Below are 225,084 nucleotides of genomic sequence, written 5' to 3' on the forward strand. Positions count from 1 at the left end.
ATGAGCATAGAGGATCAAAGTCGTGATCGTGCCCGGACCGACCAGAATGGGAAAGGCCAGCGGATAGAATGCAACGGTGTCGGGTTCGGGATAGGATTGCTTTTCATCCTCGGTACCGTGATGGGTGGTGCTTTGATTGCCGCTCAGCATGTTGAGGCCGATCATCAGGACGACCAGTCCTCCCGCAACGCGCAGGTCATCGACCGAAATGCCAAACAACCCCAACGCCTGATTGCCGATGGCCGCAAAAGCCCCCCCCAGGATCAGGCAATAGATCGTCACTTTCGCCGCCACCTTACGCTGATCGGTCGAGGACAACCCTTCGGTCACGCTGAGGAAAACGGGCAAGTTGGTGATCGGGTTCATGATCGCAAACAAAGCGCCGAAGAATCCGACGGTAAGGGTGGAGTCCATTCGATAAGCCTCGTATCAACCTGTTACGTGCCGGACCCTGTCCGATTTCATGCGCATTTGAAAGAGGCTGCGTGACCAATGACCGGAAAACTGCTTGCTCTTCTGTTGCTTGGCTCGGCCGTTTTGGCCGGGGCAGGGATGTACTACCTTCAGGTTTACGGGTTTTACTATTCGGTCGATCCGCAGCCGGGACGCGATGTCCAGCTGGTGGCTGTGACGTCTGAAAAAGCGGAGCCAATTGCTTACTCGGGGTTTCAGGCGATTGATGCCGACAGCTCTCCGATCCGGTATCGGGCCTGCTTTGAAACCGAACTGACCCAGGAAGATCTGGCCGCTTTCATTCTGGTGGACAATGCTGAGCCACTGACCGCGCCAGGGTGGTTCGACTGTTATGATGCCGCGACGATTGCGGATGCACTGAAATCGGGACAGGCGCAGGCTTTCATGGGGCAAAAGAACATCCACTATGGCGTGGACCGGATCGTTGCCGTGACGCAGGACGGCAAAGGCTATGTCTGGCATGCGCTGAACAATTGCGGCGAAAAAGCTTATGACGGAACCGTGGTGGGCGAAGAGTGCCCGCCGCGCCCGCAGGAGTAGCGAAATGATCGAAGAGATGCTGCAAATCCCGGATTTCCTGACGGCCACAATGGGGTTTGCTGTCTATCTGATCGGGGCCGAGATCAACGCCCGTGTAGCAGCGCTACGGCAATTCAACATCCCTGAACCCGTAACCGGAGGGTTGCTGGCCTCGGTCTTTCTGCTGGGGCTTTATCTGCTTTTCGGGATTGAGATGACTTTTGGTCTGGCCGCGCGGGATTTCCTGCTGGTGGTGTTCTTTGCAGGGATCGGTTTGAATGCCCGGCTGTCGGATTTGATCGCGGGTGGGAAGCCGTTGCTTTTGCTTCTGATTCTGACACTTGTGACGATTGTTTTGCAAAATGGCGTGGGCGCTGTTGGGGCAGTGCTTTTTAGCTATCCGGCGCAGGCCGGGGTGCTGTTCGGCTCGGCCGCGCTGATCGGCGGGCACGGCACAGCAATCGCCTGGGCCCCCGAAGTGGGTGCGGTAACTGGATTAGAGGGCGCGACCGAACTGGGGGTGGCCGTTGCAACCTTGGGCCTTGTATTGGCGGCTCTAGTCGGCGGCCCCATCGCGCGTTATCTGATCGAGGGCCGGAACCTGACACCTGAACGACCGGACGAAGAGCACACCGTCGGCCTACCCGAAAACCCCTCCGAGGCTGCCTCAAAGGTGGATCACCTGACCATCATGCGGGTGATGCTGTATCTGAACATCGCAATTGTTGCCGGGTATTTGCTTCATCAGGCCATCAGCGCGGCGGGGTTGAAGCTGCCGCTTTTCGTGCCTTGCTTGATCATGGGGATTGTAATTGCCAATCTGCGTTCTGCGCTTTTCCCCAAGGCTCCGCCAGTTGCTCGAACGCCCTCGCTGGCGCTTATTTCCGAGTTCTCGCTAGGCGCGTTTCTGGCCATGTCACTCATGAGTTTGCAGCTGTGGACCATTGCCGAGTTGGGACTGGCTATCATTGTGATTTTGGCAGCGCAGACACTTATGGCCGTGGCTTTTGTTATCTGGGTATTGTTCCCGGTGATGGGCGGCAGCTACCGCGCTGCTGTCTTGTCAGCGGGGTTCGGCGGGTTCGCCCTTGGGGCCACTCCGACCGCTATCGCGAATATGACCGCTGTTACCAAGCGATATGGCCCGTCGCCTATTGCCTTTATCGTGCTGCCCCTTGTATCCGCGTTCTTTGTGGATATTGCCAATGCCATCGTCATCCAGACGATCGTGAACTTCTAAGGACCGACCATGCCCGACCTGCTGATCGAACTGTTTTCCGAGGAAATCCCCGCACGGATGCAAGCCCGTGCCGGTGAGGATCTGAAAAAGCGGATTACCGATGGTCTGGTCGAGGCCGGTCTGACCTATGCCGGGGCCGCAGCGCTGACCACGCCGCGCCGCCTGACTCTGGCGGTTGAGGGGCTGCTGGCGGAAAGCCCAACCATCCGCGAAGAACGCAAGGGCCCAAAGGTCGCCGCCCCGGACAAAGCCATCGAAGGCTTCCTGCGCGGTGCGGGTCTGACCCGTGATCAGCTGGAAGAACGCGACACCCCCAAGGGCGCGGTTTATTTCGCCACCATCGAAAAAGCCGGTCGCCCGGCAGCCGAGATCGTGGCCGAAGTGCTTGAGGCCACCATCCGCAATTTCCCATGGCCCAAGTCGATGCGCTGGGGCAGCGGCCCGCTGCGCTGGGTACGCCCTTTACACTCGATCCTGTGCATCCTGTCGGATGAGGCGGGCGCGCAGGTCGTGCCGCTTGAGGTCGAGGGGATCAAATCCGGGGATACCACGGGGGGGCACCGTTTCATGGCTCCGGATCGGTTCTCGGTCACGTCTTTCGAAGACTATGCCGCCAAACTTAAACGCGCCTTTGTGGACCTGAACCCTGCGGACCGGGCCGAGCATATCTGGAACGACGCGCAGAACATGGCCTTTGCCGCCGGTTTGGAAGTGGTCGATGACAAGGGCCTGCTGGCTGAGGTTGCCGGTCTGGTCGAATGGCCGGTGGTTCTGATGGGTAAGATCGATGACGAATTTCTGGACCTGCCCCCTGAGGTTCTGCAGACCTCGATGAAAGAACATCAGAAGTTCTTTTCGGTGAAGAACCCCAAGACCGGTCGGATTGAACAGTTCATAACCGTCGCCAACCGCGAGACCGCTGACAATGGCGCGACTATTCTGGCAGGGAACCAAAAGGTGCTGTCCGCCCGGCTGGCGGATGCGAAGTTCTTCTGGGAGAACGACCTGCGCATCGTCAAGTCCGACGGGTTCGAACCTTGGGTCGAGAAACTGAATGCGGTGACGTTCCATGCCGAACTGGGCTCGCAGGGCGAGCGGGTTCTGCGCATCGCCGCGCTGGCGCATGAACTGGCCGGGGCAACGGGTGCGACGCCCGCACTGGCGATGATGGCCGCACAGTCGTGTAAGGCCGATCTGTCATCCGAGATGGTGTTCGAATTTCCCGAATTGCAGGGCTTGATGGGCCGCTACTACGCTCAGGCTGCCGAATTGCCAGCCGAGGTGGGGCAGGCCAGTCAGGAGCATTACTCGCCGCTTGGCCCGTCGGATGATGTGCCGACCGCGTCGGTCTCGGTGGCGGTGGCGCTGGCCGACAAGCTGGACACGCTGACGGGGTTCTGGGCGATTGACGAAAAGCCGACGGGCTCGAAAGACCCGTTTGCGCTGCGCCGTGCGGCGCTTGGGGTGATCCGGTTGATCCTGACCAACGATCTGCGCCTGTCATTGAATGATACCTTCACGTCGGCATTGGGAAGCCTGCTGAAACTGCCCGAATGGCAGGCAGCCCTGCTAGAGGCCAAGGCGAAACAAGCCAAGGCCGAGGATGCTGAGGCCGCCGCGCAAGAGGTTCATGGGCTGGCTCATCAGGTCGAAGCCGCGACAGCGATCGTCAGCAATGCTCCGGCGGACCTGCTGTCCTTCTTCCACGACCGCCTCAAGGTGTTCCTGCGAGACGAGGGCATCCGCCACGACATCATCGACGCCTGTATCGCGATGGACGGCAATGATGACCTCAACCTGTTGGTCAAACGCGCTCGTGCTCTGAACGCGGTGATCGCGACCGAGGATGGCGAGAACCTTGTTCAGGGCTTCAAACGCGCCAACAACATCCTCACACAGGCCGAGGAAAAGGACGGGGTCGAGTATTCCTACGGTGCGGATGTGAAATTCGCCGAGACCGACAGCGAAAAGGCGCTGTTTGCGGCGCTTGATAACGCGCAAGGTAAGATCGAAGCCGCGCAGAAGGCCGAGGATTTCCCCGCAGCCATGACCGCTATGGCCGCACTGCGCGGTCCGGTGGATGCCTTCTTCGAGGATGTTCAGGTCAATACCGACAATGACATCCTGCGGCGCAACCGCCTGAACCTGCTCAGCCAAATCCGGCAGGTCTGCGCGCGCGTCGCGGACCTCAGCAAGATCGAGGGCTGATCCAGATCGCCCTTGCGCCATTGGTGCAGGGGCTTATGCTGCGGGCAAACAAAAGGTGCCGCAGTGCAGAATAACCCGCATACTACATTAATTACGCCCACAGCGCCCGTGACCGCTTCGTCGCACGGGGGGCGTGCGAAGTGCCTGCAACGGCTTGTGCGTCTGGATATGCCGGTTCCGCGCACTGTGGCTCTGTCTTTTGATGCGGTGCAGAACATTGCGCAGGGCCAAGTTCCTGATATCGACGCTATTCTGGAGCAGTTCGCGCAGACGGATCTGTTGTGTGTCCGTCCCAGCTCTGAAGACCCCGATTGGGGTGGTCCCGGCGCAATTCTGAATATCGGGATGAACGACGCGCGCTATGTGGACCTGTCGGATTCGATGGGCGTCGAGGCTGCGGCAGCTTTGTACCTGCGTTTTGTCCAAAGCTACGCGATCCACGTGGCACGTCTGGACGCGGATGTTTTTGACGAGATCGACGCGGATGGGCGCGAAGGTCTGCAACAATCCTTGCGCGCCTACGAAGACGAGACGGATGAAAGCTTTCCGCAGGACCGGGGCGAGCAATTGGTTGCGGTTTTGCGCTCGATGGCGCGGGCGTGGGATGGCACTTCGGCGCGGTTGCTGCGGCAGGCCAAAGGTGCGCCCGCGGATGCCGGGCTGGGCCTTGTGATTCAAGAGATGATACCCGGTGTCGGTCAGGGAGAATGCGGGTCGGGCGTGTTGCAACTTATTGATCCGACAACAGGAATGCCGCAGATCACCGGTCGCTATCTGAGCCAGAGCCAGGGCCGCGATGCGCTGGGGGAAGGGGTGGCCGCGCTCTATCTTGAAAAGGACCCGCGCGGGAAATCTCTCGAAGAGGTTGCGCCTGACGCGTTTGCTGACCTGAAGGCACATGCCGCGCAGATGCGAGCCAAGCTACGCGAGGAGATGCAGGTCGAGTTCGTGATCGAAAACGGTCATGTCCATATTCTGGACGGTGTGCGGGTGCAACGCAGCGCTCGGGCGGCGGTCCGGATTGCCGTGCGTCTAGCCGAAGACGGCATCATACCGCCGCAAGAGGCCGTGATGCGAGTCGATCCGCATTCGCTGAACGAGTTGTTGCACCGTCAGGTTCACCCAGACGCGCAGCGCGACGTCCTGACTACCGGGATTGCCGCCAGTCCGGGTGCTGCTACCGGCAAGATCGTGTTCACAGCCGCCGAGGCACAGGCCAGCGCCGCACGGGGTGAACCCTGTATTCTGGTCCGCCGCGAAACCGCGCCGGAGGATGTGCGCGGGATGCACGCAGCTGTTGCCGTGCTAACCGAGAAGGGCGGGATGACCAGCCACGCGGCGGTGATTGGCCGTGGTCTGGGTCTGCCCTGCATAGTCGGCGCGTCCGAGATGCGATTCCAGACCAAGAAGAAGCTGCTGACCGCACCGGATGGTCGGATGTTCAAAACCGGGGATGTTCTGACAATCGACGGTAGTTCGGGCCAGGTTCTGGCAGGGCAGCCCGCAATGCTTGAAGCCGCCCTGGACGATTGTTTTCAAACGCTTATGGGCTGGGCTGACGCGGAGCGTGACATTGCCATCCGCGCCAATGCCGACACACCTGCCGACGCACAGACTGCACGCAACTTTATGGCGCAGGGTATAGGACTGTGCCGGACTGAACACATGTTCTTTGATCCCGGTCGTCTGATCGTGATGCGCGAGATGATCTTCGCGCAAACCTCTTCGGGTCGCGCGGCGGTGCTGGAACGCCTTTTGCCGATGCAGCGCGAAGACTTTGTCGAACTGTTCCGCATTATGGAAGGCCAACCCGTCTGTATCCGCCTGTTCGACCCACCATTGCATGAGTTCCTGCCCACCACTCGCAGCGGTCAGCGTGAGCTGGCCGAAGCGCTGGATCTGCCGGTGTCGGACGTTGAACGCCGGGTGGACGCAATGACCGAATATAACCCCATGTTGGGTTTGCGCGGCGTCCGTCTGGGCGTGACCGTGCCTGAGATTTACGACATGCAGGCCCGCGCCATCTTTGAGGCGACGCTTGAGGCCAGCAAGAACGGCGCACCAGTTGTGCCGGAGGTGATGATCCCTCTGGTTTCGGCCAAGCGCGAGGTAGAGCTCGTCAAATCGCGCATCGACACGGTTGCCGCCTCGGTCGCGGCTGAGCGCGGGCAAGAGTTTGAATATCGGCTGGGTGTCATGGTCGAAACCCCGCGTGCCTGTCTGCGCGCCGATGAGATTGCGCCGCAGACTGCGTTTCTGAGCTTCGGTACCAACGACCTGACCCAGATGACTTACGGCCTGTCGCGCGACGATGCCGGACGCTTTATGTCGGCCTATGTCCAGCAGGGTGTATTCGCCGAAGACCCATTCCACGTGTTGGACTCGGATGGCGTGGGAGAACTGCTGAAACTGGGCGCTGAGAGGGGGCGGCAAGTTAAACCGGACGTGACCCTATCGGTCTGTGGTGAACATGGCGGAAACCCCGAATCAATTGCCATCTGCCGTGCGCTTGGATTCGACTATGTCTCCTGTTCACCCTTCCGGGTCCCGGTCGCTCGGCTGGCTGCCGCTCAACTGGCGATTTCGTCCAGACTTGGGGGTTGACAGCGGCACAATCCGCTAGGATTAGTAGGAAACAAATCACACCGTCGTCATATATTTTTGACGTTACGGCGATTTTCCACTTGCTTTTTTCAGAAAACTGGACGTTTCCGATTCAATTCGGTATGAGCCTCGTCGCGCCCGCCGGGGGAGGGTATGGCGCCGAATGTGCCTGTGCGAGGTTATCTGAATGCTACGATACATACTGGCTGCTGCCACATTGGCGGCAACCGTGCTGCCAAGTGTTTCCGTCGCTGAGAGGGAAACCACTGATACTGCCAAGCGTGAACTTGTGACTCGGACTGAACTGCCCGGTCAAAACTTCCGCGAATACTTGAATTTGTTCAAGCCCCGAAAGGTACTTGAACAGCAGAAAATATCCTACTCCAAGGATTGGCTGGATGACCAGCCCGCCGCAACCGGGGATGAGCACTTCAAATGCCTGGCCGAGGCGCTTTACTTCGAAGCGCGTGGGGAAAGCGTGCGCGGTCAATTTGCCGTGGCTGAGGTCATCATGAACCGTGTGGACAGCAGCCGCTTTCCGGACACGCTGTGTGGGGTGATCAAGCAAGGGACCGGCAAGAAATACCAGTGCCAGTTCACTTATACTTGTGATGGCCGCAAGGAAGTGATCCGAGAGAAAAAAGCCTATGAGCGGGTGTCCAAAGTAGCCCGTGCCGCGATTGACGGCCTCAGCGATGCGCTGACCGAAGGGGCGACCCATTATCATACCAAGGCGGTGAAACCGTCCTGGGCGCGGGTCTACAAGGAAACGGCTCGGATTGGTGTGCATATTTTCTATCGCCACAATTATCGGACGGCTAGCAACTAACTGACGCACCCGCGCTGGAACCCTGATGGCGCGGGGCGTTGGATGATCTATGTTATGGGCCAGGAGGCCCATAATGCTGTTTAACCGTCGACAATTCCTGGGCGCGTCTGCTGCCCTATCTGCCTTTCCAAAAGTGGGCTTGGCTGCGTTTCCAGAATTAGTGGCGCGCGAAGCGGCGCAACAGATTGCGCCGGTGGAATTCCCGAAAACACCGGTTTGGGGCTTTGGCGGAACCGTACCGGGTACAGAAATCCGCGTACCGCAAGGCGGGCGCGTGCAGCGCAGGGTGTCGAATGCTCTGCCTCAGGCCACGTCGGTGCATTGGCACGGCATTCGAATTGACAATGCGATGGACGGTGTGCCGGGTCTGACGCAGGATGTCATCGAGTCCGGGGGCGCGTTCGACTATGACTTTGCTGTCCCTGATGCCGGAACCTATTGGTATCACTCACACAATCGCACGGTTGAACAGGTGGCCCGTGGCCTTTATGGCCCGCTGATCGTCGAAGAGCCTGACGCGCCAGACGTCGATCGGGATCTGACGTTGATGCTGGATGACTGGCGGCTGGACCCGGAAACCGGGCAGATAACGGATGATTTCGACAATGGACATGACCTCAGCCATGCCGGGCGGCTGGGTAATATCATTACCGTAAATGGTCAGTTGGATCCCTCGTATCAGGTGGGTGCGGCCGAGCGGCTGCGCCTGCGTTTGATCAACGCCTCGAATGCTCGGATATTCGATCTGGGTATAGACGGGCTGACCGGCTGGATCGTGGCGCTGGACGGAATGCCGTTGGAGACCCCGCTGGAGATTACCGACACCTTCCCGCTGGGGCCGGCGCAACGGGCAGACATGATCGTTGACGTGCGCGCCTTGGCCTCAGAAACCGCCAGCCTTGTCAGCTTTGAGCGTGACGGTGGTTTCGGCCTGGTCCGCTTTGACGTGTCGGGTGCGGGCAGAGCGGTGCGATCCGGCATCGCGGCGCTGCCGCCCAATCCTCTGCCGGCGATATCCACGGATAGTGCACCACTGCATCGGATGGAGATGCAGGGCGGCGCGATGCGTTGGCTCAGCTCGGCCAAGTTGGGCGAAACCGAGCTGACGGGGCAGGAACTGGCCCAACTTGGGCGGTTTTGGGCGTTGAACGGATATGCTGAACGCCCCAAGGACCCGTTTCTGGACACCCGACTGGGGGAAACCCACCAGATCGAGTTTGCCAACCAGACGGCGTTTCCCCATGCGATGCACATGCATGGCCATCATTTCCGTATCATCTTGTCGGATGGCAGCCTTGGTCCGTGGCGCGACACCGTCCTGCTGGGGCGGGGGCAAACCCGACAGGTCGCTCTGGTTGCGGATAATCCGGGCAGTTGGCTGTTGCATTGTCACATGTTGGGCCATGCCGCATCGGGGATGATGAGCTGGTTTCGCGTCACCTGACGACGCATTCGACGACTGGAAAGGCGTTTGTTGCGGTGCTATACGCGCCCGCAATGTCTAATTTGGGCAGATCAGTCCCAATGCCCGAGAAGGTCCGTCTTATGAGTTCTGAAATCCGCCTCGCCTTTGCGCACCCTTCGGAACGGTCCGAAGCGATGGCCGCCGGAGAGCCTTTGGATCGAATCTCGCTGAGGGATCACATTGTTGAGGTCGAGATCGGTGCCTTTCAGGCCGAACGTGGGACCACCCAGCGCATCTGCTTCAACATTGTGGTCGAGGTGCGGCCTTTGACCGATGCGATTGATGACGATGTTGACCGCATTCTGTCCTATGACCGCGTGACCGAGGCGATTGCCTTTGAACTGGCTGCCGAGCGGTTGAACCTGCTGGAAACATTGGCAGAGCGTGTTGCCGAGCGTATTTTGCTTGAACCGCAGGCTGTAAAAGCTTTTGTTCGAATTGAAAAACTGGATCGCGGGCCTGGCGCACTGGGGGTCGAGATTGTGCGTGGCAAGGATGCTGTGCACCACGACGTGGTCGAGGAAGAACGTCCCCATCCACGTCTTGTCTTCCTTTCGAACGAGGCGATTGCCTCGGGCAATCTAACCGGTTGGATCGACCAGCTTGAGAACCGGCAACGCCCGCTTATCCTGTGCGTTGGAAGTGCAGACTTGGCTGTTCCCCAGACGGGTCATGCGATGACCCAGCGTCGGATCGACCTTTTGGCGATCGAACAAAATGCCTGGGTTCTGGCCGCGCGGGATCACCGCTGCGTTGTTGTCTCGACCCGGACCGAGCTGGATTGGGCGATGAAGAACGGGCAGATTTGCGTTTGGGCCCCGTCCAAGATCGTGCTGGATGCGGTTGATGGTCCCTCGGCCGCGCCGTCGGACGCAGTGGCGCTGGCGGCCTGGTTTGCGGCCACATTTGAAGCCAGCGAGATGATGGTTATTGGAGGCGCACTGCCAGACGACCCTAAAACACCATTGCGCGCTGTCTCTGTGGATCAGGCGCAACTGTGACCACCTACTACAGACCTTTGGTTCAGAACGGCGCTCGGCGTCCTGAAGGGGCCGTGACTTTGGCCGGACAGGCGCTGTGGTTTACCCATGTGGAACGCTTGAGACGGACGGAAAACGCCTCTGTTGTCGCAGTGCAGGACGTGCCTGATGAGATTCTGGCCATCCTTTCGCGTCCCCGCGCGCCCATTGCAGGGCTGGATATGAACTGCCCGCACATCATGGGCATCTTGAATGCAACGCCGGACAGTTTCTCGGACGGTGGGGTGCACAATTCGGTGCAAACTGCCTGGGACGCGGCGGAGCAAATGGTTGGGCAAGATGCGACGATCCTGGATATCGGCGGCGAATCCACCCGACCCGGAGCCGCGTTTGTCCCAGAGGACGAAGAGATCGCCCGGACCAAACCCCTGATCCAAGCGATCTGCGAGCGGACCAAAGCGCTGATTTCGATCGACACGCGCAAAGCCAGCGTCGCAAAGGCGGCGTGGCAGGCGGGGGCTGGCCTGATCAACGATGTCTCGGGCTTTACTTTCGATCCAGACTTGGCCCCGTTCTGCGCAGAAGTTGGGGCACCGGTCTGCGTCATGCATATGCAGGGCGACCCGACCAACATGCAGGACGATCCCAGATATAATGACGTGCTGCTGGACGTGTATGACTTCTTGAACGATCAGGTGCAGTATCTGGAGGCCCTTGGTCTGAACCGCAACCAGATCATTGTCGATCCGGGTATCGGTTTTGGCAAGTCCGTGGACCACAACGCAACTCTGTTGCGCAATCTCAGCCTGTTTCACGGGTTGGGATGCCCAATCCTATTGGGTGTGTCGCGCAAGGGGTTCATCGGGCGGATCGGCAAAGAGACGCGCAAGGACGCCCGCGCGCCCGGTTCGATTGCGGTTGGGCTGGCTGGTCTGGCACAAGGGGTACAGATCCTGCGGGTTCACGACGTGGCTGAGACCGCTCAGGCCTTGCGTCTGTGGGCTGCCGTCCGGTAATCCGGTCGCAGGCAAGAAACGACGGAGAGAGACCAATGCGCAAGCTGTTCGGAACCGACGGGGTGCGGGGCACTGCCAATACCCATCCGATCACGGCTGAGATGGCCCTGCGCATGGGAGCGGCCGTAGGCCGGTATTTCCGCCGCGATCAATCCGGTGCGCACCGCGTGGTCATTGGTAAAGATACGCGCCTGTCCGGTTACATGTTGGAAAACGCGCTGACGGCGGGGCTGACCTCGACCGGGATGAACGTGCTGTTGCTGGGGCCGGTGCCCACGCCCGCGGTTGGATTGATGACGCGGTCCATGCGGGCGGATCTGGGCGTGATGATCTCGGCCAGCCATAACCCGGCCGAGGATAACGGCATCAAGTTCTTTGGCCCGGACGGGTTCAAACTATCGGATCAGGCTGAGATTGAGATCGAGCGTCTGATCGAAGAGGGTGTCAAACCCGCGCAAGCGCAAAATATTGGCCGCGCACGCCGGGTGGACGATGCGCGGTTCCGTTATGGTGAGCGGGTCAAATCCTCGCTGTCGCGCGATCTTCGGCTGGATGGGTTGAAGGTGGTGGTTGATTGCGCCAACGGGGCCGCCCACCGCACCGCGCCCGAGGTTCTTTGGGAGTTGGGGGCCGAGGTCATCCCGGTTGGCGTCACGCCAAACGGTAAAAACATCAACTTGAATTGCGGCTCGACCAAACCTCAACTCGCGGCTGAGACGGTTGTGGCCCATGGTGCCGATGTAGGCATCTGTCTGGATGGCGATGCGGATCGGGTCGTTATGGTCGATGAACACGGGCAGGTTGCGGATGGCGACCAGTTGATGGCTCTGCTGGCCGGGAGCTGGGCCGAGGCTGACCGCCTTAAAGGCGGTGCTTTGGTGGCGACAGTTATGTCCAATCTGGGGTTGGAACGGCATTTGAACGCGCTTGGGTTGCGGTTGGAACGGACGGCGGTTGGAGACCGCTATGTCGTCGAACGGATGCGCGAAGGCGGGTTTAATCTGGGCGGCGAACAATCTGGTCATATCGTCATGAGCGACTATGCCACCACTGGTGACGGGTTGATGGCGGGGCTGCATTTTCTGGCCGAGATGGTGCATTCGGGCCGCAAAGCCTCGGAACTGGCGGTGCAGTTTGAAACCGTACCGCAATTACTTAAGAATGTGCGATACGGCGAAGGTCAAACGCCGCTTGATACTGCGAACGTCAAAGCGGCCATCGCCGATGCCGAGGCGCGTCTGAACGGGCAGGGGCGCTTGCTGATCCGCAAATCGGGGACCGAGCCACTGATCCGCGTCATGGCCGAATGCGAGGACGATGTGCTGTTGACCCAAGTCGTTGATGGCATCGTCGCCGAGGTCGAGGCTGTCGCCGGTTAACGCCCAATCAGCATACGACGCAGGCTGAACCACTGGCTGATCGCTAAACCGGTCAGGATCATGGCCAGCGCGATGAAGAACCTCAGCGGCAACGCCTCGGACAGAATCCATGCGCCAAAGACCATCGACCAGATGGGCACCTGATAGTTGACCAGCGTCAGGAATACCGACCCCGCGCTGCGGATGATGGACACGCGCAATAGGGTGGCGAAGGCGGTGGGTAAAAGGCCAAGCGCAATGATTGCCAGACCGGGTCGCATGCCCTGCCACTGCGGGATGCCCTCGGTCAGCAGCATGACGGGCAGCAACAGAACCGCCCCCACCATCAGCGACAATGCCGCCAACGCGACCGGATCAATCGGTGGGCAACGTCGGGTGAAGATCGATGCGCAGGAATAACAGAGAGCCGCTCCGATACAGGCCAGTTGCGCCAGCGGTTCCGTGCCTTGTCCGATCTGCGTTAGACCTGGGCCGATCAGCACCAATGCCCCAGAAAAACCCAGCGATACGCCCAGAAATCTGCGTAGATTCAACGGCTCGTCCGAGAAGAAATGTGCCAGCGGTAGTACCATTAGTGGAATCGCTGCCATCGACAGCCCCGCAAAGGCCGAAGGCACATATTGCTGCCCCCAGCTCAGCAACAGAAAGGGCAACGCGGTCGATAGTAGGCCGATGATGGCAATGAAGGACCACAGCTTGGCATCGCCCGCAGGCAATTTGCGACCGGTCACGGCCATCATTCCCAGCAAGGTCAGCGCCCCCAAGGTGGTCCGCGCGGTTGCAACCGTGACCGGGCCATACCCTTCCAACGCCATAGCTACGACCATGAATGTGCCGCCCCAGATAAGGCCCAGGGCGATGACGCCGCTCCAGTCGCGAGATGTGGGTTGATCGACCATGGCGAGGCTCCGATGGGGACAAAAAAGGCGACCCGAAGGCCGCCCTTTCGCGTGATCCAGACGGGATCAGTTCTTTTCTTTGTCGACCATTTTTCCGGCCGATATCCAGGGCATCATGGCGCGCAGCTTGGCACCGGTTTCCTCGATCATGTGCTCGTCATTGGCGCGGCGCGACGCTTTGATGGTCGGCTGGCCAACTGCGTTTTCCAGCATGAAGTCACGGACGAACTTGCCCTGCTGAATGTCACTCAGAACCTCTTTCATACGCGCTTTGGTCTCGTCGTATTTCAGAATGCGCGGGCCGGTGACGTACTGGCCGTACTCAGCCGTGTTCGAGATTGAGTAGTCCATGTTCGCGATGCCGCCTTCGTAGATCAGGTCCACGATCAGCTTCACTTCGTGCAGACACTCGAAATAGGCCATTTCGGGCGCATAACCGGCTTCGACCAGTGTTTCAAAGCCGCAGCGGATCAGCTCAACCAGACCGCCGCACAGAACGGCCTGCTCGCCGAACAGGTCGGTTTCACACTCTTCGCGGAAGTTGGTCTCGATGATGCCCGAACGACCGCCACCGATGGCCGAGCAATAGGACAGACCGATTTCCAGCGCCTTGCCGGTTTCGTCCTTGTCGACGGCCACCAGACAGGGCACGCCGCCGCCTTTGACGTATTCGCCGCGCACGGTGTGGCCGGGGCCTTTGGGGGCCATCATAATGACGTCGACGCCTTCTTTCGGCTCAATCAGGCCAAAGTGGACGTTCAGGCCGTGGGCAAACGCGATGGCCGCGCCGGGCTTGATGTTGTCATGCACGTATTTCTTGTAGGTTTCGGCCTGCAGTTCATCGGGCATGGTAAACATGATCAGGTCACACCAGGCGGCGGCTTCGGCGATACCCATTACGGTCAGACCTTCGGCTTCGGCTTTCTTGGCCGAGGCCGAGCCTTCGCGCAGCGCCACAACAAGGTTCTTCGCACCCGAGTCGCGCAGGTTCAGCGCGTGGGCGTGACCTTGCGAGCCATAGCCCAGGATTGCCACTTTCTTGTCTTTGATCAGGTTGATGTCGCAATCGCGATCGTAGTAGACGCGCATATCGCCGGTCCTTTCTGTTTTCGATTGAGGATTGTTCTACTGGCTCATGCTGGGGAAGGCGATGGTGTTTTCCTTGAATTATTCCAGCAACCGTGATAATTTATTCTCAATTTAGCTTTTCGGTGAAAAAATCATGCTAGATGACGTCGATCGCAGATTGCTGCGCCATTTTCAGGCCGATCCCAGCCTCTCGACCGCCGAATTGGCGGAACGCGCGCGCATCAGCACCAGCCTGTGCTGGCGCAGGATCGAAAAAATGCAGGAGGCCGGTATTATTGAAGGGCAGGAGGTCGTCATAGACTGGTCGGCTTTGGGCTATGCTGTCGAGGTCTCGTTGCGCGTGACTTTGGACAAGACCCAGCCCCGTGCGTTTGACGAATTCACCGCAGCCGCGCGACAGGTGGCCGAAGTGATCGAGATCCAAACCTTTTTGGGTCGTGTCGATGTACGCCTGTCCGTGTTGGCGCGGGATATGTCGCACTATCAGCAGCTCTACCGCGATCAGATCCTGACCTTGCCCCATATCGCGGATATTGAGGCGTTGATGCATATCGCGCGGGTCAAAAGCGACGTGGTGCTGCCGGTATGAACGAGTTGGACGAAATCGACCGCAAAATTCTGCGTGCTCTTGTGCAGGACGCATCCCAAAGCGCCGGGGCGCTGGGACGCAAACTGGGCCTGTCCCAACCCGCCACATGGAGGCGCATCCGTCGTCTGGAAGACGCAGGGGTTATCAAAGGCCGGCGCCTGCGCCTGAACGCCGAGGCGCTTGGGTTTGGAGTTACGGTGTTTCTGGGCGTCAAACTGGCCCGCAAGGGTCAGATCAGCCTGGAGGATTTCGAACGTGCCGTCAGCGCCATCCCCGAGGTTCAGACGGTCGAGCATGTTCTGGGACTATATGACTACCGTCTGCGCGTCGTGGCGCGCGATCTGGCCGATTTCGAACGGGTGCTGCGCCGTCGGATCATGACCCTCCCCGGTGCAGGCGATGTCGAGGCCAATGTTTTGCTCAGTGAAGAACGCTTGCCGGGGCCGATCGGCTAGTCAGTATTTGGTTCTGATGCAATAGCCGGGATGGTGCGTCATCCGGGCAAATGTCATGGGTTGACCATCTTTCCATGTCGTCCGCTCAAGCTGAATCATCGAGGTCCCCGCCGTCGTGCCCATGAATTCTGCCAGCCGTCCATCAGCAGAAATCGCGCAGAACGCCACCTCTGCCTCGGTAAAGGGGGCGGCGTTCAGCAGCCATTCATGCGGGCCGTGATCGTTCAGATTGGCGTGCTCGACCTCGGGGACGGCGTCGATATTGATCCAGCGTTCTTCAAGCTGAAAAGGCCGGTTGTCAGCGTAGTGCATACAGATGACGTGCAGAACCTTTACATCAGGCGATACGCTAAGCTGCGATGCCAACCAACCCGGGCTGGGGACCACATTCCGTTCGACAAGAGCGTATCGATAGGTTGAGTTCTGGCTTTCAACCGACTGACGCGCCAGCGAAAACTCCAGCTTAGCATGTTTGCTCGGCTCTTTTTTTACGCGCGTGCCGCTTTTGCGTTTGCGTTCGACAAAACCCTGATCTGCCAATTCACGCAGCGCCCGGTTCACCGTCGCCCGCGCGCAATTGAACTCCTCGGCCAATTGCGTTTCCGTTGGTAGCAGCGACCCCTGTGGCCAGATACGGGTTTCGATACGCCGCTTTACTTCGTCACGTACAACCTGAAAACTGATCCGCTTTTGCGCCGTCACGATTAGAAATACCTTTCTGCTTCAAAGTGTGCGTATCTGGTCAGAAACACGTCAGGGTGTAAAGGGCGGCTGACACTGTTTGGCGTCATTTAGTGCCCGATTGAAAGAGAAAAAAGTAATTTTTTTGTTGAAGTTACCATCTTCCGTGGGGTCAATAGCCGGGACTGACCCTCAGGTGGTCGCGTGAAAATCGAAAGGACAAAATATGCCAGCGCTCTTGGATACTGTTGATCCCAATGGGCTTGAGGAGTTTTCGGTGGTGTTCACTGACCGATCTCTGAACCACATGTCCGCACAGTTTCAGCAGGTCATGCGCGACATCTCCGATATGTTGCGGGACGTCTACAAAGCGGATGGCGTGGCGGTCATCCCCGGCGGCGGCACCTACGGCATGGAGGCCGTGGCGCGGCAATTTGCCAGCAACGCAAACGTGGTGGTCGTGCGCAACGGTTGGTTCTCGTATCGCTGGAGCCAGATCATCGAGACTGGCGGCTTGACGGCTTCGGCCACTGTGCTCAAGGCGCGGCAGACCGGGAACTCAAGCCCGTCTCCTTTCGCACCTGCACCAATTGACGAGGTCGTGGCGACCATTCGTGACCAGCGTCCGGATGTGGTTTTTGCCCCACATGTGGAAACATCGGCGGGGGTCATTTTGCCGGACGACTACATAACGGCGATGGCGGAGGCCGCTTATGAAGTCGGCGCGCTGATGGTGCTGGATTGTATTGCGTCGGGCTGTGCTTGGGTCGACATGAAGGCGACAGGCGTGGACGTCCTGATCTCGGCCCCGCAGAAAGGGTGGAGCGCAACGCCTTGCGCGGGTCTGGTGATGCTATCCGAACGGGCCGAGGCGCGGCTTGAGGAAACCACGTCGGACAGTTTCGCCGTGGATCTGAAAAAGTGGCGGCAGATCATGCAGGCCTATGAGGGCGGCGGTCACGCCTATCACGCGACGATGCCGACGGATTCGCTGAAGGATTTCCGGGACACGATGGCGGAAACCCGAGACTATGGATTTGAAAAACTGCGCGACGCGCAGTGGGCGTTGGGCAATGGCGTCCGCGCGATGCTGAAGGACAAGGGCGTTGTCTCGGTCGCGGCTGATGGGTTCGGCGCGCCGGGCGTTGTTGTCAGCTACACGGGCGACCCCGAAGTGCAGAACGGCAAGAAATTTGCAGCTTTGGGCATGCAGATCGCCGCAGGTGTGCCGCTGCAATGCGATGAGCCCGAAGGGTTCAGCACTTTCCGCCTGGGCCTGTTCGGGTTGGACAAGCTTTATGATGTGGATGGCACGATTGCGCGTCTGAAGCGCGTGCTGGATCAGGTGATCTAGGCGCGGGTCAGCGCACGCCCAGACCCATTTGCATCAGCGTTCTACGTACCGGCGGTAAGGAATAGAGCGCATTCAGCCCCATCGCCCGTGCGTCGCGAAGCGGCCGTGCCTCGATCATCGAGGCGCGGTTCAGCAGGTCGATTCCCTTCACGCGCATCTCGATCTCGGTGTGGCGGGACTTGTGATAGGTGTCCAACATCTGCGCGTCGCCCAGCCCCTCGGGGCGGGCTTGCGCAAGGTCTAGAAGGCTGCGCAGATCGCCCAAGGACATGTTCAGCCCCTGTGCGCCGATGGGCGGAACCACATGGGCGGCCTCGGCCATCAGGGCGATACGCTCGCCTGACAGGCGCTCGGCCGATTGGCTGATGATCGGCCAGATCGTCCGGCGCGAGGCCAGTTTCAGCGGCCCGAACAACCCGCAGGACCGTTCGGTCATCAGCGCCTCGAACGCGTCGGGTTCAGTGTTCAGCAATTCAACTGCACGCGGCCCACGCTCCATCCACACAATCGCCGACGAAGGCTGACCCTGCCAGTCGGGCAGGGGAACCAGTGTGAACGGCCCGCCTGAACGGTGGATTTCGGTCGAGACGTTTTCGTGCGGGATCGGATGCGTGACGGCAAAGGCCAGAGCCTTTTGGCCGTAGCGCGTGGTGTGGGTCTGGATGCCCGCCGCCTCGCGCATGGGCGAATTGCGCCCGTCCGCGGCCACGACCAGCTTGCAGCGGACGCGGCTGCTGTCGCTCAGGCTCACGCGCGCTTCATTGGTGCGAGTGAACAGGCTGACCGTGCCGGTGCCGGGGCGGAAATCCACGTTGGGCAGTTCGGCCAAACGCGCCACCATCTCGCGCCGCAACAGCCAGTTGGGCAGGTTCCACCCGAAGGGCTGGTCCGAGATATCGGCGGCGTTGAAATCACGCACGACGCGGGGTTCGGGCACATCTCCGCCCGCGTCCACGATGCGCATGATCTGCAGCGGGGCGGCATGGGCATCCAGTCGCGCCCACAGCCCGCATTGATCCAAAAGCCCGTGCGCCGGTTGCAGGAAGGCCGTGGTCCGCATGTCGGACCCGTCCACGTCGCGTTCCGTCACCGGAGGGGTGGGGTCAACGCAGATCACGTCGAACCCGGCTGTTCCGAAAGCCGCCGCAGCGGTCAACCCGGCGATTCCACCGCCGGAAATCAGGATGTCACAGCTATCTGTCATGGGCTTGGCCTCCGTTTGGGCAGAACCTAGTGCGGTTCCGTGCGGGGTGCCAAGTGACATCCTGTCCCGTGCCTTACCCGCGTGAAATCAGGATGAGGATCAGGAACATCACCGGCACCATCATCACGGCGGGGATGTACAGGCCCGGCAGGCCGAACAACAAGATTGAACACCCCCACATGCTGAAGATCGCCAGGGCCGTATAACCCCAATCCTCACCGTCGCTCTGGGCCACGTCCTTGGCCATCCAGCCAAACAGGGGGATTGCAAACAACAGGCGCTGCCAGATGGGCAGGCGCCGAGGGACCTCGATCGCGCTCATGGGTTTCTCCGATTCTGTTCGTCGCTGAGGCGCATATAGGGGCGATGCTGCACCCGCGAAATACACAGATGGTCGCAGTGTGACAGCCTATCGCAGGTGGGCCAGAAACGCGGTCAGGTCGTCGGTGTGATGATGGATGTGATCGGCCTCATGCGGCTCGGGCGCGACGTGGACGGTGCGCATTCCCATCGCATGCGGAGCGGCCAGATTGCGCGGGTCATCTTCGAACATGGCGGCTTGTTTGGCGTCGATCCCGTCCTTGGCAAAGATTGCCTCGAACGCAGCTTTCTGGGGCTTTGGTCGATAGCCCGCATGTTCGATCCCATAGATCGCATCAAACAGCCCGCTCAGACCGCGTGCCGCCAGAACCCGCTCGGCATAGGGCGCGCTACCATTGGTATAGACGATACGGCGGCCGGGCAGAGAACGGATGTGGTCGGCCAGTTCCGCGTCGGGGTCCATATGGCTCATGTCGACCTGGTGAACCGCGTGCAGATAGGGATCGGGGTCCAGATCATGCTCGGCCATCAGACCGGCCAGCGTGGTGCCGTATTCGCGCCAGTAATGGCCGCGCAGCCGATCCGCCTCGGCCCGGTCGACGCCGATGGCCTGCACCACGTAGTCGGTCATCAGCACCTCGATCTGATCGAACAGGCGCATATGGGGCGGGTAGAGGGTGTTATCCAGATCGAACACCCATTGGGTGACGTGAGAAAAGGCGGGTTTGACCATGGGCTTGGTTTAGGCTGCGCGCCAGCGGTTTTCAATGCCACACTTGATCCGAAGGGGCGGTGACGGATAGACAGGTTCGAACGAGGAGACGAACCACCCCATGCCCCAGTCCAAACAGTCCAACAGGGACGCCTACAGCCTGATACTCGAAGCGATAGACGTGGGTGTGTATAAACCCGGCGACCGTTTGGTCGAAAGCGAGCTGGCAGAGCGTTTCGGCGTATCTCGCACGCCCATCCGCGAGGCGTTGCAACGACTTGAGACGCAATCGCTGCTTGAGCGGGACGGGCGGTCTCTGATTGTGGCCTCGCTGGACCACAACCAGATGGCCGAGCTGTACGTGGTACGGCGCGAGTTGGAGGGGCTGGCAGCCAGTCTGGCGGCAAAACACGCCACCGAGGAAGAGATCAAGGTGCTGCAGGATATGGTTGCCGCTGACGATGCGCTGGTCGATGACCCGACCGCTCTGTCGCGTGCCAATCGACGTTTTCACGAACAGATCCATCTGGCCTCGCACAATCGCTATCTGGTGCAGCAACTGGACCTTGTGCACCGCACCATGGCGCTGATGGCGACCACCTCGCTGGCTGTGCAGGGACGGGGAGAGATCGCTCAGAACGAACACAAGAGCATCGTCGACGCCATCGCTACGCGCGATGAAGAGGCCGCGGCTCGCGCGTTGAAGGAGCATATCTCGGTCGCCTTCATGACACGGCTGAAACAGGATGCTGTTCGGCGCGAATCCTGATCAGGGCGCGGTTTCTTCATAGGCCTGACCATGCTGGGTCTTGTCCCAGAAGAATGGATTGATCACCAGTTCCCACAGCGCCTTATATGCCGCCAGAACGCCCAAAGGGAAATATAGTGGCATGGTCGGGACCCAGGGCATTAGAAACCGCCTCTCACGCGCGGCGACGGCGAGCATTCCGGTAATCAGGTTGATGATCTCGGCTGCGATGAACAGGTAAATCAGACCTATCTGGATGTCGCCGGGCATGACCTGATCCAGCGGGCTGGTCAGGCCCAGGGTTGTAAGCCAGAACAGCCACAAGGCAGGGGCCAGCAAGAACTGCCCGACCGTGCCGAGGAAAAACGCTTGCACGCCCAGAAATCGCAGCGGGCCCAGTTCGGCCAGCAGGCGCAGGGGCGAGCGCATATGGACAAGATATGTGACCATGAACCCCTTGAGCCAGCGCGAACGTTGCTTCACCCATGGCCAGGCGTGGAAATTGGCCTCTTCGAAGGTTGTGGTGTCGACCATCTCGGTCCGGTACCCGGCGCGGCTGAGGCGGACACCAAGGTCGGCATCCTCGGTGACATTGTGTGCGTCCCAGCCGCCCAGTTCCAACAGCTTGTCACGGCGGAAGAAAAAGGTCGTGCCGCCCAATGGCACCACAAGGCCCATGCGCGCGATGCCTTGTAGAATGATCCGGAACCAACTGTTGTATTCGATGGTAAAGCAGCGCGAGCGCCAGTTGGTGCGCGGGTTGTAGTAGTCCAAGACACCTTGCAGACAGACCACATCGTCGTCAGCCTGCGCAAACTGGCGCACGACCCGCTCGATCTGGTCGGGTTGTGGCGCGTCCTCAGCGTCCCAGACGCCTAGAATGTCGCCCCGGCAAAAGTCCAGCGCATAGTTCATCGCTCGGGGTTTAGTGGTCAGGCCGTTCAGGGCGGGCACCTCGATCGTTCTGATCCAGCTTGGCAGATCGACTCGAGACAGCGTTTCGCGTGTGACGTCGTCAGACTGCTCAAGCACCAGAATGATGTCCAGCAAGGCTTTGGGATAGGTCAGGCGGTGCAGACGGCGGATCAGAGCATCCGCGATTTCGCGTTCCTTGTAGAGGGGCACCATGATCGACACGCAGGGCAGGCGATCCAGCTTGCCCTTCGGTAAGCGCGGTGACTGCGGGACGGGCTTGAAATAGGCCAACAACCCGGCCAGCCGAAGGCATAGAAACAAAACCAGTGACCCGACAGCCGCGCCGACAAGGACTGATAGCCCCAGTGTCGGGTAGACCAGAAAGCCAGTCATCAGGGTCAACAGCATCACCGTTGGGCCGATGCGGGCCCGCAAGCTCCAGGACCGGCAGCTTTGATCCTCGGACACGCGGGTTTCCGCCTTTTCAGCCAGGTCCTGCGCGTAAATGCGGGCGATTTCCCGGTCAATCGCGCCGGAGGAACACAGCACCGGCACCATGGCGCAATCCTGATCCTGAATCGCATCGCGGATCGCGTCGAAACGGTCAGGGCGTGCGGTGGCAATCAGCAGGATTGGACCACTCTGTTTCCAGGGGATGACATTGTGTTGCAACCAGAATTCGACGGGTTTGATCTGGCAGAGCCCATCCTGCGCCGGTGTCTCGGACAGGTTCGCCACCTGCAATCCGGTTTGATCCGCTAAGGCGCGCAAAACGTCGTCGCGGCTGACCCAGCCCTCGGCCACCAGAATCTCACCCAGCGGTGCCTGTTGTCGCGCTTGAAGGTGCAGTGCTTTTTCTAACTGATCCGGCGTGATCAGGTCCCGGTCGCGCAGACACGTGCCCAGAGGCCGCCTGACCCGCGTCGGAATGGGCGCGGCGCGTGCGAAATGTTGTAAGTTCAGTTCAACCACGAAAAAACCCTGACACGTTTGGCCGGTGTCAGGGTTCATCCATTAAGGTTAACAAGCGGTTAATCTTGATTCGCTTGTGTTATGCCTGTGTTTTTTGCGCGGCCATCGCCTGAGCGAAACGTTCAAACAAGTAGAAACTGTCCTGCGGGCCGGGTGACGCTTCGGGGTGGTATTGCACCGAATAGACAGGCCGGTCGGACATGCGAATACCGCAGTTCGATCCGTCAAACAGCGAGCGGTGGGTTTCGACCACGCCTTCGGGCAAGGACTGCGCATCCACTGCAAACCCGTGGTTCATCGAGGTGATCTCGACCTTGCCGGTCTCCAGATCCTTGACGGGGTGGTTTGCGCCGTGATGGCCGTGGTTCATCTTGACCGTCTGACCGCCCAGGGCCAGCGCCAGCATCTGGTGGCCCAGACAAATGCCAAAAACGGGCAGGTCGGTGGTGTCCAGAACTTCTTTGATCATCGGAACGGCATATTCGCCAGTTGCCGCTGGGTCGCCGGGGCCGTTGGACAGAAACACGCCGTCAGGGTTATGGGCCAGCACTTCGGCAGCTGTTGCAGTGGCAGGGAGGACGGTTACGTCACAGCCCGACGAAGCCAGGCACCGCAGAATGTTGCGCTTTGCGCCGTAGTCGATGGCGACAACCTTGTGCACCGGTGCTTCCTGGCGTGTGTACCCGTCCGGCCAAGCCCAACGCATTTCATCCCAGCGATAGCTTTGCGCGCAAGTGACGTCCTTGGCCAGATCCATTCCCTCCAACCCGGCAAAGCCGCGCGCGGCAGCGACCAACGCTTCGATGTCGAAATTCCCTTCGGGGTCATGGGCCAGCGCTACATGGGGTGCGCCTTGTTGGCGGATGGCGCGGGTTAGGCGGCGGGTGTCGACGCCACCGATGGCAATACGGCCACGGCGCGCAAGCCATGTCTTCAGTTCTTCGGCCGAGCGCCAGTTGGAGGGCTCGGTCGGGTCCCACTTGACCACCATGCCCGCCGCGACGGGGTCGCCGGTTTCGTCATCCTCGGGGTTTACGCCGACATTGCCAATATGCGGGAAGGTGAAGGTTACGATCTGACCGGCATAAGAGGGGTCGGTCATGATCTCTTGATAGCCGGTCATGGCGGTGTTGAAACACAGCTCGGCAACAGTTTGGCCGGTGGCGCCAAAGCCGATCCCGTAGAACAGGGTTCCGTCGGCCAATGCCAGACATGCGGTGGGCTTGGACGGGGTGTTCTGGGCCATGGCGCGACTCTCCTGCAAGGTAAACCGGCGCATACCTAAGGGGGTTACGCGTTTGGGTCAAGCCTGTTCAATTTTTGGGCTATTCAAATAAATCAATAGCTTAGATGTTGTTGCCCCCTGTTGTGTCACGCTTTTTGTTTCGATATGGTCGGGGTTCCTTTTCCATGGGGATGGACAGATCATATGGATATGCGATCACGGGTGAACTCTGCCCTGAAGCAAGCAATGAAAGACAAGGAGGCCGAGCGTCTGTCGACGCTGCGGTTGATCAACGCTGCGATCAAGGATCGCGACATCGCCTCGCGCGCTTCGGACAATGAAGAGGCCAAGGGATGCGGCGATTCTGAGGTGCTTGAAATCCTTGGCAAAATGACCAAGCAGCGCAAGGAAAGCGCTCGCGCCTATGAAGAGGGCGGACGGCTGGACCTGGCCGAGCGTGAACTGCGCGAAGTCGGGGTAATCGAGGAATTCCTGCCCAAGCAGTTGGACGAGGACGAGGTCTCGCAAGCGATCCAGACCGCGATTACTGCTACAGGAGCGGGCTCGATCCGCGATATGGGTAAGGTCATGGGCGAGTTGAAGACGCGCTATACCGGTCAGATGGATTTCGGCAAGGTCGGTCCAATGGTCAAGGATCAGCTTTGTGCCGCTACAAGTGGCGGCTGATCGCCTTAGCTTTGATTGAACAATCTCTACTGCGCGACCGGGTCGCGCAGTTTTTGATTCAGGTCGTCATATAGGGCGATCCGTTCTTCCTCGGTCAGAAACGCGCCAATCTCAACCTCGCGCCCGTCACCGATGAGCGTGACATAATTGGGCACGGGGCCGCCGTATTTGTGCATTTCGGGGCGGGCCCAATAGCGGTTACAGCTCCACTCCTGCTTGCCGTGCCTTGGGTTGTGGTGCACCAACCGGGCTTGCACCTTGGTAAGTGTCAGAACCTCGAACACACTGCGGGCGCGGTAGTTGGCCTGTATTGCCAGCCATAGTCCAAGGACCGAGATCAACAGGAACGGTAGCAGCCCCCACAAAAGGGGGGACCCGAGCACCGCCATAAGCGGGATCAGGCCAAACAGAAACACCGCTAGTACCACTCGCACAGCCCAGCGGGGCGGCAGCGAGTTATGGGGCCACAACCTCAGTTCCTGTTCCGTGTCCGATCTTTGGGTCCAGCTATAGGGCATAAGGAAATTCTAGCGTTTTTCTGGCCGGTGTCGATTGGATCGAAGGCAAATTTGTGTGCCTAAGAGGCAAAGAAAAACCCCGCCAGTTGGGCGGGGTTTTTTGTGTTCAGGTCGGGATTAGTGGGCGTGGCCCTTGTCCCAGTCTTCCTGCTTTGGCAGCTGCTCGAACGTGTGCTCGGGCGGCGGCGAGGGCAGGGTCCATTCCAGCGTATCCGCGTATTCGTTCCACGGGTTCGGACGGGTCTCTTTCGCGCCGCGCATCAGGGCGTAGATCACGATGCCGAAGAACAGCAGGAACGAGGCGAAGGACACAAACGCGCCAATCGACGAGACAAAGTTCCACTGAGCGAATGCCTCGGGGTAGTCGATGTAGCGGCGCGGCATGCCCTGACGGCCCAGGAAGTGCTGCGGGAAGAAAGTCAGGTTTGCGCCGATGAAGAACATCCAGAAGTGGATCTTGCCCCAGAATTCGGAATACTGACGGCCCGTCATCTTCGAGAAGTAGAAGTAAACGCCAGCGAAGATCGCAAAGACTGCACCCAAGCTCATCACATAGTGGAAGTGCGCAACCACATAGTAGGTGTCGTGATAGGCGCGGTCGACGCCCGCCTGCGACAGAACCACACCGGTCACACCACCAACGGTGAACAGGAACAGGAAGCCGAAGGCGAACAGCATCGGAGTCTTGAACTCGATGGAACCGCCCCACATGGTCGCAATCCACGAAAAGACCTTAACGCCCGTGGGCACCGCGATGACCATCGTTGCCAGCATGAAGTAGGCTTGCTGGCGCAGCGACATGCCAACGGTGTACATGTGGTGTGCCCACACGACAAAGCCCAGCACGCCGATTGCGATGATCGCCCAAACCATCGGCAGGTAGCCGAAGATCGGTTTGCGCGAGAAGGTGGCGATGACATGGCTGATGATGCCGAAACCGGGCAGGATCACGATATACACTTCCGGGTGGCCAAAGAACCACAGGATGTGCTGATACAGGATCGGATCGCCGCCACCGGCCGGGTCAAAGAAGGTGAAGCCAAAGTTGCGGTCCATCAGAAGCATGGTGATCGCGCCCGCCAGAACCGGCAGCGACAGCAGAATCAGCCACGAGGTGACGAAGATCGACCAGCTGAACAACGGCACCTTGAACAGGGTCATGCCCGGGGCACGCATGTTCAGGAAGGTGGTGATCATGTTGATCGCGCCGAGGATCGAGGAGGCGCCCGATACGTGCACGGCAAAGATCGCAAGGTCCATGGACATGCCGCCCTCGGTCGTGGACAGCGGCGGATACAGAACCCAGCCAACACCTGAACCAAGCTGGTCATTGCCACCGGGGCTGAGCAGCGAAGCCACACCCAGCGACGTACCAGCGACGTACAGCCAGAAGGACAGGTTGTTCATCCGCGGGAACGCCATATCAGGCGCGCCGATCTGCAACGGCATGAAATAGTTGCCAAATCCGCCGAACAGGGCCGGGATGACCACGAAGAACATCATCAGAACACCATGATAGGTGATCATAACGTTCCAAAGGTGTCCGTTGGGGGTACACGGGTCGGCCATGAACCCTTCGAGGCACATGTACTGCACACCGGGGTGCATCAGTTCGAGCCGCATGTAGACGGTCATCGCCACCGAGATGAACCCGGCCAGCGCCGAGAAGATCAGGTAGAGAATCCCGATGTCCTTGTGGTTGGTCGACATGAACCAGCGCTGAAAAAAGCTGCGCTCGTCTTCATGATCGTGACCATGAATGGCTGCGTCTGCCATTAGGTGCCTCCTGTTGCAATTCGACCGCGCAGCCGGACCTCTCCGACGCGCGGGATTCCTGCTGGTTTTAGAATGCGAAAGAGGCACCTTCAATGGCCGAGTTTGATCTGGATCAAGAATAATTGTCGCGGGTCCCCGAGGCGCCTGCGATTTTTCGACCATGAACAGCCGCTATTTGGGCATCGGTGGCGAATATTCAAGTGTCGCGCAATCGGGAGCAAATCGCGGCTTGACCCGCGCCGGGGCGCGCCTCAGAACTAAACGCAACCCCGCATTCGGAGACCAGACATGACCGCCTATGACACCGACAACATCTTCGCCAAGATCCTGCGCGGCGAAATCCCCTCGACCCGCGTCTACGAGGACGATGACACTTTGGCGTTCATGGATATCATGCCCCGCTCGGACGGGCATCTTCTGGTGATCCCGAAAACTCCGTGCCGCAACTTGCTGGACGCCACGCCCGAGCAACTGGCCGCGGTGATCGCGACGGTTCAGAAGATGTCGCATGCCGTGATGGCGGCGTTTGATGCAGACGGAGTAACCGTTCAGCAGTTCAACGAGGCCGCTGGCGGGCAGGAGGTATTCCATTTGCATTTCCACGTCCTGCCGCGCCATGAAGGCGTTTCGGTGCGGGCACCGGGGACGATGGGTGATTTCGAACTGATCGCCCAACATGCCGAAAAGATCAAAGCGTCTTTGGCCTGATCGGGCCAGAGCGAGAAAAAGAATTGCCGTTCCGATTTGGGGTCGGAACGGCAGACTCGTTACCAAGAACTTGTCCGTATCCGAGGGCGGACCCTCGATGATCGGATGAACACACCACTCACTCTAGAACGGTGAAACCATCTTACCCGGTTGCGGCTGCGGTGTATCGAATTGAGCGGCTTTACCGTTAATTTTCCTTAACTGGCCTGGAATTGGCCCTCGAAAAACGCTTTGCCCGGAAACAGAACGGGTTGAGGTGCTTGGATTGTTGAGGCCTGCGGCGAATTCTGTCGATTCGATACTGACGCCTCAAACCCGTTCGGTCGCGAAGATTTCCGTAAAGGTCTTTTGCAGCGCAGTGTCCACATCGGCCATTGTCACAGGCAGGCCAAGATCGACCAGGGATGTAACGCCATGGTCTAAGATACCGCAGGGCACGATGCCTGAAAAATGCTCCAGATCAGGTTCAACATTGATTGAGATACCGTGAAAGCTGACCCACTTGCGCAGGCGTAACCCGATCGCGGCAACCTTGTCTTCGGCTGGATGACCTGTGGCTGTCAGGGGTTTGTCGTCGCGCTGCACCCAGACACCGACGCGCCCGTCGCGGATTTCACCGCGCACGTTGAACTCTGCCAGTGCCGCAATCACCCAGTTTTCCAGTTGCTTAACAAAGCGACGAACATCCTTGCCGCGTTTGTTCAGGTCCAGCATCACATAGGCCACGCGCTGACCGGGGCCGTGATAGGTGTATTCGCCGCCGCGTTTGGTCTGGTGGACAGGAAATCGATCCGGGTCGACCAGATCCTCGATACGGGCAGAAGTGCCTGCGGTGTAAAGCGGCGGATGCTCCAGCAGCCACACGCATTCCTCGGCCTCGCCCGCAGCAATAGCGGCGACGCGATCTTCCATAAAGATGACGGCGTCCTGATAGTCAGTCAGCCCGTCAGTGATTTTCCATTCCATGGGGCCTCTTACAATGGTGTTTGGCTGGGGAAAAGGGGCTAGGCGGCTTCGGTCAGGCAGCGCTGCAGGACCTGTGCATAGGTTTCGGCCCCTTGTGCGCCGGTCAGCAGGTACTTGCCACCAAACACCATGGACGGCACGCCCGAGATTCCGCGACTGGTCCAGAATTGCTGCTTCTCACGCACAGGCGCGATGTGATCCCCGGAGGCCAGCGCTGCACGTGCGACTTGAACGTCCAAACCAGCGGCCTCGACCGCGTTCTGCAAAACGTTCACGTCCGAGACATCCTGTTGCTCGGTGAAATAAGCGTGGAACAAGGCCATTTTCAGCGGATGCTGGCGCCCCTGCGTTTCAGCCCAATCCAGCAACTGATGCGCGGCGAATGTGTTCACGATACGGCTGTCATCCTCGAAATTGAACTGAAACCCAAGTTCCGCCCCGATCTGTACCAGACGATCCCGCGATTGCTGGCTTTGCTCGGGGGTCGAGCCGTATTTCTCGATGATATGCTCGCGCAGGTTCTGTCCTTCGGGCGGCATGTTGGGGTTCAACTCGAACGGATGCCAGCGCAGGCGGGCCAGAACGTTCTGAGACTGCAGCGCCTGATCCAGTTGCCGAAAGCCCACGATGCACCATGGACACACAACGTCCGACACGATGTCGATCTGGACGACGGGGCGGGTATCGGTTTCGGTCATTTGGGGCTCCTGCATGGGCGATGGGCTGGATTTGACGCTTTAGATATGAAGCCCCGAACGGAATTCAAACCACCCTTGTTTTTGCCTCTTCACATCCCCGCGCACAGCGTCTATACGCGCCTCTACCAAGTCACAGGCAGTGCGGTCGTGGCGGAATTGGTAGACGCGCAGCGTTGAGGTCGCTGTGGGGTAACACCCGTGGAAGTTCGAGTCTTCTCGACCGCACCAAATCTTCATATTTTTGATACTAGATACGCACTGAGTGTGTGTCGTTTTGCCTCGTTTGGCTTTGGATTTCCGATACGCGCAATTCACGTCTCGCCCGTCCGGGTTCGGACGTGTATGACGGTGAGTAAGAGCAGTCGGAAGTTGCAAATGTCTCAGACCATTACCGTATTCACAACGATGAAGAACGAAGGCCCCTATATGCTGGAATGGGTCGCGTTCCATAAGTCGTTGGGCGTGGATCACTTTGTGATCTTCACCAATGATTGCGAAGATGGCACCGACGAGATTGCGCAGCGTTTGCAAGCCCTGGGCCTTGCCACCCACGTCAGCAACGAAGTGAAAGAAGGCGGCAATCCTCAACACCAGATGCTGCGACGCGCGCGCCGTCAACCCAAGGTGAAAGAGGCCGATTGGCTGATGTGTCTCGATGTGGACGAATTCTGGAACATACGCTGCGGCGACAACAGCTTTCCCTCGCTGATTGCCGAGGTGGAAGAACGGGCGGGGCAGCCGGTGGATGCGATCTCGTTTGCGTGGAAGCTGTTTGGCAGCTCGGGCAATCTCAGCTTTGAAGACAAACCCGTGACCGAGGCGTTTTCGATGGGGGATCAGGAATACCCCTATCACTCGGGCCGGGCTTACGGGTTGAAGACAATGTTCAGGAATAACGGTAAGTTTCGCCGGTTCGGACCGCATCGCCCCAAAGGGTTCGAACCCGACGAGGCCGCCGATATCGCCTGGTCGGATGCCAGTGGTAATCTGTTTCCGGCTGAAAAGGTGGGCTGGCGCGCGTGGCGTCGGTTCGATCATTCATTCGGGCGGCTACACCACTACTCAGTGCGGTCGCTGGACGGATTCCTGATCAAACGCGACCGGGGTCGGACCAACCATATCCGCATGGATCAGGGTCAGTCCTACTGGCAGGACATGAATGTCAACAAAGAGCAGGACCAATCCATTCTGCCTGCCGCACGGCGGGCCACGCCTCTGCTGGACGAATTGAAAGCAGATACGGAACTTGGTGCGCTTCACGCGACGGCTTGCGACTGGCACCGCGCCAAGATCGCCGAGATCAAGATGCGGCCGGATTGGGTGGAATTCCGGTCTTGGCTGGCAGACAACCTGACGTGACGCCCATGGCAGACGATCTTTCGAAAGAGCAGCTTCAACCCGAACATCCTGATCGCAAGACCGGGTACGAGCGCATCTTGACCGATCCCGCTCCGCCGTGGTTCGTGGAGCTTTACCCCGGCGGTGATGGCACCGGATTTCTGGAAAAACTCGACCGCCACTCGATCCTGTTTCATCAGCGGTCTGCGTCCCAACTGGTTGTCAGCTTTGACAATATCGCCAACGCAAATGACCTGTCCTTTGCGCGAGAACCCTGGGGCTGGAAGTTCTTTCGCGATGAGGGCTGGTCGCATATGGGGGTCTTTGCCCGCACCAAGGCGTGGTATCGCGACCCCGAGATCCTGTCTTATTTTGAAAACAAGTCCGCCCAGGGTTTTTTTGATCGGTTTGATAGGGTGGTGTTTGCAGGGGCTTCGATGGGAGGGTTCGGTGCGCTGACCTTCTCGCAGCTTGTGCCGGGGGCGAATGTGATCGCGTTTAACCCGCAGACCACGTTGGATGAGCGTCTGGTGCCATGGGAAACCCGCTATCGCTTTGGTCAGGTTCAGGATTGGAATCTGCCGCTTAGCGATGCGGCGCAGACGGTGGGTGTGGCTGAGCGCGCTTATGTGTTCTACGACCCGTTCTTCGATCTGGACCGCAAACAGGTCGAACGTTTGCAGGGCACCAACGTGTTGTTGCTAAAAACCTGGTTTTCTAACCACTTTGCCGCCCCGATGCTGCGCAAACTGGATATCCTGAAGCCGGTCATGCTGGGCGCGATGGACGGGACGCTGGAACCGGAAGGGTTTTACAGGATGATGCGCGCACGCCGCCGGTTGCCAATGTATATGCGCGGGATCGAGGGTATGGCGGGCGACCGCCACGACACGCTGGTTCGGCAGGCGCGTCAGCGGTTTCGAAGGCTTCGCCGCGCCGCGATGGCCGCCGCAAGCGACGCGTCATGACCGCCACACGGGGAGTCTTTATCGGTCAGCGTAAGGATCGCATGGGCGCACGTCTGCTGATGATGCTGACCTGTATTCGTTTGGCCGAGGATTTTGGCACCGACTATAAGGTCAACTGGTTTCCCAAAGGCGCAGATGCCCCCGAGTTGGACACGCCATCGGACCTGTTCACCCAAAGCTGGATGGACACGCATTTTCTGGATGCGGACGCGTTCGAGGCTTTGACACAGGACGCTTTGCCAGTCTGGTCGTTTCTGGGGGACAAATCCCCTGATCGGTTGCAGGCGCATCTGGCCGCGGGCCGCTCGGTCTTGGTTGAAGAAGGGTTCGAGGTCCTTGCTTTCCCATGGGAGGATATCGAAGCCATCCGCCCCCGGTATCGGGACTTCATCTATCAGATCGGATTTGCCGTGGATATCCGGGCCGTCATGGAGCAGGCTGATGCGCGGCTTTCGGGGCAGGGGGTGTCAGCCTATCACATACGCCGTGGCGACATTCTGAATGGCGAGCCGTGGAAGCACACCACATGGCCCGCCAAGATTGAGCCCGAAGAGTTGTACGAGGCGCATCTGGAAAAGACCAAGGGCCAAACGGCAATCATGTTCTCGGACCAACCGGAACTGATCACCCGGTTCCAGAGCAAGTTCCCGCAGCTTTTGCAGATGTCCGATATCGCCGATGTCTCGGGGATGGCCCGAGCCAAGCGGGACTTTCTTGAGCTTTATACGATGTCGCGGGCCGATCAGGTGATTGCGCCAGCAGTTTCAGCATTCTCGATGGCAGCATCGCGGATCGCTGGGTCACAAAGCAAAATGTTCCGTGAGGTTCTGTCCGAGAGCGAATTAACTGAGGCTCATGAAAAAGTGGTCGAGCGTCTTCGAAATGGACCAAGCGGATTTATCAACGGCTCGGAAGCGGCGCATATTTATGCCAAGGCCACGTTTCATTTGTATTCATTGCATTCGGCTGACCGTGCGCAGGAAGCGGCAGACATAACCCACGCCTTATTGGACACAGAAGCGGACAATGCGTTCCTGCCCTTGTTGCAGGCCATAAATTTTTTCTATCTCCAACGGTGGGGCGATGCCCTGCGAATGGCGGACCTCGTACTTGAAAATCCAAACACCTGGCCAGAAGACTACGCGGTGGCAAGAGCCTTGCGCGCAGCGACCTTGGGTGGGCAGAAGAAAAGATGGAACGCTGCCCGAGAATTCTCTCAGGCTTTCTGGGCCAAACCGCTGCGGCCCGACATAACGATTTTTGGCTCGCGCCTGTTGTTTCGGGATCAATTGGCGTATCGCGCATTGCCCCCGGCAGATTGGGCCATGCAAAGAGCTATCAGGCGGTCTTGGTTCAACTACAATGCGCATATCGCGCAAAGGAAAGTCATTTCGCGCAGGCCCTGCAACTTTGATTTGTTGTTGCTTGATTGGGCTTTTTTGTCCGTGGACGAAAAAGCGCGTCGGTTACCAAATGACAGGGACCGTTTGCAGATATTACAAGATGGTCTGTTGAACATGACAAATCTGTCCCCTTTGATACAAATCCCTGAAAATAGCCCAAGCTACCGAAGTTTATCTGGCGCACTGCAATTGCGGTTGGGTGAAACCAACCTGACCACAGAAATCGATCAAGCCCGAAGAGTTTGCAAAGATTGTCCGGATAATCCTCTGTTTTATAAGAGGCTGTGCGATTTGTACGAAGCTGACGGAGAAATTGCGCAGGCCCGCCTGACCATGGCGGAGGCTTTGGCCTGTGACCCGGACAATCCGTTCCTGATCTTCGCTATGGGACAGTTTCTGACACGCAACAACGCAGTGGAACAGGGGCAAAGCCAGATCATTCAAGCGGCGGATCTGGATGACAATACCGCCGCAATTCAGGGCGAGGCAGGGCAAATCCTATTGCGGCGCGGAGATCGGCAGCAGGCCCGCAGATACCTGAAACGCGCGCGCGACCTGTGTCCGACCTTCAAAAAATTCTCGAACCAGCTAAAGCGGGCAGGCGGCGATGGGTGAGTTTTCCGCTTGGTGCCCCTGCCAAAAATTCGTAGTTTGTTCGCAAAATCTAAACGATCCCGCGACGAAGCTCCGGGCAACAAGAAAGCAGCAGGGCAGTCTTTCATGACCGATCAGGATCCACGCTTTATCAGCATTACCCCTATGAAAAACGAAGGCCCCTTCGTGCTGGAATGGGTGGCGCATAACCGGGCGATAGGCGTGGACCAGATCGTCGTGATGACCAACGATTGTACCGACGGCACAGACGATCTGTTGGGGCGGTTGGATGAGCGTGGGATCGTCACCCATGTAGACAACAACTCGCGCCGTCGGACCAGCCCACAGAAACGCGCCTATAACGCTTTCATGCGGATGGAAATTGCGCGCCCGCAGGACTGGGTCATTGTGATCGACGCGGATGAGCATATCAACGTCAAGACCGGCGACAACACGCTGCGCGCGCTGACGCAGGCGATCCCCGAGGCCAGGACCATCTCGATGACATGGCGGCTTTTCGGCAATGCGGGGGTCGAGCGGTATGAGGATCGGTTTCTGTCGGATCAGTTTCGGCAGGCCGCGCCCGAGCGGATTTTTCGACCTCCGCAAGCGTGGGGCTTTAAGACGATGTTCCAGCGAGAGCTTTGGGACGCGCTGGGTGTGCACCGGCCCAAGCGCCCGACGGTCGAGACGATGGAGGAATGCCATTGGTATAACGGCTCGGGTCAGCGGATGCCGGATCGGTATTATGACAAGAGCTGGCGTTCGGCACGGGATTCGGTGGGGTATGATCTGGTGCAACTGAACCACTACGCCCTGAAATCCTGCGAGAGCTATCTGGTAAAGAAGATGCGCGGGCGGGCGCATCATTTGGGTGAAAGCCTTGGCATGGAATACTGGAACATGATGAACCAGAACGCCGAGACGAACACATCCATTGATGCCATTCTGGATCGCAAACGGGCGATCTATTACGAGATGCTGTCCGATCCCGAAACCGCGCGTTTGCATCACCAATCCTGTGACCTGCATCGCCGGCACATTGCCCAGCTGCGCGAACAGCCTGAAATGCGGGAATTGATGCAGCAGATGACATCGGGGTTCGAGGTCAGCCAGCCGTGAGGCAGGGTTTGGGCGGTAAGGCGAGGGCGCTCTGATGCTGTGGCTACATCTGGGCATGCCCAAAACCGGCACGACCGCTTTGCAGGGGTTTTTGCGCGACAATTCTTCAGCTCTGGCGGATGCGGGTCTGCACTATATGGAGGCTGGGCGCAGGCGGTTGGAGGGTAAAACCCGACTGGTGATGAGCCACAACATCATCGCCTTTCACATCAACCAGACCAATGAGCCTATGGACCCGTTCCGCGCAGCGATGACCAGCGAATTCGACGATCATGCGGATCGGACCTGCCTCGTGTCCTCCGAAATGTTCTATTCGGTCGATTTGGCGCGTTTGGCACAAGTATTCGCGGAAATCCCAGCACGGCAGCTACGGATCACCTTCTATTGCCGCCGCTATTCCGATTTCTTCGAGGCCGACTACAAGCAGCGCGCCAAGAACGGTCGTTTGGTGAATGCGGGTTCGGGCTATATCAAGGCGCAGCTTGCGCAGATCGAGGCCAATCCGGCGCAGTATAGTTTCGCCGCCAAAGTTGCCGACATTCGCACCGCTTTTCCCGGTGTCACCGTGGTGCCGATGCTATATGACCGGGCTGAGATGGCGAATGGCCATGTGGTGGCCGATTTTTTGACGCGGGTCGGGACTCCGGTCGCGGATGACCTGATGGGCCAACAACCTGCCAATCCGTCCCAGTCACGTGCCGCGAGCGAAGCCTTTGGTATCGTGACCCGCGCAATGGGGCGCAGGAAAAGCCGTCAGTTGCGGCGGATCAAACTGGATGATCCAGTCATGGTGCGCCGCAATGATGTGCTGGAACCGGACGAGCGCGCGTGGCTGGATAATTTCATGGCTGGCCAAGACATGTCCTTTCAGCGGGAATTCTTCCCCGACCGGCGCCGCCTGTTCTCGCAGGTCGAGTTGAGCGCGCAGGATCAGGCCTTTCGCCGCGACACGCCGCAGGAATATGAGGCGCTTAGGAAGGCATCCGAAATCGTATTTCGGTTGGCGCTAGAGGCGCAGCCTTAGGGTAATGTAGCCAGCCAGTCAGCCAGCTTGTCACCGATCAGGTGCGGGTTGTCTTCCTGTACGAAATGAATGCCCGGCCCGATATCGACGGTCTGCAAGTTTTGAATGGTCTCGCGGCACCACGCGACGCCATCTTCCCGGATCGTGCCACCGGGGGTGGCATGAAACAGCAGCATCGGTATTTCGGTCTCACCCATCCATTGGCTATAGGCACTGACGATCTGGTGCATGTCCGAGGGCGCGCCATCAATCGGTATTTCGCAGGGCCAGACCCGCACCGGTTTGCGGCTGCGCGCGGTCGGGTAGGGCGCGCGGTAGGCGTCCATCTCTTTCTGGGTCAGGTCGCGGACAATGGCGCTGGGCAGGATTTTTTCGACAAACATGTTCAGACCCGAGATCAGCGCCCATCCCAATCCCGGTGTGCGCATCATCTTGAATCCGGCGCGGAAATCAGAGGGGAATGCGGCCCATGTCATCGGGCGAATGATCCCTTCCATAAACGCGATGCCGCGGATGTTTTCGGGATGTCGGCTTGCATAGTGAAACCCAAGGGCCGAACCCCAGTCGTGGATGACCAGTATTACATTCGTCAGACCCAAGGCCTTGATGAACCCGTCGACAAAGGGGACGTGATCGACAAAACGATAGGGGATGTCGGGTTTGTCCGATTTGCCCATACCGATCAAATCCATCGCGATGGCGCGATGACCCTTGGCTGCATAGGGGATGATATTGCGCCACAGATAGGAGGAGGTCGGGTTGCCGTGCAGAAACAGAATTGGTGCACCTTTGCCTTCATCCACATAGTGAATTTTCTGACCGTTGACCTCGATATATTTGGAGTCGAACGGAAATTCGGCTGAGATCGGCTTTTCGGAATGCATTGAGAGGGCCTTTCTGAGGTGCGCGCATACGGGATCGCTGCGGATGCGCAACCATAGCAGCCCTTTTGGGCAGCAGCGCAAACAATTGCGTTAGTAGTCAAAGGCGCTGGGCGGCATGGTCTTCCGATTGTAGCATTCATTTGCCCCTCTGGTCGGGGCCGCAAACAGTAAGGAGCAGCCCGTGGTCGATATCCCGAAACCCTCAGCCTGGATTGAACGGCTTTCGCGTGCGGCACATCCCGGTTTGATGGATGCTGCGACCGATCCCGATTTGCTGATCGTACTGATCCTGGCCAATCTGATGAGCGACCGGCTGTGGCATATCCGCGATCAGATCCTGTCCCGAGTGGACCCGACGGGGCGGGACCTCGCGCCAAACAGCCAGGTCACCCATGAGATGCTGGAGTACATCGACCGCCATTTCACCCATGACTTCCCCATGGGCACGGCAGATCGTGTGGGGCTGCTGAACCTTCAGGATGAAAGGGACCGGCTGGGGGCAGAACCTGTTGATCGCATCAAGGCACAGCTTTGGCGGCACGTGACCCGCCGCCGCTCGGACGGGTTGTTGACCCCCGCGCTGGACATCTTTCCGGTGCTCGAACGAGATCAATTGCCGCTTTACATCTACAATACAATCGACGGTTTGCATGCTATGTCGCGTTTGATGGGCCATAAAAAGCACCGGCCTATGGGTGTCACCGTTTGCGCGGATGAGGCTACGCTGACAACGTCGCTGGCCACAATCCTGCATGGTATTTCGCTGGTGGATGCCTTTATGGTCGGCTCTCCGGGCCACTACACGACGTTGTTGCAAAAGGACGGCCAGCGGTTCTGGTGCAACGGAAAGCCGGAGTATTTTGATCAGCCCGGGTGGCAGAGGCTCACGAACGGCCCGGATGCCGCCGACCCTCTGGCCGAGTTTGACCGACGCGTGCCCTATGCCGACAGGTTTATCACCATGTACGGAACCTTGGTGCTAGACGGCAGGCCAAGTGCGATTCCGTCAGAGCAATTGGATCGCTTCAATGCGGATTGCAGGGCGTTTTTCGGGATTGAGCTGCCGCCGTTCCGAACACTTCGCCACCAAGGCGTGAGCTTCGTCCCTAGCCGGGCGACAACCGAACAATTGAGGCGCTTTGACACGCTGAAAGGCGCAGACGAGGTGCGCAGCCTGTTGACCGAGCTTGCGGCTTCGGATGAACTCTCGGTCTTTGGAAAGGCGCGGTATTGCTATCGGGATGTGTCGGTTCTGGCACCAGGGGCGTATCTGGCGAACTCTTTGCGCGGACCGAAACTGCGGCAGGCGGCGCAGGAAATTGATGGGGTGGAGGCCGCGCTGGACCGGATCAGGCGGATCGCGGGAGATGTCAGTATCTATGGCCACCGCGAGAGGATTGCGATGGCCGATGAAGTGCTGTTGTTTGATACGGGCGATGATGTGGATCGGGGGCTGTTGCTGATATCATTGCTTCTGGCCTCGCCAGACATCGACGCAGAAGCGAAGCGCGCCATGCAACTTGTCGCTACGGAAGAAGGGACGTTTTTGACCTTGGGCCATACTGTTCTGGATGTCGCAACGTTGAAGCAAACCGATGCATCTGTTGGCACGACCCTGTTGCGGTTGAGCGTTGAGTCGCTGACCGCCATCTAAGGTTACTCGACTAAGATCTCTTGCCGTTGCCGTCCGGTTGTCTTGTCGAAGATCAGGATGCGGTTGTCGTCCGTGACCACAGCGTACCAGTTGTTCCCGATGGTGACGGCCTGCGCCTTGGCGCCGTCTGGCAGCTCGATCTGATCGGGCAGGGTGGGGGTTCGGTCCGATAGCCGGATGACAATCAGCGCGAATGTCACTAGAACGCCGCCAATCATCACCGCGGTCAGCAGCATGACCATCCGCCGCAGCAATCGAAGCTGAGGCGTTTCCTGCGGTTCTTGCGGTTCGGAAGGGACAGTCATGGGCACTCGCCAGATTGAATTTCAGATCGCGGCAGATCCGCCGCCACGCCTTGATAAGGCGCTTTCGCGGGATGTGCCACCCGAGGAAAACCTGTCTCGTACGCGTCTTGCCCGATTGATCGAAGAAGGTGCCGTGTGGATCAACGGAACCGTGGCCAGCGATCCCAAGGCAAAGGTGGCCGAGGGCACATCTGTCACGATTGCGGTGGCCGAGGCCGAAGACAGCCATATCGGCCCCGAGGATATCCCGCTGGAGGTTGTGTTCGAGGACGCCGATTTGATCGTCATCAACAAACCCGCAGGCATGGTGGTGCATCCCGCACCGGGCTCGCCCAATGGAACGCTGGTGAATGCTCTGCTGCATCATTGCGGAGATGACCTGTCGGGCGTGGGTGGCGTAAAGCGTCCGGGTATCGTGCATCGAATTGACAAGGAAACCAGCGGCTTGCTGGTCGTCGCTAAATCAGATGCCGCGCATCACGGCCTGGCCGCCCAATTCGAGGCGCATACGGTCGAGCGCTATTATCGCGCGGTGTGCTACGGTGTTCCCGACGCAAATGATCCGCGTTTGCGCGGTGTGAAGGGCGTCAGTTTTGAGTCCGGCAACATCATGCGCTTGACCACGCAACTGGCCCGTCACAAGACCGACCGACAGAAACAGGCGGTTCTTTTCCATGGCGGACGTCATGCCGTGACGCGGGCGCGGGTGAATGAGACATTTGGCGCCCCGGCGGGATTGTCCTTGATCGAATGCTGGCTGGAAACGGGCAGAACGCACCAGATTCGCGTGCATATGGCCCATGCGGGGCACGGACTGGTAGGCGATCCCGTCTATGGCGGCAAACGCAAGCTCGCGGCCAAAGCGTTCAGTGCAGACACGGCCGAGGCGGTGCGCGCCTTCCCGCGACAGGCTTTGCACGCCGCGGTTCTGGGGTTCGAGCACCCCGTCACTGGCGATATTTTGCGGTTTGAGGCTAATTTGCCGGAAGACATGGAGAAACTGATTGATAAGCTGCGCGCGCCGTTGTCATAATATGCGCACACTCGTGAGTAACGCGTTCTTATCTTTTCTTTATCGTTGGTTAATACCACTCTGTTAGCGCTGCCTCTTGAATGAATCGGGACGACCTCCCATATCCTATGTTAACGACTTAAACATTTGTCGGAGGGACATGAATTATGGCAAATTACGCAAATCTCCCCGCGCCGACGCCCGAGGGTGGCCTGAACCGCTATATGCAGGAAATCCGCAAGTTTCCGCTGCTGGAGCCGGAAGAGGAATACATGCTGGCCAAGCGCTGGGTCGAAGAGCAAGACACTGAATCGGCTCATAAAATGGTTACGTCGCATTTGCGTCTGGCGGCTAAAATCGCGATGGGTTATCGCGGCTACGGTCTGCCGCAGGCCGAGGTGATTTCCGAGGCCAATGTAGGCCTGATGCAGGCGGTCAAACGGTTCGACCCGGAAAAAGGGTTCCGTCTGGCGACCTATGCGATGTGGTGGATTCGTGCCTCGATCCAGGAATATATCCTGCGGTCCTGGTCGCTGGTGAAACTGGGCACGACCTCGGCGCAGAAAAAGCTGTTTTTCAACCTGCGCAAAGCCAAGGCGCGTATCGGCGCGTTGGAAGAGGGTGATTTGCGCCCTGAAAACGTGGCGCAGATCGCCAACGATCTTGGCGTGACCGAAGAGGAAGTCATCAGCATGAACCGCCGGATGTCTGGTGGTGATGCCTCGCTGAACGCGACTGTCGGGTCCGAAGGCGAAGGCACCATGCAGTGGCAGGACTGGCTTGAGGATGAAGATGCCGATCAGGCAGGCGACTATGAGGCACGCGACGAGCTGGACGCACGCCGCGAATTGCTGGCCGCCGCGTTGGAGGTGCTGAATGACCGCGAAAAGGACATTCTGACTCAACGCCGCCTGATGGATCAGCCGGTGACGCTGGAAGAGTTGAGCACGCAGTATAATGTCAGCCGCGAACGCATCCGTCAGATCGAGGTGCGGGCCTTCGAAAAGCTGCAAAAGAAAATGCGCGACCTTGCGCGCGAGAAAGGGATGCTGGGCCAGATGTAATCCGGCCGCTGCGAACCAAAGCCCGCCTGAGACGGCGGGCTTTTTTGCGTCCAATACCGTTTAAGGTCTCGCTCTCTGATAAGTGATGTGTTGACGTCAGAAATGGCCAAAAATGCCTGACTTCGCGCCCAGACGTTGCTAAAAGAGCCGAGATTGAACCGTTAGCGATAACGGCGATACTGAAATTTGGGAGGGACTTGTGCAAAAACCGGTTCAATGGGGTGTTCTGGGCGCCGCGAATTTTGCGCGTCGGTTTATGGCACCGGCTATTCACGCGGCGGAAGGCGCGCGGCTGGCCGGATTGGCAACGTCAAGCCCGGCCAAGGTCGAACCGTTTCAGGCTTTTTGCCCCGATCTGACCGTTTATGACAGCTATGATGCGCTGCTGGCCGATCCGCAGATCGATGCGGTTTATGTCCCGCTGCCCAATCACCTGCATGTAGAGTGGTCGCTAAAGGCCTTGGATGCCGGTAAGCACGTGTTGTGCGAGAAACCCATGACGATGCAGGCGTCCGAGTTCGATGCGCTGATTGCAAAGCGGGATGAGACAGGACTGTTGGCTGCCGAGGCCTATATGATCGTGCATCACCCGCAGTGGCAGTTCGCCAAAAAGCTGATCGCGGATGGGGCCATTGGCAAACTTATCCATGTGACCGGTGTGTTCACCTATGACAATCGCGCCGACACAGGCAACATCCGAAACCGCCCCGAAACTGGCGGCGGCGGGTTGCGCGATATCGGCGTTTACACGATCGGTAGCGCTCGGTTTGTCACTGGGGAAGAGCCGGTCGAGGTCCGCTCGACGATCCGATGGGAAAACGACGTGGACGTGTTCACCGAGATTAATGCGCGCTTCCCCGGATTTACCTATTCGACCTATGTGTCGACCCGGATGCACCCGCATCAGGCGATGGAGTTCCACGGCGAAGGCGGTGTAATCCGTTTGACCGCGCCGTTCAATGCGCGGGTTTTTGACGTGGCGCAGGTCGAGTTGCATCGTCCGGGGCTGGAAGTGCAGATCACACGCTTTCCCGGTGACGATCAGTACATATTGCAGGTCGAAGCCTTCGGTCGATCCGTGCGGGAAGGGGCGACCTATCCGTGCCCGTTGGAGTTCTCGCGCGGGACGCAGGCGATGATTGACCAGGCGTTTGAGGTGGCGGTCTCACTCTGACTTGCCACACGCGGGTCCGGCAGCCTAATCTGGTCGTCACCTGAACAGGAGACGACAATGGCAGGCGGCTGGGCGCGTGATGGCGCGGTGAGTGAACAGATCGAGGCGTCGATATCCGACGAACTGGCCCGGATGCAGGCGCAAAAGCGCCCTCACGGCGAAAGCCTAACCCATTGCGCAGAATGCGAAGAGCCGATCCCCGAGAAACGCAGACTTGCCCTGCCGGGGGTGAAACTCTGTCTGGATTGCCAGCAGGATAGGGATGGCGCGTTCAAAGCGCGGTCCGGGATCAATCGACGCGGGTCCAAGGACAGTCAGTTGAAATAACCCATGCCTGTACCCATGCCAAAACAGCCCCTGTTGCAGAATGGATTGGTTCTTGGGTTCCTGGCTGCGTTCTTGTGGGGTACGCATAGCGTCATCGTGCGCTATTTGACCAGCGATCTGGGCGGGTTGCAAATCGCGGTCTCGCGCCTGTTCATCGCGGCATTGGCGATCTATTGCATGTTGCGTCTGATGCGGGTTTCCGTCTCGATGCGGTTGAGTGACTGGAATTTCCGCCTGGCCGTATTGTCGACCGTTGTGAACTATATCCTGTTCCACATCGGGCTTGAACATACCGGCGCGGCCAATGCGATGGTATTGGAGAACACAGCGCCCTTTTTCGTGCTGGTTTTCCTTTATTTCTTTGCAGATACACCGGTCACGCGAACCGATGTTCTGGCCACAGTTTTGGCAATTCTGGGCGTTTTTCTGACCGTTTTCCGGGACTTTCAGGGAGGTGGAGAGCCCTTATTCGGGGATATTCTTGAAATCGGAGCCGGGCTAAGCTGGGCGGTCTTCCTGATCTCAAGCAGTCGGGCTATGCGCAATTCGACATCGACCGGAGAGCGGCTGAACTTCCTGTTCGGCATCTTCTTGTGTTCCGGGGCACTTCTGCTGCCGCTGGCCGCGTTTTCGATGCAGGGTCCGTCCGCCAATGACGTGGTGTTCCTGATATTGCTGGGCGTGCTGCCGACCGCCTGCGCCTATTACCTGTGGTACGAGGCTGCTGCGCGGGTTTCGACCTTGACCGCAACCTTGATGTTTGCGGCCTCGGTCGTGTTCACCTTTGTCAATTCGGCGCTGTTTCTGGGGGCCGCAATCACGCCGATTGCGGCCCTTGGGGGTGTGCTGATCGTGCTGGCCGTGTTTCTGACAACCAAAAACCAGAATTGATCAGCCCTCCATCGCTTCCAATTCGTCGATAAAGCCCGAGATCATCGACATGCCCTTATCCCAGAACTTGGGATCGCTTGCGTCCAACCCGAACGGGGCCAGCAGTTCCTTGTGGTGCATCGAACCACCGGCGCGCAGCATGTCGAAATACTTGTCCTCGAACCCATCGGACCCGCTTGCGTAGACGGAATAGAGGGCGTTCACCAAGCCGTCGCCAAACGCGTAGGCGTAGACGTAGAAGGGCGAGTGGACGAAGTGTGGGATATAGGCCCAGAAGGTCTCGTACCCGTCCATAAATTCGAATGCCGGGCCAAGGCTTTCGGCCTGAACGCTCATCCACAGGGCGTTGATGTCGTCGGGCGTCAACTCACCTTCGCGGCGGGCGGCGTGGAGTTTGCATTCGAAATCATAGAACGCGATCTGGCGGACGACCGTGTTGATCATGTCCTCGACCTTACCGGCCAGCAGCACTTTGCGCTGTTCGGGGGTTTCGGCCTGATCCAGCATCTTGCGGAAGGTTAACATCTCACCAAAGACCGAGGCCGTTTCGGCCAAGGTTAGTGGGGTAGAGGACAGCATCTCGCCCTGACCGGCGGCCAGTACTTGGTGGACACCATGACCCAGCTCGTGCGCCAGGGTCATCACGTCGCGCGGTTTGCCCAGATAGTTGAGCATCACGTAGGGGTGCACGTCGGTTACGGTCGGATGCGCAAATGCACCCGGCGCTTTGCCCGGCTTCACGGCCGCATCAATCCAGCCTTTGCTGAAGAATGGGGCCGCGATTTCGCCCATGCGCGGGTCAAACGCGTTATAGGCATCCATCACGGTCTTTTCGGCCTCGTCCCAGCCGACGATGCGCGTGTCTTCCATCGGCAAGGGCGCGTTGCGGTCCCAGACCTGCATCACGTCCAGACCCAGCCATTTGCGCTTGAGTTCGTAGTAGCGGTGACTCAGTTTAGGATAGGCGGCGACCACGGCTTCGCGCAGAGCCTCAACCACTTCGGGTTCCACGTCGTTCGACAGGTGGCGACCGGTTTGAGCGGTCGGCATATTGCGCCAGCGGTCTACGATTTCTTTCTCCTTGGCCTGTGTGTTGTGAACACGGGCAAAGGTTTTGACGTTGTCCTGAAACACCCGCGCCAATTCGCGGGCGGCGGTTTCGCGTTTGCTCCGGTCCTGCTCGGTCAGTAGATTCAGGGTGCCTTCGATGTTCAGCTCTTCGCCTTCGATGTCAAAGGTCAGGCCGGCGATGGTTTCGTCAAACAGACGTTCCCATGCATCGCCAACAACGCCCAGATCGTGCAGGAATTTCTCCAGCTCATCAGACAGTTGATAGGGCTTCATCGCGCGGATGCGGCGGAAGACGGGTTCGTACCGGCCCAGATCCGCGTTGGCGTCGAACCGGGCTTTCAGCGCGTTATCGTCGATACGATTGATCTCAAGCGTGAAGAAGACCAGCGGCGTGGTGAAGATGGTGATCTTTTCCTGCATATCCGACAGGAATTTGGCGCGGTCCGCATCGGTGGTCAGCTGGTAGTACCGCAGACCGGCAAAAGACATGATCCGCCCGGCAATGGCGTTGATCTTTTCGTTGCGCAGAACGCAGTTCAGCAGACCATCAGCGTCCAGATCGGCCAGCTTGCCCTCGTAGTCTGCCGCAAAGGACGCACATTCGCCTTCCAGCCAGTCCAGATCGCGCGACAGTTCAGGCGCCCCTCCCGAGCTGTACAGATCCGTCAGGTCCCATTCCGGCAGGTTGCCAAGATTGTCGGACCCGCCGACTGCGTTTGCGTCACGGACGGGGAAGGGAAGGTCGCGCATGGATCACCTCGAAATAATAGCTTTCGCCAACATCTAGGCGCGCCGGGCAGGGATCACAAGCGGGGTGTTAGTCAGCCAGGGCGGGTTCGCGTTCAGCAGCCATGAAATGCGCCGCCAACTGGTCGAAAACGGGGCCTCGAACCTCAGGCGCTTCCATCAAAACCTCGTGTTCGCCGTCGGGGATTTCCAACAGCGTGCCGCTGGGCCAGTTGGCCATGCGGGCGCGGATGGCCTTGCGGTCCACGATTTGTTCATGGGTTCCCAGGAAAGTCAGGCAGGGGGTCTTGGGCGCGGGTTGGTCCATCAGCCACGCGCATTCGTCCAGCGCCTCGCGCAGCCAGATGGTGGAGGGCGCGCCCAGCGTTAGCTCGGGGTGCGCGTTCAGTTGATCTTGCATCATCTTGTACATCGCCGGATCGCGGGTCAGCACGTTGCCTTCGAACGGTTGCGACAGCACATAGCTTTCTAGCGATGTGGTCGGTGGAGTCTTTTCCCCCAAACCCAACCGAGGCCCCCAATAGGCGGTCAACCGGCTGAGCGGTTTCATCAGCGGAGTAAAGAAAATCCCCCACATCGGCCCGGTAAAGGCACATGTAGCGAAGTGATCGCTTTCGATCACGGCCCGCAGCCCTATGGCGCCGCCCATCGAATGCCCGATGAGGTGCCATGGCTTTGGCAGGTCCAGCTCAATAGCAAGGTTCAGCGCGGCCTGAACGTCTTTCTGATAATCCGGTATCGTATCGACATGACCGACTCGTGGGTCATCCAGCAACCGATCCGCAAGCCCCTGACCTCGCCAGTCGATTGTCAGGAATGCAAAGCCACGACCGACAAATTCGCTCGCGGTATCGCCGTATTTTTCGATATATTCCGTGCGGCCAGGGAACATGAACACCGTGCCGCCGCTGTTGGTTTCAGGTTGCCAATGGGCCACCCGAATGCGGACATTATCCGTGGTGTTCAACCAGTGGGCCTGTCCGCCGGCTGGGGCACCGGCCACGTCTTCGAACAAGGGGGCCGGTGACGCGTTCATCAGGCTAGCGCCGATGCCAGTTGCATGGCGACACCCATGTCACCATCGACGGTCAGCTTGCCGGACATGAAAGCACCGGTCGGGTTCAGCTCACCGCTTAGGATTTGTTCGAACGTGTCGACATCCGCGTTCATGGTGACGTCAGCTTCTTCATCGCTGACACGCGCGCCGCTGCCGTCCAGAACAATTGAACCCACACCTTCAATGGCGAATTTGGCGGATGCGCCAAAGCCGCTGTCGGCCAGTTTTTCGTTCAGCGCCGCTGCGGCTTTTTCCAGAGTGTCGCTCATGGTTCTCCTCACTTTGATTTGAGCGCAGGGAATGGACATCCTACCGCGCTACGCTACACTGAACGTTGTTATGAGCATTGCAAGCATCAATCTCAAAGGTATCGTCGCGGCAACCGCGCTCCTAGTCACGTTTTCCATCCCTTGTCTTGCACAGCAGGCCGACTCGCGGGATGAAGCCGAGTTATTGCAGCAATTGGCGCAATCAACACCTGATCAAGCGATTGGCATCGATCGTCAACTCAAGTCGCTTTGGTCCCTGTCAGGGTCGGCTTCGGCAGACCTGTTGTTGGAACGAGGACGCGAGGCGCTGGAGGATGGCGATACCAAGGCCGCCATCGAACATCTAACAGCGTTGACTGATCACGCCCCGGACTTCGCCGAAGGATGGCATGTGCGGGCGTCGGCCTTTTTCGGGATCGAACGCTTTGGCATGGCGGCGGCGGATCTGGAATATGCCCTGTCGCTGAACCCCAACAATTACGAGGCGATCTACGGATTGGGATTGATCTTTGAAATCGTGGGTCAACCCGAACAAGCGCTGCAAGCCTATGAGCGCGCATTGGCTATACATCCCCATCACGAAGAAGTAACCAATGCGGTGAATCGACTGAAGCCTCAGGTCGAGGGCTCGGCCCTCTAAGAGGCAGGGGGCAAGAGTGAGCGGGTCATCCCGAATCGTGGCCGTACTGGGCCCGACGAACACAGGCAAAACGCATTACGCGATTGAACGTATGCTGGGCCACCGGACCGGTATCATTGGCCTGCCGCTGCGTCTGTTGGCACGTGAGGTCTATGACAAGATCGTCGCCATTCGCGGGCCGTCGGTCGTGGCGCTAGTTACGGGCGAAGAGCGCATCGTGCCGCCACGCACCCAATACTGGGTCTGCACGGTCGAGGCGATGCCCGAAGGCATGGGCGCCGATTTCGTGGCCATCGACGAAATCCAGCTGTGTACCGACCCCGAACGCGGCCATGTTTTTACCGACCGTCTGCTGCGTTCACGCGGTACCAGCGAGACCTTGTTTTTGGGCTCGGACACCATGCGTGGTCCCATATCAGCGCTGGTGCCCGAGGCACAATTTGTACGGCGCGAACGGATGTCTCAATTGGTCTATGCCGGGTCGAAAAAGATCAGTCGGATGCCCCCGCGCAGCGCCATCGTTGGGTTCTCGGTCGATAACGTCTATGCCATTGCGGAACTGCTGCGCCGTCAAAAGGGCGGGGCTGCGGTGGTTATGGGCGCGCTCAGCCCCCGGACACGGAACGCGCAGGTCGATCTCTATCAGAATGGTGAGGTGGATTATCTGGTCGCCACCGACGCCATCGGTATGGGGTTGAACCTGGACGTGAATCACGTGGCGTTTTCCTCGCTGACCAAATTCGACGGTCGGCGGATGCGGCCCTTGGCCCCAAACGAACTGGCCCAGATCGCAGGCCGGGCCGGGCGTGGGATGTCGGATGGCACGTTTGGCGTCACGGGCGAGGCCCCGCCGTTGGACGAAGGCACAGCACAAGCGATCATGGACAGCCGCTTCACGCCGATGAAAAAGCTGAACTGGCGGAATGCTGCCTTGCGGTTCGGATCCATCGAGGCGCTGATCAACTCGCTTGAAGTCAGCCCGGACAATGAAAACCTACTCAAAGCGCGGCCCGCCGACGATCTGAACGTGCTGAAATCCCTGTCGCAAGTGACCGAAGTGATGGCCCGCGCAAGCGATCCGCAATCCATCCACTTGTTGTGGGATGTATGCCGAATCCCCGATTTTCGCGGCATCAGCCATTCGGAACATGCCAGCCTGCTCGAGGTGATCTACGGCCATCTGCACGAACGCCAGTCGATCCCTGATGACTTCATGGCGCGGCAAATCCGCCGGATTGACCGGACAGACGGAGATATTGATGCGCTGTCCAAACGGCTGGCATATATTCGCACCTGGACATATGTTGCGCAACGAAACGGATGGGTGCGTGACGAATCCCATTGGCGTGAGGAAACGCGCACTGTAGAAGACAGGCTGTCAGATGCATTACATGACCGTCTGACCCAACGATTTGTGGACCGGCGCACATCCGTTTTGCTGCGGCGGCTCAAACAGAAGGAGGCCCTTTTGGCCGAAGTAAATGACAAGGGTGAAGTGACCGTCGAAGGCGAATTCGTCGGTCGTTTGGAAGGGTTCCGGTTCAGTCCGGATAAAGCTGCGCAGGGGACCGAGGCGAAAGCCTTGAGATCGGCTTCGCTGCAAGCTCTCGCGCCGCAATTCCATCTGCGTGCCGACCGCTTCTACAACGCGCCCGATACCGAAATTGATTTCACCGAACAAGGTGGCCTGATGTGGGGCGAATATGCCGTTGGCAAGCTGGTTGCCGGGGCCGAGCCGCTCAAGCCTATGGTCGAGGTTTTCGTAGACGAAGCCGCAGGCCCCGATGTCGAACAGAAGGTGCAGCGCCGGCTGCAGCATTTCATTGACCGTAAGGTGGCCGCGCTGTTTGAACCGCTGCTGAACCTGTCGCGAGACGAGGAACTCAGCGGTCTGGCCAAGGGCTTTGCATTCCGCATGGTCGAGGCATTGGGCATCTTGCCGCGTGCGCAGGTCGCGCAAGAGGTCAAGGATCTGGATCAGGACGCTCGCGGTGCGCTGCGCAAGCACGGCATCCGCTTCGGTCAATTCACGATCTTCATGCCGCTGCTGCTGAAACCCGCGCCGACGCGCTTGCGTCTGGTTCTGTGGGCGCTGTCCAGCGGCTTGCAGGAATTCCCTGAAGCGCCGCCTCCGGGTCTGGTTACGGTCCCCGTCGCTAAGGACGCGCCGCAAGGGTATGACACCATGTGCGGTTACCGCGACGCCGGTGAGCGCTCGATCCGTATTGATATGCTGGAACGTCTGGCAGACATGCTGCGGTCTGAGGACAGCCGGGGCGGGTTCGAAGCCAAGCCCGACATGCTCTCGATCACCGGTATGACGCTGGAACAATTTGCCGACCTGATGCAGGGCTTGGGCTATAAGGCCGAGCGGGGTGAGCGTGAAAAGGTCAAAGCCGCGCTTGCGGAACAACCTGCGGCGGAAGTGCCCGAGCAACCTGCTGCTGAGGAAACCCCGGCAGATGCAGTTGCGACAGACGATGCGCCCGCACCCGCCGAGGCGCTAGCCGAGGCCACCGAAAGCACCGAGGCAGCAGCCGAGGCTCCTGCCGCAGAACTCGCAAGCGATGAGCCTGAAGTTGAAGTGTTCTACACCTTCACATGGGGCCGTCAGCGCCAGCAGAATCGTGGCCCGCGCCGCGAGCAGGGGCAGGGCAAGGGCAAGCCGCGTGGCAAACCTCAGGACGGTCGCGGCAAGCCGCACGGCAAGAAGGGTGGTAAACCGCAGGGCGCGAAATCCTTCTCGTCCCGACCGCCCAAGAAAGAGAAAGCCATTGATCCCGACAACCCCTTCGCCGCTGCGTTGATGGGGCTGAAGGACGGCAACTAAGCACGGATGTCCGAGGCCAAGCTGCGGATCGACAAATGGCTGTGGCAGGCGCGGTTCTTCAAGACCCGCAGCCTGTCCGCCAAACAGGTCAGCGGCGGCCATGTGCGTGTCAACGGTAACCGGGTTCTGAAACCGGCGACAGCTATCAACCCCGGCGATGTTCTGACCTTTCCTCAGGGCCACATTGTGCGTGTTGTGCGGGTGGAAAAACTGGGTGAACGGCGCGGTCCGGCCCCCGAGGCACAAACGCTATATACGGATTTGACCGAAAAGCAGGACAAGCCGCTGCAAAATCCAAGCTTTGAAGGAAAAGGTCGTCCAACCAAGAAAGATCGGCGCGCGCTTGATCTTTCTCGCAATCAAGATAGCTGATCCTATCTTGAAGCTGACGCCATACTGATTTAGCTAGACGCCCAAAGCGCAAACGGGAATCCGACCATGACCTACGTTGTCACTGAAAACTGCATTGGCTGCAAATATACCGACTGTGTCGAAGTATGCCCGGTGGATTGTTTCTACGAAGGTGAGAACACGTTGGTCATCCACCCCGATGAATGCATCGACTGCGGCGTGTGCGAACCCGAATGCCCCGCCGACGCAATCCGCCCCGATACCGAGCCGGGTATGGATGAATGGGTCGAGTTCAACCGAAAATACTCGGAAATGTGGCCGGTCATCGTGACGAAGAAGGATCCCTTGCCAGAAGCCGAGGAACGCGACGGCGAAGAAGGCAAGATGGAGAAGTACTTCTCTGAAGCGCCCGGCGAAGGTGGCTAAGCGATTCGCTCTCTGAACTCAGTGGTTTAGATGCCGAAAAAACGCCGCAACCTTATGTTTAATAATGATTTTATCGGCTCATTGGTCGGTAGCGCTTTTGTGTGTCGCATTTTTGTGATATACTTCGTAGCTGAATGATGACTGAGCTGGGGATGACTCCGTAAGTATGGACGCTTTGGAGTTCTAATTTTTTGACAAAAAAACTGCCTGACCGGGCCTTCAAGGCACGGTTTTGGGGTGTTTTGTCGTTTTTTTGTCTGGCTCTGCTAACCAAGGATGAACCTGAATGTCTAAGTCGAAAAAGCTTGAGTTCCGCCCGAACGATTATGTGGTCTACCCCGCGCATGGTGTGGGTCAGATTATCTCGATCGAGGAACAGGAAGTTGCCGGGTATTCGCTTGAGCTGTTTGTGATCTCGTTCGAGAAAGACAAGATGACCCTGCGGGTGCCGACCAACAAGGTGACCGAATCCGGTCTGCGGTCGCTGAGTTCGCCCGACGTGATCTCTCAGGCGATGAAGACGTTGAAGGGCAAGGCCAAGGTGAAGCGCGCAATGTGGTCGCGCCGGGCGCAGGAATATGAACAGAAAATCAACTCGGGCGACCTGATCTCGATCGCAGAGGTGGTCCGCGACCTGCACCGCACTGACGATCAGCGCGAACAAAGCTATTCCGAGCGTCAGCTCTATGAAGCTGCCTTGGAACGTCTGACTCGTGAAGTTGCAGCCGTATCCGGCGCCGGTGAAGTGTCGGCCGCCAAGCAGGTGGATGAGGTGCTGACCTCGCGCGCTGCCTGATCGCATTGCTTTGAATAGTTTGGGCCGCTCCTGTTGGGGGCGGCCTTTTTTATTTTCTACCTCTTCGTTTGGGGGTATTTTCCCAATAGGTAGAGGCGTCTAGATGACCCAGATAAAGAAAACGCTCAAATATCTGTATATCGGACATGACCCGGTTTCGGTCTGGTTCCGCTATGGGCTGATCCTGTTCGACGCGGTGACAATCGTGTTTTTTGTCGCCACTGCGCATATTTCACACGGTCCTGGGATCACGATCGCCAGCATGTTCGTCGGTTTCCTGATCCTGCTGGACTTTTCGGCGCGCCTATGGATCGCGCGGGACCGGCGCAAACTGTTCTTCAAGATTTACACCCTGGCCGATCTGGTTGTGATCGTGTCGCTAATGCTCGACCCATTCCTTTCGGGCAATCTGGCCTTTCTGCGGATTCTGCGCGCTCTGCGCCTGATCCATTCCTTTCACTTACTGCGCGATCTGCGCCGCGACGTCCAATATTTCCGCACCCATGAAGATGCGGTTATTGCCGCCATCAATCTGCTGGTCTTTGTATTCGTGACCTCGACTGCCGTTCTGGTCTTTTTCATCCCCGAGGACAGCCAGACCCCCTATATTGACGCTTTGTATTTCACCATGGCGACGCTGACGACAACGGGGTTCGGCGACATCACGCTGGACACACCGGGCGGTAAGCTGATTTCGGTCTTTATCATGGTGGTTGGGGTGGCGCTGTTCGTGCGGCTGGCGCAGGCGATTTTCATGCCACAAAAAGTACGGCACAAATGCCGAAGCTGCGGCTTGTATCGACACGACCCAGACGCTGTGCACTGCAAACATTGCGGCGAAGTGTTGCGGATCGAAACTGGAGGCGCGTCCTAAAGCGCCGCCGTCAGCGCTATCAAAATGGCAAGCTCGGTCATCACCTGCGTTGCGCCCAACACGTCGCCGGTCTGTCCCCGAATTTTGGATCTGGCGACCAAACCGATGGCGAACGTAACAAGAGCGGCGACAATCAAAGCCTTAAATGCGGTGGCTCCAATCAAGATCAGGGCCATTGCGAGGGCAAAGGCAGCCCCAATCCCAGTAGTGGACGACAGGGGAGCGCCGACCGAATGGCTCAGACCAGCGTTTCTGGCGTTGGGCAGGGCAGTCATCAATATCGGCATCATTGCGCGCGACAGGATGCAGGCAGTCAGTATGCCTCCGAAAGCGCCAGTTGCCAGCAAGGGGGCGATCAGCGCAACGCGCAGGGCTTGCGACAAGATCAGGACAAGAACGCCATAAGTGCCGATGTGGCTGTCTTTCATGATCTCAAGACGTCGGGCCGGGTCAAACCCGCCCCAGAACCCGTCTGTGGTGTCAGCCAGCCCGTCCTCGTGCATGGCCCCGGTACACAGGATCAGCACTGCAACCAGTATGATGGCGCAGGCCAACGGGGGCAGGCCCCAAGCCGATCCGACCCATCCCGCCGCACAGGCCAGAGCGCCGACAACGAAACCGGCGGACGGAAACGCCCAGGCGGCTAAGACCTGACGATCAAAAGCATCCTCGGGCAGGCGCGGGATCGGTAAACGCGTCAACAGGACCAGTGCCAGCAGTATATCCCAGTGGGAAATGAGTTTGGTGTCGTTTTTTAGCACTCCCGCGCCTTTCAGGGTCTTGTTGCTTTGGTCGCTTCGGTTAAACACACAGGACCACTCTGATGCAACGAGGCTTTGGATGCTGCCAGACCTGACCGACCTGAATTCTTTTCGTGACGCCCTTTCTAATGCGCCCGGACCCGATGGCGACGCCCGTCAGGGTGCTGCGGACCGGAACGGACAATTGACCAAACCTCCAGGTGCGCTGGGGCGGCTAGAAGATCTGGCGATCTGGTATGCGGCCTGGCGTGGGGACGCGCGGCCGCAGATCAATGCGCCGCAGGTCATTGTCTTTGCCGGAAACCATGGTGTTACGGCGCAGGGCGTTTCGGCCTTTCCGCCCGAAGTGACCGTGCAGATGGTGATGAATTTCGAACATGGCGGCGCGGCGATCAACCAGTTGGCCAAAGCGGCGGGAGCAACGATGGACGTGCACGCGCTGGAGCTTGACCGTCCGACCGTGGATTTCACCACCGGTCCGGCCATGTCCGAGGACGAACTGTTGCGTGCGCTGCAAACCGGCTGGAACGCAGTGAACCCGGAAGCTGACCTGCTGGTCGTGGGCGAGATGGGGATTGGCAATACCACCCCCGCCGCCGCGATTGCCTGCGCCCTGTTCGGAGGCGAAGCCGCCGATTGGACCGGGCGTGGAACCGGCGTAGACGATGCCGGTCTGGCCAACAAAACCCGTGCGGTGGCCGAGGGCGTAGCCCTGCATGGCGGCTCGGGCGACGGGTTGGAGGTGCTGCGCTGTCTGGGCGGGCGCGAGATTGCGGCCATGGCTGGGGCGATTGCTGCCGCCCGCATCCTGCGCATTCCGGTTGTTTTGGACGGGTTCATCTGTTCAGCTGCTGCGGCCTGTCTGGCCCGCACGGTCGACGGGGCGCTGGATCACACCGTGGCAGGCCATCAAAGCGCTGAAGGCGCGCATGGCGCGGTGCTCGCCCAGCTTGGCAAAGAGCCGCTGCTCAGCCTCGGCCTACGTCTGGGTGAAGGGTCTGGTGGTGCTTTGGCGATCAATATCGTTAAAAGCGCTGTCGCCTGTCATTCCGGTATGGCAACCTTTGCCGAAGCAGGCGTGTCGGACGGTTAAGTTGAAGGGCCTGACCGGGGAACGGTCAGGCCGATTTCTGGGCGTGTTTTTCGGCCAGTTCCAACAGCTCAGTCTCTAGGTCCTTTTCAAGCTGTCGGGCCCGATCGATATATTTCTTGTTCTCGCCGGTGGGCATCCCGGGGATCCACAGTTCGGCCAATTCCCGAACAGCGGTCCGGTCGTGGTGGTAAAAGGTCTGCTCGGCCTGCGCCGCCTCGTAGTCGCTGAGGCCGATATTCTCGAGCACATAGCGTCCAGCCCGGAGCGATCCGTCAAACATCTCGCGCACGATGTCATTGGCCCCGGCCTGATACAGCTCGTACACATGGGTTCGGTCATGAGCGCGGGCGACGATATGAAGGTCGGGACGCTGGCGGCGGGCGAAGCTGACCAGCCGCGTGACTGTCTTGGGGTCATCCATCGCAGCGACCAGAACCGAGGCTTTCTCTAACCCGGCGGCACGCAGCAGTTCTGGGCGGGTGGGATCGCCCAGGAACCCTTTGACGCCAAACCGACGCATCAGCTGGATGGTTTCGATATCGTGGTCCAGAACGATTGTCTTGAACCCGCTGGCACGCACCAGCCGGTTCACGATCTGACCAAACCGACCGATGCCTGCGATGATCACCGGGCCTTTCTCGTCGATCTCATCGGGTTCGGGGGCGGGCCCGCCATCGCTGATCCGGCGCGAGAGCAGGTCGTAGATGATGAACAAAAGTGGCGTAATCAACATTGTAAGGGCGATGATCATCAGCAGCTTTTGTGACAGATCGGGCGGGATGACGTTTTGCTGTGTTGAGAAGGCCAGCAGAACAAAGCCAAATTCACCCGCTTGCGCTAAACCCAAGGTGAATAGCCAATGATCGCGCCCGCGCAGTTTGAAGGCACGGCCAACCAGAAACAGGATGATGCCTTTGGCCAGAATGACCAAAAGGGCAAGGCCTATCAGATCAAACGGGTCGTTGAAGAAATAGGCGACATCAATCCCGGCCCCCACGGTGATAAAGAACAACCCCAAAAACAGACCTTTGAACGGTTCCAGGTCGCTTTCCATTTCATGGCGGAACTCCGAACTTGCCAGAACCACGCCTGCCAGGAATGCGCCAAGGGCAGGCGAAAGGCCGACCAACGTCATCAGGAAGGAAATCCCCACGACGATCATCAGCGCCAGCGCCGTATACATCTCGCGCAGGCGGGTGGCATGGATGAAGCGAAACAAGGGGCGGGTCAGGTAGATACCGGCAAGGATGACGAAAGCGATGGCGGCTAGTGTCACCAGCGTTACCGCCCAGCCCGGCAGCCCATCCACTAGAGACAGGCTGTGATGCGCCTTGTCATGCAGGTCTGCCGCTCCCCGCTCGATAGATCCGTCATTCTGGATGTGAGGCACCGCAGGCAGCGCCAGCAGAGGCAGCAAGGCCAGCATCGGGATCACCGCAATATCCTGCGTCAACAGAACTGAGAACGTCGCTCGGCCGCCATTTGTCTGCATCAACCCCTTTTCCGACAGGGTTTGCAGCACGATCGCGGTTGAGGACAATGACAGGGTCAACCCGACAGCTAGCGCCACCGACCACGGGTGGTTGGCATACATGGCCACGCAGGCAATCACCGCAGTGGACAACAGAACCTGCAGCCCACCAAGACCCAGTAGCCGTTCGCGCATATCCCACAAGGCGCGAGGCTCCAGTTCCAGCCCGATCAGGAACAGCATCATGACGACACCGAATTCGGCAACATGTTGCAGGCTTTCGGTCTCGGCCCCCACCAGTCCGAACATCGGACCGATGACAATACCAGCGGCCAGGTATCCCAATACCGACCCAAGACCCAGGCGTGCCGACAAGGGCACAGCGATCACGGCGGCCGCCAGATAGATCGAAGCCTGGTATAGGAAATCGTCCATATTATCCTCTCGGGTCAGGTGGGCAGGGGCGCATCGCGCTTGAGTTGGTCCATCACGATCTGGCTTTGCACCCGTGCCACCGCAGGATGCGGCAGTATCACTTGATGAAGCAAGCGATTGAGCGCGGAAAGATCGTCGCAATAGACATGCAGCAGATAGTCAGCCTCGCCGGTCATCGTCCAGGCGCTGGTGATCTCTGGTCGAGTGTCAACCAAACGGGCGAAACTGTCGGATTGCTCGGGGCCATGGGTGCCCAGATGTACTTGGATAAAACCTTGCACCTGCAAGCCCAACTTCAGTGGGTCCAGCCGCGCGGCATAGCCGGTGATATACCCCTCGGCCTCGAGCCGTTGACGGCGGCGTCCGGCCTGACTGGGCGACAGGTTCAGCATCTCACCCAATTGATGGGCCGTCAGGTGCGCATTTGTCTGAAGCGCCGACAAAAGCCGTGTGTCTATTGAATCCAACACCTGCGCAAATTCCTCATTAAATCATCAAAACGTGCGGATATCTCGCACTTGAACTTAGTTTACTCGAAAACAATGCGCAGAAACAGCGCCGAATAAGACATATTTTGGAATCAGCAAAGAAATTCCTGTTTTCACGGAGACGCGCCATGGGACCCTTCCCGCATAACGCCCCGAAATCTGTCATCAGCCCCGAAAATCCGGCCGGAACCGACGGGTTCGAGTTTGTCGAATTCGCCCATCCCGAGCCGCAGGAACTGCGCGACCTGTTCGCCAAGATGGGGTTTGAGTTGGTCGGCCACCACAAGGACAAGCCCTCGGTCGAGCTGTGGCAGCAGGGCGACGTGACCTATATCCTCAACGCGGATCCCGAGAGCTTTGCCGCCAAGTTCGTCGCAGAACACGGCCCGTGTGCCCCTTCGATGGGCTGGCGAGTTGTGGATGCGAAAAAAGCCTTCGAGCATGCCGTCAGCAAGGGCGCCGAGCCCTATGATGCTGCGGACAAAACGATGGACGTTCCCGCGATCAAAGGGATTGGCGGATCGCTGATCTATTTCATCGATCAATATTATGACACCTCGCCCTATAATCAGGAATTCACATGGACCGAACAGTCCAAGCCGCGCGGCGACGGGTTCTATTACCTCGATCACCTGACCCACAACGTCTACAAGGGAAATATGGACAAGTGGTTCAAATTTTACGGCGATTTGTTCAACTTTCGTGAGATTCGTTTTTTTGACATTCAGGGTAAGTTCACCGGGCTCTATAGTCGCGCGCTGACATCCCCCTGCGGCCGTATCCGCATTCCTATCAACGAAGACCGGGGCGAGACAGGCCAGATCGTGTCCTACCTCAAGAAATACAAAGGCGAGGGTATTCAGCATATCGCCGTCGGCAGCGAGGACATCTATGCCTCGACCGATGCGATTGCCGAAAAGGGTCTGAAGTTTATGCCGGGCCCGAACGAAGCCTATTACCACATGTCCAAGGACCGCGTGGCCGACCATGAAGAGCCGTTGGACCGGATGATGAAACACGGCATTCTGATCGACGGCGAGGGCGTGCTGGACGGGGGCGAAACCCGGATCTTGCTGCAAATCTTCTCGAAAACCGTGATCGGCCCGATTTTCTTCGAGTTTATCCAACGCAAAGGAGATGACGGGTTTGGTGAAGGAAATTTCCAGGCTCTGTTCGAATCCATCGAGCGCGAACAAATCGAATCCGGTGAAATTTCAGCCGCTTGATCCTGTGTCTTAACTTGATCTCGGGGGCGGCCTACGCCCCCGGTGATCAACTTCTGGGCAGCCGCAATGTCACGTTCTGGCCGCGTTTTTGATAGCGCAGTTCTGAATCGCCAATCGCTACCACATTGCCGCCGTCCAGCCTGTCTCCGACTTTCAACTTTTTGTAGCGCCCACTGGGCAGACGCACCAAGGCGCGTCGGTTGGCGGGCGTGCCATAGACTCCGATCAGGTTCAGCTTGCGCAGGTTGATCGCGTTGTCGATCGTCGCCTGTCGCGCGACCGAAGCAGAGGACGGGATTTTTGGCGCGACCGCTTTGGGCTGGAAGGACTCCGCCTCGTCAACGGATTGCGCAACGGCGGCGGTCGATCCCAAATTCACAGTGTTAACACGCGCGCTACGAGCTGCCCCGGCAGGTCGCGGTTTAGGGCGCGGGACGCGAACTACGGCCAGTGCGGTGGGTGTGTAGTCAATGTCTGGCGGCTTCAGGGATGCAGGTCGCAGTTTGGGGCGCAAGACTGCCAATTCCTGCAATGTGCGCCCGCCAAGCTGCTGGCGCTCGAACTGGTCGATCAGGTTCTCGGGGCGCGGCTTTGGCCGCAGCTCGGCCAGACGCGATGTCGCCTCATCAGGGACAGGCTCTTCCTCGAACCGTACGGGGACATCCGGGGGTACTTTCGACGGGCGGCCGAGATAGACGACAATGCCGTCCGGGTTCAACGTGCCCTCGGCAGTGGGTGTCACCAAGCCGCGCTCGTCCAACTCAAAACGGGTGCCTGCAGCCGATGGTTGCGCGACCGGGTCGAATTCCAGATCGGTGTCAAACCTTGCGACTTGCGGCAGGGCAACCGCGTCGCGAGACAGTTCCGACGGGTCGATGGAGGCCAGATAGATATCTTCGGCCTCAACAGCGACGGGGCTGTTCAGGGGCTGAGGTGTTTCAAACCGCACAGCAGGCAGCAGCGGTTGCGGCTCCGGTTCGGGCGCGATCGGTTCAACAACGGTGGGCGCGACTTTCAGCGCTTCGAGGATGGCGACATCTGTGGCGGAAAGCGCAGGTTCTTCCGGTTCGGCAGGGGCCGGAATTGGCTCGGACGCGGCGGTTTCGATTTCAACGGGGTCACTTACGACCGTTTCCGTCGCGCGCGGTTCATCTGGTTCGGGTTCCGCGAAGTCCGTCACATCCGGATCGGCCTCCACAGATTCCAATGGTTCAGGCGGGGCGGTCGCAATCCCGGGATCAACCTCGATTTGGGTGGTTTCAGTCGCTTGGACTTCGACGTCGGGAATGCCGCCAAGCGCCCAGACCAAAACAGCCACCGCCGCAACACCTGCGAGCGCTGCGGGAAACGCATATTGCGTCAGGTTCGCTGCATTCGGAATGGACCGAGTCTCAGCTTCAGGGACCGACCGGAAATCCGCAGCAGCGGGAGAGGGCGCTATGACATGCACCGCCGGTTGCGGAGTGTCGGGAATGAGTGCCGCGACAGGCTCGGGCGACAGGAACTGGGGCGCTTCGGGATAATCTTCACCATCGGTTGGTGCCGTGATCTGAACCGGTACGAATCCATGTTCAGTGGCAAACTCCCGCGCTTCGGTCAGCGTCTGTTTCGCCACGGCGGCGACGTGAATGATCTGGTCCCTTGTCGCGGTATCATAGACCAGTTCGTCCAGTGTATAGGGCGTCGCGCCGGTCAGAGCCGTCTCAACAGATCCGTCCGCGCCATCGGCGTCGACAGCCAGATAGCGTACCTGATCTTTCGGCAGCACCAGCGTACAGCTCAGCTGCGTCTCAAGCGCAAAGGCCTTGTCGCGTAGCGTGGCAAGCTGCGCGCTCAGATCCGGCTCATCCACGAACACATCACCAAGCCAAAATGAGTCATTGTTGGCCAAATGGTGCAAAGAGATTCCGGTAGACGAAAAAATCAGCTCAAAGGCAGGTTTCATAAGCCGGACGAACCATAGTTATCAGGGTCAAAACAGACAGGCATCCCGTCCGCAGACCGACATTAAAGCAGGATCTTGCCGAGGGAAAGAAAAAGCCGGGTTTCCCCCTTGTTCGGCAGACCCTTGCCACCCCATCTTGACAGTAACGAAATCGGAGGGAAGACCTTGAAGAAATTCGCTTTTCTGGCGGCCTTGATGGCCGCAACCGCGGTTGGCGCAGCCCATGCGGAAGAACGTCGCATCACCGTTAGCGCAGCAGGCACTGTGCTGGCTGAACCGGACATGGCCACCATTACTCTAGGCGTTACCAATGAGAATGCGCAGGCCGCTGCCGCGATGAAGGCCACGTCGGATGCTGTGTCGCAAATCCTGGCACGGCTGGACGAAATGGGGATCGACGCGCGCGATGTGCAGACCCGCGATCTGTCACTGTCACCGGTCTGGGCGGGCCGTGGCAACCAAGCTGGAGAACGGCCTGAAATCTCGGGCTTTTCAGCCTCAAACCGCGTGTTTGTACGGGTGCGTGATCTGACGCAGTTGGGCGCAGTGATGGATGCGGTCATCCAAGACGGGGCCAATGATTTCGGCGGTCTCAGCTTTGGTATTCAAGACCCCAAACCGCTGGAGGCTGAGGCGCGTGCTAAAGCCGTGGCCGAGGCGACAGCCAAGGCCGAGCAACTGGCGCAGGCGGCCACGGTCACGCTGGGCCCGGTTCAGCAGATCAGCGAGCAAGTCGGCGGTATCCGGCCCGCGGCCCAGATGCGCGAATTCGCGGCGGCGGATGCAGGTGGAATTCCGGTGGCAGGGGGCGAGGTCTCGGTCTCGGTCAATGTCACGATGGAGTTTGGGATTTCCCAGTAAGCTCAGCGTGATGCGCGGGCTTGCAGTGACTGACGCTGCTGGCCCGTCTGGTCGAAGTTCTCAGGGGTCAACCATGCCTCGAAAGCCGATCGAATACGGGGCCATTCGCTGTCCAGAATCGAATACCACGCGGTGTCCCGGTTGCGTCCTTTATAATGGGTTGCTTGCCGGAAGATGCCTTCGAAGGTGAAGCCTAGCCGCTCGGCCGCGCTGCGCGACGGTGCGTTCAACGCGTCGCATTTCCATTCGTACCGGCGATAGCCCAGTTCGTCGAAGACCCGCCGCATCATCAGATACATCGCTTCAGTCGCCACGGGCGTGCGCTGCATCAAGGGTGAGAAATGGATATAGCCGACCTCGATGACGCCGGCGTCGGGGGTGATACGCAAATAGGTTGCGTGGCCAACCGGGGTGCCGGTTGCGTCCAGAACAGTGTGAAACATCGGGTCTGCGCTACGTTCGGCCTGTTTCATCCAATCTGAGAACGCGGGCTCGGATGTGATCGGCTCTTCTGGCAAGTAGGTCCAGTTCCGACCGTCTTCGTCCTGCGCAAACGCCCGGTAGAGGCCGGATGTATGCTGTTTCGCATCCAAAGGAACCACTGAACAAAACCGCCCCGGCATATCGGTGCGCGGTGGCATCGGGCGCGGGAACTCACCCGACACCGGTGCCCCGATGGGTTGGCCAAAGGCGTTGGTTCGGTGGTCCGTCATCTTTCAGGCGGTGGCTTTGGACAGAGCCTGATCCAGATCAGCGATCAGGTCATCTGCATCCTCTATCCCGATCGAGACACGTACAACGCCGGGACCTGCCCCTGCAGCTTCTTGCTGTTCAGGGGTCAACTGCCGGTGCGTGGTCGAGGCCGAATGGATAATCAGCGAGCGCGCATCGCCGAGGTTCGCAACATGGCTGAAGATTTCCAGCGCGTTCACCAGCTTGACGCAGGCGTCATAGCCGCCTTTGACTGCAAAGGTGAACAGCGCCCCTGCGCCTTTCTTGTACTGTGCCTTGACCCGGTCGTGATAGGGGGACGAGGGCAAGCCCGCATAGGTCACGTAATCCACCCGGTCATCGGCCTCCAACCAGGCTGCAATCTTCTGCGCGTTCTCAACGTGACGCTCCATCCGCAGCGACAGGGTTTCGATCCCCATCAGCGTATAGTGCGCCGCCTGCGGGTTCATGGTCATGCCCAGATCGCGCAGACCGATGGCGATTCCGTGGAAGGTGAAAGCCAGCGGCCCGAAGGTCTCGTGGAATTTTAGGCCGTGATAGGCGGGTTCGGGTTCGCTGAGCGAGGTGAACTTGTCATTCGCCGACCAGTCGAACTTACCCGAATCCACGATGCAACCGCCCGTGACGGTTCCGTTGCCGGTCAGGTATTTGGTGGTCGAATGTACCACCAACGTCGCTCCCTGTTCGATGGGGCGGCAGAGGTAAGGCGTGGCCGAGGTGTTGTCGACGATCAGCGGAATGCCCGCCGCGTCCGCGACATCCGCCATCGCCCGGATATCGGTGACGTAGCCGCCGGGGTTCGAAATGGATTCGCAGAACACAGCGCGGGTGTTTTCGTCAATCGCGGCCTTTACCGCCTCGGGGTCGTCCATATCGACGAATTTCGCCGACCAGCCAAAGCGTTTGATGGTCTGGCTGAACTGCGTGACCGTGCCGCCATACAGACGGGTCGAGGCCACAACGTTGCAGCCCGGTCCCATCAGCGGGAACAGCGCCATGATCTGCGCCGCGTGCCCGGATGAGCAGCAGACAGCGCCCACACCACCCTCAAGCGTTGCCACGCGCTCTTGCAGCACGGCGACGGTGGGGTTGGTCAGGCGGGAATAGATGAAGCCCACCTCTTGCAGGTTGAACAGTGCGGCCGCGTGGTCGGCGTCACGGAAGACATAGGCCGTGGTCTGATAGATCGGCGTCTGGCGTGCGCCTGTGGCCGGATCGGGCCGGGCGCCTGCGTGAATCTGAAGCGTGTCAAAGCCATAAGTGGGGCCGTCAGACATGGTTGAAATCTCCCTTTCGTATATGTGTTGCAGAATCTCTAGGCGATCAGGGGCGTGCGCACAACAACGCAGTCAGCGCATCCACAATCCCTTGGCCTTGATCTTGTTGCGGATAGCCTGTTCACGTTGCGGCAGGTTCTCGCGATCAAACATCGCGCGGATTTTGTAACCTTTGCGTTGAATCACCAGTTTGCGGATCGGGTCATAGCCCTTAAGCACTTTCTTGATCCGGTTCGGGGCCGCCACAGTTTCCAGTACCTCGACCACATGATCGCTTTCGCGGGCGTAGAGCAGCGGAAACAGCCGGTAGTGGCAAGTGACAGAGCCGTCCAACAGGCCAGCGGGCAGGGCGTCGCGCCCTCCGCCCAGTGAATGAACGACCAGCGGCAGCGCCACCTGATCCAGCCAGGGGTCCAGCACCTGACCGGCCAGTTCGGGGATATCTTCGTCACGTATGATCTGCGCGTAGTCACGGAATCGCTCCCCAAACGTGCCCGGGCAGGAATAGAAGAAGTAGCCTGCGTTGAAATACAGGTAGCGACGCCAGTAATCATGCGGTTGGCCGGTATCCAGCGAACTGTCGAAATCCAGGCTGAACCGCTGATAGAGCGCCCGCCAAATTCCGTCGAAACCGGGGCCGTAGAGGGTCGGGCGGGGCCATGTCCCCTCGACCTTCAGCGAAGCGCTTGGGCGGGAAAAATCAAAGGGGACAGTGTTCAGATCACCGGTGATGAGCGTGTCACTGTCGAAGAACACAAAGGGCTCACCCTCGGGCAGGGCCAGCAAAGCCTCGATTTTGTTGCCGTAGGGATAGCTTTCGCCAAATACCTGCGAGTCGAAGGGCAATATCTCGACATCCAACTGGCGCAGCGCGTTCAGGATATCTTCGTTCTGAATGCTGGGGTCTTGTGACCAAAGCGGGCCGGGTTGGGGCACGGCGACGAACACACGACCGGCAAAGTCGGGGCTGCTGTGACGGAGTGAGGCGGCAAACAGTAGCGACTCGTATTGCAGGCGGTTGTTTTGTCCGATCAGGACGATGTTGAATGTCTTGGGGGTGGCCTGCATCGGTGTCCGGTCAATCACTGGGGTATTTCGGTTGGCGGCACACTACGCAGGGGCGGCGGGCAAAACCAGATGTGAACACCGCCTTGAGGCGCAAAATTTGAAAACCGGGTCAGCGCCCCCATGTTATGCCAAGATGCCGCAACAGGAGATATCTCAAATGAGGGTCAACGCAGATTTCACCAAACGCGTCGCCGTTCACTTTGACCAGAACGAATGGGTCCAATCCCCCGCCGCCGGGGTGGAGCGGAAAATGCTGGACCGTATCGGTGAGGAGGTCGCCCGCGCGACCACGATTGTACGTTTTGCGCCCGGCAGCGCCTTTGCCGCGCATACACACGATGGTGGAGAGGAATATCTGGTTTTGGACGGTGTGTTTCAGGATGAAACCGGTGATTTCCCGGTAGGCAGCTACGTGCGCAACCCGCCGACCTCGTCGCATACGCCTTCGGCCAAAGACGGCGCGACGATCCTGGTCAAGCTGCATCAATTCGATCCAGCAGATCGCACGGAGGTGCGGCGCTCGATCAACGGGGCAGAGAAACTGCAACTGTTCAAGGATGCCCAAGAGGATGTCAGGGTCATCAGCCTCGCCGCTGGTGAAACGCTGAACCTGGACGCAGAGCAAGGACTGGAGCTGTTCGTCATCGAAGGGTCTGTTTCAGAAGCAGATGAGGAATTCTCGGCCTGGGATTGGCTTCGACTGCCGCCGGAAACCCAGTCTGTTGCGACCGCCGGGACCGATGGTGCCCGTGTTTGGATCAAGTCTGGGCACCTCTCCGGCATGGTCTGACCGACAGCGACGCTGTAATTTTAGGCAGTATTTTATGAAAACCGGGCCGTCGAGCCCGGTTTTTTAATTTTTTGACCATTTGGCAAATTTTACCAATTGATAAAATTTCAGACTGTGGCAAGCTGAGAGTACAACAACCATATCTACAGGGAGTAGAGCGATGGCACAGGGCCAGATGGTCCCCGGCATTGTCTCCGGGCGGCTTTCCAGCGATGAGCTGACCTCGAATTTCACGGATCTGCATCCGCCATTGGCCGCGCATGAGGCCGCCGTGGCAGCAGATCGGTGCTACTTTTGCTATGACGCGCCATGTGTGACAGCCTGTCCGACGGATATCGATATTCCGTTGTTCATGCGGCAGATTCAGGCCGGTCAGCCCGAAGCGGCGGGTGAGACCATATTGGCGCAGAATATTCTGGGCGGCATGTGCGCCCGTGTGTGTCCCACAGAGACATTGTGTGAAGAAGCCTGTGTGCGCGAGGCAGCCGAGGGCGCTCCGGTCGAGATTGGGCGTTTGCAGCGTTACGCAACCGACAGTGTGATGGCGGACGGGGCGCATCCGTTTGAACGTGCTGCGCCGACCGGTAAAACAGTTGCGGTGATCGGGGCAGGACCCGCGGGTCTGGCCTGCGCGCACCGGCTGGCGATGCTTGGGCATGACGTCGTTATTCACGAAAGCAAGCCTAAGCCGGGTGGTCTGAACGAATATGGTATCGCAGCTTATAAATCGACCAACAACTTCGCGCAGGCCGAGGTGGATTGGCTGATGCAAATCGGTGGGATCACGATCGAAACGGGCTCGATTCTGGGTGACACGATCACTCTGGATGGCTTGTCCGCAAATTACGACGCAGTTTTCCTTTCCATTGGTTTGGCCGGAGTGAACGCTCTGCGCGCGGGTGGCGTTGGTAAGGATGGCGTGCGGGCTGCGGTCGAGTTCATCTCGGATGTACGGCAGGCTGGTGATTTGACTGACTTGCCGGTGGGGCGCAATGTGGTCGTCATTGGCGGCGGCATGACCGCCGTGGACGCGGCGGTGAAGTCCAAGCTGCTAGGGGCGGAACATGTCACTATCGCTTATCGCCGGGGACGTGACGCCATGGGCGCCAGCCGGTACGAGCAGGACCTTGCGGCCTCACATGGGGTCAAGATCATGACCAATGTGCAGCCTGTGGCCGTGCGCGGAAACGGCGCGGCGTCTGAGATTGAGTTGGAGTATACCTCGAGCGAGGGCGGTCAATTGACCGGGACGGGGGAAGTGATCCGCTTGCCTGCGGATCAGGTTTTGAAAGCGATTGGCCAGACGCTGGAAGGCGCGCCCGAAGGGCTGACGCTGGACGGCAACAAGATCGCTGTCACTGGCGCGGGTCGGACCTCGATGGCGGGTGTCTGGGCCGGGGGTGACTGCGCGGCTGGTGGCGAAGACCTGACCGTGACCGCTGTGGCCGAGGGTCGCGATGCGGCAATGGACATCCACGCCGCACTGACGGCGTGAAATTGTGATTTTGGATGCTGATCAGCATCAGGAGGGCCGGATAAATGGCTGATTTAAAAACAAACTTTCTGGGTATCGAAAGCCCTAACCCGTACTGGCTGGCCTCGGCGCCGCCGACTGACAAAGAATACAATGTCCGCCGCGCCTTCGAGGCCGGTTGGGGTGGCGTGGTCTGGAAAACGCTGGGGGCCGAGGGCCCTCCGGTCGTGAACGTAAACGGGCCTCGGTACGGTGCGATTTATGGCGCGGATCGGCGGCTGCTAGGGCTGAATAACATCGAACTGATCACTGATCGCCCGCTTGAGGTGAACCTGGAAGAGATGGCCCGGGTCAAGGCCGACTACCCGGACCGCGCGCTGATCGCCTCGATCATGGTGCCGTGCGAGGAAGAGGCTTGGAGAGCCATCCTGCCACGCGTTGCCGAAACTGGTGCTGACGGGATCGAGTTGAACTTCGGCTGTCCCCATGGGATGAGCGAGCGCGGGATGGGATCGGCTGTCGGGCAGGTACCGGAATATATCGAGATGGTCACGCGGTGGTGCAAGAAACACTATGACCGTCCGGTGATCGTGAAGTTGACACCCAACATCACGGATATCCGCAAACCCGCCGAGGCTGCAAAGAATGGCGGCGCGGATGCGGTGTCGCTGATCAACACGATCAACTCGATCACCAGCGTCAATCTGGACACGTTCAGCCCTGAGCCTTCGATTGATGGCAAGGGTAGCCATGGCGGCTATTGCGGTCCGGCGGTGAAGCCGATCGCTCTGTCGATGGTGTCAGAGATTGCGCGGGCACAAGCAACGCATGGTCTGCCGATCTCCGGTATTGGTGGCGTGACCACATGGCGTGACGCGGCCGAGTTCATGGCCTTGGGCTGTGGCACCGTTCAGGTCTGTACGGCTGCGATGACCTATGGGTTCAAGATTATTGATGAACTGACGGCGGGCCTGTCCAAATGGATGGACGAGAAGGGGTATAAGGACGTCTCGGAGATTGTTGGTCTGGCCGTGCCGAACGTGACGGATTGGCAATATCTGAACCTGAACTATGTGGCGAAGGCCAAGATCGATCAGGACCAATGCATCAAATGTGGCCGCTGCTATGCCGCTTGCGAGGATACCAGCCATCAGGCAATTTCCATGTCTGATGATCGTGTGTTCGAGGTGATGGATGACGAATGTGTCGCCTGCAATCTATGCGTGGATGTGTGCCCGGTGGATGGGTGCATTTCGATGGTCCCGATGAATGCGGGCGAAATTGATCCGCGTACCGGACGGGAAGTGCAGCCTGACTACGCCAATTGGACGTCACATCCGAACAATCCGATGGCGAAAGCTGCGGAATAGGAGATTTTTCGTCGAAAAATCTTGGACGAGAAAATTCGTCGAATTTTCTCAGAACAAAATATCGATGGGGCCGTTGTGGCAGATCACGATATATTGGTTGGCGGTGCGGATCAGGTGGTATCCGCGCCGCCTTATTTCTTGCTGAAACGTCTCATGCCCCACTTCTCTTTCCACCCAACTCGTGGACCGGCGCACGACCGCACCGCGCTGCGCGGATTTGGTGGAAAACAACTGGTCGAGCCAGGGATCGGGATAGGGGCGAACGGTAGTCATGGGCATATGCTGCCGCAATTTGGTTAACTGGACCTTAAGGCATAAGGAGTTTCCGGTAGAGCGTGTCTACAAAAGGTTCCGCGCCTTCAAAAGGGTCTTCGTCCCCCAAAATCGCACGAACCTGTACGTCGAAATCGGCGTAGTGCTGGGTCAGCGCCCAGATCGAAAAGATAAGGTGATACGGATGAAGTCGCGCTATTTTCCCCTGATCCATCCAGCCGACAAGAATCGCCGTTTTCTCATCCACCAAGATCTTGAGGTCACTTGAAAGCGAGTCGTGAATGCGCGGCGCGCCTTGCACGAGCTCGTTGGCGAATAGGCGGCTTTCGCGCGGCAGATCGCGGCTCATTTCCAGTTTGCGTCGAATATAGGCGAGGATTTCCTCCATAGGGTCGCCATCGGCATCCAGTTCGTGCAGAGGGGCCAGCCATGTTTCCAGCAATCCGGACAGGAGCGCGGTGTGAATGGCCTCTTTTGTCGGGAAATAGTACAGGAGGTTTGGCTTGCTCAGGCCTGCCTCGGTGGCAATCTGGTCTACGGTCGCGCCGCGGAAGCCATGGGATGAAAAGACGTTCAACGCAGCCTCGAGAATCGCTGCGCGATTCTTTTTCTGAATTCTGGTGGGGGCGCGGTCTTTGGGCATTGTTCCAGACTGTCTCATTTTACGGCAAGTGGGCGCTGGATAGGCCAAAAAATCTAATGGCGTCCTGCAATTTCTTGACTGATCTCGAACCCGTGATAGCGTGAGTTTGACCAGATGGTCAAATCAAGACACCAAAAGCGAGCCAAATCGCAAGCAACAGGGAAGAACAAGATGGCAGCTCCGGCGCAGAACCTCAGGATCAATGGCGACAGATTGTGGGACAGTCTGATGGAGATGGCCAAGATCGGCCCCGGTGTTGCGGGCGGCAATAACCGCCAGACCCTGACCGATGAAGACGCCGAAGGCCGCGCCTTGTTTCAGAAATGGTGTGAGGATGCGGGTTGCTCCATGGGCTTGGATCAGATGGGCAATATGTTTGCTCACCGAGCGGGAACAGATCCCGACGCTTTGCCGGTTTATGTTGGTTCGCACTTGGACACGCAGCCGACAGGCGGGAAATACGACGGCGTCTTGGGGGTTCTTGGCGGTTTGGAGATCATCCGAACGTTGAACGATTTGGGGATAAAGACAAAGCATCCCATTGTGGCTACGAACTGGACCAATGAGGAAGGGACACGCTATGCGCCTGCGATGTTATCCTCGGGTGTATTTGCAGGGATGCACACGCAGGATTGGGCCTACGCGCGGGAAGATGCCGAAGGTAAGGCCTTTGGCGATGAATTGCAGCGGATCGGTTGGCGTGGCGACGAAGAGGTGGGCGCGCGCAAGATGCGTGCCTTCTTTGAACTGCATATTGAACAAGGCCCCATTCTTGAGGCAGAAGGAAAGGATATTGGTGTTGTCACCCACGGTCAGGGACTGAGTTGGACCCAGATCACGGTGACCGGCAAGGATGCCCATACCGGCTCGACCCCGATGCCGATGCGCAAAAATGCGGGTCTGGCGATGGCGCGGATTCTTGAGAAAGTGGACGAGATTGCCTGGTCCCATGCGCCACATGCCGTTGGGGCGGCGGGGCATATCGATGTGTTCCCGAATTCGCGGAATGTGATCCCTGGAAAGGCGGTGTTTACGGTCGATTTTCGCTCGCCCGATCTGGACGTGATTCAAGATATGGAGGCACGACTGCGCGTTGCGGCTGAAGATATTGTCGAAGAAATGGGCTTGCAGATCGAGTTCGAGAAGGTCGGCGGGTTTGATCCTGTGCAGTTCGATGACGGCTGTGTGGCGGCGGTACGCGATGCAGCGGAACGGTTGGGGTATTCGCATACTGATATCATCTCAGGCGCCGGGCATGATGCGTGCTGGATCAACCGGGTGGCGCCGACGGCGATGGTGATGTGCCCTTGTGTAGATGGGTTGAGCCATAATGAAGCTGAGGAAATCAGCAAAGATTGGGCTGCGGCAGGGGCTGATGTTCTGTTGCATGCGGTCGTCGAGACGGCTGAGATCGTGGAGTAGGGGGCGCTGCCCCCGTCGCCCGGTGGGCGACTCCCCCGCGATATTTTAGCAAGATGAAGCAGGCGGCGCAGACCGCCACAGGGAGATTGAAATGAGCACTGTGATCAAGAACGGAACCGTTGTGACCGCCGATTTGACTTACAAGGCGGATGTGATGGTTGAAGGTGGCGTGATCACCGAGATCGGTCAGGATCTGAAAGGTGATAAGGAACTGGACGCGACCGGTTGCTATGTGATGCCGGGCGGGATTGATCCGCATACGCATCTTGAGATGCCGTTCATGGGCACCTATTCCAGCGATGATTTCGAAAGCGGAACACGGGCGGCTTTGGCTGGCGGCACCACGATGGTGGTGGATTTTGCGCTGCCTAATCCGGGGGAAAGCCTGCTGGATGCACTGAAGCGCTGGGACAATAAATCGACGCGGGCGAATTGCGATTATTCGTTCCACATGGCCGTCACATGGTGGGGCGAGCAGGTGTTTGACGACATCAAAACCGTGATTGAAACGCGCGGGATCAACACGTTCAAGCACTTCATGGCCTATAAGGGTGCGTTGATGGTGAATGATGATGAGTTGTTCGCCTCGTTCAAGCGTCTTGCCGAGTTGGGCGGCACCGCGATGGTGCATGCCGAGAACGGAGATGTGGTGGCCGAGTTGAGTGCTAAGCTGCTGGCCGAAGGCAATACAGGGCCCGAGGCACACGCCTATTCCCGCCCGCCGCAGGTCGAAGGTGAGGCGACAAACCGCGCCATTATGATCGCCGATATGGCGGGCGTTCCTTTGTATGTGGTGCACACCTCGTGCGAAGAAGCCCATGAAGCCATTCGCCGGGCAAAGATGCAGGGTAAACGGGTGTGGGGCGAGCCTTTGATCCAGCACCTGACCTTGGATGAAAGCGAGTATTTCCACCATGATTGGGAGCATGCGGCGCGGCGGGTCATGAGCCCTCCGTTCCGGAACAAGCAGCATCAGGACAGTCTTTGGAACGGTTTGCAATCGGGAACGCTGAGCGTGGTGGCCACCGACCATTGCGCCTTTACCACCGAACAGAAGCGATATGGCGTGGGCGATTTTACTAAGATCCCCAACGGGACAGGCGGGCTGGAAGATCGGATGCCGATGCTGTGGACCCATGGAGTAAATACCGGGCGTCTGACGCCGAACGAATTTGTGGCAGTTACTTCAACAAACATCGCTAAGATATTGAATTGCTATCCTAAAAAGGGTGCCATTTTGGTTGGTGCGGATGCGGATATCGTTGTGTGGGACCCGGACAAAGCCAAGGTGATTTCAGCCGAAACGCAGCAGTCTTCGATCGACTACAACGTGTTCGAAGGCAAGGAAGTGCGCGGGTTGCCCCGGTTCACGCTAACCCGTGGTTCGATCGCTGTTCATGATGGTGAGATCCAGACACAGGAAGGACATGGGAAATTCGTGGCACGCGAGGCCAATACCCATGTGAACAAAGCGCTGAGCACCTGGAAAGAGCTGACCGCCCCGCGCCCGGTCGAGCGGACGGGTATTCCAGCGACGGGTGTGTGATTTGCGGGGGTGTCCTCTGGGCGCCCCAAAGCGAAACCTTTTCAAGGTAATGGAATGACTACTGAAAGTACGACCCAGCCTGTGATCGAGGCAAGGCAACTCGATCTCACCTTCCAAACCAATGACGGCCCGATCCACGCGTTGAAAGACGTGAACCTGACAATTGACAAGGGGGATTTCGTCAGTTTTATCGGCCCCTCCGGCTGTGGCAAAACTACTTTCTTGCGTTGTATCGCAGCGCTGGAGACGCCGACCGGGGGAACGCTGACCGTCAATGGCATGACCCCTGACGAGGCGCGGCGGAAGCGCGCCTATGGCTATGTGTTTCAGGCCGCGGGGCTGTATCCGTGGCGGACCATCTCCAAGAACATAAAACTGCCGCTCGAGATCATGGGCTATTCCGCCGCCGAACAGGAAGAACGGGTAAAGAAGGTTCTGGAACTTGTTGATCTGGAAGGGTTTGGTGGAAAATTTCCGTGGCAGCTTTCGGGCGGGATGCAGCAGCGGGCCAGTATCGCGCGGGCCTTGGCGTTTGATGCCGATATCCTGTTGATGGACGAACCCTTTGGTGCTCTGGATGAGATTGTCCGTGATCACCTGAACGAGCAGCTTCTGGCGCTATGGGCGCGGACTGAAAAGACCATCGGTTTCGTGACGCACTCGATCCCCGAAGCCGTCTATCTCAGCACCAAGATCGTGGTGATGAGCCCTCGACCAGGTCGGATCACCGATGTGATCGACAGCCCTCTGCCCAAGGAGCGGCCTTTGGATATTCGTGACACGCCGGAATTTATCGAGGTCGCGCATCGCGTGCGCGAAGGGCTGCGGGCGGGGCATTCCTATGATGATTAAGGCAACCAGACTGCGGGGTGCGCGATGAAGAACTTGGTGCCTATCTTGGTGGTACTCGCCGCAATTGTCGCGCTGTGGTACGCGGCAGTGGCCCCGATGAACATTCGCATCTCGCTGGATCAGGCCGAGCGTGCGGGGCAGGCAGTGACGCCCGAGACGTCGCGCGAACGGCGAGAGACTTCGGTCTGGGTTTTGATGGCGTCAAACCCTGGAGCGATTTCAGGCGGCTATGCGCTGGAACGTCCACGGTTGCCGACCCCCGGACAGGTTGGGCAGGAGCTGTGGAAAACGACCGGTGAGATGGTGGCCAAGGGTCGTGCATTCTCGAAACGATCACTAATCTACCATACTGGAATTACGCTGAAATCCACGCTGTGGGGTTTCCTGCTTGGGACAACGCTGGGCATTTTGGCGGCCGTAGCCATCGTCTATTCGCGTGTCGCGGATATGAGCCTGATGCCATGGGCGATCATCAGCCAGACCATCCCGATTGTGGCGCTGGCGCCGATGATTATCGTCGTCAGCTCTCAGCTAGGGATCGAGGGGCGCGGGGTGCCCAAGGCGGTGATCTCGGCCTATCTATGTTATTTTCCCGTGCTGGTGGGAATGGTCAAAGGGCTTCGGTCGCCATCGCTGCCGCAACTGGATTTGTTGAAGACCTATAACGCCTCGGGCGCGCAGGGTTTCTTTAAACTTCGGCTGCCATCCTCGGTGCCGTATCTGTTTACGTCGCTTAAGGTTGGGATCGCTGCTGCATTGGTCGGCACGATCGTGGGTGAACTGCCGACCGGGGCCGTGTCAGGTTTGGGTGCCAGAATCCTGATCGGAGACCAGTTCGGAACGCCGTTGGCCATTTGGGCGGCCCTGCTGGCTGCCGCCATTCTGGCGGGTTTGCTGGTGACACTGTTGGATCTGCTGCAGCGACTGGCCCTGCGCCGGATGGGGTTGAACGCATGACCTGGCTATCCTTTGCTTTGCTGTTCTGGGGCTTGGCCTGGTTCGTGAACTACCGGCTGGCCATCTCGTCCTATCGCAAAACCCGTGCGGCGCGCATTTTTGTACCGGTTCTGTTCGGCATCACGCTGTTGGTGCTTTGGGAGGGGCTGGTGCGCGGGCTGGGTGTTTCGCCGGTTATCCTGCCGCCACCTTCAGATGTGGGGACAGCCTTTGTACAATCGTCCGGCATTTTGTGGGAAGACTTCAAGCAAACCGTCTTCAAGGGCGCGCTGACGGGATTTGTGATCGGGTGTGCTGCGGCTTTTGCTTGTTCGGTTGCCATTGACCGCTCGGCTTTTCTGACGCGTGGTCTGCTACCCATCGGGAATTTCGCGGCGGCGCTGCCCATTGTCGGGATCGCGCCAATTCTGGTCAGTTGGTTCGGGTTCGATTGGCACTCGAAAGCGGCGGTTGTCGTGGTCATGGTGTTCTTTCCAATCCTGGTGAACACCGTGCAGGGTCTGCGCGAGGCGGATGCGATGCAGCGTGACCTGATGCGGACCTATGCGGCCGGGTATTGGCAGACCTTGTGGAAACTGCGCTTGCCAGCAGCGATGCCCTTTGTGTTCAATGGGTTGAAGATTGCAACCACGCTTGCTTTGATCGGGGCGATTGTGGCCGAGTATTTCGGCTCACCCACACGGGGCATGGGGTTTCGGATTTCGACCGGCGTCGGCAGCCTGTCGATCGACCTTGTCTGGGCCGAGATCGCCGTAGCCGCGCTGGCCGGGACCGTGTTTTATGGCCTTGTCGCAGCGGCGGAAAAGGCGGTGACCTTCTGGCACCCGTCGCAACGAGGATAGGAATTCAACAGACCCCGACAACGGGGCATAAACAGCAACTAGGAGACATGAAGATGAAAAAGCTACTCAGCGGGGCGGTTGCCGCCTTTGGCCTGACCGCCGGTGCCGCATGGTCCGCCGATGAGGTGACATTGCAGCTGAAATGGGTCACGCAGGCGCAATTTGCGGGCTACTATGTGGCCGCCGATAAGGGGTTCTACGAGGAAGAAGGGCTGGACGTTACCATTTTGCCCGGCGGCCCCGACATCGCTCCAACTCAGGTGATCGCGGGGGGCGGCGCGGATGTGACCGTCGAATGGATGCCTGCTGCGCTGGCCGCACGTGAAAAGGGTCTGCCGCTGGTAAACATCGCGCAGCCATTTAAAAGCTCGGGCATGATGCTGACCTGCTGGAAGGATGCCGGTATTGCATCGCCGGATGACCTTAAGAACCGCACGCTGGGTGTCTGGTTCTTTGGTAACGAATTCCCTTTCATGAGCTGGATGAGCCAGCTAGGCATCGACACTGGCGGCAAGGGTGAGAGTGGGGTTGAGGTCCTCAAGCAAGGTTTCAACGTTGATCCTCTGCTGCAGCGCCAGGCCGATTGCATCAGCACCATGACGTATAACGAGTACTGGCAGGTGATCGACGCGGGCGTAAATCCCGATGAGCTTGTGACCTTCAAGTACGAAGATCAGGGTGTCGCCACGCTTGAAGACGGCCTCTACGTACTGGAAGAAAACCTGAGCGACGAGGCCTTTGTCGACAAGATGGAACGGTTCGTCCGTGCCTCGATGAAAGGCTGGAAATACGCCGAGGAGAACCCGGATGAGGCCGCCGAGATCGTGTTGGACAATGACGCGACCGGAGCGCAGACCGAAAAACACCAAAAGCGCATGATGGGTGAGATCGCCAAGCTGACCGCAGGGTCGAATGGCGCTTTGGACCCGGCGGATTTTGAGCGGACCGTGGGTACTCTGCTGGCCGGTGGTTCTGATCCGGTCATCACCCAACAGCCCGAGGGTGCGTGGACCCACAAGATCACCGACGCGGCGCTGAACTAAACCCGGCTAAAACCGAATTGAGCGCGGTCCCGGTTGGGGCCGCGTTTTGCGATTCTGATGTCGGAAAAGTGTGTGTACTTGGCCGGGAAATGACTTAGTATTCCGTTGTAAATTATCGCATTTCATACGAAATCGCGACTGGACGGAACAGAATGCAGGGATTTGCATCAGAATTCAACTTAGCCTTGGGCCTGATCCTGACAGGGGATGCGGAGCTGTGGGCGATTGTGTTGTTGTCGCTCAAAGTTTCCGTCTTCGCCGTTCTGATTTCTGCCCTGATCGGGATGCCCGTGGGCGCGGCATTAGCCGTTGCGCGCTTTCCGGGGCGGCGAATGTTGATCGTGCTGATGAATGCTCTGATGGGCTTCCCGCCGGTTGTTGTGGGTTTGTTGGTCTACCTGATGTTGTCCCGGTCCGGGCCGCTGGGTGTTCTGGAGTTGCTCTATACCCCGACCGCAATGATCATCGCACAGGTTGTTCTGGTGACACCTATTGTGGCCGCGCTGACCCGGCAAGTGATCGAGATGCTGGCCGAGGAATATTCGGAACAGCTACGCTCGCTCGGGGTGTCGCGTTTGGCCTCGGTGCCGGTGTTGCTGTGGGATGCACGCCTGGCGCTGGTGACTGCACTGTTGGCCGGGTTCGGACGTGCCATTGCCGAGGTGGGCGCGGTGATCATCGTTGGCGGCAACATCAACCATGTGACGCGGGTGATGACCACGACCATCGCGCTTGAAACCTCAAAGGGCAATCTGGCACTGGCGCTGGCGTTGGGCGCAATCCTGATCGGGATTGCGGTGGCCGTGAACGCCATGGTCAGCACCGTCAGCCTGCGAGCCGAGCAGGAGGGGTTGCGCCATGCGTGATCTTGTGTGTGACATGGCCAGCAGCCTGACGGTTCGGGACGTGAAGATAACACGCAAGGGAAAGGTCCTTCTGGACGTTGCCCATTTGTCTTTGGACGGGCCGGGGCCGACGCTGATCCTTGGGCCGAACGGGGCGGGCAAAAGCCTGCTTCTGCGCTGCCTGCATGGACTGATTCAGCCTGACCGAGGGCGGATCGAACAGGATGGCATACCTTTGTCCGATGCCCATAAAGCGCGACAAGCAATGGTGTTTCAACAGCCAGTGCTGTTGCGCCGTTCTGTAGCTGGAAATCTTGACTTTGTTCTGAAACGGAAGGGTCTGCCTCGCCGCGAGCGAAAAGCACGGATCGAAGACCTGTTGGCCGAGGGTGGATTGGACGGCAAAGGGCGGCAGCCTGCTCGTTCATTGTCTGGGGGCGAGGCGCAGCGGTTGGCCATTTTGCGTGCGTTGGCGTTGGAGCCCGAAACACTGTTTTTGGATGAACCCACCAGCGCTCTGGACCCGAGTGCCACGCAGATGATCGAACGCATGATCCAGCGCGCCTCGCGCCGTGGTGTTCGGCTCGTCATGGTCACACATGATATCGGTCAGGCGCGTCGCCTTGCAGCGGATGTCGCTATGATGCATGGCGGCCATGTGGTGGAACACGGCGTTGCCAGACAAGTTTTGGACGCCCCGCAAAGCGACGCCGCGCGTCGTTATCTTGCTGGTGGGCTGGTGACCTAACTCAAACTATGGAGATCTGGATGATCCGAGATTTTCTTCGGGCTGCATTGGTATCGCTTGGCTTGATGACCCCTGCGTGGGCCGAGGCCCCGTTCATCGTTGTGCAATCCACCACGTCGACGCAGAATTCGGGCCTGTTGGACTATATCCTGCCAGGGTTCGAGGCTGAAACCGGAATCGATGTGCGCGTTGTGGCCGTCGGTACTGGACAGGCAATCCGAAACGCTGTGAACGGGGACGGAGACGTTCTGCTGGTTCACTCCAAACCCGCCGAGGAACAGTTCGTCGCCGATGGCTGGGGCGTTGAGCGGTTTGACGTGATGTATAATGACTTCGTGCTGGTCGGCCCCAAATCGGACCCGGCCAAAGTAAAGGACGGCGACGATATCGTTGCGGCCCTGACCGCCGTGGCCGAGGCCGAAGCCCCCTTTGCCTCGCGCGGGGATGACAGCGGGACGCACAAGGCCGAGATGCGCCATTGGGCGGCGACCAATTTAGATCCGACGGGCGCATCCGGTGCGTGGTATCGTGAGACCGGGTCCGGCATGGGGGCCACATTGAACGTCGCCAGCGGGATGAACGCCTATGTCCTGACCGACCGCGCCACCTGGCAATCCTTTGGCAACCGGGGCGAGCTTGAGATCATGGTCGAGGGCGACCCGCGCCTGTTCAACCAGTATGGCGTCATTCTGGTGAACCCGGAAAAACACCCAAGCGTAAGGGCGGCGGCGGGTCAGCGGTTTATCGACTGGCTGACCGGGCCGGACGGCCAAGCGGCCATTGCGTCCTACAAACTGGATGGAGAACAGTTGTTTTTCCCCAACGCCGACGGGTCTTAACCGCTAGCGCCGTTGTGGTGAATTGTGCCCAGCCCGCCTAGGTCGTACCCTCCGAACTCGGCGGCGCGGGCCGCGAAGCGGTCGGATTGAACAAAGGCCAACAGCTTCAGCATCGGGTCATCGAAATAGGCGCGCCGCCAGATCGCAAGGTCCAGCCGTTCAGTATGGGTGGCGCTAAAGCCCAGATCATAGAGACCCGCCAGCGCACCCAGACCAAAACCGGCCTCGGCCTTGCTGTCGTGCAGGGCGATGGCCAGCTCTTCCTCTGTGCGGGCGCAAGTGGGCAGGGCGTCCAGATCCGCGCGGGTCATGCCGTGATGCTCCAACTGTGCGTCGAACAGTCTTTGGCTGGCGGCAGAGCTTTGCCGCAGGATCACGCGCCTACCATTGAGGTCCGCGAAGCTTTGGATGTCAGACACGCCGGGGGCCAGCAACAAACCGCGCTGGCGTTGAGCGATTTCAAACAGAACAACCGGTGCTTCGCCCAGATGATCGCGCAGGGCTTGGGTGTTGAACCCTTCCGCCTCATGAATATGCAACGCGGCCGCCTGCGCAGTACGGTCCTTTAGGCGGTTCAGCCCGTCAAACGAGCCGTCATAATAGGTCGCCAACCCCGAGCCGCTTTCCCGCAAGGCCCAGTCCAACAGCGGGTCATGGCTGCCCGCCACAATCGGCGGCAAGGGCGGTTCTTCAACTTGAGGACCCGAGCGTGAAGCATTTAACCAGGCGACAACCTCGGAACGGGGAAACAGAAGTTTGCCCATCGCGCGCACGCAGGGTACCTCGCCCGAAGACGCCAGATCATAGGCCTTACGCTCGCCGATGCGCAGCAGATCGGCCAGTTCTTTGGTGGTCAGATACTCGGGCATTCAGTCCAGGCGCACCGCTGATCCGGTTCCGACGTCCGCTGCGCTGAATCCAATCTGGTTCAGGACAGCAGGGGCGGCGATCGCGATGACGACCATCGCGGCGACGGCGGCTAGAAAGGCTTTCATTGTCTCCTCCGGCGTTAGTTTTCCGGTGCCGTGGCGCGGCGCAGAAAGGCGACCAGATCGTCCCGGTCGCTGGGCTGCGTGATCCGCTGCATCGGCATCTTCGACCCCGGAATGTAGTGGTCGGGCCCCTCATCGAAAAGGGCATTTATGGTCTCGTCATTCCAAATGATATCAGAGTCTTGCAGCGTGTCCGAATAGAAATATCCCGGCAGTGTTCCAGCCCGGCGGCCAAAGACGCCATGCAGCGTCGGACCGGCGCGGCGTTGCCCGTCTGGGGTCAGGCTGTGACAGATTGAGCATTTGCGGGCAAACTGCCGCTCACCATTGCTCATCTGATCGGGGTTTTTGAGGAAGCTGGGCTCGGACGCAGCCATCCGTTCTTGCTCGCGCAGATTGGCGACCGGCCAACTGTACATCGCCTCATCAATACCACCCGCGTGGATGTTTTGACCATCGGGTGAAAACGCCAACGCCCAGACCGGGCCGCGTAAAGTGGCGCGGAAATCCTGCGCGATGCGCCACTCGACCGTGTCGATCACCATGATGAAGCCTTCGCCGTCACCGACGGCCAGCATGCTGCGATCCGGGCTGAGTGCCAATGCCAGAATAGGACGACGGTCGAGGGTAAAGTCACGTTCCTCGCCCGTGGTCAGGTCGCGGATGCGGGTGACACCATCAACAGCGCCATAGGCGATCCAGTTGTCCTGCGTGTTTAGCACCAGTTCATTGATGCCAAAGCCATGCTCGACCAGCCGCAGAGTTTCCTGTCCGCTGGTCACATCCCACAAGCGCAAAGCGCCGTCGACACCGGCTGAATAAAGCTGGCTGCCGTCAGGTGTAAACGCCACGGCATTCACTCCGCTGCCGGTCGTCAGAGTCGTTGGTTCCGATCCATCGACGGGCCACAACCCGATTGTGCCGTCCCAACTGGCGGTCGCCACATGGGTTTTGGAGGCCGCGACATGTACGATCTTACCCTTGTGCTGCCCCACGACCTCACCACCCGGCCAGCGGCGCAGGGTGAAGTCGTCGCCAGCGGAATAGATCGCGGTGCCGTTGAAGGCGACGGCGTTGACAGCCGCCTCATGACCTTCCAGCCATTCCGGCATTTGATCCGACCAGATGCCGACAGAGTTGTCGAAACTTGCGGTGGCGATCCGCCCGTCGGGGGCCGTGGCGATCCCCATGATCGGACCGCCATGACCTTTGAGCGTATAGAACTCAGCTAAAGCGGGCAGGGGCAACAACGCCAGCGCCAGAACCAGCCCGCGCATCTATTCGGCGGGCGAGGCCGCCGCTTTGCTGGCCTCTTTTTCCTGGACCTCCTCCAGCCACAACGAGTGGTGCTCGCGTGCCCATTGCTCTTCGACTTCGCCGGTTCCCATGGCGTCAAATGCACCTTCCATCCCGACCGAGCCGAGGTAGATATGGGCGATGATGATGGCGATGAAAACATAGGCGATCATCACATGCCAGACCTGCGCGTATTGCATTTCCTCTTGCGGCGACATCTGCACCGGCAGGCTCAAACCCATTGCCTGAGGCAGGCCGGTTGCATTGGCGATCTGGAAGGTTTTGGCAAACAGAGGCATCTCGAACGGGAACAGCAGAGACAGGCCCGAAAGGCTGATCGACACGCCCAGCAGAATGCAGGACCAGAATATGACCTTTTGACCGGCATTGAACTTTTTGGCGGGCGGGTGGCTGCCTTTGGTGAACAAACCGCCACCGGCGGCCAGCCATTTCAGGTCGGTCCGGTTGGGAATGTTGTGAGCGATCCAGTTCACCGTCACGATGATCAACCCCAACATAAAGGCCCAGGCGAGGTTGTTGTGTAGCCACTTGCACCCTTGCGCAATAGTCGCGAAGCCTTCTTTTCCAAAGATCGGGATCAGGAAATCCCGCCCATACAGTGTCAACAGCCCTGTAAACCCAAGCACTAAAAAGGACCCGGCGAAAAGCCAGTGGCCGAACCGCTCAAACCCATTGAAACGCGTGACTGTGCGCCCGGTTTTCTCACCATCAATGCGGATTTTGCCACGGATCAGGAAGAACAGCAGGATCACGGCGGCCATGCCTGCAATGATGTAGGTGCCGTATTCTCGCAACGGTCCGGTGCGGAAAGCCCACCACCACATGCCGCCATCCTGGATCAGAACACTGGCTGCGGGCCCCTGAGACGACACGGTAACATCCGCCGACCCATAGCGTAGCGCGCGATAGACATCACTGTCCGAAGCCACACCGGCAGTGCCAAACTGCCCCAGCAAACCTTCGACATTGCCTTGGCCAGTGTTTTCCGAGCGATAAGTGTTGTCCACTTTCTCGCCCCGTTGACGGGCCAGAATATCCTCAAGCGTCGTGGCACCTCCGGTGGCCGAGCGATCCGGTGCCGGGGATTCCGGGGCGTCCTGCGCCCATGCGGCTCCGGTCAGGAAGAGCGAGAAGAGCAGAAAATGGATCAGGCGCATGGGTTCTCTCCCTATTCTTGGTCGTGTCAGCGGTCAAAGCCGCCGATCTGCTTGTGAAAAACGGCTCCGACAGGGGACAGGGCCGCCTGAAGGTCGTCTTTCGCGGGGCCGTAGACATCAAACTGAACCGGCGTAAGTAAGGACATAAACCGATCCGCGAAATTTGCCCCAAAATTCTGCATATGAATCATCGCATCATCTGAACTTGCGTAACGTTCATAGATGTGAATGCCGCTGTCGCTTTGGTGCCACTCATAGGTTTTGGCACCTGTTTCCTCGAGGGTCGCGGCGACCATTTCGGCCATCAGGACCTCGAACTCGGACTGTTTTTCTGGGTTCAGGTCCAGCTTCAACAGCCAGTAGATATCATCGGTCATGAGCGTCCCACCTTCGACAGGAAAGGCGGCGACCGACAGGCGGCCACCGGCAAGAGTAAGACAGCCCCCGACCTAGCGCAGGGGGCTGTCGAGCTTCGGTTAGACCTTAGCCGTCTTTCTGGTCGTAGGCGGTGCCCCAACCCCACGCGCCCGAGCCAAACCCGCGCGCCACAACGCGCTCGCGGTAGATGGCCGAGACCACGTCGCCGTCACCGGCAAGCAGGGCCTTGGTGGAACACATCTCGGCGCAGATGGGCAGTTTGCCCTCGGCGATCCGGTTGCGACCATATTTGGCGAACTCTGCGGTCGAGTGCGTTTCTTCGGGACCACCGGCGCAGAAGGTACATTTGTCCATCTTGCCGCGCGATCCGAAGTTGCCCGCCTGCGGATATTGCGGCGCGCCGAACGGGCACGCGTAGAAGCAATAGCCGCAGCCAATGCACAGGTCCTTGGAGTGCAGGACGACCCCTTCTTCGTTCTGATAGAAGCAGTCGACCGGGCACACCGCCATGCAAGGCGCATCCGAACAATGCATACAGGCCACCGAGATCGAGCGTTCGCCCGGGTTGCCGTCATTGATCGTCACCACCCTGCGGCGGTTGATGCCCCATGGCACCTCGTGTTCGTTTTTACACGCGGTGACACAGGCGTTGCACTCGATGCAGCGTTCAGCGTCGCAGAGAAACTTTGCTCTAGCCATTTTCGTCCTCCTTTACGCTGCCGAGATCTTGCAGAGAGTACACTTGGTCTCCTGCATCTGGGTTACTGAGTCGTAGCCATAGGTCTGGGCGGTGTTAGAACTTTCACCCAAGACATAGGGGTCTGCACCTGCGGGGTATTTGTGCCGCTGATCCTCGCCCTGGAAATGGCCGCCAAAGTGGAACGGCATAAAGGCCACGCCGGCGCCAACCCTGTTGGTCAGCATCGCCATCACCTTGACCTTTCCGCCCTCAGGACCTTCGACCCAGACCTGTGATCCGTCCCGAATGCCAAGGTTATTGGCATCGCGCGGATTGATCTCGACGAACATGTCCTGCTGAAGTTCGGCCAGCCACGGGTTGGACCGTGTCTCATCACCGCCACCTTCATATTCGACCAGACGACCAGACGTCAGGATTATCGGGTAATCCTTTGAAAAGTCGTTCTTTTGGATCGAAGCATAAAGAGTGGGCAGACGATAGGCTTGACGGTCCTCGTAGGTCGGATAGTCCTCCACCAGATCGCGCCGGTTGGTATAGAGCGGCTCGCGATGCAGCGGGATCGGATCCGGGAAGGTCCAGACGACCGCGCGGGCTTTGGCGTTCCCGAAGGGCGCACAGCCATGCTTGATCGCAACCCGCTGGATACCGCCGGAGAGGTCGGTCTTCCAGTTGGTTTCAGGACCCGCAACAGCGTCAATCGCCGCGCGTTCCTCGGCGGTCAGATCGCCATCCCAGCCAAGATCCATCAGCATCTGCATCGTGAATTCCGGATAACCATCCTGAATTTCCGATCCAACGCTATAGACCCCTTCGGCCAGCAAGTTGTCACCATCGCGTTCCACACCGAAACGGGCGCGGAAAGTCAGGCCGCCTTCGGCCACCGGCTTGGACATGTCATAGAGGTTTGGTGTCCCTGTATGACCCATTTCTGGCGTACCCCAGCAGGGCCACGGCAGTCCGTAATACTCGCCGTCGTTTGGTCCACCGATGGCTTGCAGCGTGGTTCTGTCGAACGTGTGCTGGTTGGCCATGTGGCTTTTCAGACGTTCCGGCGACTGACCAGTATAGCCGATGGTCCAGAGGCCCGAGTTGAATTCACGCGTGATGCTTTCAACATTCGGGGTCTCTGCATCTTCCATCTCGATATTGCGGAAGAAGCGGTCTGCCCATCCGAACTTGTTGGCGAACTTGGCCATGATGACCTCGTCCGGCAAGCTTTCGAACAGCGGATCAACCACCTTGTCGCGCCACTGCAGAGACCGGTTCGATGCCGTGGCCGAGCCACGTGTCTCGAACTGCGTACAGGCAGGCAACAGGTAGACACCGTCGGTGCGGTCATGCAGAACAGCCGAGACGGTGGGATACGGGTCGATCACGACCAGCATGTCCAACTTCTCCATCGCCGTCTTCATTTCCGTCATCCGGGTCTGCGAGTTGGGCGCGTGGCCCCACAGAACCATGGCACGAACGTTGTTGTCCTGATCCATGTTGGCCGGGTCTTCCAGAACACCATCGATCCAGCGGGAAACCGGGATGCCACGCTCATTCATGAGCGGCTTATCCTTGCCTTCCTTGTCCTTGATCGTGGCGAACTGACCTTTCAGCCAATCCAGATCTTCGCCCCAGACGCGGCTCCAATGGCCCCATGCACCGTTAGACAGGCCGTAATAGCCGGGCAGGGTGTGGGACAGAACACCAAGGTCCGTCGCGCCCTGCACGTTATCGTGGCCGCGGAAGATGTTGGTGCCACCACCCGAGGTGCCCATGTTGCCCAGTGCAAGCTGAAGCACGCAGTAGGCGCGGGTGTTGTTGTTGCCGTTGGTGTGCTGCGTACCACCCATGCACCACACAACGGTGCCGGGGCGGTTGTTCACCATGGTCCGGGCGACGCGACGCAGCTGCGAGCCGGGCGTGCCGGTGACGCGCTCAACCTCATCCGGGGTCCACTTGGCAACCTCTTCGCGGATCTGGTCCATACCCCAGACACGGGTACGGATGAACTCTTTGTCCTCCCAACCGTTGTCGAAGATATGCCACAGAATACCCCAGACCAGTGCAACGTCGGTGCCGGGGCGGAAACGGACATATTCATCCGCATGGGCCGCGGTACGCGTAAAGCGCGGGTCGCAAACGATCAGAGGGGCGTTGTTCTGCTCTTTCGCACGCAGGATATGCAGCAACGAGACGGGGTGCGCCTCGGCCGGGTTACCACCGATGATAAAGATGGCCCGGCTGTTGTGCATGTCGTTGTACGAGTTGGTCATGGCGCCGTAGCCCCATGTGTTCGCAACGCCCGCAACAGTGGTCGAGTGGCAGATACGGGCCTGATGGTCCACGTTGTTCGTGCCCCAGTAGGCGGCGAACTTGCGGAACAGATAGGCCTGTTCGTTATTATGTTTCGCAGAACCCAGCCAGTACACGCTGTCCGGTCCGGATTCTTGGCGGATGTTCATCATGCCGTCGCCGATCTCGTCGATCGCCTGTTCCCAGCTGATGCGCTTCCACTCTCCGCCTTCCTTTTTCATCGGGTATTTCAGGCGGCGCTCGCCATGGGCGTGCTCGCGGACCGAGGCCCCCTTGGCGCAGTGCGCACCCAGGTTGAACGGGCTGTCCCAGCCGGGTTCTTGCCCGACCCAGACACCGTTCTGCACTTCGGCAACGACTGTACAGCCGACCGAGCAGTGGGTGCATACGGATTTGATGTTTTCGACGGCCTGATTGGCCGCTGTCTGGGCACTGGCTGGCGTCACGGTTCCACCCGTGGCGCTGATCGCGGCAAGGCCGCCGATCGTCAGGCCCGAGCCACGCAGAAATGCGCGGCGATCGACGGTTTTCTCGCCGACCTGGGACAGGATACTTGTCCGCTGGGGGCGTCTCGCAACCCCGTTGGTCTTTTTCCTAAGCATTACTTTCCTCCCTTGCGTGCCGTGTAAGCCACGGCTGCTTGGTACTTCGCAAAACCGACGTCAGGGCCAATCGCAACCGTCTGTCGGGTGGTGAAGGCGTCCGATCCTAGAACCGGGTGCTTTCCAGATACGCGCGCGTATGCGCAGTGTCCTGCATCCGGGTTTCGTCCGTGGGCAGCTCGGCTGCTTCGGCCTGTCCGGTCAGGCTGGCTGCGGCGACAGCAGCGGGTGCTGCAGTTCCGGCCAGTTTGAGGAAGTCGCGGCGCGTTGCGCCTTCTTCCTTGGTCTTGCTCATGGGTGTCTCCTTTCCCATTTGCAGTTTAACGCCCCGCAAGGGACGCTGGCGAATGACAACGCTTCACGCTGCCGACATTCGGAAAGCTTCGCGCTCGATCTCCATGAAAACCCGTCCGGCAGTGCCGACCGAGGCATAGAGGACCGAGTTCTCGGCGCCTTCCAAATCTGAATAGAAATGCGTGGCCCAAGGGCCGATATGTTTGTTCCAGAACGCTTTCTGGTCCTCCAATGACGCGGGCGCGCCGAACCGGCCGACGATCATACCCGCCATCATCTCCATCAACGAGGCGATGTTGTCTTCGGGTTCATAGACGTTTTTCGCCCGCGTGATACCGCGCACAGCCATGTCATTGCGCAGCTGAGCCAATGGTTTCTCGTTCAGGAATCCGGTCAGGTAAAAGCTGGCATAGGGCAGAAGTTCTCCGCGTCCCAAACCGATGAACAAGGCATTGAACTCACGTTCAGCAGCCGCAGGTTTGGTGACTTTGGCCACCCGAGCCATTGCCTGAATAGCCTGACCCAGATCGCTGTCATCGCCGCTGAGACCCACCATCTGGTCCAGCAGCATCTGATCGGGCGGACCGGCCAGCAGCAGGCCCAGAAAGTTGTAGAAATCCGCGCGCAGGCGATCCTCGGCTGAGACATCCATCTGTTGCGCTTCACTTGCGGTCATTCGGTCATCCTTCGAATTCAAATTTCATGCGGCGCGGGGCAGGGGCGACTTCCGCCTCCTCCGGCGCGTCTGGTTCTATTTCAGCCACGAGAAAGGGCTCTGGGTCGGGCAGGTCGATTTCTTCGGGTTCTGGCTGAGGTTCCTCGGCCTCGACCTCGATATCGGAATCTTCCGTCTCGGCTTCGGCCTTGGCGGCCAGCGCTTCGACATGAGCAAGCATACCCTTGCCGACCTGATAGGCGGTCTGAAGGTTTTCGATCACACAGGCCGCGTCGGTGTAGTCCTCACCATAATCCACCAAGCCGTCCACATTGGCCAATACCGGGTTCAGCCGCCACAACCGGCGCAGGGCGCGGCGGCGAAGTCGATCGGGGACAGCTTTGGCCATAAAGCCCGAGACATCGTCACCAGCTTGCAACTGATCGGGATCGGGGAGGTTGAGCTCGGCCAAAATCTCGCCGTCGGTTTTTTCTTCCAGCTCGGCGCGCTGATCTGCGATCACCTGTTCTTCGGCTGCGATTACTTCGGCCTCAGCCTCGGCCTGAACGGCGGCTTTGCGGCGGGACCAGAAATCGCGAGCTTCGGTCATTGGATGATCCTCCGCGGGGCGCGGTAAACATCAGACGTTTGTCGGATGCGCGCATCGCCTTTGCCATCTTCGACCAGATCAGTGCGTTTCTTGTCGCGCTTGCGTTTGATAAAGACCTCATCGCGGTGATGTTCCAACGCGAAATCCCGCACCCAGGCGATCAGCCCGTCGGTCATTGGAATTTTCTCGACAATCTCTTCACCAGTATCCGCGTAGTCTTGCCCTTCATAGGGTGAGGCTGTAACCAGCACAGCATCCATAGGGCGCTGCCCGTCCAATGCATCGCGCAGCACAAGGTAAATCGAAGGCGTGCCGTCGGACAGGTTGACCATATACGCCTCCGTCTCATCCGCCCACAACGTCAGAGGCAGGGTTGCTGCGTGGTATTCTACAGCCTCCCCTTCACGGCGCATCTCGTGCCAGTCCGCAGGGCCGGCACCGGGCAAAACCGCGACAGCGCGCCAGTTCCATTTCGCCCAGCGAGTGACTCCGGGCGTTTTGCGCACAACGACGCCAATTGGCATTTCAATTTGATGAGCGGCCTTCGCCACGTATTCCTCCCCGGAAGGCTCTCCCCTGCCTTCCCCATGTTCACTATGGTACACAAAATGATCTTCTGCCAAGCCCAAGCACTACGACTTTAGTCGCATACGGTGATAGCGAGTTCGTGAGGGGCCTTGTTCCCCGGTAGAAAAACAGGGTTGTTTAGCGCGTCCGGGGGTTGGATTTGGCGTGTTTGCGATGGGGTTTACATTGCCGTCCTCTGAATACAGCCTACTGTGCTGTGAGATGGCGCGACATCCGGGGAGGGGATATGAGCACCAAACTACTATTATGCGACTGCGCGGGCACTCAGCGCGTGGACGCAGACAGGATTGCGTCCGCTTGCGATGCGACATGTTCCAAGGTCCACACGGCGCTGTGTACGCGTGAATTGGAGACAGCTGCGAAGTTTATGCAGGACGGTGACGTGATTGTCGCCTGTGGACAAGAGCAGGAAGTCTTTCGCAACCTGGCCGAAGAGCTTGGGGTCGAGGCCCCGGGTTTCGTCGATCTACGAGACCGCGCGGGATGGTCGGATGAAGGCGCTGATGCCGCCCCCAAGATGGCAGCGCTGGCTGCAGAGGCGCTGTTGCCGCAGCCGATCACGCCCAGCGTGGATGTCGTCAGCGAAGGCACGTGTTTTATCATCGGCCCCGGTGCAGTTGCGTTTGATCTGGCCGAGCGCCTGTCGTCGACCTTGGCCGTCACGGTCCTCAGCACCGACGATAGCGAGCCGATGTCGCGGGCCTACGATGTGGTGCGCGGGCGTGTTCGGTCGCTGACCGGTGCTTTGGGTGGATTTTCCCTGCGGCTGGATGCGCTGCAACAGTTAGAACCCGGCGGACGCGGAGCCTTTGCATGGTCGGAACCGCGCGACGGGGCGGGCTCATCCTGCGATATCGTTCTGGACCTGACCGGTGACACGCCTTTCGTGCAGGCCCCCGCCAAGCGCGAAGGGTATCTGAGGGCCGATCCCAAGGATACCGTCGCTGTGGAGCGTCTGGCCTTTGAAGCGGCGCAACTGGTCAGCACCTTTGAAAAACCGCTTTATGTTCGGATGGAGGAAACCCTCTGCGCCCATTCCCGCGCCGAACAGGTAGGGTGTTCTAACTGCCTGGACATCTGCCCAACCGGTGCGATCACCTCTGCGGGCGAACACGTGTCAATCGACCCTATGATCTGCGCCGGATGCGGAGAATGCGCGGCGGTTTGCCCCTCGACGGCGATCACCTACGAAGACCCGCCGGTTGCAGCACTTTTGTCCCGGATGCACATTCTGGCGCGCACTTATCGACGGGCCGAGGGACAAGCGCCCCGGTTGCTGGTTCATGATGCCCACGGGGCTGAAATGATCCGGCTGTCCGCCCGCTTTGGTCGTGGTTTGCCTGCCGACGTGATCCCATTGGAACTGAACGTGATCTCGGGGTTTGGTCATTCCGAAATGCTGGCCGCGCTGGCCCATGGATTTGCCCGTGTGGATGTGTTGCTGGCACCAACGACCGAGCGGGATGCATTGGACAGGGAACTGGCATTGGCCGAGGCCATCGCAGGCGTGGGAAAGCTGGGCCTGATTGATAAAGCGGACCCGGACGCTATGTCCGATCAGCTATATGGTCAGGATGTTCCAGCACCTTTGGCCGACACGGTGCTGCCCTTGGGAAATCGGCGTCAAATCGCACGCTTGGCCGCACAGGCGCTTAATCCTCAGGCCGATGCTCCGCTGCCATTGCCCGAAGATGCGCCTTACGGCGCGGTGGCCGTGAATACAGACAGTTGCACGCTGTGTCTGAGTTGCGTGTCGCTCTGCCCGTCGGGGGCGCTGATCGACAACCCGGATATGCCGCAGCTGAACTTCCAGCAGGATGCTTGTTTGCAATGCGGCATGTGCCGAACAATCTGCCCCGAGGACGCGATCACGCTGGTCCCGCAACTGGACCTGAGCGATGCCGCCCTGTCACAGCAGGTGTTGAACGAGGAAGAGCCCTTTGCCTGTGTCGAATGCGGCGCGCTGTTCGGCGTTAAATCCACGGTCGAACGGATCATGGAGAAGCTGTCGGGCACGCATCCAATGTTCGCCACCTCGGAGCAGGCGCGGATGATCCAGATGTGCGACAATTGCCGAGTGAACGCGCAGTTTCAACATCAGGACAATCCGTTCCAATCCGCGCCGCGCCCGAAGGTCGTCACGACCGAGGACTACTTCTCAAAAAGGAAGGATCACTGAAGTTGCAGCGGAGCGCCCAGATCAGCGGCGCGAATGACCGAGACAAAGGCCAATATTGCATCCAGCTCGTCCAGCGTTATCTCGACCGGATGAATGGGCGAGGGGCGTTCCGGGTCGAAGGGCGGTGTCAGCCCGTCGATCTGGGTAAAGGCCGGATGCGGGTTCAGGGCAAAAAACGCCTCGAACCGTTCCGACCAGTCCGGCATCGCACGCAGTACGGCAAAGGATGGCGTCGAGCCCAGCCCGTTCATGCGGTTTTGAGGGCCGATCACGTGGCATCGCCCGCAATGGGTCATCGACAGTTCCTCGCCCAACAGGGCATCGCCGTCGATCACGGTTTCTTCCTGCACGGCGGCGATCTCGAACTCGGCCGAAAACGGCGTGCCATTGTCGGGGGCGAACCCTTCGACCGTGCGTTTGCCGATATCCGACAGCAGCCAGTCGCGGAACCGTTCGTGTTTGGTGTCGTCCCCGATGCGCAGGTGGTATATCACCCCATCGCGGGCAAAGACAGGATCACCCGGAGGGCCGCTTTCCAACACCAAAACGCCCGCGTCATCGGCAATAACCCGTATCCCGGTCTTGAGAGAAAAGCGGGGAAGAATATGTTGCAACAGGCCAGAGTCGGCAACTTCGGGCGGGGCAGTCAGCCCGAGCGCCTCTTGCGACCAAGAGGGGGTGGCGGTGAGCGTCAGGCTCAGGCACAAAAGGAGTACGCGCATGGGGTCAGCCTAGCGGCAGCGCCCCAATTGCGTCAAATAAACAGAATGAGACGGAGACACATGCAATGAACAGCAGCCACATGGTTGGGAAAATCAAAGGGTTACAGGCATGAGTGTTCGTGACGCGGTTCTGGCGAACCTCAAGAAGATCACTGATCCGGTGTCGGGTCAGGACATTGTCAGCGCTGGTATCGTGCGCGCGCTGAACGTCGAAGGCGACGCCGTTCGCTTTGTGATGGAGATCGATCCCAAGCACGCCGACAAGATGGAGCCGGTGCGCGCGACGGCTGAGCAGGCGGCGCAAATGGTGGATGGCGTGGCCAAGGTTTCGGCCATGCTGACCGCGCATTCCGACAAGGCACCGCCAGATCTGAAACCCAAGCCGAAACCGGCGCAGACCGGCCCTCAGCCGGTGGCCGGTGTGGATCGGATCATCGCTGTTGCTTCGGGCAAGGGCGGGGTCGGTAAATCGACCGTTTCTGCGAACCTTGCCTGCGCGCTGGCCGCTGAGGGACGGCGCGTGGGTCTGTTGGATGCCGACGTTTATGGCCCGTCGCAACCCCGGATGCTGGGCGTCTCGGGGCGTCCGGCCAGCCCCGATGGCAAGACGATCCTGCCGCTGCGCAATCACGGCGTCACCATGATGTCCATGGGGCTGATGACCAACGAAGGGCAAGCGGTTGTCTGGCGCGGCCCGATGTTGATGGGCGCGTTGCAGCAGATGATGAACCAGGTGCAATGGGGCGCGCTGGATGTGCTGATCGTTGACCTTCCGCCCGGCACCGGCGACGTGCAACTAACGCTGAGCCAAAAGTTCCAGGTAGACGGCGCAATCGTTGTCTCGACCCCGCAGGACGTGGCCCTGATCGATGCCCGCAAGGGGATCGACATGTTCAACCAATTGAAAACGCCGATTGTTGGCATGATCGAGAACATGTCCACGCATATCTGCTCGAATTGCGGGCATGAGGAACATGTGTTCGGCCATGGCGGTGTGGCGTCCGAGGCTGAATCGCTGGGTGTTCCGCTGCTGGGGGAAATCCCTCTGCATCTGGACATTCGCGTGGCCGCTGATGGCGGTGCGCCCATCGTGGTCAGCAAACCCGACAGCCCGCAGGCCGACGCGTTCCGCAAAATCGCCCGCGACATGATTGCCAAGGGCAACGCATGACGGAACCCGTGTTCCCTCCGCTGCTTGCAGGCCACCCGGTGCAGGGCGGCGAGGACCCGTTTCAGCGCGCGCAAGCCATGGCCGCGTTGGGCTGCGACGCGGGAACGGTGGTCTACAACATTCAGGCGGACCGCCTGCGTGTGGCTATCGTCTTTGCACCTGAGGTTCCGCTTCAGGACGCGATGGCGATGCTGCCTCTGTGCGCCGTGGGCTTTCAAAACGCCCTTGGCGCCCTTGCACCGCCCGAGGTTGCGGTGCATCTGGACTGGGATGGTCCGATCTGTGTGAACGGGGCCAAGTGCGGGATGTTTCAGGTCGCGGCCTCGGCTGCCGTGCCCGAGGCCGAACCCGACTGGCTGATCGTGGGCTGGGAACTGGCGCTGATACAAACCAGCGAAGCGCCCGGCGAAAATCCAGATATCACAGCGCTTTATGACGAAGGCTGCGCCGAGGTATCGCCGACTCAACTGGTCGAAAGCTGGTCGCGGCACATGCTGACATGGCTCAACCGCTGGCAAGAAGACGGAAATGCGCCGCTACACGCCGAATGGATGGGGCTGCTACGCGGGGTGGGCGAACCCTATGACACAGGTGTCTTTCTGGGCGCCGACGAGCGGTTCGGAATGCTGATCCGCGACGGTGCCGAAACAACCCTGCGCCCCTTGACGGATCTACTGGAGAACTAAAGATGAAACTGGCCCGCGCGATCCATTTCGACGAAAGCGACATGAACGTATTTCATTCCCCGGCCCGCACGGGCGAGTGGTGTATCTCGGGCGGGTTCGAGTTTTCGAACTGGGGCGAGGGCGATCTTGAGGGCAAGGCCCGGCAGGCGTTCTCGAACGGTTGGTTGGGCGTTGAGACCTTTGGCCGGGTGACATTCGTGGCCGTGACGCAGGTGGAACCCTCCGAGATCGACCAGATTGCGCAGAACCTGGCCGAGCATTTCGTGCAGTTCTATGGCGCACCTTCGGTCGAAGCCGCCTTGGGCGTGGCGCAATCAGAGATCACCCATATGTCCGAGCTGTGCGAAGAACATGCGCCCAACACCCTGCTGACCGTTGCCCGTGAACTATCCGAGACCGGTGTGCATGAGGCTTTCCGCATCATCACCCCGCAGGAAACCCAGCTTGAGGCGTTGGCCGTGCATGGCTCGCTAGACGACTGACAAATGCGGTTGCAGTCTAGGGTGCTGGGCCAGTTTCATCTGCGCATAGGACAAGTCATGCGGATCGGTGCTGTAACCTAACAAATCGAAATCCGGGCGAAACGCATTGATGACCATTTCTGTTAGTTCCGGGTCGTAGTACTCGGCGATTCTACGTGATCGCTTGGACTTGTTTTCATGGTCCAATGTCGCGTTTACGCCGATCTCGGAGCAAAAAGACCGGAAATCAGCGTTTAGGTTTTCCAAACGCCCAACAGTACCGACGATGCAGCGGTCCTGCGGGTCCAACACATACGACGATTGACAGTTTGGCGAACATTCGGTCCCACAATACTCAATAATAAACTCTCGAAAACTGATGTCCTTAATCGCGTTATGCAAGGGGTGAATATCGGTCTGCTGTATATAGCTGAACAACGAAATCTGGAGGTCGAACGGGTTCCGAACAAAGGCGAGCGAATGCATTGCCCAATATCTGTCACCCAAATGCTGGACGTAGTCTGTCGCCTTCGCATGGACTGGAAGAGGTTGGAATTTCGACTTTGGGTAAAGCCCAGTATTTAAAGTCCTCTTGTCGAGGCTTTTGAGCGACCGCTGAAGGGGATTTGGTCGGTCAAATTCTTTTCGCAACGCCCATGCAACCGAACTTCCGCCGGTTTTGGGGATGTGGACAAAGACGATTTTCTTCTTGCTTCCAATCATTGTACGGGGTTGTACGATATTAGATCGCAATAAGTGAATACATAAAATAAACTAAATCAGGTCAGCAAAACCGCCAAATTGACCGCGTTTGAAAATCAATCCTTTTCCGGTGCGATACATGACTTTTTCGACCTCTCCGATCAGGATCAGGTGGTCTCCGGCCTCGTACCGGGCGTGAAGTTGGCAGTCAAAGCGGGCAAGGCAATTCGACAGTTGCGGGCGGTTGGCGTGGTCCGGCGCCCAATCCGCGTGGGAAAAATCCGCGCCGTCACGGGCGAATTTCAGCGCCTGATCCTGCTGATCTTGCGCCATAACGTGGATTGAATAGTGCTGGCAGTCATGAAACGCACCGAACCGGTTGGAATCCTTTGCCAGACACCATAACACCAAAGGCGGGTCCAGCGAGACCGAGGAGAACGAGTTCACCGTGATCGCACGTGGACCCAATTCGGTGTGGGTAGTAACGACTGTGACACCAGTTCCGAAACAGCCCAACGCCTCGCGGAAGGCGGTGCTTTGATGCGGGGTAGGGGTAAAGGTCGTTTCCGTCATTGCGCGCTCGTTCAGTGGCCGGGCCTCAGGTGCCACGACCCGGTGGGATTGTCCACGAAAAGCTGTGTTTAACCGATATATTTTCCAGCTTAGTTCAGGTCTTCCAGCAAGCGCCCATGCTGACGCGTCGCCTCGATAACCGCACCGAACGTGTTCATGCCGCGCGCTTGTAACATGGGCAGCATACGAACCAGAGCCTCAGCCGTGGCGACGGCGTCGCCCAAGGCGGTGTGACGCAAAGCGTCCGGAATGGTGATATCCAGCCTCTCACACAGCGCGTCCAGTGTGTGTTTGTCGCTGGCCCCGAACAGCACGGCGGACAGCAAGACCGTGTCCAGAATGGGGTGATCCCATGCGACGCTCATCTGGTTGGCATGGCGGCGCAAAAAGGCCATGTCGAAGGGCGCATTGTGGGCCACGATCACGGCGTCCCGCGCGAATTGATGGAACACGCGGCCTGCCTCGGCAATCTTGGGCGCATCCTGGACCATGGCATTCGTCACTTTATGCACCTTGGTCGAGGCCGGCGGGATTGGCATCTCCGGATCAACCAGCATATCCAACTGTTCGCCTTCGATGATCCGACCATTCACCACCCGAACAGCGCCGATTTGCACGATCTCATCCTTGTGCGGCAATAGACCTGTGGTCTCGGTGTCGAAGACGACAAAACACAGGTCTCGCAGTTCCAGCGTCTCAAGCGCGCGGTTGGCTTCCGAGTTCATCAGTGCGAAATCATACACCAGCGGGCGTGAGGCTTCGGGCGCGATATTGGCGACGCTGTCATCGAATATCAGCATGTATCCGGGCGCATCGCCCAAGGGCTTCATGCGGGTCGCAAATGACTGGGTGCCGTCGGTGCTTGTCAGCGTGCAGCTGACCTCGAGCCCGGTTTTGACCAGTTTGGCATAGGCATGTTCCAGCGGTTCAGGTTGAAAATATTCCGACAGTGCCGCGTTCAGGCGGGGATGTGAAATCTGAGCCAGAACCTCGGCCGCCTGTCCATCATAAAGAACGATCTTATGGGTCGGACTGGCCAGCAGCATGGCCACCGGGATATCAGTCAGCAAAGCGGTCAATCGTTGCTTTTCAGCGGCCAAATGTGCGGTTTCGGCGGCGACGGCTTCGGCCACACTCAGGGTTTTTTCTGAAAGCTGATCAGCTAGACCTGCAGCCGCAGGGGCCAGATCGCCCAGATAGCGCGCGGCCTGCATGTCCATGTCCGAGCTGACACCCGCATGAGCACGCGCCCGCAGTTCCGCTGACAGACGCTCGATCGGTTTGGCGACGTTGTCATCGAACAAAAGCCAGACGGCAACGATCAGTGCAACGAAGCCGAAACCCATGATGATTTCAGCAAAAATGAACGCGTTGATCAGGTCCGGGTCGGCCACGCGGCGGTAACTGATCCACAGTGCCAGTGCGCTAACGACTACTCCGCCAACGGCCAGCAGGCAGAAGAACAGGAAGATACGCAGGCGCAGGCTTAGCCGGGTCAGCATGTTACACTCCGCAGGTGGCCTCGATGATGGGGTCGTCGGTTGTGCCAGAGATCCAATCGGCATTCACAAGCTGCCCATCGGCCCCGAACTCGGCCCCGTCGGCCAGATTGGCGCGCAGGTTTTGCGCGCAATCGACCGCCACGGGCACTACAGAAATAGGTGCCCAGCGGCCAAAGAAATAGAGGTCAACCAGCCGCTGTTCCGGCACTTGTTCGTTTGTGCGGACCGAGACGGTGTCAATCGCCGCAAACCGGTTCACGAAGGGTACCGCATAGGTCCAGGGACGGTATAGCGCGCGGCTTTCGACCTCTTGCACCACGGTCATCCCGTCGGGCAGTGTGTCTTTGGTGCGGTCGTACCACGAATACTCGCTCGAGATCGTCATTCCGATCATCCCAAGCCCTGCAGCGACCGGCGCGACCCATTTGGGCAGACGACCGCCGGTAAATTTGTTTATCACCATCACCACGCCGGCGAATGCAATGCCTGCAAAGATGGTGGCGATCAGTTCGAGGAACATTCTGTCTCTCCCATTTCCAGCCGGTTTACCCCAGCATTCCTTTTCCGTGGCCAACCGCTGATTGCATCGTCTTTATCACGACAAACGCGTCGCGTAGATGACTTCGCTCAAAGTCAGACAGGTCCGATGGCGGCAGGAAGTTATCGGGTTTCTTGTCGCCTTTCACAAGACGCACCTGATGTTCCAGCCGTGTTTCAGCGATCAGATCATAGGCGTCCAGCAGATCCCGCGCGCCGGACGCACTGAGGATGCCCGCCGATCCGGCCGCTTTCAGCCGCGCGCGGGTGTTGGCCTCGGGCAGTTTGCCTTGCAGGCTGTAAATCCGCGCCAGATCAACCACTGGAACAACGCCGTTGTGTTTCAAATCCAGCGTGTTGCGGTGCTCACCCGACCGGATGGTGGCAAAGCCGCGTAGCAGACCAAGGGGCGGTGTGTGTTTCAGTGAGTTCGAGATCATATGCGCCACGAAGATCGAATTCGAACGCGCGGCAGCCAGCGTGTCGGCTTGCAGGTCGTCGAACAGGTGGAAAGCGCCGCCGATAGGGCGCAGGTCGAACATGACCGAGGCCAGCATCTGCGCCTCAGGGTCAGGTTTGGCGATCCAGCCCTTGAAATAGTCGCGCCAGACGCGCACCGGCTTGCACCAGCGCGGGTTCGTCGCCATCATGTCGCCGGGGCAATAGAAATATCCGCAAGTGTCCAGCCCATCTGAGACGAATTTGGCCAGCGCGTGGAAATAGGACATGTCCCCTTCGGAGACACTGTCATCCAGCATCAGGCAATTGTCCTGATCCGACACGCCAGTCTGCTCTTGCCGACCTTGCGATCCGCAAGCCAGCCAAAGATAGGGCACTGGCGGGGGGCCAAGCTTGGCCTCAGCCAGCGCCAGCAACCGCCTTGTGGCCGTATCCGCGATATCGGTGATCAGGCGCGTGACGATCTCATGTCGGTTTCCGGCGGCGACGAGCTGTACCAGAAGCTGCGGGATTTCATCGGTCACGTCAGCCATCTGCTGGGCCGTCTGCGCCGACGCGATCCGCCGGACCAGTTCGGCAGAGTTGACGGCCTGATAATGGGTCAAGTCGGTCTGCGTCACTATACCGACCAGACGACCGCCTTCGGAAATCGGGATATGGCCAATGCCGCGCTCCATCATGATGTGCAGAACGTCTGACCCGATATCGGATGGGGACAGGGTGATGGGATCGGCGGTCATGATGGCTGAAATGGGGGTGTCGCCGGGCATCCCATCGGCCACGAACTTGCCCGAGATATCGCGCAACGTGGCGATCCCGCGCAGCGCGTCCCCCTCGGTTACACAAAGTGATGAGATATGTTTGTCCCGCATCACCTGCGCAGCTTCACGGACCAGAGTGTCCGGCGGGCAGGTGGCAGGGTTGTGTGCCATCAGCACGTCGATGGCGCTTGTCGCCAGACTTTGCGGGCCCTGGCGCGCATCACGGGTACGGTTAAAGAACTTTGCGACAACTGTATGCCCGTCAATCAATTCGCGCACCAGATCGGACGGCAGAACCAACAGCACTGAAGGCGCGTGCGATTTGGCCTTGGTGAGCGCCTTGCCGTCCTTCAACAGGCCCCGTTCGCCAAAGGAATTGCGCAAACCCAGATGAGAGACCACGGCGTCGTTCTCATCCTTGATCTCAACCTGTCCTTCGTAAATCACAAAGACGCCGGGCAGGGTATGGCCCAGCTCATAGATCGGAGAATCCTCTTCGACCTCCCAGACCTCGATCTGTTGCGCGACAGAATCCAGCAGGTCGTGGGGCAGGGCGTCATAGGGATGGACGGATTTCAGAAACCGGGTGATCTCGTCATGGGACAGGGGCATGGGCTACTCCTCGGTTTCGGGTTGAAAAATCCCGCCCGGTGGTGTGCCGGGCGGGAGTAGTCAGTCGAAAGACGCGGCCTTTGGCAATGGGCCAATGGGCCGCATCAGGGCTCAGTGATCCTGAGCTGCACCCGCGCCACGGGGAATGCGGATGCTTTCGACCATATCTTTGATCTCCTGCGGGGTCTCCTTGGTCGCGCCGGCTACAAAGTAGGCGACGGCAAAGTTGACCATGGCACCGATCGCGCCGAACGAGGTCGACTTGATCGGACCCAGCAGCGGGTCAGCATCGGTGAATGAGTTGGTGCCCGGAATGAACAGCCAGCCCTTGTGCAGGAAGATGTAGACCAAGGTGACGACCAGACCAGCCAGCATACCCGCGACCGCGCCGGTGTTGTTGATGCGGGTCGAGAAGATCCCCATCATCAGCGCCGGGAAGATCGAGGCCGCTGCAAGACCGAAGGCCAAGGCCACCGTCTGCGCCGCGAAGCCCGGAGGGTTAAGACCCAGCCAGGTTGCCACGGCGATGGCGACTGCCATTGCGATCCGCGCCGACAGAAGCTCGCCTTTTTCCGAGATCTGCGGGTTGATCGCGCCCTTGATCAGGTCGTGAGACACAGCCGACGAGATTGCGAGCAGCAGGCCCGCAGCGGTCGACAGAGCAGCGGCAAGACCGCCGGCAGCGACCAGACCGATCACCCAACCTGGCAGGTTGGCGATCTCGGGGTTGGCCAGAACCAGGATGTCACGGTTGAACTTGGTCAGTTCGTTGCCCGCCCAGCCTTTTTCTTCTGCAATCGCGTTCAGAGCGTCCGACTTGTCATTGTAGTACTGGATTTTGCCGTCGCCGTTCTTGTCTTCCCAGTCCAGCAGACCGGTTTTCTGCCACGTGGCCATCCAGTCATAGCGCGCGTCATTGTCGATCTGTTCAACCGAAACAGCGCCACCTTCGATGCCACCATTCGGCCACATCATTTCACTGATGTTCAAACGGGCCATGGCACCAACAGCAGGAGCGGTCAGGTACAGCAGCGCGATGAAGACCAACGCCCAGCCAGCGGACCAACGTGCGTCAGACACTTTCGGTACGGTGAAGAAGCGCATGATGACGTGGGGCAGACCCGCAGTACCGATCATCAGCGACAGGGTGAACAGCACCATGTTCAGCGTGTTCGAGTGGTGGGTGGTGTATTCATTGAAACCCAGCTCGGTCACGATGGCATCCAGCTTGGTCAGCAGGGGTTCACCACTTGCAGTGTCACCAAACAGACCCAGCGCCGGAACAGGCGTGCCGGTCAGTTGCAGCGAGATGAAGATTGCCGGGATGGTATAGGCAGTGATCAGCACGCAGTACTGAGCGACCTGAGTGTAGGTCACGCCTTTCATCCCACCAAACACCGCATATGCGAACACGACAGCTGCACCGATCAGCAGACCCGAGGTGTTGGACACCTCAAGGAAGCGGCCAAAGGCCACGCCAACGCCGGTCATCTGACCAATCACGTAGGTCACGGACGCAACGATCAGACAGATCACCGCAACGATACGGGCCGTCTGGCTGTAGAAGCGGTCGCCGATGAATTCCGAAACGGTGAACTTGCCGAACTTACGCAGGTAAGGGGCAAGCAGCAGAGCCAGCAGCACGTAGCCACCGGTCCAACCCATCAGGAAGGTCGAGTTGTCATAGCCGGTGAAGGCAATCAGGCCTGCCATCGAGATGAACGAGGCTGCGGACATCCAGTCCGCCGCAGTCGCCATACCGTTGGTGACCGGGTGAACGCCGCGATTAGCGGCGTAGAATTCAGATGTGGACCCCGCTCGGGCCCAGATCGCGATGCCGATGTATAGCGCAAAGGACGCGCCAACAAACAGCAGGTTGATGGTAAACTGATCCATAATCCCCGCTCTCCCTTAGTCTTCTTCCACGCCGTGTTCGGCGTCCAGCTTGTTCATGCGCCAGGCGTAGTTGAAGATCAGCACCAAAAAGACCAGGATCGATCCCTGCTGGGCAAACCAAAAGCCCAGATCGGTGCCGCCAACCGAGATGCCGGACAGCAGCGGACGCAGCAGAATGCCGAATCCAAAAGACACCAGCGCCCAGATCGCGAGGCTGATGTAGATGAGACGCAGGTTGGCCTGCCAATAGCCCTTATCGGCCTCGGCAGTCTGCGCGGAGTTTGTGGTGTTATCCGCCATTGCGGGTTCCTCCTTCGCTACCTCGTTGGCGGCCCGTTGCCCAACTCCTCCAGTGCGTTGGACCGCTTCTCGAATGTGCCAAACGCCCCGTGACGTCCGGCAAAACTTCCCTGGTCCGCCAAGGCGGGTCCATTGAAGTATTCTGTTTTAAGGATCAAAGCCCGGTTTAGGCTTATCTCCTCCCCTTAACTCATGACCCCGCGCACAAGCCCTTGCAGGTCGTTGGCGATGGCGTCGATTTGGCCCATGGCATCAATGCCTTGCAGCACGCCTTGGGCTTGGTAGTAGTCAATCAGCGGTGCTGTCTGCGCGTGATACGCAGTCAGGCGCGACGCAACGGTTTCGGCGTTGTCATCCGCGCGACGCTTGAACTCGGTGCCGCCGCAATTGTCGCATTTGCCTTCAACAGCAGGCACTTTGAACGTGTCGTGAAAGCCTTCACCACACATGGCGCAGGTGTAACGGCCCGAAATGCGCGCGACCATTTCGGCGTCCTGAACCTCAAGACTAATCGCGGCGCTGATCTTTTGATCCGATGTGGCCAGCAGCCCGTCCAGCGCCTTGGCCTGAACGGTGGTGCGGGGGAAACCATCAAGGATTACCCCTTTCTGGCAATCCGGCTTGGCCATTCGGTCGCGCAGGATGGCGATGACGATCTCGTCGCTGACCAGATCGCCCGCTTCCATCACGGCTTTGGCGGCTTTACCTGCGTCGGTGCCTGCGGCAACGGCCTCACGCAGCAAGTCGCCGGTGCTGAGCTGAACCAGACCGAATTTATCTTCCAGCATCCGAGCCTGCGTGCCCTTCCCGGCGCCCGGAGGGCCGAGAAGGATCAGAACAGCGGGGGAGGTGGTAACGGCAGCGTCCATCATTCCCTCACTTATTCGCCCGGTTTTCGATCAGGTCTTCGACGACCGACGGATCGGCGAGTGTCGAGGTGTCGCCCAGAGAGCCAAAGTCATTCTCGGCGATCTTGCGCAGGATGCGTCGCATGATCTTGCCCGAGCGCGTCTTCGGAAGGCCCGGCGCCCATTGAATTACGTCCGGCGAGGCAATCGGCCCGATCTCGGTCCGTACCCAGGTGCGCAGCTCTTTCAGCAGCTCATCTGAAGGTTCACGATCATTCATCAAGGTGACGTAGCAATAGATGCCTTGCCCTTTGATTTCATGTGGGTAGCCCACCACGGCGGCCTCGGCCACGGCCGCATGTGCCACCAGCGCACTTTCGACCTCGGCCGTGCCCATACGGTGGCCCGAGACGTTGATAACGTCATCGACGCGGCCTGTGATCCAGTAATCGCCATCTTCGTCCCGACGGCAACCGTCGCCGGTGAAGTAGTAGCCTTTGTAGTCCGAGAAATAGGTCTTCTCGAACCGTTCATGGTCGCCCCAGACGGTGCGCATCTGACCGGGCCAGCTGTCCTTGATGCACAAAACACCCTCAACGCCGTTGCCGTTGATTTCGACACCGGATTGCGGATCCAGCACCACGGGCTGCACGCCAAAGAAGGGTTTCATCGCAGAGCCGGGCTTGGTCGCATGTGCGCCGGGCAGGGGGGTCATCATGTGGCCGCCGGTTTCGGTCTGCCACCAGGTGTCAACGATGGGGCATCTGCCCTTGCCGACAACATCATTGTACCAGTTCCACGCCTCTGGGTTGATCGGCTCACCCACAGTGCCCAGCAGACACAAATCGCTGAGGTCGTGCTTTTCAACGAACTCATTGCCCTGACCCATCAGGGCACGGATCGCGGTAGGGGCGGTGTAGAACTGATTGACCTTGTGCTTGGCGCACACCTCCCAGAAACGACCGGCGTCGGGATAGGTGGGCACGCCTTCGAACATCAGCGTCGTCGCACCGTTGGCCAGCGGGCCATATACGATATAGCTGTGGCCCGTGACCCAGCCCACATCCGCCGTACACCAATAGATGTCGCCCTCGTGGTAGTCGAACGTGACCTCATGAGTCAGCGCGGCATAGACAAGATAGCCGCCGGTTGTATGCACGACGCCCTTGGGCTGACCGGTCGACCCGGAGGTGTAGAGGATGAACAGAGGATCCTCGGCATTCATCTCAGCCGGAGCGCAATAATCGTCCGCCTCAAGCGCCATTTCGTTGTAGTCATAGTCGCGATCGGCAATCCAAGTGGTTTGACCATTGGTGCGCTTGACGACCAGACATTTGACGGTGTCCTTGCAATGCAGCAATGCCGCATCCGCATTGGATTTCAGAGGGGTTTTGCGGCCACCGCGCGGGGCTTCATCCGCGGTGATGACAACCTTGGCGTCGCACCCATTGATCCGCGCGGCCAATGCGTCCGGAGAAAATCCCGCAAAAACAATGGAGTGGATGGCGCCAATACGGGCGCAGGCCAACATGGCATAGGCTGCTTCGGGGATCATCGGCAGGTAGATGACAACGCGGTCGCCTTTGCGCACGCCCAAGGATTCCAGAATGTTGGCCATCCGGCAGGTGCGGCGGTGCAACTCGGCATAGGTGATGTGCTGAGCCGCGTCGTTTGGATCATCCGGTTCCCAGATGATGGCGGTCTGATCGCCGCGTGTTTCAAGATGGCGATCCAGGCAGTTGGCCGAAACGTTCAGCGTACCATCGGCATACCAGTTGATGCCAACCGAACCGAAATCATAGCTGACATCCTTGACCTGCGTGAACGGTTTGATCCAGTCGACACGCTTTCCCTGCTCGCCCCAAAAGGCGACAGGGTCGTTGACGGAGGCTGCGTACATCTCGGAATATTTGTCAGCATCGACATGTGCACGCGCAACGGTTTCTGCAGTTGGCGGATAAGCTTTGGCATCTGCCTGGGCAGCGGTTGTCATTCTGAGGCTCCTCCCTCTAGGACTGAAATTGACGGGCTCGATTTTGCCTGCTGATTTGGCAATGTCGACCCGCATCCTCCCCGTACCGAATAATACGGAGAACTGAAAACAAGGGAATAAATTACAGAAAACTAAGGGTTAGTTTGTAAATAAATTTCTTGATTCCTGTCAAATTAGAAAACAAATTTGTAAAATGGATGAAAAATAAAATAGAAACATATAGTTGATTGTAACAAGTGAAAAGCGTGACAGCTGGCTTCTGATCCATAGGCAATAGGTATTTGAAACTCATCTTTTAGTTGTTAGCGCCAAACGGAACCGAGGAACACGGGCACGCGTCCCGCTCTGGGGGTTGGCACTTTAAGATGTTGGCGCTAGCTTTGCTTGCAAGCGCCCTGGGGAAGGGGCGCAAAAAAGGGAGAGATCACAATGAAAAAGATGCTGAGCGGTGCGGCTGTTGCCGCTTTGACCGTCGCCTTCGTTTCTGAGGCCGCAGCAACCGAATGGAGCGCTTCGGTCTGGGGTAAACGCCGCGCCTTTACTGAGCACGTTGAAAAACTGGCCGAGTTGGTCAGTGAAAAGACTAATGGCGAGTTCACCATCAATGTCAGCTATGGCGGCCTGTCCAAACCGCGCGAGAATCTCGATGGGATTGAGATCGGCGCGTTCGAGATGGCGCAATTTTGCGCGGGCTATCATCGCGACAAGAACCGGGCCATCACGGTGCTGGAGCTACCGTTCCTCGGGGTGAACAACCTAGAAGAAGAGGTGGCCGTCAGCCACGCTGTTTACGATCACCCGGCGGTGAAAGATGAGATGGCTCAGTGGAACGCGCGTATCATCATGACCTCGCCCATGCCGCAGTATAATCTGGTCGGCACCGGCGATCCGCGTGACAAGCTGGCTGATTTCGACGGCATGCGTGTGCGTGCGACCGGTGGTCTGGGTCAGGCATTCGAAGCGGTCGGAGGTGTCCCGACCTCGGTTCCCGCGACCGAGGCGTTCAATGCGATGGAATCGGGCGTTGTCGACACGGTGGCCTTTGCCCAACATGCTCACCTGTCTTTCGGCACCATAAACGAGGCTGATTGGTGGACCGCAAACCTCAACCCCGGCACGGTCAACTGCCCGGTGGTAGTGAATATCGACGCCTATGAAGCCCTACCGGCCGAACATCGAGAGGCACTGGACAGTTCGATTGATGAGGCGATTGATCATTACCTCGCCAACTATGGTGGCCTGCTGGAACAGTGGGACAGCGTCCTATCCGAGAAGGGCGTCGCAAAGGTCGAAATCGACGATGCGGTGATCGAAGAGTTCCGCACCAAGGCGGCAGATCCGATCCGCGAGCAGTGGATAGCGGACATGTCGGCCCAAGGTCTGCCTGCGCAGGACCTCTATGATCTCGTTCAGGCCACGCTGAAACAACAGCGCGGCGGCAACTGATCGTATCGTCCGGGTGCCTCATCGGCGCCCGGACACCCATAAAGACAACAGGGGATCACCGGCATGGCAGGACAGGCCACGGTGCTTGAGGACGGCAGTCGTCTCAGCCGTCTGGATCATCAATTATTGCGATTGGAACGGTTCCTTGCCCTGATCAGCGGGATAGCTGTATTTGGGCTGATGGTTTTGGCCGTAGTATCGGTTAGCGGGCGTAACGCGTTCAACGCACCTTTGCCTGGCTATGTGGACTGGATCGAACAGGCCATGCCACTGATCGCGTTCCTTGGCATTTCCTTTGTCCAGCGGGATGGCGGGCACATCCGAATGGATATCGTCATCTCGCGCCTGCACGGGCGGGCGCTGTGGCTGTTCGAACTGATCTCGGTCGTATTGATCCTTGTTCTGATGCTAGCCCTTGTCTGGGGCAGCTGGTCCCATTTCGACCGCTCGTTCGATTTCGGCGCACCGTTGTGGAGCCGTGACAGCTCAATCGACATCGGTATTCCGCTCTGGCCTGCCAAACTCTTGGCCCCGGTTGCCTTCTCGGTGCTGTGCCTGCGGCTGATCCTGCAAATCTGGGGCTATGGCCGCGCCTTTGTCTTAGGGCTGGAGAACCCGGTGGCCGTGCCGCTGATACAGGATGTCGCCGCCCAGGCGGCTGCCGAGGCCGAGCAATTCGAAGGGCAGGACTAAATGGACACGATTGATATCGGCCTGTGGGTCACAGGCGGCCTTCTGGTTCTGGTCGTCACTGGGATGCGCGTGGCCTTTGCGGCAGGTTTGGCAGGTTTGGTTGGGCTGGTCTGGATTTTCTGGGCCAAATTCGGCTATGACCCCGACCGCTTTGGCAAAGCACTGACCGTGGCTGTCAAAACGGCAGGGCAGGTGCCCCATTCCAAGGTTGCGGCTCATACGCTCAGCCTGATTCCGACCTTCATTCTGATCGGTTATCTGGCCTATTACGCAGGCTTGACCCGCGCGCTGTTCGAGGCCGCCAAACGCTGGGTCGCCTGGGTGCCCGGTGGGTTGGCGGTGTCCACCGTCTTCGCCACGGCTGGCTTTGCGGCAGTGTCGGGCGCTTCGGTCGCCACGTCTGCCGTGTTTGCGCGCATCGCCATCCCCGAAATGCTGAAGGTCGGCTACAATAAACAATTCGCGGCCGGCGTCGTTGCCGCTGGCGGAACGCTGGCCTCGCTGATCCCGCCCTCTGCGATTCTGGTGATCTATGCGATCATCGTTGAACAGGATGTCGGCAAGCTGCTTTTGGCGGGTTTCATCCCGGGAGCATTCTCTGCCGTTATTTACGGTCTACTCATTGTTGGCATCGCGGTGATCTTCAAATCCGTGGGGCCGCCAGTAACCGGATTTACATGGAAACAACGCTTCGCCGCCTTACCCGGCGCGTTCCCAATCGTCGCCGTAATCCTCATCATCATCTGCTTCGTCTACAACCCGTTTGGCGACAAGGCTTGGGGCACCCCCACCGAAGGCGGCGCGATCGGAGCCTTTATCGTCTTTTGTTTTGCGCTGTTTCACGGAATGCGCTGGACCGAGCTGAAATCGGCCCTGCTGGAAACCGCAAAGCTGACGGCCATGATCTTCTCTATCATCTGGGGGGTTCTGATCTATGTTCGATTCCTCGGGTTCGCGGATCTGCCCGGTGCATTCTCGGACTGGATCACATCGCTTGAGATGTCGCCAATGCTGATCCTGATCTGCATCCTGCTGGCTTATGCGGTTCTGGGCATGTTTATGGACGCCATCGGGATGCTGCTGCTGACGTTACCGGTGGTCTACCCCGCAGTAATGGCCTTGAATGGCGGTGAAACCGTCAGCGCGGCTGAAAGCGCCTTTGGGATGTCTGGCCCGATGTGCGCCATCTGGTTCGGTATACTTGTGGTGAAAATGGCCGAGTTCTGCCTGATAACCCCACCCATTGGGCTCAACTGCTTTGTGGTTGCAGGGGTCCGCCCGGACCTGAGCGTTCAGGATGTTTTCAAAGGCGTGACACCGTTTTTCATCGCAGACGCCGTCACCATCGCGTTGTTGGTGGCGTTCCCTGGTATCGTGCTCTATCTGCCGTCCTTGGCTGGGTAGAAGGTAATTTGCGAGGCTCTGCCTCGCGCTCCGGGATATTTTTAGCCAGATGAAAAGCGGATCCGTACTTCATCTGGCCCCAAATATCCCGGGGGAGTCGCCCGCAGGGCGGTGGGGGCAGAGCCCCCTGTTTAGCTTGCCCGCATGAGCATACCATAGAGATCTCGGGGATCGTCCGGGTCAGCGAGCATATCCAGTGCTTCGAAATAGTCGGTGCCTTCGATTACTGATTTGATATAGCAAAGGGCCGAGAAGTCCTCGATTGCGAAGCCCACACTGTCAAACAGTGTGATTTGCTGGTTGTCCTTGCGACCCGCAGCTTGACCGGTCATGACCTGCCAAAGTTCAGTAACGGGATGATCGGGGTTCAGCGCCTGAATTTCACCTTCGATGCGCGTTTGTTCGGGGTACTCGACAAAAATGTCCGAGCGCAGCAGGATGTCTCGATGCAGTTCGGTTTTACCAGGGCAATCGCCGCCGATGGCGTTGATATGCACGCCAGGGCCGACCATGTTGTCGGTCAGGATTGTCGCGTATTTCTTGTCGGCCGTACATGTGGTGATGATCTGAGCACCTTCGATGGCGTCTTCGGGCGTTTTGCATAGTACAACCGTCAGGCCAGAGTTTTTCAAGTTCGTCGCGCATTTTTCGGTTGCAGCAGGGTCGGTGTCGTAAAGACGTACCGAGGTAATCCCACACATAGCCTTGAATGCCAGGCACTGAAACTCGGATTGTGCACCATTGCCGATCATCGCCATGGTCGTGGCGCCCTTTGGTGCAAGGTAACTGCCGACCAGGGCAGATGTGGCAGCGGTACGCAGGGCGGTCAGCAAGGTCATCTCGGTCAGCAGGGTGGGATAGCCGGTATAGACATCCGCAAGCAGGCCGAAGGCGGTGACCGTCTGAAGCCCTTCGGATGTGTTCTTGGGGTGTCCGTTCACGTATTTGAACCCATAGGCCTCGCCATCAGACGTCGGCATCAGCTCGATCACGCCATGGGGGGAATGAGCGGGAATACGGGGCGTTTTATCGAAACTTTTCCACCGCTTGAAATCTGCTTCGATGCGGGCGGCGATCTGGGTGATCATGCGCTCAAGGCCGATATGGTGCACAAGGCGCATCATATTGTCGACTGACACAAAGGGCACGAGGGCTTTGTCTGAGGGTTGGGGCATCAGAAACTCCGGGTCGGGCGGTCGAAGATGCGCCGCCCCATCAGCGACGCAGCCAAATCGACCATCAGTTTTGCAGTACGGCCGCGCTCATCCAGAAACGGGTTGAGCTCGACCAGATCGAGCGAGCAGACCAGCCCGCTTTCGTGTAGCAATTCCATCACCAGATGCGCCTCGCGCTCGGTCGCGCCGCCGGGAACGGTAGTGCCGACCGCCGGGGCGATGGAGGGGTCGAGGAAATCAACGTCGAGCGACACATGAAGCAGGCCATTTGCGGCGCGGACTCGATCCAGAAAGGCCATTAGCGGGGCCTTGATCCCGTGTTCGTCGATGCTGCGCATATCGGCCAGCATAGCACGGTCCTGTTCCAGGCGCGCGCGCTCGGCCGGGTCTACGGATCGCAGGCCGATCATGCCAACGCGATCGGTCGGCACGGGTGCTGTGATCTTAGGAAAGGCGTCGAAACCCGACTGGCCGGTGAAATAAGCGACCGGGGTACCGTGCAGATTGCCGCTATCGGTGCTGTCGGGGGTATGGAAATCGCTGTGCGCGTCCAGCCACAACACAAACAGGGGACGGTTCAACTGTTGAGCGTGCTGGGCCATGCCCGAAACGGTGCCCATCGACAGCGCGTGATCGCCGCCCATGAAGATCGGCACGCCTTTGGGTGCTGTTTCAAGCGCGGCGTGCTGCAGTGCTTTGGTCCAGCCGACGCATTCCGGCAAAGCGAAAAGGTGCGCGTGTTCCGCCAGATCGGTTTGGTCGGGTCGGACATCTCCGGCATCGAGAACCGAGTGGCCGAGGTCTGTCAGGGCTGTCTCCAGCCCAGCGACTCGATAGGCGTCCGGGCCCATCCGGCAGCCCTGGCGGCGTTTACCGGCATCCATGGGGGCGCCGACGAGTATGATGTTTTGTGTGGTCATGTTTCAATCTAGCCATTCTCTTTGACTTGCGAAAAGCCATCAAATTGTTCAAAATGAAAGCTAGTCATCCGAAATGGGAATAACTAATGGACGATCTGGACAATCGCCTGCTGAGCGCTTTGCACCGTGATGCGCGTGCCTCTCTGTCTGAACTGGCCGAGACGTTGGGCGTGACCCGCACAACGGTGCGCAGCCGGTTGCAGCGCCTCAAGCAATCGGGCGAGATCGTAGGGTTTACTGTTCTCACCCGGCGTGACGTGGCGCAAAGTCCGGTGCGCGGGTTAATGATGCTGGAAATCGAAGGGCGCGGAACCGAACGCACCATGTCGCGAATTGCCGCCATGCCACAGGTGCGCGCGGTGCATTCGACCAATGGAAGCTGGGATCTGATTGCCGAGATCGGAACCGACACGTTGGCCGAGTTGGACGCAATCCTGTTCCAGATCCGCCGGATGGAGGGGATCACCCGGTCCGAGACCAATCTGTTGCTGTCCACGCGGAAAGGCCGGGTGTAACCCCTTCTGACGCTTTGCGCTTTTGCGAAACTATGCGAAGGTCCCCCTGCGCGGCTGTTGCGCGCCAATGACGATTGTCACGCCTTTGAGCAGAGGGATGGAATGACCACGCAGGACACTGAGCAAGAGCTCTGGGCTGTACGCTGGGCCGAGAAGATTACCGGCTTTCTGGAAAAGCCGCTGGTACGGATCGCGGTTCCGATTCTGGTGACGTTGATCGCACTGGTTGTTCTGCATGAACTATCTGCCCACGTGAAATGGGGGGATGTTCAGACCGATGTGGCGAACACATCGTGGAAGCTGATGTTCTTCGCTCTGTGTTGGACGGCGTTCAGCTTTCTCGCGTTGTCGATGTATGATGTTCTGGCGGTGCAAAGCGTGGCGGATGGTGAGGTGCCGTTGCCTGTTGCGGGCATGGCAGGGGCCTGCGGCTATGCCGTCTCGAATTGTCTTGGTTTTTCATACATTACCGGGACGGCGATCCGGTATCGCATCTATGCATCGCTGGGGCTGGACCTCAGCCGGGTTGCGGGTGTCATTGCGACGTCGTGGATTGCGTTCTGGTCGGGCATGGTGCTGCTGCTGGGCGCACTGCTGACCATGCACCCGGACGGGATTTCGAAAATCCTGCCGATCAGCCCAACGCTAGAGACCGTGATCGGCGTGACGCTTCTGATCGCACTGGCTGTTCTGCTCTTTTGGCTGGCCAAAGGTGGGCGCAGGCTGGCTTATGGAGGGCTGGGCTTCAACCTGCCCGGAGGTCGGTTGGCCGGGCTTCTGACCGTAGCGGCCATCTGCGATCTGTTCGGGGCGTCGATGACTCTCTACGTTCTGATGCCGGATGATCTGGGCGTTGGTTTCCCGTTCTTCTTTGCGATCTATATCGGCGCGATTGCGGTTGGAATACTGAGCCATGCGCCGGGGGGTATTGGCGCCTTTGAGGCGACGCTGATCGCTGGTTTGGGCGCCTCAGGGCGCTCGGACGTGATTGCGGCATTGTTGCTTTATCGTTTGGTCTATACGTTCTTGCCTTTTGCCATCGCCGCTGTCTCGATCGCTGTGGTCTCGGGGATCAGTCATCGACGTCACATCACGGGTGCGGCCACATGGGTGTACCGCCTGATGCGCCCCATCGTGCCTATGGTTGCCGCAGGCGTGGCCGCCGTGGCCGGAGCGATATTGCTGCTGTCCGGTGCGCTGCCTGCAAGCAGTCAGAAACTGGGCGTTCTGCGGGATGTGCTGCCCTTGTCCTTTGTCGAGGCTTCGCATCTGGCGGGCAGCGCTATCGGAGTTCTGTTGCTGTTGGTATCGCGCGGGCTGTTTCGCAAGCTCTACCGCGCTTGGATCGTGGCCATGCTGTTGATGGTGGCGGGGTTTGTTGCCTCGCTGACCAAGGGGCTGGACACGCATGAGGCGATTGGTATGGTCGCGGCCATCGCGTTGCTGGCCACGTTCAAGGACGCGTTTTATCGGGTTAGCGGCGCGTCGATCTTTCGCCTGAACATCCCATGGCTGATCAGCGTTTTTGCCCTGCTGGCCGTAATCTTCTGGATCGGCCTGTTCGCTTATTCTCATGTGGAATACCAAAACGCCCTATGGTGGGAGTTTGCGTGGAACGGTGACGCCTCGCGGTTCCTACGCTCCAGCCTTGTGGTGGCAGTGATCCTTGGGGTGGTGGCTGTGACGTCTTTGTTCGGGCGTGAAATTCCTGTGCCGGAACGAACCGATATCCCCCCTGTGGTCGAACGGTTGGTGATGGAGAGCGAGGATACCGAATCCCAGATTTCCCTGACCGGGGACAAGCAGTTCCTAATCGCCCCCGACGACAGTGCCTTTCTGGCCTATGCCGATACCGGCAACGCGCTGATCACCAAGGGAGAGCCTGTAGGCGATGAAAAAGCCGGGCAGCAACTGATCTGGCAATTGCGCGAGATGGCGGATCGCGAAGGCAAGCTGTGCGCATTCTACAGTGTCTCGACCAAATACCTGCCGACCTTTCTGGACCTCGGCCTGTCGATCCTGAAAATAGGCGAGGTCGCGCGGGTGCCGCTGAAAGACTTCTCGCTGGACGGCAAGTCGCGCAAGCGGTTCCGGCAGGCCAAGAACCGGGCTGAGCGCGAAGGCTATGTGTTCGAGATCATCCCGAAAGAGGACTTGGCCCCATACCTGCCAGAACTGCGTCAGGTTTCAGACGACTGGCTGGCGCAGAAAGCGGGCGAGGAAAAGGGTTTTGCCCTCGGTGGGTTTGACGATGCCTACCTGTCCTATTTCGACCACGCGGTGCTGCGCGACAAGGAAGGGGGGCGGATCGTGGCCTTTGCCAACCTGTTCCAGGGCGGTCAAAAATCCGAGCTATCGCTGGACCTGATGCGCTATGAACCCGATAGCCCCAGCTTTGTCATGGACGCGCTGTTTGCCGAGATGATGTCATGGGGCTCTGAGCAGGGCTTCCAGTGGTTCTCACTGGGTGCAGCGCCATTTTCGGGGATCGAGAACCGGCAACTGGCCTCGATCTGGAACCGGATCGGAGGGTTCGTTTATGAGCATGGCGAGCAGTTCTATAACTTCGAAGGCCTGCGCAGTTTCAAACAGAAGTTTGACCCGGAATGGAGCCCGAACTATCTGGCCAGCCCTGGTGGTCTGGCTGCACCGCGTATTTTATACGAGGTGAATATCCTGATCTCGGGCGGGTTGCGGGGCCTCACCAAATAGGCGCTAATTCAGGCTGGCTTGTTGCGGTGTCTCCCGCAGCAAGTCACCCCAATCGGTGCGATAGGCCATCTCGGCCAGAACGGTTTCGGGTAGAAATTCCTGATTTTGCCGAATCTGCCAGCCGCCACCCAGCCCTTTATAGACCGCCACCAGATTGCTGGACACCTGCTGACGCGCTTCGATCAGGTTTGCCTGGGAATTCAGCAGCGCGGTCTGCGTGTTCAGGATGCGGGCATAATCCGCGATCCCGTCCCGGTATTGATCCACCGCAATCTCTGCCGCGCGGCGCGAGGCTGCGACGCTGTTTTCATAGAACCCCACCTGTTTGCGCGATTGGGTATAGGCGACCATGGCGCTTTCAACCTCGGAATAGGCGGTCAGGACGGTGTTCTGATAATTCGCGATCAACGCTTGATAGGCGGCGTCCTGCGCGCGGACATTGTTCTTGATCCGGCCGTAGTTCAGCACGTTCCACACCACGCCCGCATTGGCCAGACCCGTGGAGCTGGCCGAGGTGAACAGGTCGCGCCCACCGGACGCCTGCACGCCGATCGAACCCGACAGGATGAACTGCGGATACAGATCTGCCATGGCGATCCCCACCTGCGCAGATTGCGTGGCAGCGGCCAGTTCCGCTGCGCGCACGTCGGGACGGCGGCGCAGCAGTTCGGCCGGAACACCTACGGCGACGTTCGACCGGGCAGAGGGGATACGCCCGGAATTGCCCAACAAGCTGGTCATGCGCGAAGGTGTCGTGCCCAGCAGAACCGCCAGCGCATTCTTGGTCTGTTGCAAGTCGCTTTCCAGCGCGGGCACCAGTGCTTTAGTGTTGTTCAGAAGGGCGGTGGATTCCTGCACATCCAGTTCGGTCGTGACGCCATTGTTGAACCGCAACTGAGTCAGGTCCGCCGATTCCTGTTGCAGCCGGATGTTTCCCCGCGCAACCGCCAGCGATTCCTGCAAGGCGCGGATATTGACATAGAGCGCGGCAACATCGCCCGTCAGCGTCACCAGCGCGTCGTCGTAATTGGCCACCTGCAACGCCAGATTGGACCGCGCCGCCTGCACGCCGCGTCGTTGCTGGCCCCAGACATCCAGTTCCCACTGCGCGTCAAACCCGGCTTGCGATGTCGAAAATTCGGTGTCCAACGGGATGATCTCGCGGATATCTGCGATTGGGCCCAGGTTCTCACTGACTTGCCGCCGCTCGATCGAGGCGCCGATGGCTTGTGATTGCGGGTACAACTCGCCAAACGCGATGCCCAACTGCGCACGGGCTTGTAATACGCGAGCCCCGGCAATCTGCAGGTCGAGGTTCTGGGCATAGGCTTCGTTAATCAGCCTGTTGAGGGTGGGGTCATTGAATGTCTCCCACCATTTGACCACGGGCGCGCTGCGCGAGGTCAAACCGCTGGGTCCTGCACTGGGGCTGTTGACCTCGATCCATTCCTTCACGACCGGTGAGTTCGGGCGCACGAAATCCGGCCCTACCGGTGCGCATCCGGCCAACAGGGCGGCACATAGAACGGTGCCCATCAGTTGGCGGGTCAGGCGGGTTCGTTTCATGCGCTATGTCCTCAGATATCCAGCGGGCGGATGAAGTTCGCAAATGAGTAGAGGCGAATGTTGATGCGCCGCAGAAATTCAAAGCTTTTGCCCTGACCGGTATAGATTGCGACCGCCGCGTGACCGCCTGCGGGGAAGGTGTGACCATCCGGAATATCGACTGAGATTTGCACCGCAATGCGGCCCGGCAGTTTAGGCAGCTCAAAGCCGGGTAGGCGGCCCGAGGGCAGGTATTGCCCCTGACGGGTGGCCCACCAGATCGCTTCGACCTTGCCGGTGAGGATTTCCCCGGGATAAAGGTCCAACGCGACCTCAACCTCTTGCCCCGGCTCGACGAATTTTAAGTTCTGCTGGCGGTAAGTCGCCAGAATATAAGGGTTGTCGGTGGTGACAAAGCTGGCAATTGCCCCCAGACGCAGGTCACCGACGACAAGCCCGGGTCGGGCCTGCTGTGAAACGATCATGCCATCTTCGGGCGCGTAGATCGTGGTGTTGTCCAGATAATACTGCGCCTTGTCCAACTGTGCCTGCGCCTGAAGGATACCTGTATTCACCCCGTCGATCTGCGATGCCTGTGCCAATTCGGCCTTTTCCAGATTGGCTTGTGCCTCTTTGATCTTGGCCTCATCCTCGGTGACTTGTTCGTTCCAGCGATCCAGCTCATCCTGGCGCGCCCCGCCTGCGGGAACGAGGTTCTGATACCGCGTCTGCTGGGTCAAAGCGTATGCAAGCTGTGCATTGGCGCGCTCGACCGCTTCGCCTGCCGCGATGACATCCTGTTCAAGGATTTTCGCATTCTGCTGCGCGGCCACAAGCTGGGCCTTGGCTTCATCCACCTCAAGCGAAAAGACAGTGTCATCAAAACGATAAAGGGGGTCACCCTTTTTCACTTGCGTGTTCGGCTCGACCAGAACTTCGGTCAGCAGGGTGGGGCCGGTCAGACGCGGTACAATCTGGATGGTCGAACGCACCACATGGCTGTCGATGGAAAACGGCTGGAAGAAGCGCAGGGCGACCAGAAAGATCAACAGCAGATGCGCGCCGACCCAGAAGGACACGATCCCCCACGCAATGTTGAACTTCAGCCATTGCAGTTTGAAGAAAATGAGCCAAACGAAAATAAGATAAAAAAGCGTAATGCCGAGGGCGACAAACATCGTGTGGAGGGTCCTTTGGCCTTAGCTTTTCTGCGGCTCATCCGGGTCAAGCGGATCGCGGTATTCCTCATTCAAGGTACCACCCAACCGTTTGATCTCTTTGCGGATCGCGTCGCGTTCGTCGTCTGGCATCCGGCGGATATCGACTGTGGTTCCATCATGGAAGGCCCAGATGAAGGCATGCACCCAGGGCACGATGGCCAGAAAGCCCATCCAGCCCATGATCTTGACGGCCTCGGCATGCGGATGGTTGCGCTTGATCGCGATGCGACCGGGCAGCCCCATGATGAACAAAAACAACGCCATGACTGCGCCCAGCAGCAGGATCAACGCGACAAAAGTCAGATAATCGTAGTAGCCAAGGGGTTGGCCCAACAGTCCCATGCTCGTGCCTCCTTGTTGGAAGGTTGTCCTATCCTCAGACGTCGGCACGGGGTTCGTCAATTAAATTATCGGCTGCCGCCCCGTCAGGCGCACAGTTTGACCTTCGTATTCCATTCCGCGCATTTCTTGGCCAGGTCTTCTGCCAAAGGTTGATCGGTGTAAAACACATCGACATTGGTCAGCGAGGCGATCCGCGCGGGCGCGGTTCTTTGGAATTTCGAGTGGTCGGCGACCAGCAAGCTGTGTCGGGCTTGGGCAATGATCGTCTGGCTGACCTTAACCTCCTGAAAGTCGAAATCCAGCAAATCGCCCGCCGCATCCAGGGCCGAGCATCCAATCACTGCGTAGTCAAACTTGAATTGCTCGATCGTCGAGATCGTCAGATCCCCCACCAGCCCACCGTCCGAGCGGCGCAGCACGCCCCCGGCGACAACGATCTGGCAGTTTGGGTTTTCGACAAGGATATTGGCGACATTCATGTTGTTGGTCACCACCATCAGGTCTTTGTGGTTCAGCAGTTGACGCGCGACGGCCTCGGTCGAAGTGCCGATATTCATGAAGAGGGACGCACCGTCGGGTATGCCCTGCGCGCAGGCTTGTGCGATCTGAACCTTGGTGTCGGCGTTGAGCGCCCGGCGGTCTTCGTAGCCGATATTCGACACGCCCGAGCGCAAGACCGCACCTCCGTGAACGCGGTCCAGCTTTCCCATGTCCGCCAGTTCAGAAAGGTCGCGTCGGATGGTTTGTACAGTGACATCAAATCTTTGCGCCAGTTCTTCGACCATGACGCGGCCATCGTGTCGGGCAATCTCCAGAATGTCGGATTGGCGGAAGGACAGGGACATTTGAGACTCCGATAAGGGAATGTTCGATTTTATTCCTTTTCAACCTGTTTGCGGGATGTTTCGGTAAAACTGCAAGACCATTTTGCTAAAAGTTCCATTCTGATGCATAAAGCGAACAATAGCGAAAGTAAACATTGACGACTCGAGCGTGCATCTGGTTAATGACGTTGAATTTTCACGTCATGGGCATCTTGAGATATGACTCAGCAAAACCAGCAAGTGACCGACCTTTTCATTATCGGTGGAGGGATCAATGGCTGCGGTATCGCGCGGGATGCCGCTGGGCGCGGATTGTCGGTCATGCTGGCCGAAATGAACGATCTGGCTTCGGCTACATCCTCAGCCTCGACAAAGCTGTTTCACGGCGGGCTGCGTTATCTGGAGTATTTTGAGTTTCGACTGGTGCGCGAGGCTCTGATCGAACGCGAAACTCTGCTGCGGGCGATGCCGCATATCAGCTGGCCGATGCGGTTTGTGCTGCCTTATCACAAAGACATGCGGTTTGACTCTGAGACGCCGACCTCACGGCTGCTTGGCACTGTGATGCCGTGGATGAAGGGGCGCCGTCCGGCATGGCTGATCCGTCTGGGACTGTTTCTTTATGACCATCTGGGCGGGCGCAAAATCCTGCCGGGGACAAGCGCGTTGGACCTAAGCACAGCAACAGAGGGCGCTCCGTTACAGGATCGGTTCCAGACGGCTTATGAATATTCCGATTGCTGGATCGAGGATTCGCGGTTGGTTGTCTTGAACGCGCGAGATGCCGAGGCGCGGGGTGCGCAGATCATGACCCGGACCGAAGTTCTGTCGGCAAAACGCGTGGATGATCTCTGGGAGATCACGCTCAGCGACAAGCGGTCAGACGAGACCCGCACAGTGCGGGCAAAGATGCTGATCAATGCGGGTGGTCCCTGGGTCGGCGATATCATCCAGACTAAAATCCACATGAACTCACGCGAAGGGGTTCGTCTTGTGCGCGGTAGCCATATCGTAACGCCCCGGCTGTTCGACCACGAAAAATGCTACTTCTTTCAGGGTGAGGATGGCCGCATAATCTTTGCCATTCCTTACGAACGGGATTTCACGTTGATCGGCACCACCGATCAGGACCATGCTGACCCGTCTGAACCGCCTGTCTGCACTGAGGCTGAGCAGGATTATCTGTGCGCTTTCGCCTCGCGCTATTTCAAATCGCCGGTGACGCGGGATCAGATTGTCTGGACCTATTCGGGGGTGCGTCCGCTTTACGACGATGGGGCCAGCAGTGCCACAGCGGCCACGCGAGACTATACGCTGAAGGTAAACGCCGTAGGCGGGGCGCCAGTGTTAAATGTGTTTGGCGGCAAGATCACCACCTATCGGCGGCTGGCTGAGAGCGCGCTTGAGAAAGTGGCGGAACACTTCCCTGATCTTCCGGGGCCATGGACGGCGGGTGTGGCCTTGCCGGGCGGAGATTTCCCTGTGGATGGTGTGGAAAAACTGATCGGCCAAATTCAGGAAGAGTTTACGTTCCTTGATCACGGCTGGGCCGAGCGGCTTGTGCGCGCCTATGGTACCGAAATACGCAACTTATTGGGTGATGCGAAAACGACCAGTGATTTGGGCGAAGACTTCGGCGCGACACTGTTCGCGCGCGAGTTGGTCTGGCTGATGACCCGCGAATACGCCCGCACTGCCGAGGATGTTGTCTGGCGACGCAACAAGCTGGGGCTGAGGCTGACCCCCGAGCAGATCGCGCGCATTCAGGCGTGGATGGATCAAAAACTGGCTTGAACGACCTGTACACAGAAAAAAGCCCCGCTGGATAGGCGGGGCTTTTTGGTTCAGGCTGTTTCCTCGGATGGGCCGGGGTCGTTCTTGGTGCCCTTGATCCATTCTCGCAACCCCTGCATCAGGGCATAGAGAACCGGAACCAGAATGACACCGATCAGAGTCGCCGCCAGCATCCCGCCGAACACGGCCACACCGATGGCCTTCTGGCTGGCCGCACCGGCGCCATTGGCGGCTAACAGCGGCACAACACCAAGCAGGAAGGACAGCGCCGTCATCATCACCGCGCGGAAACGCTGATGCGCAGCTTCGGCAGCTGCTTCCTTAATCGACAGGCCGTTGGCGCGTTGCTCCATCGCAAATTCGACGATCAGAATGCCATTCTTTGACGCGAGCCCCACAAGCATGATCATCCCGATCTGTGTATAGAGGTTGATGTCACTACCGACGATAGCCACCGCCGCCACCGCCCCGAACAAGGCGACGATCACAGATAGCAGGATCGAGACTGGCAACGACCAACTCTCGTACTGACCCACAAGGAACAGATACCCGAACAAGATTGCCAGCCCCAGGATCACGATCACCAGACCGCCCGAAGCCAGCTGCTGCTGCGCTGTGCCGGTCCACTCAAACGCATAACCGGGGGGCAGGGCGTTGGCGGATTCCTCGGTCATGACAGTGATTGCATCGCCGCTGGACAAGCCGGGGGCAGGAACCGCCGTCACCGTGGCAGACCGGAACAGGTTGTGCCGTTTCAGCAAAACCGGACCCAGCACATTTTCCACGTCGATCAACGTTCCCAAAGGAACCATCTCGCCCTTGGTCGAGCGAACATAGAGGTTTGCGATGTCGTCGACTTTGGTCCGGTATGACCCTTCGGCCTGAATCATCACGCGGTAGACCCGGCCGAACAGGTTGAAGTCATTCACGTAATACGAACCCAACTGCGCCTGCATGGTCTGGAAAATCTCGGCCACCGAGACTTGCAGTGTTTTGGCCTTTTCCCGATCCAGATCGACAAACAACTGTGGAACATTGGCGCGGAAGGTTGTGTAGGCCTGTCCGATCTCAGGTCGTTGGTTCGCCGCATAGACGAACGAACCCACGGCCGAGGCCAGATCCTGAGGCGAGCCCCCTCCGGTTTGCTGTACCTCCATCTCGACACCCGCCGACATGCCCAGACCCTGAATGGGGGGTGGGTTGAACGCCACGATCGAGGCTGCAGATTCGCCGTTTGCAATTGCCAGAACTTTGCTCAGGATAGCGTCGGCGGTCAGGTCCGGCTCTTGCCGCTCTTCCCAGTTCTCAAGGTTCACAAAGATTGCGGCCCCGTTGGTCGTCGTGCCGTTCAGCAACGAGAACCCGTTGACTAGAACGGTACTGGCCACACCCGGAATTTCGCGGATCTTGTCGTCGACGCGGCTGGAGACGGTTTCGGTCCGCTCTAGTGTAGCAGCGTCGGGCAGTTGGATGTCCACGAATAGATATCCGTTATCCTCAAGCGGGATAAAGCCCTTGGATGTGGTGCCCATGATCGTACCGGTGCCCATCGCCAGAACGACGATGACACCTAAAGCCACCACCGGCAGGATCAGCATCTTGCGCACGATGGCGACGTAGCCGCTGCGCACGGTCCCGATGAAGTTTTCGAACATCGCCAGCAGCCCTTTTGGAGGACCGGACCGCGCCCGCAGCACCAGACCGCACAGGGCAGGGGACAGTGTCAGCGCGTTGATGGACGAAATCACAACAGCGGTCGAAATCGTCACTGCGAATTGTGAATAAAGTCTTCCTGAGATGCCCGGCATAAAGGTTACAGGCACGAAAACAGCCAGTAGAACCAGGGTGGTCGCGATCACCGGCCCGGTGATCTGGCCCATCGCCTTGCGGGTCGCCTCGGCGGGGGGGAGGCCTTCTTCGGCGATGATCCGTTCTACGTTCTCGACAACCACGATGGCGTCATCCACCACGATCCCGATGGCCAGCACCAGCGCGAACAGCGAGATCGTGTTCAGCGACATCCCAAAGGCCAGAAGGAATGCGAATGTCCCGATCAGCGAGACAGGGATGGCCACCGCTGGAATGATCGTTGCCCGCCAACTGCCCAGAAAGACAAACACCACTGAGATCACCAGAATGAAGGTCAGGATCAGGGTCGAGACCACGTCATTTAGCGATTGCTCAACGAAATCGGTGGTGTTGAAGGGCACTTGATATTCAACATCCGTCGGGAAGGATCGCGACAGGCGATCCAACTCGGCCTGAACGCGTTCAGACACGGCCAACGCGTTCGCGCCAGGAGCCTGGTAAATGCCGATGACGGTAGCAGGCACAGCCTGGAAATAGCCCGAGGCCGAATAGAACTGAGCGCCCAGCTCGACCCGTGCGATATCCTTGACCCGTACAATCGATCCTGCCTCACCAGTACGGATCACGATATCACCGAATTCATCGGCCGAGGTCAGTCGGCCCTTGGTCTTGATGGTGTACTGAAATGTTTGGCCCTCTGGCACAGGCGGAGACCCGATAGACCCTGCAGAGACCTCGATATTCTGTTCCCGGATGGCACTGATCACATCGCCCGGCGTGATCGACAAGGCGGCCATCTGATCAGGGTCCATCCAGATTCGCATTGCGTATTCCAGGTTGGTCAGAACATCAGCCTTACCAACGCCCTGAACCCGCGCCAGCGCGTCTTTCAGGTTGATCGACGCATAGTTCGACAGGAAGACACTGTCATATGTCCCATTGGGCGATGTCAGCGTGACCAAGAGCAGCATGTTGGTCGAAGCTTTTTGCGTGACGACACCCGAAGAGGTCACTTCGGTAGGCAGCGAAGACATCGCCTGTGCCACGCGGTTTTGCACGTTGACTGATGCGATGTCGGGGTCGGTTCCGACTTCAAACGTAATATTCAGCGAATAGGAACCGTTGTCGGACGAGGTCGACGTCATATAGATCATGTCGTCCACGCCGTTGACCTGCGCCTCGATCGGGGCGGCGACGGTGTTTTCGACTGTCTCGGCATTTGCACCGGTATAGGTGGTCGTAACACTGACCACGGGCGGGGTGATGTCGGGGAATTGCGCCACCGGCAGCACCATGTAACCGATGCCGCCCATGATGGTCAGCACCAGCGAAATGACAAGCGCCAGCTTGGGCCGGCTGATGAACAGGGCAGAGAACATCCGTTATTCTCCCGGCTGCTCAGAGGCGACAACCGCATCAACGGCAACACCCGGACGCACCCGTTGCAAACCCTCGACAATCACGCTTTCCCCTGCGCGCAGCCCATCCTTGACGATGATAGCGGTCTCAACCGTGTTGCCAGTGGTAATATAGCGCTGTTCGACCATTTGCTGATCATTCACGACCAGCACAAACTCGCCCCTCTGATCGCGCTGCAAAGCGGCTTGCGGGATCAACACCTCAGTCGTTGGTTTCAATGCCTCGATCTGCACGCTTAAGAATGCACCATCGACGATCAGACGCTTGGCGTTGTCGAATTGAGCCCGCATCCTGATCGCCCCGGTCAGCGGGTCTATTCGGTTGTCGACAAAGACGATTGTACCTTCCTCATCCAGTTCGGTCCCGTTGGGCAGGACAACTTTCACCACTGGGCTTTTATTGCTTTCCGCAAGCGAGGCGGCGTTTTCACCCACCGCTTGCAGAACCGACGTGAACTCCTTTTCGTTCAGCGAAAAATTCACATAGATCGGGGCTTCGCTGACTATATTCACCAGTGGTGGATTATTCGGCCCAACCACATCCCCGACACTTGTAGTAGCGCGACCGATACGTCCGTCGAAGGGAGCGTGGATTTCCGTATAGCTGAGATCAAGTTTGGCTTGTTTAATCGCGGCCTGCGCGGACTTGACCTCGGCTTCGGCCACCAGTTCATTGGCGCGGGCAATGTCGCGTTCAGATTCCGGGGTCGCGTCACGCTCGTACAATTCCTGCTTACGTGCGAGCTCCACCTTGGCCAGTTCCAGATTGGCCTGCGCCCGGTCCAGATCGGCATTTCTGGCATCCAGCGTGGCCTGATAGAGGTCAGGCTCGATGGTAAACAGCAGATCGCCTTCCTTAACCAACGCACCATCTTCCACGTTCTGACTGTCCAGAAACCCGCTGACCCGAGCGATGATATCCGCCTTATTCAGCGCCTCGGCCCGACCGATAAAGGTTGCTTCCTCGGTAATGTCCTGAGTGTACGCGGCCGCGATTGAAACCTTGGGCGGTTGCGCATCGCCAGTGTCTTGCGCTGTGCTGGGATCGGCAAGTGTAATCAAGCCCAACGCGGCAGCGCAACTGAGCGCTTTGAACGACCGGCCACTCTGCAAAGGTTTCAAAAAGTTTGGATCAAAGAACATGGCGAATGCCTCGTGATGGTCTAACAAAAATCGACCCGACCACCCACTTATAGGCCGAGTCGATTGCACTTTGAGACGAGGATGACGGGTTTGCGATTTTTTCTCAAGCGTATTGAGGTTTTTCGCTGGGGATAAGATCTAGAAAAAATGCTGGAAGTGCGGTTGTTTACGTGGTGTTTTTCGCTTTTTCTCTTTTGGGTTTGGGGTCGCGTGCGAACAGGCGGGCAAGAAAAAAGGGGCCGAAAGGCCCCTTTGTCTTGATCCTTGTTGGCGCCTAGATGCGTGTGCCCGCGAAGCGGGTCTCCCAATCTTCGCGCTGCTCGTCGGTGATCTTGGCGAACAGCACATCCGGCACCGTGAACGCGTGACCCGCAGGTAGCGCGTCCAAAGCCTCGGCCACTTGATCGGGCCAGCTTGTGTCCAGCGTATTCATCGCGCTGAGCATCCGGGCCGAGGTTTCGGGGATGAACGGCGCGCTGAGCACCGCGTAAAGGCGAATCAGGTTCAGGCCCAGGCGGACCTGCGCGGCGGCTTGTTCGGGGTCTTCCTTGAAGGTCGACCACGGCGCCGCAGATTGCAGATATTCATTGCCTGCCACCCAAATCGCGCGCAATTCTTGCGCTGATTTGCGAACCTCCATCGCCTCCATGAACCCTTCATAGGCACGGACGCGGCGGGTGAGTTCCGCGATAAGCTCTTGTTCACGATCACCAAATGTGCCGCCCTCTGGCACCGCCTCACAGAATTTTGAACGGCAGAACTTGGTGATCCGGCTGACGAAATTGCCCAGCACGTCAGCGAGGTCCTTGTTCACCGATTGCTGGAAATTCTCCCACGTGAACTCGCTATCGCTGCTTTCCGGCGCATGGCTCAGCAGCCACCAGCGCCAGTAGTCGGCGGGCAGGATCTCAAGCGCCTGATCCATGAAAACGCCGCGGCCTTGGCTGGTCGAGAACTGGCCGCCATCATAGTTCAGATAGTTGAAGGATTTCAGGTGATCGACCATCTTCCACGGCTCGCCCGAACCCAGAATTGTGGCGGGGAAGCTGAGCGTATGGAAGGGCACGTTGTCCTTGCCCATGAATTGTACGTAACGGACGTCATCCGCACCTTTGTCGGTGCGCCACCAGCGTTCCCACTCTGCATCCGGTTTGCCGCTGGCATCGGCCCATTCCTTGGCGCAGGCGATATATTCGATCGGCGCGTCGAACCAGACATAGAAGACCTTGCCTTCCATCCCCGGCCAGTCCTGATCGCCTTTCTTCACCGGCACACCCCAGTCCAGATCACGGGTGATGCCGCGATCCTGCAGGCCGTCGCCGTCATGCAGCCACTTCTTGGCAATCGAAGTCGTCAAGATCGGCCAGTCGGCTTTGCTGTCGATCCATGCATCCAGCTGATCTTTCATCGCGGATTGGCGCAGATACAGGTGCTTGGTCTCGCGGATCTCTAGATCAGTCGAGCCGCTGATGGCGCTGCGCGGCTCGATCAGGTCGGTTGGGTCTAACTGCTTAGTGCAGTTTTCGCACTGATCGCCGCGCGCGCGGTCATAGCCGCAGTTGGGGCAGGTGCCCTCGATATAGCGGTCAGGCAGGAACCGGCCATCGGCGTTGGAATAGACCTGTTTCTCGCTGACCTCACGGATCAGACCGGCCTCGTCCAGCTTGCCCGCGAAATGCTGGGTCAGTCGTTTGTTCTGATCGCTGGAAGACCGCCCGAAGTGATCGAAGCTCAACCCAAAGCGGTTCGCGATATCGGCCTGAACGGCGTACATATCGGCGCAATAGTCTGCCACCGGTTTGCCCGCCTTTGCTGCGGCCAACTCGGCTGGCGTGCCGTGCTCGTCGGTGGCACACAGGAACATGACCTCATTTCCTCGGCCGCGCTGGTAGCGTGCATACAGATCAGCTGGCAATTGCGAGCCGATCAGGTTGCCGAGGTGCTTGATCCCGTTGATGTAAGGGATCGCCGAGGTGATGAGAATCCGAGCCATTTTGCGTTTCCACGTATCTAACTGCGCGACCGTCTACCTTATGTGACCGCCCAGCAAAACCCCGGCTTTTACCCACATGTCATTTTAGACACGCATCTATCAGAAAACGCGCCACTGATGCGGCCGCCGATTGAACCCGGATGACAGCGCGCAATACCCATAGGTTGTAAATTGGAATCACAACCTCTTGAATTTCTAGAAATGACTTCCCATATGAAATGTATACCAAAGTATACAATAACGAGGGCGATCCGCTGATGTTCGACTTTTTGCTCGAGGGTGCTTTTGTGCCCTTTACCATTTCGCTTGCGCTGCTGTTCGGTCTGCTGGCGCTAGAGCTTGTGGCTTTGGCGATCGGCGGCAGCATACTGGCGGGTGAGGGCGAGGTTGACCTGGATGCGGTTGATGCGCCTGATCTGGATGTGGCCGACCTTGATCTGGACATCGACTCGGATGTTGATCTGGGTGACTTTGAGCTGGCCGAGATCGAGGCTGATGCGCCGGGGGCCGAACCGTCCGGGCCTATGGCATGGTTGGGTCTGGGCAAGGTGCCCTTCATGATCTGGCTGGCGGTGCTGCTTGCGGGCTTTGGCCTGTCGGGCATGGGCCTGCAACTGGCGCTGCGCGACCTGCTGGGCTTTGACCTGCCATCTTGGATCGCCGCCATCCCGGCTGGCGCATTCGGACTGTGGTTCGCACGCGGCTTTGGCGGTGTTTTTGCCCGCCTTCTGCCCAAGACCGAGACCGAAGCGATGTCGGAACGGATGCTTGCTCGCCGTCGCGGTGTGATTACTCAGGGCACTGCCTTGCGCGGACGTCCAGCCGAGGTGCGCGTCATGGATCGCTTTGGCAATGCCCATTACCTGAGGGCTGAGCCGCTGCAAGACAGCGACACGCTGGAACAAGGCACCGAAGTGCTTGTGCTGCGCGACCGACGGCAAGATCGGTTCGTTCTGGTCGGCCTTTCGAACTAACAGAAATTTAACCCCAAATCGGAGGATTTTGTATGGAACTTACTTTCCTGATCACCACAGTTGCGACCATTTTAGCGGTCGTCCTGTTCATCGGACTTGTGATGGCCCGTCTCTATAAACGGGCAACAAGAGAAATTAGTCTGGTCAAGACTGGGCAGGGCGGCAAGAAAGTTATCATGGATGCAGGCGCTATCATCGTGCCGCTGCTGCACGAGGTCAGCCCCGTCAACATGAAGACCCTGCGTCTTGAGGTGCAACGCAGCGGTGAAGCAGCTTTGATCACTCAGGATCGCATGCGCGTTGATGTGGGTGTCGAGTTCTACGTCTCGGTCATGGCCACGGAAGAGGGTATCTCTCGTGCCGCGCAAACGCTGGGCGACCGCACTTTCGACGTTGAGCAACTGCGTGAGATGATCGAAGGCAAGCTGATTGACGGCTTGCGCGCCGTGGCGGCTCAGATGACCATGGACGGGCTGCATGAGAACCGCGCCGACTTTGTGCAAGAGGTGCAGAATGCCGTGTCCGAAGACCTGCTGAAAAACGGCCTGTCGCTGGAATCTGTCTCGCTGACTGCGTTGGACCAAACCCCGTTCGAAGCTCTGGACGAGAACAACGCTTTTAACGCCGTGGGTATGCGTAAGCTGGCCGAGGTGATTGCCGTGTCCAAAAAGGAACGCGCGCAGATCGATGCCGAGGCCGAGGTCGAAGTGCGCCGTGCCGCGATGGAGGCGGAACGCCAAAAGCTGCTGATCGAACAGGATGAAGCGCAGGCGCGGATTGAGCAGGCCCAGAAGGTCGAAACCATGCGCGTGGCGCAAGAGGCTGAAATCGCGGCTCGGACCGAGGACTCGGTGCGTGAAACTGAACGTGCTCGGATCGCCCGTGAAGAAGCCATCCGTTCGGCCGATATTGAGCGTGAGCGTAAAATCCGCGACGCAGAGATTGCTAAAGAGCGTGAGATTGAAGTGGCCGAACAGGAACGTCAAATCATCATCGCGCAGAAATCCGAAGAGGAAAGCCGCGCGCGTGCATCTGCCGACTTGGCCCGTGCCGAGGCGACCAAGGCAACCGAAGCCGTCGCGACCGCCCGCGAGGTGGCCGAAGCCGAGCGGATCAAGCAGATCGCTCTGATCGAAGCCACGCGTGAGGCCGAACGTCAGGCGACCGCGATCCGGCTGGCCGCGCAGGCCGAGAAAGAGGCCGCCGCTGACCGCGCCGAAGCCCGCCGCGAAGAGGCGCAGGCCGAGGCGGACGCGCTGAACATCCGGGCCGAGGCCAAGAAAAACGACATGCTGGCCGAAGCCGAAGGCAAGCGCGCCATTGTCGAGGCCGACAATGCTCTGTCCGCGGCCCAGATCCGCATGAAGGTCGATATGGCGCGGATTGAGACGATGCCATCGATCATCTCGGAGATGGTCAAGCCTGCGGAAAAAATCGACTCGATCAAGATCCATCAGGTGGGCGGCATCGGGGCCGGGGCCTCGGGCGGCGCGGCCAACAGCGACAAGCCGGTGGTCAATCAGGCACTGGATTCGATCATGGGCATGGCGGTGCAGATGCCCGCGCTCAAGAAGCTGGGCGAAGAGCTTGGCCTGTCGATGGAAAACGGTGTCGGCGGCGTAGTGAACGGAGCGCTAGAGCAGACGCAGGACCCCGTCGAGGGGCTGGAGGACGAGACGCCTCCGACCCAGTAACAAAAGGAAGGGCCGGGATTTCCCGGCCCTTTATTCTTCGCGCGACCGCTTCAGCAGTCGCCCGATGGTGAAGGATGTGCGTGGAGCATAGACATAGTTCGTGCGTTCGTCCGGGGTTGGGCGCGACCGCATCCGCGCTAGACCGAACACGATCAGTCCCATATGACCTACTGCCACAAAGGCAAACAAAGCACCCGGCCCATACTGCTGGATCAGCGTGGATGAGATATAGGGTGAGGCAATAGCCCCCAGCGCGTACCAAAACATCAGCGCGGCAGAAAGCTCAACCCGTTGTTCGGTCGTGGCAAAGTCGTTGGCGTGGGCAGAAGATACCGAGAAGATCGGGAAGGTGGTCAAGCCAAAGAACCCAGCTGCCAGCATGACACCGAGGGTACCGAACCCGCTGACCGCCATAGTGATGCCGCAGCTGAGCACTGCAGCGGCGGACAGCCAGATCAACACCCATCGCCGATCATATTTGTCGGCCAGCCATCCCAGCGGGTATTGCGCTAGCGCGCCGCCAAGAACGAAGGAAGCGAGGAAGAAGGCGATCTGATCCACACCTAGCCCGACCTCTTGCCCATAAACCGGGCCGACCATGCGAAACGAGGCAGAGCTGAGCGCTGACACAATCACTCCGGCCACCGCCAGAGGTGAGTTTGTCCAGGCCAGTCTGGGGCGCAGGCGGGGCGCGTCGGGCGTCTTAGGCTGGCTGGCCCGGGTCAGGGCCAGAGGCAACAGCGAAGCACAGCACAAGATGGCCAGCAGGTTGTAAGACACATAAGACGCGGGTGGCAGCACGGCGATAATCAATTGCGCGCAAAGCGACGCGCCCAGATCGGCGATGCGATAGCTGCCCATGACGCGGCCACGCGACTCGTTTGTGACCTTGGCGTTCAACCAAGCCTCAATCACTGTATAGCAACCAGCAACGCAGGTGCCTGACGCGATCCGCAGTACGGCCCATATGTTCGGGTTTTCAGTCAGAGTATGGCCCAGCAAACCCATCGCACCCAAGGCCGTACACACAGCAAATGCGCGCGAATGTCCGACGCTGCCCATGAGGCGAGGTGCCCACCAGCAGCCAACAAAGAATCCTATGAAATGCGCGGACCCCAATAAGCCGATCTGCTCGGTCGAGAAATCCAGTGTCAGGCCCGAGATGGCGTCAAGCGGGCCGACGCCTCCGGTCGAGAGCTGTAGCAAAATGACCGAAAGAAACAGGGCGGCAAAGGAAATCATCGTGCGCATAACGCCCCCACCTTGCGGCATCCCGCACAGGAATCGCGCAGCTTATCGACTTTGTCGCGTCGTTTTTTTGCTATTGGGTCCGTTGAATCTCTGCCCGGATATCTAGCCCGACCGTATCCTGAACCAGATCTGCAAAACCTGAGGCGCCGAAGTCGTGCCTGTTCAGCTCGCCTGTCAGGCGGATGGACAGGTCATCCAGACTGTCCGCAGCGCTGCCGGGCGCGCGAAACAGGTCGGCCTTCAGTTCGATCGGCATGGTGACTCCGCGCACTGTAAGGTCTCCGTTGATGATGGCCCCGTTCGAGATACGACCGCCCTCACCAAGCTGAACACTGGTTGAGACGAAATGGATGGTTGGATATTCCTTTGCCGCCAGCACGCTCTCGCTGAGCATGGGTTTGCGGGCGAAGGGCAGTTTGGTGCGCGCTTTGGCGACGTTCAGGATCACGTCCACCCGACTGTTGAGAAGATCATTCAGGTCGATCTGTATGTCGGCAGACTCGATTGGCATGGTGCCGGATTGGGAAATGCCGGACAGGTCAAAGGTGAAATCGACGGATGTCTCTTCGGGGACTAGTTGATACGTGCGTGGCGCAGCCAGCGCCGAACTCGCAAGAGTCAGTGCAATCAGGCTGGCCAGGACTGTGCGTCGAGTTAGTTGGGTCATGCCATGACCTCCTGCCTGCGGGGGCGCGATCGTTTCAGCAACATCAGCAGGATTGCGATGTTCAGCCCGTTCCAGAGAATGCCGTTGATAAAGGCCAGTTGATAATTTCCGGTTACGTCGTAAATCCAACCCGACATCCAGCCGCCCAAGGCCATGCCCATGATGGTCATCATCATGACAAAACCTACACGGGCTCCGGCCTCTTGCGGGGGCATGTATTCACGCACGACCAGCGCATAGCTGGGCACGATGCCGCCCTGTGCCAGCCCGAACATGAGGCTGATGATGTAGAGCGAGACCATGCCGTCATAGGGCAGGAACAGGAACAGCGCGATACATTGCAGGATCGACCCGATCAGCAGGGTCATCAGCCCGCCCAGCTTGTCGGCCACCATCCCGGAAATCACGCGGCTGACCACGCCGCCCAGCAACATCAGCGACAGCATCTCGGCTCCGACAGCGGGGCCATAGCCCAGCCCGACGCAGTATGAGACAATATGGACCTGCGGCATCGACATCGCGACGCAGCACCCGATCCCGGCCAGACCCAGTATGTATTGCAACGCGCGTGGTGAGATCCCGACGCTGCTGGCCTTGATTCTGGCGCTGGCGGCTGCGGTCTGATGCGCTTCGGCCGGAACCTGACGGCGCAGCAACAGGGACAGTGGGATGACGATGGCAGGCGTGATCATGGCAAGCGTCAGATAGACCTGCTGCCAGCCGTCCCGCGCCAAAATGTCCGACAGAAGGGTCGGCCAGATCGCGCCTGACAGGTAATTGCCGCTGGCCACCAGTGCCACGGCAATACCGCGCCGCTTCATGAACCAGTGCGAGATATCGGCGATCAGCGGCCCAAACCCGATGGAGGTGCCCAGCCCCACCAGCAAATGTGCCAGTGACAGGGTGATCATGTTCGGCGCCAGCGTTGCCAGCACATAGCTGACGGTGCTGAGTATGGCGGCCCCGATCAACGCTTTGGTCACACCCAGACGATCGACCAGTTGCCCCAGCCACATGTTTCCCAACGCAAAGCCTACCATGGTCAGAACGTACGGCAGCGAGGCTTCGGCCCGTCCGGCGTCGAACTGTGTCTCAATCGCGGGCATCACCACGATCACCGCCCACATGCCGACATTCGCCACCGTAGCGATGGCAAGCGTGATCGTGAGGCGTAGCCATGAATAGCGGCTGTCGTGGATTGCGTGGCTCATTCCCGGAACGCTAGGGCGCAGGGTGGGGGTTGGCTAGTCACTTCTTTCGTGATCACGTGGTGGTGTCACGCCGATACCTCGTCGGTTGCCGTTCTTTGCAGGTTCAATCCGGCGCGCGGTTTGGTCTGGGTGGCCTGCCATGTGACTGGGGGCAGGGCGCGGGCACGGCGGCGGGTTAGGGTCCAGCGGCGCGCCTCTTGAGTATGGTTCGCGGCCATGTGCCAGCGCGTCTCAACCCCTTGCGCGCCGCCGTCGCCGGGTGTCAGCAACAGCCCCAGTGGGGCCCGTCCCATCGCGCCGCCCTGTTCGGCCGCCAGATGCATCCGCCGCACGGGCGTCAGCCCCGGCGCGCCGGGCAGATCACCGATCACCAGCGGAACGGCCCCGCTGCGCAGTGCCTCTTCCAGACACCACAAGATATCCTCGGCGCGGGTGGGGTGGACAAAGATGAACCGGGCGGGGTCGACAAAGGGCATCATGCCGTCGGGGTTCAGCTGGCCCGGCCCCCACGCGGGGGAAATCCACAGCACGGGGCCTTGCGCCTGACCAGCCAGCCAGACGGCGAAACTGCGCCGGGCAGGGCCGCAGGCTTCGTGCACGCGGCCCAGTTGCAAGGTGATCTGAGGGTGCAGCGCCAGCCCCGGTATATCACGTGCGGGTTTGCGGCCAAGAAGCGTTGTGGACATGCCCACAATCTAACATGTTCTTATTTTGTTCTCAATCCTGAAATGCCTCTAGCGAGACAGGATCATACGCCCGTCCGCGAATTGGATGTTCGAAAACATATGCAGGTAATCCATCCCTAACAGCGACTGGTGCAGCTCGCCCTCATTCACCCAGGCTGAGATATTCTGATCGGTGATCGGGCCCAAAGTGACCGTTTCCAGACGTACAGGCGCGGTGCGTACCTCGCCATTCGCAGTCAGAGCGCGTCCGAAATAATTCAATTGGTTCAGGTCAACGCCGATCCGTTCAGCGTCGCGGGAGCTGAGGACTATCTGGCTGGCACCGGTATCCACTAGGAAAGTGATCGTCTGGCCATCGACCTCGACCGGCAGGTAATAATGGCCATCTGCCGAGCGGGGCACTTCGATCGTTTCGCCGGTCACGGTCAACTGCGGCACCGGGCTGACGGTCGAGCGGATATCTTCCCACAGGCCAACGACGGCGATTACGCCGATGAAGATGAATACCCAGGCCATGGCCTGTTGCAACGTCTTGTTCAGCGTCTGCCGGTTTTGCGAGATGAACCACGCGACAACCGCCACGCCCAACAGGCTGAGATACGCCAAACGTGCAATGCTATCCCCATCCATACCGATATCCTAACGGGTTGACCTGACACGTATATGGGGGGTCAGGAGGCAAATCCAAAGGCCTTGAGGCCATCCAGAATGAATTGAACCGACAGCGCCGCCAGCAGCATCCCCAACAAACGAGTCAGCACATTCAACCCGGTCTTGCCGAGGATGCGCGCGATCACGCCGCCTGACAGGAAAAAGATCAGAACTACCGCCATGACGGCCAGCATGACGATACACGCTTCGACGATGCCCAGCACACCAGGGTGCTGCCCGGCCAGCAGGATGATCGTGGCAATCGAGCCCGGCCCCGCGATCAGCGGAATGGCCAGAGGGAACACGGACGGGTCGGGGTGTTCTTCTTCCTCGGCTCGGTCCTCGCGCCGTTTGGTGCGGCGGTCGAACAGCATGTCGAGCGCGGTCAGGAACAGCAGCGCACCGCCAGCCACGCGGAAGGCGGGCATCGAGATACCGACAAAGCCCAGCACCGCCTCGCCAAACGCAGCGAAAGCAATCAGGATGCAGACGGCGGTCAGGCAACTGCGGATCGCTGTTTTGCGGCGTGTCGCTGCATCCATATCCTGTGTCAGAGCCACGAAGATCGGCGTGGTGCCGAACGGGTCGATCACCACGAACAAGGTGGTGAAAGCGGTGATGAAGAAGGCCAGGTCGATCATTCTGCGGCACCGCGCTGAAGTTCTGTCAGGATTGCCACGGCCTTATCGGCCTGATCGCTGGGAACGTAAACGTGGTCATGGTGATACCCCGCGACCATGTTTGCCGGAATGCCGGCTTGTGCAAGTGCGCTTGAGACAGCAGCGGTGAGGCCCACACCTTCCAGCGAGGAATGCACTTGCAGGGTAATGCAGCGCATAGGGACTGCGCCGGTCTGTGCTGCCTCGAAGGGAACGATCAGCGAAAGGCCCTCGGCCTCGATACAGCTGGCCCGTGTGCCCTTTGGCCATTCTGCGTCGGACGGCCAGACAACAAAGGCATATTCACCGGGCTGAAGCGCGGGGCGCATACCGGCAATCATGGCTTTGGTTTCGGTCACGGGGGATGTCATGACGCTTCGGCTTCCTCCAAACGTTCTGCGGCGGCGACCCACAGAGCTTCGGCTTTTTGCATCGCTTCAACCACCTCGGCGAATTTGCGGTTCCAGGTTTCCAGATCGTTGATCCGATCATCTTCATACAAGGCTGGATCAGCCAGCTTGGCAGACAGCTTTTCATGCATATCCGTCAACTTCTCAATCCGGTCTTCGCATTTGCGCAGATCGGCGCGCAGCGCCAGCATTGCATCGCGTGAGGGGCGTTTGGGTTTCGCAACTGCAGGTTTTTCCTTGACCGGCTTGTCGCGGGCCAGCAACAGGGCGCGATAGGCTTCCAGATCGCCCTCGAACGGTTTTACCGTCCCGTCCGAGACCAGCCACAGCCGATCCGCAACCAGCGACAGCAGGTGCATGTCGTGGCTGACCAGCACCACCGCGCCGGAATAGGCGGTCAGCGCCTCGACCAGCGCCTCGCGGCTTTCGATGTCCAGATGGTTGGTCGGTTCATCCAGGATCAGCATATGCGGCGCGTCGATCGTGGCCAGCAGCAGCGACAGGCGTGCTTTCTGGCCGCCGGACAGACGCCCGACCTCTGTATCCGCCTGGTCGGCATTCAGGCCAAACCCGGCCAGACGGGATCGCCACTTGCCCGGTGCCTCATCCGGGCGCAGGCGGCGCAGGTGGTCCAGAGGAGTCTTGTCCACATACAGCTCATCCACCTGATGCTGGGCGAAATAGCCGATGCGCAGCTTAGAGCTGCGGGTCATTTTCCCTGCCATCAGGGGCAGGCGGTCGGACAGCAGTTTCGACAGAGTCGATTTGCCCTGACCGTTCTTGCCCAGCAGGGCGATGCGGTCATCCTGATCAATTCGCAGGTTCAGACGGCGCAGCACTTCGGTGTCGCCATAGCCTGTGATACCGCCCTCAAGGTGAATGATCGGGGGCGACAGCTCCTCGGGCTCAGGGAAAGAGAACGCGCGCAGGGCGGCCTCTTGCGGGGTTGAGACAAGCTGTATGCGCTCGATCATCTTCAGACGCGACTGGGCCTGCACGGCCTTAGTGGCCTTTGCGCGGAAACGGTCCACGAAGCTTTGCAGATGGGCAATGCGGGCCTTGGCCTTGGCGTTCTCCGATTCCGCCTGAGCAATGCGTTCGGCGCGGCGTTCGGCGAATTTGTCGTAAGGCACCGCGTAGTAGGTCAGCTTGCGATCTTCCAGATGCAGGATCGACCCCACCGCGCGGTTCAACAGCCCGCGGTCGTGGCTGATGATTATGACCGTGTGCGGGTATTTGGCCAGATAGCTCTCCAGCCAAAGAGCGCCTTCGAGGTCCAGATAGTTGGTCGGTTCGTCCAGCAGCAGCAGGTCGGGCTGCGAAAAAAGCACCGCTGCCAGCGCAACCCGCATCCGCCAACCGCCCGAGAAATCCGAGCAGGGTTTCAGCTGATCCTCGTCATCAAACCCCAGGCCCTTCAGGATCGAGGCTGCGCGGGCTTCGGCGGACCAGGCGTCGATATCGGCGAGACGAGTCTGGATATCGGCTATGCGCGAGGGATCGGTGGCGCTGTCGGCCTCGGCCATCAGGGAACTGCGCTCGGTATCAGCCGCCAGAACGGTATTGATCAGCGAGACATCGGAGGAGGGCACCTCTTGCGCCACACCGCCGATCCGTGCGCGTTTGGGCAGCACGATATTGCCCGATTCCAACGCGAGTTCGCCCCGGATCAGGCGGAACAGAGTGGTCTTTCCGGTGCCGTTGCGGCCCACAAGACCCACCTTGTGCCCATCGGGGATGGTTGCACTGGCCCCGTCGAACAAGGGGCGGCCTTCAACGGCGTAATTGATGTCTTCGATCCGTAGCATGGGCCGCTCTTAACAGAGGTATGATGCCGCCGCCAGCGGCTTGGCATGTTCAACACGGGATCAATGTGATAGCGCTGCCATGTTTGAATGAAGTGGAATGTTTGATGCGGCCTGCGCAGTCCCCTCCGTCCTTGATCACATTGGTTTTGCTGACGGCGCTTTCGGTTCTGTCGCTGAACATGTTCCTGCCATCGCTGCCCAGTATCGGCGCGGCACTGGAGGCGGAATACGGCCTGGTGAACCTGTCGATCGCGGGTTATCTGGCGCTGTCGGCAGTCCTGCAACTGATCATGGGGCCGTTGTCCGACCGGTTCGGACGCAGGCCGGTATTGCTGATCTGTATGGTCATCTTCGTCATTGCCTCGGTCGGTTGTGCGCTGGCGCAGTCGATCTGGGTGTTTCTAGGGTTTCGGATGCTGCAAGGTGCCGTAGTGGCCGGGCAGGTGCTGGCCCGCGCCGCGATACGAGATATGCATCCACCGAATGAGGCCGCGGCAAAGCTGGGTTATGTCTCGATGGCTATGGCGCTAGCACCGATGCTGGGGCCGATGCTGGGCGGTCTGCTCGAGATGCTGTTCGGCTGGCGCGCCGGGTTTATTTTGTATGTTCTTCTGGGCGCGGGCCTCTTGGCGTTGATATGGGTCGATCTGGGTGAGACCAACACTAACACAACAGCTACCTTCGCCGCGCAGATGAGGCTCTATCCGCAGCTGTTCAATTCACGCCGGTTTTGGGGCTATTCCTTCTGTGCTGCGTTTTCGATTGGAGGGTTCTATGCGTTTATCACCGGTGCGCCTTTGGTTGCAGCAACGTGGTTCGATCTGAACCCCGCGCTACTAGGGTTGGGGATTGGGATCATCACGCTGGGGTTCATGGCGGGCAGCTATCTGACCGGGCGTCTAGCGGCGCGGGCCCGGCTGAATATTATGATTCTGATTGGGCGTGTGATTGCCTCGGTTGGGCCACTTGTGGGTCTTGTGGTGTTCGCAGCCGAGGGCGGCAGCGTCTGGACCTTTTTTGGATCAGCCATTCTGGTGGGGTTCGGCAACGGGCTGACCGTTGCCAATGCCACCGCTGGTCTGATGTCTGTACGTCCGCAATTGGCGGGTAGCGCTGCGGGGCTGTCTGGCGCGATGACTGTGGCGTTGGGGGCCGTGCTGACCATGGCCACCGGGGCCTTGGTTACTGCCGCGAATGCCCCATTTATCGTTCTTGGCATGATGTGCCTCAGCAGTTTCGCAGGGCTTCTGTCCATCCTCTATGTTCGTCGGGTTGACCAGTTGGACCCATTGCCAGACACGATCTGAGCGCCGCGCCATATAACACTTTTCTTGGGCCACATACCGTGCTAGGCGGCGCGCGATGGATTTCGGCGCAGCGCGCCAAACACGAAGGAGAGGCCGATATGGCACTGGAACGCACATTCTCGATCATCAAACCTGATGCAACCCGCCGCAACTTGACTGGCAAGATCAACGCCAAGTTCGAAGACGCGGGCCTGCGCATCGTTGCGCAAAAGCGCATCCACATGACCAAGGAACAAGCCGGTAAGTTCTACGAAGTGCATGCCGAGCGCCCGTTCTATGACGAACTGTGCGAATTCATGTCGTCGGCTCCGGTCGTTGTTCAGGTTCTGGAAGGCGAAGGCGCCATTGCCAAGAACCGCGAAGTCATGGGCGCAACCAACCCCGCAGACGCAGCTGCTGGCACCATCCGCGCCGAGTTTGCTGAATCGGTTGGCGAAAACTCGGTCCACGGCTCAGACGCACCTGAGACCGCAGCGGTTGAGATCGCCTATTTCTTCTCGGGTATCGAATTGGTCGGCTAAGCTTTAGCCTTAGCAGAATTCAGGGCCGTTCCCGTTACCGGGGGCGGCCTTTTTCATTCGGGTTCGAGGTCCGCAGCCGAGATCCGCACGCCGATCGCATCCAGATCAGCGATGATCCGCATCTCAGGCGCGGTGCTGACACTGGCCTTGATCGCATCGAACCGTTTGCGCAGCGCCTTCTTCTCCTCGCCTTTGCAATCGTTCCATGGACGCCCCTGAAGGCCCATGACCAGCACGTAGTACCCGATGAAATGCGGGCGAGAACCCGACTGCAATAGTTTCGTGTAGGCCGCATCTGGCCCCAATTCCCGCAATCCTTGCGCCGAGTGTATCCCGGCACGCGCACAGGCCTGTTCGAAAGCGGGGCCGAGGTTGCGTATGGATGAGACGGGATCGGACATGTGAAAAGTCTTATGATACGGTGTATCCTCTGTCATCCGAATTTCACCGTGAATGCCTTCCGGTCGTGGCACCTTTGCCTGCAGGACCAAATTAAGCTTTCACGGGCAAATACCGTCATGAGGTCCTTTCGTGTCCAAGACTATGGAAATTGCTGAAAAACAAATGCTTACCTGCAAGATGTACATGCGATCCGGGCGGCTGGAGGGTTTTTGATGGGCAAAGAAAGTGCGGTGTTCTTCTTGTCAGGTCGGTTTGACGAAAAAGCTATCGAAGGGGCGCTCAAGAATCATTGGAACTTGACGATCGGCGAGTCATCAAAACGACTTTTTCACATCCTAGATTGCCATGACCAATCTCTTGTGTCCAAAGGCAAACTTTTGATTGAAACTGATGGAAAGTTGCATCTGTTTTCCTTTAAGCGACATGTGACGCAGCAGGGCAGTGGCGCCGGACAGTTCGTTCAAAATCTACCAAACGGCGCGGTCCGGTCAGGATTGGCAAAGTTTCCCACGCTTCGGGCGCTCATTCCGGTTGCGTCTGGAACTGTGAAGGTGCGCAAGTTCTCGGTTCTCGACGACTTGCGAAAGACACGTGTTCAAGGCCAGGTGGTTGATCTTGTTTCGGATCATGGACGTGCGACGATTGTGGTTTTGTGCCAAGTGAACGGGCCATCTTCAAGTTTGAAAAATATCCGTAAGTCAATTGAAAAAAACAAAAATATACGAAACGCGACTGGGGTTTTCACTGCGCTGTCTCCGGACACGCCACGTTATCAGGCCAAACCCGATATCCCCCTTGCTCGAGCACAACCCACTGTAGATGTGGCGACCAAGATTATTGGGACCTATCTGGCGGTGGCGCGCCAAAACGAAAATGGTGTGATCGCAGATTACGATACCGAGTTCCTGCATGACTACCGTGTCTCACTCCGGCGCATCCGTTCGGTACTCAGCCTGTTCAAAGGAGTGTTTTCACCTCATCAGACGAAGGGTTTGAAGAGAACGTTTTCCGATCTTATGGCCCCGACCAACCGGTTGCGCGACCTTGATGTCTATCTACTTGAGAAAAATAATTTTTACAGCATGATACCGGAAAACCTTCATGTTGGTGCCGAGATCATGTTTGCACAGTTTGAGGCAGAGCGTAAAAGGTCATGGAAAGTTCTATCTCAGAAATTCAGAAGTGTGTCCTATAACCGGTGTATGTTGGAACTGAGCAGTCAAATCACCGATCCGAAGAGTGCACAGACCGGCCCGAACGCAGATATTGCCGCTTATGACTTCGCCCGCACTATGATCTGGAAACGCTATTGCAAACTGTGCAGATTGGCGCGTCGGATTACGTCGAATTCGCCCGATGCCTTGGTCCACGACCTGAGGATCGAAGGGAAGAAACTCCGTTATTTGATGGAGTTCTTTGGTCCTTTGTTTAACCAAAAATCGTTAACAACCATTCATAAGCCGCTGAAAAAACTGCAGGATAACCTAGGTCGATTCAACGACTTCTCGGTTCAGCAACAATCGTTGCTGGAATTGGTGGATCGGCAGGTTGAAACCGAAAAGCCCGAAATCGCCCAGCTCGCTCTGTCCGCAGGCGGGCTAATCACTGTACTAAAACAACGCCAAGAGGCAGAACGCCAGCGTGTGATCGCGCATCTTCGTGGTTTGGACAGCCCCGAGATCAAACATCAGTACCGGAGGCTGTTCCACTGACAGCCTGCCAGCCCCGTTGGTTCGGTGGCAAAGCCTTTTCTCATATGAGATAGTTACTAGTGATGGGGTTGGCCATTGTTGATAGCAATGTAGGTTCATAGGCATGGGCACTGAAATCGAACGGAAATTCCTGGTTTCTGCGATTCCAGACTTGCAGCATCTGGACCGGGCCGTGATCCGCCAGGGCTATTTGACTGCGCCTGAGGATTCCACTGAACTGCGGTTGCGGCAAAAGAATGAACGCTATTTCCTGACGCTGAAGGGTTGCGGGGAACTAGTGCGCGTAGAACGCGAAACCGAAATCTCGGGCGAGCAGTTCGAAACCTTCTGGCCCGAGACCACGGAACGGCGGGTCGAGAAGGAACGTTACACTGGAACGCTGTCCGATGGGCGCGTTTTTGAGTTGGATGTTTTTCAGGGTGGCCTGACGCCGTTGCACATGGTCGAGGTTGAGTTTGAGACCGAGGCAGACGCCAATTCCTTTGTTCCGCCCGAATGGTTCGGCGCGGAAGTCACAGAGGATAAACGCTATAAGAACAAGACCTTGGCGATCAAAGGTGTGCCAGTTTGATCGTCGCTTTCAGACCGGGAGCCGCGTCCTGCGGCAGGAATTCTCCACCGTGCATATGCGCGATGGCCGATACCAGCGCCAGACCAAGTCCTGCATTGCGTTCGGTCCGGGCTGGATCGAGGGTCACAAAGGGCACTTGAAGGCGTGAAAGATCCTCGGGCGCAACGCCCGGCCCGCGATCGCGGACGCTTAGGTATGTCTCCTTACCATCATCGGTCAAAGTGATTGTGATTTCAGTATGTTCCGGTGCGTAGCGCAAAGCGTTTTCAAGCAGGTTCGACAGGGCCTGGGACAGCAGGGGTTTATGCCCGCTAAGCGGTGCGGCGGTTCCTTCAACTACCAGACGAATGTTCTCTTCTGCGGCGACGGGATCGTAAAGATCGACCACATCTCGTACCAGTTGTTCAAGTTCAACTGTTTCGAACTGTTCCCGCCCCACGCCGGCTTCGGCGCGGGAAATCTCGGTCAATTGGCCCAGAACGCGCAGTACATGGTCGATCTCGGTTGTTGCGCGGGCTACGTCGATATCGCGGTCTTGATCGGTTTTGGTGGGATCCGATAGCGCTTCGACGCGTTGCTTTAGACGGGACAGTGGGGATCGGAGGTCATGGGCGATTGAGTTGGAGGTGGTGCGCAGGTTGCTGATCAACTCTTCGATCCGGTCCAGCATCGAGTTCAGCGTGCCGGCGACCTGATCGAACTCATCCCCGGTTCCACGCATTGGCATTCGGCGAGACAGATCCCCGGAAACGATATCCTCGGCGGTGTTTGCGATGTCGGACAGGCGGGAAAAGACCAGACGCGTGAACAGCCACCCGGTCAAGATGCTGAGTGCCAGGGCAATGACCAAGACGATCCCAACGGTGCGCAAAAGGACCCGGTCAAACTGCTGCCGCGCCAGCGCGTCTCGCCCGACCAACAGGCGCTCACCGCCGGGTAGACGGATTGAGGCCGCTGAGATGGGTACAAGTTGGTCATTGTCCGCACGGCGCAGTTCCAGATCGACCCAACCGCTGCCAGCCGCGATGTCTGCTGGCCATTGCTTGAGGTTTCCCGCAAGCGTCGCCCCAAAGCGATCTGTTAGTAGGTACATCGCATCCCGCTCGGCGGCGGATGGCAGGCGGCGTTCAATCGCTGTTAGCAGCCCGATCAGCCCGCGTCGTTCATATTCATCCGCCAATCCGGTGAGTTCGGCCGATACGACCGAACGCGTCTCGCCCTCGATGCTTCGATTGGCGGTGACGTAGACCAATGCCAGAACCGTCGCGGTCAACAATGTGCTGAGCGCCATGCTGGCCAATATCAGGCGTGTGCGTGAATTATTGAACGACAGCCGTATGTTATCCATCAGATATCATGTAACCCGCACCGCGAACGGTTTCAATCAGCGGCGGCCCACCGCCTTCGTCCAGCTGACGCCGCAGCTTCGAGATATGGACATCGACGACATTCGTATTTGGGTCGAAATGATAGTCCCATACACCTTCCAGCAACATGGTGCGTGACACCACGCGGTTCTTGCGGCGCAGGAAATATTCCAAAATCTGGAATTCGCGCGGGGTCAGAGTAACTTCGTGTCCATCGCGTGTGACCTTGCGGGTCAGCAAATCCATTTCAAGATCGCGGCAGGTCAGGATGGCGCTTTCCTCGGATTCCTGCGGACGCCGCAGAAGTGCTTCAATTCGGGCATGTAACTCCTGAAAAGAAAACGGTTTTACCAGGTAATCATCCGCCCCCGAACGCAAACCTTTGACGCGTTCGTCCACCGCGCTCATGGCGGTCAGCATCAGGACCGGTGTCTTCAGCCCCGCGGCCCGCAAGGACCTGATCAGGGACAACCCGTCCAGCCCTGGCAGCATTCGGTCCAGCACAATGGCATCAAACCCGCCATCGGTGGCATGGTATAGCCCCTCGCGGCCATCAGCAGCTTGTTCGACCACGTAGCCTTCTTCGCCAAAACCTTTGGCGATGAAGTCTCGCGTATCTTGGTCATCTTCGACGATCAGCAGACGGCGGCTCATGATCGGACCTCCTTTCCAGCGGGATTTAAACACAAATTTCCGGGTAAGGCACCGGGTTTGATGGGATACGTGCCGGGTGCGTTGCGGCGCACCCGGCAGTCCCGGCAGAGAGCGGACAAGACAAACCGCCGGGTAGGCGCACGCCAGATATTCCCCATCACGTGGCGCGCGCGGGTGTCAGATCAGGCGATTTCCACCGCCACGAAGATCTGGTTTCCGGCCCGGTTGATCAGCACCAGCGCGGGATCGGTCTTTTCGCTGTCCAGCGCGGCTTTCAGCGCGTCGGGCGTGTCGGTCTCCTGACTGCCCAGTTTGACGATGACATCACCGCGCTGCAGGCCGGCTTTGGCCGCAGGGCTGTCGGGCTTGAGGTCGGTCACGATCACACCGTTGACCGAGTCGGACACACCGATCTCGGAGCGGGTGGTTTCGGTCAGCGGGGCGACGATCACACCCAGTGCGGTGCCCGAGGTCGCCTCGGCCACCGGGTCTTCAACGTCCAGTGCCGCGCTTTGGTGCTGGCCGATGGTCAGTTCAAGCTGCTGTTCGGTCCCGTCCCGCAGTACCGTCAGGGTGCTTTCGGTGCCAACCTTGGTAGTGCCTACCAGAAGCGGCAGGTCACTGCTGGAGTCCACGGCCTCGTCATTGAAGGTCAGGATGATATCGCCCTGTTGCAGGACGCCTTCGGCGGGGCTGCCATCGACCACATCCGACACCAACGCGCCGGTTGAGGTGTCGATGCCCATGGCGGCGGCAATCTCAGGGCTGACATTCTGGATCGAGACACCCAGCCATCCACGGCTGACCTGACCGTCATCGCGCAGGTCGGCGGCGATATGCTCGACGATGTTCGAGGTTACCGCAAAGCCCAGGCCCACAGATCCGCCGCTGGGCGAATAGATAGCCGAGTTCACGCCAACCACTTCGCCGTCCATGTTGAACAGCGGCCCGCCCGAGTTGCCCTTGTTGATCGCCGCATCCGTCTGGATAAACTCGGCATAGGGCCCTTGCGAGATGTTGCGCCCCTTGGCCGAGACAATCCCTGTGGTCACGGTCGAGCTAAGCCCGAACGGGTTGCCGATGGCCACCACGTCCTCGCCTACGCGGATCACGTCGCTGTCACCCAGTTCAACGGCCTGCAATCCGGCGTCGGCGTCAATCTTCAACACGGCGATGTCTGTCAACGGGTCGGTGCCGATGATTTCAGCATCGAATGTGCGGTCGTCATACAGGCGGACGGTGACGGTCGTGGCGTTATCGACAACGTGGTGATTGGTGATGATGTAGCCTGCCTCGTCCAGCACGAAACCGGATCCCAGACCTTGTGCCGGTCCGCGCTGGGGTGTGTTGAAGCCCTCGGGCGTGCCGAAACGTTTGAAGAATTCGCCAAACGGGTGGGCCTCAAAGTCAAAGTTCTGACCCTGTGCCGGTGTCGGCTTTGACTCTTGTTCCGCGATAATGGTCACAACCGAGGGTGACACGCTCTCAACCAGGTCAGCCAGGGCTTCGTCCGCATTCGAGGGCAGGGCGGTGGTGGCCAACAGCGCGGCGCTCAGAGCGCTGACGCCGATCCAGCCGGACGTGCGCGGCATGAGAAGAGAGGATTTACGGATGCTCATTTTGGTCTCCTGTTTTATCGCGCGGTTCCGTTCGCGCGTTAAGTCAGGAGGTGGCGCACCAGTCTGATCTTTTCCTGTGCCAAAGGTTAAGAAATCTTAATTTTGCCATAAAGACACGGTGGTATGACGACCGGTCGGTCATACGACTCGGGTCAACGGAGCGAATCGCGTGGCTCGAATCGTGAGATTGTCCTCTATTGCCGGTCCAATCTTCCAAAAGACGCGAATTGATTCAATTTGATGAACAAATGATCAAGCCAAGGTGGTGTTGGCTTAGGGTTCGACCATTGGTTGTGGAGATGTGTCAAAACATATTGGTGGCGCAGGTATAATCGTAGATTTTCGGTGGGTATACATGTCAAATGTGCATGTTAAACCTGCTATTTTCCTTAAATTTCAATAGCAATATACAACCTAAGAGAGAAGTCAATATTCAGAGATGTTGCTGAAAAACCATTCCGATACATCCTAAATGACCCGATCTTTCCAAATTTACGTTGTTTGCCCTCAACCAATCGGTGACGATGATCAGGCCCAAGCGAGGGGAAGCCGACGGCACTAGGGGGTGCCGAAGGTTCGTCACGATCACTGGAAGCGCTGAGCGGCATGTTAACGAGGGGGTCTTGTTTAGGTTCGGCAGCGGATAGCCGAGGTGCCTTATAGGCAGCTTTGGCCGCGCTTTCAGGGTTGATGAAAAGTGGTAGTCCTGTTTTGGGCACCGGCCCGGTCTGCAAAGACCGGGCCGTGTTTGTTTTACGGACCTGCCTTACAAGCTGTGCCGCGCCCGCCATGTCGCCCAATCTTCGGGCGTATCCAAGTCCAGCAGAGCGTTCCGATTGGGCAAGGGGTGAAGATGCACCTTGTCGGAATGCGCGCGCACAACAGTTTGCGCACCTTCATCGCCGGTCAGGCGGCGCAGCTCCTCGAACAGAGATTTGTCAAAAATAACCGGGTGACCGGGTTTTCCATCCTTAGTTGCGCCGCGCCATATCAACTTTTTCGGGTGTTCTGTAACCGAGCTGACCACACTGTTTAAATCCTCGGCCGTGATGTCGGGAAGGTCCGAAAGCAGGACCATTGCGGCTGTTGCTTCGGCCGGCAGATGGGTCATGGCACCCCGTAGGCTGGCATTCATACCTTCGGCGGCGTCCGGGATCTCGACCAGTGTCAGGTCTAGCCCGTCCAGCGCTTGATAGCGCGGATGAGGGAGCGGGGGCAGGGCGACGATCACCGGCCCAACCTGCCGGGCCGTCATGGCTGAGCGGCGCAGAAGAGGAGTATCTCCGACGTTTTGCATCAGCTTATCCGTGCCGCGCATACGGCTGGATTGCCCGGCGGCCAAAAGGATGATCGGGATGAGACTCATTTATTTAAGATGGCCGCGTTCCGCCCCGCTGTCATCCCCGCATTCGCGCGCCATCCGCATCAAAAAGTGGGGTCGAAATCATCCGCGCGCGGCGGCGTTGCCCCAGTATCTCAATCTCGACGTCCTGACCGTCTGTCGCGTGTTCGACGGGCAGGAACCCCATGGCAATCGACTTTTCCGCAAAATGGGAATAGCCGCCCGATGTGCAGAACCCGACCACCTTGCCGTTCAACCAGATCGGCTCATAGGCGTTGACGTCGGCGTCCTCGGCATCGACCTGGAATGCGACAAGCCTTCGGGAGGGGCCGTTTTGCGCTTCACGTTCGACCGCCGCACGCCCTATGAAATCGACGGGTTTTGCGAAGGATATGAACTGATCCAACCCGGTTTCAGCCGGTGTGTAGTCGGGAGAATACTCCCGCATCCATGATCCAAAGAACTTGTCCAGACGTAGGCTCATCATGGCGCGCATGCCGAAGGGTGTCAGGCCCATCGGCTCTCCGGCTTGCCACAGCGTCCACCACAGCTGCCGCTGCGCCATCGGATCACAATAGATCTCGTACCCCAGGTCACCGGTATAGCTGACGCGTTGGACGATGCAGTCGGTCATGCCCACGGTCATGCGGCGCACATCCATGAAGCGCAGCGTCGAGACATCATCGCGGGTGCAGGTGGCCAGAACATCCGCTGCCTTCGGGCCGGCGATCTGGAATCCATTCAGCCGGTCGCTGATATTTTCGATCTGCACGCCGTCTCCGCGATTTTGCAGGAACCACCGCATATGGAACGCCTGCGCCCCGTATGAAGCAGTCAGGCGGAACTCGGTCTCATCCAAGCATGAGACCGTGAAATCCCCGATCAACTTACCCTTGGGCGACAGCATCGGCGTCAGCGACAGGCGACCCGGTTGAGGGATGCGCCCGGCCAAGATCCGATCCAGCCAAGCCCGCGCATTGGGACCTGTGATGCGGTACTTACCGAAATTGTGGACTTCGTTGATGCCCACGGCAGTGCGCACAGCACGAACCTCGCGCCCGGTGGCCTTGAAGGCATCGGACCGGCGGAATGAGGGCGTCTCATAGTCTGGTTCATCGCCCTGAGCGAAGTAATTGGGGACCTCCAGCCCGTATTGCTGGCCCCAGACAGCGCCCAGATCGGTGAAGATGTCATACATCGGGGTGGTTCGGTTGGGGCGGGCGGCGGGCAGTTCTTCGTTCGGATAGGCGACGCTGAAGCGTTTTTGGTAATTCTCGATCACCTTGGGGCGGGTGTGACCTGGGCTGATCCAGTCGCCAAAGCGGGCCACGTCCATAGCAAAGACGTCGCGCTCGGGCTCGCCCTCGATCATCCATTGGGCCAGTGTAAGGCCAACGCCGCCGCCCTGGCTGAACCCGGCCATAACTCCGCAGGCTGACCAATAGTTGCGCAACCCCGGCACCGGTCCGACCAGAGGGTTCCCGTCGGGCGCAAAGGTGAACGGACCGTGGATGACCGATTTCACCCCCGCCTCGGCCAGAACCGGGAAGCGGCGATAGGCGAATTCGATACTGTCGGTGATCTTGTCGTAGTCGTCGGGCAGCAGCTCATGCCCGAACTCCCACGGCGTTCCGTCCACCGCCCAGGGCTTGCAGGGTTGTTCGTAAAAGCCGATGCACAGGCCCCGGCCTTCCTGCCGCAGGTAGCTCTCTCCAGCAGGATCCATCACATGCGGATGCTCTCCGCCTGCGTCGATGATGGCCTCGATCTGAGGCACCGCGTCAGTGACCAGATACTGATGCTCCATCGGGTGCAGCGGGAAATAGACCCCTGCCATTGCGCCGACCTCACGCGCCCATAGGCCACCTGCGTTGACCACATGTTCGGCGTGGATGGTGCCCTTGTCTGTCACCACATCCCAAGTGCCGTCGGGGCGCTGGTTGGTCTCGTGCACCATGCAATGGGTTTCGATCGCGGCCCCGCCCATCCGGGCCGCTTTGGCATAGGCGTGGGTGGTGCCAGAGGGGTCAAGATGGCCGTCCAGCGGATCATAGAGCGCACCAAGGATGCCCTCGGTATTGGTGATGGGTGCGATTTTCTTGATCTCGTCAGGGCCAACGATCTCTGTCTCTAGCCCCATGAACCGGTGCTTGGCGCGCTCGGCCAACAGCATGTCGAACCGATCCTGATTGTCGGCCAGCGTCACACCGCCCACATGGTGCAACCCGCAGGACATGCCAGTGATCTCTTCCAGTTCCTTGTAAAGGCGGATCGTGTAACCCTGCAAAGCGGCCATGTTGGTGTCGCCGTTCAGCGTGTGAAACCCGCCCGCCGCGTGCCAGGTGGACCCGCTGGTCAGCTCAGAACGTTCCAGCAGCACCACGTCTGACCAACCCAGCTTGGTCAGGTGGTATAGAACCGAACATCCGACAACACCGCCACCAATCACTGCCACCCGCGTTGTCGATTTCATGCCTGTGCCTCCGCTTTGTATCTGGCCAAAGCGTGCAAGGGCAGACCGGGGCTGACTGTTCCGTTTCCGACGCGACATGTCGCACGAGACGTTTTACAGCGGACGGATTTTCAACTCAGTGATGCGGTTACCTTCACGGGCGGTAACTTCGAACCGGAAACCGTGGAACGAGAATACCTGACCCACTATGGGGATCATCTGCGCCTCGTGGATGACCAGACCAGCCACGGTATTGGCCTCGTCGTCAGGCAGGGTCCATTCCATCGCGCGGTTCACATCCCGGATCGTCATCGCTCCTTCAACAAGGTACTGACCATCTTCGGTTCGGGTGACGGGGACGTCCTCATCAATGTCGAACTCATCGGCGATCTCGCCCACGATCTCCTCAAGAATATCTTCCAGAGTGATCAACCCCCGCAGCGAGCCATATTCGTCCACCACCAACGCAAAATGACTGTGCATCCGCAGGAATTCCCGCATTTGATCGTCCAGAGTGGTTGTTTCCGGCACGAAATACGGATCATTGGCCACCTTCGAGATATCGAAGCTTTCCAGCCGGTTGGCTTCGCTTTCACTGTCGCCGGCATGCGCGTACATGGCGCGGAACAGGTCTTTGGCATGAACGACACCCACGATGTTCTCGGGCTCGTCCCGAAAGACGGGCAGGCGGGTATGAGGGCTTTTCAGACACTGCTGCAAGATTGCCTCGGGCGCGTCGTCGGCGTCGATCATCTCGATATTCGAGCGGTGCAGCATGATTTCCTCGACTGCACGGTCCGCCAGATCCAGCGCGCCCAGAATACGATCGCGGTCTTCCTTTTCGACCACACCTTCGGAATGCCCCAGTTGCAGCGCACCGGCGATTTCCTCGCGCACGGCAAGGATGTTGCTGTCGGGGTCGATCTGAACCCCAAACAGCCGCAGAACACCCCGCACCAAAAGTCGGACGGCGGCCACGACCGGCGAAAAGACGGTCACCACTACGCTGATGATCGGAGCGACCAGCGAAGCAGCTTTCTCGGCATTGGTGATGGCATAGGTCTTGGGCAGTACTTCGGCAAAGATCAGCACCAGCAAGGTCATTACCAGCGTTGCCAGGGCTACGCCGCTTTCACCAAACAGCTTGGTGAACAGCGCCGTTGCCAGCGAGGCCGCGAGGATGTTCACGAGGTTATTGCCCAGCAGGACCGAGCCGATCAGACGTTCATTGTCATCGGTGATATCGAGCGCCTTCTGCGCCCCGCGCGAGCCTTTGTCGGCCTGCGCCCGCAGCTTTCCGCGTGACGAGGCGGTCAATGCTGTTTCGGAACCCGAGAAAAATCCTGACAGGACAAGCAAAAGCAAAATGGCGCCGGTCGTAAACCAGAATGCGCCGTCGATCATAGAAGCAGAGGGTTCCATCGGTCCTTGGTTGTTTGGGTTGTTGTCTTCGTTATGGGGGTGCGACCCCTGCGGATCAAGGGGTTAGCCCGTATCACCGGGGTCTTTCGCCAGCGGGTGATGCTCTAGCACCAACTCAGCAAGGCGTTCGTCCAGCACATGGGTGTAGATTTCCGTCGTGGCGACATCGGCGTGACCCAGCAGTGTCTGGATCGAGCGTAGGTCGGCCCCGTTTGCCAATAGGTGAGTCGCAAAAGCATGGCGCAGTGTGTGGGGCGTCACCTTTTCAGGCGATACGCCACCATGCACAGCGAGGTCTTTAATCAGGTGGAAGAACATGTGCCGGGTCAGATGCCCGGACTTGCCCCGCGACGGGAATAGGTACCGCGAACGCTGACCGCCTTTTGAGACCGCGTCGTCCTCGGCGGCGTCTCGCGTCTCAAGCCACAACGCCAACGCGTCGCGGGCCGGAGGGGAGAGGGGGACCATCCGTTCCTTGCCGCCTTTACCCAAAACCAGCAGCATTCGGGGATCGCCCCGCGCCGACGAGACCGGAAGTGACACCAGTTCGGTCACGCGCATGCCGGTGGCATAAAGCAGCTCCATCAGGCAGGTGTTGCGGATGCGGTCGGCCTTTGAGCGGCCGGTTTCGCGCGCGGCTTGCAGCAAGCGATCGACCTCGGGTACATCCAGCGTCTTGGGTAGGCGTTTCTGACGGCCTGGCCCCTTGATCTGGATTGCCGGATTGGTGTCGCGCCAACTTTCTTCAAACGCGAACCGGTATATCTGCTTGATCGCAGACAAGCGGCGGGCGCGGGTCGACTGGGACAGGCCCTGCGCGTCGCAATCGATCAGATAGCGCTCGATCAGGTCGCGGTCTGCTTCGATAAACCCCATCTTGCGGCGCTTCAGCCAGGCGGCAAAATCCTTCAGGTCATTGCCATAGGCCAAAAGGGTGTTGTTGGCTGCGCCCAACTCGGCAGCCTGCGCTTCCAGAAAGGTCGAAATCCATATCTCGGCGGAGGCAGGGGCGGCCATGATCAGGTGCCTTGCAGGATCAGCAGGTTCAGCGCAGCGCGCCGGGCGGTATCCTCAAGCCCGACGCGGCGCAGGGTGGCGATGGCAGCAGTCAGGTCCACGAGGTTGCCACGTGAGCCATGAGCAAACAGGTTCATCGCTTCCAAAATCGCCTCACCCAGCTGGCTGTTGTTTAGTAGCGTTTCGATATCTGACGGCACAGGTGCGGCCCAGGCAAAGCCTTGTGCAACCGCATCGGCTAATGGCGATGGCGAGCGCGCGCGCCCCGGATCCCCTTGGGCTAGTGCGGCCAAAAAAAGGTTCTCCTCGCCTTTGTCCGGGACGGATAGGGCGGCGCTTTCATAAAGGTCCGAGAGCAGCAGGATACGCCACCGCAAGGTCTCGGCTTCGGCATCCGTCAGGGAAACCAGCGACAGCCGGTCTGCGAAAAGTTCGGCAAACGGGACCTCAAGCCCGACGCTGCGCATTTGGGTCCAGACATCGAGAAGGGCGGGTGATATGGCCTCGGGCTTGCCGGAATCCAGCGCGGTTTCGAACCGCTGCACCGCCGCGACGCGATCCCAAACCGCACCTGAAGCGGCAGGCGAACGTTCAGTATAAAGCCCCAACAACTGGTTCGGCGTCAGCGCACCCACACGGGTCAACCGCTCGGCCGCCTCGATCTGGGCTTTCCAGCCCGCCACATCCCGCAGGTCGGCATTGGCAAAGGCCCGCGGCAATGGGGCCGAGGGCAAACGCTCGCCAATCGCCTCATAAAGGCGGAAGGTCAGCGGATCAGGGGCATCAGGTTGCGGCAGGTATTCGGCATCTTCGAACAATTCGGGGCTGAGGAAGCGATCCAGAACGGCCAAATCCTCATCGGGCAGCACTTGCAGCGCATGGGCCGCCTCAAGCGTCAGCGCTGCTGAGGCCCAGTCGCCGCGTCGCGCTTTGCAGAAAATCTGCGCCGCGTAATCCTGTGACAGGTGCGGTTGCGCGATCAGGGCGGTGCAACTGCGATCTTCGTCGCCCGTCAGCAGCGTCGCGTCAAACCAGCGCTGAAACCGGTCGCGGCTGTCGGTCGGTCCGGCCAGTTGCACAAGAGATTGCGCAGGATCGGCCGCGCCCAGTTGCATCAACCGATCCAGTCGCGCCAGCAGCAACACCTCTTGCGCGATGGGGCCGGATGGCGCACGCGCCTCGGACAGAAGCAAGGTGAACAACAGGCGCTGCATCGCCGGGTTATACCGGACGGGCACATCGGCGATCAGCTCGGTCAGCCTGCCTGGGTCGCTGTTTTTCCACATATCGACCGGGAGGCCTGTCACCGAGGACGACACCAACCCCAAGGGCGGCAACAAAGCCTCAAGCGCTGTGACCTCGACCCCCGGTTGCAGGCCGGTCTGTGACACGGGCGGTTCCAGCAAAACGGTGCCGGGCAAGTTTTCCGGAGGTTGGGTCAGCCATTCGATCGCAGACAGGGGTTCCTGCTGCGCCTGTGCGGCTCCGGTCAGGAAAAGCGCGGCAACTGCGCTCCTACTCCACATTCAGGATGACCGGTTCGCGGACTTCATCCTGCGGGGCCGAGAAATCCACCCCGAAGAATGGGCCAAGATATGCATAGCCCACCAGCCCGATGAAACACAGGCAAACCAGATATATCAGCAGTTTGATCAGACGGCCCATTGCTCAACGTCGCCTCAATTTTTTCTTTTGTCCCAGTTATAGCTGGCATTTTTCTTAAGATCACGTCATTCACGGTGAAATGAGCGAAATAAAGCAAAACACTGACACGGTTGCCCCAGTCCAGCACCTTGTGTTGCACAAAACCGTAGTTCTGGTGGGGATGATGGGGGCTGGAAAGACCGCCGTGGGCCGGGCGTTGGCCTTGCGCCTGGGTGTTCCGTTCCTTGACAGTGATGCCGAGATCGAATCGGCAGCGAACATGACCATCCCCGAGATTTTCGAACGTGATGGCGAGCCGTTCTTTCGCACCAAGGAAAGTCAGGTCATTGGGCGGCTGCTGGATGAGGAAAAGGGCATTCTGTCCACCGGCGGCGGCGCGTTTCTGTCCGAGCAGAACCGTAGGATGATCACCGAACGCGGCGTGTCCGTCTGGTTGAATGCTGATCTGAGCGTGTTGTGGAACAGGGTCAAGCACAAGGATACCCGGCCCTTACTGCGCACCGACGATCCTTATGCGACATTGCGCGGAATATATGAGGCCCGCGTGCCGGTTTACCAGCAGGCCGATTTGACTGTGACCTCGGACGGTGAGATTTCGATCGACAATATGGTTGGCCGCGTTGTCGAGGCTTTGCTCAAGCGGCCTGATGTTCTGGAACAAAAATAAATGCACCAAACCGTACATGTTGAGCTGGGCGAACGCGCGTATGATGTCGAGATCGGGCCAGACCTGCTGGGGCAGTCCGGGGCACGGATCGCGCCCTTTTTGCACCGGCCCAAGGTCGCTGTCCTGACGGATGAGAACGTGGCCGCTCTTCATCTGGATGGGCTGCGCGACGGGTTGGCGACAGCCGGGATCGAGATGTCGTCACTGGCTTTGCCTGCGGGTGAGGCGACCAAGAGCTGGCCTCATTTCGAACGTGCGGTCGAGTGGTTGCTGGCCGAGAAGGTTGAGCGCCGGGATATTGTCATTGCGTTGGGCGGTGGCGTGATCGGCGACCTTGCGGGCTTTGCCGCAGCCGTCCTGCGGCGCGGTGTTCGCTTCGTGCAAATCCCGACCTCGCTGCTGGCGCAGGTGGACAGTTCCGTCGGGGGCAAGACCGGCATCAATGCACCACAGGGCAAGAACTTGATCGGAGCCTTCCATCAGCCCTCGTTGGTGTTGGCCGATACTTCGGTGCTGGGTACGATGACGGATCGGGATTTCCTGTCCGGCTATGGTGAGGTCGTCAAATATGGCCTGCTCGGGGATGCCGACTTCTTTGAATGGCTGGAAGACAATGGAACCGATGTGGCGGGGGGCGATATGGCGGCGCGGGTGCGGGCCGTGACCCGCTCGGTGCAGATGAAGGCCGATATCGTGGCACGGGATGAGACCGAGCAGGGCGACCGTGCGTTGCTGAACCTCGGCCACACCTTCTGTCACGCGCTTGAGGCTGCAACGGGTTATTCCGACCGGCTGCTGCATGGTGAAGGCGTGGCCATCGGCTGCGCGCTGGCGTTCGAGCTGTCCTCGCGTCTTGGTCTGTGTTCTCAGGAAGACCCCAGCCGCGTGCGTGCGCATTTGCGTACGATGGGCATGAAGACCGATTTGGCGGACATTCCCGGAGAACTTCCAGGCGCTGAGGCTCTGGTTGATCTGATGGCGCAGGACAAGAAGGTGATCGACGGTCAATTGCGGTTCATTCTGGCGCGCGGAATCGGCCAGGCATTCGTCACCTCTGACGTACCGCGTGATGCAGTACTGTCGGTGCTTCAGGACGCGCTGGCCACTGCCTGATCAACGCCCGTTGAGCACCATCAGCTCGCCGATATTCTCGCGTGTGATATAGCCCACCATCGCCCCCGAAGCAGTGCAAACCGCAATGGCCGGGGCGCCTTTATGCAGCCCGTCCAGCACGGCCTCCAACCCGTCGGTCAAGCGAACTTTTGGAATGTCCGGTTCCATGATCGAAGTGGCCGGATTGGACCGGGGTGTTTCTTCGGCAAGGGCCGCGAACAGACGATTGCGCGTGACAAAGCCTTGCAGCTTGCCATCGGGGGACAGCACCGGAAACTCATGCTGCGTGGTATGGATGACGGCCTGCGCGGCGGTCGCCAGCGTGTCGTCGGGGGAAAGAGCGTGAAATTCGGTGATCATCGCATCGCGCGCCAGCACGCGCCGCGCGACCGAGCGCATCGTCACGTCCTGATTTTCGGCATTTGCGGCCACAAAGACGAATACCGCGATCAGCACCAACAGCGCATTCCCGGTGCTGAGCCCAAGGAACCCGAACCCGACCGCCACCGCCTGACCCGCCAGCGCGGCGACCCGTGTGGCTTTGACGCGATCCATTTTCAGACACAGCAGGGCACGGAACACACGCCCGCCATCCATCGGAAAGGCGGGGATCATGTTGAACGCGGCCAACAGCAGGTTCACATAAGCCAGACGGTTCAGCAGGCCGGGGCCGGTGCTGTCGATCTGAGCCATGGTTTCAAGAGGCATTCCCGCGCCCAGAAGAACCAGCAAGACCCAGATTGCAACATTGACCGCAGGGCCTGCCAGCGCCACCCAAACCTCTTGCATGGGGTTTTCCGGCATCCGCTCGAGCCGAGCCAGCCCGCCGATTGGCAATAGGGTAATGTCAGGCGTTTTGATCCCATAGCGCCGGGCCATCAGCGCATGGCCAAATTCATGGGCGACCACACAGGCAAATAGCGCCAGCACGAAGATCAGGTTTTCAACCGCGGCCGCCAGACCTCCGCTGGAATAGGCGGCAAACCCGACCCAGGCCAGCAACAGGAAAAAGGTGACATGGACCCTCAGTTCCGACCCCAATATCCGGCCGAGTGAGAAGGACCATGTCATGATATTTCTCCGTCTTGGTTAGAACGGAATCTCGTCGTCGTCGATACCGCCGGATGCAGGGGCCGGAGAGCCGGACGGCCCACCATAAGGATCCCCATAGCCGCCACCGGCCTGACCGCCATAGCCGCCACCGGATTGGCCGCCGCCATACCCACCACCGCCGCCACCTTCACCGCGCGCGTCCAGCATGGTCAGTTCACTGCGGTAAGGGCGCAGAACCACTTCGGTCGAATATCGATCCTGTCCGGACTGATCCTGCCATTTGCGGGTCTCAAGCTGGCCTTCGATGTAAACCTTGCTGCCTTTGCGCAGATACTGCTCGGCCACACGCACCAAGGGCTCCGAGAAGATGGCGACCGTATGCCATTGCGTCCGGTCCCGGCGTTCGCCGGTATTGCGGTCTTTCCATGTCTCAGACGTGGCGATGCGCAGGTTGCAAACCTTTCCACCATTCTGGAACGACCGAACCTCAGGGTCGGCACCGAGATTTCCGATCAGAATGACTTTGTTGACTGAACCCGCCATATATTCCCTCGTTCTTTTCTGACTGAGCAGTGCCCGAATCTGGCACCTGTTGTTTCTGCGACCCTATACGGCCTGCGCTTTGGTTGAAACATGGTTGATGACGCGAAAATGAGCGCGCTAATTCTTTAGGCATGATTCACCAAGCTTTCATTCTTTGCTGAAATATCTATACTCGTTCAGGTTCGTAGAGATCGGGATCGGCATTTATGCGGTTGTTGTTAGCGAGTTTTTCGGTGCTATGCTGTGCACTGGTCTCAGCCCCGGCTGTGGCGGATACCTTGTCGACGAAAAGCCGCAAGGACATTTTCCTCAAGCAATCCAAGGTGTTGGATTCGCGCGCGGCCACACAATATCGCAATTCCGAGCGCTATAAGCCAAAGACGCCGAGGCGTCAGTTCAGCCAGCGTTATAATGGGAAATACAAAGGCCAGTATCTGACCATCGCGCGGCAAGCGGCGCGTAAGCATAACGTCCCCGAAGACTTGTTCTTGCGGTTGGTGCAGCAGGAAAGCGGCTGGAACCCCAATGCTGTCTCGCATAAGGGAGCACTAGGTTTGGCACAGCTTATGCCTGCGACAGCAAGAACGCTTGGCGTCAACCCGCTGGACCCACGGGAAAATCTGGAAGGTGGCGCGCGCTATCTGTCCGCTCAATACCGCAAGTTCAAATCTTGGCGTCTGGCGCTGGCGGCATATAATGCTGGTCCGGGCGCGGTGGAAAAACATGGTGGCGTTCCGCCGTATAAGGAAACGCAGAATTACGTCAGGGTGATCTGGGGCGGTTAAACTCCGCTTCCCGTCCCAATAGGTAAAAGGCCAACCCTGCGGCTGGCCTTTGTGTTTTATTCGGCTGCAATCTTGATGACCGGCTCCATACGTTCCAGGACATCCTCGGCCAAATGACATTTGACCTGATGTCCCTCGGCCAGAGTTTTCACCGGCGGAACGCGCTGTTCGCACAAGCCACCCGGCACCTCGGACTTCCAGCGGCACCGCGTCTGGAACGGACAGCCCGGAGGCGGGTTCATCGCAGAAGGAATATCGCCTTCTAGCACGATATGCTGTTTCTCGATTGACGTATCAGCGATGGGCACCGCGCTCAGCAACGCTTCGGTATAGGGATGATAAGGCGGGGCAAAGACCTGATCGGTGGTGCCCAACTCGACCACATGGCCCAGATACATGACCATCACCCGGTCGCTGAGATAGCGTACAATCGACAGGTCATGGCTGATGAACAACAGAGTCGTTTTGTGTTCACGCTGGATCTCCATCAACAAGTCCGTCACGGCCGCCTGCACGGACACATCCAGTGCCGAGACCGGCTCATCCGCCACCACGATCCGCGCGTCCCCGGCAAACGCACGGGCAATGCCCACACGCTGTTTCTGACCGCCAGACAGCTGGCGAGGCATCCGATCGGCAAAGGCGCGCGGCAGCTTCACCAGATCAAGCAGCTCCAGCATCCGCTTCTTCCGCTCGGCTTCCGAGTTGCCGACACCGAAAATCTCAAGCGCGCGGATGATCTGGCGGCCAACGGTCATCGACGGGTTCAACGTGTCAAACGGGTTCTGGAATACCATCTGAACTTCGCCCACCGTCTTGGCGTCCCGCTCTTCAATCGGCACGGCCTCGATGTTGCGATTGTCCAGAAGGATTTGCCCATCCGTCGCCGTTTCCAGCCCCATCAACACCTTGGCAAACGTAGACTTGCCACAGCCGGATTCGCCCACAATGGCCAATGTCTCGGATTCATGCGCCTCAAAGCTGAGCGTTTCGTTGGCCTTCACCACCTTAGTCTCGCCGCCGCCAAACAGCGCATTCGCCGCGACCTCATAGTATTTCTTCAGATTGTCCATCTTCAGAACTGTGCGGCCAATCGCAGCCTTTTCCTTTTGTTCCCCAACGGTGATCGGTGCGTTCCAGTCAATCTCCTGGAATTTCAGACAGCGCGTATGGTGTCGGTCATTTCCGGGCACAGCCTGCATCAGGATATCCTGAGCATCACAACGCCCTTCTTCGAAATAGTCACAGCGCGGCCCAAAGTTACAGCCCGGCGGGCGCTCATGGGGCAGGGGGAAGTTCCCCGGAATGGCCACCAGCGGGCGCGTGTTCTTGTCGGCCCCAGGCAAAGGGATCGAGCGGAACAGCGCCTGTGTATAGGGGTGCTGCATTTCGTCAAACACATCCTTGATCGAGCCGCGCTCGACCGCCTCACCCGAATACATCACGCAAAGCCGGTCGCAGGTTTCCAACACCAGCCCCAGATTGTGCGAGATAAACAGCATTGAGGTGCCGTATTTCTTGCCCAAATCCTTGACCAGTTCGACCACAGCCGCTTCAACCGTCACGTCCAGCGCGGTCGTTGGCTCATCCAGAATCAAAAGCGCCGGTTTCGACATCAATGCCATGGCGATCACGATGCGCTGCTGTTGTCCGCCAGAGAGCTGATGCGGGAAAGAATTCAGCATTCGCTCGGGGTCGGGCAGGCGCACATCGGTGACAACCTCCAACGCGCGGGCATAAGCCTCTTCCGCGCCGACGCCTTCGTGGATCATCGGCACTTCCATCAACTGCTTACCGATCTTCATCGCTGGGTTCAGCGATGCCATCGGTTCCTGATAGATCATCGCGATCTCGTTGCCGCGAATGTCGCGCAACTCCTCGGTGGTCATCTCACCCAGATCACGCCCTTTGAACTTGATCGAGCCGCCAACGATGCGCCCGTTCTTGCCCAAATCCTGCATGACACCCAACGCAACCGTGGACTTGCCACAGCCAGACTCACCAACCAGCCCCACAGCCTCACCAGGTTGCACGCTGACCGAGAAATCCATAACGGCGGGAATTTCCCTCAACCGGGTAAAAAACGAGATCGAAAGCTTGTCGATCTCAAGGATTGGCCCGTCATAATCCGCCAGTTTGTTCATCTTGTTACTCCTCGCGAGAGTCAGGGGGATCCCTTCATCTGGCTAAAAATATCCCGGGGGGTCCGGGGGGCTGGCCCCCCGGCCTCGATCACAATCAGTCCTTCAGACTTTCTTCGCGCAGACCGTCGGCCAGCAGGTTCAAACCCAGAACCAGTGACAAGAGGGCCAAAGCAGGCGGAAGGGCAGGGTGTAGATAGATCGACAGCAGCTTACGCCCCTCGTTAATCGTTGAACCCCAGTCCGGGCTTTCCGGTGGCAGACCCAATCCAAAGAAACCCAAGGTCCCCAAAAGAATGGTCGTGTAGCCAATCCGCAAACAGAAATCGACGATCAGCGGACCACGCGCATTGGGCAGAATCTCCCATAGCATGATGTACCAGGGGCCTTCGCCTCGCGTTTGCGCCGCCGCCACATAGTCGCGGGTTTTGATATCCAGCGCCAGCCCGCGAACGATACGGAACACAGTGGGCGAGTTAACAAAGACCACCGAGACAAACACCACCAAAATACCGCCAGGGATGTCGAACAGGTCCAGATAGGTTGGCAGACCCCAGATGCTATAGCTGTCGGTGTTGACAATGTACCCGCCGGTCGAGATCAGCGATAGATACAGCCACAGCGCCACTCCAAGCACACCAATCAGCAGCGGCGTGCGGAAATTCGGACGTGTATAGTAACGAGAGTTCAGTAACACCCCCAAAAAGATGATCGGAAAGACAAACAGGACAGCGGCCATATAGTTCGGCACCCCTGTCGCCACGATCTCGGGCGTGACCAGCAGATAGAACAACAGGATCACCGGGAAAGCCAGGATCAGGTTGGCCAGGAAGGACAGCAGTGTGTCCAAACGACCGCCATAGTACCCGGCAGGCAAGCCTAGCGTGATCCCGACCATGAAGGCGAACATCGTTGCCAGCGGGGCGATCTGCACCACGATCCAGGCCCCTTTGACCATGCGGCTGAACACGTCGCGGGCCAAGTTGTCTCCGCCCAGCAGATACCAGGCGTATTGACCCTCTTCCAAACTGGACAAAGGCGTTCCTGGTACTTTGTTCTTCATGCCCGAAATCTGGTCCAGCGGGTCATGGGTGACGATCAGATCCATCGCCCCAAAAATTCCGGTAAACACCCAGAACATCACAAGGCCGAACCCGATCATGCCGATGGGGCTGTCGAACAGCTTGCCATACAGACCCAGCTTGCGCTTGAACGCGATCGACATGGCGTAAAGCAGGATCAGCGACATCCAAACCGGCAGAAACTGCTGGGACATGGCGCCGATGATCCCGGCGTTTGTGCCCATCAGGATGCCAAGGACGATATAGGCAACCGCAAGGCCGACACTGGCCAGAAAACTGTATCGCATCGCGGCTTGGATCATATTTCGCAGCCCCGAACTGGACGTGAGCGTGCCGTCCGGGTTCACGGTCATCTGATCCTCGGGCAGGATGATGCTCGCCAGCATCCAGGCGACAACGGACAGCGCCATCAGTGCCAGCGCCAAGGCGATCAGCGGGTTGAGGAAGGCGATAGAGCCGGTCCAGGTAAGTGGTTCCATGATCTAACCCTCCCTTAAGAAATGCGAATACGCGGGTTGAGGTAGACATAGCCGATATCCGAGATCAGCTGCGTCACCAGCACCACAAAGACCGACACGACCGAAATCGCCAGCAAGAGCTGGATGTCGTTATTCCCCGCCGCCTGCACCAGCGCCCAACCAAAGCCCTTGTAGTTGAACAGGGTCTCGACGATCACCACACCATTCAGCAGCCATGGGAACTGCAACATGATGACGGTAAAGGGGGCGATCAGCGCATTGCGCAGCGCGTGTTTCATGACGATGTTCGAGAAGGACACGCCTTTCAGCCGCGCGGTACGGATATATTGTGCCGTCATTACCTCGGTCATCGAGGCGCGGGTCATCCGAGCGATATAACCCATCCCGTAAAGCGCAATCGTCAGCACGGGCAGGAAGAAATTCTCGAATGTCGGGTTCTCCATAGCCTGCGTGGCCGTGCCCTTGAACCACTTCAATCCGACGGCGGATGAAGTGAAAATTGCGATGAAGATCACGCCTGACACATATTCCGGTGTCGCTGTTGTGGTGATGGCAAAGGTGGACAGCGTGCGGTCGGTGGCCGAACCCTCTTTCATGCCCGCCAGAACGCCAAGGATCAGTGCCGAAGGGACCATCAGCAGCATCACCCAGAACATCAGCCGACCGGTTAGGGCGAGACGTGTGCCGACAACTGTTCCGACCTCTTCTTTGAAGACTGTGGAATAGCCCCAATACCCCTGCAAGATACCGCAGAAATTGGGAGATTCTTCGGCGGTTTTACCCGGAAGGATGCATCGGCCCTGAATGGTTCCGTCTTCGTTGGTGTGCCGGTACGACGGCAGAACACCCAGCCATTCGCCATATTTTATGGGCGTTGACTGAAGATAGCCGCCTTTTTCCAGAAAACTCTCGACCTGTTCATCCGACATCCGAAAGTTGCCCTGCGTTTTGGCAAGCTTTTCGAGGTTCGGATACAGGTTGGTGAGGAAAAAGACCAGGAATGTCAGGCACAATGCTGTCAACAGCATGATCCCGACCCGCCTTAGAATGAATAGTCCCATGATAGCCCCTGTTGGTCGGCTGGCGCTGGTTTCAGGCCGTGCGCGTCGCTAGTATTTTTCGCCGGGTCAGCGCCGACGAAAAGGCCGCGCCCTTACGGCGCGGCCCTGTAGGTGTCGGCTTAAGAGACGATGCCGAACTTATACAGCTGCGGCAGGTCCGCGATGTGCTTTTCAACACCAACCATGTTGTCACGGTGGTGACGCATTGCTGTCCGCCAATAAGGCTGGATGGTCACACCCTCTTCGATCATGATCGTTTGCAGCTTGGCCATCACCTCGCGGCGCTTGTCCACATCGGCGATCGAGTTCGCTTCGGCCAAAAGCGCATCGAACTCGGCATTGGCAAAGCCGGACTCGTTCCACGCCACGCCTGACTTATACGCCAAGGCCAGAACCTGCGTGCCCAGCGGGCGGTGGTTCCAGTTGGTCGAGGAAAAGGCGTATTTCGTCCAGTCGTTCCAGAAGGTCGAGCCGGGCAGAACCGTATGTTTGGCCTTGATGCCCGCGTCGTTCAACTGCGCAACCACAGCAGCGGTGGTATTGCGACGCCAGTCATCGTCGATCGACTGAACTTCGTGCTCGAAGTCTGCCATGCCCGCTTCTTCCATCAGCGCCTTGGCACCTGCCGGATCATACGGAATACGGGTCACCGCCGAGTCGTATTCGGGGTGCATTGGACCTACATGGCAGTTCTCGGCAGGGATGCCGTAGCCGGACATACCAAGCTCGAGGCAGACATTGTTGTCCACGGCCATGGCCAGCGCCTGACGCACACGTTTGTCGCCATAGATCTTATTGCCATTGGCGTCTTCGGCCAGCTGGTTCGGACGAATGACGATGGTAAAGCCCGAGGGGATTTCCGAACGGGTCAGGCCGATGCCGTCGAAGATGTCAACAAATTCGCCGACCGATTCCCAGTTCATGTCGATCTCTTCGGCCTCATAGGCGGCTAGGAAGGCTGCCGGGTCGGTGCCGTAGTCGATAAACTCGATCCGGTCGATATAGCCGCCTTTGCCAGCCTCATAGCCCCACCAGTCAAAGCCTTCGTTGCGCACGAGCACACCTTTGACGCCGACCTCGTGGCTTTCGGGGATCATAAAGCCGGTGCCGACCGGGTTGGCCAGCATGTTATTGGCATCAAAGCTACTGTGTACGATGGCGGCCGGATAGTCCGCCATGCCGGGAATGATGGTGATGTCGGGCGCGTTACACGTCAGTTTGACGGTATGGGAATCCACAACCGTAATTGCACCGTCCGCGGCCTTCTGCGTGGCCTCGTCAATCAGCGATGCCATGCGGGATGCCATCGAGTTGCCCTCTAGCCCCGCATCACACCAGCCGGTGATGTTGCGTGCCACGTCTTCGGCGGTGAAGTCGTCGCCATTGTTCCACTTGACGCCTTTGCGGACGTTCAGAGTGTATTCTGTCGCGTCGTCATTGGCCTCCCAGCTTTCCAGCAGCATGGGTTTGAACGAGCCGTCATTGTTGTATTCGACCAGATATTCCAGCCAGCCAGCGGTGTAAGTGGCGATTTGGGTCCAGTCATAGGTGCGCGGATCCTTCAGCGCGCGCACTTCCATCTGATAACGGATGGTGCCGCCACGCTGCGGTTCTTGCGCGGCTGCGGGTGAATTCAGTCCGATCATGCCATAAGCGGCGGGCACGGCAACGCCCAACGCGGTGGCGCGGGCCATGAACTCGCGCCGGCTGAGCTTGCCGTCACGATATTCCTGTGCGTGCATCTCCGCCGCCCAGTGCATCGGTGCTCCGGTCAAGGTTTGCTTTGTCATTTATGTCTCTCCCTGTGACATCAATTTTTGTGATTTGTGAGTGGAACCGCTCAACGCCGAAAGAAGCGTGCAGCGCGTCCGCGGGTATTCGTTGCTGTGATACTGAACATCCCCATGCCTTCATTCGGCACCAGAAATTCTGTTAGGTCAACGTTCGAAATCGTCATTCAGGAGACAAAAGCGACATTGTGGAGGATCGCAGCCTGGAAATACGGGATCGTGTCCTGGCTTAAGAAGCCTGGCGGGTTCCCATTAACACAAGGGATTCGGATCATCGATGGCGCGTAATTCTTGCCGTCTATCGCAGTGGCAAGTTGCGCTAGTATCACTTTGAGAAATCAACGTGAATCCAGTTTTTCATCCGTGCTCGAAACCAGGTGCGTTGTCGTTTGGCGAACTGGCGGGTCGAGATCGTGGCGCGATCTCGGGCGGCATCCAGGGAAAGCTGGCCGTCAAGATATGACATAAGCTCGGGGACACCGATGGCCTTGAAGGCGGGAAGAGAGGGGTCGTAGAGGGATCGCATCGCCTCGACTTCATTCAAAGCGCCGGTATCTAGCATCAGATCGAAACGGCGATTGATCCTATCTAGAAGCCATTGTTTGTCCACGTCAAATACGATCGGCACCGTGTCGTCCGGGCTCAGAATAGGCGGCGGAGTATCAGCTTGCCAGTCCCGCAGGCTGCGTCCGGTGGCGCGCTGCACTTCCCAAGCGCGCTGGACGCGGGCGCGGTTTTGCCGGTCCAACCGGGCCAGAGTTTCGGCATCCACACCCTTGCTCAGCGTTTGCAGGTCAAGCTGGTCGCCCTCGGCACGTATTTCTGGCGGAGTAGCGGGTATTTCGGCCATGCCCTCGGTCAAGGCCGAGAAATACAGCCCCGTGCCCCCAACAATAATCGGTCGTTGTGGGCCGGTCAGCAAGGGTGTGACCTCGCGCAGCCAATGGCCGGTCGAATAATCCTGATCATACGCGACATGACCATAGAGCAGATGCGGTGCGCGGGCCTCATCCCCAGTCGAGGGGCGGGCCGAGATCACCTGCCAGCAGTCATACACCTGACTGGCATCTGCATTGACGATGATGCCGCCGAATTCTTCGGCGATCAGAAGTGCAAGTTCGGATTTACCTGACGCTGTCGGCCCCGCAATCAGTACGGGTTTATCGTCTGGGATAGGGGGCAGGCGGTCCCAAATTGGCGATGTATCTGTTTTGGCCATCGGGGCTGCCTTGTTCCTCATGATCCGCATTGAACCTGTCGCGGTTTTGCTTCATTTTGCGCCGGAATTAAACCCGTGCCAGCCCGGAGCGCAACATGACCCTTTCCCCAGACATCGACACCCCGAAAACCAAATACAGTCGCGTGATGCTGAAGATCTCTGGCGAGGCGCTGATGGGCGACCAGGGGTTTGGCCTGCATCCGCCGACCGTCCAGCGTATCGCGCAAGAGGTCAAATCGGTGCATGATCTGGGTGTCGAGATCTGCATGGTGATCGGCGGTGGCAATATTTTCCGGGGTCTCAGCGGCTCGGCGCAGGGGATGGAGCGGACGACGGCGGACTATATGGGGATGCTGGCCACGGTGATGAACGCGCTGGGGATGCAATCCGCGTTGGAAGAAATCGGGGTGTTCACCCGTGTGATCTCGGCCATTCGCATGGACGAGGTGTGCGAGCCTTATATCCGTCGCCGTGCTGTACGGCACCTTGAGAAAAAGCGGGTCTGCATCTTTGCCGCCGGGACCGGGAACCCTTATTTCACCACCGACACTGCGGCCACTTTGCGTGCAAATGAAATGGCTTGCGAGGCGATCTTCATGGGAAAGAACGGCGTGGACGGTGTCTATGACAAAGACCCCAAAGAACATGCGGACGCGGTGCGCTATGACACAGTCACCTACGATGACGTGCTGGCAAAACGGTTGCGGGTTATGGACGCCTCGGCCATTGCGTTGGCGCGAGACAACAACCTGCCGCTCATCGTGTTTGGTCTGGACGAACCAGGCGGCTTCCGGGGAATCCTTGCCGGTGAAGGGACTTATACCAAGGTTCAGGGCTAAGCCTTCACCCATATGTGACAAAAGCCGGGCCATCGCGCCCGGCTTTTTTTGTTCGGGCGCTTGACGGGATTGGTCGGTCTGGGCAGTTTGGCCGCGTCCTTGCCTGTGCTGGGGCTGTCGTCGCGGCTGCGGCGGCTCGGCTGGAAGACCTGCCATGATGTCCGAAGAGGCTGGAATCATGCCCGGTCCCTTAAAAGATTGACCTGCATGATCAAGGAGTTCCGTGCCATGAGCACTTTGGATATAGACTTTGTCCGCGCGCAGTTTCCCGCCTTTTCCGAACCATCTCTGCAAGGCCAGGCCTTTTTCGAAAACGCCGGTGGGTCTTACACATGCAAGCCCGTGCTGGACCGGCTGTTTCGCTACTATACCGAACGCAAAGTACAACCCTATGCGCCCTATGAGGCCAGTCGTCTAGCGGGCGCCGAGATGGACGAGGCGCGTCGGCGCTTGGCGGCTATTCTGGGCGTCGACACCGATGAGTTAAGCTTTGGCCCTTCGACCACGCAGAACACTTATGTCATGGCGCAGGCATTTCGGCAGTGGATGCAGCCGGGTGAAGCGATCATCGTCACCAATCAGGACCATGAGGCCAATTCCGGCCCGTGGCGGCGCTTGGCCGAGGATGGGATTGAGGTCAGGGAGTGGCAAATCGACCCCGAGACCGGCTCGCTTGACCCGCAGGATCTGGCAAACCTGCTGGACGACAAGGTGCGTCTGGTCTGTTTCCCCCATTGCTCGAACGTAGTTGGTGAGATCAATCCGGTGGCCGAGATCACCGCTATTGCGCATGCAGCGGGTGCGTTTGTCTGTGTTGATGGGGTGTCCTACGCGCCGCACGGCCTTCCGAATGTGGATGAGCTGGGGGCGGATATCTATCTGTTTTCAGCCTATAAAACTTATGGTCCGCATCAAGGATGTATGGTGGTCCGGCGAAAATTGGGGCAGACGCTGCCCAACCAGGCGCATTTTTTCAACGGCGATGTGCTGTATAAGCGGTTCACGCCTGCCGGACCCGATCATGCGCAGATCGCGGCCAGTGCTGGCATGGCGGATTATATCGCCGCACTCAGCGTTCATCACGGTGGTCCCGACGGGTCCGACACTCAGCGTGGAGCGTTCGTGCATGATCTGATGCGTGGGCACGAGGTGTCATTGCTGCAGCCGTTGCTGGATGCGGTGTCAAACCGCAATGCTGTGCGCTTGATTGGCACCGCTGATGCAGAAATGCGCGCACCCACGGTTGCTTTGGCGTTGAACCGAAATGCGGAAGAGGTGGCGGGTGAATTGGCCACACACGGGATTATGGCGGGTGGAGGCGATTTCTACGCCGGGCGTCCGTTGCAGGCGATGGGGGTCGATCCGGCGCAGGGCGTGTTGCGGGTCAGCTTTACGCACTACACATCGCAACAGGAAATTGATCAATTATTGAATGCACTTGACGCCGTTTTGTGATCCAGTTCCCGTCCACTCCCGTAAAATGGGAAAAACATCTGGGCGGTTATGGAACAGCAATCTGCGATCATCATGTGGTTCCGGCGGGACTTGCGCCTGTCAGATCACCCAGCGCTAAGCGCGGCCGCCGCCACCGGTCGGCCCGTCATCCCGCTGTTCATCTGCGATGATCTGACGGACAAGCTGGGTGCTGCGCCGAAATGGCGGCTGGGTCTTGGGATTGAGGCTTTTCAGAGCGCTCTCGGCAAAGTCGGAAGTCGTCTGATCCTGCGCAAGGGTAACGCGTTGCAAGTTTTGCAAGACGTTGTCGCCGAAACTGGGGCCTCGGCGGTCTATTGGTCGCGCGCCTATGACCCGGATGCTATTTCGCGCGATACTCAGGTGAAATCCGTCCTTAAGGACCAAAGGGTTGAAGCCAAATCCTTCCCCGGCCATTTGCTTTTCGAGCCTTGGGACGTGGCTACGAAAACGGGTCAGCCGTTTCGCGTGTTTACTCCAATGTGGCGGGCCGTTCAGGGTCGGGCGGTTCCACAACCGTTGGCCGCGCCGACTCGATTGACGCCTCCGGTGCACTGGCCCGAGTCCGAAGATCTGTCCTCATGGCGTTTGGGTGCTGCGATGAACCGGGGCGCGCAGGTCGTGACTCGCTTCGTGCAGCCGGGCGAAACTGCGGCACTGGCCGTATTGCAAGGGTTCTTGAATCGTCTGCCCGACTATTCCCGAAACCGAGACCTGCTAGCGTCCGAGGGGACCTCAACCCTGTCCGAATACCTGTCGCGGGGAGAGATCAGCCCTCGGCGTATTTGGCACGCGGTACAGAATGCTGCCCTGAACGGGGTGTCGGGCTCGGATGCCTATCTGCGTCAGCTTGTCTGGCGCGAGTTCGCCTATCACCTGATGTTTCACTGGCCGCATATCACATATCAGAACTGGAAGCCCGAATGGGATCAGTTTCCATGGCAAACGCGCACTGACCAACCCGAGGTTCTGGCCTGGACGCGGGCCCGAACAGGTATACCAGTGGTGGATGCCGGTCTGCGTGAGATGTATGTGACGGGACGGATGCACAACCGCGCGCGTATGATCGTGGCAAGCTATCTGACCAAGCATCTGATGACACATTGGAAAATCGGGATGCGGTGGTTCGAGGATTGCCTGATTGACTGGGACATCGCCGCCAATGCGATGGGCTGGCAGTGGGTGGCCGGATCGGGGCCGGATGCGTCTCCGTTCTTTAGAGTGTTCAACCCGGTCACGCAGCAAGAAAAGTTTGACCCAGACGGCGAATATGTCCGGCGGTGGATCGCTGAAGGACAAGCCAATCCGCCTGACACCGCGCTTGCCTATTTTGAGGCCATCCCGCGCGCTTGGGGGCTGGCCCCAGATGACGGCTACCCTCAACCCGTTGTCGAATTGGCCGACGGGCGCAGGCGCGCGCTGGCGGCCTATGAACACTACAAGAACCAGTAAGGAACTGAAAACTTGCCAGAAACACAAACTCGGCCTAGCCTAAGCCAACAACCGCATAGGGGAGAGCGGATGATCCTGACAACGACAGATGGGCAAGAAAACCTGCCACGATACTTCACGCAAGTGACGAAGATGTTGCGAAAGATGGAGTCCGGTCGCCTGGACATTGTGCTGCCTGATGGCCGCGTGTTTCGCACCGAAGGGGCCAAGCCCGGACCAATCGCGCAGGTAGATATCCATAACCCCGACGTTTTTGCCCGACTAGTGCGTGAAGGTGAGCTTGGGTTCTCGGACGCCTATCTGGAAGGTGACTGGAGCACACCGGACCTGCGCTCTTTTATGGACCTGGTGCATCTGGGCACCGAAACGGTTTACGACGATTTCACCGGCAAGTTTCTGGTGCAGGCTTATGAGCGTTTGCGGTTCTGGCTAAACGGAAACAGCCGCAAGCAGGCCAAGAAGAACATCTCGTATCACTATGATTTGGGTAATGATTTTTACTCCGCATGGCTGGACGATACGATGACTTATTCCAGCGCTTTGTTCGAAACCGGGCAGGAAAGTCTGGAGAAGGCGCAGACGGCAAAATATGCCAGCCTTGTCGACGAGATGGGCGCAAAACCCGGCGATCATATCCTTGAAATCGGATGTGGCTGGGGTGGCTTTGCTGAATATGCCGCGAAAGAGCGTGGCTTGCGGGTCACAGGGCTGACCATCAGCCAAGAACAGTTGAAGTTTGCGCAAGAACGTATTGAGAAAGCAGGTCTTTCTGATCTTGTTGAATTCAAGTTGCAGGACTACCGGGACGAGCGTGGGCAGTATGATGGCATCGCCTCGATCGAGATGTTCGAAGCGGTGGGTGAGAAATACTGGCCGATTTATTTTGAAACCGTCCGCGAAAGGCTCAAACCAGGCGCGCAGGCCACGTTGCAGATCATCACTGTCGCCGACCATCGCTGGGACGTCTACCGCAATGGTGTTGATTTCATTCAAAAATATATCTTCCCGGGTGGGATGCTGCCCGCGCCGTCCGTGCTAAAGGATCAGGTGACTCAAGCGGGTTTGACCGTGGTCAAATCAAGGGAATTTGGCAAAAGTTACGATCTGACACTGCGACGTTGGTATGACACGTTCAACGATAAATGGGACGATATCGCTCAGATGGGTTTTGATGAGCGTTTTCGCCGCATGTGGAATTATTATTTGACCGCATGTGGCGCGGCCTTTGACACGGGTAATTGCGATGTGACACAGATCACAATAGCAAAACCGAGTTAAACAACGGACCCTTACAATGCCCACCGCGTCTCGTCTTGTCGCTGCAACCTGCTTATTGGTTGTGGCTTTTCTCGTCTCCAGCATGGTGATCGAGAACGGCGAAGAGGGGAAGGACTACGGCTGGTTCACCTATGTCAACATGTTGCTTGGGGTCATCTGTGGCTGGAAAGTCATGGGCAAACGTGCGGGCCGCGGGTGGACAGCCGGTGTGAACAACGGCCTGACCGGGATGGCGGCTCTGGTGTTCTGGGGCCTGTTTGTTCAGGGCTGCAATGAAATGATCCGGCTGGCCATGCGTCACCGCTATGATGGCCCGTTCGAGGCTTTGCTGGCCATTTTTCAGATCAGTGTCGAATTTGGGCAGCAGTTGCTGGCTCCAGAAATACTGTGGACGTTGGCGATCGGTGCGTTGGTCGCGGGTCTTGCCACAGAAGAAGCCAGCCGTCGCTGGCGGTAATTCTCGACCGAATACGAGATTTGATCCGTGACTGACCTGTTTTTCTACGGCACGCTGCAACACCTGCCTTTGCTCGAGCTTGTGCTGGATCGCCCCGCATTTGAAATGAAACTGTCCGAGGCCAGACTGCGCGACCACGCGGTTTATGGGGTCAAAGATCAGGCGTTTCCGATGATCCTGTCAGAAAATGGCTCGTATGCGGAAGGATTGCTGGTTCAGAATCTATCTCAGAACGACCTTGAGCGGCTCAATTTTTATGAGGGTGGATTTGACTACGAACTGCGCCCACTTCGGGTTGAGACAGTGGAAGGTGACAGCGTGCAGGCAGACGTGTACTTCCCCGATCCGGGTCTCTGGACCCCGACGGAATTTTGGGAATTGCGAGATTGGGTCGATCGTTGGGGCGATATATCCGTAACCGCCGCACATGAGGTGATGGGCTATTTCGGCAAGATCGACGCGGCCACGCTGGCCAGAAGCTTTCCGGCACTTCGAACACGGGCATGGGCCAAAATCGCCGCGCGTCAGCGCGGGACAGGTGACCCGCGTGATGTCGCCAAGGATGTGGTCTTGCATGAGCACCGGCATGCTCATGTGAACTACTTCGGAATGGAAGAGGTCGCGCTGCAACACAGGCAACATGACGGCACGTTGGGGCCGGTTCTACAGCGCAGCAGCCTGATGCAAGGCAGTGCCGTTGTGGTTCTGCCCTATGACCCGGCGCGAGATGTGGTCTTGTTGGTTGAACAATTTCGCCCGCCGGTTTTCATGATCGACGATCCCGAGCCCTGGATGTGGGAACCCGTCGCAGGGATGATCGACCCCGGTGAAACGTCCGAACACGCCGCCCGCCGCGAAGCGCAAGAGGAAGCGGGCGTGGTCCTGCAGTCGCTGGAATATGCGGGCGGGGCCTATTCCTCGAGCGGGTCATCGACCGAATACATTCACCTTTACGTGGGTCTGGCGGATCTGGAGCTGACAGTTCAAGGCGGTGGGCTGGCCTCGGAAGGAGAAGATATCCGAAGCCAAATCCTGCCATTTGTCGATTTCATGGATCGTGTCGATGCGCATGGGTTCAAAGATTTGCCTTTGCTGGCGCTGGCCCATTGGCTTGCGCGGCACCGAATCCGTTTGCGCGCCTGAGGATCGCCGCTTGTGGTTGGCGCGCGGCAACTGTAAATCTGCCTTGATCCGTAATGAAATGAGGGCGCCATGCGCATTGCGAAAGACCTTGCCGACGCAGTCGGAAAAACACCACTTATCCGATTGAAGCGCATCAGCGAGGAAACCGGGTGCGAAATTCTGGGGAAGGCCGAGTTCATGAACCCCGGCCAGTCGGTCAAAGACCGCGCCGCGCTCTATATCATTCGGGACGCCATCGCGCGGGGTGAGTTGAAACCTGGTGGCACGATCGTCGAAGGCACCGCCGGGAACACCGGGATCGGTCTGGCGCTGGTCGGGGCCTCGATGGGGTTCAAGACTGTAATCGTGATCCCGGAAACCCAGTCTGAAGAGAAAAAGGACATGCTGCGTCTGGCCGGTGCGCAACTGGTGCAGGTGCCTGCCGCGCCCTATCGCAACCCCAACAACTTCGTGCATTACTCGCGCCGTCTGGCCGAGGAACTGTCGCAGACCGAACCCAATGGCGCCATCTGGGCCAATCAGTTTGACAACGTGGCCAACCGTCAGGCGCATGTGGAAACCACCGGGCCTGAGATCTGGGAACAGACCGGCGGTAAAGTCGATGGCTTTGTCTGCGCCGTGGGTTCCGGCGGAACGCTGGCTGGCGTCGCTGATGCATTGCAGCCAAAGGGCGTTAAAATTGGCCTCGTCGATCCGATGGGTGCGGGGCTTTATTCCTACTACACCACCGGTGAGATCGCGATGGAGGGCAGCTCGATCGCCGAAGGCATCGGTCAGGTGCGCATCACCAAGAACCTCGAAGGGTTCAAGCCCGATTACGCCTATCAGATGACCGATAATGAGGCGCTGCCGCTCATCTTCGATCTGCTGCGCGAAGAAGGACTGGTTATGGGCGGTTCGACCGCGATCAACATGGCAGGTGCAGTGCGTCTGGCCAAGGACCTTGGGCCGGGCCATACGATCGTGACGATCTTGTGCGACTACGGCACACGCTATCAGTCCAAACTGTTCAACCCGGAATTCCTGCGCGAAAAAGAACTGCCGGTACCCGATTGGATGACCGAAGCCCCACGCAGCATTCCCGGCGTGTTCGAGGACGTGTGATGTTGCGACAGGTCCGCCTGTTCCTGGCGCTTGTCTCGGTTTGTATAGCGGTTCTGTGTGGCCCAGCGGTCGCGCAGCTTTCGGACAGACAGAGCGAGTATTATCAGGGCTGGGTCAAAACAGCGGACCGAGCCGAGGCCGTGATCGAAGCGGATCGCGCCTCGAACGCAGCGCTCGAGAATCTGCGCGCGGAAATTCATACGTACCGCGATGACTTCAACCGAGCACGCGGCGCGAATACCGAGCGTATCCAGACGCTTGATGCGCAAATCAAGGCGCTGGGTCCCAAACCCGAAGGTGACGCGACCGAGCCCGAAGACATTGCCGCTCTGCGGGCCCATTTGGAAGAACAGCTGAATACGCTTCAGGTCCCGCAGATCATTTCGGAAGAGGCGTTCAGCCGCGCCAATGGCCTGATTACCGAAATCGACCAGCTCTTGCGGACCCGGCAGACCAAAGAGCTGTTGGAGCGGGGACCGTCGCCGGTCAATCCCGTGTATTGGGGGCCGGCATGGACCGATCTTCGCGAAGCAGGTCAAAGCCTCTTTAACGAGGCGCGTCGAAACTTTGGCACGGATGTCGTGCATGAAAATCTGCGCGATCAGGGGCTGGGTATCGCCCTTCTGGTGGCAGTTGCCGGGGTTTTGCTGTTCTTCGGCAAGCACTGGTCCGAGGTGGCCGGAAACTACATGCGGCAGTTCGGCGGGCAGGGCAGTGGGGTGTGGACCTTTCTGACATCGCTGCTGCGCATTCTTTTACCCTGGCTGGGGGTCTGGCTGGTCGTCAAGGCCATTGTCATGTCCGGACTTCCCGGCTTTCGCGGCACATTGCTGCTGCAAAACGTGCCATATTGGGCTGCGATCATTTTCTATTTCGACTGGATCGGGCGGCAGGTCTATGTGCTGCAAGAAGCACAGGGGTTTAAACGTCTGACCGCCAAGCGCGTGGCTGAGTTGCGGGTCTATTTAGACGTTCTAGCCGTGCTTTTGATCCTGCACGAGCTGGTCGACCTATTCGAGCAGATCGAGAATATCTCGGATGCGACGCGCGCTGTTGTCGGGTTCCCCGTCACCATTGTGACCGCACTGGTCCTGTTACGCGTGCGACAGATCCGAAGCACCGAAGCCCCGCTGGATGCTGATGATGGGTCGCTGGCTCGGGGTACGGGTTTGACCCAGTTGATCGAGTTTCTCCGCCGGGCATTGTTCCTGTTGGGTATAGCCAGCCCAATTCTGGCTGTCATCGGCTATACGAATGCCGCCGAAGCGATTGTCTATCCTGCGGTTAAATCACTGGTCCTGATTGGGGCACTGGTCATCTTCCAACGTTTCCTGACGGCCGTTTATGGCTGGATTTCGGGGCAGGGCGAGGCGGCGAAAGATTCGCTTTTTGCGGTCTTGATCGGGTTCGCGATGGCGATCTTTGCGTTGCCAGTTCTGGCGATCTACTGGGGCGCGCGCGAAACCGACTTACTCGAGGTCTGGTCCCGCATCCTGCTGGGTTTTGACATCGGTGGCGTGACGATTTCACCGAAGAATTTCTTTACCTTCCTGATCGTCTTCCTGATGGGCTTTGGCCTGACCCGAATGCTGCAAGGGGGGCTACGCAGTTCCCTGCTGCCCAAGACCAAGATTGACCCCGGTGGCCAGAACGCGATCGTCGCCGGGACAGGCTATGTCGGAATTTTCCTGGCGGCGCTCTGCGCCATTATGGTGGCTGGGTTCGACTTGTCCTCGCTGGCGATTGTTGCTGGTGCGCTGTCGGTCGGTATCGGCTTTGGCTTGCAGACCATCGTGTCTAACTTTGTCTCGGGTATCATCCTGCTTGTCGAGCGTCCGATCTCGAAAGGCGACTGGATCGATGTTAACGGGATGATGGGCTATGTGCGCGATATCTCGGTCCGTTCGACACGGATCGAGACGTTCGACCGATCCGATGTGATTGTGCCAAACTCGGACCTGATCAGCGGTGTGGTGACGAACTATACGCGCGGCAACACGGTCGGGCGAGTGATCGTGCCGGTCGGGGTCGCTTATGGCACCGATACCCGCCGGGTCGAGGCGATCCTGGGCGAGATTGCCAATGCGCATCCCATGGTTTTGGCTAATCCGGCCCCCAATGTGGTGTTTCAGGGGTTTGGCGCAGACTCGCTGGATTTTGAAATCCGGGCTATCCTTCGAGACGTCAACTGGATGCTGTCCGTGAAGTCGGACATGAACCACGAAATCAACCGCCGGTTTGTCGAAGAAGGTATCGAAATCCCGTTTGCCCAACGCGACGTCTGGCTGCGTAATCCCGAAACCTTGTGTGTGGCGGATCCCGCCCAGGACAGCGCGGCACAGGCGTCTGCGCCCGCATCCACGCCGATCGAGATGACCGAGGTTGACCTGTCAGGCGGGGACGGGGACGAGCCTTGACGGGTTTCGCGACCCTTTCCGCAAAGCGAAAAAAACGCTCTAATCGGGCCTTGCAAATCCCCAAGCGATAGTCCAAATATCGCCCGCACGGAGAGGTGGCCGAGTGGTCGAAGGCGCACGCCTGGAAAGTGTGTAGGCGGGAAACCGTCTCCAGGGTTCGAATCCCTGTCTCTCCGCCACAATCCCTCAATTCTCGAACCTCAGATATACCCCCAGACTGTCTTAGCCCGAGGCGAATTTCTCCTTGGACCTTTGGTCGCGTGCTTGCTGGTTTGTTGTCTGAACGTCGCATAGTTTGACCGCTTCAGATAAATAACCGCTTTTGTCGCAAGTTGGGCGCAATGCTGCCATATCAGTCGGGCATCGGGACATCGTTGTGTAGTCCGAAACGGCAATGTGACAGATCGGTAACTACAGGCTGAAATCTGGCGTGTTTGGATTAGCGGTCGTTTCGGCTTGAGATATCAAGGGTAAGGACCCGAAAACTAGGAGTTGACCGGCCTCGCATGGCGGGGTTGGGATGTACATAAAACGAGTAGGGCAATTTGCCTGCGGAGGTTAGATGTTATTGTCTGTTGTCGTCCCTTGCATGAACGAAGAGGACTCTCTTCCCATGTTGGTGGACCGTCTGATCGCTGCGACCAGGGCCTGGGCCTCGGAGGTTGAGATCGTGCTGGTTGATGACGGCTCAACGGACAAGACCTGGGACGGCATTTGCGCACAGGCGGATCGACATTCATGTGTGCGCGGCTTGAAGTTGTCGACCAATCGCGGACATCAGGTAGCACTGACCGCAGGTCTGATGGCAGCCAAAGGCGAGCGGATTTTCATGCTGGACGCGGACTTGCAGGATCCGCCGGAATTGCTGTCGGATATGATGGCGATGATGGATCGTGGGTATGATGTGGTCTATGGTCGGCGTAGTGAGCGCAAGGGCGAAAGCTGGTTCAAGAAGATGACCGCGCACGGGTTTTACCGCTTACTGAATCGCCTGTCCGATGTTCCGATCCCGAATGATACGGGCGATTTCCGGCTGGTCAGTCGCCGCGCGCTGGATGCGGTTTTGAACATGCCCGAGCGATCTCGGTTCATTCGAGGCATGTTTGCCTGGGTCGGGTTTCGCCAGATTGGCATTGAATACATCCGCGACCCCCGCGTGGCCGGTGAGACTAAATATCCGATGTCCAAAATGATTAGGCTGGCCTTTGACGCTCTGTCCAGCTTTTCGATTAAGCCCCTGCAAATCGCCACGCGCCTTGCGTTTCTGACCCTGATCATTGCGGCCTTGATGGCCGTTTATGTGTTCTGGTCCCTAATCCTTTATAGCACTGTGGCTGGTTGGGCCTCGACCGTTCTGGTGATCAGCTTCTTCTCGGGCATTCAACTGCTGACGCTCGGCATCATCGGCGAGTATCTTGGTCGCCTTTATGTCGAGGCCAAGGGCCGCCCGTTGTATTTTGTCGATGAACATGTCGGGCAATCCACGGATGTCTCGGTTAAGGACGTATCAAAGCAGGCATGACCGATACACGTCGCATATTCCGCTTTGCGGTCGTTGGTACAGGCGTGGCTGTCTACTATTTCCTGACCTATCTGGGGCTGTTGCGGCTTGTCGGCTCACCTTGGATTGCCAATGCGCTGGCTTTTGGAACCGCGATCTTGATCCAGTATATAGGTCAGTCTGTCTGGACCTTCGGCAAGCCCGTCATGGCGCCGGCTCAGTTTGGTCGGTTCTTGTGCATGATCGGCATCGGACTTGTCGTTTCATCAACCATTACAGGTGTTTTGGGGCCTCGGTTTGGACTGTCTCAGCCCGTCACCGCCGGACTAGTAGTCATCGTCCTGCCTGTCATAAATTTTGTGATCCTGCGGCTTTGGGTCTACCGCGAAGAAAAGTCACTTTGAAAGAGCAGCTATGTCTCACATCTATTCGAACGAGTTCTTTGATTATATCGACCGCGGAGCCCGCGAATCCGCTGTCCGGCTGATCCGTTGTCTTCAGACATGGGTCAAGCCAGACAGTGTTGTCGATTTCGGCTGTGGCCGAGGTGTCTGGCTGTCGGAATGGTCCGCGGCGGGATGCCCGGATATCGCCGGTGTAGACGGAGAATATGTTGATCGTGAGCGTCTGGCCATTTCACCGGATGCTTTTTTTGGAAAGGACCTAACTCAGCCCGTCGATCTTGGGCGGCGTTTTGGTCTGGCCCAATCTTTAGAAGTCGGTGAGCATCTGCCGCATGAGGCCTCGTCCAGTCTTGTGCAAAGCCTGACAGCCCATAGCGACCTTGTGTTGTTCTCGGCGGCGGTCCCGGGGCAGGGCGGAGAGTTCCATATCAACGAGCAACCTTTATCGTTCTGGCAAGGGCTGTTCGAAGCGCAGGGGTACACGGCCTACGATTGCCTGCGCCCAAAACTGTTTTCCGACGGGGCAATCGAGCCCTGGTACCGCTACAACAGTGTGCTTTACGCCAATGCGGCTGCAGCAGCGTCCTTACCGCCTGAGGTTTTGGCAACAAAGGTTGCACCCGGAGCGCTGCGTGAGGTTGGAACCTTCGGTTGGAACTTGCGAAAGATGATTGTCCGGCGACTGCCATTGCGTACGGTCACCGCAATCGCGCAAGCCCGCGCTTCAATTGTCGCACGGTCTCATCGGAGCAACTGATGACCGCGCGTTCGGATATAACGCTGGTTTTCTGGCTGACGCTGCTTTGCCTCGGAACTCTGATGGCGACCTATGGGCCATTTCTGAGCGATCCATTCGTCCGTCATGACGACTTTCCCGCCTTGCTGGGCCATTTCGACATGGCTTATAGCAAGGCGCTGGATGAGGGGCGCTGGCTAAATTTCTGGTGGCAGTTTCGACCGTTCCTCTGGCCTGCACCGGTCAATTTTGCATTGTACCTTCTGGGTTGGTCGATCTTTTCTGCATGCACCGCGATCATAGTCCTGGGGCGCTCCATGCCTGCGTGGTTCCTGTGCGTCATGGCATTGTTCGTCGCGTTGTCGCGGCCGGCTTTTCTGATATCGTTCTGGTTCAACACTTTGCTGCCCGGTATCTGGGTACTAGCGCTGTTTTCACTGGCCGCAGTTTTTCTGTCCCATCGGGCGTCAGTTCTGTTGCTGATCGTGGCGGTGCCATTGTCGTTTATGGCCTACACCACGTACCCGTTCATGATGTTGAGCCTTGTTTTGCTGTCCCGAAAGGCGCCGCAAACCTATGTCAGTGCGGGCGTAACACTGGTGGTTTTTTTTGCGAGCCTCGCATTGGCCTTCGGTGTGGTCTACTCGTTGAACTTCCTGCATCACGGAGTGTTCGACATTCCGGTGGCCGAATGGCGCGACCCGACCGAGGTCAAGTCGATAAGCGATCTGGCATTGAACTATCAAAAGCTTAAACTGCACCTGTACGAAAACTTGCATCGCGTCGGCAGCGGGTCTTTGTCCAACGGGGTGTTTTTGGTATCGCTCTTCGCGGTCTCGTGGCTTTACCTGTTTCGGCGTCAGAGTTATGTGGCAACGATTGTACTGGTCGCGGTTCTCGCCGGTTGTGGCCCTTTGTTCGCCAAAACGCTGACATCAGGTCTTAAGGTTCCGTTTCGGGCACTTGGTTGGAACTGGATTTTGTTCGGTTACACCCTGACAATGTCGGTGTTTATTCTTACGAACACATCCACCCGGTTGGCCAGCGTCGCGCGCATTGTGATCATGTGTGTTCTGTTGATCGCAACAATCCAATTCGGACGCATCACCTACAGCACCTTTCCTCTTTGGCAAAAAACAACGCGGGCTTTGGCGGATGAGATCCCAGACGGGATGAACCGTGTGCAGCTTTATGGTAGCTACTACGGATTGGAAGGCGCGCGCGAGGCGTTCATTCAGTTTGATCGCGGATTGCGTCTGCGGTTGGAATATCTGACTGGGGCAGAGGTTGTATCGTGCGACACGACACCAGACGAATGTACGGATGCCACCCCGCCATTTGATCCGCTGGGCTGGACGCATACATCTTTAGTCGAAACGGATGGCACCGTGGCATTTGTCCTGCTGCCGAGTCCGCCAGTCGGGCCATAGTCTGACGGCGGTTATGGCAGGTTCGAGATTGCGTTGCGCTGAATCTCCGTCTCTGTCCGGTCGACGGTAAAAACACATTTGTAACCGCAGGGCGAAGGATTTATGACCCTGACGCAAGGCGCCAGTTTATGCGGCCGTCGGCCATGGCGCGCCCCCTTTAGGTATCGGATCCAAATGATTGACCTGACTGACCACACCCCATTGCGCAAAAGCCGGAATTACCTGATCTTTCAGCACCCCGATCGGCAGGATGCCTTGTTGAAAGTCCGCGCGGATGTTCCTGTACGTGATCATTGGATTCCGCGCTATGCGGAATGGCGCTATGGCAACCTGCGCCAATGGAACCGCGAAGCCAACGAATATTTGGCCGCGCTGCATCGCGGTTGCCCCGAGATTGAACGTCTGGCACATTTCATGGGGTATGCACCGACCTCATTGGGGCCAGCGCTTGTTGTCGAGAAAATGACGGGACCAGATGGAGATCTGGCACCGACAGTGTACAAGGAATGGATGTCGCTCAAAGAGGATCCCGCTGGACGCAAACGCCTTGGGGAAGAGTTCATGGAGTTGCTAGACGACCTGGAACGGGGGCGGATCATCGTCGGCGACATGAGCCACGAAAACATAGTGCGGGCCGAAGAACGCGGCGGCAAATTGGTGGTGATTGATGGTTTGGGCGAACGTGTCTTGTTTCCGCTGGCCTTGTTCAGCGACTGGGCATTTCGCAAGTCCATGCAGCGTCGTCGGGAACGGATGGGCAGCATGTTTGGAATTCGCTCTTAGGGCTGCATTTCTGCTAGGATCCCCGGATGCATGAGGAAAACAGGATCACGATCGGATTTCTGCTGTTTGACGGCTTTCCGATGGCCTGCCTTACCTCCGTCATCGAACCGCTTCGGGCGGCCAATGAAATCGCCGGGAAGCAAGCCTTTGGATGGGTGCTTGTGTCCGAGCGTGGGCAAAAGGTTCAATCCAGTGCGGGTGTGGGGTTTGAAGCCGCGCTAGCCCTGACAGGGTGCAAGGATATCGACATCCTGTTTCTGCTCAGCAGTCCGACATCCGGGTTTGCCGATCCGCGCACTGGAAACGGCGCGTTACGTGGATTTGGTCGGCACGGCACTGTCCTCGGCGGCATTAGCGGAGGCGTATTCCCCCTTGTTCGCTCGGGCGCGATGGTGGATCAGCCGGTCTCAGTTCATTGGTGTTATGAAGCGGCGTTCGAGGCTGAGTTTCCCGACATAGACGCGCGCAGTGAAGTGATTGTGCGCACCGATACGCGCTGGACCGCCGCGGGCGCGGCCGCTGGATTTGATCTGGCGTTGCACTTGATTTCAGACCGTCTTGGCAGCGAGATCGCGCATGAGGTCGCCTGCTGGTTTCAGCACCCGATGATGCGAGGCGCAGGGGTGCGTCAAAAAGTTCCGGACACAACTGCACCTGGTTCAGGTGATCAACTGCCCCCGTTGGTTACGCGTAGCGTTGAGCTATTTGCCGGCCATCTGAGCGAACCGATCTCGATTGCAGAAGTTGCCGGGCAGATGAGGGTCACGCCCCGCCAGATCGAGCGAGCTTTCAAACAGGCGACGGGTCAAAGCCCAAGCCACTACTATCGGTCTATGCGCATGAAAGCCGCGCGCCAGATGGTTATGTATACGAAAGACCCGATTGCACAGATTGCCGCTGCAGTCGGGTACAGCTCGGTCACGCCGTTGGTATCGCATTACAAAGCGGCCTTTGGGCTAAGCCCTGCAGAGGACCGTCGCCGGATCAACCGGTTCCGGGTCGAGGACAACGCGCCTCTGCCTTCGATCTGATTGTCTTAATGGGCCGAACGCATGGCCGCCAGAACCGCATGGTGCAGCGATCCGGCCGATGATCTGGGACCATAAAGGCTGACATGGTCGGCGCTGCGGCACAGGATGAAACACCCGATGTGATGAACTGCGCCCCGCGCGACGTGACCGGACTGAAACTGACGTAGGTCCAGTTGGCATAGCAATTCCAGAACCGCGTTGATCCCGTCGCCCTGCAAGTCGAACCGCGCCCAGGCATCCGTCTGCTCAGTGACAGAAGCGACGGTTCCGACGGCGGTCTTGACGTAGGCGGCAAGGTCTTCGTGGGTGGAGAAGGGGGCTTCGATCATCCATTGGTCCGGGCCGGACCAGAAGGCGGTCACAGGGTCTCCGGCAAAACGCTGCACGGTCGGTGTTACGGTTCCGATAAGCCGCGCCACCTCATCCTGCGTTGCAGCCTCGTGCCCCAACCGGGCAGTGACTGAGGCCAACGCCACATCTGGGACTTCAGAACATGTGACCGGACCGACCGTATCCACGCGTGGCGTGGTGCCGCCGAGGGCGGTTAATGCAACAAGATCATGCACGCAGGCGTTCTCCTTCGGGGTCAACGAAATGAGCCGAGACAATTTCGACTTCGACATTCAATTCGGTCAGGGGTGACACAAGGCGCATCTTCTCGCCCATCCGCGCGTCGCCGCGTTTCAGCAGGCCCAGCCCGATATGACTGTTCAGATTGGGCGAATAGGCCGCCGAGGTCACATAGCCCTGATCATGTGCTGCATCGACCGGTCCATCCGCATTCATCAAATGGCCGCCAGCGGTGATCTTGTCCTGCGGATTCACAGGCTTTAGCCCGACCAGTTTCAGCACATCCGGTGCGGTCAACGCTTCACGCTCGGACAGAACAGAACCAATGCTGTCTTTCTTCTTTGACACCATCTTGCCCAGACCAAGGTTCAGCGCCGTGGTGGTGCCGTTCAACTCATTGCCGACCGGGTGGCCCTTTTCGATGCGCATCACGCTTAGCGCTTCGGTACCATAGGCGGTGACGTTGAACTCCTCACCTTCACTCATCAACCGCCGCATCAGCGCATCGCCAAAGCGCGACGGGACGGCGATCTCGAACGCCAATTCGCCCGAGAATGAGATCCGGAACAGCCGCGCCCGCAGTCCACCGCATACGGTGATCTTGCCGCAGGCCATAAAGGGAAACGCCTCGTTCGAGATATCGAATTCCGGGTCCACGATCTTTTGCAGCAGCTTGCGCGAATTTGGTCCCGCAACCGCGTATTGTGCCCAACCATCGGTGGTCGAGATCAGCTGAACATCCATATCCGGGAACAGGCACTGGCGCACGAATTCCATGTGGCGATAGACACTTACAGCATTCGCCGTGGTGGTGGTGACGACGAAATGATCCTCGGCCAGCCGTGCGGCTGTGCCGTCATCCATGACCATGCCATCCTCGCGCAGCATCAGCCCATAGCGGGTTTTGCCCACTGCCAGCTTGGCAAAGCCGTTGGCATAGACGCGGTTGAGGAACTCGGCCGCATCCGTGCCCTGCACGTCGATCTTGCCCAGCGTCGTGCAGTCGCACACCCCGACCGAGGCGCGGGTTTGGCGCACCTCACGGTCGACGGACTCGCGCCAATGGGTTTCGCCGGGCAGGGGGAACCACTGCGCGCGCAGCCAGTTTCCGGCCTCGACAAACACCGCGCCGCGGTCCTTGGCCCAATAGTGCGATGGGGTCAGGCGGGTCGGGTGGAACTCTTTGCCCGTCATTCGGCCTGCAAAGGCGCCGATAGGAACGGGAGTGTAGGGCGGGCGGAAAATGGTGGTGCCGGTCTCAGGGATCGACTTGCCCGCGACCTCGGCCATAATCGCAAGGCCCGTGATGTTCGAAGTCTTGCCCTGATCGGTTGCCATTCCCAGCGTGGTATAGCGTTTCAGATGCTCGACCGAGCGGAAGCCTTCCTGATAGCTGAGCTTCACATCCTTGACCGTCACGTCGTTCTGCTGATCGACCCATGCGCGTTTGCAGCCCTGCACATACCAGAACGGCTTTAGCGCAATGGGCGCGTCCTCGGCTTCTGGCAGGTCGGGCAGGGTGGTCAGGTCCAGCGCGGCAGCGGCCGCTTCGGCTCCCGAGCGCAATGCGCCATGGGTTGACATGACGCCATTGGCAGAACCCGCGACGGACATGCCAACCGGTAGGTTTTCTCCCGGAACGAAAGCAGCAAGGGCTTCGTTCCAAACAGGGCGTCCGCGTTGGTGGCAGGTCAGGTGGACATTCGGGTTCCAGCCGCCCGACACGCCCAGCGCGCCACAATCCAGTGTCCGGGTCGAACCATCGGGCAAGGCGACCTCGACAAAGCTCAAGCCCAGACGGCCCCTGGTGTTTATGACCTGCGCGCCTTTTAGCACCTCATAGTCATAGCTGAGGGGGGCATCTTCGCGCACATCGACCACGGCGGCGATTTTAACACCCTTGGCGTGTAGGTCATCGGCCGTGCGGTGGCCGTCATCATTGCTGGTAAAGATCGCAACCCGCGGCGAAGCTGTCACCGCAAAGCGATTGACATAAGTCCGCAGCGCGCTGGCGGTCATGATGCCGGGGCGGTCATTGTTTTCAAATGCAATGGGACGCTCGGTTGCTCCGGCACACAGCAGGGCCTTTTGGGTATAGATGCGCCACAGGATCTGGCGCGGTTTGCCAGCAGGCAGCGAGGGCAGATGATCACCCGTCCGCTCGACCGCCCCATAGATTCCATGGTCAAACGCTCCGATCACCGTGGTGCGCGGCATCAGCCGGACGTTCGGCATTGCCAACAGTTCGGCCACGGTTTGTGCCGTCCAGTCGGGGGCGCTGTGGTCGCCGACCGAGAAGGTCTCGCTGTTCAGGCGTCCGCCCAGCGTGAAATCCTCGTCTGCCAGTATGACATCTGCGCCCGCACGCCCGGCGGTCAACGCTGCCATCAGGCCCGCAGGTCCGGCACCGATGATCAGCAGATCGCAGTGACGAAACCCCTTGTCGTATTCATCCGGGTCCGCCTGCATCGACAGTGAGCCAAGGCCAGCAGCGCGGCGTATGATAGGCTCGTACAGTTTCTCCCAAAACGCAGCGGGCCACATGAAGGTTTTGTAGTAGAACCCCGCCGACAGGAAGTTGGAAAACAAGTCATTCACCGCAAGCGCATCGAACCGAAGACTTGGCCAACGGTTTTGCGAGTTTGCGATCAACCCGTCGAACATCTCGATCGTCGTGGCGCGGGTGTTGGGTTCCTTGCGGGCGCCTGCGCGCAGTTCCACCATGCCGTTGGGTTCCTCGGATCCCGCCGTCAGCAGCCCGCGTGGGCGGTGGTATTTGAACGATCGCCCGATCAGTCGCACATTGTTGGCCAGCAGCGCTGAGGCCAGAGTATCTCCGGGGTGCGCGGTATAGCTGCGCCCGTCAAAGTAGAAGTTCAGGGTCTTATTGCGGTCGATCTGCCCGCCGGTCAATCGGTTCGCTTGTGTCATTTCGAACGTCCCCGCGCGCGGGCCACATCGCGGGCCAGTTCAACCTTGGAAATCTCGTGGGTCAGAGTGTTGCGGGTGACAACTAGCCAAGACCGGTCCCCGGCTTCGTGATACCACAGCTCGCGGTGTTCACCGGCGGGGTTGTCGCGCAGATAAGCATAGTCATAGAACGCGTCGGCGGCATTCTCGGCCATTCCGTCGGGCCGGTCGATCAGGGATGCATCGCCCAGATAGGTGAATTCTGAGGCATCCCTGGGCCCAAGCAGAGGGTGGTTGATGATCATATCCCTAGGTCCCCTCTAGTGCAGGTTGGGCTGGTTGCCCGCGCCTTTTTCGTCGATCATCCGGCCAGTGAGGAACCGGTCCAGGCGATAGGCGGTGGCAACGGGGTGCGGTTCGTCTTTTGCCAGCAAATGCGCAAAGCAATAGCCCGAGGCGGGCGTGGCCTTGAACCCGCCGTAGCACCAGCCGCCGTTGAAATAGAGCCCTTGAACCGGAGTGCGGTCGATGATGGGTGAGCCATCCATCGACATGTCCATCACGCCGCCCCACATCCGCAGCAAACGCGCCCGGCCGATCATGGGCATCAGGGCCATACCGCCCTCGCACACATCCTCGACCACGGGCAAGTTGCCGCGTTGGGCATAGGTGTTATAGCCGTCGATATCGCCGCCAAAGACCAGCCCACCCTTGTCGGATTGGCTGACATAGAAATGGCCCGCACCAAAGGTGATGACGCTGGGCAGAACTGGCTTCAACCCCTCGGACACAAACGCCTGCAACACATGGCTTTCAATGGGCAGCCGCATCCCGGCCATGCCCATCACGCGGCTCGAGTTTCCAGCGACCGCACAGCCCACTTTGCTGGCTCCGATAAAGCCTTTTGAGGTTTCGACGCCCAAGCAGGTGCCATTTGCAATCCGCAGGCCCGTGACCTCGCAATTCTGGATAATGTCCACCCCGTGCAAATCCGCCGACCGCGCATAGCCCCAGGCGACCGCGTCGTGGCGGGCCGTGCCCGCGCGGCGCTGCACGAGACCGCCTTTGATGGGAAACCGGGCGTCGTCGAAATTCAAATAGGGATGTTCGGCTCGTACCTGATCAGCGTCCAGCAGTTCCGCATCAGCACCGTTCAGGATCATCGCATTGCCGCGCCGCGTATAGGCGTCGCGCTGACCGTCCGTGTGGAACAGGTTGATGATACCGCGCTGGCTCATCATGGCGTTATAGTTGACGTCTTGTTCCAGCCCCTCCCACAGTTTCAGCGAGAATTCGTAGAAGGGCTCATTCCCGTCCAGCATGTAGTTTGAGCGCACAATCGTCGTGTTACGCCCAACATTGCCGCCCCCGATCCAGCCTTTCTCGACCACGGCCACGTTGCGCTGACCGTAGACCTTGGACAGGTAATGCGCCGTTGCTAACCCGTGGCCGCCGCCGCCAATAATGATGACGTCGTAATGGGGTTTGGGCTCAGGCTCGCGCCAGACCGGTTTCCAGCCCTTATGGCCGGTAAGTGCCTCTTTGATGACTCGAAAGCCGGAATATCGCATGAATCGGACCTTTTTTTACAGAATTCATTATTTTGGTGCGGTTGGGTATCCTCAGATGCGACATCGGTCTGTCTGAATCAGACCCAAGTATCCGAATGATGAACCGATGGTGGGGGGTAACACCCAGGTTGCCTAAGGTTGTTTGCGGCCTCGCCAAACTCTCCGTCCTACTTCGACAGCAATCATAACATAAGTGCAGATAGCGCAGCTGTTGATGATGCGCTAAACCTGTGGAAACACAAGGAGAGCAGGCATGAAACTGAAGGCACCGAATTTCACAGCACCGGTAGATGCGGTCGTCCGTCAGAGCCTGCCTCCGGTCATCTGCTACCCGCCGGATAGTTTGCCGCAACCCGACATCGCCGGGCTGAATGCTCTTCGACAGGGGGCGAAGAAAACGGCCGAGGCGACGGCGGCCCCGCGCGATGCAGTTTGTGTCGAGGTGCCCGCAGGGGCCTTTCTGCGCGTGCTTTCGGTGGATGGCCCACAGGTGGGCGATCTGAACATGTGGAACAAACATGACCTGACCGAGCGGTTTTATTCGGGTAAAACCCGCGCTTTGCACGGTACGCATTTGTCCACCGGCGACCGTATGTGGTCTAGCTTTCCCAACATGCGCCCGATGGCGACCATCGTCGGAGACACGCTGGACTGGTATGGGTTCGATGCCTACGGAGGCTCGGTCCATGACGTGATCGGGACGCGCTGTGATCCTTATACGGGACGGTTGCTGTCGGGGGACGACTATCACTATTGCTGCCATTCGAACCTGACCCGCGCCTTGGCCGGTTATTGCGACCTGCCGCTGCACGAGGCCGAGATGCATGTGCATGACGTGCTGAACGTATTCATGTGTACCGGCTTTACCCGCGACACCGGGCAGTATTTCATGAAGGCCAGCCCGGTGCGCCCCGGCGACTATCTGGAATTCTACGCCGAGATTGACCTGATCGTGGGTCTATCGGCCTGTCCCGGCGGCGATTGTTCGTCTGAACATTCCTCGGACGTGGCCGCCTGTTACCCTCTGTTGATGGAGGTCTATGACCCCGGCGCGGACGCCCGCGCGGCCCATGTTCAGCCCGCGCGGTCCGCCTATGATCGGACCCACGGCACGGGCTAGGCGGTCAGGCGGCGGCCCAGACGGTCCAGCATCCGGCAACACAGGTCCATCTGCTCGATCTCGACATATTCGTCGGCCTTGTGCGCCTGCGTGATCGAACCCGGACCGCAGACGATGGCGTGAACGCCAAGCTGCTGGAACAGACCGGCCTCGGTCGCGAAGGCGACGGTGCTGGTGCCATTGGCGCCGGTCAGTTCGGCCACCAATTTGCGAGCAGCGTTGTCCTCCATCGGCTCCAAGCCCTGAACTTCGGCGACGACGTCCTGCGTGATGCTGGCTTCGGGGTGAACGGCCTGCATTTCGGGTAGCAGCGTGTGGTTAATGTAGTCGCTGAGCGTCTGGTTAACGAGATCGGCGTCGCTGGCCTGAACCGGGCGCATTTCCCAGCCGATCTCGGCCTTGCTGGCGATCACGTTGTGCGCCACGCCGCCATTGAAGAACCCGACATTGATCGTGGTCCAAGGGGGTTCAAACGCGCTGTCCGCCGGTGCGCGGGATTTCAGAACATGGCGTAATTCCAACAGCTTTCCGACATAGCGTGCGGCGTATTCGGCAGCGTTCACGCCGTCATCGGGGGCCGAGCTGTGACCCTCCAGCCCGGTAAAACGCGTGGTGTATTCAAAGCACCCTTTGTGGCCTTCGATGACCCGCATCTCGGTCGGTTCGCCGATGATGGCGATATCAGGGATTATGCTGCGCTCGGACAGGTCTTTGACCAGGTTTTGAGCGCCCAAACAGCCGGTTTCCTCGTCATAGGTAAAGGCGAAATGCAGCGGTTGGGTCAGTTTGCCGGCGTCCAACCCTTCGGCAAAGGCAAGCGATGCCGCGATGAACCCCTTCATATCGCAGGTACCCCGCCCATACAGGCGCCCATCTCGTTCAATCATCTCGAACGGGTCCGAGGTCCAGTCCTGATCGGCCACGGGCACGACATCTGTATGGCCGGACAGCAGGATACCTCCGGGTATGTCAGGCCCGAGTGTTGCAAAGACGTTGGCCTTCTTGCCCGTCGCATCGCGTGTTTCGATACAGCGTGCTCCAAGGGCCTCAAGCCGGTCGGTCAGATAGCGGATAATCTCAAGGTTGCTGTCGGCCGAGACCGTCTCAAACGCGATCAGATCGGCTAGAATGTCTTTTGTTCTTTGAAGGGTCATGGTTTCATGAACAGCTTTCTTGGACGGTTGCAGAGACATTCGGCGGGTCCGGTTTCGGTGATCAGGATGGTCTCGGTGATCTCAAGCCCCCAGTCGTCCATCCACAGACCGGGCATGAAGTGAAAGGTCATGCCGGGTTCCAGCACGGTTTCATCTTCCGCGCGCAGGGATATGGTACGTTCGCCCCAGTCCGGCGGATAGCTCAGGCCAACCGGATACCCACAGCGCGCGCCGCGTTGGATCCCGGCGCGCTCTAGCGGCTCGGCCAACGCCTGCGCGATGTCACGGGCCTGATTGCCCGCACGGGCGGCGTTCAAACCTGCTTCGAGCCCTTCGACCAGTGCGGCTTCGGCCCTTAGCAGGTGGTCTGGGGGCTGGCCCAGAAAGACCGACCGGCAGAAGGGCGCGTGATAACGGCGATAGCAGCCGGACAGTTCGAAAAACGTGCATTCGCCGGATTTAAAGGGCGCGCCGTCCCATGTCAGATGCGGCGCGGCGGCATTGGACCCTGAAGGCAGCAGGGGCACGATCGCGGCATAGTCCCCCCAATCCTCACCCACGCCCGAGATCGCATCATGGTAAATCTGCGCCACCAGTTCGTTCTTGCGCAAGCCGGGTTCGATCCGTTCAATCACGCCATCAATCACATGTTCCGAAATCCGCGCAGCTTTGCGCATCAAGGCGATCTCTTCACCGGATTTCACGGCACGCTGCCAGTTCACCAAAGCGTTGCCATCGACCAACGTGGCCTGAGGCAATTCGGCTGCCAATGTCAGATGCGCCTTGGCCGAGTAATAGTAATTGTCCAACTCAACCCCGATACGCGCCTGCCCAAGGCCACTCTCAACCAGCAACTGAGCGAGGTCTTGCATCGGGTGCCGCTCTGTTGATTGAACATAGCCATCCGCATAGCTGTGAATGCGGTCATCGCTCATCCAGACCGTGCGCCGCGCGCCGTTGGCGTCCTGATTGCGGCCCCACCAGATTGGATCAGTATCGTGTAGGACGACGACGCCCTGATGCACGTAAAAGGACCAGCCCTCATACCCGGTCAGCCACGTAATGTTTGACGGGTCCTGTATGAACAGCGCGTCCAATCCGGCGTCAGCCATGGCCGTACGTGTCTTGGCAAGCCTGCGATCGTATTCGGCGCGGGTGAAGGCCGGATTGGCATGGGGCATGAGGCGCTCCTGTCGCGATGGAGTTTCCGTTGACAGAACGGGACGAATGCAGTCACGTCAATGGGCAACTCAGGAAAGACACCCCAGTGAAGATCACCCTCAATCCCCATCGCGGCGGGCAGAAACTCGCCGGCTCTGCTCCGTACCCTTCTATAAATGCTGCTCGTGTAGCGGATCTTCTGGCGCAATGTCCGGCGGCGGGGGAAACCGCTTTGGTCGATGCCAAGGGGCTGGCCGATGTGGCGAATCTGTGGATCAAGGACGAGCGCGGACGCATGAATCTTGGGTCGTTCAAGGCCCTTGGCGCGGCCTATGTGATTGCGCGACATGCTGCGGATGTGTCGGATTTGCCTGCCGAAACAACGCTTAGCGGGCGGACCTATGTCACCGCCAGCGCCGGAAACCACGGGATGAGCGTCGCCGCCGGGGCGCGGATATTCGGCGCGGATGCGGTCGTCTATATCGCCGAGACCGTGCCCGAAGGCTTTGCTGACCGCCTGAGGGCGCAAAACGCTACGGTCGTGCGACACGGCGTGGACTATGCCGCCAGCATGCAAGCTGCTAGTCAGGCCGCGCAGGATAACGGCTGGACTTTGCTGTCCGACAGCTCGTGGGAGGGGTATTTTGAACTGCCCCACACTCTGATGGAGGGCTATCTTCAAATGGCGGCCGAGGCCGAGCGTCAATGCCCCGAGGTGCCGACGCATATCATGCTGCAGGCCGGTGTTGGCGGTTTGGCCGGGGCGGTCGCCGCCTATGCCCGGAATGTCTGGGGCGATGCGCCCCGGATTATCGTCGTCGAACCCGACGCCGCGCCCGCCCTGCAAGCGAGTATCGAGGCCGGAGCCTGCGTCTTTGCCGACGGCCCGGACAGCATCATGGGGCGATTGGATTGCAAAGAGCCTTCGCTGATTGCTTTGAACGGATTGGCGCGGGACGCCGATGTGTTCCTGACTTTGACGGATGATGAGGTCGCGCAACACCTGCCCGCGATGTCGGAGGCTGGTGTGGCCACAACCGCATCTGGCGGGGCAGGCGTGGCCGCCGTCATGAACCCGGACGTTCGCGCCGAACTGGGTATCGGTCCCGACGCACGGGTCCTCTGTTTCCTGTCCGAGGTCGCGGAATGAGGGGGTTTGACACCGCCGAGTTTCAAGCGCGGCTGACGCGCGCGCAAGACAGGATGGCCGAAGCGGGCCTGTCTGCCTTGCTGCTGACCACTGAGCCCGAGATTCGTTATTTCACCGGCTACTTGACCCGGTTCTGGGAAAGCCCCACGCGGCCCTGGTTTCTGATCGTCCCGGCCAGCGGGAAACCTATCGCGGTCATCCCCTCGATCGGGGCTGCTTTGATGGGCCAAACCTGGGTCGAAGATATCCGTAGCTGGAGCGCGCCGGACCTGTCGGATGACGGGGTCAGCCTGTTGGCCGAGACTTTGAGTGAGGTTACTCCGGCTGATGCTGCAATCGGCGTGCCGGACGGGCATGAAACTCATGTCCGGATGCCTATGGCAGACTTGCTGCGGCTTCAGACGCTATTGGGGTCGCGGAGAGTCTCGGGCGATGCGGGGATACTGCGCACACTGCGCATGGTCAAATCCGACGCCGAGTTATCCAAGATCGAAACCGCCTGTGCCATAGCCGGGCGCGCATTTCAGCGCGTGCCCGAGATTGCCGGGCGTGGGGTCTCGATTGATCAGGTCTTTCGGCAGTTTCAGATGCTGTGTCTTGAGGAAGGCGCGGACTGGGTGCCTTACCTTGCAGGCGGAGCCGAGCAGGGTGGCTATACCGACGTCATTTCACCCGCTCCGGAAAGCGAGATGAGTAATGGCGATGTTCTCATGCTGGATACCGGTTTGGTGTGGGATGGGTATTTCTGTGACTACGACCGCAACTGGGCGGTCGGCGCGCCCTCGAACGCGGTGCGCAGGGCCTATGCGTCGCTGATCGAAGCCTCGGACACCGCATTTCATATCGCGCGCCCGGGGGCCACTGCGTCGGACCTGTTTCATGCTATGAATGACGTTCTGTCCCGCCACAACGCCGATACCGGGGCCGGAAGGCTGGGGCACGGGCTGGGGATGTCGCTGACCGAATGGCCGTCATTGATCCCGTCCGATCACACGGTGCTTGAACCCGGCATGGTGCTGACGCTTGAACCGGGCATTGCGGTTGGCGGCAAAATCCTAGTGCATGAGGAAAACATCGTCATCAATGACGGTGCGCCGCGCTTCCTCAGCCCACGCGTTGGGCCGAAGTTGCCTGTGATATGAGTTACTTACCTTACGAACTGGAACCAGACGATCCACAGGTCACACCGATGGGTCTGATCGTTCTGCAAACGGATGAAACGATCGAACCCGAGTTCAACGCTTATTTCTCGGACCGTCGCGCGCCGATTTACGTGTCCAGAATTCCCAGCGGTCACGAGGTGACAACCGACACCCTGTCGCAAATGGAGGCCGCATTGCCCGCAGCGGCGGATCTGTTGCCGAAGGCGCGGCCCTACAAAGTGGTTGGCTATGGGTGCACCTCGGCCAGTTCCGTGATTGGCTCGGCTGCCGTTGAGCGAATGGTGCAGAAAACCTGTGCTGCAGCGATGGTTACGAATCCGCTGCGCGCGGCGTCTGCTTGCGCTGCGGACAGGGGGGTGTCCAAGTTTGCGCTGTTGTCCCCGTATATCGAAGAAGTGAACGAACCGTTACGCAAAGCCTTTGCTGAAAACGGGATTGAGATGGGTGTTTTCGGCTCGTTCGGAGAAGCCGAGGAAAGCAAGGTCGTCCGAATCTCACGCGAGTCCGTGGTCGAGGCCGCCGTGCGGTTGGGAGCTGATTCGGCAGTTGAGGCTGTGTTCCTAAGCTGCACGAATCTAAGAACTTTCGATGCGATACCTGAGATCGAAAATCGGCTGGGAAAACCTGTTCTGTCCAGCAATCAAAGCCTTGCGTGGCATATGCGGCACCTGAATTCAGCCTGAATTTCAGGCGGCTGGCGGCGTCATTGACATACTGCTGACATATTTTGGTTGCGCGACCTGTCCTGCTTGTCCTTAAATGGTTCGGGAAAGGTCTTTGAGATCCGGATAAACCGGGCAAGCAAGGACAGACAGGGGAGCCAAGTTGGTAATGTCAAATGACGCAGCGTTCGTCGAGTTTCAACGTGTCCAGAAATCTTATGACGGCGAGATCCTTGTCGTAAAGGATCTGAACCTTTCACTTCCAAAAGGTGAGTTTCTGACGATGCTTGGCCCGTCGGGTTCGGGCAAGACCACGTGTCTGATGATGCTCGCCGGGTTCGAGACGGCCACACATGGCGAAATCATGTTGGACGGGCGTCCTATCAACAATATCCCGCCGCATAAGCGGGGCATTGGGATGGTGTTCCAGAACTACGCACTGTTTCCGCACATGACTGTGGCCGAGAACCTGTCCTTCCCGCTGGAAGTTCGCAAAATCGGCAAGTCTGAGCGCGAAGAGAAAGTCAAACGGGCGCTGGATATGGTGCAGATGGGGGCCTTTGGCAGCCGCCGCCCTGCGCAATTGTCCGGTGGTCAGCAGCAGCGGATCGCCTTGGCGCGCGCGTTGGTGTTCGAGCCCGAGTTGGTTTTGATGGATGAACCGCTGGGCGCGCTTGACAAGCAGCTGCGCGAGCATATGCAATTCGAAATCACGCGTCTGGCGCATGAGCTGGGTATTACCACGGTTTACGTGACCCACGACCAGACCGAAGCGTTGACGATGTCAGATCGTGTCGCCGTGTTTGATGACGGGCGCATTCAGCAGCTTGCCCCACCTGATCTTCTGTATGAAGAACCCGAAAACAGTTTTGTGGCGCAATTCATTGGTGAAAACAACACATTGGAGGGTGTTGTTAAATCGATTGACGGCGACTCTTGCGTCGTGGCGCTGGATGACGGATCAGAGATTGACGCCAAGCCGGTGAATGTCAGCGCTGCGGGTGAACGGACCAAGGTCTCGATCCGACCCGAGCGGGTGGAATTCAATAAGGACCGTTTGCACGCGGATGCGCATACGTTGAAGGCCACTGTGAAGGAATTCATCTATATGGGTGACGTGTTCCGCTTCCGCCTGTCAGTTGCGGGGAATGATGACTTTATCATCAAAACCCGGAACGCACCGGATGCGGTTCGCCTGTCACCCGGCCAGGAAGTCGAGATTGGCTGGCTGGCTCATGACTGCCGGGCGTTGGACGCCTAAGGCATGAAGACCCCGCACCATCGGGGAAAAGAACAGCCGGATTACCCCGTGATCCGGTTCTGAAATGCAAAATCAACGGGAATAACAGGGAGTTAATCATGAAAGTTAAAACCACTCTGATGGCAAGTGCGATTGCTGCCGTTGCTGGTGGCGCGATGGCCGAAGAGATGACCATCGTGTCCTGGGGCGGCGCCTATTCCAAATCGCAGCTCAAGGCGTATCACGAGCCCTATTCGGAAAAAACGGGCGTCACCATCCTGAACGATGACAGCTCCGCCGAAGCAGTTGCCAAGCTGCGCGCCATGAATGAAGCGGGCAACATTACCTGGGATGTGGTCGACGTTGTGGCTGCGGACGCGATCCGTCTGTGCGACGAAGGTCTGGCGATGGAGATCGACCCCGACGTGCATCTGGCCGCGGCGCCCGACGGGACTTCGGCGGCGGATGACTTCGGTGATCTGCTGGTCAGTGACTGCTTTATCCCGCAGATCGTGTATTCGACCACATTTGGCTATCGCACCGATCTGGTGGGCGACACACCGCCGACCGATGTATGCGCCGTGTTCGATCTGGAAGCTTATCCAGGCAAGCGTTCGTTGGAAAAGCGTCCGATCAACAACATGGAATGGGCATTGATCTGTGACGGCGTTGCCAAAGACGATGTCTATGATGTTCTGGCGACGGCTGAAGGCCAAGATCAGGCGCTGGCCAAGCTGGACACGATCAAAGATAGCGTCGTCTGGTGGTCTGCCGGTGCTGACACACCGCAGCTTCTGGCCGATGGTGAGGTCATCATGGGTTCGACCTATAACGGTCGTCTGTTCAGCGTGATCGAAGAGCAGAAACAGCCCGTCGCCATGCTTTGGGACGCGCAGGTGTTCGATCTGGACGGCTGGATCATTCCGGCAGGTCTGAGTGAAGAACGCACGCAGCGTGCGCTGGACTACATCATGTTTGCGACCGACACGCAGCGTCTGGCGGATCAGGCCAAGTACATCTCGTATGGTCCGGCCCGTGCCTCGTCGGCTCCGCTGGTTGGTCAGCACGCCGACCTGGGTATCGACATGGCGCCGCATATGCCGACTGACCCGGAAAACGCCAAGAACACGTTCCTGTATAACTACGAGTTCTGGGCAGACTACCGCGACGACATCGACGCTAAATTCCAGGCATGGTTGGCTCAATAAGCCTGTCTTAAGTCATCGGTCGGGGCCGCAGCTGGCCCCGACCCACCAAAAAAGACCAAGGGACGCAGATGACTGACGCAACTCAATCCGGTCCGATGCTGGCTGCTGATGGTACGCCGCTGAAGAAATCTCTGGCGCGATCATTGCGCCGCCGCAAGTTGCGGGCGCTGGCCCTGATTGCACCGCTGCTATTGTTCGTTCTGCTCTCTTTCGTGATACCGATCGTTTCGATGCTGTTCCGATCGGTTGAAAACGGCATTGTGGCCGAGACCCTGCCATTGACCGTGGTCGAGTTGAAAAACTGGGATGCGGAAAGCGGCGAACTACCGGATGAGGCGCTATACGCTGCGTTCACCAAAGATATGGTCGTTGCCATTGACGCCAAGACACATACCCGGCTTGGTTCGCGCCTGAACTATGAGCAGACGGGTATGTCCTCGATGTTCCGTCGCTCGGGTCGTCAGATCAAAAAACTGGACCCGGAAACCGATGGCCCGTTCAAAGACAAGCTGATCGACATTCACGACGGTTGGGGGGATATCGAAACTTGGCGTACCATCAAGACCCACGCTGTTCCGATCACCAACGGATATTTCCTGAACGCCATCGACATGCGCCGCACGCCCGAAGGCGCGCAGGCGCAGCCTGAAGACAAGCAAATTCTGATCAAGCTGTTTGGGCGCACTTTGATGATGTCGCTGATAATCACGGCATCCTGTATACTGCTAGCCTATCCTGTGTCGTATATGCTGGCAACGCTTCCGATGCGCGTGTCGAACCTGCTTATGATCCTAGTATTACTACCATTCTGGACGTCGCTGCTGGTGCGAACTTCGGCTTGGAAGGTTATGTTGCAGCAGCAAGGTGTTATCAACGAAACTTTAGTGTGGCTTGGGTTAGTGGCCGATGATGCACGGTTGGTGATCATCAATAACCAATTCGGCACAATCATTGCGATGACGCATATCCTGCTGCCGTTCATGATCCTTCCGATGTATTCGGTCATGCAGACCATTCCGCCATCCTACACCCGCGCCGCGAAATCCATGGGCGCGACGAACTGGACGACCTTCTGGCGTATCTATTTCCCGCAATCCATTCCCGGCATCGGAGCGGGGTCGATCCTCGTGTTTATCTTGGCCATCGGCTACTACATCACGCCGGAGATCGTTGGCGGGACCAAGGGTGTCTTCATCTCGAACCGGATTGCGTACCACATTTCATCCTCGTTGAACTGGGGATTGGCTGCTGCGCTCGGGACGATCCTGCTGGCGGTCGTTCTGTTACTCTACTGGTGCTATGACAAGATCGTGGGCATCGACAACGTGAAGCTGGGATAAAGAAGATGGCAGCACTTACACCTATATCCCGCAAACCCATGTCGGTTGTCCTGCCCGCAGTGGCCATTGCTGGAGGTTTCCTGGGCATGTTCGTCGGGGCCGGGCAGGGCAGTGTATTGCTGGGCATTGTGATCGGCGCGGCTCTTATGGCGGGGCTGGCCTGGGTCTATATCAACGTTCTGGACAATGAACGTATGGCCCGCTGGATCACAATCCTCGGACTGGGCGCGCTTGGTTTGCTGTTTGCTGGCGTGACCGGCTTGATCGTTGGTTTGCTGGCTGGTTGGTTCTTTGCCTTCTTCATCTTCTGGCTTTACGAGGGGCGCTACCGACAAAAGCTGCTGCCCTATATGACAGGTCAGCAGGTTTTCTGGCACTATGCGTTCCGAGTTATCTGCGGCGCGATCTTCGTATTCCTGATCACTCCGATCCTTGTGGTTCTGCCGCTGTCGTTCAACGCGCAGGATTTCTTTACCTTCACGCCCGAGATGCTGCGGTTGGACCCCGAAGGCTATTCGCTGAAACACTACCGCGACTTCTTCACCAACAATGAATGGCAGCGCAGCTTCAAGAACTCGCTGATCATTGCACCGATTGCTACGATCATCTCGGTCTCGCTGGGGACTCTGGCGGCCATCGGCCTGAGCCAGAGCCACGTTCCGGGGAAACGGGCGATCATGGGGATCCTGATCTCGCCCATGATCGTACCGCTGATCATCTCGGCCACAGGGATGTTCTTTTTCTACAGCGATATCGGGCGCTTCCTTGAGGGCACGCTGGGCATGGACAAGAACTTTGTTGGCTATGTGAAAGTGATCCTTGCACATGCGGTTCTGGGTATCCCGTTCGTAATCATCACCGTGACCGCGACGCTGGTGGGTTTCGACCAGTCGCTGACGCGGGCCTCTGCGAATATGGGGGCAGGGCCGGTGCGGACCTTCTTCAAGATCCAGATGCCGCTGATCCTACCGGGCGTGATTTCGGGTGGCTTGTTCGCCTTCATCACTTCGTTTGACGAGGTGGTCGTGGTGCTGTTCGTCGGTTCGGCCAGCCAGAAAACGCTGCCGTGGCAGATGTTTACAGGTCTGCGCGAACAGATCAGCCCGACAATTCTGGCGGTGGCGACGATCCTGGTTGTGATCTCAATCGCGCTGTTGACCACGGTTGAATTGCTGCGCCGCCGGTCCGAGCGTCTGCGGGGTCTTTCCCCCGCTTGACGTGCGCTGCGGCGTGATTTAGCCATTGCGATATGCAGCCCGGTCACGATGGCGTCGTGACATATCTACGGGCGCATGGCTCTCGGTTCCCGAGGCCGCTTGTCCTGAACGCCGGGACTTGTGGCCGGGCACCTTTCGTCCGGCATTGCAGGAGAGAGCATGATGACAGACCTGACAAACCGCCCAGAGTTCTTCACCAGCCACAATGGCGACAAGGCCCCGTTGCCGTTCAGCAAGGCCGAATATGACCGCCGCCTGTCGGGCCTGCGCGCCATGATGGCGGCACGGGATATTCCGGCGGTGTTGCTGACTTCGATGCACAATATCGCCTATTACTCGGGCTTTTTGTATTGCGCCTTTGGCCGGCCTTACGGCTGCGTGGTGACGCAGGAGGCATGCACCACGGTGTCGGCGAATATCGACGCGGGCCAGCCGTGGCGGCGCTCGGTCGAGGAAAACGTAATCTACACGGATTGGAAACGCGACAATTACTGGCGCGCGGTGGCCAGCCTGATCGGAGGCGCGAAACGGATCGGGATCGAAGGCGATCACATGACGCTGGCCGCGCGTGATACAGCGCTGGCGATGCTGGGTCAGCCGGACCTGGTGGATGTGGCCGCTGATACGATGGCCGCCCGCATGGTGAAATCGACGGAAGAGATCGAACTGATCAAAGGCGGTGCCCGCACCGCAGATGTGGGTGGTGCGGCCATTCACGCCGCGATCCGCGAAGGCGCGACCGAGATCGAGATTGCCATGGCCGGGCGCGACGCTATGGAGGCTGAGATTGCGCGCGCATACCCGGATGCCGAATACCGCGATACCTGGGTCTGGTTTCAGTCCGGCCTGAACACAGACGGCGCGCATAACCCGGTGACCAAACGGGCGTTGCAAAAGGGGGATATTCTGTCGCTGAACACCTTCCCGATGATCTCGGGCTATTACACGGCGTTGGAGCGCACCCTGTTTCTGGGCGAACCCGACGCGGACAGCCTGCGAATCTGGAAGGCCAACGTGGCCGCGCATGAACTGGGGCTGAGCCTGATCAAACCCGGCGCGACTTGCTCGGGCATCACCGCCGAGATCAATCGGTTCTTCGCAGATGAGGGGCTGCTGCAATATCGCTCGTTTGGGTACGGCCATTCGTTCGGAGTCCTCAGCCATTACTATGGCCGCGAAGCAGGGCTGGAACTGCGTGAAGATATCGATACGGTGTTGGAACCCGGCATGGTCGTGTCAATTGAGCCGATGCTGTGGATTCCCGAAGGCCAGCCCGGTGCGGGTGGCTATCGCGAGCATGACATTCTGGTTGTCGGCGATGATGGGGCCGAGAATATCACCGGGTTCCCCTATGGGCCTGAGCATAACACGATTGTCTGACCGGATAGGCGAGAGGGGCGCTTAGCCCCTCTTTCCACGTTCGTGGAAAATGAAGCCGATGAAATTCAGCAGCACCTGCGCGGCTAGAATTTGCGTGCTTTCGGTGGGATCATAGTTCGGCGCGACCTCGACCAGATCAATGCCGACCACATCTCCGCGCTGCGCCAACCCCTGCAGGATCTCCAGCACGTCATAGTACAGAAACCCCCCGTGGCTGGGCGTGCCGGTGCCTGACGCAATCGATGGGCAAAAAGCGTCAATATCAATCGTCACATAATACCGCGCGCCTTCGGGGATGCGGGCCAGGACGCCCTCGGTTCCCAGTTTGCGGACCTGTCGCACCGACAGGATATCGGACCCCCGCGCGCGGGCGTCCTCATACCCTTCCTTCGCGGTCGAGGACACATTGCGGATGCCCAGCTGGGTCATGCCCGAAACATAGTTTTTCTCAATCGCGCGCCGCATCGGGTTGCCGTGACCAGCGGTGACGCCGTGGCGTTCGTCAACGAAATCAAGATGGGCGTCGATTTGCACCACATGGATCGGACCATTCTCGGCGCAATCCTCGGCAAAGGCGTTTATGCAGGGGATGTTGATTGAGTGATCCCCGCCGATCGTCACGGGCAGGGCACCGGCGTTCAGGATTTTCTCGACCCCGAACTGGATATTGGCGTGGCTTTCGTCGGTCTTGGTGTGGATGATATCGGCGTCCCCGATATCGACCATGCGGACCGAGCTATCCAGATAGGTTGCGTCATTCTCGTGATCATACGCTCCGGCATGGCCAAAACTAAATAGGGTCGAGGCCTCGCGCACCGCCCGCGGCCCGAACCGTGCGCCGGATCTCCATTGCGTGCCGAAATCGAACGGAGCGCCCATGATCGCCACATTTGCGTCGATCTGGTCCCAATCCTCGACATAAGGCGATTTGCCAAAGGTTGAAATCCCGACGAATGGCAGGTTCAGACGGCCACTTGCATACCCATGAGACGACATAGCGCGATTCCCGTTTCTTGTTTGTCCGTTGTAGCTTAGAAGCGTTGTCTTAAGCAGGATAGGTTTCTTTGAGGGGTGGATGGGTTGAATGTCGCCCGCCAAGGGTGTCTATCTGAGCGAAAGGTCTGAAAGGAATTGCCGTGGGACAGCACGAACTGCCACCCGAAACAGGTGTGTTCTATATCAATCTGGACCGCGTCCCCGCCCGTCGGGATTTTATGGAATCGCAGTTCGATCACGCTGGACTATCAGGTGCCACCCGGTTCAGTGCGGTTGACGGGCAGCAACCCGGAGCGTTGAACCAGAACGGCTATCTTCCCGGTTCAGGCAGCCGCTGGGGCTTAAAACAAAGCGAGATCGCCTGTTTCGAAAGCCACCGGGCCGTCTGGCAGGCCGCCGTCGACCAAAACCTGACCGCCGTGGCGATCTTTGAGGACGATGTCGAGATGTCCACAGATGCGGGCCGCGTCATTGTGGATGTACTGAACCATTCGACCGAGTATGATTTCGTTAAGCTGGACTATTCGCCCAGGTCCTTGCGATTTGGGGCAGAGCGGGATTTGGGGCAGGTGAAAGTTCGCCCCATGCTGGAAATGGCACCAAGCGCGGCGGCGTATGTGGTGTCGCATGCGGCCTGTCGCAAGTTGCTGGCATGGTCCGCGGCCTATTCCGACCATCTGGACGATTTTGTCTCGATCCCGCGTACGGATTGGCGGATGTTTCAGTGCTTTCCGGCTGTCGGTGTGCAGGTGATCTGGTCTAAGCAGCAGGCAGAAACTGTTGACGAGGTGAAGGTCAGCGAACGCTCGCAGGATCAGAAAACCAATAGCGGGTTGGACAAGGGGCCGACATGGTTCCGGTTGCGACGTGAATTGCTGGCGGCCGGGCGTAAGTTGCGCTGGCGCATGGGGGGCCAAACGCGGCTTTTGAAGCAAGGGGGATATGTCGGTTTCATCCCATGTGCCGATGATCTGAGCGTTTAGGTGCGCCGGGATTTTAACCTTTCGAAGCCCTGCGTTTAGCAATCCAAAGGCACAAGCGTTAACAAAACTGTCAGTTTGATATAATCTTCCAGTGTTGTTTACGGTTAAACAAGGGTCTGGGGGATGAGTCAGTCAATTTACGACCGCTATGGGGGCTTCAAAACGATCAGTCGGATCGTGATGACCTTCTATGAAATGGCGCTGGATTCCGATCAGATCGGCGGTCATTTCGAAGATATCGACATGCCGCGTCTGATTGATCACCAAACCAAGTTTGTGTCTTCTCTGGTTGGTGGACCTGCCTCGTTCAGTGATGACCGGATCGAGGCAGTGCATCGGCATCTGAACATCACGCATGAAGATTTCGACGAGATGGCCGATTTGTTCGGCGAAGCTCTTGCCCAGCACGGCATGGAAGACGCGCATATCAAGATTGCCTTGGGAGCCATTGAATCCAAACGCGCAATCATCGTTACGCGCTCGGCGGCATGAGCATTCAGGCGATCAACGAACAGTTGCTGCGGGCAATTGGCGTTGGTGTTGCGGTCGTGCGTGCCACGGATCTGAGCTTCGTTTTTCAGAACGGTCCGTTCATGGAATGGTTTGGGACGCCTGAACAAGGGCAAACGCTGCTGGATCTGTTCCCCGATCTGGACGCGCGCGAATTGGAGGACGTCAAGCAATCGGGCCTGCGCTATTCCGTGGAATTGCAGATCAAGCCCAAGCGCCGGACGTTGGTTTTTGCGGTCGCCGTGTCTTTGGCAAGTGGGCTGGACGAGCAGCTTCTGGTGGTCGAATGCCAGAACATCACCCGCATCCGCGAATTGGAAAGCATGATCGACAGCTATTCCTCAATGGTTGAGCGGAACACGCGTGAGTTAGAGCGCGAGAAAGAGCGTGTCGAACGTCTGCTGCTGAACCTGATGCCGCGCGCCGTGTATGAAGAGTTCAAGACATTTGGCGTGGTGACGCCGCAGCTTTATGATGAGGTCTCGGTCGTGATGCTGGACTTTGTCGGCTTCACGGACTTTGCCGCCAAGACGGACCCGACCGTGACCCTGAGCGAGTTGAATGACATTTTCACCGCCTTTGATCGCATCGTCGAACAGTTTGGCTGTGAGCGGATCAAGACCATCGGAGATGCTTATCTTGCGGTATCGGGAATGCCCGATCCAACCCCGGATCACGCAACCGCCGTTGCGCATTGTGCTGTCCGGTTCCTGCGGTATCTGGAGCGGCGCAATGAAAGCCACCCCCACAAATGGCAGGCCCGTGTCGGGTTGGGTATGGGGCCCGCAGTCGGGTCGGTAGTTGGTATACAGAAATACGTCTATGACGTATTTGGCCCGGCGGTGAACCTGGCCTCGCGCCTTCAGGTTTTTGCTAACCCGATGCATATCGTGGCGCCGGATGAGATGAAATATGCGCTGATCGACGCGTTTCAGGTTTCCGATATCGGTCGCGTCGACGTCAAAGGCATGGGTGAGATGGACTTGATCAATGTCACGTCGGGCCTGAGTATGCCGAAGCCCAAAACCGTTTTCTGATCAGTCATCCTGTGGCACAAGCCCCAGCCCCCTCAAATAAATACCGATTCCGGACTCCAGAAGATCCTCGGGAGAGAAAGGCGAACTGGCTCCGGTGTTGCGGGCGAACAGCTCCACCACACCGTGGCTCATGGCCCATATATGCGCGCTGAACATGGATGCCGGAGGCCGCTTTTCGGGCGGAATATGCTGTGACAGATCGGATGCAGCCTTTTCCAAAACCGCTTTTGCTCGGTTGGCGGCAAGGGCCAATTCTGGTGTGCGGTTGATCGAGATACCGCTTTCGAACATCGCGATATAGTGGCCAGGATGTTTGCGGGCGAAAGCCAAGTACGCGCGTCCGGTCGCTTCGAACGCGGCAAGGGCCGAGGGTTGGCCTTTGTCATAGGCGAACTGCATCAGATCCGCGAACATCTCAAACCCCTGACGGGCGGCTTCGGCGATCAGGTCCTCGCGGCCCTGATAGTGGCGATAGACGGCGGCAGGCGTCACGCCTGCGGTCTTGGCAGCTTCGGACAGGGTAAACCCGGTTGGGCCTTTTGCCTCGATCAACGATAGCGCCGCCTCGATCAGCGCCTGTTTCAGATTTCCGTGATGATAGCCGCGTTTGCTCATGCCTGTGTTAAGCGCCTTTTTTGTTTTGGCTCGTTGATCTTATGACATAATGCTGAGATGTCGGTACGTCCAACCGATCATCCGTCGGGCGCGGCCTACGCATCCCAGATATCCGGGCCCCCGCAAATTTTCGGATCGTTTGCGCCAATGGCATCCGCGTCTTTTTCGTCATAATCCACTGCGTGCAGCACGGTCCTGATTGCGGCTAGTCGAGCGCGTTTCTTGTCGTCGGACCGGACAATCGTCCACGGGCAGGTATCCGAGTGGCTGCGGGTCAGCGTCTCGGCTATGGACTGTGAATATTCCTCCCATTTACTCAACCCAGCAACGTCAATTGGGCTGAGTTTCCACTGTTTCAGAGGGTCGGTTTCACGCGCTAGAAAGCGATTAAGCTGTTCGGCCCGACCAACATTCAGCCAAAATTTGAAAAGCTGGATTCCGTCATTGACCAAACCGGTTTCAAGCGGCAGGACTTGGCGAAAGAACCGCTCGCGCTCTTCCGGTTCGCAAAACCCGAACACGTTCTCGACCACACCGCGATTGTACCAGCTGCGGTCGAAGAACACGATCTCACCGGCCGAGGGCAGGTGCGGGATGTAACGCTGGAAATACCATTGGCTGCGTTCTTGATCCGAAGGCTTGCTCAGCGCGACATTGCGCGCCCCGCGTGGATTAAGGTTTTCGCGAAAGCGCTTGATTGTGCCGCCTTTTCCTGCGGCATCTCGGCCTTCGAAGATGATTGCGATACGGCTTTCGGTTTCCTTGACCCAAGACTGCATCTTGACCAGTTCGATCTGCAATGCCTCCATCTGCTTTTCGTAGTCCTTACGCTTCATCCGTTCTTCGTAAGGATAGCTGGAGTTCAGAATATCGTCCTTGTCCGCCTTTTCGATCGCAGAGCGAACGTCTTTGGGCGCATCATTTCGAAAATATTTTTCAATGGAGCCTTTTGAGGATCGGGCCATTAGCTACCTCTCGATAAAATCCATATCCTACTATGGATTAGCGCAAGGCTTAACGCAAACCCGCCCTTTGGGCCGCGCGGTCGATGGCGGCGGCCACCTCGGGTGCAGCGACGACCTGCGGCATATGGCCGATCCCCGGCAGTTCGATCAGTTCCGCGCTGGGGATCTGTTCTATCAACCGGTGGGAATGCCAGCCCAACCCGACCGTGGTGTCGGCTGTGCCATGCACGATCTCGGTGGGAACCTCGATATCCTTATAGCGCGGTTGCAGCGCGCGAACCTCTTCTAACAGGTTGGCGCGCTGTTTTGCATTGGCATGCATCGAGGCGCTTCGGATGGTCAGGCCGGGACCGAAGTGGTCTGAATAACCTTCGGGCGCGGTTTGTGGGGAGAAAACACGGTCCAGTACCTTTTCGACATACCATTCGGGGATAAAGGCGCTGATCAGGGGAAGGGCCAGCGCGTTTCCGGCTGGGGTCGCTGCCATCCTGTTGAACCCGTCTAATGGGGTCTCCCAAGGAATGGCAGCCGGAGCGATCAACACTAGCGCCGAAATGTTTTCGGGGCGTGTCACAGCCCAGGCCAATGACACCGATCCGCCATAGCTTTGTCCGGCGACGATAGGCTTGTCCGCCCCAAGGCGCGCGGCGGCTTCTTGCAAGATTTCCGCTTGCTCGACAATAGTTTCGCCATCGGGGTTAAAGCTGGAGCTGTACCCCAGGCCAGGGCGATCAAAGACGATGACACGAAAATGCTCGGCCAGGATTGGGGCCAACGCAAAGGTCATGTCGCGCGTGTTCCCGCTGGAGCCATGGATCAACACCACATCCGGCCCTTCACCCATGACAACCGCGTGGACAGAAACGCCGTCTACGTCAACAATCTGACCTTCGGGTGGAAAGGCAGCTTCGGATCGCGCCTCATTCTGCGCTGCACGCCAGGTGGTGGTTATGGTCAGCCCGGCAACAAGCAGACCCAGAGTGACAAGCGTTTTAACGGCCAATTTGATCCATCTCGAACGGTGTGGTTTGGTAAATCTGATTAATCCAGTTGCCATAGAGCAGGTGGGCATGGCTGCGCCATCTGTTCTGCGGCGGCTGGCTCGGGTCGTCATCAGGGTAATAATTCATCGGCACATTGATAGGCGTGCCATTGGCGATATCGCGATCATATTCTTGTTTCAGCGTGTCGCTGTCATATTCGAAATGATTGAAGATATAGATCGCCCGATGTTCGGGGTCCTCAACCAGACAGGGGCCGACCTCGTCGCTGCCCAGAAGAGTCGTCAAGCCTGCGGCGCCGTCGATCTCGGGTTGTTTCATCTCGGTCCAGCGGCTGACAGGGATCACGCATTCGTCCGAAAACCCACGCAAAAACGGCGAACTGGGCACGAGATTGCGTTGTCGGAAACAGCCGAATGCCTTGGCGTCCAGCATATGTTTGCGCACGCCGTGGAAGTGATTGATCATCGCCATCCCACCCCAGCACACGCCGAAGGTCGAGTGCACGTTGGTCTGGGTCCAGTCGAAGACCTCGCTGATCTCCTCCCAATAGGTGACGTCATCGAATTCCAGATGTTCGATCGGCGCGCCGGTGATGATGAGCCCGTCAAACTTCTGGTCCTTGACCTCCTGGAACGGGCGATAGAACTCGGCCATGTGGGCGGCTGCGGTGTTCTTTGTGCGATGTTCCGTCATGCGGATCAGCGAAAGGTCGATTTGTAGCGGCGTCGCGCCGATCAGGCGGGCGAACTGGTTTTCGGTCTGAATCTTCTTGGGCATCAGATTCAGCAACCCGATCCGCAATGGACGGATGTCCTGACGCATAGCCTGATCCTCGGCCATGACCATGACGCCCTCTTGCGAGAGTACGTCAAATGCGGGCAGGTCAGCGGGGATCTTGATAGGCATCAGGTGCAAGCCTTTGGTGTTTCAGTACAGAGGCGGTAATTAAGCGCGGTTGGCGCGGGTCTCAAGGGTGCGTTCGATCAACTCATCGAAATCCGCGGCGTCACGCACATTGTGCATGTCGTTTGCGGTTACTGCCACGCCCCAGTTTTCGGCCATGGCCTGATAGCGCGGTTGGCGATGGGCAAGCGCGCGGGCATATGTCCAGCGGACAAAGGCGTCGGGGTCGACCTCGGCGGCGGTGCAGCCTTGTTCGATCAGATACTCCTCCCAGACCCGCGTCAGGAATTCGGGCTGGTAGGACATCGGTTTGGGGGCCTTGTCGAAACGGCGGATCAGCTCGGCAGTGTGGTCTTCGTCCCCCTTGAGCCAGATCATCAGGGTCTGGCGCGACAGTTCCGACAGAACCTGATCGCGCGGATCATTTGGGTCGACCCATTCACAGATAGAGCCGCCAGTATCGCAGATAAAATGCGGATATTGATAAAGGCGCTGCGCGCGGTCGATAAAGTACTCGGTGTCCAACAGGGCGTGGATCTCGGCCAGGCGGAACTGTTCCTGCCTGCGGCGGTATTCCGACAGCTCCAATCCGCCCAATGCCGGGTTGCCGGGTTTGCCGAGATAGGCGGCGACGGGGGTCAGGTTTTCGAACGAGATATTCGAGCCGATATAGATCGAATCCGTTAGAAGAAGATCACGCAGGAACGGGACCTTCATCGCTTCGGCCTTGGCGTTGTCGGTGATGTATTCGCCCATATAGCGGGTACCAATGCGGTAATCGATCGAGTAGTGGAACCAGTCGCCCGAATCCCGCAACACATTCGACACATAGGTTTTGCCCAGCCCCGACATGCCGAAGAAAAGCACTTTCTTCCGTGCCGCGCCCTGCCAGTCTTTTGCCGAGTTGTAGATCATCGACCGCTATCCCTTTTTCCAACCTTGCTAATTCGGGGCAGCGGCGGCGTCAATCACGTCTGGCCGAGCGGTTAAGGGTCAAGAGCCCGGCCGCCAGAACCGCAAAGCCCAAATAGGCTTGTGGCGGCAGGGCTTCATCCCGCAACAGGCTGCCTAAAAGGATCGCTACAGGTGGAATGACAAGCGTGACCAGCATCAGATTTCCGGCACCCGCCATGGCGAGAACGCGGTAGTACAGCAGGTATGCACCGGCAGTGGCGATGAGCGCGTAGTAGGCGATTGCCAGCCACGTTTCGGCGGGCAGGGCAAATGACGGCATCCCGTCCGTCATTAGGGAGAGCGGCAATATCATCATCGTTGATCCCGTCAGCATCCCCGCAGCGGCAACGATTGGCGAAAGATCGGCGAGGGTCGCGCGAGCCCATGCTCCGGCGAGGGCATAGGACAGGGTGCCTGCGACGATGGCCAACTGCGCCAGATTGCGCAGGTCGAAGGTGATGAAATTCTGCCAACCGATGGCGATCGTCACCCCGGTAAAGCCCAACCCAACCCCAACCGCGCGGGTCAGCGTCAAGCGTTCGTCCCGAAAGAACACCGCAGCGACCAGTACGCCGAAAATGGCAGTCGCTGCGTTCAGAATCGAGGTCAGCCCCGTTTCGATATGCAACTGAGCCCACGCCATGAGAGAGAACGGGATCGCATTGTTCAAAAGGCCCATAACCAGAAAGGCTCCCCAAACGCGGCGATCTGTGGGAATCTTTAGCCCCTTGATCCAAACGACCAGCCATAAGGCCAACATCGCCCAGAAAACCCGGTGCAACACCGAGATCATGACCGGGACCGTATCCAACGCAATACGAATCGACACGAAGGACGCGCCCCAGATTACGCCCAACAGCAAAAGTTCAGCCCATGCACGGCCTGAAAGGTATTTTTGATCCATCATGTCGGTATTTCGCACGCTGTTATGATCTAAGGCGACCCGAAAGATGCGAAAAAGGCCCCGCCGATCAGGCAGAGCCTTTCAAGTAATCACTGAATGGATCAGTCCAGCGCGTAAGTCAGCTGCAGACCGGCACTCCAAGCCGAGTTGCCGCTGAATTCACCACCAGTGGTGGTGGTGGCGTCGCCGATGTCTGTATAGCGAATGCCGCCCGAGATCTGAGCTTTCTCAATCGAGTAGGTGCCACCTACGCCAACGCTCCAGAAGCCATTGGTTGGGCCGAGGTTCGACACTTCGGAGCCTGTGTCCTTCTCATAACCGAAGGACAGGGCGCCCGAGAATTCTTCGGAGAACTGGTAGCCGACACCCAGAGCGTAGGTGAAGGTGTCATCCGCGAAGCTTACAAGTGGATCGCTGTTGGGCGGTAGGCCGGTAAAGACCGGCGGTGAAACGTCAGACTGGGGCCAGTCGACCCAACGAATCGAACCGAACACCAGAGTCTTGGGCGCAACTCCGGTCTGGAAGTCCAAGTTGACAGACTGAGGCGAGACGATCTCGGTTTCGGTGTCCTGGGTTATCAAAGGTGCGCCGGGAGCCAGTGCGTTGAACGATTCAGTAGACGATACATCGTGGGTGATTTTCGAACTGTAAACCAGCGACACACGTGCCGCGATTTCAGGGCGTTCCCACGCCACGCCGACCACGTAGCCAAAGTCAATTTCGTCGCTGAAGTCGACTTCATAGCCTAGGACAGCCGGAACTGCGACATTGGCTTCGACGCGCTGAGCGCGGACGCCGCCGATGGCACTAAAGCCTCCGCTGAACTTGTAACGCAGCAGTGCAGTGATAGCGTCAAAATCTGCGTCGGCTCTTAATACGTCGGTTCGCCCGCCCAAACCCGCAAGAACTGTTGGATTCAGTGATAGGGGATAATTTGCAGGGTAGCTAACGTCCGCACCGAAAGGTTGATCATAGATCAGGGCAAAATCCAATGTTTCGTTGATTGCCCGTTTGTAACCCAATCCCGGTGAGAAAAAGTCCTCGGCGATGTCTCCGGAGTCGACGTCCCCCAGCCCGGGTGCAAACTGTGAGCCACTGATATCGGGGTCAGCGTAGCCAAGACGTGCCTGAACTACCGAGCCTTCTTCGAAGATCAAGTTGATGCCCTGACCGCTGCGGTCCAGACCCGCCGCGTGAACGCCGGTCGCACCAACGCACAAAGCGCACGCCTGCAGAAGCGCCTTTTTCATAGAATTCCTCCCTAATACTCTCCTGACATCTGCGCGGGGATCGTGTGTGAGTGCGCGCAGTGTGGTTGCTTGGATGCTCGATATTCACTCAGGGGTCATTTTAGCGTCAACTAGTGACCGTGCGTTACTTGTGACGAGTGTTAGGGGAATCTGTTGCCAAACTGTTACGATTCTCTGCCCGAACGTTCAGAAAGATACCTGAAAAAATCACAACGGCACCTAGCAGCGTCCAGTGATCCAGCGGTTCGTGGTAAAGAATCACCCCCACAATGGCAATTGTGGGGAGCCTGGCGAAGTCAAAAGGAACAACAACTGTAGCGGGCGCGATCGCCAGCGCGTTGGTAATGCAGAAATGCGCCAGAAGCCCTGCGAACCCCACCAACAATAAGAACGGGGCGGTCGATAAGGTGGGCAGAACCATCTGACCGTCAACGACTGAGGCGGCAAAACCCAGCCCGGTTTGAATGACCGTCAGCCAGAACATGATGCAGCCGATACTGGCGAATTTAGTGAGTTTCTTCGTTGAAATCGTCGTCAGTGCGAAAAAGATGGCAGAGAGAGCTGCGGCGATCACTCCTGCACTTAACGGCACCGCGCCAGGGCGTGCCACGATCAGGATACCGGCAAACCCGATCAGCGCCGACAGGATGCGTATAGTGGTCAAACGCTCGCCCAATAGAAGCGGCGACAGCAGGATCACCCAGATGGGCTGAGTAAACTCAAGTGCAAAAACCTGCGCCAGAGGCACGACCGACACCGCGTAGAACCAAAGGTTCTGTCCGGTAAAGTGCATCACGTTGCGCAGACTGTGCAGCCCCAGACGATGCACCGAAATCTGATGCCATTTTCCTGTCACTGTGAGAACAAGGCTTACCACGCAGATGCCCACAATGCTGCGGTAGAACATGATCTCGAATGTATCATGCGTGACGCTGAGTTCGCGCCCGGCCACGGCCATCGAGGAAAACGACGCAATCGCCCCCAGCATCCAGAGCGCGGCCTTGCCGATTTGCGGTCTGGAACTGTCCATGAAAAGCCCTGTCTGTTCTGGAATTTGTTGTCTTGATAAGTAACGGCAAATCGACCGACCAGAAACAAAAAAGCCGGGCAGAAGCCCGGCAATTTATCACTCCCATTCGATTGTGCCCGGAGGCTTTGAGGTGATGTCATAAGTACAGCGGTTGATGCCCTTGACCTCGTTGATAATCCGCGTGGCGGTCTCGCCTAGGAATTCATGGGTGAAGGGGTAATAGTCGGCAGTCATACCATCGACCGAAGTCACCGCGCGCAGGGCGCAGGCATAGTCATAAGTGCGCCCATCGCCCATCACGCCCACGGTGCGTACGGGCAGGATGGCCACGAAGGCCTGCCAGATCTCATCATAGAGACCATGTTTGCGAATCTGGTCGATATAGACGGCATCCGCCTCGCGCAGAATCTCCAACTTTTCGCGGGTGATTTCACCGGGGCAACGGATTGCCAGACCGGGGCCGGGGAAGGGGTGACGGCCGATGAAGCTGGCGGGCAGGCCAAGTTCACGGCCCAAGGCACGGACCTCGTCCTTGAACAGTTCGCGCAGGGGTTCAACCAGTTTCAAGCCCATTTTCTCGGGCAGGCCGCCGACATTATGGTGCGACTTGATCGTGACCGAGGGGCCGCCGGAAAAGGACACCGATTCAATGACGTCGGGGTACAAAGTGCCCTGAGCCAGGAACTCGGCCCCGTCGATAGTGTCGGCGTGTTTCTGGAACACGTCGATGAACAGCTTGCCGATGATCTTGCGCTTGGTCTCAGGGTCGGACTGGCCTTCGAGTTCGCCGAGAAACAGGTCGCTTTCGTCCGCGTGGATGAGTTGGATGTTGTAGTTGTCGCGGAACATGCCGACGACTTCCTCGGCTTCGTTCTTGCGCAGCAACCCGTGGTCGACGAACACGCATGTCAACTGGTCGCCGATCGCCTCGTGGATCAGGATCGCGGCGACCGAGCTGTCGACGCCGCCGGACAGTCCGCAGATGACCTTTTTGTCGCCAACCTGTTCGCGGATTTTCTCTATCATTTGTTCGCGGTAGGCGCCCATGGTCCAGTCGCCCTTGAACCCGGCGAGCTTCACGAAATTCTCGTACAGCTTCGCGCCTTTCGGCGTGTGATGTACCTCGGGATGAAACTGAACCGCGTAGAAGTGACGGCTTGCATCAGCAGTGATCGCGAAAGGCGCGTTAGGCGAGGTGCCGAAAACTTCGAACCCTGGTGCGATTTCGCTGACGTGGTCGCCATGGCTCATCCAGACCTGTTCGTCACCCTCGGCGAACCAGTCTTCGAGAATATCGAGACGGTTTTGCGGCGTCACGAAAGCACGTCCGAACTCGGCAGTGCCGTGGCCGCTTTCGACTTTGCCACCAAGTTGATGCATCATCACCTGCTGACCATAGCAGATGCCCAGAATCGGTACGCCATAGTCGAAAATCTCTTGCGGCGCGCGCGGAGAACCCTCGCGCGTCACGCTGTCCGGCCCGCCTGAGAAAATCACGGCCTTGGGCGCCATCTGACGCACGAAGTCCATTGTGACGTTCTGATAAGGGTGGATTTCGCAATAGACGTTCAGTTCGCGCAGGCGGCGCGCGATAAGCTGCGTTACCTGGCTGCCGAAGTCGATGATCAGAAGGCGGTCATGGGTGTCCTGGGTCATGGTTGGCTATTAGGTCGCAAGCCTTGCATGTGCAAGCGCAATGACGCCAATAATGCAGGCATGGCAACGGAAAAGGTCGCAAATGTCTGAAATCGAACTGCGCCCAGCGACTGTGGATGACACACAAGCGGTCACAGACTGCATCGCGGCTGCATATGCCACGGCCTTGCGCGACTTTCCGGACTTGCCGGATGTGACCGATGGTGTTGCCGAGGATATCGCAAACCAAACGGCCTGGGTGGCCGTGCAGGGCGGGGATATCATGGGCTTCATTGTTTTTGGTCAGGTTGATGTCGCGGTGATGATCTATAACCTTGCGGTTTCACCAAGCGCCCAGGGTAAAGGGTTGGCAACGCGCTTGCTCGGTGTCGCCGAAACCTCCGCTCGTGTCAGTGGGTTGAAGAAACTCAGGCTGCGAACTCATCGTTTGATGAAGCAGACTGTATCTCTGTATCTTCATATGGGTTGGGTGCAGCAAAAGGTGAGTGGAAACAGTGTTCTGATGGAAAAAACGCTGTTAGAATAGCAACCGGGTCCACCGCGTTGGCGCAAAGCAGATGTCGCTTTTCCCCCGATAGCGCCGTAATCCATATGCTTTTCCCGCTTTAGCTGCTGTACCAAAATAATCAAACCAACCAACAGACGGGATCTTCACATGGCTGAGGCAAACACCCGGCGCCGGGCAAGAGGTGGCGGTGGCGCCGCCCGCCGGGCCGAGCGCACCGCGGTACGTATCGAAACAGCAAAGTATATCGAACGCAACATTCCGAACTTCGAAGTTCTGAACGAAGAAGCGTTGCAGATCATCGAAACCAACGCCGAAACAATTCTGGCCGAGGTCGGTGTCAACTTTGTCGACAACCCCGCCGCGCTTGAGCGTTGGAAGAACGCCGGTGCCGATGTTGACGGTGAGCGGGTCCGCATCCCGCGTAGTCTGGCGCGTGAGTTGATCAAAACCGCTCCCAGCGAATTCACCCAGCACGCCCGCAACCCCGAGAAATCGGTGGTTATCGGCGGTCGCAATCTGGTTCTGGCCCCGGTCTATGGCCCTCCGTTCGTGCGCGACGCTCAGGGTGGCCGTCGCTATGCGACCATGGATGATTTCAACAAGTTCGTGAAATTGGCCTACATGTCCAAATGGCTGCACCACTCGGGCGGTACGGTCTGTGAACCCACGGACATCCCGGTGAACAAGCGTCACCTGGACATGCTGATGGCGCATATGACCCTGTCGGACAAGCCGTTCATGGGCTCGGTCACCGATCCCAGCCGCGCGCAGGATTCGATCGAGATGTGCGAGATCCTGTTCGGCAAAGAATTCGTTCAGGAAAACACGGTCATGACCTCGCTGACCAACATCAACTCGCCGATGACCTTCGACGATGTGATGATGGGTTCGCTTGAGGTTTATGCGGCCAATAACCAAGCCTGCATCATCTCGCCGTTCATCGTAGGCGGTGCGATGGCGCCGGTCTCGGTGGCTGGTACGCTGACGCAGGTTCTGGCCGAAGTGATGGCGGGTGTCGCCTACAGCCAGATCATTCGTCCGGGTGCGCCGGCGATCTTTGGCGCGTTTGTATCCTCGATCGACATGAACTCGGGCGCGCCGACCTTTGGGACGCCCGAAGCGTCGATGGTCACTTACGGTGCGGGTCAGCTGGCCCGTCGTCTGGGTCTGCCGTTCCGTTCGGCCGGGTCATTCTGCGGCTCGAAACTGCCTGACGCACAGGCCGCATATGAGACCGCGAACTCGTTGAACATGGGCCTGATGGCCGGTGTGAACTTCATGCTGCATTCCTGTGGCTGGCTAGAAGGCGGTTTGGTTGCCGACTTTGAAAAGTTCGTCATGGATGCCGATCAGTTGGGTGTTCTGCACGGGTTGGCCAAGGGCGTTGCCTATGACGATAACGCACAGGCAATGGATGCGATCCGCGAAGTTGGCCCCGGCGGTCACTACCTTGGCTGTGCCCACACACAGGCGAACTTCAAGGAGGCGTTCTGGAAGTCTGATCTGCTGGACTACAAACCGTTCGAAACTTGGGAAGACGAAGGTGGCCGCGACACGCGCCAGTTGGCGTCGTCGCGGGTTGAGCATCTGCTGGCCAACTACCAGCAGCCGCAGCTGGACCCCGGGATCCACGCGGCCCTGAATGAATATATCGAGAAGAAAAAGGCCTCCATGCCGGACGCCTTTGCTTGATTACTGATATTGCGCGGCGCGGCTGGCCTTGTACAGCTGCGCCTCGCCCAGTAGCGCGATCAGCAGGTCCAGATGACGGACCAAGGAATAGGCCGCATCTTCGGCAACTCGCTGCGCGTTGACCTCTCTCTCCATATCCATCAGCCGGATCAGCGCCGCGCCTGTTCCGGGCAGGGATCCGTAGCCCAGAATGCGCTGCAAGTGCCGATCCCGGTCATAGTCCTGCGCGCCGTGTTTTGCTGCCCGTGCTAACAGGCGAGGGCGGCGTAAAGCGGTAATCATGGTCATCAGATCTTGCATGGAAGGGGTCCTTTGTCTGAGTAAAAGTCTCCGTTTTTGTCACACAACCTAAGCGGGTGTTGCTTTAATTGCTTTCCCTCCGAACGATGGTTTCATGACTGTTTATGATTTTGAATCAAATCTGGTTCTTACCCCCGTTGGTTAACGAACGAGTAACGAAAGCGGCTCTAGTTAGAATTGGTTAACACATTCATCGGGGGCGATTGGAATCAGAATTGGATTGTCGACGAGGGCAAGTAACTATGGAAAATAACGTGGCTTTCACCATTCCGGCCTGGGTACCTGAGGGGGCGCAGAGATATCTGGCGCATACCGAGACCGGTCAGTCGATCCGCGACATTGCGCGGTCCGCGGGGTGCCATGCGTCGACCATACTTCGGCAAATACGCCGCGTTGAAATGCGGCGCGATGACCCGCTGGTGGATGCTGCCCTGCAATCCTTGGCCGAGACGCATTTCTCGGACACCTCCGAGAAGTTCCCAGCCGTGCATGAAGATCGGGTTGCTGCGGCCGAAGAAGAATTCTCGCGCGAGGCGCTGCGGGTTCTTAGGCGGTTATGCGAATCCGGGGCGGTGCTGGCCGTAGCCGAGGAAATGGATAAAGCGGTTGTGGTGCGCGACAGTGGCGACAATAGCGCGACCCGAACGGCGGTTGTGGACTGCAAGTTGGCGCAGGCGCTGGCGTTGAAGGATTGGATCGCCTGCGACAATCCCGGTCGCATTTCCCGCTACCGGATTTCATCGTCTGGGCGCACCGCGCTCAGTCAGTTGGTCGCCGAGGCCGAGAACAAGGCGCGCAGCCGCAACGACTTTGGAATGGCCGAGGCGCAGGCTCCGTTTCAAACGGCGTCGTCGCTGGCGCAGGTCGGAGCGGCTAAAACGGAAGGACGCCGTCGGATGCGCTATAGCGCGGCCGAGAGCCCACTGATCGCCCTGGCGCGCCGCCGGGACCGGGATGGGAAACCCTTTCTGGATGAAACCCTTGTCCGAGCAGGAGAGCGGTTACGCGAAGATTTCGAACTGGCCCAGATCGGCCCACAAGTGACGCAGAACTGGGATCATTTCCTGACCGCGGGTGGGCGTGGCAGCTTTGGTGCAGGTATGAAAGATGGACGCGGTTCTTCCGATGCGCGGGATCGGGTCGAATGCGCCTTGTCCGATCTGGGGCCAGGTCTAAGCGACGTAGCGCTGCGGTGTTGCTGTTATCTTGAGGGACTCGAACTTGCCGAAAAGCGTATGGGCTGGTCGGCGAGGTCAGGAAAAATCGTCCTGCGGATCGCGCTTCAGCGCCTAAAGCGCCACTACGAGGATCAGGCGGAAAAGAACCGAATGATCGGCTAGGGTAATAATTTGCCCTTGCGGTTGGGCGGTGTTGAGATAATCAATGGTTATGAATTTCACGCTCAGACAACTTCAATATTTCAATGCCGTGGCCGATCAGCGCAATTTTGGCCGGGCGGCGCAGATGTGCAACGTCTCGCAACCAGCCCTGTCGGTGCAGATCAAGGCGCTGGAGGAAACGCTGGGCGGCCCGCTGTTCGAACGGCAGGCTCGCGATATTCTGCTGACGCCGCTGGGGCGGGACGTTCTGGACTATGCGCAGCAGGTGCTGGGCGCAGCGGACCGGCTTGACCAGTTCGCGCGCGACCATTCAGGCGGGCACAGGTCTTTGTCTATCGGGATTATTCCCACCATCGCGCCCTATATCCTGCCGGGAGTTCTGGCAGGGCTTCGCGCCTCAGATGTCTCGCTACGGGTGCAGATTCGCGAGGCGCGCACGGACCGTCTATTGGCCATGCTGCGCGCTGGAGAAATCGACGCAGGCGTCATGGCGCTGCCGTCTGGCGGCAATGAGCTGTTCGAACTGCCCTTGTTTGAAGACCGCTTCTTGCTGGCAGGCAGCGCGGGTCGTTTGCAGACCATGAGGCAGGACCCCGAGGCGCTGCGCCCCGTCGATTTGCAAACCACGCAGTTAATGCTTCTGGATGATGGCCATTGCCTGACGGATCAGGCGCTTGAGGTCTGCGGGCAGGATCGCAGCAGTGGGTTGATTAATATGGGCGCGTCTTCGTTGGCGACTCTGTCAAGGCTTGTAGCCGAAGGATTCGGTTTGACGTTGATGCCGGAACTGGCAGCGAAGGCCGAAACCGGGGCGGTGCCGGGGTTAAAGCTACAACGGTTCGGCAAACCGCAGCCCTTTAGAACCGTGGGATTGGTCCGGCGCAGGTCTACCCGTGCCGAGGATTGGTTTGACAGTCTGGCCGATGTGATCCGTGTGGTCGGCGAAGACATCGTGTCGATTACGCGTATATAAATCCTGTCGGTCACGCGTACACAAAAAAGACCCGCCAAAAGGGCGGGTCGTTCCGACTTCAAAAGATGGACGCTCAGGCCAGCGCAGGTTCTTTTGCGTCTTCCAGATGCTGCATCAGCGTTTCCGGCGAGGATACGCCATATGGGTCCTCAGGGCAGTTATCCATCAGGCCGGGCTCTTCGAACCATGCGTCGACCACGCCATCATTGACGATGGCCGCATAGCGCCACGAGCGCATTCCGAACCCCAGATTGTCCTTGTCGACCAGCATCCCCATCTTGCGGGTAAACTCGCCCGAGCCGTCTGGGATGACTTTGACGTTCTTCAGCCCCTGATCCTGGGCCCATTTGTTCATGACATAGCTGTCATTGACCGACATGCAGTAGATCTCGTCGATCCCTTTGGCGATGAAATCGGCATAGCCGTTTTCGAACCCCGGCAGTTGGTAGGTCGAGCATGTGGGCGTGAACGCACCGGGCAGCGAGAACAGGATGACCCGTTTGCCTGCAAAGTAATCTGCGGTGGTCTTGTCTTCCCAACGGAAGGGGTTGGGGCCTTCCACGGCGTCATCGCGGACGCGGGTGTGGAACGTGACCTCAGGCAGTTTGGCACCGGATTTCATATTCATCTCCTGTGATTCATTGATGATTTTTCGGCTCTTTAAAAGAGTTCCACCCCCGCTTCAATCGGCCTTTTGCTGCAAGTGCGAATTTGCCTAATCTGCTGAAATCGTGCGGTGGTTCGCACCCAATCGCGTGTCGCAACTGTTGAATGCTGCGTCGCAAAAACACCAACGCATGGCGGATATGTCCCAGTGGCATGGTGCGGATCGTCAGACTATGTTAGACGACAGCAAATTGACCCAAAGTCAGGAAAGCCAGCCGTGCGTGATCTGAAGATCCCCGAACAACGTCACCCTGAAAAGGCCCATAAGCCCGATAATGCTCAGCCCAAGAAACCAAACTGGATTCGGGTCAAAGCGCCGGGCGGCAAAGGTTATGCGGATACGCGGCGGATCATGCGGGACAACAACCTAGTCACCGTCTGCGAAGAGGCAGGTTGCCCCAATGTTGGTGAATGCTGGAGCCAAGGCCACGCCACCATGATGATCATGGGCGAAATTTGTACTCGAGGTTGTACCTTCTGCAACATCGCTACTGGCCGACCGGATGCGCTGGATGTGTTCGAACCGGGCCGTGTGGCCCATGCGGTTGAAAAGCTGGGGCTGAACCACGTGGTGATCACCTCGGTGGATCGCGACGATCTGGCCGACGGTGGGGCAGACCACTTTGCCCAGACCATCCGCGCGGTGCGGCATCGCTCGCCCAAGACGACGATCGAGATTCTGACCCCGGACTTTCTGAAATGCGAGCCATCGGTTCTGGAAGCTGTGGTCGAGGCGAAGCCGGATGTGTTCAACCATAATCTTGAAACCGTGCCGGGTCTCTACCCTGAGGTGCGCCCCGGTGCCCGCTATTTCCATTCTTTGCGCTTGTTGCAGCGGGTCAAGGAACTCGATCCGTCGATCTTTACCAAATCCGGCATCATGGTTGGGCTTGGTGAGCAGGAACAAGAAGTGCGGCAGGTGATGGATGATATGCGCGCCGCCGATATCGACTTTCTGACCATAGGTCAGTACTTGCAGCCGACGCCGAAACACCATGCGGTGGATCGGTTCGTGACGCCGGAGGAATTCGCGTCTTATGAGAAAGCAGCCTATGGCAAAGGGTTCCTGATGGTCTCGGCCACGCCGCTGACCCGGTCGTCCTATCACGCGGGCGATGACTTTGCCCGCCTGCGCTCGGCGCGACAGAAGATGTTGGATCAGGGGTGACGCCCGAAACGCTGGCGCGACTGACCGCGCTGCGCCACGATCTGCACCGGTTTCCCGAACTGTCGGGACAAGAGAAAAACACAGCTGCGCGTGTAGCCGGTCTGCTGACCGATTTGGGCGCTGACGAAGTTCTGACCGGTATCGGTGGCCACGGCGTGGCCGCGATCTTCCAAGGCTCTGTACCCGGACCCACCGTCGCCATTCGGTGTGAGCTGGACGGTCTGCCGATTCAGGAACTGGGAGATTTGCCTTACAGTTCGCAGATCCCCGGCAAGGGGCATTTATGCGGACATGATGGCCATATGGTGATGGTGCTGGGCGTAGCTGATCATCTGGCCCAGGCCCCTCCGCAAAAGGGCCGTGTGGTGTTGATCTTTCAACCCGCCGAGGAGACCGGGCAGGGGGCAGTATCATATATGGCTGATCCTCAGTTTGCGCCAATCGCGCCGGACTTTGTATTTTCGCTGCACAACCTGCCGGGCCTTGCGCTAGGTGAGGTGCTGCTGTGTGAGGGCCCCGCCAACTGCGCGTCACGCGGGATGCGGGTGATGCTTGGTGGCAAGACCTCTCACGCGGCGGAACCGCAGGATGGAATTTCGCCGGCTGGAGCGCTCGCGTCTTTGATGCCGGAGCTTGCGGATCTAGGAACGGGCGGTGCATTGAATGCCGATTTCGCCCTGACGACCGTGACCCATGCGCGGCTGGGCGAACCCACATTCGGCGTCGCCCCCGGAGCGGCCGAACTGTGGGTGACGCTGCGCACCGTGTCTGACACCCGTATGAAATGCTTGATCGCCGAAGCCGAAGATCTTGTCACCCAAACAGCAGAAGCCCAGGGATTGGCGGTCAAGATCACTTATGAGGATGTGTTTGAGGCCTGCACAAACAATGCGCAAGCAGTGGCTGCGGTTGCCGAGGCTTGTGTCACGGAGGGCGTGCCTTGTACTCTCACGAATGAGCCTCAAAAGTTTTCCGAGGATTTCGGCCAGTTTGGCAAAAGCGCCGCGGCGGCGATGTTTTGGCTGGGTGCCGGACAAGCGCACCCGCAACTGCACAACCCGGACTATGATTTTCCGGACGCGCTGATCCCTGTAGGGGTAGATGTTTTCAGTGCAGTAATTCGATCTCTTGTAGGCCGAGCCCTCAGTTTACGAGATCACTGACAATTCCAACGGCATCAATAACTGTTTTTGTGTCATCGGATATCGACAGGATTTCGTCATCTACGCGGATATACCGCTGACCGGCGGGCAGGGGTTTCAACTTCCAGCCATCGAGGTCGTCAAGATAGTCAAAATCCAGTTCATTAGGGATTTTCTGACCTCGCGTGTAACGCTTGATCTGTCCGGGCGGTACACCGACGCCTTTATTTGTTTTTACCGACTTTTCAATTTTCGACTTGTCGGGGCCTTTACTTTTGCCCTTGTTGTCCTTTGCATCCGCAATTCCAACTGTTGCGGCTACCGCGCAAGCCGCCATAAGTCCAATAGACAGTGTTTTCATACGTAAAAAACCTCCCAAAGTACTCGAATGGTAGTCTCTTGCTGGGAGGAATGTCCAATAATATTCAAATAGGAGAATTTTTAGGAAGCTTAACCTCTGCTACTTGCACAAACTGGATAGGTCAGAGGGCCGCTCAGTCTTTGACAAATCGCACCTTGCCAATAAAGGGCAGGTTGCGATTGCGTTGCGCGTAATCGATGCCGTAGCCCACGACAAACTCATCAGGGATTTCAAACCCGATCCAGTCCGAGCGGAAATCGACCTCGCGGCGGCTGGGTTTGTCCAGCAACGCAATGGATTTCAGCCGCGCAGGCTTGCGGCTTTGCAGCAGTTTGGTAACGTGGTTCAGCGTGTGGCCGGTATCGACAATATCTTCAACCACCAACACATCGCGTCCTTCAATTGCGCCGCGCAAGTCCTTGAGAATACGTACTTCACGGCTGCTTTCCATTGAGTCACCATACGAGGACGCTTCGAGGAAATCGACTTCGATGGGCAGGTCCAATTCGCGCACGAGGTCCGCGATAAAAACAAAACTGCCGCGCAAAAGACCAACGACAACCAGCTTGTCGGTTGCGCCAAACTCGGCTGTGATCTCGCGGCACAACTCCTCGATCCGGGCGGCGATGGCCTTGGCCGAGATCATCTCATCTATCACATATGCGCGGTCTGTCATCACTGCCCCCTTGATCTTTGGCGCGCAACATACGACATGACGCGCCATTGTCACCTGCAAATAGCGGACCGCCATGCCGACCCATTCCGAGACACGTCACCTGCCGTATACCGCTCAGCAGATGTATGACCTTGTCGCGGATGTGGCCAAATACCCACAGTTTTTGCCGTGGTGCGCGGCGGCACGGATCAGGCGCACTTATGCGGCGGGCGAGGCCCAGGTGCTAGAGGCCGATCTTGTGATTTCCTTCAAAGTGTTCCGCGAACGGTTCGGCAGCCGCGTGACGCTACACGCCGAGGATCGCCGGATCGACACCGAGTATCTGGACGGGCCGTTCAAGTACATGCAATCCGATTGGCAGTTCGCGGACGCGCCTGAAGGGGGCTGCAACATCTCGTTTCATGTGGATTTCGAGTTCAAGAACGCCATCCTGCAGGGCATCATCGGCGTCGTCTTTAACGAAGCCATGCAACGTGTGGTCAAAGCCTTCGAGGCCCGCGCCGCAGATTTGTACGGCTAAGGCTTTACCCGACCCCGGCGCACGCTAGACTGCGCCGCATGAGTGATTTTACCAATACCTTGGCCAGGTTTGCTGCTGGGCCCGTTTCCACGTCGCGACAAGCCCGCATCGTGACGTCTTTGTCCGTTCTGGATTGGCTGGCCGTGGGGCGGGCTGGAGTAGACGAGCCCGTTTCGCAGACCGTGCGGGCCTTGGTTCTTGATGAGGGCGGCACCATGCAGGCCCATCTATTCGGCGGCGGGGCCGCGCCCTTACGCGGGGCGGCTCTGGTTAACGGGACGGTGTCGCATGCGCTCGACTATGACGACACACATTTCGCCCATATCGGCCATCCGTCGGTGGCCATTCTACCTGCGGCGCTTGCGCTTGGTGAATGGGACGACCGCATTCTTGTGGATGTTCTTGAGGCCGCTTTGGTGGGGATGGAGGTCTCAATCCGCGTGGGGCTGTGGTTGGGGCGCGACCATTATCAGGCCGGGTTTCATCAGACGGCTACAGCCGGCGCGTTTGGGGCGGCCGTAGCTGCGGGCCGTATTCTGCGGTTCGATGTGGATCAGATGCGCAAAGTTCTGGGTCTGTCGGCGACCCGCGCGGCGGGGCTCAAAGCGCAGTTTGGAACTATGGGTAAGCCCTATAACGCGGGGCTTGCGGCCTCGGCTGGCGTCGAGGCGGCTTTGCTGATCGCCAAAGGTTTTGATCCAAATGTCGAGGCTATGGAAGGCCCTTATGGGTTCGGCGCAACCCATCAGGGGCAAAACGATACGCAAACCGCGCTGGACCGCTTGGGCGAGGATTGGTTGTTCGAATCCGTCAGCCACAAGTTCCACGCTTGCTGCCACGGACTGCACGCAGCGCTGGAGGCCGCACGCACGTTGGACATCGCCGAACCCGAAGTGGCCGAGATCACGGTCAAGACCCATCCGCGATGGATGAGCGTGTGCAACCAGATTTCTCCGACAACTGGGCTGGGCGCAAAGTTCTCATATCGGACGGTGATTGCGATGCAGGCGCTGGGATACGACACCACGTTGCCCGACAGCTATTCCGAGAAGATATGTGCCGATCCGCGCCTGATCTCGCTGCGCGATCGCGTTACGGTCGAAGCGGATGAAACGCTGTCCGAGACGCAAGCCCACCTGACCCTGCTGCGCCGTGACGGCGCGCGCAAAGAGGCGAGCCATGATCTTCTGACCCCGATGCCCTTATCTGAGCGAGAAGATCGGGTGCGCGGCAAGGCCGCCAAACTGATCGGAGGTGACGAGGCGGACTCGATCTGGTCGATGCTGCGCACCGGAGGCCGCGCCCGCGATCTGGCGGCATTGCTAGAGGATTAGACCACGCGCCAATGCAGCAGGAATCCTGGGTCGAACACCGTGACAGGCCCGTCACCAGAGTCGATTTTTTCGGGATACACGACCGGTTCGCCCTTGGTCAGTGTGATCGTGTCCTCATTCACCGGCAGGCCATAGAAACCGGGGCCATTGAGCGAGGTAAACCCTTCCAGCTTGTCCAACGCCCCTTCACGGTCGAACATCTCGGCCACTAGTGACATCGTGTTTGTCGCGGTGAAGCACCCGGCACAGCCGCAGGCCATTTCCTTGTTCGCATCCGTATGCGGCGCACTGTCAGTACCAAGGAAGAACCGCGCATCGCCCGAGGTCGCGGCGGCCAACAGCGCCAGCCGGTGTTCCTCGCGCTTGGCGACGGGCAGGCAGTAGTAATGTGGCTTGATCCCGCCAACCAGAATATGGTTGCGGTTGATGATCAGGTGATGCGCCGTGATCGTCGCGCCCAGATCAGTACCATTGGCTTTGACATAGTCCACGCCGTTCGCGGTGGTGATATGCTCCATCACCACGCGCAAGCCGGGGGTCGATTTGCGGATCGGGTCCAGAACACGGTCGATGAACACGGCCTCGCGGTCGAAAATGTCGATCTCCGCATCCGTAACCTCGCCATGCACACACATGGGCAGGCCGATCTCGGCCATCTTTTCCAGTACTGGGCGCACCTTGTCGAAATCCCGCACGCCCGAGGCCGAATTGGTCGTGGCCCCTGCCGGATACAGCTTGCACGCTTTGATCAACCCGCTGGCATGAGCTGCGGCGACATCCTCGGCATCCGTGTCCTCGGTCAGATAAAGGGTCATCAGCGGCTCGAAGCTCATCCCGTCGGGCAGGGCGGCCAGAATGCGGTCACGATAGGCGGCGGCCTGATCGCCGCGCACCACGGGCGGTACAAGGTTTGGCATGATAATCGCGCGGGCGAAATGGCGCGCGGTTTCGGGCAGGACAGCTTCCAGCATCGCGCCATCGCGCAAATGCAGGTGCCAGTCGTCGGGGCGGCGGATCGTCAGGGTATCGGTCATGGCCCCCGGCTAGCACAGTGCGCGCAGCCGTGAAAGGCCCCGAATGCACGGCTGCCCCTTGTCAACATGCCCGAACGTCGTAACTCCTTGCAAAGCCCCGGTCTTGACGCGCGCGCGCCGTCGTGACCTCTTGTGCCCCGAGGGAGATCGCCATGACACAGCCAAATTCCATCGACGCCGTTCAGACCATGCTGGGCGATCAGGGCTATGTCTGCGGACGGGCCTTGGCCACGGTTGTCTTCCTGTCGCTGAAACTGGGCCGCCCGCTATTTTTGGAGGGAGAGGCCGGTGTAGGCAAGACCGAGATCGCCAAGGCGCTGGCCGCCGGGCTGAACCGCCGACTGATCCGACTACAATGTTATGAGGGGCTAGATGCGTCCTCCGCCGTTTACGAATGGAACTTCCCAGCGCAAATGGTAGCAATCCGCACAGCCGAAGCCTCAGGCGGCGCCGACCGGGGTGCCTTGCAATCCGAGTTGTTCTCGGACGACTACCTGATCGAGCGCCCGCTGCTGCAAGCTATGCGCCCGGACGAACACGGCGCGCCAGTCCTGCTGATTGATGAATTGGACCGCACGGACGAGCCTTTCGAGGCGTTCCTGCTCGAAGCGCTCAGCGATTTTCAGGTTACAATCCCCGAACTGGGCACCGTCAAAGCGCCGGAACCGCCCATCGTCATCGTTACCTCGAACCGCACGCGCGAGGTGCATGACGCCCTGAAGCGCCGTTGCCTCTATCATTGGGTCGACTACCCCGATTTCGAGCGCGAGATCGAAATCCTTCACGCCCGCGCACCCGAAGCGGCACAGGAGCTCAGTCGCGAGGTGGTGGCCTTCGTCCAGCACCTGCGCACCGAGGACCTGTTCAAGAAACCTGGCGTGGCCGAGACGATCGATTGGGCCAAATGCTTGCTGGCACTGGATGTCATCAACCTCAGCCCCGAAGTGATCGGCGACACGCTGGGCGCGATCCTGAAATACCAGGACGACATCCAGAAACTGCAGGGTTCTGAGGCAAAACGTATTCTGGACGAAGCCAAAGCCGGATTGGATGCCGCATGATCCTATTTAGACCGACAGGAGCGAAGGAGCTTGAATTGGTCAAGGAAAGCGGATGGAAAGTTTGGCCGCCTAGACTAGCTGACCAGCCAATTTTCTATCCGGTTACAACCTTCGAATATGCAGAAAAGATAGCGCGAGATTGGAATTCGGTTTTGCCCGCGCCTGACAATTGCGGTTTCGTTACCAAGTTCGAAATCACACACGAAGCAGAGAAGAAATACCCAGTGCAAGATGCTGGAGGCAAAGCACATACAGAACTGTGGATTCCAGCTGATGATCTGACTTGGTTTAATGGCCAAATACTTGGCAAGATCTGCGTTGTGGCTGGATATCGGAACGGACACGCAGTGACCTTGTCTGATCACCCACTCACTTTGGGATTCGCCTGATGCTTCTTCTGTTCAAAAATACCTCGGGGGTATGGGGGCAGAGCCCCCATGTAGAGTAATGGCCGAAGAGCTTCCGCTGGACATCCCCGACAACCCGAAACTGGCGCAGAACATCACCCATTTCGCGAGGGCGTTGCGTAAAGCCGGGCTGCCCATCGGTACAGGTCGTGTGGTCGATGCGATCCGTGCCGTACAGGCGGCGGGATTTTCTGAAAAACGGGACTTTTACTGGACCCTGCACGCCTGTTTCGTGAACCGTCCCGAACATCGCACAGTGTTCGCGCAGGTCTTTCGCATGTATTGGCGCGACCCGCGGTATATGGAGCATATGATGGCCATGATGCTGCCTGCGATCCGTGGTGTTCAGGAAGACCGCAAGGCCGACGCGGGCGAAAAGCGCGCGGCCGAGGCGCTGTTGGACGGTGTCGAACGCGATCAGCCAGAGACGCAAGACACGGGCGAAGAAACTGAGCTTGAGATCGACGCTTCTCAAACCGCCTCGACCGAGGAACGCCTGCGCAGTCTTGACTTTGAACAGATGAGCACCGCCGAGATCGCTCAAGCCAAGCGCATATTGGCCCGTATGACGCTACCCGTAAAACCAATCGAATCCCGGCGCGGTCAAGCCAGCCATATAGGGCAAAGGATCGACCGCGCCCGCACCTTGCGCGCCGCCATGCGCCAGGGCGGAGAGTTGCACGAAATCGCCCGTCAGAAACCCCGAACCCGCTGGCCAAATCTGGTGGTGCTGTGTGATATCTCGGGGTCGATGAGCCAATACAGCCGCATTATCCTGCATTTTCTGCACTCGGTCTCGAACGCGAAAGGCGCTGGATGGGCCAAGGTTCACGCGTTCACTTTCGGGACGCGGCTGACCAATATCACCCGCCACCTGCATCAGCGCGATGTGGACGCCGCTTTGGCCGCCGCTGGGGCGGAAGCGCAGGATTGGGAGGGCGGCACCCGCATCGGCGAATGCCTGCACGCGTTCAACCGCGACTGGTCGCGGCGCGTCATGGGGCAGGGTGCGGTGGTTCTGCTAATCTCGGACGGATTGGACCGGGGCGAACCGCAAGCGCTGGGAAAAGAGATGGAGCGTCTGCACCTTTCCGCCCGCCGTCTGATCTGGCTGAACCCACTGCTGCGCTGGGACGGGTTTGCACCTAAGGCGCAGGGCGTGGCCGCGATGTTGCCGCATGTGGACAGCTTTCGGGCCGGGCATTCGATTGCCTCGCTCGAGGAGCTGGCCGAGGTCATCTCGAAACCCGATGACATGGGTGAGAAAGCGCGGCTGATGACCGCGCTTTCGAGTTAGGGTTAACTCAGCTGTTCTTCATTGCACTTGCGGGCCATTTCCATGGCCTTGTAGGTGCCAGTCAGATCCACGGTGAAGGCAAATTCCTTCTCGGGGAAGACAAGCATCACCTTTTGCTTGGCAATGTCTTCAGCGAATTGGGGATCATTGGACAGAACGTAACCGCCCGAATACCCCTTGGTGATGTTGCCCTTCATGCCGGTGGCTTCACCGATATAGAGGTTGTCGCCCAGCAGAATTGCCACAGCCTCGGTATCGCCGCGCTTGATGTCGGTTTTTTCTTTGGTGAAGACGCCCACATAGCCAACGCCGCGATCTTCGGTTAGCCCCATCTGAACTACGTTTTCGGAGTCATCGATAGCCTCAATCAGGCAGGATTTCTTGTCCTGATCAATGAATACCTTCCAGCCCTCGACCTCGCCATAGCGCAGGAATGTATCTGCACTGACCGCCGTGGATGCCAAAAGTCCGATTGCTGTTCCGAGTGCAAAAATGCGTTTCAACTCTTTGTCTCCCTTGTGAAAATTAAATATGCGCATATTGGAATGCAGCAGATGTATGTGTAGGCTAGAATCTGCTCTGCAGACAATCAATGCTTTGCAGAAAATGGTAAAAACTCAGCCAATTCGCGCCGAAGCCTGACTGCCGCGTCTGACCTTAAAGTCGGGGTTCCTTTTCATCTGGCCAAACCTGCCTATGTTGGGTCAAAGCACTATGGGAGGGCGCAATGGACAGATTCGACAACAGCCCAGAAACTGCGCTGCGCTGGTTCAGCAATGGCAAAAAGGCCGCGCTCGCCACCGTGGTTGAGACTTGGGGAAGCGCCCCTCGCCGTGTGGGCGCGCAGTTGGTCATTGGCGGCGATGGTCGGATCGAAGGCTCGGTTTCGGGCGGCTGTGTCGAAGGCGCTGTGATCGTCGAAGCGCTTGAGGCCATAGATGAAGGCGAAGCACGTCTGTTGGAATTTGGTGTCAGCGACGAAGATGCGTTCGCTGTTGGTCTGGCCTGTGGAGGGACGATCCGGGTGTTGGTCGAGCCCATCGGAAGCGTTCTGCCCGAACCCATGCTTCGTGATCTGGTCGAGGCGCGGGCCGCGCGAGTACCACTCGCCTATGAGGTAAATGTCGAGACCGGCCACCGCGCGCTGCGTCGCAACGCGTATACCGACCGGCTGCGCATGGATCGCTCGGGGTTTGAAGAGGACGGCAAGACCTTTGTGGCCGTTCACAACCCACCTTTACGCCTGATTGTCGTGGGTGCGGTTCATATTGCGCAGGCGCTGGTGCCGATGGCACGGATTGCAGGGTATGACCCCGCGATTATCGACCCACGGGATGCTTTTGCGTCCAGCGCCCGTTTTCCGGGTGAAAACATACTGACCGATTGGCCGGATGAGGCTGTTGCCAAGCTGGGTCTGGATTCGCGCACCGCTGTGGTGTTGTTGACCCACGACCCCAAGCTGGACGACCCGGCACTGGAATCAGCGTTGGCTGCCGGGGTGTTTTACATCGGTGCTCTGGGCTCGACCCGGACCCATGCCAAACGCGTGACCCGTATGACCGAGGCCGGGTTCAGCGAAGATCAGATAGCTCGCATTCATGGACCGGTTGGTCTGGATATCGGGGCCGCCGATCCGTCCGAAATTGCAGTCGCCATACTGGCACAGATGACCGCCGTGTTACGGGGCAAAGCGTGAAGTTCGGTCCTGTCCCCGTTGCCGAGGCCGCTGGCGCGATCCTTGCCCACTCGATCAAGGTCGGTGATCGTAAGCTGCGTAAAGGCATCGCGCTGACGGCAGACCACATCAAAGACCTGACCGAGGCTGGCCTTGGCTCCGTCACTGTCGCGCAACTGGAACCCGGTGACTGTCACGAGGATGAGGCCGCCCGGATGTTGGCCGCCGCTCTGGCTCCGAACCCAACCGACGCGGGTTTACGCGTGACCCAACCTTTCACCGGTCGCGTGAACCTGCTGGCGGATGGACCGGGCGTCGCCGTGCTGGATGTTGAGGCGTTGGAGGCCTTCAATCGCGTCAACCCGATGATCACCGTAGCGACTGTTCCGCAATACCAGCAGATGGGCGAAGGCGGCATGGTGGCTACGATCAAGGTTATCTCTTATGCCGTGCCCGGAGGCGATGTGATGCACGCGGCACGTCTGGCGCAGGCATCGATCCGTATGGTCTCGCCGATCCACAAAACTGCGGGTCTAGTGGTGACTGATATTCCCGGCGGCCCGTCGAATGACAAAGGGATTGCCGCGATCAGGGGGCGTGTCGAAGCCTTGGGGATGGAACTGTCAGACGTTCGGATCGTCCCGCATCAGGCGGAACCTTTGTCCTTGGCTGTGTCCGACTCTGAAGGGGATATCGTTATGATCCTGACCGGCTCGGCCACGTCTGACGTGTACGACGTGGCACCCGAGGCGGTACGCGCCGCCGGAGGGCAAGTGGACCGGTTCGGAATGCCGGTCGACCCGGGCAACCTTCTGTTTCTCGGCGCGCTTGGCGACCGACCGGTGATTGGTCTGCCGGGCTGTGCACGTTCACCCGCGTTGAACGGCGCAGATTGGGTTTTGTCCCGCGTGGCCTGTGGGGTCGAAACAACAGGGCTTGATATCGCTGGAATGGGGGTCGGCGGCTTGCTGAAAGAGATCCCGACACGCCCGCAGCCCCGGTCTTCGCGAAAGCCCTGATGTGGTGGGCTCTCCCGACAATCCTCTGAACCGTCTCAGATTTTTGTTCTCAAATGAAAACCCGCGTGTTTAACTCGACCCGAGGAACAACACGAAACGGGAGGATTTCATGGCACAGGTTTCGATGACTGTGAACGGCGTAGCTGTGAGCGGTGATGTTGAGGGTCGGACGTTATTGTCTGGATTTTTGCGTGAACATTTGGGGATGAC

Annotated in this window: 209 protein-coding genes, 2 tRNA genes and 1 pseudogene (1 of these 212 only partly in view); 108 read left to right on the forward strand and 104 right to left on the reverse strand. The window is 58.6% G+C overall.

What is annotated here, in order from left to right:
* Positions 1-414 carry the 5' portion of a MarC family protein gene (locus tag ACR0DB_RS06905; RefSeq protein ID WP_480549697.1) on the reverse strand. Its footprint begins 219 nt before the window's first position, so only the first 414 of its 633 coding nucleotides appear in the window; its start codon is at positions 412-414; its stop codon lies off the left edge, out of view.
* Positions 415-492: 78 nt separating this feature from the next.
* Here ACR0DB_RS06905 and ACR0DB_RS06910 point away from each other — a divergent pair, with 78 nt between their 5' ends.
* From ACR0DB_RS06910 to glmM, 9 genes are all read left to right on the forward strand, one after another.
* Positions 493-1,014, forward strand: coding sequence for a DUF6446 family protein (locus ACR0DB_RS06910; RefSeq protein ID WP_480549699.1), 522 nt, complete (start codon positions 493-495; stop codon positions 1,012-1,014).
* A gap of 4 nt (positions 1,015-1,018) precedes the next feature.
* Positions 1,019-2,233, forward strand: a complete 1,215-nt coding sequence (gene gltS, locus ACR0DB_RS06915; RefSeq protein WP_480549700.1) for a sodium/glutamate symporter — start codon at positions 1,019-1,021, stop codon at positions 2,231-2,233.
* Positions 2,234-2,242: 9 nt separating this feature from the next.
* Positions 2,243-4,441 (forward strand): glycine--tRNA ligase subunit beta, encoded by a 2,199-nt coding sequence (gene glyS, locus ACR0DB_RS06920; RefSeq protein WP_170769405.1) that lies wholly within the window; start codon positions 2,243-2,245, stop codon positions 4,439-4,441.
* Positions 4,442-4,549: 108 nt separating this feature from the next.
* A complete protein-coding gene (locus tag ACR0DB_RS06925) occupies positions 4,550-7,045 on the forward strand; it encodes a putative PEP-binding protein (RefSeq protein ID WP_331252071.1) in 2,496 nt (831 codons plus the stop codon).
* Positions 7,046-7,232: 187 nt separating this feature from the next.
* Entirely contained in the window at positions 7,233-7,874 is a 642-nt protein-coding gene (locus ACR0DB_RS06930; RefSeq protein WP_170769407.1) for a cell wall hydrolase, read from the forward strand.
* Positions 7,875-7,947: 73 nt separating this feature from the next.
* Complete coding sequence (locus ACR0DB_RS06935; RefSeq protein ID WP_480549702.1) at positions 7,948-9,318, forward strand: multicopper oxidase family protein; 1,371 nt, start codon at positions 7,948-7,950, stop codon at positions 9,316-9,318.
* Positions 9,319-9,419: 101 nt separating this feature from the next.
* The gene (locus tag ACR0DB_RS06940) at positions 9,420-10,340 is read left to right on the forward strand and encodes a dihydroneopterin aldolase (protein WP_170769409.1); all 921 of its coding nucleotides are present in this window, start codon (positions 9,420-9,422) and stop codon (positions 10,338-10,340) included.
* Positions 10,337-11,335: a dihydropteroate synthase gene (gene folP, locus ACR0DB_RS06945; protein WP_480549704.1), complete on the forward strand. Its 999-nt coding sequence runs from the start codon at positions 10,337-10,339 to the stop codon at positions 11,333-11,335. Before ACR0DB_RS06940 ends, folP begins: the two co-directional genes overlap by 4 nt.
* Before the next feature lie 35 nt (positions 11,336-11,370).
* Positions 11,371-12,714, forward strand: coding sequence for a phosphoglucosamine mutase (glmM, locus tag ACR0DB_RS06950; protein ID WP_480549706.1), 1,344 nt, complete (start codon positions 11,371-11,373; stop codon positions 12,712-12,714).
* Here the strand turns inward: glmM and ACR0DB_RS06955 are convergent.
* On the reverse strand, positions 12,711-13,613 hold the full coding sequence (locus ACR0DB_RS06955; RefSeq protein WP_480549708.1) for a DMT family transporter: 903 nt from the start codon (positions 13,611-13,613) through the stop codon (positions 12,711-12,713). The two genes, glmM and ACR0DB_RS06955, sit on opposite strands and share 4 nt — an antisense overlap.
* 66 nt (positions 13,614-13,679) lie before the next feature.
* On the reverse strand, positions 13,680-14,702 hold the full coding sequence (ilvC, locus tag ACR0DB_RS06960) for a ketol-acid reductoisomerase (protein ID WP_170769413.1): 1,023 nt from the start codon (positions 14,700-14,702) through the stop codon (positions 13,680-13,682).
* Positions 14,703-14,835: 133 nt separating this feature from the next.
* Here ilvC and ACR0DB_RS06965 point away from each other — a divergent pair, with 133 nt between their 5' ends.
* Positions 14,836-15,291, forward strand: coding sequence for an Lrp/AsnC family transcriptional regulator (locus ACR0DB_RS06965; RefSeq protein WP_480549710.1), 456 nt, complete (start codon positions 14,836-14,838; stop codon positions 15,289-15,291).
* Positions 15,288-15,746 (forward strand): Lrp/AsnC family transcriptional regulator, encoded by a 459-nt coding sequence (locus ACR0DB_RS06970; protein ID WP_480549712.1) that lies wholly within the window; start codon positions 15,288-15,290, stop codon positions 15,744-15,746. Before ACR0DB_RS06965 ends, ACR0DB_RS06970 begins: the two co-directional genes overlap by 4 nt.
* Here ACR0DB_RS06970 and ACR0DB_RS06975 read toward each other — a convergent pair whose 3' ends face one another.
* Positions 15,747-16,448 (reverse strand): GntR family transcriptional regulator, encoded by a 702-nt coding sequence (locus ACR0DB_RS06975; protein ID WP_170769416.1) that lies wholly within the window; start codon positions 16,446-16,448, stop codon positions 15,747-15,749.
* A 205-nt stretch (positions 16,449-16,653) separates the two neighbouring features.
* On the opposite strand from ACR0DB_RS06975, the gene ACR0DB_RS06980 reads away from it, so the two are divergent.
* On the forward strand, positions 16,654-17,781 hold the full coding sequence (locus ACR0DB_RS06980; RefSeq protein WP_480549714.1) for an aminotransferase class V-fold PLP-dependent enzyme: 1,128 nt from the start codon (positions 16,654-16,656) through the stop codon (positions 17,779-17,781).
* Between the two features lie 7 nt (positions 17,782-17,788).
* Here the strand turns inward: ACR0DB_RS06980 and ACR0DB_RS06985 are convergent, their stop codons facing one another.
* From ACR0DB_RS06985 to ACR0DB_RS06995, 3 genes are all read right to left on the reverse strand, one after another.
* Positions 17,789-18,985, reverse strand: a complete 1,197-nt coding sequence (locus ACR0DB_RS06985; RefSeq protein ID WP_480549716.1) for a UbiH/UbiF family hydroxylase — start codon at positions 18,983-18,985, stop codon at positions 17,789-17,791.
* Positions 18,986-19,058: 73 nt separating this feature from the next.
* Positions 19,059-19,307 carry a hypothetical protein gene (locus ACR0DB_RS06990; protein WP_170769419.1) on the reverse strand — a complete coding sequence of 83 codons (249 nt, stop codon included), beginning with the start codon at positions 19,305-19,307 and terminating at the stop codon, positions 19,059-19,061.
* An 87-nt stretch (positions 19,308-19,394) separates the two neighbouring features.
* Positions 19,395-20,039: a pyrimidine 5'-nucleotidase gene (locus ACR0DB_RS06995; protein ID WP_480549718.1), complete on the reverse strand. Its 645-nt coding sequence runs from the start codon at positions 20,037-20,039 to the stop codon at positions 19,395-19,397.
* A gap of 100 nt (positions 20,040-20,139) precedes the next feature.
* Between ACR0DB_RS06995 and ACR0DB_RS07000 the strand changes: the two genes are divergently transcribed.
* A complete protein-coding gene (locus ACR0DB_RS07000; protein WP_170769421.1) occupies positions 20,140-20,787 on the forward strand; it encodes a GntR family transcriptional regulator in 648 nt (215 codons plus the stop codon).
* Here the strand turns inward: ACR0DB_RS07000 and ACR0DB_RS07005 are convergent, their stop codons facing one another.
* Both ACR0DB_RS07005 and carA read right to left on the reverse strand, forming a co-directional pair.
* Positions 20,788-22,653 carry a glycosyltransferase gene (locus ACR0DB_RS07005; RefSeq protein ID WP_480549720.1) on the reverse strand — a complete coding sequence of 622 codons (1,866 nt, stop codon included), beginning with the start codon at positions 22,651-22,653 and terminating at the stop codon, positions 20,788-20,790. It lies immediately after the preceding gene.
* A gap of 79 nt (positions 22,654-22,732) precedes the next feature.
* Complete coding sequence (gene carA / locus ACR0DB_RS07010; RefSeq protein ID WP_480549722.1) at positions 22,733-23,899, reverse strand: glutamine-hydrolyzing carbamoyl-phosphate synthase small subunit; 1,167 nt, start codon at positions 23,897-23,899, stop codon at positions 22,733-22,735.
* 183 nt (positions 23,900-24,082) lie between these two features.
* Here carA and ACR0DB_RS07015 point away from each other — a divergent pair, with 183 nt between their 5' ends.
* Positions 24,083-24,565 (forward strand): GatB/YqeY domain-containing protein, encoded by a 483-nt coding sequence (locus ACR0DB_RS07015; protein ID WP_480549724.1) that lies wholly within the window; start codon positions 24,083-24,085, stop codon positions 24,563-24,565.
* A gap of 26 nt (positions 24,566-24,591) precedes the next feature.
* Here ACR0DB_RS07015 and ACR0DB_RS07020 read toward each other — a convergent pair whose 3' ends face one another.
* Together ACR0DB_RS07020 and ctaD are read right to left on the reverse strand one after the other, a co-directional pair.
* Complete coding sequence (locus ACR0DB_RS07020) at positions 24,592-25,083, reverse strand: DUF2244 domain-containing protein (protein ID WP_480549726.1); 492 nt, start codon at positions 25,081-25,083, stop codon at positions 24,592-24,594.
* 117 nt (positions 25,084-25,200) lie between these two features.
* Entirely contained in the window at positions 25,201-26,859 is a 1,659-nt protein-coding gene (ctaD, locus tag ACR0DB_RS07025) for a cytochrome c oxidase subunit I (protein ID WP_170788481.1), read from the reverse strand.
* Between the two features lie 288 nt (positions 26,860-27,147).
* Here ctaD and ACR0DB_RS07030 point away from each other — a divergent pair, with 288 nt between their 5' ends.
* The gene (locus ACR0DB_RS07030; RefSeq protein WP_480549728.1) at positions 27,148-27,567 is read left to right on the forward strand and encodes an HIT family protein; all 420 of its coding nucleotides are present in this window, start codon (positions 27,148-27,150) and stop codon (positions 27,565-27,567) included.
* Positions 27,568-27,876: 309 nt separating this feature from the next.
* Here ACR0DB_RS07030 and lipB read toward each other — a convergent pair whose 3' ends face one another.
* Together lipB and ACR0DB_RS07040 are read right to left on the reverse strand one after the other, a co-directional pair.
* Positions 27,877-28,533 carry a lipoyl(octanoyl) transferase LipB gene (gene lipB, locus ACR0DB_RS07035; RefSeq protein WP_480549730.1) on the reverse strand — a complete coding sequence of 219 codons (657 nt, stop codon included), beginning with the start codon at positions 28,531-28,533 and terminating at the stop codon, positions 27,877-27,879.
* Between the two features lie 38 nt (positions 28,534-28,571).
* Complete coding sequence (locus ACR0DB_RS07040) at positions 28,572-29,231, reverse strand: DsbA family oxidoreductase (RefSeq protein ID WP_480549732.1); 660 nt, start codon at positions 29,229-29,231, stop codon at positions 28,572-28,574.
* 141 nt (positions 29,232-29,372) lie between these two features.
* Here ACR0DB_RS07040 and ACR0DB_RS07045 point away from each other — a divergent pair.
* The 6 genes from ACR0DB_RS07045 to ACR0DB_RS07070 all read left to right on the forward strand — a co-directional run bounded on the left by ACR0DB_RS07045 (position 29,373) and on the right by ACR0DB_RS07070 (position 35,680).
* Positions 29,373-29,459 (forward strand) — tRNA-Leu (locus tag ACR0DB_RS07045).
* Between the two features lie 147 nt (positions 29,460-29,606).
* On the forward strand, positions 29,607-30,590 hold the full coding sequence (locus tag ACR0DB_RS07050) for a glycosyltransferase family 2 protein (RefSeq protein WP_480549734.1): 984 nt from the start codon (positions 29,607-29,609) through the stop codon (positions 30,588-30,590).
* Positions 30,591-30,595: 5 nt separating this feature from the next.
* Entirely contained in the window at positions 30,596-31,537 is a 942-nt protein-coding gene (locus tag ACR0DB_RS07055) for a hypothetical protein (protein ID WP_480549736.1), read from the forward strand.
* Entirely contained in the window at positions 31,534-33,555 is a 2,022-nt protein-coding gene (locus tag ACR0DB_RS07060; protein WP_480549738.1) for a tetratricopeptide repeat protein, read from the forward strand. Before ACR0DB_RS07055 ends, ACR0DB_RS07060 begins: the two co-directional genes overlap by 4 nt.
* 105 nt (positions 33,556-33,660) lie before the next feature.
* Positions 33,661-34,656: a glycosyltransferase family 2 protein gene (locus ACR0DB_RS07065; RefSeq protein ID WP_480549740.1), complete on the forward strand. Its 996-nt coding sequence runs from the start codon at positions 33,661-33,663 to the stop codon at positions 34,654-34,656.
* Positions 34,657-34,690: 34 nt separating this feature from the next.
* Positions 34,691-35,680: a hypothetical protein gene (locus ACR0DB_RS07070; protein WP_480549742.1), complete on the forward strand. Its 990-nt coding sequence runs from the start codon at positions 34,691-34,693 to the stop codon at positions 35,678-35,680.
* Here ACR0DB_RS07070 and ACR0DB_RS07075 read toward each other — a convergent pair.
* Positions 35,677-36,564 (reverse strand): haloalkane dehalogenase, encoded by an 888-nt coding sequence (locus ACR0DB_RS07075; RefSeq protein WP_480549744.1) that lies wholly within the window; start codon positions 36,562-36,564, stop codon positions 35,677-35,679. The genes ACR0DB_RS07070 and ACR0DB_RS07075 overlap by 4 nt on opposite strands.
* Positions 36,565-36,745: 181 nt before the next feature.
* Between ACR0DB_RS07075 and ACR0DB_RS07080 the strand changes: the two genes are divergently transcribed.
* On the forward strand, positions 36,746-38,218 hold the full coding sequence (locus tag ACR0DB_RS07080; protein ID WP_480549746.1) for a hypothetical protein: 1,473 nt from the start codon (positions 36,746-36,748) through the stop codon (positions 38,216-38,218).
* 2 nt (positions 38,219-38,220) lie between these two features.
* On the opposite strand, the gene ACR0DB_RS07085 is transcribed toward ACR0DB_RS07080, so the two are convergent.
* Positions 38,221-38,523, reverse strand: a complete 303-nt coding sequence (locus ACR0DB_RS07085) for a DUF6476 family protein (protein WP_480549748.1) — start codon at positions 38,521-38,523, stop codon at positions 38,221-38,223.
* Here ACR0DB_RS07085 and ACR0DB_RS07090 point away from each other — a divergent pair.
* The 5 genes from ACR0DB_RS07090 (at position 38,522) to ACR0DB_RS07110 (ending at position 42,991) form a co-directional block, all read left to right on the forward strand.
* Positions 38,522-39,556 (forward strand): RluA family pseudouridine synthase, encoded by a 1,035-nt coding sequence (locus ACR0DB_RS07090; RefSeq protein WP_480549750.1) that lies wholly within the window; start codon positions 38,522-38,524, stop codon positions 39,554-39,556. The two genes, ACR0DB_RS07085 and ACR0DB_RS07090, sit on opposite strands and share 2 nt — an antisense overlap.
* Before the next feature lie 146 nt (positions 39,557-39,702).
* Positions 39,703-40,599: an RNA polymerase sigma factor RpoH gene (gene rpoH / locus ACR0DB_RS07095; RefSeq protein WP_170750687.1), complete on the forward strand. Its 897-nt coding sequence runs from the start codon at positions 39,703-39,705 to the stop codon at positions 40,597-40,599.
* Positions 40,600-40,798: 199 nt separating this feature from the next.
* Positions 40,799-41,773, forward strand: coding sequence for a Gfo/Idh/MocA family protein (locus ACR0DB_RS07100; protein ID WP_480549752.1), 975 nt, complete (start codon positions 40,799-40,801; stop codon positions 41,771-41,773).
* A 57-nt stretch (positions 41,774-41,830) separates the two neighbouring features.
* The gene (locus ACR0DB_RS07105) at positions 41,831-42,100 is read left to right on the forward strand and encodes a DksA/TraR family C4-type zinc finger protein (RefSeq protein WP_480549754.1); all 270 of its coding nucleotides are present in this window, start codon (positions 41,831-41,833) and stop codon (positions 42,098-42,100) included.
* A gap of 3 nt (positions 42,101-42,103) precedes the next feature.
* Positions 42,104-42,991 (forward strand): DMT family transporter, encoded by an 888-nt coding sequence (locus ACR0DB_RS07110; RefSeq protein WP_480549756.1) that lies wholly within the window; start codon positions 42,104-42,106, stop codon positions 42,989-42,991.
* On the opposite strand, the gene ACR0DB_RS07115 is transcribed toward ACR0DB_RS07110, so the two are convergent.
* From ACR0DB_RS07115 to ACR0DB_RS07125, 3 genes are all read right to left on the reverse strand, one after another.
* Positions 42,992-44,812 (reverse strand): M3 family oligoendopeptidase, encoded by a 1,821-nt coding sequence (locus ACR0DB_RS07115; protein WP_480549758.1) that lies wholly within the window; start codon positions 44,810-44,812, stop codon positions 42,992-42,994.
* Positions 44,813-44,879: 67 nt separating this feature from the next.
* On the reverse strand, positions 44,880-45,845 hold the full coding sequence (locus ACR0DB_RS07120; protein WP_480549760.1) for an alpha/beta fold hydrolase: 966 nt from the start codon (positions 45,843-45,845) through the stop codon (positions 44,880-44,882).
* Positions 45,845-46,135: an SCP2 sterol-binding domain-containing protein gene (locus tag ACR0DB_RS07125; RefSeq protein ID WP_170750697.1), complete on the reverse strand. Its 291-nt coding sequence runs from the start codon at positions 46,133-46,135 to the stop codon at positions 45,845-45,847. Before ACR0DB_RS07125 ends, ACR0DB_RS07120 begins: the two co-directional genes overlap by 1 nt.
* A gap of 70 nt (positions 46,136-46,205) precedes the next feature.
* On the opposite strand from ACR0DB_RS07125, the gene ACR0DB_RS07130 reads away from it, so the two are divergent.
* From ACR0DB_RS07130 to ACR0DB_RS07155, 6 genes are all read left to right on the forward strand, one after another.
* Positions 46,206-46,775, forward strand: a complete 570-nt coding sequence (locus ACR0DB_RS07130) for a tetratricopeptide repeat protein (protein ID WP_237217145.1) — start codon at positions 46,206-46,208, stop codon at positions 46,773-46,775.
* A gap of 16 nt (positions 46,776-46,791) precedes the next feature.
* Positions 46,792-49,605, forward strand: coding sequence for a helicase-related protein (locus tag ACR0DB_RS07135; protein ID WP_480549763.1), 2,814 nt, complete (start codon positions 46,792-46,794; stop codon positions 49,603-49,605).
* 6 nt (positions 49,606-49,611) lie between these two features.
* Entirely contained in the window at positions 49,612-49,977 is a 366-nt protein-coding gene (locus tag ACR0DB_RS07140) for an RNA-binding S4 domain-containing protein (RefSeq protein WP_480549765.1), read from the forward strand.
* 66 nt (positions 49,978-50,043) lie between these two features.
* Positions 50,044-50,382: a ferredoxin FdxA gene (gene fdxA / locus ACR0DB_RS07145; protein WP_170769449.1), complete on the forward strand. Its 339-nt coding sequence runs from the start codon at positions 50,044-50,046 to the stop codon at positions 50,380-50,382.
* Between the two features lie 286 nt (positions 50,383-50,668).
* A complete protein-coding gene (locus ACR0DB_RS07150; protein ID WP_170381457.1) occupies positions 50,669-51,178 on the forward strand; it encodes a CarD family transcriptional regulator in 510 nt (169 codons plus the stop codon).
* Positions 51,179-51,281: 103 nt separating this feature from the next.
* Positions 51,282-52,052 (forward strand): potassium channel family protein, encoded by a 771-nt coding sequence (locus ACR0DB_RS07155; RefSeq protein WP_480549767.1) that lies wholly within the window; start codon positions 51,282-51,284, stop codon positions 52,050-52,052.
* Here ACR0DB_RS07155 and cobS read toward each other — a convergent pair.
* Positions 52,049-52,813, reverse strand: a complete 765-nt coding sequence (cobS, locus tag ACR0DB_RS07160) for an adenosylcobinamide-GDP ribazoletransferase (RefSeq protein ID WP_480549769.1) — start codon at positions 52,811-52,813, stop codon at positions 52,049-52,051. The two genes, ACR0DB_RS07155 and cobS, sit on opposite strands and share 4 nt — an antisense overlap.
* A gap of 79 nt (positions 52,814-52,892) precedes the next feature.
* Here cobS and cobT point away from each other — a divergent pair, with 79 nt between their 5' ends.
* Positions 52,893-53,906, forward strand: coding sequence for a nicotinate-nucleotide--dimethylbenzimidazole phosphoribosyltransferase (cobT, locus tag ACR0DB_RS07165; protein ID WP_480549771.1), 1,014 nt, complete (start codon positions 52,893-52,895; stop codon positions 53,904-53,906).
* Between the two features lie 25 nt (positions 53,907-53,931).
* On the opposite strand, the gene ACR0DB_RS07170 is transcribed toward cobT, so the two are convergent.
* Both ACR0DB_RS07170 and ACR0DB_RS07175 read right to left on the reverse strand, forming a co-directional pair.
* Positions 53,932-55,812: a monovalent cation:proton antiporter-2 (CPA2) family protein gene (locus ACR0DB_RS07170; RefSeq protein WP_480549773.1), complete on the reverse strand. Its 1,881-nt coding sequence runs from the start codon at positions 55,810-55,812 to the stop codon at positions 53,932-53,934.
* A gap of 14 nt (positions 55,813-55,826) precedes the next feature.
* Positions 55,827-56,282 (reverse strand): Lrp/AsnC family transcriptional regulator, encoded by a 456-nt coding sequence (locus ACR0DB_RS07175; RefSeq protein ID WP_170769454.1) that lies wholly within the window; start codon positions 56,280-56,282, stop codon positions 55,827-55,829.
* A gap of 146 nt (positions 56,283-56,428) precedes the next feature.
* Here ACR0DB_RS07175 and hppD point away from each other — a divergent pair, with 146 nt between their 5' ends.
* Complete coding sequence (hppD, locus tag ACR0DB_RS07180; RefSeq protein ID WP_480549775.1) at positions 56,429-57,526, forward strand: 4-hydroxyphenylpyruvate dioxygenase; 1,098 nt, start codon at positions 56,429-56,431, stop codon at positions 57,524-57,526.
* 46 nt (positions 57,527-57,572) lie between these two features.
* Here the strand turns inward: hppD and ACR0DB_RS07185 are convergent, their stop codons facing one another.
* Positions 57,573-59,378 carry a hypothetical protein gene (locus ACR0DB_RS07185; protein WP_480549777.1) on the reverse strand — a complete coding sequence of 602 codons (1,806 nt, stop codon included), beginning with the start codon at positions 59,376-59,378 and terminating at the stop codon, positions 57,573-57,575.
* Between the two features lie 258 nt (positions 59,379-59,636).
* Here ACR0DB_RS07185 and ACR0DB_RS07190 point away from each other — a divergent pair, with 258 nt between their 5' ends.
* Positions 59,637-60,332: an SIMPL domain-containing protein gene (locus ACR0DB_RS07190; protein ID WP_480549779.1), complete on the forward strand. Its 696-nt coding sequence runs from the start codon at positions 59,637-59,639 to the stop codon at positions 60,330-60,332.
* A 2-nt stretch (positions 60,333-60,334) separates the two neighbouring features.
* Here the strand turns inward: ACR0DB_RS07190 and ACR0DB_RS07195 are convergent, their stop codons facing one another.
* The 3 genes from ACR0DB_RS07195 to ACR0DB_RS07205 all read right to left on the reverse strand — a co-directional run bounded on the left by ACR0DB_RS07195 (position 60,335) and on the right by ACR0DB_RS07205 (position 63,409).
* The gene (locus tag ACR0DB_RS07195; protein ID WP_480549781.1) at positions 60,335-61,045 is read right to left on the reverse strand and encodes a GNAT family N-acetyltransferase; all 711 of its coding nucleotides are present in this window, start codon (positions 61,043-61,045) and stop codon (positions 60,335-60,337) included.
* 3 nt (positions 61,046-61,048) lie between these two features.
* Positions 61,049-62,341 (reverse strand): O-acetylhomoserine aminocarboxypropyltransferase/cysteine synthase family protein, encoded by a 1,293-nt coding sequence (locus ACR0DB_RS07200; RefSeq protein ID WP_480549783.1) that lies wholly within the window; start codon positions 62,339-62,341, stop codon positions 61,049-61,051.
* A 72-nt stretch (positions 62,342-62,413) separates the two neighbouring features.
* Positions 62,414-63,409, reverse strand: coding sequence for a hypothetical protein (locus ACR0DB_RS07205; RefSeq protein WP_480549974.1), 996 nt, complete (start codon positions 63,407-63,409; stop codon positions 62,414-62,416).
* Between the two features lie 157 nt (positions 63,410-63,566).
* Here ACR0DB_RS07205 and ACR0DB_RS07210 point away from each other — a divergent pair, with 157 nt between their 5' ends.
* The 3 genes from ACR0DB_RS07210 (at position 63,567) to preA (ending at position 67,043) form a co-directional block, all read left to right on the forward strand.
* On the forward strand, positions 63,567-64,199 hold the full coding sequence (locus ACR0DB_RS07210) for a cupin domain-containing protein (protein ID WP_480549785.1): 633 nt from the start codon (positions 63,567-63,569) through the stop codon (positions 64,197-64,199).
* Between the two features lie 160 nt (positions 64,200-64,359).
* On the forward strand, positions 64,360-65,694 hold the full coding sequence (locus ACR0DB_RS07215; protein WP_480549787.1) for an NAD(P)-dependent oxidoreductase: 1,335 nt from the start codon (positions 64,360-64,362) through the stop codon (positions 65,692-65,694).
* Positions 65,695-65,738: 44 nt separating this feature from the next.
* Entirely contained in the window at positions 65,739-67,043 is a 1,305-nt protein-coding gene (gene preA, locus ACR0DB_RS07220) for an NAD-dependent dihydropyrimidine dehydrogenase subunit PreA (protein ID WP_170788509.1), read from the forward strand.
* A gap of 48 nt (positions 67,044-67,091) precedes the next feature.
* Here preA and ACR0DB_RS07225 read toward each other — a convergent pair whose 3' ends face one another.
* Together ACR0DB_RS07225 and ACR0DB_RS07230 are read right to left on the reverse strand one after the other, a co-directional pair.
* Entirely contained in the window at positions 67,092-67,316 is a 225-nt protein-coding gene (locus ACR0DB_RS07225; protein ID WP_170788510.1) for an N-(5'-phosphoribosyl)anthranilate isomerase, read from the reverse strand.
* A gap of 34 nt (positions 67,317-67,350) precedes the next feature.
* The gene (locus tag ACR0DB_RS07230; protein WP_480502991.1) at positions 67,351-67,959 is read right to left on the reverse strand and encodes a TetR family transcriptional regulator C-terminal domain-containing protein; all 609 of its coding nucleotides are present in this window, start codon (positions 67,957-67,959) and stop codon (positions 67,351-67,353) included.
* 171 nt (positions 67,960-68,130) lie between these two features.
* On the opposite strand from ACR0DB_RS07230, the gene ACR0DB_RS07235 reads away from it, so the two are divergent.
* From ACR0DB_RS07235 to ACR0DB_RS07275, 9 genes are all read left to right on the forward strand, one after another.
* Complete coding sequence (locus tag ACR0DB_RS07235; RefSeq protein ID WP_480549789.1) at positions 68,131-69,381, forward strand: Zn-dependent hydrolase; 1,251 nt, start codon at positions 68,131-68,133, stop codon at positions 69,379-69,381.
* A 91-nt stretch (positions 69,382-69,472) separates the two neighbouring features.
* Positions 69,473-70,927 (forward strand): dihydropyrimidinase, encoded by a 1,455-nt coding sequence (hydA, locus tag ACR0DB_RS07240; RefSeq protein ID WP_170788513.1) that lies wholly within the window; start codon positions 69,473-69,475, stop codon positions 70,925-70,927.
* A 54-nt stretch (positions 70,928-70,981) separates the two neighbouring features.
* Complete coding sequence (locus ACR0DB_RS07245; RefSeq protein WP_480549791.1) at positions 70,982-71,779, forward strand: ABC transporter ATP-binding protein; 798 nt, start codon at positions 70,982-70,984, stop codon at positions 71,777-71,779.
* A 24-nt stretch (positions 71,780-71,803) separates the two neighbouring features.
* On the forward strand, positions 71,804-72,736 hold the full coding sequence (locus ACR0DB_RS07250; protein ID WP_480549793.1) for an ABC transporter permease: 933 nt from the start codon (positions 71,804-71,806) through the stop codon (positions 72,734-72,736).
* Positions 72,733-73,578 (forward strand): ABC transporter permease, encoded by an 846-nt coding sequence (locus tag ACR0DB_RS07255; protein ID WP_170769469.1) that lies wholly within the window; start codon positions 72,733-72,735, stop codon positions 73,576-73,578. Before ACR0DB_RS07250 ends, ACR0DB_RS07255 begins: the two co-directional genes overlap by 4 nt.
* Positions 73,579-73,631: 53 nt before the next feature.
* Positions 73,632-74,621: an ABC transporter substrate-binding protein gene (locus ACR0DB_RS07260; protein WP_170788515.1), complete on the forward strand. Its 990-nt coding sequence runs from the start codon at positions 73,632-73,634 to the stop codon at positions 74,619-74,621.
* A 152-nt stretch (positions 74,622-74,773) separates the two neighbouring features.
* Positions 74,774-75,487 carry an ABC transporter permease gene (locus tag ACR0DB_RS07265; protein WP_480549795.1) on the forward strand — a complete coding sequence of 238 codons (714 nt, stop codon included), beginning with the start codon at positions 74,774-74,776 and terminating at the stop codon, positions 75,485-75,487.
* Complete coding sequence (locus tag ACR0DB_RS07270) at positions 75,480-76,214, forward strand: ATP-binding cassette domain-containing protein (RefSeq protein ID WP_480549797.1); 735 nt, start codon at positions 75,480-75,482, stop codon at positions 76,212-76,214. Before ACR0DB_RS07265 ends, ACR0DB_RS07270 begins: the two co-directional genes overlap by 8 nt.
* A 20-nt stretch (positions 76,215-76,234) precedes the next feature.
* Complete coding sequence (locus ACR0DB_RS07275) at positions 76,235-77,053, forward strand: ABC transporter substrate-binding protein (protein WP_480549799.1); 819 nt, start codon at positions 76,235-76,237, stop codon at positions 77,051-77,053.
* Here the strand turns inward: ACR0DB_RS07275 and ACR0DB_RS07280 are convergent.
* From ACR0DB_RS07280 to ACR0DB_RS07330, 11 genes are all read right to left on the reverse strand, one after another.
* Positions 77,050-77,922, reverse strand: a complete 873-nt coding sequence (locus tag ACR0DB_RS07280) for a substrate-binding domain-containing protein (RefSeq protein ID WP_480549801.1) — start codon at positions 77,920-77,922, stop codon at positions 77,050-77,052. The genes ACR0DB_RS07275 and ACR0DB_RS07280 overlap by 4 nt on opposite strands.
* Positions 77,923-78,048 carry a hypothetical protein gene (locus ACR0DB_RS07285; RefSeq protein WP_480549803.1) on the reverse strand — a complete coding sequence of 42 codons (126 nt, stop codon included), beginning with the start codon at positions 78,046-78,048 and terminating at the stop codon, positions 77,923-77,925. It abuts the gene before it with no gap.
* 14 nt (positions 78,049-78,062) lie between these two features.
* The gene (locus ACR0DB_RS07290; protein ID WP_480549805.1) at positions 78,063-79,322 is read right to left on the reverse strand and encodes a c-type cytochrome; all 1,260 of its coding nucleotides are present in this window, start codon (positions 79,320-79,322) and stop codon (positions 78,063-78,065) included.
* Positions 79,323-80,519, reverse strand: a complete 1,197-nt coding sequence (locus tag ACR0DB_RS07295; protein WP_480549807.1) for a formate dehydrogenase subunit gamma — start codon at positions 80,517-80,519, stop codon at positions 79,323-79,325.
* 26 nt (positions 80,520-80,545) lie between these two features.
* The gene (locus tag ACR0DB_RS07300; protein ID WP_480549809.1) at positions 80,546-80,896 is read right to left on the reverse strand and encodes a putative quinol monooxygenase; all 351 of its coding nucleotides are present in this window, start codon (positions 80,894-80,896) and stop codon (positions 80,546-80,548) included.
* Between the two features lie 106 nt (positions 80,897-81,002).
* Positions 81,003-81,596 (reverse strand): formate dehydrogenase FDH3 subunit beta, encoded by a 594-nt coding sequence (gene fdh3B, locus ACR0DB_RS07305; protein ID WP_037307340.1) that lies wholly within the window; start codon positions 81,594-81,596, stop codon positions 81,003-81,005.
* Positions 81,597-81,608: 12 nt separating this feature from the next.
* A complete protein-coding gene (locus ACR0DB_RS07310; protein ID WP_480549811.1) occupies positions 81,609-84,503 on the reverse strand; it encodes a formate dehydrogenase subunit alpha in 2,895 nt (964 codons plus the stop codon).
* 106 nt (positions 84,504-84,609) lie between these two features.
* A complete protein-coding gene (locus tag ACR0DB_RS07315; RefSeq protein ID WP_170352882.1) occupies positions 84,610-84,798 on the reverse strand; it encodes a ubiquinol-cytochrome c reductase iron-sulfur subunit N-terminal domain-containing protein in 189 nt (62 codons plus the stop codon).
* A gap of 63 nt (positions 84,799-84,861) precedes the next feature.
* On the reverse strand, positions 84,862-85,473 hold the full coding sequence (locus ACR0DB_RS07320; RefSeq protein ID WP_480549814.1) for a TorD/DmsD family molecular chaperone: 612 nt from the start codon (positions 85,471-85,473) through the stop codon (positions 84,862-84,864).
* A 4-nt stretch (positions 85,474-85,477) separates the two neighbouring features.
* Entirely contained in the window at positions 85,478-86,062 is a 585-nt protein-coding gene (locus ACR0DB_RS07325) for a DUF3306 domain-containing protein (protein ID WP_170769480.1), read from the reverse strand.
* Positions 86,059-86,613 (reverse strand): DUF3305 domain-containing protein, encoded by a 555-nt coding sequence (locus ACR0DB_RS07330; protein ID WP_170788525.1) that lies wholly within the window; start codon positions 86,611-86,613, stop codon positions 86,059-86,061. Before ACR0DB_RS07330 ends, ACR0DB_RS07325 begins: the two co-directional genes overlap by 4 nt.
* A 263-nt stretch (positions 86,614-86,876) precedes the next feature.
* Here ACR0DB_RS07330 and ACR0DB_RS07335 point away from each other — a divergent pair, with 263 nt between their 5' ends.
* Positions 86,877-88,829: a 4Fe-4S binding protein gene (locus tag ACR0DB_RS07335; RefSeq protein ID WP_480549816.1), complete on the forward strand. Its 1,953-nt coding sequence runs from the start codon at positions 86,877-86,879 to the stop codon at positions 88,827-88,829.
* Here ACR0DB_RS07335 and ACR0DB_RS07340 read toward each other — a convergent pair.
* Positions 88,823-89,551 carry a c-type cytochrome gene (locus ACR0DB_RS07340; RefSeq protein ID WP_170784495.1) on the reverse strand — a complete coding sequence of 243 codons (729 nt, stop codon included), beginning with the start codon at positions 89,549-89,551 and terminating at the stop codon, positions 88,823-88,825. The two genes, ACR0DB_RS07335 and ACR0DB_RS07340, sit on opposite strands and share 7 nt — an antisense overlap.
* A 109-nt stretch (positions 89,552-89,660) precedes the next feature.
* Here ACR0DB_RS07340 and ACR0DB_RS07345 point away from each other — a divergent pair, with 109 nt between their 5' ends.
* The 3 genes from ACR0DB_RS07345 to ACR0DB_RS07355 are packed head-to-tail and all read left to right on the forward strand — an operon-like array spanning position 89,661 to position 91,890.
* Entirely contained in the window at positions 89,661-90,722 is a 1,062-nt protein-coding gene (locus ACR0DB_RS07345) for an Mrp/NBP35 family ATP-binding protein (RefSeq protein WP_480549818.1), read from the forward strand.
* A complete protein-coding gene (locus ACR0DB_RS07350) occupies positions 90,719-91,408 on the forward strand; it encodes a biotin/lipoate--protein ligase family protein (RefSeq protein WP_170769485.1) in 690 nt (229 codons plus the stop codon). Before ACR0DB_RS07345 ends, ACR0DB_RS07350 begins: the two co-directional genes overlap by 4 nt.
* A gap of 2 nt (positions 91,409-91,410) precedes the next feature.
* A complete protein-coding gene (locus ACR0DB_RS07355; RefSeq protein ID WP_170788529.1) occupies positions 91,411-91,890 on the forward strand; it encodes a DUF6505 family protein in 480 nt (159 codons plus the stop codon).
* Here ACR0DB_RS07355 and ACR0DB_RS07360 read toward each other — a convergent pair.
* From ACR0DB_RS07360 to acs, 9 genes are all read right to left on the reverse strand, one after another.
* Positions 91,879-92,592: a sulfotransferase family 2 domain-containing protein gene (locus ACR0DB_RS07360; protein ID WP_170769487.1), complete on the reverse strand. Its 714-nt coding sequence runs from the start codon at positions 92,590-92,592 to the stop codon at positions 91,879-91,881. The two genes, ACR0DB_RS07355 and ACR0DB_RS07360, sit on opposite strands and share 12 nt — an antisense overlap.
* Before the next feature lie 51 nt (positions 92,593-92,643).
* Positions 92,644-93,144: a flavin reductase family protein gene (locus ACR0DB_RS07365; protein ID WP_480549820.1), complete on the reverse strand. Its 501-nt coding sequence runs from the start codon at positions 93,142-93,144 to the stop codon at positions 92,644-92,646.
* An 89-nt stretch (positions 93,145-93,233) separates the two neighbouring features.
* Positions 93,234-94,646, reverse strand: a complete 1,413-nt coding sequence (locus ACR0DB_RS07370) for a 3'-5' exonuclease (RefSeq protein WP_170784505.1) — start codon at positions 94,644-94,646, stop codon at positions 93,234-93,236.
* A 1-nt stretch (position 94,647) separates the two neighbouring features.
* Entirely contained in the window at positions 94,648-95,166 is a 519-nt protein-coding gene (locus ACR0DB_RS07375; protein WP_170769490.1) for a hypothetical protein, read from the reverse strand.
* Between the two features lie 25 nt (positions 95,167-95,191).
* The gene (locus tag ACR0DB_RS07380) at positions 95,192-97,015 is read right to left on the reverse strand and encodes a DUF294 nucleotidyltransferase-like domain-containing protein (protein WP_480549822.1); all 1,824 of its coding nucleotides are present in this window, start codon (positions 97,013-97,015) and stop codon (positions 95,192-95,194) included.
* 111 nt (positions 97,016-97,126) lie between these two features.
* The gene (locus tag ACR0DB_RS07385; protein ID WP_170769492.1) at positions 97,127-98,911 is read right to left on the reverse strand and encodes a sodium:solute symporter family protein; all 1,785 of its coding nucleotides are present in this window, start codon (positions 98,909-98,911) and stop codon (positions 97,127-97,129) included.
* A gap of 15 nt (positions 98,912-98,926) precedes the next feature.
* The gene (locus tag ACR0DB_RS07390; RefSeq protein ID WP_170769493.1) at positions 98,927-99,211 is read right to left on the reverse strand and encodes a DUF4212 domain-containing protein; all 285 of its coding nucleotides are present in this window, start codon (positions 99,209-99,211) and stop codon (positions 98,927-98,929) included.
* Positions 99,212-99,396: 185 nt separating this feature from the next.
* Positions 99,397-100,080 (reverse strand): adenylate kinase, encoded by a 684-nt coding sequence (locus tag ACR0DB_RS07395; protein ID WP_480549824.1) that lies wholly within the window; start codon positions 100,078-100,080, stop codon positions 99,397-99,399.
* Between the two features lie 7 nt (positions 100,081-100,087).
* Positions 100,088-102,052 (reverse strand): acetate--CoA ligase, encoded by a 1,965-nt coding sequence (acs, locus tag ACR0DB_RS07400; RefSeq protein WP_170769495.1) that lies wholly within the window; start codon positions 102,050-102,052, stop codon positions 100,088-100,090.
* A gap of 429 nt (positions 102,053-102,481) precedes the next feature.
* On the opposite strand from acs, the gene ACR0DB_RS07405 reads away from it, so the two are divergent.
* From ACR0DB_RS07405 to ACR0DB_RS07415, 3 genes are all read left to right on the forward strand, one after another.
* Complete coding sequence (locus ACR0DB_RS07405) at positions 102,482-103,498, forward strand: C4-dicarboxylate TRAP transporter substrate-binding protein (protein ID WP_170784515.1); 1,017 nt, start codon at positions 102,482-102,484, stop codon at positions 103,496-103,498.
* Positions 103,499-103,561: 63 nt separating this feature from the next.
* Positions 103,562-104,191, forward strand: a complete 630-nt coding sequence (locus tag ACR0DB_RS07410) for a TRAP transporter small permease subunit (RefSeq protein WP_480549826.1) — start codon at positions 103,562-103,564, stop codon at positions 104,189-104,191.
* A complete protein-coding gene (locus ACR0DB_RS07415; protein WP_170784520.1) occupies positions 104,192-105,595 on the forward strand; it encodes a TRAP transporter large permease in 1,404 nt (467 codons plus the stop codon). It abuts the gene before it with no gap.
* A gap of 131 nt (positions 105,596-105,726) precedes the next feature.
* Here the strand turns inward: ACR0DB_RS07415 and ACR0DB_RS07420 are convergent, their stop codons facing one another.
* Together ACR0DB_RS07420 and rocF are read right to left on the reverse strand one after the other, a co-directional pair.
* Positions 105,727-106,770, reverse strand: a complete 1,044-nt coding sequence (locus ACR0DB_RS07420; protein ID WP_480549828.1) for an ornithine cyclodeaminase — start codon at positions 106,768-106,770, stop codon at positions 105,727-105,729.
* The gene (gene rocF, locus ACR0DB_RS07425) at positions 106,770-107,690 is read right to left on the reverse strand and encodes an arginase (protein ID WP_480549830.1); all 921 of its coding nucleotides are present in this window, start codon (positions 107,688-107,690) and stop codon (positions 106,770-106,772) included. Before rocF ends, ACR0DB_RS07420 begins: the two co-directional genes overlap by 1 nt.
* Before the next feature lie 86 nt (positions 107,691-107,776).
* Between rocF and ACR0DB_RS07430 the strand changes: the two genes are divergently transcribed.
* Together ACR0DB_RS07430 and mprF are read left to right on the forward strand one after the other, a co-directional pair.
* The gene (locus ACR0DB_RS07430) at positions 107,777-108,205 is read left to right on the forward strand and encodes an Lrp/AsnC family transcriptional regulator (protein WP_170769501.1); all 429 of its coding nucleotides are present in this window, start codon (positions 107,777-107,779) and stop codon (positions 108,203-108,205) included.
* 102 nt (positions 108,206-108,307) lie between these two features.
* On the forward strand, positions 108,308-110,917 hold the full coding sequence (gene mprF / locus ACR0DB_RS07435; RefSeq protein WP_480549832.1) for a bifunctional lysylphosphatidylglycerol flippase/synthetase MprF: 2,610 nt from the start codon (positions 108,308-108,310) through the stop codon (positions 110,915-110,917).
* A gap of 3 nt (positions 110,918-110,920) precedes the next feature.
* Here the strand turns inward: mprF and ACR0DB_RS07440 are convergent, their stop codons facing one another.
* From ACR0DB_RS07440 to ACR0DB_RS07455, 4 genes are all read right to left on the reverse strand, one after another.
* Positions 110,921-112,483, reverse strand: a complete 1,563-nt coding sequence (locus tag ACR0DB_RS07440) for an efflux transporter outer membrane subunit (RefSeq protein ID WP_480549834.1) — start codon at positions 112,481-112,483, stop codon at positions 110,921-110,923.
* An 11-nt stretch (positions 112,484-112,494) separates the two neighbouring features.
* Complete coding sequence (locus tag ACR0DB_RS07445; protein WP_170784529.1) at positions 112,495-113,640, reverse strand: HlyD family secretion protein; 1,146 nt, start codon at positions 113,638-113,640, stop codon at positions 112,495-112,497.
* Between the two features lie 21 nt (positions 113,641-113,661).
* The gene (locus ACR0DB_RS07450; RefSeq protein ID WP_170784531.1) at positions 113,662-114,024 is read right to left on the reverse strand and encodes a DUF3302 domain-containing protein; all 363 of its coding nucleotides are present in this window, start codon (positions 114,022-114,024) and stop codon (positions 113,662-113,664) included.
* Positions 114,025-114,107: 83 nt separating this feature from the next.
* Entirely contained in the window at positions 114,108-114,869 is a 762-nt protein-coding gene (locus ACR0DB_RS07455) for a DeoR/GlpR family DNA-binding transcription regulator (RefSeq protein WP_480549836.1), read from the reverse strand.
* 198 nt (positions 114,870-115,067) lie between these two features.
* Between ACR0DB_RS07455 and glpD the strand changes: the two genes are divergently transcribed.
* Positions 115,068-116,642 carry a glycerol-3-phosphate dehydrogenase gene (gene glpD / locus ACR0DB_RS07460; protein ID WP_480549838.1) on the forward strand — a complete coding sequence of 525 codons (1,575 nt, stop codon included), beginning with the start codon at positions 115,068-115,070 and terminating at the stop codon, positions 116,640-116,642.
* A gap of 50 nt (positions 116,643-116,692) precedes the next feature.
* On the opposite strand, the gene ACR0DB_RS07465 is transcribed toward glpD, so the two are convergent.
* The 3 genes from ACR0DB_RS07465 to metG form a co-directional block, all read right to left on the reverse strand.
* On the reverse strand, positions 116,693-119,830 hold the full coding sequence (locus ACR0DB_RS07465) for an efflux RND transporter permease subunit (protein ID WP_170769508.1): 3,138 nt from the start codon (positions 119,828-119,830) through the stop codon (positions 116,693-116,695).
* Positions 119,831-119,833: 3 nt separating this feature from the next.
* On the reverse strand, positions 119,834-121,012 hold the full coding sequence (locus ACR0DB_RS07470) for an efflux RND transporter periplasmic adaptor subunit (RefSeq protein WP_170769509.1): 1,179 nt from the start codon (positions 121,010-121,012) through the stop codon (positions 119,834-119,836).
* A gap of 274 nt (positions 121,013-121,286) precedes the next feature.
* Complete coding sequence (gene metG, locus ACR0DB_RS07475; RefSeq protein ID WP_480549840.1) at positions 121,287-123,005, reverse strand: methionine--tRNA ligase; 1,719 nt, start codon at positions 123,003-123,005, stop codon at positions 121,287-121,289.
* Between the two features lie 218 nt (positions 123,006-123,223).
* On the opposite strand from metG, the gene ACR0DB_RS07480 reads away from it, so the two are divergent.
* Both ACR0DB_RS07480 and ACR0DB_RS07485 read left to right on the forward strand, forming a co-directional pair.
* On the forward strand, positions 123,224-123,979 hold the full coding sequence (locus tag ACR0DB_RS07480) for an OB-fold-containig protein (protein WP_480549842.1): 756 nt from the start codon (positions 123,224-123,226) through the stop codon (positions 123,977-123,979).
* A gap of 32 nt (positions 123,980-124,011) precedes the next feature.
* Positions 124,012-125,673 carry a flotillin family protein gene (locus ACR0DB_RS07485; RefSeq protein WP_480549844.1) on the forward strand — a complete coding sequence of 554 codons (1,662 nt, stop codon included), beginning with the start codon at positions 124,012-124,014 and terminating at the stop codon, positions 125,671-125,673.
* Positions 125,674-125,703: 30 nt separating this feature from the next.
* On the opposite strand, the gene ACR0DB_RS07490 is transcribed toward ACR0DB_RS07485, so the two are convergent.
* The 8 genes from ACR0DB_RS07490 to ACR0DB_RS07525 all read right to left on the reverse strand — a co-directional run bounded on the left by ACR0DB_RS07490 (position 125,704) and on the right by ACR0DB_RS07525 (position 133,016).
* Positions 125,704-126,924: an MFS transporter gene (locus tag ACR0DB_RS07490; protein ID WP_170784542.1), complete on the reverse strand. Its 1,221-nt coding sequence runs from the start codon at positions 126,922-126,924 to the stop codon at positions 125,704-125,706.
* Positions 126,925-126,994: 70 nt separating this feature from the next.
* Entirely contained in the window at positions 126,995-127,591 is a 597-nt protein-coding gene (locus ACR0DB_RS07495) for a YceI family protein (RefSeq protein WP_170769513.1), read from the reverse strand.
* Positions 127,588-128,802 (reverse strand): MFS transporter, encoded by a 1,215-nt coding sequence (locus ACR0DB_RS07500; protein WP_170769514.1) that lies wholly within the window; start codon positions 128,800-128,802, stop codon positions 127,588-127,590. Before ACR0DB_RS07500 ends, ACR0DB_RS07495 begins: the two co-directional genes overlap by 4 nt.
* A gap of 65 nt (positions 128,803-128,867) precedes the next feature.
* The gene (locus tag ACR0DB_RS07505) at positions 128,868-129,488 is read right to left on the reverse strand and encodes an ImuA family protein (protein WP_480549846.1); all 621 of its coding nucleotides are present in this window, start codon (positions 129,486-129,488) and stop codon (positions 128,868-128,870) included.
* A 48-nt stretch (positions 129,489-129,536) separates the two neighbouring features.
* Positions 129,537-130,118 carry a retropepsin-like aspartic protease family protein gene (locus tag ACR0DB_RS07510; RefSeq protein WP_480549848.1) on the reverse strand — a complete coding sequence of 194 codons (582 nt, stop codon included), beginning with the start codon at positions 130,116-130,118 and terminating at the stop codon, positions 129,537-129,539.
* A gap of 41 nt (positions 130,119-130,159) precedes the next feature.
* Positions 130,160-130,780, reverse strand: coding sequence for a MarC family protein (locus ACR0DB_RS07515; protein WP_480549850.1), 621 nt, complete (start codon positions 130,778-130,780; stop codon positions 130,160-130,162).
* A complete protein-coding gene (locus tag ACR0DB_RS07520) occupies positions 130,777-131,169 on the reverse strand; it encodes an ACT domain-containing protein (RefSeq protein WP_170769518.1) in 393 nt (130 codons plus the stop codon). The genes ACR0DB_RS07515 and ACR0DB_RS07520 overlap by 4 nt, the downstream gene beginning before the upstream one ends.
* On the reverse strand, positions 131,166-133,016 hold the full coding sequence (locus ACR0DB_RS07525) for an ABC-F family ATP-binding cassette domain-containing protein (RefSeq protein ID WP_480549852.1): 1,851 nt from the start codon (positions 133,014-133,016) through the stop codon (positions 131,166-131,168). Before ACR0DB_RS07525 ends, ACR0DB_RS07520 begins: the two co-directional genes overlap by 4 nt.
* A 104-nt stretch (positions 133,017-133,120) precedes the next feature.
* On the opposite strand from ACR0DB_RS07525, the gene ACR0DB_RS07530 reads away from it, so the two are divergent.
* Together ACR0DB_RS07530 and ndk are read left to right on the forward strand one after the other, a co-directional pair.
* Positions 133,121-134,323, forward strand: coding sequence for a Bcr/CflA family efflux MFS transporter (locus ACR0DB_RS07530; RefSeq protein WP_170784552.1), 1,203 nt, complete (start codon positions 133,121-133,123; stop codon positions 134,321-134,323).
* Between the two features lie 98 nt (positions 134,324-134,421).
* The gene (ndk, locus tag ACR0DB_RS07535) at positions 134,422-134,844 is read left to right on the forward strand and encodes a nucleoside-diphosphate kinase (protein ID WP_170352964.1); all 423 of its coding nucleotides are present in this window, start codon (positions 134,422-134,424) and stop codon (positions 134,842-134,844) included.
* A 53-nt stretch (positions 134,845-134,897) separates the two neighbouring features.
* Here the strand turns inward: ndk and ACR0DB_RS07540 are convergent, their stop codons facing one another.
* Positions 134,898-135,245, reverse strand: coding sequence for a TfoX/Sxy family protein (locus ACR0DB_RS07540; RefSeq protein ID WP_480549854.1), 348 nt, complete (start codon positions 135,243-135,245; stop codon positions 134,898-134,900).
* Between the two features lie 213 nt (positions 135,246-135,458).
* Between ACR0DB_RS07540 and ACR0DB_RS07545 the strand changes: the two genes are divergently transcribed.
* Together ACR0DB_RS07545 and ACR0DB_RS07550 are read left to right on the forward strand one after the other, a co-directional pair.
* Positions 135,459-136,958 carry a CHAD domain-containing protein gene (locus ACR0DB_RS07545; RefSeq protein WP_480549856.1) on the forward strand — a complete coding sequence of 500 codons (1,500 nt, stop codon included), beginning with the start codon at positions 135,459-135,461 and terminating at the stop codon, positions 136,956-136,958.
* Between the two features lie 103 nt (positions 136,959-137,061).
* Positions 137,062-137,529, forward strand: a complete 468-nt coding sequence (locus ACR0DB_RS07550) for a CYTH domain-containing protein (protein WP_480549858.1) — start codon at positions 137,062-137,064, stop codon at positions 137,527-137,529.
* On the opposite strand, the gene ACR0DB_RS07555 is transcribed toward ACR0DB_RS07550, so the two are convergent.
* The 9 genes from ACR0DB_RS07555 to ACR0DB_RS07595 all read right to left on the reverse strand — a co-directional run bounded on the left by ACR0DB_RS07555 (position 137,510) and on the right by ACR0DB_RS07595 (position 149,067).
* Positions 137,510-138,877 carry a sensor histidine kinase gene (locus ACR0DB_RS07555; protein WP_480549860.1) on the reverse strand — a complete coding sequence of 456 codons (1,368 nt, stop codon included), beginning with the start codon at positions 138,875-138,877 and terminating at the stop codon, positions 137,510-137,512. The genes ACR0DB_RS07550 and ACR0DB_RS07555 overlap by 20 nt on opposite strands.
* Positions 138,870-139,550, reverse strand: coding sequence for a response regulator transcription factor (locus ACR0DB_RS07560; RefSeq protein WP_170769525.1), 681 nt, complete (start codon positions 139,548-139,550; stop codon positions 138,870-138,872). Before ACR0DB_RS07560 ends, ACR0DB_RS07555 begins: the two co-directional genes overlap by 8 nt.
* Positions 139,551-139,732: 182 nt before the next feature.
* A complete protein-coding gene (locus ACR0DB_RS07565) occupies positions 139,733-141,169 on the reverse strand; it encodes a DegQ family serine endoprotease (protein WP_480549862.1) in 1,437 nt (478 codons plus the stop codon).
* Positions 141,170-141,935: 766 nt separating this feature from the next.
* Positions 141,936-142,535: a nucleotidyltransferase family protein gene (locus ACR0DB_RS07570; protein WP_480549864.1), complete on the reverse strand. Its 600-nt coding sequence runs from the start codon at positions 142,533-142,535 to the stop codon at positions 141,936-141,938.
* A gap of 31 nt (positions 142,536-142,566) precedes the next feature.
* Positions 142,567-144,984, reverse strand: coding sequence for a GcvT family protein (locus ACR0DB_RS07575; protein WP_480549866.1), 2,418 nt, complete (start codon positions 144,982-144,984; stop codon positions 142,567-142,569).
* A gap of 93 nt (positions 144,985-145,077) precedes the next feature.
* Positions 145,078-146,367: an HlyC/CorC family transporter gene (locus ACR0DB_RS07580; protein ID WP_480549867.1), complete on the reverse strand. Its 1,290-nt coding sequence runs from the start codon at positions 146,365-146,367 to the stop codon at positions 145,078-145,080.
* An 81-nt stretch (positions 146,368-146,448) separates the two neighbouring features.
* The gene (locus ACR0DB_RS07585; RefSeq protein WP_480549869.1) at positions 146,449-147,402 is read right to left on the reverse strand and encodes a site-specific tyrosine recombinase XerD; all 954 of its coding nucleotides are present in this window, start codon (positions 147,400-147,402) and stop codon (positions 146,449-146,451) included.
* Positions 147,403-147,404: 2 nt separating this feature from the next.
* Positions 147,405-148,928 (reverse strand): hypothetical protein, encoded by a 1,524-nt coding sequence (locus ACR0DB_RS07590; protein WP_480549871.1) that lies wholly within the window; start codon positions 148,926-148,928, stop codon positions 147,405-147,407.
* Positions 148,918-149,067: a hypothetical protein gene (locus ACR0DB_RS07595; RefSeq protein WP_170769532.1), complete on the reverse strand. Its 150-nt coding sequence runs from the start codon at positions 149,065-149,067 to the stop codon at positions 148,918-148,920. The genes ACR0DB_RS07590 and ACR0DB_RS07595 overlap by 11 nt, the downstream gene beginning before the upstream one ends.
* Before the next feature lie 79 nt (positions 149,068-149,146).
* Here ACR0DB_RS07595 and ACR0DB_RS07600 point away from each other — a divergent pair, with 79 nt between their 5' ends.
* Positions 149,147-149,734, forward strand: coding sequence for a shikimate kinase (locus ACR0DB_RS07600; RefSeq protein WP_480549873.1), 588 nt, complete (start codon positions 149,147-149,149; stop codon positions 149,732-149,734).
* Positions 149,735-150,847, forward strand: coding sequence for a 3-dehydroquinate synthase (aroB, locus tag ACR0DB_RS07605; RefSeq protein WP_480549875.1), 1,113 nt, complete (start codon positions 149,735-149,737; stop codon positions 150,845-150,847).
* On the opposite strand, the gene ACR0DB_RS07610 is transcribed toward aroB, so the two are convergent.
* Together ACR0DB_RS07610 and ssb are read right to left on the reverse strand one after the other, a co-directional pair.
* Entirely contained in the window at positions 150,848-151,918 is a 1,071-nt protein-coding gene (locus tag ACR0DB_RS07610) for a site-2 protease family protein (protein WP_480549877.1), read from the reverse strand.
* An 18-nt stretch (positions 151,919-151,936) separates the two neighbouring features.
* Complete coding sequence (gene ssb, locus ACR0DB_RS07615) at positions 151,937-152,443, reverse strand: single-stranded DNA-binding protein (protein ID WP_170769536.1); 507 nt, start codon at positions 152,441-152,443, stop codon at positions 151,937-151,939.
* 206 nt (positions 152,444-152,649) lie between these two features.
* Here ssb and ACR0DB_RS07620 point away from each other — a divergent pair, with 206 nt between their 5' ends.
* Positions 152,650-153,228 (forward strand): lytic transglycosylase domain-containing protein, encoded by a 579-nt coding sequence (locus tag ACR0DB_RS07620; RefSeq protein WP_480549879.1) that lies wholly within the window; start codon positions 152,650-152,652, stop codon positions 153,226-153,228.
* A 56-nt stretch (positions 153,229-153,284) separates the two neighbouring features.
* Here ACR0DB_RS07620 and ACR0DB_RS07625 read toward each other — a convergent pair whose 3' ends face one another.
* The 5 genes from ACR0DB_RS07625 to miaA all read right to left on the reverse strand — a co-directional run bounded on the left by ACR0DB_RS07625 (position 153,285) and on the right by miaA (position 161,000).
* Entirely contained in the window at positions 153,285-155,372 is a 2,088-nt protein-coding gene (locus tag ACR0DB_RS07625; protein ID WP_170784581.1) for a dipeptide ABC transporter ATP-binding protein, read from the reverse strand.
* 94 nt (positions 155,373-155,466) lie between these two features.
* Positions 155,467-156,930 (reverse strand): ABC transporter permease, encoded by a 1,464-nt coding sequence (locus tag ACR0DB_RS07630; protein ID WP_480502936.1) that lies wholly within the window; start codon positions 156,928-156,930, stop codon positions 155,467-155,469.
* Between the two features lie 14 nt (positions 156,931-156,944).
* Complete coding sequence (locus tag ACR0DB_RS07635) at positions 156,945-157,991, reverse strand: ABC transporter permease (RefSeq protein WP_170788569.1); 1,047 nt, start codon at positions 157,989-157,991, stop codon at positions 156,945-156,947.
* A gap of 119 nt (positions 157,992-158,110) precedes the next feature.
* The gene (locus ACR0DB_RS07640) at positions 158,111-159,781 is read right to left on the reverse strand and encodes an ABC transporter substrate-binding protein (RefSeq protein WP_170769541.1); all 1,671 of its coding nucleotides are present in this window, start codon (positions 159,779-159,781) and stop codon (positions 158,111-158,113) included.
* Between the two features lie 325 nt (positions 159,782-160,106).
* Positions 160,107-161,000 (reverse strand): tRNA (adenosine(37)-N6)-dimethylallyltransferase MiaA, encoded by an 894-nt coding sequence (miaA, locus tag ACR0DB_RS07645; protein ID WP_480549881.1) that lies wholly within the window; start codon positions 160,998-161,000, stop codon positions 160,107-160,109.
* Positions 161,001-161,095: 95 nt separating this feature from the next.
* Here miaA and pyrH point away from each other — a divergent pair, with 95 nt between their 5' ends.
* The 15 genes from pyrH (at position 161,096) to ACR0DB_RS07720 (ending at position 177,048) form a co-directional block, all read left to right on the forward strand.
* Positions 161,096-161,839, forward strand: coding sequence for a UMP kinase (gene pyrH / locus ACR0DB_RS07650; RefSeq protein WP_170769543.1), 744 nt, complete (start codon positions 161,096-161,098; stop codon positions 161,837-161,839).
* A 228-nt stretch (positions 161,840-162,067) separates the two neighbouring features.
* On the forward strand, positions 162,068-163,294 hold the full coding sequence (locus ACR0DB_RS07655) for an aminotransferase class V-fold PLP-dependent enzyme (RefSeq protein WP_480549883.1): 1,227 nt from the start codon (positions 162,068-162,070) through the stop codon (positions 163,292-163,294).
* 48 nt (positions 163,295-163,342) lie between these two features.
* Complete coding sequence (locus tag ACR0DB_RS07660) at positions 163,343-164,764, forward strand: cryptochrome/photolyase family protein (RefSeq protein WP_480549885.1); 1,422 nt, start codon at positions 163,343-163,345, stop codon at positions 164,762-164,764.
* A gap of 69 nt (positions 164,765-164,833) precedes the next feature.
* Entirely contained in the window at positions 164,834-166,042 is a 1,209-nt protein-coding gene (locus ACR0DB_RS07665) for an SAM-dependent methyltransferase (protein WP_170769546.1), read from the forward strand.
* Between the two features lie 16 nt (positions 166,043-166,058).
* Positions 166,059-166,499 carry a TrgA family protein gene (locus ACR0DB_RS07670; protein ID WP_170769547.1) on the forward strand — a complete coding sequence of 147 codons (441 nt, stop codon included), beginning with the start codon at positions 166,059-166,061 and terminating at the stop codon, positions 166,497-166,499.
* A gap of 27 nt (positions 166,500-166,526) precedes the next feature.
* Positions 166,527-167,642 (forward strand): NUDIX domain-containing protein, encoded by a 1,116-nt coding sequence (locus ACR0DB_RS07675; RefSeq protein ID WP_480549887.1) that lies wholly within the window; start codon positions 166,527-166,529, stop codon positions 167,640-167,642.
* 69 nt (positions 167,643-167,711) lie between these two features.
* Positions 167,712-168,746, forward strand: coding sequence for a cysteine synthase A (locus ACR0DB_RS07680; protein ID WP_170769549.1), 1,035 nt, complete (start codon positions 167,712-167,714; stop codon positions 168,744-168,746).
* On the forward strand, positions 168,746-171,163 hold the full coding sequence (locus ACR0DB_RS07685; RefSeq protein WP_480549890.1) for a DUF3772 domain-containing protein: 2,418 nt from the start codon (positions 168,746-168,748) through the stop codon (positions 171,161-171,163). Before ACR0DB_RS07680 ends, ACR0DB_RS07685 begins: the two co-directional genes overlap by 1 nt.
* Positions 171,164-171,252: 89 nt before the next feature.
* Positions 171,253-171,342: transfer RNA gene (locus ACR0DB_RS07690), tRNA-Ser, on the forward strand.
* 383 nt (positions 171,343-171,725) lie between these two features.
* The gene (locus ACR0DB_RS07695) at positions 171,726-172,685 is read left to right on the forward strand and encodes a glycosyltransferase family 2 protein (protein WP_170769551.1); all 960 of its coding nucleotides are present in this window, start codon (positions 171,726-171,728) and stop codon (positions 172,683-172,685) included.
* Positions 172,682-173,068 (forward strand): GtrA family protein, encoded by a 387-nt coding sequence (locus ACR0DB_RS07700; RefSeq protein ID WP_170769552.1) that lies wholly within the window; start codon positions 172,682-172,684, stop codon positions 173,066-173,068. The genes ACR0DB_RS07695 and ACR0DB_RS07700 overlap by 4 nt, the downstream gene beginning before the upstream one ends.
* A 10-nt stretch (positions 173,069-173,078) precedes the next feature.
* A complete protein-coding gene (locus tag ACR0DB_RS07705) occupies positions 173,079-173,825 on the forward strand; it encodes a methyltransferase domain-containing protein (RefSeq protein ID WP_480549892.1) in 747 nt (248 codons plus the stop codon).
* Positions 173,825-175,234 (forward strand): hypothetical protein, encoded by a 1,410-nt coding sequence (locus ACR0DB_RS07710; RefSeq protein ID WP_480549893.1) that lies wholly within the window; start codon positions 173,825-173,827, stop codon positions 175,232-175,234. The genes ACR0DB_RS07705 and ACR0DB_RS07710 overlap by 1 nt, the downstream gene beginning before the upstream one ends.
* Positions 175,235-175,408: 174 nt before the next feature.
* On the forward strand, positions 175,409-176,017 hold the full coding sequence (locus tag ACR0DB_RS07715; protein ID WP_170788580.1) for a YrbL family protein: 609 nt from the start codon (positions 175,409-175,411) through the stop codon (positions 176,015-176,017).
* Positions 176,018-176,043: 26 nt separating this feature from the next.
* On the forward strand, positions 176,044-177,048 hold the full coding sequence (locus ACR0DB_RS07720; protein WP_480549895.1) for a GlxA family transcriptional regulator: 1,005 nt from the start codon (positions 176,044-176,046) through the stop codon (positions 177,046-177,048).
* 5 nt (positions 177,049-177,053) lie between these two features.
* On the opposite strand, the gene ACR0DB_RS07725 is transcribed toward ACR0DB_RS07720, so the two are convergent.
* Genes ACR0DB_RS07725 through ACR0DB_RS07740 form a run of 4 tightly spaced genes read right to left on the reverse strand, consistent with a single transcriptional unit; the run spans position 177,054 to position 182,099 of the window.
* On the reverse strand, positions 177,054-177,614 hold the full coding sequence (locus tag ACR0DB_RS07725) for a sarcosine oxidase subunit gamma (protein ID WP_480549897.1): 561 nt from the start codon (positions 177,612-177,614) through the stop codon (positions 177,054-177,056).
* On the reverse strand, positions 177,607-180,549 hold the full coding sequence (locus tag ACR0DB_RS07730; protein WP_480549899.1) for a sarcosine oxidase subunit alpha family protein: 2,943 nt from the start codon (positions 180,547-180,549) through the stop codon (positions 177,607-177,609). Before ACR0DB_RS07730 ends, ACR0DB_RS07725 begins: the two co-directional genes overlap by 8 nt.
* Positions 180,546-180,833 (reverse strand): sarcosine oxidase subunit delta, encoded by a 288-nt coding sequence (locus ACR0DB_RS07735; RefSeq protein WP_480549901.1) that lies wholly within the window; start codon positions 180,831-180,833, stop codon positions 180,546-180,548. The genes ACR0DB_RS07730 and ACR0DB_RS07735 overlap by 4 nt, the downstream gene beginning before the upstream one ends.
* Positions 180,834-180,848: 15 nt before the next feature.
* Positions 180,849-182,099, reverse strand: a complete 1,251-nt coding sequence (locus ACR0DB_RS07740) for a sarcosine oxidase subunit beta family protein (protein ID WP_480549903.1) — start codon at positions 182,097-182,099, stop codon at positions 180,849-180,851.
* A gap of 253 nt (positions 182,100-182,352) precedes the next feature.
* Here ACR0DB_RS07740 and ACR0DB_RS07745 point away from each other — a divergent pair, with 253 nt between their 5' ends.
* The gene (locus ACR0DB_RS07745) at positions 182,353-183,219 is read left to right on the forward strand and encodes an urea carboxylase-associated family protein (protein ID WP_480549904.1); all 867 of its coding nucleotides are present in this window, start codon (positions 182,353-182,355) and stop codon (positions 183,217-183,219) included.
* Here the strand turns inward: ACR0DB_RS07745 and argE are convergent.
* The gene (argE, locus tag ACR0DB_RS07750; RefSeq protein ID WP_480549905.1) at positions 183,216-184,412 is read right to left on the reverse strand and encodes an acetylornithine deacetylase; all 1,197 of its coding nucleotides are present in this window, start codon (positions 184,410-184,412) and stop codon (positions 183,216-183,218) included. The two genes, ACR0DB_RS07745 and argE, sit on opposite strands and share 4 nt — an antisense overlap.
* Positions 184,370-185,554 carry a M24 family metallopeptidase gene (locus ACR0DB_RS07755; protein ID WP_480549906.1) on the reverse strand — a complete coding sequence of 395 codons (1,185 nt, stop codon included), beginning with the start codon at positions 185,552-185,554 and terminating at the stop codon, positions 184,370-184,372. The genes argE and ACR0DB_RS07755 overlap by 43 nt, the downstream gene beginning before the upstream one ends.
* Positions 185,555-185,640: 86 nt before the next feature.
* On the opposite strand from ACR0DB_RS07755, the gene ACR0DB_RS07760 reads away from it, so the two are divergent.
* The 8 genes from ACR0DB_RS07760 to ACR0DB_RS07795 all read left to right on the forward strand — a co-directional run bounded on the left by ACR0DB_RS07760 (position 185,641) and on the right by ACR0DB_RS07795 (position 194,894).
* On the forward strand, positions 185,641-186,684 hold the full coding sequence (locus ACR0DB_RS07760) for a pyridoxal-phosphate dependent enzyme (protein WP_480549908.1): 1,044 nt from the start codon (positions 185,641-185,643) through the stop codon (positions 186,682-186,684).
* Positions 186,681-187,826: a M24 family metallopeptidase gene (locus ACR0DB_RS07765; RefSeq protein ID WP_480549910.1), complete on the forward strand. Its 1,146-nt coding sequence runs from the start codon at positions 186,681-186,683 to the stop codon at positions 187,824-187,826. Before ACR0DB_RS07760 ends, ACR0DB_RS07765 begins: the two co-directional genes overlap by 4 nt.
* Complete coding sequence (locus tag ACR0DB_RS07770) at positions 187,823-188,530, forward strand: maleate cis-trans isomerase family protein (RefSeq protein ID WP_480549912.1); 708 nt, start codon at positions 187,823-187,825, stop codon at positions 188,528-188,530. The genes ACR0DB_RS07765 and ACR0DB_RS07770 overlap by 4 nt, the downstream gene beginning before the upstream one ends.
* Before the next feature lie 148 nt (positions 188,531-188,678).
* Complete coding sequence (locus ACR0DB_RS07775) at positions 188,679-189,770, forward strand: ABC transporter ATP-binding protein (RefSeq protein ID WP_480549914.1); 1,092 nt, start codon at positions 188,679-188,681, stop codon at positions 189,768-189,770.
* A 98-nt stretch (positions 189,771-189,868) separates the two neighbouring features.
* On the forward strand, positions 189,869-190,957 hold the full coding sequence (locus ACR0DB_RS07780) for an extracellular solute-binding protein (RefSeq protein WP_170769567.1): 1,089 nt from the start codon (positions 189,869-189,871) through the stop codon (positions 190,955-190,957).
* 68 nt (positions 190,958-191,025) lie between these two features.
* On the forward strand, positions 191,026-192,297 hold the full coding sequence (locus tag ACR0DB_RS07785) for an ABC transporter permease (RefSeq protein WP_480549916.1): 1,272 nt from the start codon (positions 191,026-191,028) through the stop codon (positions 192,295-192,297).
* A gap of 5 nt (positions 192,298-192,302) precedes the next feature.
* Positions 192,303-193,514, forward strand: a complete 1,212-nt coding sequence (locus ACR0DB_RS07790; protein WP_480549918.1) for an ABC transporter permease — start codon at positions 192,303-192,305, stop codon at positions 193,512-193,514.
* Positions 193,515-193,676: 162 nt separating this feature from the next.
* Positions 193,677-194,894, forward strand: coding sequence for an aminopeptidase P family protein (locus tag ACR0DB_RS07795; protein ID WP_480549920.1), 1,218 nt, complete (start codon positions 193,677-193,679; stop codon positions 194,892-194,894).
* 21 nt (positions 194,895-194,915) lie between these two features.
* Here the strand turns inward: ACR0DB_RS07795 and speB are convergent, their stop codons facing one another.
* Positions 194,916-195,890, reverse strand: coding sequence for an agmatinase (speB, locus tag ACR0DB_RS07800; protein ID WP_480549922.1), 975 nt, complete (start codon positions 195,888-195,890; stop codon positions 194,916-194,918).
* Between the two features lie 140 nt (positions 195,891-196,030).
* Here speB and ACR0DB_RS07805 point away from each other — a divergent pair, with 140 nt between their 5' ends.
* The 3 genes from ACR0DB_RS07805 to ACR0DB_RS07815 all read left to right on the forward strand — a co-directional run bounded on the left by ACR0DB_RS07805 (position 196,031) and on the right by ACR0DB_RS07815 (position 198,420).
* The gene (locus tag ACR0DB_RS07805) at positions 196,031-196,873 is read left to right on the forward strand and encodes a glycosyltransferase family 25 protein (RefSeq protein ID WP_170784624.1); all 843 of its coding nucleotides are present in this window, start codon (positions 196,031-196,033) and stop codon (positions 196,871-196,873) included.
* 123 nt (positions 196,874-196,996) lie between these two features.
* A complete protein-coding gene (locus ACR0DB_RS07810; RefSeq protein WP_170788595.1) occupies positions 196,997-197,365 on the forward strand; it encodes a group I truncated hemoglobin in 369 nt (122 codons plus the stop codon).
* Positions 197,362-198,420 carry an adenylate/guanylate cyclase domain-containing protein gene (locus ACR0DB_RS07815; protein ID WP_480549924.1) on the forward strand — a complete coding sequence of 353 codons (1,059 nt, stop codon included), beginning with the start codon at positions 197,362-197,364 and terminating at the stop codon, positions 198,418-198,420. Before ACR0DB_RS07810 ends, ACR0DB_RS07815 begins: the two co-directional genes overlap by 4 nt.
* Here ACR0DB_RS07815 and ACR0DB_RS07820 read toward each other — a convergent pair whose 3' ends face one another.
* The 9 genes from ACR0DB_RS07820 to guaA all read right to left on the reverse strand — a co-directional run bounded on the left by ACR0DB_RS07820 (position 198,421) and on the right by guaA (position 207,701).
* Entirely contained in the window at positions 198,421-199,035 is a 615-nt protein-coding gene (locus tag ACR0DB_RS07820; RefSeq protein ID WP_480549926.1) for a TetR/AcrR family transcriptional regulator, read from the reverse strand. It abuts the gene before it with no gap.
* A gap of 95 nt (positions 199,036-199,130) precedes the next feature.
* Positions 199,131-200,000, reverse strand: coding sequence for a polyphosphate kinase 2 (ppk2, locus tag ACR0DB_RS07825; protein WP_170769576.1), 870 nt, complete (start codon positions 199,998-200,000; stop codon positions 199,131-199,133).
* A gap of 49 nt (positions 200,001-200,049) precedes the next feature.
* Positions 200,050-201,003, reverse strand: coding sequence for an alpha/beta fold hydrolase (locus ACR0DB_RS07830; protein WP_480549928.1), 954 nt, complete (start codon positions 201,001-201,003; stop codon positions 200,050-200,052).
* Positions 200,993-201,910 (reverse strand): homoserine O-acetyltransferase MetA, encoded by a 918-nt coding sequence (metA, locus tag ACR0DB_RS07835; protein ID WP_170769578.1) that lies wholly within the window; start codon positions 201,908-201,910, stop codon positions 200,993-200,995. Before metA ends, ACR0DB_RS07830 begins: the two co-directional genes overlap by 11 nt.
* A gap of 39 nt (positions 201,911-201,949) precedes the next feature.
* Positions 201,950-202,822, reverse strand: a complete 873-nt coding sequence (locus tag ACR0DB_RS07840) for an ATPase (protein WP_170769579.1) — start codon at positions 202,820-202,822, stop codon at positions 201,950-201,952.
* A gap of 49 nt (positions 202,823-202,871) precedes the next feature.
* Positions 202,872-203,768 carry a DMT family transporter gene (locus ACR0DB_RS07845; RefSeq protein ID WP_480549930.1) on the reverse strand — a complete coding sequence of 299 codons (897 nt, stop codon included), beginning with the start codon at positions 203,766-203,768 and terminating at the stop codon, positions 202,872-202,874.
* A gap of 98 nt (positions 203,769-203,866) precedes the next feature.
* Positions 203,867-205,015 (reverse strand): OmpP1/FadL family transporter, encoded by a 1,149-nt coding sequence (locus ACR0DB_RS07850; protein ID WP_170788600.1) that lies wholly within the window; start codon positions 205,013-205,015, stop codon positions 203,867-203,869.
* Positions 205,016-205,139: 124 nt separating this feature from the next.
* Entirely contained in the window at positions 205,140-206,045 is a 906-nt protein-coding gene (locus ACR0DB_RS07855) for a DMT family transporter (RefSeq protein WP_170788601.1), read from the reverse strand.
* Positions 206,046-206,141: 96 nt separating this feature from the next.
* Positions 206,142-207,701, reverse strand: a complete 1,560-nt coding sequence (gene guaA, locus ACR0DB_RS07860; protein WP_480549932.1) for a glutamine-hydrolyzing GMP synthase — start codon at positions 207,699-207,701, stop codon at positions 206,142-206,144.
* Positions 207,702-207,783: 82 nt separating this feature from the next.
* Between guaA and ACR0DB_RS07865 the strand changes: the two genes are divergently transcribed.
* Together ACR0DB_RS07865 and ACR0DB_RS07870 are read left to right on the forward strand one after the other, a co-directional pair.
* Positions 207,784-208,227 carry a GNAT family N-acetyltransferase gene (locus tag ACR0DB_RS07865; RefSeq protein ID WP_480549934.1) on the forward strand — a complete coding sequence of 148 codons (444 nt, stop codon included), beginning with the start codon at positions 207,784-207,786 and terminating at the stop codon, positions 208,225-208,227.
* Between the two features lie 129 nt (positions 208,228-208,356).
* Complete coding sequence (locus ACR0DB_RS07870) at positions 208,357-209,901, forward strand: trimethylamine methyltransferase family protein (protein WP_480549936.1); 1,545 nt, start codon at positions 208,357-208,359, stop codon at positions 209,899-209,901.
* Here ACR0DB_RS07870 and ACR0DB_RS07875 read toward each other — a convergent pair whose 3' ends face one another.
* Positions 209,902-210,201, reverse strand: a complete 300-nt coding sequence (locus ACR0DB_RS07875) for a DUF6477 family protein (protein WP_170769586.1) — start codon at positions 210,199-210,201, stop codon at positions 209,902-209,904.
* A gap of 242 nt (positions 210,202-210,443) precedes the next feature.
* Here ACR0DB_RS07875 and ACR0DB_RS07880 point away from each other — a divergent pair, with 242 nt between their 5' ends.
* Positions 210,444-211,541, forward strand: coding sequence for a DUF6456 domain-containing protein (locus ACR0DB_RS07880; RefSeq protein ID WP_170769587.1), 1,098 nt, complete (start codon positions 210,444-210,446; stop codon positions 211,539-211,541).
* Between the two features lie 49 nt (positions 211,542-211,590).
* Positions 211,591-212,514: a hydrogen peroxide-inducible genes activator gene (locus ACR0DB_RS07885; protein WP_170784640.1), complete on the forward strand. Its 924-nt coding sequence runs from the start codon at positions 211,591-211,593 to the stop codon at positions 212,512-212,514.
* A 73-nt stretch (positions 212,515-212,587) separates the two neighbouring features.
* Here the strand turns inward: ACR0DB_RS07885 and ACR0DB_RS07890 are convergent, their stop codons facing one another.
* A complete protein-coding gene (locus ACR0DB_RS07890) occupies positions 212,588-213,136 on the reverse strand; it encodes a redoxin family protein (RefSeq protein ID WP_480549938.1) in 549 nt (182 codons plus the stop codon).
* Between the two features lie 261 nt (positions 213,137-213,397).
* On the opposite strand from ACR0DB_RS07890, the gene lipA reads away from it, so the two are divergent.
* Together lipA and ACR0DB_RS07900 are read left to right on the forward strand one after the other, a co-directional pair.
* Positions 213,398-214,348, forward strand: a complete 951-nt coding sequence (gene lipA, locus ACR0DB_RS07895) for a lipoyl synthase (RefSeq protein WP_480549940.1) — start codon at positions 213,398-213,400, stop codon at positions 214,346-214,348.
* Complete coding sequence (locus ACR0DB_RS07900; protein WP_480549942.1) at positions 214,345-215,511, forward strand: amidohydrolase; 1,167 nt, start codon at positions 214,345-214,347, stop codon at positions 215,509-215,511. The genes lipA and ACR0DB_RS07900 overlap by 4 nt, the downstream gene beginning before the upstream one ends.
* Here ACR0DB_RS07900 and ACR0DB_RS07905 read toward each other — a convergent pair.
* Positions 215,492-215,851: a hypothetical protein gene (locus tag ACR0DB_RS07905; RefSeq protein ID WP_480549944.1), complete on the reverse strand. Its 360-nt coding sequence runs from the start codon at positions 215,849-215,851 to the stop codon at positions 215,492-215,494. The two genes, ACR0DB_RS07900 and ACR0DB_RS07905, sit on opposite strands and share 20 nt — an antisense overlap.
* Positions 215,852-215,984: 133 nt before the next feature.
* Entirely contained in the window at positions 215,985-216,527 is a 543-nt protein-coding gene (gene hpt / locus ACR0DB_RS07910; RefSeq protein ID WP_170784648.1) for a hypoxanthine phosphoribosyltransferase, read from the reverse strand.
* Between the two features lie 73 nt (positions 216,528-216,600).
* Between hpt and ACR0DB_RS07915 the strand changes: the two genes are divergently transcribed.
* Both ACR0DB_RS07915 and ACR0DB_RS07920 read left to right on the forward strand, forming a co-directional pair.
* The gene (locus ACR0DB_RS07915) at positions 216,601-217,047 is read left to right on the forward strand and encodes a type II toxin-antitoxin system RatA family toxin (RefSeq protein WP_480549946.1); all 447 of its coding nucleotides are present in this window, start codon (positions 216,601-216,603) and stop codon (positions 217,045-217,047) included.
* Positions 217,048-217,085: 38 nt separating this feature from the next.
* Complete coding sequence (locus ACR0DB_RS07920) at positions 217,086-218,381, forward strand: MmgE/PrpD family protein (protein ID WP_480549948.1); 1,296 nt, start codon at positions 217,086-217,088, stop codon at positions 218,379-218,381.
* On the opposite strand, the gene pyrC is transcribed toward ACR0DB_RS07920, so the two are convergent.
* Positions 218,378-219,415, reverse strand: a complete 1,038-nt coding sequence (gene pyrC, locus ACR0DB_RS07925) for a dihydroorotase (RefSeq protein WP_480549950.1) — start codon at positions 219,413-219,415, stop codon at positions 218,378-218,380. The two genes, ACR0DB_RS07920 and pyrC, sit on opposite strands and share 4 nt — an antisense overlap.
* Positions 219,416-219,567: 152 nt before the next feature.
* Between pyrC and ACR0DB_RS07930 the strand changes: the two genes are divergently transcribed.
* The 3 genes from ACR0DB_RS07930 to ACR0DB_RS07940 are packed head-to-tail and all read left to right on the forward strand — an operon-like array spanning position 219,568 to position 222,180.
* Entirely contained in the window at positions 219,568-220,476 is a 909-nt protein-coding gene (locus ACR0DB_RS07930) for an AAA family ATPase (protein ID WP_170784656.1), read from the forward strand.
* Entirely contained in the window at positions 220,473-220,865 is a 393-nt protein-coding gene (locus ACR0DB_RS07935; protein WP_480549952.1) for an ADP-ribosylation/crystallin J1, read from the forward strand. Before ACR0DB_RS07930 ends, ACR0DB_RS07935 begins: the two co-directional genes overlap by 4 nt.
* 58 nt (positions 220,866-220,923) lie before the next feature.
* Entirely contained in the window at positions 220,924-222,180 is a 1,257-nt protein-coding gene (locus ACR0DB_RS07940) for a vWA domain-containing protein (protein ID WP_480549954.1), read from the forward strand.
* Positions 222,181-222,182: 2 nt separating this feature from the next.
* Here the strand turns inward: ACR0DB_RS07940 and ACR0DB_RS07945 are convergent, their stop codons facing one another.
* A complete protein-coding gene (locus ACR0DB_RS07945; protein ID WP_170353103.1) occupies positions 222,183-222,683 on the reverse strand; it encodes a hypothetical protein in 501 nt (166 codons plus the stop codon).
* Positions 222,684-222,907: 224 nt separating this feature from the next.
* Here ACR0DB_RS07945 and ACR0DB_RS07950 point away from each other — a divergent pair, with 224 nt between their 5' ends.
* The 3 genes and pseudogenes from ACR0DB_RS07950 to ACR0DB_RS07960 all read left to right on the forward strand — a co-directional run.
* Positions 222,908-223,876, forward strand: a complete 969-nt coding sequence (locus tag ACR0DB_RS07950; RefSeq protein ID WP_480549956.1) for an XdhC family protein — start codon at positions 222,908-222,910, stop codon at positions 223,874-223,876.
* A complete protein-coding gene (locus ACR0DB_RS07955) occupies positions 223,873-224,874 on the forward strand; it encodes a molybdopterin-binding protein (protein ID WP_480549958.1) in 1,002 nt (333 codons plus the stop codon). Before ACR0DB_RS07950 ends, ACR0DB_RS07955 begins: the two co-directional genes overlap by 4 nt.
* 109 nt (positions 224,875-224,983) lie before the next feature.
* A pseudogene (locus tag ACR0DB_RS07960) lies at positions 224,984-225,084 on the forward strand ((2Fe-2S)-binding protein); the annotation flags it as partial.

Source organism: Ruegeria sp. AB6 (genome assembly GCF_056542685.1).

Bases quoted from the DNA above. Each gene is read 5' to 3' on its own strand.
- ACR0DB_RS07630 (WP_480502936.1), bottom strand. From the start codon at position 156,930: ATGGAACCACTTACCTGGACCGGCTCTATCGCCTTCCTCAACCCGCTG.
- mprF (WP_480549832.1), top strand. From the start codon at position 108,308: ATGACCACGCAGGACACTGAGCAAGAGCTCTGGGCTGTACGCTGGGCC.
- ACR0DB_RS07235 (WP_480549789.1), top strand. From the start codon at position 68,131: ATGGCAGCTCCGGCGCAGAACCTCAGGATCAATGGCGACAGATTGTGG.
- ACR0DB_RS07565 (WP_480549862.1), bottom strand. From the start codon at position 141,169: ATGAGCATCCGTAAATCCTCTCTTCTCATGCCGCGCACGTCCGGCTGG.
- ACR0DB_RS07335 (WP_480549816.1), top strand. From the start codon at position 86,877: ATGAGCACCAAACTACTATTATGCGACTGCGCGGGCACTCAGCGCGTG.
- ACR0DB_RS07300 (WP_480549809.1), bottom strand. From the start codon at position 80,896: ATGACCGATGATATCTACTGGCTGTTGAAGCTGGACCTGAACCCAGAA.
- ACR0DB_RS07790 (WP_480549918.1), top strand. From the start codon at position 192,303: ATGGCAGCACTTACACCTATATCCCGCAAACCCATGTCGGTTGTCCTG.
- ACR0DB_RS07420 (WP_480549828.1), bottom strand. From the start codon at position 106,770: ATGCCCCAACCCTCAGACAAAGCCCTCGTGCCCTTTGTGTCAGTCGAC.
- ACR0DB_RS07920 (WP_480549948.1), top strand. From the start codon at position 217,086: ATGAGTGATTTTACCAATACCTTGGCCAGGTTTGCTGCTGGGCCCGTT.
- ACR0DB_RS07470 (WP_170769509.1), bottom strand. From the start codon at position 121,012: ATGTTCTTTGATCCAAACTTTTTGAAACCTTTGCAGAGTGGCCGGTCG.
- ACR0DB_RS07215 (WP_480549787.1), top strand. From the start codon at position 64,360: ATGGCACAGGGCCAGATGGTCCCCGGCATTGTCTCCGGGCGGCTTTCC.
- ACR0DB_RS07545 (WP_480549856.1), top strand. From the start codon at position 135,459: ATGGGCAAAGAAAGTGCGGTGTTCTTCTTGTCAGGTCGGTTTGACGAA.
- ACR0DB_RS07325 (WP_170769480.1), bottom strand. From the start codon at position 86,062: ATGACCGAAGCTCGCGATTTCTGGTCCCGCCGCAAAGCCGCCGTTCAG.
- preA (WP_170788509.1), top strand. From the start codon at position 65,739: ATGGCTGATTTAAAAACAAACTTTCTGGGTATCGAAAGCCCTAACCCG.
- ACR0DB_RS07745 (WP_480549904.1), top strand. From the start codon at position 182,353: ATGAAACTGAAGGCACCGAATTTCACAGCACCGGTAGATGCGGTCGTC.
- ACR0DB_RS07210 (WP_480549785.1), top strand. From the start codon at position 63,567: ATGAGGGTCAACGCAGATTTCACCAAACGCGTCGCCGTTCACTTTGAC.
- ACR0DB_RS07060 (WP_480549738.1), top strand. From the start codon at position 31,534: ATGACCGCCACACGGGGAGTCTTTATCGGTCAGCGTAAGGATCGCATG.
- ctaD (WP_170788481.1), bottom strand. From the start codon at position 26,859: ATGGCAGACGCAGCCATTCATGGTCACGATCATGAAGACGAGCGCAGC.
- ACR0DB_RS07075 (WP_480549744.1), bottom strand. From the start codon at position 36,564: ATGCATTCCGAAAAGCCGATCTCAGCCGAATTTCCGTTCGACTCCAAA.
- ACR0DB_RS07265 (WP_480549795.1), top strand. From the start codon at position 74,774: ATGCAGGGATTTGCATCAGAATTCAACTTAGCCTTGGGCCTGATCCTG.
- ACR0DB_RS07120 (WP_480549760.1), bottom strand. From the start codon at position 45,845: ATGAACGCGTCACCGGCCCCCTTGTTCGAAGACGTGGCCGGTGCCCCA.
- ACR0DB_RS07735 (WP_480549901.1), bottom strand. From the start codon at position 180,833: ATGATCATCAACCACCCTCTGCTTGGGCCCAGGGATGCCTCAGAATTC.
- ACR0DB_RS07660 (WP_480549885.1), top strand. From the start codon at position 163,343: ATGGAACAGCAATCTGCGATCATCATGTGGTTCCGGCGGGACTTGCGC.
- ACR0DB_RS07260 (WP_170788515.1), top strand. From the start codon at position 73,632: ATGAAAAAGCTACTCAGCGGGGCGGTTGCCGCCTTTGGCCTGACCGCC.
- fdh3B (WP_037307340.1), bottom strand. From the start codon at position 81,596: ATGGCTAGAGCAAAGTTTCTCTGCGACGCTGAACGCTGCATCGAGTGC.
- ACR0DB_RS07365 (WP_480549820.1), bottom strand. From the start codon at position 93,144: ATGACGGAAACGACCTTTACCCCTACCCCGCATCAAAGCACCGCCTTC.
- ACR0DB_RS07270 (WP_480549797.1), top strand. From the start codon at position 75,480: ATGCGTGATCTTGTGTGTGACATGGCCAGCAGCCTGACGGTTCGGGAC.
- ACR0DB_RS07225 (WP_170788510.1), bottom strand. From the start codon at position 67,316: ATGACTACCGTTCGCCCCTATCCCGATCCCTGGCTCGACCAGTTGTTT.
- ACR0DB_RS07865 (WP_480549934.1), top strand. From the start codon at position 207,784: ATGTCTGAAATCGAACTGCGCCCAGCGACTGTGGATGACACACAAGCG.
- ACR0DB_RS07170 (WP_480549773.1), bottom strand. From the start codon at position 55,812: ATGGACGATTTCCTATACCAGGCTTCGATCTATCTGGCGGCCGCCGTG.
- ACR0DB_RS07490 (WP_170784542.1), bottom strand. From the start codon at position 126,924: ATGCGCACGATGATTTCCTTTGCCGCCCTGTTTCTTTCGGTCATTTTG.
- ACR0DB_RS07295 (WP_480549807.1), bottom strand. From the start codon at position 80,519: ATGCGCCTGATCCATTTTCTGCTCTTCTCGCTCTTCCTGACCGGAGCC.
- ilvC (WP_170769413.1), bottom strand. From the start codon at position 14,702: ATGCGCGTCTACTACGATCGCGATTGCGACATCAACCTGATCAAAGAC.
- ACR0DB_RS07625 (WP_170784581.1), bottom strand. From the start codon at position 155,372: ATGAACAAACTGGCGGATTATGACGGGCCAATCCTTGAGATCGACAAG.
- ACR0DB_RS07310 (WP_480549811.1), bottom strand. From the start codon at position 84,503: ATGCTTAGGAAAAAGACCAACGGGGTTGCGAGACGCCCCCAGCGGACA.
- ACR0DB_RS07715 (WP_170788580.1), top strand. From the start codon at position 175,409: ATGATTGACCTGACTGACCACACCCCATTGCGCAAAAGCCGGAATTAC.
- ACR0DB_RS07530 (WP_170784552.1), top strand. From the start codon at position 133,121: ATGCGGCCTGCGCAGTCCCCTCCGTCCTTGATCACATTGGTTTTGCTG.
- ACR0DB_RS07000 (WP_170769421.1), top strand. From the start codon at position 20,140: ATGCCCCAGTCCAAACAGTCCAACAGGGACGCCTACAGCCTGATACTC.
- ACR0DB_RS07050 (WP_480549734.1), top strand. From the start codon at position 29,607: ATGTCTCAGACCATTACCGTATTCACAACGATGAAGAACGAAGGCCCC.
- hppD (WP_480549775.1), top strand. From the start codon at position 56,429: ATGGGACCCTTCCCGCATAACGCCCCGAAATCTGTCATCAGCCCCGAA.
- metA (WP_170769578.1), bottom strand. From the start codon at position 201,910: ATGCCTATCAAGATCCCCGCTGACCTGCCCGCATTTGACGTACTCTCG.
- ACR0DB_RS07150 (WP_170381457.1), top strand. From the start codon at position 50,669: ATGTCTAAGTCGAAAAAGCTTGAGTTCCGCCCGAACGATTATGTGGTC.
- ppk2 (WP_170769576.1), bottom strand. From the start codon at position 200,000: ATGGCCCGATCCTCAAAAGGCTCCATTGAAAAATATTTTCGAAATGAT.
- gltS (WP_480549700.1), top strand. From the start codon at position 1,019: ATGATCGAAGAGATGCTGCAAATCCCGGATTTCCTGACGGCCACAATG.
- ACR0DB_RS07655 (WP_480549883.1), top strand. From the start codon at position 162,068: ATGAGCACTTTGGATATAGACTTTGTCCGCGCGCAGTTTCCCGCCTTT.
- ACR0DB_RS07525 (WP_480549852.1), bottom strand. From the start codon at position 133,016: ATGCTACGGATCGAAGACATCAATTACGCCGTTGAAGGCCGCCCCTTG.
- ACR0DB_RS07680 (WP_170769549.1), top strand. From the start codon at position 167,712: ATGCGCATTGCGAAAGACCTTGCCGACGCAGTCGGAAAAACACCACTT.
- ACR0DB_RS07140 (WP_480549765.1), top strand. From the start codon at position 49,612: ATGTCCGAGGCCAAGCTGCGGATCGACAAATGGCTGTGGCAGGCGCGG.
- ACR0DB_RS07385 (WP_170769492.1), bottom strand. From the start codon at position 98,911: ATGGATCAGTTTACCATCAACCTGCTGTTTGTTGGCGCGTCCTTTGCG.
- cobT (WP_480549771.1), top strand. From the start codon at position 52,893: ATGCTGCCAGACCTGACCGACCTGAATTCTTTTCGTGACGCCCTTTCT.
- ACR0DB_RS06985 (WP_480549716.1), bottom strand. From the start codon at position 18,985: ATGACAGATAGCTGTGACATCCTGATTTCCGGCGGTGGAATCGCCGGG.
- ACR0DB_RS07480 (WP_480549842.1), top strand. From the start codon at position 123,224: ATGTATACCAAAGTATACAATAACGAGGGCGATCCGCTGATGTTCGAC.
- ACR0DB_RS07940 (WP_480549954.1), top strand. From the start codon at position 220,924: ATGGCCGAAGAGCTTCCGCTGGACATCCCCGACAACCCGAAACTGGCG.
- ACR0DB_RS07520 (WP_170769518.1), bottom strand. From the start codon at position 131,169: ATGACATCCCCCGTGACCGAAACCAAAGCCATGATTGCCGGTATGCGC.
- ACR0DB_RS07055 (WP_480549736.1), top strand. From the start codon at position 30,596: ATGGCAGACGATCTTTCGAAAGAGCAGCTTCAACCCGAACATCCTGAT.
- ACR0DB_RS07110 (WP_480549756.1), top strand. From the start codon at position 42,104: ATGCCTGTACCCATGCCAAAACAGCCCCTGTTGCAGAATGGATTGGTT.
- ACR0DB_RS07500 (WP_170769514.1), bottom strand. From the start codon at position 128,802: ATGAGCCACGCAATCCACGACAGCCGCTATTCATGGCTACGCCTCACG.
- ACR0DB_RS06980 (WP_480549714.1), top strand. From the start codon at position 16,654: ATGCCAGCGCTCTTGGATACTGTTGATCCCAATGGGCTTGAGGAGTTT.
- ACR0DB_RS07570 (WP_480549864.1), bottom strand. From the start codon at position 142,535: ATGAGTCTCATCCCGATCATCCTTTTGGCCGCCGGGCAATCCAGCCGT.
- ACR0DB_RS07105 (WP_480549754.1), top strand. From the start codon at position 41,831: ATGGCAGGCGGCTGGGCGCGTGATGGCGCGGTGAGTGAACAGATCGAG.
- ACR0DB_RS07710 (WP_480549893.1), top strand. From the start codon at position 173,825: ATGACCGCGCGTTCGGATATAACGCTGGTTTTCTGGCTGACGCTGCTT.
- ACR0DB_RS07085 (WP_480549748.1), bottom strand. From the start codon at position 38,523: ATGACTGTCCCTTCCGAACCGCAAGAACCGCAGGAAACGCCTCAGCTT.
- ACR0DB_RS07590 (WP_480549871.1), bottom strand. From the start codon at position 148,928: ATGTGGAGTAGGAGCGCAGTTGCCGCGCTTTTCCTGACCGGAGCCGCA.
- ACR0DB_RS06940 (WP_170769409.1), top strand. From the start codon at position 9,420: ATGAGTTCTGAAATCCGCCTCGCCTTTGCGCACCCTTCGGAACGGTCC.
- ACR0DB_RS07410 (WP_480549826.1), top strand. From the start codon at position 103,562: ATGGCAGGACAGGCCACGGTGCTTGAGGACGGCAGTCGTCTCAGCCGT.
- ACR0DB_RS07730 (WP_480549899.1), bottom strand. From the start codon at position 180,549: ATGACACAAGCGAACCGATTGACCGGCGGGCAGATCGACCGCAATAAG.
- pyrC (WP_480549950.1), bottom strand. From the start codon at position 219,415: ATGACCGATACCCTGACGATCCGCCGCCCCGACGACTGGCACCTGCAT.
- ACR0DB_RS07275 (WP_480549799.1), top strand. From the start codon at position 76,235: ATGATCCGAGATTTTCTTCGGGCTGCATTGGTATCGCTTGGCTTGATG.
- ACR0DB_RS07665 (WP_170769546.1), top strand. From the start codon at position 164,834: ATGATCCTGACAACGACAGATGGGCAAGAAAACCTGCCACGATACTTC.
- ACR0DB_RS07795 (WP_480549920.1), top strand. From the start codon at position 193,677: ATGACAGACCTGACAAACCGCCCAGAGTTCTTCACCAGCCACAATGGC.
- ACR0DB_RS07575 (WP_480549866.1), bottom strand. From the start codon at position 144,984: ATGAAATCGACAACGCGGGTGGCAGTGATTGGTGGCGGTGTTGTCGGA.
- ACR0DB_RS07765 (WP_480549910.1), top strand. From the start codon at position 186,681: ATGAGGGGGTTTGACACCGCCGAGTTTCAAGCGCGGCTGACGCGCGCG.
- ACR0DB_RS07255 (WP_170769469.1), top strand. From the start codon at position 72,733: ATGACCTGGCTATCCTTTGCTTTGCTGTTCTGGGGCTTGGCCTGGTTC.
- ACR0DB_RS07905 (WP_480549944.1), bottom strand. From the start codon at position 215,851: ATGAAAACACTGTCTATTGGACTTATGGCGGCTTGCGCGGTAGCCGCA.
- ACR0DB_RS07090 (WP_480549750.1), top strand. From the start codon at position 38,522: ATGGGCACTCGCCAGATTGAATTTCAGATCGCGGCAGATCCGCCGCCA.
- glmM (WP_480549706.1), top strand. From the start codon at position 11,371: ATGCGCAAGCTGTTCGGAACCGACGGGGTGCGGGGCACTGCCAATACC.
- ACR0DB_RS07785 (WP_480549916.1), top strand. From the start codon at position 191,026: ATGACTGACGCAACTCAATCCGGTCCGATGCTGGCTGCTGATGGTACG.
- ACR0DB_RS07375 (WP_170769490.1), bottom strand. From the start codon at position 95,166: ATGTTCCTCGAACTGATCGCCACCATCTTTGCAGGCATTGCATTCGCC.
- ACR0DB_RS07600 (WP_480549873.1), top strand. From the start codon at position 149,147: ATGAGCGAAATAAAGCAAAACACTGACACGGTTGCCCCAGTCCAGCAC.
- ssb (WP_170769536.1), bottom strand. From the start codon at position 152,443: ATGGCGGGTTCAGTCAACAAAGTCATTCTGATCGGAAATCTCGGTGCC.
- ACR0DB_RS07040 (WP_480549732.1), bottom strand. From the start codon at position 29,231: ATGACCGAAACCGATACCCGCCCCGTCGTCCAGATCGACATCGTGTCG.
- ACR0DB_RS07550 (WP_480549858.1), top strand. From the start codon at position 137,062: ATGGGCACTGAAATCGAACGGAAATTCCTGGTTTCTGCGATTCCAGAC.
- ACR0DB_RS07320 (WP_480549814.1), bottom strand. From the start codon at position 85,473: ATGACCGCAAGTGAAGCGCAACAGATGGATGTCTCAGCCGAGGATCGC.
- ACR0DB_RS07635 (WP_170788569.1), bottom strand. From the start codon at position 157,991: ATGGGACTATTCATTCTAAGGCGGGTCGGGATCATGCTGTTGACAGCA.
- metG (WP_480549840.1), bottom strand. From the start codon at position 123,005: ATGGCTCGGATTCTCATCACCTCGGCGATCCCTTACATCAACGGGATC.
- ACR0DB_RS07125 (WP_170750697.1), bottom strand. From the start codon at position 46,135: ATGAGCGACACTCTGGAAAAAGCCGCAGCGGCGCTGAACGAAAAACTG.
- ACR0DB_RS07065 (WP_480549740.1), top strand. From the start codon at position 33,661: ATGACCGATCAGGATCCACGCTTTATCAGCATTACCCCTATGAAAAAC.
- ACR0DB_RS07670 (WP_170769547.1), top strand. From the start codon at position 166,059: ATGCCCACCGCGTCTCGTCTTGTCGCTGCAACCTGCTTATTGGTTGTG.
- ACR0DB_RS07015 (WP_480549724.1), top strand. From the start codon at position 24,083: ATGGATATGCGATCACGGGTGAACTCTGCCCTGAAGCAAGCAATGAAA.
- ACR0DB_RS07560 (WP_170769525.1), bottom strand. From the start codon at position 139,550: ATGAGCCGCCGTCTGCTGATCGTCGAAGATGACCAAGATACGCGAGAC.
- ACR0DB_RS07755 (WP_480549906.1), bottom strand. From the start codon at position 185,554: ATGCCCCATGCCAATCCGGCCTTCACCCGCGCCGAATACGATCGCAGG.
- ACR0DB_RS06995 (WP_480549718.1), bottom strand. From the start codon at position 20,039: ATGGTCAAACCCGCCTTTTCTCACGTCACCCAATGGGTGTTCGATCTG.
- ACR0DB_RS06965 (WP_480549710.1), top strand. From the start codon at position 14,836: ATGCTAGATGACGTCGATCGCAGATTGCTGCGCCATTTTCAGGCCGAT.
- ACR0DB_RS06910 (WP_480549699.1), top strand. From the start codon at position 493: ATGACCGGAAAACTGCTTGCTCTTCTGTTGCTTGGCTCGGCCGTTTTG.
- ACR0DB_RS07130 (WP_237217145.1), top strand. From the start codon at position 46,206: ATGAGCATTGCAAGCATCAATCTCAAAGGTATCGTCGCGGCAACCGCG.
- ACR0DB_RS07370 (WP_170784505.1), bottom strand. From the start codon at position 94,646: ATGCTGACCCGGCTAAGCCTGCGCCTGCGTATCTTCCTGTTCTTCTGC.
- ACR0DB_RS06930 (WP_170769407.1), top strand. From the start codon at position 7,233: ATGCTACGATACATACTGGCTGCTGCCACATTGGCGGCAACCGTGCTG.
- ACR0DB_RS07775 (WP_480549914.1), top strand. From the start codon at position 188,679: ATGTCAAATGACGCAGCGTTCGTCGAGTTTCAACGTGTCCAGAAATCT.
- ACR0DB_RS07485 (WP_480549844.1), top strand. From the start codon at position 124,012: ATGGAACTTACTTTCCTGATCACCACAGTTGCGACCATTTTAGCGGTC.
- ACR0DB_RS06990 (WP_170769419.1), bottom strand. From the start codon at position 19,307: ATGAGCGCGATCGAGGTCCCTCGGCGCCTGCCCATCTGGCAGCGCCTG.
- ACR0DB_RS07465 (WP_170769508.1), bottom strand. From the start codon at position 119,830: ATGTTCTCTGCCCTGTTCATCAGCCGGCCCAAGCTGGCGCTTGTCATT.
- ACR0DB_RS07250 (WP_480549793.1), top strand. From the start codon at position 71,804: ATGAAGAACTTGGTGCCTATCTTGGTGGTACTCGCCGCAATTGTCGCG.
- ACR0DB_RS07440 (WP_480549834.1), bottom strand. From the start codon at position 112,483: ATGAAACGAACCCGCCTGACCCGCCAACTGATGGGCACCGTTCTATGT.
- ACR0DB_RS07855 (WP_170788601.1), bottom strand. From the start codon at position 206,045: ATGGACAGTTCCAGACCGCAAATCGGCAAGGCCGCGCTCTGGATGCTG.
- ACR0DB_RS07885 (WP_170784640.1), top strand. From the start codon at position 211,591: ATGAATTTCACGCTCAGACAACTTCAATATTTCAATGCCGTGGCCGAT.
- ACR0DB_RS07030 (WP_480549728.1), top strand. From the start codon at position 27,148: ATGACCGCCTATGACACCGACAACATCTTCGCCAAGATCCTGCGCGGC.
- ACR0DB_RS07230 (WP_480502991.1), bottom strand. From the start codon at position 67,959: ATGCCCAAAGACCGCGCCCCCACCAGAATTCAGAAAAAGAATCGCGCA.
- carA (WP_480549722.1), bottom strand. From the start codon at position 23,899: ATGGCCCAGAACACCCCGTCCAAGCCCACCGCATGTCTGGCATTGGCC.
- ACR0DB_RS07360 (WP_170769487.1), bottom strand. From the start codon at position 92,592: ATGATTGGAAGCAAGAAGAAAATCGTCTTTGTCCACATCCCCAAAACC.
- ACR0DB_RS07495 (WP_170769513.1), bottom strand. From the start codon at position 127,591: ATGACCCAACTAACTCGACGCACAGTCCTGGCCAGCCTGATTGCACTG.
- ACR0DB_RS07930 (WP_170784656.1), top strand. From the start codon at position 219,568: ATGACACAGCCAAATTCCATCGACGCCGTTCAGACCATGCTGGGCGAT.
- ACR0DB_RS07280 (WP_480549801.1), bottom strand. From the start codon at position 77,922: ATGCCCGAGTATCTGACCACCAAAGAACTGGCCGATCTGCTGCGCATC.
- aroB (WP_480549875.1), top strand. From the start codon at position 149,735: ATGCACCAAACCGTACATGTTGAGCTGGGCGAACGCGCGTATGATGTC.
- ACR0DB_RS07115 (WP_480549758.1), bottom strand. From the start codon at position 44,812: ATGCGCGACCTTCCCTTCCCCGTCCGTGACGCAAACGCAGTCGGCGGG.
- ACR0DB_RS07350 (WP_170769485.1), top strand. From the start codon at position 90,719: ATGACGGAACCCGTGTTCCCTCCGCTGCTTGCAGGCCACCCGGTGCAG.
- ACR0DB_RS07200 (WP_480549783.1), bottom strand. From the start codon at position 62,341: ATGTCTGACGGCCCCACTTATGGCTTTGACACGCTTCAGATTCACGCA.
- ACR0DB_RS07395 (WP_480549824.1), bottom strand. From the start codon at position 100,080: ATGGACGCTGCCGTTACCACCTCCCCCGCTGTTCTGATCCTTCTCGGC.
- ACR0DB_RS07345 (WP_480549818.1), top strand. From the start codon at position 89,661: ATGAGTGTTCGTGACGCGGTTCTGGCGAACCTCAAGAAGATCACTGAT.
- ACR0DB_RS07820 (WP_480549926.1), bottom strand. From the start codon at position 199,035: ATGAGCAAACGCGGCTATCATCACGGAAATCTGAAACAGGCGCTGATC.
- ACR0DB_RS07780 (WP_170769567.1), top strand. From the start codon at position 189,869: ATGAAAGTTAAAACCACTCTGATGGCAAGTGCGATTGCTGCCGTTGCT.
- ACR0DB_RS07245 (WP_480549791.1), top strand. From the start codon at position 70,982: ATGACTACTGAAAGTACGACCCAGCCTGTGATCGAGGCAAGGCAACTC.
- miaA (WP_480549881.1), bottom strand. From the start codon at position 161,000: ATGGCCAAAACAGATACATCGCCAATTTGGGACCGCCTGCCCCCTATC.
- ACR0DB_RS07415 (WP_170784520.1), top strand. From the start codon at position 104,192: ATGGACACGATTGATATCGGCCTGTGGGTCACAGGCGGCCTTCTGGTT.
- glpD (WP_480549838.1), top strand. From the start codon at position 115,068: ATGACTCAGCAAAACCAGCAAGTGACCGACCTTTTCATTATCGGTGGA.
- hpt (WP_170784648.1), bottom strand. From the start codon at position 216,527: ATGACAGACCGCGCATATGTGATAGATGAGATGATCTCGGCCAAGGCC.
- ACR0DB_RS07915 (WP_480549946.1), top strand. From the start codon at position 216,601: ATGCCGACCCATTCCGAGACACGTCACCTGCCGTATACCGCTCAGCAG.
- ACR0DB_RS07445 (WP_170784529.1), bottom strand. From the start codon at position 113,640: ATGTTTGTCGCCCTCGGCATTACGCTTTTTTATCTTATTTTCGTTTGG.
- ACR0DB_RS07810 (WP_170788595.1), top strand. From the start codon at position 196,997: ATGAGTCAGTCAATTTACGACCGCTATGGGGGCTTCAAAACGATCAGT.
- pyrH (WP_170769543.1), top strand. From the start codon at position 161,096: ATGACCCTTTCCCCAGACATCGACACCCCGAAAACCAAATACAGTCGC.
- ACR0DB_RS07290 (WP_480549805.1), bottom strand. From the start codon at position 79,322: ATGCGCGGGCTGGTTCTGGCGCTGGCGTTGTTGCCCCTGCCCGCTTTA.
- acs (WP_170769495.1), bottom strand. From the start codon at position 102,052: ATGACAACCGCTGCCCAGGCAGATGCCAAAGCTTATCCGCCAACTGCA.
- speB (WP_480549922.1), bottom strand. From the start codon at position 195,890: ATGTCGTCTCATGGGTATGCAAGTGGCCGTCTGAACCTGCCATTCGTC.
- ACR0DB_RS07610 (WP_480549877.1), bottom strand. From the start codon at position 151,918: ATGACATGGTCCTTCTCACTCGGCCGGATATTGGGGTCGGAACTGAGG.
- ACR0DB_RS07880 (WP_170769587.1), top strand. From the start codon at position 210,444: ATGGAAAATAACGTGGCTTTCACCATTCCGGCCTGGGTACCTGAGGGG.
- ACR0DB_RS07315 (WP_170352882.1), bottom strand. From the start codon at position 84,798: ATGAGCAAGACCAAGGAAGAAGGCGCAACGCGCCGCGACTTCCTCAAA.
- ACR0DB_RS07285 (WP_480549803.1), bottom strand. From the start codon at position 78,048: ATGAAAGCCTTTCTAGCCGCCGTCGCCGCGATGGTCGTCATCGCGATC.
- ACR0DB_RS07740 (WP_480549903.1), bottom strand. From the start codon at position 182,099: ATGCGATATTCCGGCTTTCGAGTCATCAAAGAGGCACTTACCGGCCAT.
- ACR0DB_RS06955 (WP_480549708.1), bottom strand. From the start codon at position 13,613: ATGGTCGATCAACCCACATCTCGCGACTGGAGCGGCGTCATCGCCCTG.
- ACR0DB_RS07505 (WP_480549846.1), bottom strand. From the start codon at position 129,488: ATGTCCACAACGCTTCTTGGCCGCAAACCCGCACGTGATATACCGGGG.
- ACR0DB_RS07580 (WP_480549867.1), bottom strand. From the start codon at position 146,367: ATGATCGACGGCGCATTCTGGTTTACGACCGGCGCCATTTTGCTTTTG.
- ACR0DB_RS07540 (WP_480549854.1), bottom strand. From the start codon at position 135,245: ATGTCCGATCCCGTCTCATCCATACGCAACCTCGGCCCCGCTTTCGAA.
- lipB (WP_480549730.1), bottom strand. From the start codon at position 28,533: ATGGAATGGAAAATCACTGACGGGCTGACTGACTATCAGGACGCCGTC.
- ACR0DB_RS07640 (WP_170769541.1), bottom strand. From the start codon at position 159,781: ATGACAAAGCAAACCTTGACCGGAGCACCGATGCACTGGGCGGCGGAG.
- ACR0DB_RS06970 (WP_480549712.1), top strand. From the start codon at position 15,288: ATGAACGAGTTGGACGAAATCGACCGCAAAATTCTGCGTGCTCTTGTG.
- ACR0DB_RS06935 (WP_480549702.1), top strand. From the start codon at position 7,948: ATGCTGTTTAACCGTCGACAATTCCTGGGCGCGTCTGCTGCCCTATCT.
- ACR0DB_RS07685 (WP_480549890.1), top strand. From the start codon at position 168,746: ATGTTGCGACAGGTCCGCCTGTTCCTGGCGCTTGTCTCGGTTTGTATA.
- ACR0DB_RS07875 (WP_170769586.1), bottom strand. From the start codon at position 210,201: ATGCAAGATCTGATGACCATGATTACCGCTTTACGCCGCCCTCGCCTG.
- ACR0DB_RS07950 (WP_480549956.1), top strand. From the start codon at position 222,908: ATGGACAGATTCGACAACAGCCCAGAAACTGCGCTGCGCTGGTTCAGC.
- argE (WP_480549905.1), bottom strand. From the start codon at position 184,412: ATGTCTCTGCAACCGTCCAAGAAAGCTGTTCATGAAACCATGACCCTT.
- glyS (WP_170769405.1), top strand. From the start codon at position 2,243: ATGCCCGACCTGCTGATCGAACTGTTTTCCGAGGAAATCCCCGCACGG.
- hydA (WP_170788513.1), top strand. From the start codon at position 69,473: ATGAGCACTGTGATCAAGAACGGAACCGTTGTGACCGCCGATTTGACT.
- ndk (WP_170352964.1), top strand. From the start codon at position 134,422: ATGGCACTGGAACGCACATTCTCGATCATCAAACCTGATGCAACCCGC.
- ACR0DB_RS07890 (WP_480549938.1), bottom strand. From the start codon at position 213,136: ATGAAATCCGGTGCCAAACTGCCTGAGGTCACGTTCCACACCCGCGTC.
- ACR0DB_RS07770 (WP_480549912.1), top strand. From the start codon at position 187,823: ATGAGTTACTTACCTTACGAACTGGAACCAGACGATCCACAGGTCACA.
- ACR0DB_RS07515 (WP_480549850.1), bottom strand. From the start codon at position 130,780: ATGATCGACCTGGCCTTCTTCATCACCGCTTTCACCACCTTGTTCGTG.
- ACR0DB_RS07510 (WP_480549848.1), bottom strand. From the start codon at position 130,118: ATGGATGGGGATAGCATTGCACGTTTGGCGTATCTCAGCCTGTTGGGC.
- ACR0DB_RS07405 (WP_170784515.1), top strand. From the start codon at position 102,482: ATGAAAAAGATGCTGAGCGGTGCGGCTGTTGCCGCTTTGACCGTCGCC.
- ACR0DB_RS07595 (WP_170769532.1), bottom strand. From the start codon at position 149,067: ATGGGCCGTCTGATCAAACTGCTGATATATCTGGTTTGCCTGTGTTTC.
- ACR0DB_RS07695 (WP_170769551.1), top strand. From the start codon at position 171,726: ATGTTATTGTCTGTTGTCGTCCCTTGCATGAACGAAGAGGACTCTCTT.
- ACR0DB_RS07020 (WP_480549726.1), bottom strand. From the start codon at position 25,083: ATGCCCTATAGCTGGACCCAAAGATCGGACACGGAACAGGAACTGAGG.
- ACR0DB_RS07585 (WP_480549869.1), bottom strand. From the start codon at position 147,402: ATGGCCGCCCCTGCCTCCGCCGAGATATGGATTTCGACCTTTCTGGAA.
- ACR0DB_RS07450 (WP_170784531.1), bottom strand. From the start codon at position 114,024: ATGGGACTGTTGGGCCAACCCCTTGGCTACTACGATTATCTGACTTTT.
- ACR0DB_RS07380 (WP_480549822.1), bottom strand. From the start codon at position 97,015: ATGCCCCTGTCCCATGACGAGATCACCCGGTTTCTGAAATCCGTCCAT.
- ACR0DB_RS07850 (WP_170788600.1), bottom strand. From the start codon at position 205,015: ATGAAAAAGGCGCTTCTGCAGGCGTGCGCTTTGTGCGTTGGTGCGACC.
- ACR0DB_RS07340 (WP_170784495.1), bottom strand. From the start codon at position 89,551: ATGCGCGTACTCCTTTTGTGCCTGAGCCTGACGCTCACCGCCACCCCC.
- ACR0DB_RS07555 (WP_480549860.1), bottom strand. From the start codon at position 138,877: ATGGATAACATACGGCTGTCGTTCAATAATTCACGCACACGCCTGATA.
- ACR0DB_RS07620 (WP_480549879.1), top strand. From the start codon at position 152,650: ATGCGGTTGTTGTTAGCGAGTTTTTCGGTGCTATGCTGTGCACTGGTC.
- ACR0DB_RS07195 (WP_480549781.1), bottom strand. From the start codon at position 61,045: ATGACGGACCACCGAACCAACGCCTTTGGCCAACCCATCGGGGCACCG.
- ACR0DB_RS07070 (WP_480549742.1), top strand. From the start codon at position 34,691: ATGCTGTGGCTACATCTGGGCATGCCCAAAACCGGCACGACCGCTTTG.
- ACR0DB_RS07720 (WP_480549895.1), top strand. From the start codon at position 176,044: ATGCATGAGGAAAACAGGATCACGATCGGATTTCTGCTGTTTGACGGC.
- guaA (WP_480549932.1), bottom strand. From the start codon at position 207,701: ATGACCCAGGACACCCATGACCGCCTTCTGATCATCGACTTCGGCAGC.
- ACR0DB_RS07155 (WP_480549767.1), top strand. From the start codon at position 51,282: ATGACCCAGATAAAGAAAACGCTCAAATATCTGTATATCGGACATGAC.
- ACR0DB_RS07205 (WP_480549974.1), bottom strand. From the start codon at position 63,409: ATGCAGGCCACCCCCAAGACATTCAACATCGTCCTGATCGGACAAAAC.
- ACR0DB_RS07700 (WP_170769552.1), top strand. From the start codon at position 172,682: ATGACCGATACACGTCGCATATTCCGCTTTGCGGTCGTTGGTACAGGC.
- ACR0DB_RS07815 (WP_480549924.1), top strand. From the start codon at position 197,362: ATGAGCATTCAGGCGATCAACGAACAGTTGCTGCGGGCAATTGGCGTT.
- ACR0DB_RS07840 (WP_170769579.1), bottom strand. From the start codon at position 202,822: ATGATCTACAACTCGGCAAAAGACTGGCAGGGCGCGGCACGGAAGAAA.
- ACR0DB_RS07430 (WP_170769501.1), top strand. From the start codon at position 107,777: ATGGACGATCTGGACAATCGCCTGCTGAGCGCTTTGCACCGTGATGCG.
- ACR0DB_RS07355 (WP_170788529.1), top strand. From the start codon at position 91,411: ATGAAACTGGCCCGCGCGATCCATTTCGACGAAAGCGACATGAACGTA.
- ACR0DB_RS07935 (WP_480549952.1), top strand. From the start codon at position 220,473: ATGATCCTATTTAGACCGACAGGAGCGAAGGAGCTTGAATTGGTCAAG.
- ACR0DB_RS07390 (WP_170769493.1), bottom strand. From the start codon at position 99,211: ATGGCGGATAACACCACAAACTCCGCGCAGACTGCCGAGGCCGATAAG.
- rocF (WP_480549830.1), bottom strand. From the start codon at position 107,690: ATGACCACACAAAACATCATACTCGTCGGCGCCCCCATGGATGCCGGT.
- ACR0DB_RS07455 (WP_480549836.1), bottom strand. From the start codon at position 114,869: ATGTCCCTGTCCTTCCGCCAATCCGACATTCTGGAGATTGCCCGACAC.
- rpoH (WP_170750687.1), top strand. From the start codon at position 39,703: ATGGCAAATTACGCAAATCTCCCCGCGCCGACGCCCGAGGGTGGCCTG.
- ACR0DB_RS07705 (WP_480549892.1), top strand. From the start codon at position 173,079: ATGTCTCACATCTATTCGAACGAGTTCTTTGATTATATCGACCGCGGA.
- fdxA (WP_170769449.1), top strand. From the start codon at position 50,044: ATGACCTACGTTGTCACTGAAAACTGCATTGGCTGCAAATATACCGAC.
- ACR0DB_RS07870 (WP_480549936.1), top strand. From the start codon at position 208,357: ATGGCTGAGGCAAACACCCGGCGCCGGGCAAGAGGTGGCGGTGGCGCC.
- ACR0DB_RS07845 (WP_480549930.1), bottom strand. From the start codon at position 203,768: ATGATGGATCAAAAATACCTTTCAGGCCGTGCATGGGCTGAACTTTTG.